The organism is Rhizobium sp. BK212 (assembly GCF_014197475.1).
GTDB classification, from domain to species: domain Bacteria; phylum Pseudomonadota; class Alphaproteobacteria; order Rhizobiales; family Rhizobiaceae; genus Rhizobium; species Rhizobium anhuiense.
The window spans coordinates 1-228769 of record NZ_JACIFS010000007.1 but is presented as its reverse complement, the minus strand read 5'-3'; the positions used below and the strand labels follow the sequence as shown (position 1 = coordinate 228769).

The following is a 228769-nucleotide window of genomic DNA, read 5'->3' as shown; positions in this document are numbered from 1 at the left end:
TGTGGAGCAGATCCTCTCCGGTCACTACCTGTCGCGGCCCGACTGGGCGGACGGCCTGGAAATCCTGATGATTGCCGTGCTCGGATGCCTGCTCGTCGTGGTGACGACCTTCGTCAGCCCGGCGGTCGCGCTGATCTGCGGCCTGCTGATCACGGCAATGGGGCTGGTGGCGTCCTGGCTCTCGTTTCTGTATGCAGGACTTCTCTTCGATCCGCTGGCTCCAATCGTCAGCGGGTCGATCATCCATTTTGCAGCGACCTCCTTCCGGATCCTGGTGATCGACCGGGAGCGGCGGGCGGTGCGGCGGGCCTTCGGACATTATCTTTCTCCGTCGCTGCTGCATCGCATCGAGCATACCCGCGACGCGTTGCGCCTCGGCGGCGACGACCGCGAGCTGACGGTGATGTTCGTCGATGTCAGGAGCTTTACCGAGATCAGCGAGCGGCTGGCGCCGACGGATGTCGTCGCGTTCCTGAACACGTTGCTCGATGCGCTGAGCCGCCATGTGGTGGCCAATGAAGGCACGCTCGACAAGTTCATCGGCGATTCGATCATGGCATTCTGGAATGCGCCCGTCGATGTGGCCGATCATGAAACCAAGGCGGTTCGCGCTGCTCTTGCCATGCGTGAAACGCTGGCCGAATTGAATGCCGGCGACGCCTTCGGCTTCGGGCCTGAACAAAAGGTCGGGATCGGCATCGGCATTCATACCGGCCTTGCCTGCGTCGGCAATATGGGCGCCAAGACCCGCTTCAACTATTCGGCGGTCGGCGACGCCGTCAACGTCGCTGCGCGGCTGGAATCATGCTGCAAGGAGGTTGGCTTCGATATTCTGATATCCGACAGCACGGCAAAGTCGGTGCAGGGGATGGCACTGATCGAGGCCGGCGCCATTCCGCTCAAAGGCAAGAGCAGCCGAACGCAGATCCTTGCCGTCGTCGGCGACGAACGTGTTGCCGCATCTGCCGAGTTTGCAGCACTTGTTGGCGTTCATCAGCAACTGATGCAGGCCCTGCTTTCGCATTCGAAGAACACCCGCAAGCTTATCGGCACGGCAAAGCTCAGGGCGGTGCAGGTGATCGACGGCCTGGCGGAATTCTATCAACGAATATCCGGCAGGACGGATCATTTTCGCGAGGCGCCCGATGGATTGGAGAAGAGTGCGGCCGACTGAGGGCGTCAGCGGTTGCGATTGAGACCCCAGCCCTTGCCATGGTTCCGATCCCTGTTGTGATCCCGATCTTTATCGTGATCGCGGTCACGATCCCGATGATCCCCTCGATCGTGATAGTCGTGATCATCGTGCTGATCGTGATGTTCATGCCGACCACGGCCATCATGCTTATCGGGTTTATCCGGTTTGTCGTGATGCGGCTTGTCAGGCTTGTCAGGCTTGTCGGGCTTGTCGGGCTTGTCGGGCGTGGCCGGCCGCTCTTTTTGCGGCTCGGCCTGCCGCTGCGGCGGATCTTGTCGCTGCGGATTGGGCGCCGGCTCGGTTGAAGACGGAGGCGAGGGCCGGTTTCTCTCTTTTCTGTCCGGCGCGACGGAGGCCACATTGCAGCCGCCGAGCATACCGATGCCGCCCGAAAGTCGCTGATTGCCGGAGAGGAAGGGGAGGGCGCGCGGATTTCCGAGCGTCTCGAGAACACTGGGATCGACCCGGCGTGCCGCCGACATATTGCCGTTCGGCTTGGCCACGACGCAATCGCAGCGCTGCTGCAACTGCCGGCAGCCGCCCGGGCCGCAAAACTGGGCCGCGCCGTTCAGCAGCACGACGGCGGTCGTGCCGTCAGGGCCGACGTAGAAATCGAAAGCGGTGCCGCGTACGCCGATCGTGCCGGCCGGCGTCAGGATCTGGTAGGCCGAGGAGTTGGAACTGCCGCTGACCCAGCGGAACGTCCCTTTTGCCGCTCTGATGGTCAGTTTCTTGACCGATTGGGAATCATCGAAGACATATTTGTCGATGACAACCGACGAACCCCAGCCGACCGCGAGCTTCGTGCCGTCACGAAACAGGAACTGGCCGAGCCCCGATTGCGATGTCTTGATGCGCTCGTTGCGATGAACTTTGGTGTCGACCTCGATCGGGCCGCTTTGTCCCGTCACCTCGGTCTTGATGACGACAGCCTGGCCGACCGGCTCGGCGGCGGGTGCCGGCCATGCGCTGCTTAACGCGACGCAAAGCGTCGCGACGGATACTGAGCGCCAACCCCACATGATACACATACCCCAGAACATGCGATGATTAGCATTTTAGCAATTGCTTGTCTTCTCACCCTGTTGGGCTAGGACGGAGGAGGCAGAGCATGGCGTCGACCGAAAACCGCGCAGTTTTTCGCCATCATGTCGTTTAGTGTCAAAAGCAAAGCTCTCGCGCGTCGCAAAAGAACCGTTGTGCCGCATTTGGATTTGCGATTTGTATGGGCGCGGAGAACAGCCCCTTGCCCGAAGGAGAAGAAGGCGGATGCGGAAATATTCGGTTTTTGCCGTGGCGCGGGAGGCCCTTCGTGGCCACAAGGGCTGGGAGAAGCAGTGGACTTCGCCTGAGCCGCGCGCTGAATACGACGTCGTCATCATCGGCGCCGGCGGTCACGGGCTGGGTGCCGCCTACTACCTCGCCAAGGAACACGGCATCACCAATGTTGCGGTGATCGAGAAGGGCTGGCTCGGCGGCGGCAATACCGGGCGCAACACCACCATCATCCGCTCGAACTATCTCTATGAAGAGAGCATGCACATCTACGAGCATTCGATGAAGCTCTGGGAAGGGCTTTCCCAGGAGCTCAACTACAATGTGATGTATTCGCCGCGCGGCGTGATGATGCTTTCGCACAATATTCACGACCAGCAGTCCTTCAAGCGGCATATCCATGCCAACCGGCTCTACGGCATCGACAATGAATGGCTGACGCCGGAGCAGGCGAAGGCCTATTGTCCGCCGCTTGATATCTCGGCCAGCGCGCGCTACCCGATCAACGGCGCAGCACTGCAGCGCCGCGGCGGCACGGCGCGGCACGACGCGGTCGCCTGGGGTTATGCGCGAGCGGCCTCGGACCGCGGCGTGCACATCATCCAGAATTGTGAAGTGACCGGCATCCGGCGCGGTGCGGACGGACGGGTGACCGGGGTCGAGACCTCGCGCGGTTTCATCGGCGCCAAGAAGGTCGCCGTGTCGGCGGCCGGCCATACGACAACGGTCATGCAGATGGCCGGCGTGCGTGTGCCGCTGCAATCGAGCCCGCTGCAGGCGCTGGTCTCCGAGCCATTGAAGCCGATCTTTCCCTGCGTCGTCATGTCGAACACGGTGCATGCCTATATCTCCCAGTCCGACAAGGGAGAGCTGGTCATCGGCGCCGGCACCGACCAGTATAATTCCTATTCCCAGACCGGCGGGCTGCAGATCATCACCCACACGCTCGATGCCATCTGCGAGCTCTTCCCGATGTTCCGGCGCGTCAAGATGATGCGGCAATGGGGCGGCATCGTCGACAATACGCCGGATCGTTCGGCGATCCAGTCGAAGACGCCGGTTCCCGGGCTCTACGTCAATTGCGGCTGGGGCACCGGCGGTTTCAAGGCGACGCCAGGCTCGGCCAATCTCTTCGCGCATCTGATTGCCCGCGACGAGCCCCATAAATTCAATGCCGGGCTGACGCTGGAGCGTTTTCGCAGCGGCCGGCTGATCGACGAAGCAGCGGCGGCGGCGGTGGCGCACTGATGACAAATGTTATGGCTGAGCCTCGGACGCTCACTCCTTTCGTCGCTTACCCCCTCATCCGCCTTTCAGGCACCTTCTCTCTGCTGGGGAGAAGGGGAGGAGAAGGAAATCCCACATGCTGCTGATCCATTGCCCTTACTGTCAGGAAGAGCGTTCCGAGCTCGAATTCCGCGGCGCGGGTGACGCGCATATCGCGCGGCCCGCCGAGATCGCCTCGATCTCGGACGAGGAATTCGAGGCCTACTTCTTTCTGCGCGACAATCCGAAGGGGCTGATCTTCGAACGTTGGCGACACATTCACGGCTGCGGGCGTTTCTTCAACGCGGCGCGAGATACGGTGACCGACAAGTTCATCGTGACCTACAAGGCGGGCGAGCCGAAGCCTGAGATCGGGGCTGCGGCCAAGCAGCATGGGCCTGTCGAGACATATGAAGCCGTGGAAGGAGAGGCGCAATGACCGGCGTAAACCGTATCGCCGGCAAGGGGCGCCTGACACCGGCCAGGACCGCACGTTTCAGCTTCGACGGCAAGAGCTATACGGCGCTCGAAGGTGATACCGTCGCCTCGGCGCTGATCGCTAACGATGTGCATCTTCTGGGACGTTCGTTCAAATATCACCGGGCCCGCGGTATTCTGTCGGCAGGGGCCGAGGAGCCGAACGCGCTGATCGACGTCGCCCGCGATACGGCGCGCAAGCAGCCGAACGTGCGCGCCACCGTGCAGGAAGTTTTTGACGGCATGATCGTCAACTCGCAGAACCGCTGGCCCTCGCTCGCCTTCGATGTCGGCGCCGTCAACAATCTGATGTCGCCATTCTTCGCCGCCGGTTTCTACTACAAGACCTTCATGTGGCCGCGCGCCGCCTGGAAACACGTCTACGAACCGCTCATCCGTCGCGCCGCCGGCCTCGGGGTCGCGCCGACGGAAGAGGATCCGGACCATTATGCCAGCCGCTATGCCCATTGCGACGTGCTGGTGGTCGGCGCCGGCGTTGCCGGGCTTTCGGCAGCGCTGGCTGCGGCTGAGACCGGTGCCCGGGTGATCCTTTGCGACGAGCAGGCGGAAGCGGGCGGCGCGTTGCGCTACGATGCCGGCGTGACGATCGACGGACAGGACGGCTATGCCTGGGCACAGAAGGCCGTGGCGCGGCTGAAGGCAATGGACAATGTCGAAGTGCTCATCCGCACGACCGCCTTCGGCTACTACAACCACAATTTCGTCGGTCTTGCCGAGCGCGTCACCGATCATATCGCCAAGCCCCCCAGCGATCTGCCGCGCGAGCGGCTCTGGCAGGTCCGGGCCAAGCGGGTCATCCTCGCCACCGGCGCGATCGAGCGGCACATGGTATTTCCGAACAACGACCGGCCGGGCATCATGCTCGCCTCGGCGGGGCGGATGTATCTCAATCATTACGGTGTCGCCGTCGGGACCAAGGTCGGCATCTACACGGCGCACGACTCGGCCTATGAAGCGGCTTTCGATCTGAAACGGGCCGGTGTTTCGATCGCCGCCATCGTCGACAGCAGGCAAGCGCCGGGAGCGGCGGTGCTGGAAGAGGCGCGTGCGCTCGGCATCGATGTTCTCACAGGCCAGTCTGTTATCAACACCGCGGGACGGCTGCGCATCTCATCGATGACGGTGGCGCGCAACGGCGGCGGTTCATCGCGCAAGATCGCGGTCGATGCGCTCCTGGTTTCGGCCGGCTGGACGCCGTCCGTCCATCTCTTCTCGCAGTCGCGCGGCAAGGTGGCCTTCGATGCCGAAAGCCAGCGTTTCCTGCCCGGCTCTTACGCGCAGGATTGCCTTTCGGTCGGCGCCTGCAACGGCACCGACGACCTGCAGCGGACGATCGAGGAATCGCTTGCCGCCGGCGAGCTGATGGCGCAGGCCACCGGCAAAAGCAGCGGCGAGAAGATCGCAATTTCGGCCGAGCAAGCCTATGACTGGACGGGCGGCATGATCGGCGCTGCCGAAGGCGCCGGTCCGAAGACCAACGCCAAGGCCTTCATCGATTTCCAGCACGACGTCTGCGCCAAGGATATCCGCCTTGCCGTGCGCGAAGGCATGCATTCGATCGAGCATATCAAGCGCTTTACGACCAACGGCATGGCCTCGGACCAGGGCAAGCTGTCCAACATGCATGGCCTGGCGATTGCCGCCGAAATGCTCGGCAAGGAAATCCCGCAGGTCGGGCTCACCACGTTCCGTGCGCCCTATACGCCGGTTACCTACGGTACGCTGATCGGCCACTCGCGTGGAGAGCTGTTCGATCCGACGCGCAAGACGCCGCTGCACGATTGGGAGGAAGCCCATGGCGCGGTCTTCGAAGATGTCGGCAACTGGAAGCGCGCTTGGTTCTATCCGCGGGCCGGCGAGACCATGCATCAGGCGGTCTCTCGCGAATGCCGGACGGCGCGCGAGTCGGCCGGTATCTTCGATGCCTCGACGCTGGGCAAGATCGAGGTGGTAGGGCCGGATGCGGCGAAGTTCCTCAACCTCATCTACACCAATGCCTGGGATACGCTGAAGCCCGGCAAGGCTCGCTACGGCATCATGACCCGCGAGGACGGCTTCGTTTATGACGACGGTGTCGTCGGACGCCTGGCGGACGACCGTTTCCACGTGACGACGACAACCGGCGGCGCGCCGCGCGTCCTTCACCACATGGAAGATTACCTGCAGACGGAATTCCCGAATCTGAAGGTCTGGCTGACCTCGGTGACCGAACAATGGGCGGTCATCGCCGTGCAGGGGCCGAAGGCGCGCGAGATCGTCGCGCCGCTGGTCGAAGGGCTCGATCTTTCGAACGAGGCCTTCCCGCATATGAGCGTTGCCGAATGCACGGTCTGCGGGGTGCCGGCGCGGCTCTTCCGCGTCTCGTTCACCGGCGAAACCGGCTTCGAAATCAACGTGCCGGCCGACTACGGCCAGTCGGTGCTCGAAGCGGTCTGGGCCAATGCCGAACCGCTCGGCGCCTGCGTCTATGGAACGGAGACGATGCACGTGCTTCGCGCCGAGAAGGGTTACATCATCGTCGGGCAGGACACCGATGGAACCGTGACCCCCGATGACGCCGGACTTTCCTGGGCGGTTTCGAAGAAAAAGACGGATTTCGTCGGCATTCGCGGATTGAAGCGGCCGGATCTCGTCAAGGACGGGCGCAAGCAGCTTGTCGGCCTCGTCACCAAGGACCCGAAGCTGGTGCTCGAAGAAGGCGCGCAGATCGTCGCGAGCCCGAACGAGCCGAAGCCGATGACCATGCTCGGCCACGTCACATCAGCTTACTGGTCGGACAATTGCGACAGGTCGATCGCCTTTGCACTCGTCGCCGGCGGCCGGGCGCGGATGGGCGAAACGCTCTATGTGCCGATGCCGGATCGGACGATCGCCGTCGAAGTGACGGATCTGGTATTCTTTGACAAGGAAGGAGGCCGGATCCATGGCTGAAGTCGCAATTCGCAAACCGGCGCTTGCCGGCCGTCTCGGCGGCTCCGCAACGGTGCGGCTGACGACCGCACCCGCTGCCAGCCGGGTGGCGCTGCGCGCGCCGGCGGAATCGCTCGCAGCACTTTCCGCTGCTCTCGGCCTGTCTGTGCCGGCCGCCCCGAAAACATCCGGCCGGGCTGGCCCCCGCTCGGCGCTGTGGATCGGGCCGGACGAATGGCTTGTCATCGATGAGGACGGCGCCGACCTGATGGCGGTATTTTCCGGTGCCGGCGCGCTGCATTCGGCGACCGACGTGTCCCACCGCAATGTCGCGATCATCGTCTCGGGACCGGGTGCGGAGGCAACGCTTTCGGCCGGCTGCCCGCAGGATCTGTCGCTTGCTGCCTTTCCGGTCGGAGCCGCATCGCGCACGATCCTGGGCAAGGCGGAGATCGTGCTTTTCCGCACGGAAGAAGACACGTTCCGGGTGGAGTGCTGGCGGTCGTTTTCGGATTACGTCTTCGGGCTGCTGAACGAGGCGGCTCACGACGCCGGGCATTGAACCCGCGCCAATCCCGGCTGGGTAAGCCTTCATTCAAGGGGTAGGCCAATGCTGCACCATGCTTCTCTCGGCGTTTCCGATATTGAACGGTCGGCGGCATTTTACGATACCACGCTGGCCGCGCTCGGTTACGTCAGGGTCTGGGACGATATCCGGCCGGGGCAAACGGGGCAGGCAATCGGCTATGGCCTTCCCGGCGGCGGGGACAAACTGGCGATCAAGCATCGCCCGGATGGCCAGCGTCCAGCCGGCCCGGGTTTTCATCTGGCGTTTGCCGCCCCGAACCGCCAGGCGGTCGATCGGTTTCATGCGGCGGCCATCGCGCATGGCGGCGGTGACAATGGCCGGCCCGGCCTGCGGCCCCATTACGGTGAGCACTATTACGCGGCGTTCGTCACGGATCCCGACGGACATGCTCTCGAAGCTGTGTTCAATTCGGCCGAGTAGCAAAAACAGTTTTGCTCAGACGTCCTCGGGGCGGTCCTTCGGGTCGAATTGGATGATGGTGATCCATTTTGCCGTCAGCGCCGGCTTCTTCTCGTTTTCAATCTCGATCGAGACGTCATAGGTGGTCATCAGCATGCCGGCGCCGCGGAAGCGGGCCTCGGAGAGCAGGAAGCGGCCGCGGACGCGGGCGCCGCTCTTCACCGGCGTCATGAAGCGGACGCGCTCGAAGCCGTAGTTGATGCCCATGGTCTGCTCGCGCACTTTCGGCAGGCAGTTGTAGTTCATCGTCGACAGCAGAGACAGTGTCAGGAAGCCGTGGGCGATGGTACCACCGAAGGGGCTCTCAGCTGCCGCGCGTGCAGGATCAACGTGAATGAACTGATGATCGTCGGTCGCCGCCGCGAAGGCGTCGATCATCGACTGGTCGACGGTGATCCAATCCGATAGGCCCGTTTCCATGCCGATCAATCCCCGCACGTCGGAGAGTGAAATTTCCGTGACCATAAATTCCTCGTGAAACAAGCCGTCGCGGCAAAGCCTTATCGCGCATTTGTGACGATTGCGACAAGGATTTGCGCAAGCGAAGGCAGGCGGTCAATTTTCTACGAAAAAGGCGACGGAGCGCGGCTCGACGGCTGCACTCTTGCCGGCTTTCTGCGCTCCTTCAGGCGTCAACTGGCGCCAGCCCGGTTCGCCCCGGGAAGGGAGCGTGAAAAATTGGCGGCTCCCCGAGCGGTTGAAAAGCACGGCAAGCCGGGTCTGCCTGCCGCCGGCGGAGCGGTCCTCGGTCGACAGAAGCATGCCGAGGGTGAAAAGCGACGGCGTCTCCCATTCGGCAACGGTCATCGGCTCGCCGGAGAGCGAAATCCATTCGACGTCGCCGTCTCCTGACAGGAAACCCGTTTCGGAGAAGACGGTGAAGCGGCGGCGCAGTTCCGCAACGAAGGCGGTGTGGGCGATGAGATTCCCGTCCAACGCGTTCCAGTCCAGCCAGGTGATCTCGTTGTCCTGGCAATAGGCGTTGTTGTTGCCGTGCTGGCTGCGGCCGCCCTCGTCGCCCGCCGTCAGCATAATGCTGCCGCGGGTGGCAAAGAGGGTTGATATCAGCGCCATCACGTCGTCACGGCGACGCTTGCGGATGGTGGGATAGGGGGTTTCCCCCTCGACGCCGTTGTTCCAGGAGTGGTTTTCGTTGTGGCCGTCGCGATTGTGTTCGCCGTTGGCATCGTTATGCTTTCCGGCGTAGGAGACGAGATCGATCAGCGTGAAGCCGTCATGGGCAGCGAGGAAGTTGACGCTGCGCGTTTGTCTGCCGTCGTTGCGGGAGAAGATGTCGGAGGAGCCGGCGAGGGCGGTTGCCAGCGCGCCGGTCTTCCAATCGTCGCCGCGCCAGTAACAGCGCAGGTCGTCGCGGACCCGGTCGTTCCATTCCAGGAAGGACGCCGGGAAATTGCCGAGCTGATAGCCGCCCGGGCCGATATCCCAAGGTTCGGCGATCATGATCCGGTCGGCAAGCACATCGTCGGCGAGGATCGCGGCAAGCGTTCCGCCGTCGCGCTCGAAGCCCGTTGCGGTGCGGCCGAGCACGGGGGCGAGATCGAAGCGAAAACCGTCGACGCCGGCGTTGAGCACGAAATGGCGCAGGCTGTCGATGACGAGGCGGCGGACCTCGGGATGATCGCAGGCAAGCGTGTTGCCAGTGCCTGTGTCGTTGATGAGCTCGCCCGGCCAATTCTGGGCGTGGCGATAATAATGCAGATTGTCGAGGCCGCGCAGCGACAGCGTCGCGCCGTAACGGTCGCTCTCGCCGGTGTGGTTGAAGACGAGGTCGAGGATGACGGCGATGCCTTCGGCATGGAGAGCCGCGACCGTCTCGCGCAGCTCCGTCATGCCGCCGGGGACAAGCCGCGGATCGAGGGCCATGAAGGCGATGGGATTGTAGCCCCAGCCGTTGGTGAGGCCGAGCGGCGGCAGGTGGCGCTCGTCGATCCAGGCGGTGATCGGCATCAGTTCGATGGCGTCGACACCGATCCGCTTCAGGTGTGCGATGACGGAGGGATGAGCAAGGGCTGCAACCGTGCCGCGCTCTGCCTCCGGCACGTCGGGATGGAGAATGGTGAAGGGCCGCACCGCCACCTCATAGATAAAGCCGCCCGGATTGAAGAGCGGCTTGCTGACCACGGCGCGTATATCGGCAGTGACGATCGCCTTCGGCATCAGATCCTGGCTGTCTTCGCCATAGATGCCGAGACGGGGATCGTAGCGGAACGGCCTGTCGATCTCCTTGGCATAGGGATCGAGCAACAGTTTGGAGGGGTCATACCAGAGACCGTTATCGGGAGCGTAGATACCATCGGCGCGATAACCATAGCGCGCGCCGGCCTTCAGCCCGTCGACAAAGAGACGATGGATGTGATTGCTGTCGCGCGCCATCGGCAGGCGCGCGAATTCCCTGTTGCCGTCATCTTCGAAGAGGCAGAGTTCGATCTGTGCGGCATCATGCGACCACACCGCAAATTCGACGCCGGTCTCGAAAACGATCGCGCCGGCTTGCGCCGCACTGCTTCCCCGCATGTTCCCCCCGGATCAGGTGATCACGGTTGGCGCGTCGCGTCCCGTGCGTTCCCGAATGCTGGCAATGCTTTCGGCGGCCGCGATCAGATCGGCGAGCGCTTCCTGCGTTTCGATGTTGTGGCGAGTCGAATCCGGCTCGTAACGCTCGATATAGACACGCAAGGTTGCGCCAGACGTGCCAGTGCCGGACAGGCGGAAGACGACGCGGGAGCCGCCCTCGAAGAGCACGCGGATACCCTGATGTTCGCTGACCGATTTGTCGATCGGATCGTGATAGGCGAAGTCGTCCGCCTTCTCGACCTTCAGGCTGCCGAAGCTCTTGCCAGCCAGGGTGGAGAGCTGGCTGCGGAGATTGTCGACCAGGCCGTTTGCCGCATCGGTGTCGAGGCCCTCGTAGTCATGGCGCGAATAATAGTTGCGGCCGTAGGTCTGCCAGTGCTGGGTGACGATATCGGCGACACTCTCGCCGCGCACGGCAAGAATGTTCAGCCACAGCAGCACGGCCCAGAGGCCATCCTTTTCGCGGACGTGATTGGAGCCCGTGCCGGAGCTTTCCTCGCCACAGATCGTCGCCATGCCGGCATCGAGCAGGTTGCCGAAGAATTTCCAGCCGGTCGGCGTCTCGTACATGCCGATGCCGCGCTTTTCGGCGACGCGGTCGGCAGCACCCGATGTCGGCATCGAGCGGGCGATGCCGGCGAGACCGCCAGAATAGCCGGGGGCGAGATTGGCGTTAGCGGCAAGGATCGCCAGGCTGTCGGACGGCGTGACGAAGATGCCGCGGCCGATGATCAGATTGCGGTCGCCGTCGCCGTCGGAAGCGGCGCCGAAATCGGGCGCATCATCGCCCATCATCTCGTCGAAGAGTTCCTTGCAGTGAACCGGGTTCGGGTCGGGATGATGGCCGCCGAAATCCGGCAGCGGCATGAAGTTGCGCACGGAGCCCGAGGGAGCGCCGAGACGATTTTCGAAGATTTCCTTGGCATAGGGGCCGGTGACGGCGCTCATCCCATCGAAGGCAATGCGGAAGCCGAGGCTGATCAGGTTGCGGATGGCGCCGAAATCGAACAGCTCTTCCATCAGCGCGGCATAGTCCTCGACCGGGTCGATGACCGAGAGGATCGTGCCGCCGGGAAGCTCGTCCTTGCCGATGCGGTCGAGATTGACGTCGGCGAAATCGGCGATCTTGTAGCTGTCGATCGTCTTGGAACGCGCATAGATCGCGTCGGTGATCTTTTCCGGCGCCGGGCCGCCATTGTTGATGTTGTATTTGATGCCGAAGTCTTCGGTCGGGCCGCCGGGATTGTGGCTGGCGGAGAGGATGATGCCGCCGAAAGCCTTGTATTTGCGGATGATGTGGGAGGCGGCCGGCGTCGACAGGATGCCGCCCTTGCCGACCATGACCTTGCCGAAGCCATTGGCAGCGGCCATCTTGACGGCCTTCTGGATGACTTCGCGATTGTAGTAGCGTCCGTCGCCGCCGATGACGAGGCACTTGCCCTGATAGCCTTCCAGCGAATCGAAGATCGACTGGATGAAGTTCTCCGCATAATTCGGTTGCTGGAAGACTGGAACCTTCTTGCGCAGGCCAGACGTGCCGGGTTTCTGGTCCAGATAGGGCGTGGTGGGTACGGACTTGATCATTTTAGGTCACATGCCTTTCGAGACGAGGCTTGAATAGAGGGCAGCGTAGCGTTCGGCGCTCTTCTCCCAGGAGACATCCGATTTCATGCCCTGCTTTTGCAATTGGGTCCAGAGTTTTCGGTCCTGGTAAAAATGCATCGCACGGCGGATTGCCTGTAGCATGCCTGTTTCTGTCACGGGGGCAAATTGTATGCCGGTTGCGACTTTCGCTGCAAGTGCGGCGTGATTGGCGTCGATCACCGTGTCATTCAATCCGCCGGTGCGGGCGACGATCGGCACGCAGCCGTAACGCAGTCCGTAAAGCTGGGTCAGGCCGCAGGGTTCGAAGCGCGAGGGGATGATGATCGCATCGCAGCCGGCCTGCATCAGGTGCGACATCGGCTCGTTATAACCGATCGAGACGCCGATGCGGCCGGGATGGCGGCTGGCGGAGGCGAGCAGCGCGCCTTCAAGCGCCGCTTCACCGGAGCCGAGCACGACGAGCTTGCCGCCCATGGCGACGATCTCATCGGCGACGTTGGCGACGATATCCATGCCCTTCTGCCAGGTGAGACGGCTGATGACGCAGAAGATCGGGGCGTCGTCATTGTCGAGATGGAAGAATTCGGCGATCGAGCGACGGTTCTCCTCGCGGTTCTTGAGCGTCGTCGGGCCGTAATGGGTGTGGACGACGGGATCGGTCGCCGGGTTCCAGACATCGGTGTCGATGCCGTTGACGATGCCGTGCAGATTGTCGATGCGGCTGGCGATGACGCCCTCGAGCCCCATGCCGAATTCCGAGGTCAGGATCTCATCGGCATAGGTCGGGCTGACCGTCGTGATCGCATGAGCGGTCTTGAGGCCGCCCTTGAGGAAGCCGACAGTGCCGTAATATTCGATGCTTTCGGTGGCGAAGGCATGGGCGGGCAGGCGCAGGCCGGGAAAGATCTCGGAACCGAACTGGCCCTGGAAGGCGATGTTGTGGATGGTCAGCACGCTCGGCAGTTCCGGCGTCGGATAATAGCGCATATAGACCGACGTCAGCGCCGCCTGCCAGTCGTGGGTGTGGACGAGATCCGGCCGCCAGCCGGGCATCAGGCCGGCGGCAATCTCGGAGGCGGCAAGCGACAGGGCGGCAAACCGGCGCCAGTTGTCCGGATAGTCCTTGCCGAGCGGATCGAGATAGGGGCCGCCCGGCCTGTCGTAATAGGCCGGCGCATCGAGGATGAGCAGATCGAGGCCTTCGTGCTCAACCTCGAGCACCGTCGCCCGCTCGCCGAGCAGGTCGACGAATTCGAGTCTGGCGACCGGGTTGCGAATGACCTTCATGACGGCGGGATAACCGGGCAGAAGGGTCTTGGTCTCGACCCCGAAGGCTTTGAGAGTAATCGGCAGGGCGCCTGACACATCGGCCAGGCCCCCTGTCTTGATCAAAGGGAAGACTTCGGACGAAACCGAAAGAACTTTCATAAGTCAGATATCCAGCTTGTCGATCATCGGTTGCGTGATCAGGCAGATGCCGCTTTCCGTCCGCCGGAAACGCTTGGCGTCGAGCTCGGGATCCTCGCCGACAACCAAGCCTTCCGGAATGACGACACCATGATCGATCACCACATTCTTGAGCTGCGCGCGCCGTCCGATCTTCACGTTCGGCAGGATGACCGCGCCTTCCATCTTGGAGAAGGAGTTGGCCCTGACACCGGTGAAGAGCAGGCTGTTGTTCAGGCTGGCGCCGGAGATGATGCAGTCGCCCGACACGACGGAGGAGGTGGCCGAGCCGCGGCGATCCTCGTCGTCATGGACGAATTTCGCCGGCGGGGTGATCTCGGCATAGGTCCAGATCGGCCAGGACTTGTCGTAGATGTCGAGCTCCGGAACGATCGCCGTCAGGTCGATATTGGCCTGCCAATAGGCGTCGATCGTGCCGACGTCGCGCCAGTAAGGCTCGTGCTCGAAATCGGACCGGACGCAGGACTTGGCGAAGCGGTGGGCGACCGCCTTACCGTTCTTGACGATATAGGGGATGATGTCCTTGCCGAAGTCGCGGCTCGAGTTCGGATCGGCGGCGTCGCGGCGCAGCGCATCGAGCAGGAACTTGGTGTGGAAGACGTAGATGCCCATCGAGGCGAGGGCGAAATCCGGCTTGTCGGGAATGGGCGGAGGATCGGCCGGCTTCTCGACGAAGGCGATGATCTCATCCTTCGCGTTGACGTGCATGACACCGAAGCCGGTCGCTTCCATGCGCGGCACTTCCAGGCAGCCAATGGTGACGTCGGCGCCGGAATCGACGTGCTGCTGCAGCATCCATTCATAGTCCATCTTGTAGACGTGGTCGCCGGCAAGCACGACCATGTATTCGACGCCGTAATCCTGGATGATGTCGATGTTCTGATAGACGGCGTCGGCGGTGCCCTCGTACCATTGCGTCTCGGAGACGCGCTGGCTGGCGGGCAGGATGTCGAAGCTCTCGTTGCGCTCGGGGCGGAAGAAGTTCCAGCCACGCTGCATGTGGCGGATCAGCGAATGCGCCTTGTATTGCGTGGCGACGCCGATGCGGCGGATACCGGAATTCAGGGCGTTCGACAGGGCGAAATCGATGATGCGAGCCTTGCCGCCGAAATAGACGGCCGGCTTGGCACGCCGGTCGGTGAGTTCCTTGAGACGGCTTCCCCTACCGCCCGCCAGAACATAAGCCATTGCATCGCGGGCAAGTGGCTGAACGCGTTTTTCTACCATTTTCTCCTCCCACCAGTCACTAATTTTCAGGTTCAAGCATGATTGTCGCCAAGGGCGGCAAGGTGATCGAGCAGGTGATGTTGCCGCCGGCATCGACGGCCTGCACGCGCCCGCCATTGCCCTTGCCGCTGCCGCCGTAGATGTCGGCATCGGTGTTCAGGATTTCCCGCCAGCGGCCTGCGGACGGCAGGCGGATCGAGTAGTTCTCGCGGTAGACAGGGGTGAAATTGGTGATGACGGCGACCGGCTTCTGGCCCGGCGCCTTGCGCAGCCAGGCAAAGACGGAATTCTGATGGTCGTCGGCGACCAGCCATTCGAAGCCTTCGCCTTCGCAGTCACGCTCATGCAGAGCCGGCTTGCTGCGATAGGTGAAATTGAGGTCGCGCACCAGGCGCCGCATGCCCTCGTGCATGCGATACTGAAGCAGGTTCCAGTCGAGCGACTTCTCCTCGCTCCACTCGCTCCACTGGGCGAATTCCTGGCCCATGAACAAGAGCTTCTTGCCGGGATAGCCCCACATATAGGCGTAGTAGGCGCGCAGATTGGCGAATTTCTGCCAGTCGTCGCCCGGCATCTTGGCGATCAGCGAACCTTTTCCATGGACGACCTCGTCATGCGAGAGCGGCAGGACGAAATTTTCCGAATAGGCGTAGAGCAGGCCGAAGGTCAGCTCGTTGTGATGGTGCCCGCGGTAGATGGGATCGCGGCTCATGTAGCTCAGCGTGTCATGCATGAAGCCCATGTTCCACTTGAAGCCGAAGCCCAGGCCGCCTTCATGTACGGGCTGCGAGACCTTCGGCCAGGAGGTCGATTCCTCGGCGATGGTCATGACGTTGGGATGCTGGCCGTAGATGCGGATGTTGAGATCCTGCAGAAAGCGGACCGCTTCGAGATTCTCGTTGCCGCCATATTCGTTGGGGATCCATTCGCCGTGTTTGCGCGAATAATCGAGATAGAGCATCGAGGCGACGGCATCGACGCGCAGGCCGTCGAGATGGAATTTTTCGGCCCAGTAAAGCGCATTGTTGACGAGATAGGAAACAACCTCGGTGCGGCCGAAATTGTAGATCGCCGTGCTCCAGTCGGGATGGAAGCCCTTGCGCGGGTCTTCGTGCTCGTAGAGTGCGGTACCGTCGAACCAGCCGAGGCCGTGTTCGTCGGTCGGGAAATGCGCCGGCACCCAGTCGAGAATGACGCCGATGCCGACCTTGTGGCAGCCGTTGACGAAACGGGCGAAACCTTCCGGTTCGCCGAAACGAGCGGTCGGCGCGTAGAGGCCGGTCGTCTGGTAACCCCAGGAGGGGTCGTAGGGGTGCTCGGTGATCGGCAGGAACTCGATATGGGTGAAGCCCATATCGGCGCAATAGGGGATGAGGCTGGAGGCGAGCTCGTCCCAGGACAGCATCGTGCCGTCCTGCCGGCGCTGCCAGGAGGCGGCATGCACCTCGTAGATCGAGATCGGCTGGCGGCGCTTGTCGGTCTCGCGCCAGTGCTTCAGATGGGCTTCGTCTTCCCACTCCTGCTCCAGCTCGGCGGCGGTGATGGAGGCGGTTTTCGGCCGGAGCTCGCTGCGGCGAGCGAAGGGATCGGCCTTCAGCGGCAGCAATACGCCGTCCTGGCCGCGGATCTCGAACTTGTAGGCAACGCCGATCGGGACGTCGGGGGCGAATATTTCCCAGATGCCGCTATCGGAACGGAAGCGCATGACGTGGCGACGGCCGTCCCAATTGTTGAAATCACCGACGACGGAGACGCGCTGCGCATTCGGGGCCCAGACGGCGAAATGGATACCCTGGGCGCCATCATGCTTGATGAGATGGGCGCCCATCTTGTCGAACAGGCGCAGGTGCGAGCCCTGGCGGGCAAAATAATCGTCCATCGGCCCGAGCACCGGACCGAAACTGTAAGGATCGGTGACAGCCCATTCGGCATCGCCGCGCCGGGCGCGATAGCGCACCGGCTGGAGCTTGGTCAGGGAAACCGGGCCGGCGAAGACGCCGTCGGCATGGAGCTGTTTCAACTCGCCGATGACGCTGCCATCGAGCGTCATGGCGGTCACTTCCTCGGCGCCCGGGATGAAACACCGGGCGACGAAAACGTCGCCGGCCTGGTGCACACCGAGGACGGCAAAGGGATTGGAATGCGAGCCGGCAAGGATCGCCGTGATTTCATCTGCCGAAATTTCCCAGGAAAGCTTTACTTCAGGGACGGTTTTCGGCGTTTTCATCCGGCTCTCCAGATTTCGTCTGCATATTGCCTGATCGTACGGTCGGAAGAGAACCAGCCCATCCGCGCCGTGTTGTTGATCGTCTTGGTGTACCAGGCGGACTGGTTGGTCCAGATTTGGTCGACTTCGCGCTGGGCCTGGGCATAGGCGTCGAAATCGGCAGCGACCATGAACCAGTCGTGCGAATAGATGCCGTCGATCAGCGCCGTGTAACGGTTGCGGTCATCGGGCGAGAAGACACCGGAGCCGATGGCGGCGAGCGCCTGGGCGAGCTCGCGCGATCCCTCGATGATGGCACGCGGATTGTGGCCGTCGCTGCGGACCTTCGACACCTCGTCGGCCTTGAGGCCGAAGATGACGATGTTGTCCTCGCCGACATTGTCGCGCATCTCGACATTGGCGCCATCGAGCGTGCCGATCGTCAGCGCGCCATTCAGGGCGAACTTCATGTTGCCGGTGCCGGATGCTTCCATGCCGGCGGTCGAAATCTGCTCGGAGAGGTCGGCGGCCGGAACCATGACTTCGGCGAGCGAGACATTGTAGTTCGGCACGAAGACGACCTTCAGCAGACCGCGGACCGACGGATCGTTGTTGATCGTGCGGGCGACGTCATTGATCAGCTTGATGATGAGCTTGGCGTTGTGATAACTCGGCGCCGCCTTGCCGGCGAAGAGTTTGACGCGCGGCACCCAGTCGAGCTCGGGATGCGAGCGGATCTGATCGTAGAGTGCGACAGCCTCGATGATATTCAGCAGCTGGCGCTTGTATTCGTGGATGCGCTTGATCTGGATGTCGAACATCGCCGAGGGATCAAGCTTCACGCCCATGCGGCTGGCGACGAGATTGGAGAGCGCCACCTTGTTGGCCCGCTTCACCGCGGCGAACTTCTGCTGGAAGGTCGGGTCGGAGGCGAACTTGTCGAGCGGCGTCAGCTTCTCGGCATCGTCAAGGAATTCGTCGCCGATCGCCTCGCGGATCAGGCCGGTGAGACCGGGATTGCATTGCTGCAGCCAGCGGCGCGGCGTGATGCCATTGGTCTTGTTGTTGATGCGATCGGGATAGAGCTTGTGCAGGTCGGCAAAGACTGTGACCTTCATGAGGTCGGTGTGCAGGGCCGAGACGCCGTTGATCGAATGCGAGCCGACGAAGGCGAGGTTGCCCATGCGCACGCGGCGGTCGCCGCTTTCATCGATCAGCGAGATCGAGCGGATTTCCCCATCGGTGAAATTCTTGCCCTTGCGCGCGTCGATCAGGATCTTGGCATTGATCGCATAGATGATCTGCATGTGGCGCGGCAGCAGACGCTCGAACAGCGGCACCGACCAACTTTCCAGCGCTTCGGGCAGAAGCGTGTGGTTGGTGTAGGAGAAGGTGTGGCGGGTGATTTCCCAGGCCTGGTCGAAATCCATTCCGTGGACGTCACAGAGCAGGCGCATGAGTTCGGCGACCGAGACGGCGGGATGGGTGTCGTTCAGCTGGATCGCAACCTTGTCCGGCAGCGAGGTGAAATCGTCATATTGCTGCAGATGGCGGCGCAGGATGTCCTGCAGCGAGGCCGACGAGAAGAAGAATTCCTGGCGCAGGCGCAGTTCCTGACCGGCCGGGGTGGCGTCGGCGGGATAGAGAACCCTGGTCAGGCTTTCGGCCTTGTTGCTTTCGCGCAGCGCCCCGATGTGGTCGCCGGCGTTGAAGGCATCGAGCAGGATCGGATCGATCGGCTGTGCCGACCAGAGGCGCAGCGTGTTGACGCGCTTGCCGCGCCAGCCGACGGCCGGCGTGTCGAAGGCGGCGGCGATGACGCGCTCGGCCGGTTTCCAGACGTAGCGCGGCTGGTCGTCATGGGTGGTGATGAATTCGACGGCGCCGCCGAAGCCGATTTCATAGGAGCTTTCGCGGCGCTCGAACTCCCAGGGATTGCCGTGGGCGAGCCAGTTTTCCGGCAGTTCGACCTGCCAGCCGTCGGCCATCTGCTGGCGAAACAGGCCGTGGACATAGCGGATGCCGTAGCCATAGGCGGGCACGTCGACGGTTGCCATGCTTTCCATGAAACAGGCCGCCAGACGACCGAGGCCGCCGTTGCCGAGCGCGGCATCCGGCTCCAGCCCGGCGATGACGTTGACGTCGACGCCGAGCGAGGCGAGGGCATCGCGCACCTCCTCCATCAGGCCGAGGTTGGAGACGGCGTCGCGCATCAGGCGACCGATCAGGAATTCGAGGGAGAGATAATAGACGCGTTTGGCGCCGGTCGCATAAACCTCGCGGGTGGAAGCCATCCACTTGTCGATGATACGGTCGCGCACCACCAGGATCGTCGCCGTCAGCCAGTCATGCGGCTTTGCCACCTTGGCGTCCTTGCCGATACGGTAGGTCAGACGTTCGATGATTTCTTCAGCGAGAATTTCCGGCCTTGAGCTGCGGGGAGCGGGGGAGGGGATGATCGGCTTGGAAACAGTGTTCATCGTCAGGTCTCGCCAATTTTAATTTTGTTTCAGGATGTTATGCCTGATTCAATCAATTTGTCGCTTGCGCAGCCGACAGTTTATGCATCGTTAGTAAGCACTTGCAACAAAGGATTTGGACAAACGAAAAAATTGCGAAACCGTCATATTCACGCGGGTTGAGGGGATTGATTTCAATGACTTTTCCCGATCTCATCGGCCGAACGAGGATAACGAAAAGCCGCTCCGGTTTGTTCCGGCGCGGCTTTTTCGTTCGGCTTTCCACCGGGCCAATCGTCAGTTCGTCAGGCGCGTCAGCTGTGCGGAGGCCTTCGCTCCGATCGCCTTGAAGGCGGCAAGCAGGTCTTCCATCTTTTCCGCCTGGAAATAATGGGCGTCATCGGAGGCGCAATAATGCAGCAGCGCCTGTCCGCCCGCGGGTGCCATGAAGGCGATCGTATAGATTTCGATGCCCTTGGACTTCGCGTCGTCGCATGTCTTCTTGGTCGCCGTGTCATAGGAACGGCCGCCACTGCTATCGTTGTTATTGTCGCCGTCTGTCATAAAGACGATGTACTTCTTGGGTACTTGCCCGGACTTTTGCTTGTGGGCGGCGTCTTCGGCGTCATTGCCCGCGGCGTTCTTAGCAGTGAGAGACGTGTAAGCCGTATTCACTGCGCCGCTTGAATTCGTGCCACCTCCCGACTGAAGCGCGTTGACATAGCTCGAGACACCGGCGGTTCCCCAGGCGAGGCTGCTGGGCGGATACTGATTGATATCGTAGGACACCGCGCCGGTGCGCGCATATTCCGCATTGGGATCGGCGTTGGTGATCTGGCCGAAGAGATTGCCGGCGGCGATTTTCAGCGCCTCTAGCTTGGTGTAGTAGTTTGTGCGGCTGCCGGTGCAGGTGTCGTAAACCCACTTGTCCTTCTTGTTGTAGTGGCCGTTGCAATCATAGGTGAATGATTCGGTTGGATCATCGGCGTTGACGGTTGCGGTAGGCTCTCCCATTGACCCTGATTTATCGAGGGCGAGATGCCCTGGGTTTGCGAGTGACCGCCGATCGTCGTGCCTGACGTCGCAAGATGCTGCGTGCTGAAGCCAACCGCCTGCATCAGCGGGTTGACCGCGAGGTCGTAACTCGGTGAAACCGTCACCTGATAGGATGTCGACTTGCCCGATGTCGTTGTCTGGACGCTGACGCTCGTCCCGTTCTTGATGTCGGTGCCGCTCTGCAGGTAATTCGCCATTTGCCCGGCAACGAAATTCTGCGCAAAGGCCTCGGCCTGCGAGGTTTGGATCGTGCCGTTTGCCAGGGCGGTGGCGGTCGCGAGCGCCGCCGAATCAGCGGCCTCCTGCAACTGCTGCTTCGAGAGCAGCATATCGCCCACCTGGATCGCCATGCCGGCTGCTCCGAAAAGGACGGGCAGCAGGATAGCCGTCATCATACCGAAATTACCGCCACGGTCGCTCAACATGCGACGCAGGCAGGGATGCAAAAAGGAGGTGCTCATCATGTTCACCCAACTGGAAACCCTGTGAGGTGATATTAGGCACGTCTCTCCTTTCCGCGGGCCTTACGGCGTCAATAGAATTTTAACGAATCGGCGGATTTTTCCAGTTTTGGGATTATTTCAGCGGGATGACGTCGACCGCCTGGACAGCGCGCTGGCCGCCATAGCTTTTCAGCACGCCGATGACGGGAACGACGTCGGAATAGTCCCGGCCATAGGCGACGACGATGTGGTCCATGCCAGCGGGGATGTTGTTGGTCGGGTCGAGTTCGATCCAGCCGATCGTCTCGCCGCACCAGATCCGCACCCAGGCATGCATGGCGTCGGCCCCTTCCAGCCGCTCCTTGCCGGGTGGCGGGATGGTGCGCAGGAAGCCGGAGACGTAGCCGGCCGGAATGCCGAGGCTTCGAAGCGCCAGGATCATGATGTGGGTGAAATCCTGGCAGACGCCGCGCTTCAATCGGAACGCCTCGAGCGGTGTCGTGTCCACCGTCGTCGCATCGGGATCATAGGTGAAATCCTTGTTGATGCGGGCACAGAGCGCATGGGCGATCTGCATGGCTGTCAGCGTCGGCAGGGCACAGCCTCGCGCATAGTCGCTGATCTCGCGTGCCTGGGTGAGGCGCGGGCTGTCGCCAAGGAAGTGGTGCGGCGAATCCGGTGCCAACGACCAGATGCCTGATATCTCCTCCGGCAGGTCGGCAAGCAGCGGCGAGAAATCGGCGGCGATCGGCTGGCTTTCCACCTGCACGCGGGCCTGCATGCGAATGTCGAGTGTTTCGTGCGGCGCACGCAGCATGAAGGAGGTGGCGGGATGATGGAAGAAATCGACGAAATGCGCCTGCTCATCCGGCGTCGGCGAGACGGTGATCGAGCCGGCGACCAGGCGCTGGCGGTTCGCCAGCGACAGCGGCATCAGCCGCATGACGTGGCGGGCGCCGGAGGCCGGCACGTCGTAGCTGTAACCCATGCGGAGAGTGAGATCGTAGAGCATTGACGTCACCCGAGATAGGTCTGGGCGAGCAGATCGGAAAGCTGCTCCAGTTCGCGTTCGAGCCGCTGATAGACCTCGACCCCCATGCCCTCCGGGGTCATCACCGCCAGGCCGGAATGGAGCCGCATCGCTTCGCGGTAGAAGGGTGACATCTGGCCGTTGATCAGGGCATTCGGCAGTTGCTCGACCTCGTGGTGGATCTCGTTCACCTGGAAGAGGACCGAGCGGGGGTTGAGGGGGTCGAGCGCCAAGAGATCGGTGACGGTCAGCCGCGCCGTGTTGACGTTGTAGCGGCGACGGTGGGTCATGACGCTGTCGCCGATCTCGAGCAGCATGTCGAGCGCGCCGTCCGGCGCTTCCGGGCCGGACATGTGGCCAAGCAGGCGCGTCATGTGCAGGCCGCGCTCGATATAGCGGCCGAGCGAAAGGAAGCGCCAGCCGGTGAAGCGGTACATGTTCTCGTGGACGAGGCCGGCGAAGCCCGCAAGCTTGCGCAGAAGGATCGTCATCGCATGGCTGGCGTCATCGCCGGCAGAGACGGTGACGTGAAAGCGGCGGGCGGTCTTGGCGAGGTCGTTGAGGGCCAGCCAGCCGTCCGGCGAGAAGCGGTCGCGGATGTTGCTCGCCGAATAAACGGCGCTGTCGATGTTGCGCAGGAGCGTTTCCGGCACGGGTTCGGCGGTATCGATATCGACGGCCGTCAGATATTCGGAGACATCGGCAAGCAGCGGCTGGCTTGGATCGGCCGCTTCGGCGAAACGTGCATGCCAGGCGCGCAGGATGCGCAGCGCCCCTTCGGCGCGTTCGATGTAGCGGCCGAGCCAGAACAGATTGTCGGCTGCCCGGCTCGGCAGGCTGCCCGGCATGTTGCGGGTGAAGCTGCCCTCGGCCGGCAGCAGCGTGTGGCGCTCGACCGGCTTGTCGCTGACGATCCAGACGTCGGCGGCCGCGCCGCCCGACTGCATGGCGATCGCCGCGACATCGGCTCCGGAGCCGATACGGGCAAAACCGCCGGGCATGATCTGCCAACCGTTTGCCGTGCGGGCGGCGAAAACGCGCAGCGACATCGGCCGCGGCACGAGCTTGCCGTCCACCCAGGCGGGCGTCGTCGAAAGCGTGACGACTTCCTGGCCGACCAGTTTCGGGCCGTCCGAACTCAGCCAGTCGGTGATGGAATCCTTGGCCGTCGCACGCAGCGACGAGCCGAGCACGGATTCGCCGTTGTCGTCGAAGAAGGGTGCCCGGGAATAGGCTGGGCCGATCACCATCTTCTCGATGTTTTTTGCGACGTGCTCGCGCTCTTCCTTCTGACCGCACCACCAGGTGGCGATCGAAGGGAGGTGCAGATCCTCGCCCAGCAGGCGGCGACAGATGGTCGGCATGAAGGCCAGCAGCGCCCGGGTTTCGAGAACCCCGGTGCCGAGCGCATTGACGATGGTGACGCTTTCGGCGCGCAGCGCTTCCACGAGGCCGGGCGTGCCGATATGCGAATTCTGGTTCAGCTCAAGCGGGTCGGCAAAGGCCGAATCGAGACGACGCCAGAGCACGCCGATCGGCTTCAGGCCGGCGACGGTGCGCACCATGACGCGGCCCTTGACGACGGTGAGGTCCTCGCCCTCGAGCAGCATGAAGCCGAGGTAGCGGGCGATGTAGGCGTGCTCGTAATAGGTCTCGTTGGCGGGGCCGGGCGTCAGCACGGCGATGCGGTCGTCGCCCGAATGTTTCATGCCCTGCAGCGCGTCGCGGAAGGCGCCGAAGAAGGAGGCGAGGCGGTGAACCGGCGTTTCGGCGTAGATATCCGAGAAGGCCCGGGTCGTCGCAACGCGGCTTTCCAGCGCGAAGCCGGCGCCTGACGGCGCCTGCGTCCTGTCGGCCAGCACCCACCAGTTGCCGTCAGGTCCGCGGCCGATCTCGAAGGCGCAGAAATGCAGATAGTGGCCGGAACCCGGCCGGATGCCGGCGAGCGGGCGCTGGAATTCGGGATTGGCGGCGATCAGCGCCGGTGGCAGGACGCCTTCCTCCACCAGCCGGTTGTCGCCGTAGATATCGGCAACGATCGCCTCCAGCAGGTCGGCGCGCTGGACGAGGCCCGCCGACAGCGTCTGCCATTCGCGCTCATCGATCAGCACGGGGATGTGCGAAATCGGCCAGGCGCGTTCGCCGGTGCCCTTGCTGCCATAGGCGCGGTAGAAGACGCCGGCATCGCGCAGGTAGCGGTCGGCGCGGGCGAAGCGCTCGGCGAGATCCTTTTCCGGCATTGCGCTCAGATGCGAGAGGAAACGCTGCCAGACGGGGCGGACTACGCCTTTGTTGTCGACCATCTCGTCAGCGGTACCAGGAAGCGGCGCATAGTCGAAGGCCGCATCCTTGATGCGGTCCTCTGCCTCTCCCCTGCGTTCCACTGCCGGCCTCTTACCCATCAAAACCCAAGCCCTAAACCCCCGGCCCTCACCTCAGCCTTAAATTCCGGCGGGCCGCCGCAGATCCAGCGTCAGCGGGAATTCAAGCGAACCCGTCTCGGCGCGCGGGATATAGCCGCCCGCCGTATGTCCCCACGGCTCGAAGCGGGCGAGCCGCCTTGCTTCCGCCTCGTTGCCGTTGACCGGGAAGGTGTCATAGGTCCGGCCGCCCGGATGGGCAACATGATAGATGCAGCCACCGATCGAACGCTTCGACCATGTATCATAAATGTCAAAAGTCAAAGGTGTGTTGATCGGCAGGACGGGATGCAGGCCGGAGGCCGGCTGCCACGCCTTGTAACGGACGCCGGCGACCGACACGCCCGACGTGCCGGTCGGTGTCAGCGGCAGGGTGCGGCCATTGCAGGTGACGGTATAGCGCGCCGTATTGCTGGTTTCGAGCCGCACCTGAAGGCGTTCGACAGAGCTGTCGACGTAGCGCACGGTGCCGCCCGGCGCGCCTTCCTCACCCATGACGTGCCAGGGCTCCAGCGCCTGGCGCAGTTCCAGCTTCGAGCCCTCATATTCGACTTCGCCGCAGAAGGGGAAGCGGAATTCAAGCTGGGCCTTGAACCATTCCGGGCTGACGTCGAAGCCGTTTTCGCGAAGGTCGGCGAGCACGTCGAGGAAATCGGTCCAGACGAAATGCGGCAGCATGAAACGGTCGTGCAGGGTCGTGCCCCAGCGGACGAATTTGCCGTCGACGGGATTGACCCAGAAGCGGGCGATCAGTGCGCGCACCAGCAGTTGCTGGGCAAGCGACATGCGGGCGTTCGGCGGCATCTCGAAGCCGCGGAACTCGATGAGGCCGAGCCGTCCGGTCGGGCCGTCGGGCGAGAACAGCTTGTCGATGCAGATCTCGGCGCGATGGGTGTTGCCGGTGACGTCGGTCAACAGGTTGCGGAACAGGCGATCGACCAGCCAGGGCAACGGCTGCTGGCCGCGGCCGGGGGCAGCGATCTGCGCCATGGCGATTTCCAGTTCGTAGAGGCTGTCGTGACGGGCCTCGTCGATGCGCGGCGCCTGGCTGGTCGGGCCGATGAACATGCCGGAGAAGAGGTAGGAGAGCGAGGGATGGCGCTGCCAGTGGAGCACGACGCTCTTCAAGAGATCGGGACGGCGCAGGAAGGGACTGTTGTTCGGATTGGCGCTGCCGACGACGACGTGGTTGCCGCCGCCGGTGCCGGTATGGCGGCCGTCGATCATGAACTTGTCGGCGCCGAGCCGGGTCGCGCGCGCCTCTTCGTAGATCGCCGTGGTGATGTCGACGCATTCCTTCCAGTTCGAGGCCGGATGAATGTTGACCTCGATGACGCCGGGATCCGGGGCGACGCGGATGACGTTGATGCGCTCATCCTGCGGCGGCGGATAACCTTCGATATGGACGGGAAGCTTGAGTTCGGCGGCGGCGTTTTCGGCCGCGGCAATCAGCTCGAGATAATCCTCGATGCGTTCGACCGGCGGCATGAAGACGCAGAGCCTGCCGTCGCGCGGCTCGACCGACATGGCGGTGCGCACGGCGCCGCCAATTTCACCGAGCGTCTGTTCGATCCGGCCGCGATTGCTCTCGTCGGCGTGGAAGGAGGCTTCCGGCATGGCGCGGCCGGCCGGTACGAAAACATCAGGCAGCGGTTCGCGCGGGATGGTCGGATCGGCAGGGTGGATATAGGGATAACGCGCCGGGGGAACATAGGGCAGCGTGCCGAGCGGCAGGCGGTAACCGATCGGGCTGTCGCCTGGAACGAGGAAGATCTTGCCACGGCGGGTGCGCCATTTCTCGCTGATCCAGACGCGTGTTTCGGCCGCCTTGGCGTTCCATGCCTGAACCGGAAGGAGGTAACCTGTGGGGACGGTGAGGCCACGGGCGAAGACGCGCGCGATGCGGTTGCGCTCCTCGGGATCTTTCAGTTTCGAATTCGCGGGATCGACGTTTTCGGGAAGATTACCTTCCTTGATGATCCAGTCGGCAGTATCCTCATAGGCCGGCTGCACCATGTCAGGCTTGATCGCCAGTTCCTTGGCGATCGCCGTCAGAAGCTTCTCGGCATCCTCGGCCGCAACACCAGTATCCTTGCCTTCGGCGGCCACCAGATCGAGGTTCTGCCAGATCGGCTTGCCGTCGCGGCGCCAGTAGAGCGAGAAGGTCCAGCGCGGCAGGCTTTCGCCCGGATACCATTTGCCCTGGCCGTAATGCAGGAAGCCGCCGGGGGCAAAGCGTTCGTGCAGCCGGCGGATCAGGCTGTCGGCCTTTTCGCGCTTGGTCGGGCCGACGGCGGCGGTGTTCCATTCCTCGGACTGGAAATCGTCGATCGAAACGAAGGTCGGCTCGCCGCCCATCGTCAGATGCACGTCCTCGGCTTCGAGGACGCGATCGACCTTCTCGCCGAGTTCGTTGAGTTCGTCCCAGCTTTCATCGGAGAAGGGCTTGGTGATGCGCGGATGTTCGGCAACGCGCGAGACCTTCATGTCGAAGGCGAATTCGGTTTCGGCCTCGCCGAAATAACCACCGGAGATAGGAGCGGCGTTGCGGTAATGCGGCGTGGCGGCAAGCGGGATATGGCTTTCGCCGGTCAAGAGGCCGGAGGTCGGATCGAGGCCGACCCAGCCGGCGCCGGGCAGATAGACTTCCGCCCAGGCATGCAGGTCGGTGAAATCGACTTCGGTGCCGGAGGGCCCGTCGAGCGCCTTCAGGTCCGGTGTCAGCTGAATGAGGTAACCGGAAACGAAGCGGGCGGCCAGGCCGAGATGGCGAAGGATCTGAACGAGCAGCCAGCTGGTGTCGCGGCAGGAGCCTTTGGCGCTTTCCAGCGTCTCCTCCGGCGTCTGCACGCCGGTTTCCATGCGGATGACATAGCCGATCTGCCGCTGCAGACGGGCATTCAGGCCGACGATCATATCGACCGTCGGCTGACCGGGCGACCAGTCGAGCGTCGGCAGCAGCGCCTTCAGGCGCGGGCCGGCCGGCTCCGGCGTCATGTAGATCGACAGATCCTCCTGGATCGTTTCCGGATATCCGAAGGGCCACTTGGTCGCCTCTTCCTCGACGAAGAAGTCGAAGGGATTATAAACCGTCATGTCGGCGACGAGATCGACCTCGATCTTGAACTCCGTCACCGGATCCGGAAAGACGTAGCGGGCAAGGTAATTGCCGTAGGGATCCTGCTGCAGGTTGACGAAATGGTTGGAGGGCGTGATCTTCAGCGAGTGGCTGAGCACTCGTGTCTTCGAATGCGAGGCAGGTTTCAGCCGGATGATCTGTGGGCCGAGGCGGACCGGCTTGTCATAGGTGTAATGCGTCAGATGATAGATGCTGGCTTTGATCGACATATTTCTCTTTTTATCCGGCTCGCATCGTCGTGCGGCTTGCTGTTCCCGAAAATCAGTGTGTGCAATGCAGCGAAAGAAAGCAAGGTGGAAAGGTCAAACGAGCCGAAGGCTTTTACGCTGCCTTGGCGAAGGTGACGGCCGCCTTCAGGCCCTTGCCGTCCGTACCCGGCTCCAGCGTGAGGTCGGCATTGAAAAGATTGGCGATTTCTTCGACGATCGGCAGGCCGAGGCCGGCGCCGGGCGCGCCGGAATCATGGCCGCGCGAAAAACGTTGGCGTACCGCCTCCAGCTTCTCGCGCGGAATGCCGGGGCCATTATCCTCGACTTCGAGGCGGATCGTCTCTGACGCAGCGATAATGCGGACGGTGACCTCAGCCCCGTTGCCGGCATAGGCGATGGCATTGCCGGCGAGGTTGCGCAGCATTTCGCCGATCAGCAGCGGCTCGGCGCGGATCATCGCCGGGCTCTCGCCCTCGAAGCCGAGATCGATGCCGGCGACGGCCGCCGTCGGGATCTGCTCGCCGGTGATTTCCTGGGCGATTGCGGCAAGATCGATGGCGGAGGCGGTCAGCGCTTCCTTGGCTGTGGCGGCGTCGATCTTGGCCATCAGGAGCAACTGGGCGAGAATGCGCTCGGCATGCGCCACCGCCTGATCGCCCTTCAGCGCCGCCGCCTGCGCCTCATCCAGCGAGCTGGCGCGGGCGGAAAGAGCAAGCTGGGTGCGGATGATCGCCAGCGGTGTGCGCAGCTGATGGCTGGCATTGCCGGTGAAATGGCGCAGCGCATCGAGCGCCGATTGCAGGCGGACCATGAAGGAATTGACCGTATCGACCAGCGGCTCGACCTCGCTTGGCACAGTCTGCTTGATCGGATGCAGGTCATCGGGGCTGCGTTCGCCGATGGCGTCGCCGAGCTTATAGAGCGGGCGGAGCGCCACCGTGACCGAAATCCAGACGATGACGGCCGCGCCCGCAATCATGAAGGCGAGGCGCAATGCCGAGCGGACGAGGATTGCCCGCGCCAGCTGGCGGCGGGCGATGGTGGTTTCGGCGACCGTTACCACGAAGGGCACGGAGCGGATGCCCGTCGAGGCTGAGCGTTCGAGTGTGGCGACACGGATCGGCTCGCCGCGGAAGGTGTCGTCGGCGAAGGCGGCAGCATTGGGCGGCGTCTTCTTCAGGACCGGCAACGACTGGTAGCCGGTGATGAATTGGCCCGGCGGGCCGTCGACGCGATAGAAGACGCGATCCTGCGCGGCAGAGGTCAGCATTTCAAGCGCGACATAGGGGATATCGACCTGCAGCGTGCCGTCCTCGGCGACGACGACGCGTTCGGCGATCGCCAGCGCCGAACCGGCGAGCACGCGGTCGGAGACGATGTTCGAGGTCTGGACCGCCTCGCGATAGGTATCGGCAAGCGCCAGCGTGCCGATCACGGCGGTGGAGACGAGCAGCCAGAAGAGCAGCCGGCGCCGGAGGGAATAGGCGGCTTTCATGAGGCCTCGGGCAGCTTGTCGAGATAATAGCCGATGCCGCGGGCAGTCTTGACGGTCAGGCCGTGCGGCGAGAGACGCTTTCTCAAGCGGCTGACATATTGCTCGATGGCGTTTGCGGAAATGTCGTCGTCGAAGGCCGTCAGCGACTGGATGATCGCTTCCTTGGCGACGACCTTGCCGGCCCGCATGAAGAGGATTTCGAGCAGGCCGAGCTCGCGGGCGGGAATATCGAGGGGTGCGGCGCCTGATGAAAAGGTGCGGGAATTGAGATCGAAAGAAATGCCGCCGAAACCGACGGTCGCCGAACGCAGCCCCGCCTGGCGGCGCAGCAATACCCGCACACGCGCCTCGAATTCGGCGATGTCGAAGGGTTTGATCAGGTAATCGTCAGCGCCGAGGTCGAGGCCCTTCACCCTTTCTTCCGGCGTGCCACGCGCCGTCAGGATGAGGACGGCAGCCTGGTTCTGGCGGGCGCGCATGGCACGCAGCACGTCGAGCCCGTCCATCTCGGGCAGGTTGAGGTCGAGAATCACCAGATCGAAATTTTCCGCAGCAATGACCGCATTGGCGGATGCGCCGTCATGGACGACATCGACGGCGTGGCCCGTGCCGCGCAAGATCGCCGACAGGCCGTCGGCCAGCGCGATATTGTCTTCGGTGAGCAGGATGCGCACGAATGTCCCCCTGTTTTTCAAAGGAGATTACAGAGGTGGCGGAGCGATGTCACAGCGATTTTGCAGCTTACAGCGCAGCGGGTCCTTCAGACGCGCAAAATACGCTGTGGCACTTTAATCCTCGCATCGAGCTTTGCGAAAATCGATTCCGATTTCCGGCCGATGCGCCACCGAATGCCGGGAAAGACCGGCGTCAGCTCCCGGTCCTTTCGATTCGTTCGCGCTGCGTCATTGCGGCGTTGAGGAGTCTTCGGAAGCGGGGATCGTCGCGGATGTTGTCGAGGTCGGAATCATTGTCGAACCATTTGATATGGTAGACGGAGCTGTTCGGCAGCAGCTTCTCGAGAAGGTCGATCGCCTGGTCGGCGTCGCCGAGGACGGAATAGACGCAGGCGAGATTATACTGGGCGACGATATCGTCGGGATCGATGGCGATCGCGCGGGCCGCCCAGTCGCGGGCTCTCGTCACATCGCCCATATGGGCAAGCGCCAGCGCGCCGCGATGGGCGGGGCCGGAATTTTCCGGATTGAGGTTCAGCGCGCGTTCGGCGCGCAGCAGGCCGAGGCGCGCCCAGTTTTCCGTGTCCAGCACACGGCCGAGCGAGCGGTAGGCGGACATCAGGTGGATCGGCGAGACATAGTCGTCGGGGCGGATCTCGGCGGCGCGGGTGAAGTATTGAACCGATTCGGCAAAGTTGCCGTGCATGAAGAAGAACCGGGCATAGTGGAAATTCGCCTCGAAGAGGTTCGGGTCGAGCGCCAAAGCCCGTTCGAAGGCCGCCGCCGCCCTGTCGTCATAGCCGCTCTGATGCAAGGCGAGACCATGGGAAGCGTGGGCCTCGGGAAGGTCGGGATCAAGTTCCAGGGCGCGGGCGCTCATCTCGAGGATGCGCCTCAGCGGCACGTCGTCCGGTGCCCAATCGCGGATCGCCGCATCGCAGTCGGCGATGCCGGCATAGGCGCGGGCATAGTCCGGATCGAGCTCGACCGCCTTGCAGAACATCCGCCTTGCAAGCTGCAGATAGGATTTGGTCCAGGTGTGGGAGAGCTGGCGGCCCCTGAGGTAATAGGTATAGGCCTCGACATTGGCGGTCGGCTCATTGGCGATCGCCTTCTTCTCTTCCGGCAGCAGACGCACCTTCAGCTGGCCGACGATCGCGTGGGTGATCTCGTCCTGAATGGCGAAGATGTCGGTCAGGTCGCGGTCGTAACGCTCGGCCCAGAGATGGTCGCCATTGGCGGTGTCGATCAGCTGACCGGAGATGCGCACGCGATTGCCGAAGATGCGCACGCTTCCCTCGAGCACGTAGCGCACGCCGAGTTCCTGGGCGAGCCGCTTCACTTTCACCGATATGCCCTTGTAGGTGAAGATGGTGTTGCGCGGCACGACGTGCAGGCTGGAGATCTTGGAGAGATCGGTGATGATGTCTTCGGTGATGCCGTCGGAGAAATAGTCCTGGTCGGCATCGCCGCTCATATTGGTGAAGGGCAGCACCGCAATGAAGCACGTGTTGCGGTTCTGCGCGACCAATTTCGCCGAGGAGGGCGGCGCCAAGCTGACAGTATAGACCTGAACGGGCTGCCTGATGTTCTTCAGCGTATGTTCGCCGATGAACTCGAAGCCGAGATTGAGGCGCGAGCCGACCTGATCGCGCACCGAGGCGGACACGGCGATGCCGCCTGGCGCCGCGATACGCTCGAGTCTGGCGGCGAGATTGACGCCATCGCCGAATATGTCGCCATTCTCGACCACGACGTCGCCGAGATTGATGCCGATGCGGAATTCGACGCGCTCGTCCTTGGGCACGCTCTCGTTGCGGGCCGCCATGCTGCGCTGGATCTCGGCGGCGCAGGCGACCGCATTCACCACGCTCTGGAATTCGGCAAGGATGCCGTCGCCGGTGAGTTTGACGATCCGGCCCTTGTAGTCGGCAATACGAATATCGACCAGTTCGCAGCGATGGCGGTTCAGCGCCTGCAACGTGCCGGATTCATCGATGCCCATCAGTCGGCTGTAGCCGACGACATCCGCAGCGAGAATAGCGCTCAGTCGTCGTTCCATGACCCCTCCCAGGATCTTCCCAGTTTAGTCTAGCTTTTTATAGAGTTTTTGTTGCGCGGAGTCGTCCCCCGAATAAGAAATTCGGGCGGTTTCGACGTTTTGACGCGGCAGCGCGACCATATAAGGTCGCCGATCTTCATCAATACTCTGAATGGGTGAAGGATGGCGTTCGGCTCTAATCCTTTGTGATGAAAAGGTAATTCTAATCGAAGAAATGCGGGTTTATTTCATCGCTCGATACTTCGGGCGTGGCACTATAAAAGTGGCGGTCGATCGGTTTGGGGCTTGAAGCGGAGCCAGGGGTTGGGCCGGAAGACTATTGCGAGGGGTATCCACCGTATGATTGTGATTCGCGGCTGCTTCGATGGTTGCGACGAGGCCGGCGCCGGCTATTGTGGCGATGTTTCATGCGCGGCGGAGATTTTGGATGACAGGTTCGGCCCGGAATTTTCTGGAGTTTCACGATATTCCGGAGGCCGGGCTCCGATCGATTGTCGCCCGCGCCGGCGAACTCGCCAAAAGCTGGGATGAGCGCACCGTGCCGCAGAGCCTTGCGGGCAAACGTGTCGCGCTGATTGCCGACGATAGTGGCTGGCGTAATACCACTGCCTTTGATCTCGGCATTCAGGCAATGGGCGGTATCTGCGCGCATGTGCCGATCGGTTTCGATGTCAGGGAGGAGACCGGCGACCTTGCTGGTTATCTCGGCAACTGGTTCGATATGCTGGTGATCCGCACCAAGGCGCTTGCGACATTGAAGGCGACGGCGGCAGTCTCGCCGGTGCCTGTCATCAATGCGCGCACAGGCTCCAACCACCCTTGCGAGACGCTCGGTGACCTTGCCTATATTAGGAGCCGGCGCGGCTCGATCGACGGGTTGAAGGTCGTTGGCGTGGCGGCGGACGCAAATATCCTCCGCTCCTGGGCCGAAGCCTCGATTGCGCTGCCGATAGAGGTTGTGCAGGTCTACCCCGAACGCTGGCACACCCGTGACGCTGCACTGCTCAACGGGCGTTTCCGTGTGAGCGCCGATATGGGCGAGCTATCGGACGCCGATGTCGTCATCACCGATTCATGGCCGGGCGATGCCGCCTCGGAGGCGCTCGCCGGCTACCGGATCGGCGCCGACCTGCTCGATCGTTTGTCGGAGGATGCGATCTTCCTGCCGTGCCCGCCGGTGAGGCGTGGCCAGGAGGTGACGGCCGAAGCGATGGAACATCCGCGCTGCCAGAGCCGTGCCGCCAAAGCCTTTCTGCTGCATGCGCAGAATGCGCTGATGGAGTGGGTCGCCGCCTAGTCGGCGGCCTTGCTCCTCCCGGCGCGCTCAGGCATTGTTGCGGCATGAGGAGAGTTTTCATTTTGCTGCTGGCCTTCTGGCCGGGCTTCGCGCTCGCCGATCAGGCCTTCTATCCGGCGAAGTCGGGTCAGGCCGATGCGGCGGTGCTGACGGTTTACTCCTCGCTCGACGAGCCGCTGGCGCGGCCGATGATCCGCGGTTTCCAGGATGCCAATCCCGACGTTGCGGTCAAATACGAGGATATGCTGACCGGCGACATCTACGACCGGATCGTCAAGGAGACGGATGCCGGCGAGAAGACGGCGGATTTCGCTTTTTCCTCGGCGATGGATCTGCAGGTGAAGCTTTCCAACGACGGATATGCGCAGGTCAGCAACCTGCCGATGAGTGCAGCATGGCCGAAATGGGCGAACTGGCGCAACACCGCCTATGCGCTCACCTTCGAGCCGGCGGTGTTCGTCTATCACAAGCCGAGCTTTGTACATGAGCCGGTGCCGAGTTCGCGGGCGGAGTTCGTCGACTATCTGAAACGCAAGGGCAACAAGGTCTATGGCCGGATCAGCACCTACGATATCGAACGCTCCGGGGTCGGCTTTCTGTTCATGGCGCGCGACCAGGAGCAATTCGGCGACATCTGGTCGGTGATCGGGGCGATGGGGGCTGCCGGCGTCAAGCTCTATTCGACGAGCTCGGCAATCCTCGAGCGCGTCGCCGACGGGCGCTTCGTGCTCGGCTACAACATTCTCGGCTCCTATGCAGCGGACTGGGCCTCGCGCTATCCCGATGTCGGCATCGTTCTGCCGAAGGATTACACGGTGGTGATGTCGCGGATCGGGCTGGTGCCGCAGGCGGCCTCCGAGCCGGAGCTCGGGCGGCGGTATCTCGCCTTCTTCATGTCGAAGGCGGGTCAGACGATCATGGCGCGGGAGCTGCAGATCCCGGCCGTCAGTCCTGAGGTGGCGGGGGAGAATACCGCCAATACGCTGCAGGAGCTGCTGGGCGCCCAGCTTCGGCCGGTGCCGGTCAGCCCCGGGCTGATGGTCTATCTCGACCAGGTGAAGCGGGCACGGCTGATCGCGCATTGGAATGAGGTCTTGCGCGCGCAGTGAAGGTGTTCCGCTTCCAGCTGCTTCGTCCTTTGAAGCTGGAAATCGGACTGCCGTCCGCCAATTACGGCAAAAAAGTGTCCGCTGCTGCTGGATATCTTGCCGATGTCAGCTAAATGACAGCTTGTTGTGGTGCCTTTGGCTACTTCTTCTCCGTGGAGGCGGAGAGCTGAAGCCTTGGGAGGTATTCCGCTCGTCATTCAGGACACTCGTGTCCGCTGATCAGCCATCCTCCCGATTCCCTGGAGAATAACGGGCGGTTTGCTCAGCCGCCGACGGAGGACACATCGTGAAGCATACGTTCATCGCAACCCTTTTTGCAGCTGCTATCGCGCTGCCGGCCTATGCGGCCGACTACACCATCATCGCGCCGGCCGCTCCCGGCGGCGGCTGGGACCAGACGGCTCGTTCGCTGCAGACCGCGCTGCAGCAGGAGAAGATCTCCGGCAACGTGCAGGTCCAGAACGTTCCGGGCGCCGGCGGCACCATCGGGCTTGCGCAGTTCAGCAGCCAGGCTGCAGGCAACCCGAATTCGCTGATCGTCGGCGGCTATGTGATGGTCGGCGCGATCCTCACCAACAAGTCGCCGGTGACCCTCAAGGACGTTACGCCGATTGCCCGGCTGACCGGCGAGTACGAAGCCGTCGTCGTTCCCGCCGCATCCGAGATCAAGACCATGGCCGATCTGGTTGCGGCGCTGAAGAAGGATCCGGGTTCGGTTTCCTGGGGCGGCGGTTCGGCCGGCGGTACCGATCACATCACCGTCGGCCTGATCGCCAAGGCGTCCGGCGTTGATCCGACCAAGATCAACTATGTCGCCTTCTCCGGCGGCGGTGAAGCACTCGCCGCCATTCTCGGCGGCCAGGTCACGGCCGGCGTCTCGAGCTACAGCGAGTTCCAATCGCAAGTGAAATCCGGCACGCTCCGCCTTCTCGCCGTTTCCAGCGACAAGCGTATCGACGGCGTCGATGCCCCGACGCTGAAGGAAGCCGGCACCGACGTCACCATCCAGAACTGGCGCATGGTTGCGGCTGCCCCCGGCCTGTCGGCTGAACAGGTCGCCGCCGTCACCGCCGATTTCGAGAAGCTGCATAGCTCGGCCACCTGGCAGGAAACCCTGAAGACCAAGGGCTGGGCCGACACCTATCTGTCCGGCGACGCCTTCAAGGCGCAGCTCGAAAAGGACGTCTCCGCCACCGAAGGCATTCTCAAAGAGATCGGACTTGTTCAATGAGCGAGGATAACACCTCCTCGGCAACCGAGCGCCGCCCTGATTGGGCGGCGTTCATCATTGCCGTTTTCCTCTTCGTCGTCGCCGGCGTGATGGCCTGGGATGCCTCGCATCTGAAAACGATCGCCCAATACGACCGCATCGGCCCGGCAACGGTGCCTGAAGTGGTGGCGTTCGGGCTCTTCTGTCTTGGGGTCTGGACCGTCGCCGAAGCCTGGCGCGGCGAGTTTCCGGAACGCGACCGGCAGGAAGTGGCGCCGGTCATCTGGATCGTCGCCGGTCTTGCCGCCCAGATGCTGCTTCTGCGCACCGCCGGCTTCTCGATTGCCACCGGTGTGCTGTTCGCACTGACGGCGCGCGGCTTCGGCAAGCGCAAGCTCTGGATCTCGCTGCCGTTCGGCATCGTTTTCAGCTTCGTCGTCTGGGCGATCTTCTCGCAGTTGCTGCAGCTGACGCTGCCGGCCGGCCCGCTCGAACATCTGTTCTTCTGACCGCGCGAGGCGCTGTCAGCTCTTTTGATTTTGCGCGGCGCCTGACCCCGAAACTGCAGGGTCGGGAATGCCGCTTGGGACACCAAGATGAGCACATTCGAATTTCTATGGCAGGGTATCCTGGTTGCGATGCAGCCGATGAACCTGGTTTATGCGCTGGTCGGCGTCACACTCGGCACCGCCGTCGGCGTGCTTCCCGGCATCGGCCCGGCCCTTACCGTGGCGCTGCTGTTGCCCGCTACCTACAAGCTCGATCCCGGCGGTTCGCTGATCATGTTCGCCGGCATCTACTATGGCGGCATGTATGGCGGCTCGACGACCTCGATCCTGCTCAACACGCCGGGGGAAAGCGCCTCGATCGTCACCGCGCTCGAGGGCAACAAGATGGCGCGCGCCGGCCGCGGCGGACCGGCGCTGGCGACGGCGGCGATCGGCTCCTTCGTCGCCGGCCTGCTCGCCACGCTCGGGCTTGCCTTCATCGCGCCCTATATCGTCAAGCTGGCGCTGGTCTTCGGACCACGCGAATATTTCGCGCTGATGGTGCTTGCCTTCGTCACCGTCTCCTCGGCCTTCGGCGATTCGGCATTGAGGGGTCTGACCTCTCTGTTCATCGGTTTTGCGCTTGCCATGGTCGGCATCGACCAGCAGACGGGCCAGGCACGGCTTTCCTTCGGCATCCCCGACCTGCTCGACGGAGTCGAGGTCACGACGCTGGCGGTGGCCATGTTTGCCATCGGCGAGACGCTCTACATCGCCGCGCAGGGCAACCGGATCGCGGAGAAGGTCGAGGCGGTCAAGGGTTCGCTCTGGATGAACGCGCAGGATTGGTCGCGCTCGTGGAAGCCGTGGCTGCGCGGCACGCTGATCGGGTTCCCGATCGGCGCGATGCCGGCGGGCGGCGCCGAAATCGGCACCTTCCTCTCCTATGCCACTGAAAAGCGGCTGGCAAAGAACCCGGAAGAGTTCGGCCATGGCGCAATCGAAGGCGTGGCCGGTCCCGAGGCGGCCAACAACGCGTCGGCCGCCGGTACGCTGGTGCCGCTTCTGACGCTCGGCCTGCCGACGACGGCGACGGCGGCGATCATGCTTGCCGGCTTCCAGCAATACGGGCTGCAGCCCGGACCGCTGCTGTTTGCCACCAATCCGCAACTCGTCTGGGGCCTGATCGCCAGCCTGCTCATCGCCAATGCGATGCTCCTGGTGCTGAACCTGCCGATGATCGGGCTCTGGGTGCGGCTGCTGACCATTCCGAAACCGTGGCTCTACGCCGGCATCCTGCTGTTTGCAACGCTTGGGACGATCGGCGCCAATCCGTCGGTGTTCGAGCTCGGCATGCTGCTCGCCTTCGGCTTGCTCGGCTATGTGATGCGGCTCTTCGGCTATCCGATTGCGCCTGCCGTCGTCGGCTTGATCCTCGGGCCGCTGGCCGAACAGCAGCTGCGCCGTGCGCTGGCGATCAGCCAGGGCGACGTCACGACGCTGGTGATGTCGCCGATCGCGGCCGGTCTGCTCATCGTTGCCGCTGCCGCCTTCCTCATCCCGCTGATCCTGCGGCTGCGCGGCAGGGGCCAGGTGCTGTCGCAACTGGCGGCAAACGAAGACTAGCGCATCGGCCCGAAAATCGGAATCGATTTTCGGAAAACACGATGCGGGGATTGAAAGTGTTAGAGCGTCCTTTGTGGTCCGAAGAGACGCGGCGCTCTAAGAAGAAAAAGACGACCTTACCCCTCCCTCGAGGCCGGCCATGGAGACATGCGCCGGCCTCTCGTTTTTGCATGGCTGAGGTGATTTTCTGAGCATTGTGGAGGTATGGGCGCGATGCCATCTATAGGTAGTCAATCATAGAGCAAGAGGAAAAGGACAATGTCCGCCATCCGCAATTCAGTCCGTACAGGTTTCTTTGGCCGCGCCTTTGCGGTGCTGGGCGCCGCAAACGCTGTCAGCGCCGCCGTTGAAGCCGGCCGCCGCCCGCGTGCCAGCGACCTCAAGGAACTCGGCATCGACCCGGCCTCCTTCGGTCCGGCTTCCCGCTAAAGCCTTCAAGCCATGCATGAATGAATTAGCCCGAAACCGGATGGTCGCGGGCTTTGTTTTTAACCGCAAGGCTGTTGCGCACTGCGGCTTCCTGCATCGTCAGGCGTGAAGCTCCTCCCGCTCGGCGCCGTGCTCCTCCACTCGTTCGCGCCTGTTGTGGCGGATGGACGACCAGAGCGACAGGCCGATCAGGGCCGCGCCGCCGAGTCCGGTGATAACCTCGGGGATGTGCATCAGGGTCTGCGCATACATGATCACCGACAGGATCAGGATGGCGTAGAAGGCGCCATGCTCGAGATAGCGGTATTCGGCAAGCGTTCCCTTCTCCACCAGCATGATCGTCATCGAGCGCACATACATGGCGCCGATGCCAAGGCCGATCGCGATGACGAATAGGTTCTGCGTCAGGGCAAAGGCGCCGATGACGCCGTCGAAGGAAAAGCTCGCATCCAGCACCTCCAGATAGATGAAAGCGCCAAGACCACCCTTGGCGGCAGCGCTCATCGTCTGCTGCGAAGCATCGAGCAACTCGCCAACGACCTCGACCGCGAGGAAGGTGAGCAGGCCGTAAATGGCGCAATGAACGAAGACGCTAGCCTCCTCGCCGCCGATCAACCAGGAGAAAACCAGCATCAGCGCCAGCACGAAAGCGATCTCGATACCTCGGATGGTAGCCGAGCGTGCCATCACCTTTTCCAGGCCGCGAAACCAATGGATCTTCTTTTCATGGTCGAAGAAATAGCTGAGGCCGACCATCATCAGGAAGGTACCACCGAAGGCTGCGATCGGCAGATGCGCGTCGTTCATGATGCGGGCATATTCCTCGGGTTCGCGGGCAGCCAGCACCAGCGCGTCCCAAGGGCCGATCCGCGCCGCGATCGCGACGATCGCCAGCGGAAAGACGATGCGCATGCCGAAGACGGCGATGATGATGCCCCAGGTGAGGAAGCGCTTCTGCCAGACGGGCGTCATCTCCTTCAGCTTGTTGGCATTGACGATGGCATTGTCGAAGGAGAGCGAGATCTCCAGCACGGCAAGCACCGTGCAGATGAAGAAGACGGTTGCCATGCCGCCGATCGTGCCGGTCGTCTGCCAGCCGAGCACGGCGCCGAGAACGAGGCCGAGGGCAGTGACGATGAAAGCCCAGCGGAAATAGCCGAGCGAGGATTGAGGGACTACGGGCTGATTCATGGCCGCACCTCGTGGCCGCAAATCGTGTTGAAGAGGGTGGATATATTGGAAAGACGCGGCACGCCACAACGGGCATGCGGGTCAGGCATGGTGAGCTTGTTCATCGATGAAAAATCCGCCGGCTAAGCTGCAGGCGGTACCGACATCACGAGAGCGCCGTAAAAACTCTCGCCAGAGGGGCCCGGCACCAAAGTTCCCCGTCAGCCGATGTCTGGAAGGCTGCGGGATAGGCTCTAGTTAATGAACTTCCCCGGCCAGTCAAGGCTCCGGGCACACCGGAGATCAGGCAATTTTTTTGGAACCATCCCGATGCCCGCCCGTTAGGCTCCGGTTGAGCTTAAAAAAGGAGGCCGATGATGCACACTTCGACCCATATTCCCGACAAACGCACGGAGGCATCCGACCGCATGAAGCGGGCGAAGCCGAACCGCATGCAGAAGGCGCAGGTGCTGCCGCCGCATCATGTCGACCTGACGCTGACGCCCGGTGTCTATCACGACATTCATGTGCCGGCCCATGTTACCGGTGCGGATCTTTCCAAGGGTGGCCCGGACATCAAGAGCAATGCAGAGACCAAGAAATAACCAGCATTCCCGCCTCTTTGGCGCGCTGACGGTCGATTTGAAACAGGGTGAGAAACATATGACGATCAACTTTGTGCCCCGCGAGATCTTCATCCGGCACGAAAAAGAATGGCAGGCCATACGCGAGGCGGCGGACAAGCGCATCCAGATCGGCAAACGGCAGAAGCCGCTTGCCTCGTCCATCGGCGATGCGACGCCGGTTGAGAAAAACGATCCTTCGGCCGCATGGTCCGAATAACCGACAGACGGTCACGCTGACACAAACGCCCGGCATGATGCCGGGCGTTTTTTTCTATCGATGTTCATCCCGATCGACCCGCTGTCCGGAATTATAGCCGAAGCGTTGTTCGAGCTTGCCGAAGGCGAAGAGCACGCAGATGGCGGCAATCGTCGTGAAGAAGGCGATCGGCCAATAGCCGAAGCCCATGGCGAGGCCGATCGCGCCGGAGAGCCACATGCCGGCGCCGGTCGTCAGCCCGTGCACCCGGCCTCTTGCAAAGACGATCATGCCGGCGGCAAGGAAGGCGACGCCGGCGGTCACCGCTTCGATGACGCGCAGCGGATCGATGCGCACCTGCTCATCATCGGCGAAACCCGGCATGTGCACGGCTTCGATCGAGATGATGGCGAAGAGGGCAGCGGCAAGACTGATCAGGATATGGGTTCGGAAGCCTGCCGGGCGGTCGCGGGCCTCGCGTTCGAAACCGATCAGTCCGCCGAAGAGGATGGCGCCGATCAGGCGGGCGAAGATGACAGGATAGTGGATGCGTGACGCCGGTATCATGTCGGCGATGATGAGATCCATGGATTTTCCCCAGAACATACGGAATTTTTCGCTGGCTAACGTATGAGCGCGGGATTTGTTCAGCTTTTTCCCCTCACGCGTTTCGGCCGCCACGCTGGCCTCTCCGATAGGCGCCGACGCTTGCATGCCATTCGAGGGAAAGATCGGCGGATCAAGCATCATCCTGCCGCCGCGCCAACCTTTCAGAAAGGATTGGGCGGCGATAATTGCGGCCTCACAGGAATCGGACAGATGGCCAAGACAGCGACACGCGGCCGCCGCAAGGCGCCGGCGAGAGGAAAGAGCAGAGCACGCAGCAGCGGTGGCGGATTGCTGCCCTGGGCGGTGATCGGCATTACCGCGATCGGCGGCATCGTCGCCCACGACAATTGGAAGAGCATCCAGCCGATGCTTGCAAGGCAGCCAACGCCGGTCACGCGGGAAACGGCGGAGCCGAAACCTCCAGTCAGGAAGGACGTGCCGGCGAAGCAGGTGGCGCTGGCCACACCGACGCCGAAAGCTGCACCGCCGGTGCAACAGTCGCAACCGTTACCGCCAGCCGCGATCCCGACGCCGGCGATCCAGCCGATAAAGGCGGTGCCGTCGCCTGCCTCCCCGGCCGTGTCGGAAACCGGGACGGTGGCCTTCGGCTATTGCGGGCAGGGCGCCCATATCAATTGCGTCGGCGATGGCGGTGTCTTCTGGTACAAGGGCGAGAAGATCGTGATCGCCGACATGGCAAGCCCTGTCGTCGACCAGGCGCGTTGCGACGGCGAACGCCGGGTGGCCTTTGCCGCCAAGTCGCGGCTGCTGGCGCTTCTGAACGCCGGACCGTTCACGATGAATGCCGCGGGCAAAGCCGAGCCTTCAGGCGCGCCGCGCGTCGTCTCGCGCGACGGGCGCTCTTTCGGCGCACAGTTGATCAATGAGGGGCTGGCACGCAAGCCGGGGGCTGCCGGCGCCGCCTGGTGCGCCTAGACCGGTTCAGCTTTTAACGGAAGCGCCGAACCGCTCTAACCTTTTGTTTTACACAATTCCCGGCAAAAGCGCTTCGCGCTTTGCCTTGGAAAACCGCTTCGCACTTTCCTGGAGCTGCTCTGACGGGGACTATTTGCCCTTCTTCACCAGCTTGCCGCCGGTGCGGAAGCTGCCGGTGAAGGAGGAATCCTTGCTTTCGGCGGTGCATTCGATTGCGATCGGCTTGCCGGAATAGGGATTGCCGAAGGTGCAGAAGCCAGCGACCTTGACCTCCCCGGTCATCTTGTTGCCGACACCCGTGGTGACGAGGCTGAGCGGCAGGCGGGCATTGCCGTTGGATGCGGGTTTGATGCCGGCGCCGTCGCCCTGGAAGCCGAGCGCCTTGCCGTCAGAGGTGAAGATGAAGGTCACCAGGCCATTGGCCAGCGTGACGCTGGCAAGCTCGTTCTTGCAGCCCTTGGTGGCGTCGAATTTGGCGACAACAAGCTTGGCGCATTTGCCGGAAAGCGTAATGACGCCGGGTGCGCCCGGAAACGTCTCGGGAGCAACTGGTGCTGCAGAGACCGGCAAGGTGAAGGCGGCGGAAAAAATGGCGGCGGCTGCCGGTGCGAAAAATCTCATTCTCTGTCTCAACCCCATCTGTCTGCGACGGCGAATCGGCCATGCGTTGGATAATCAGGCATTGGCACCGTTCTGTGACTTATTTTGGTCTTGTCCGGCGCTGCTCGGCGTCGAACGGGGCGTTAGGGATTTTTGAAATCATCCCAGAGGGTCGCCACCCCAGCCGCGAATATCGTGATCGGAATCAGCCAAAACTTGATGCTGATCGGTTAGACGACATGAAACTGCATATAACTGAAACCGAAGAGGCCAGTCCCAACCAGGGCGAGGCCGAGGATTATCGATATCGCTTTCCGTGTCCGCGTTCTTTGCGCCATACATCCCCCCAATTTCCCACATGTGCGGGTGACCGCACAGCCGACTGAAATCCGCCCGGACATAATCCGAGTTAAAAAGCCCTTGCGCCTGTAAAGTGTCGGATTGGGAGCGCATGCCAGCCTCAAGAACGAAAAATCCCCGAAGCGGGGATTTGTCAACGATGTCAGGGGGATCGGATGGTGGGCGTGACAGGGATTGAACCTGTGACCCCTACGATGTCAACGTAGTGCTCTCCCGCTGAGCTACACGCCCATCCGATGGCGGCGCATAGATCACAAAACCTTTGGAGCCGTCAATAGGCTTTTTTCAGTTTTGTGACGCGCCGCCCGGCAAGCCTTACGCGGCAAGCATTTTGTTGACCTCGTCGACGAGGTCGCGCAGGTGGAAGGGCTTGGAAAGGACCTTGGCATCCTTCGGCGCCTTCGAATCGGGGTTCAGCGCCACGGCGGCAAAACCGGTGATGAACATCACCTTCAGGTCGGGGTCGAGCTCGGTAGCGCGGCGCGCCAGCTCGATACCGTCCATTTCGGGCATGACGATATCGGTCAGCAGCAGGGAAAACGGCTCCTCGCGCAGCCGGTCATAGGCGCTGGCGCCGTTGTCATAGGAAAGGACCTTGTAGCCGGCCTTTTCGAGCGCTTTCACCAGGAAGCGGCGCATGTCATTGTCGTCTTCTGCGAGAAGTATCTTCTGAGTCATTAATCCAGACCGCTGATCAATAAGTTTTGGTGGGCTGCCAGCCGTTTACACTAGTCTTGAGCCGGTAAACAACCGGTGAATTGCCTGTGCGTGATTGCCATCCCTTCTACATAGTATGGACTTGAGGCCGGGCAACTGGCAACATGGGCGCAGCAGCCAGTTCATGACATGGTAAAGAGGGCCGAAAGTGCCGGAAATACGCGAATACGAGCTTTTTGAGGTTCATGAGCCCGTGTCGCAGACCATTCCCTTCGTCTACAACTCCCCTCATAGCGGCCGCATTTATCCACCGGAATTTATTGCCCAGTCGCGGCTCGAGGGCATCGCCATCCGCCGTTCCGAGGATCACTATGTCGACGAGCTCTTCGGCTCTGCCGTCGCACTCGGCGCGCCGCTGCTCGCAGCCAACTTCCCCCGCGCCTATCTCGACGTCAATCGCGAGCCCTACGAGCTCGATCCGCGGATGTTCGACGGGCTGTTGCCGCCCTATGCCAATGTCAATTCGCTGCGCGTCGCCGGCGGGCTCGGCACCATTCCGCGTATCGTCGCCGAAAATATGGAAATCTATGCACGTCGTCTTCCTGTGCAGGAGGGGCTCGACCGGGTCGAAGCGGTCTATAAACCCTATCATGCGGCGCTGCGCCGGCTGATCGCGCGGACGCATGTGCAGTTCGGCTTCGGCGTGCTGATCGACTGCCACTCGATGCCCGGCAATGTGCGCGTCGCCGGCAACGTTGGGCGGCCTGATTTCATCATCGGCGATCGTTACGGCACCAGTGCTTCGGCCGAGCTTTCGCGGGCGGCCATCGCCATTCTCGAGGAAATGGGCTTTGCGGCAATCCGCAACAAACCCTATGCCGGCGGCTTCATCACCGAACATTACGGCCGGCCGTCGCGGGGCCTGCATGCATTGCAGATCGAGGTGAACCGGGCGATCTATGTCGATGAAGTGACGCTGGAGAAACGCGAGGATTTCGCCGCAGTTGCCGATGCCGTCACCGCCTTCATGCGGCAGATGGCGGATTACGTCGAGAAATTCGCCGGCGATCGGGCGCTGGCCGCCGAATAAATCTCTTTTTCGATTTCGCTGCTGCCAGGCCTAGTCCTCCCTGGCCAAAAAAAACCGCGCTTATGAGCGCGGCTAAGTCTAGGGAGGAAACACCCAAGGAGGGTATTTACAGTCAGAAGACTGTACGGAAGAAGCTACTATTGCATTGCACAAATGTCAAGCAATATATTGCGCTGCGACATCTTTGGGCAGTTAGATTGAAATTGCCTGCTACGTTTGCATTCCCGTTGCTTTTCGCTATGAAAAGCGCCACTCCCGCCAGCCAAACGGATAAATCATGCTTCCTGACCGTTCGTTCTTCAACCGCCTGGCGGAAGCCGCCCGAGCCGAGACGCTGCCGCGATTCCGCTCCGGTCTCGATGTCACCAACAAGCTCTCCTCCGGTTTCGATCCGGTGACGGAGGGCGACCAGGCGGCCGAGCTCGCCATCCGGGCGCTGATCGAGGAGAGTTTTCCCGGCCACGGCATTCTCGGCGAGGAACACGGCAATGTCGGGCTCGACCGCGAATATGTCTGGGTGATCGATCCGATCGACGGTACGCGCGCCTTCATATCAGGCGTGCCGGTGTGGGGAACGCTGATCGGTCTGCAGAGAGAGGGCCGGGCGATCATGGGCATGATCGAACAGCCCTTTACCGGTGAGCGTTATTTCGCCGACCAGAACGGCTCGATCTATACAGGACCGGAGGGCGAACGGCGGCTGGTGACGCGCCGGTGCGACGCGCTGTCGAACGCCATCCTGTTCACAACCTCGCCGCATCTCTTTGCCGGCGAGGAGATGGAAAAATACCGCGAGATCGAGAGCCAGGTACGGCTCTTCCGCTACGGCTGCGACTGCTACGCCTATGCGCTGCTTGCCGCCGGCCATATCGATCTCGTCGTCGAAAACAGCCTGAAGCCCTATGACGTCGGCGGCATCATTCCCGTCATCGAAGGGGCGGGCGGCATCATCACGACCTGGGACGGCGGACGGCCGGAAAATGGCGGCTCGATCATCGCCGCCGGCAGCCGGGCGGTCTACGAGCAGGCGATCGCCATCCTGCAGCGCTAATCCGGATCAGCCCCGCTGATCTGATCCCGATCAGCCTTGCTAATCGCCCGGTCAGCAACAGCGGTCGGGTCACGTGCCGAGGGCGGCGACGTCCTGGTTTTCTTCGGCGTCGCTGCCGGGAATGAAGGCGTGGAAGGCGGCAAGAGCGGCGGCGCGGTAGGTATCCCGTTCCTGGAAGATCTCGTGACGGGCGCCGTTGATTGGCACCAACTGGCCGGCGCGGAAATAACGCGAGAGCCGCTCCTGCGCCGTGTAGGGCACGACACCGTCCCGCGTCGGGGCGATGACGATGGTCGGGATGGTGATCGAGAAGAGATGGTCGGGCGAGGTGACCCGGTCCATCGTGCGAAAAGCCTCGATCAGCCAGCGGGCTGTCGGCGGCCCGAGCGTCAGTTCCGGATGGTCCTTCATCATCGCGACGTTGCGCTCGAAGCGGAGTTCGTCGGAGGTCAGCGGATTGTCGCGGAAATCTGGCTCCTTCAGTTTCGAGGTCAGCGGCAGAAAGCCCAGGCCGATGGCGTTCAGCGTGCCGGCCACAGCGCGGATGACACGGGGCGAAGCCGCCTGGCCGGTCAGGCCGATGAAGGGCGCCGACAGCACCATGCGGTCGATACGGGTGGTGAGATAGGGCGCGGCCGAGAGCGCGATCAGCCCGCCTGTGGAATGGGCGAGCAGATAGAAGGGCAGGCGGGTATCCGGTAGCACCACCTTTTCAAGGAAGATGTCGAGATCACGCTCGTAATCGGCAAAGCGGCGGATGTGGCCGTGGTTGCGGCGCTTCAGGAGGCGTGACGAACCGCCCTGGCCGCGCATGTCGAAAGTCGCCACCCAGAGGCCTTTGGCCGTCAGGTCGCGGATCGTCTCGAAATATTTCTCGATATATTCGTTGCGGCCATGAAGGATGACGACCGTGCCCCTGGCCATCTGGGCGCTCGAGCGGAAGACGGCGTAACGCAGCCGGTGGCCGTCATGGGTTTCGAAGAACCCCTCGGTGCGGTTTTCCGGGGCGGGATTGTCGGGCGTCGAATAGAGAACCTGATCCATGACCTTGCCAATGCGCCGCTGCTGACTGCTTCGCCTATCAGGGATAGCGCATGGTATCCGCCTTGGAAAGCGGTGCGCCCGCAAGGCGCGGGAAAAGGGCCGGCAGGAGCATGAGGGTGCTCGCGGCCGGCCGAAGTTGAGACTGAAGAAGAAGGGACGATGCACTTCAGCCATCGGGACCAGATTCACCCGACGCTGAAATTCCTAAGCGAATGCGCCTGAACGCGTGCCGAACCGGTCGTTCATGCGGGGTTCACTGGCCGATCAAGGCGATTCCCAAAAGGTCTTGAACTCGTCAAATCCCATCACCATCTCCTTCCTGCGGGCGCCGGAAAGGGCCCGCGCAACCGTCCCGAGGCCGCCAAAGATGGGGTTTCAGGGGCATTTCATCGCAACACGTCGCTTCCACAGGAGGACATCATGCGTCACGTAGACTTCTCTCCCCTTTATCGTTCGACCGTCGGTTTCGACCGGCTCTTCACCATGCTCGACAGCCTTGCCCAGCCGGAGCAGGCGCAGACCTATCCGCCCTATAATATCGAGCGCACCGGTGAAAACACCTATCGCATCACCATGGCGGTCGCCGGTTTCGACGAGACCGAACTTTCGATCGAAGCCCATGCCCATGTTCTGTCCGTGAAGGGTGAAAAGAACGAGGAACCTGCCGAAGGTGGCGAATTCCTCTATCGCGGCATTGCCAAGCGCGCCTTCGAGCGCCGCTTCCAGCTTGCCGACCATGTCGAGGTGACTGCCGCTTCGCTGAAGAATGGCCTGCTGCACATCGACCTTCTGCGCAATATTCCCGAGGCCATGAAGCCCCGCAAGATCGCGATTGCCGCAGAACCGGTTGAGGCTCCGAAGGCCATCGAAGCGCAGATCATCAACGGCTGATCGATCCCTTACGGGTAAAACGGACGGCGCTCCCATCGGGGCGCCGTTTTTTTTGTCGCCCAAAGCGCGGCGCGATCCTTCAGATTCGCTCCTCGCGCTTTAGCTCCTTTTTTTTGCGCGACCTGCTCTATGCCGGGCTGGCTGCCTCGTCCATTTCCTTTTCCGTTGCGCGGCGGGCCGCGGCGGCGGCGTATTTCTGGGCGATGACGGCGCAGACCATCAGCTGGATCTGGTGGAAGAGCATCAGCGGCAGCACGATCGCGCCGATCGACTGGCCGGCGAAGATGACATTTGCCATCGGCACGCCGCTGGCAAGGCTCTTCTTCGAGCCGCAGAAGGTGATGGTGATCTGGTCGGGCTTGTTGAAACCGAGCCAGCGGCTGCCGAACATCGTCAAAACAAGAACAAGTGCCAACAGCACGATGTCGGCTGCGATGACGACGGCGATATCGGCGATCGAGAAAGTGTGCCACAGGCCTTCGACTACCGCCGTGCTGAAGGCGAGATAGACGACCATCAGGATCGAGCCGCGGTCGACAGGCATCAGGATCTTCTTCTTGGCGCGGATCCAGTCGCCGATCCAGGGCTGCAGGATCTGGCCGACGATGAAGGGGGCAAGCAGCTGCAGCAGGATCTGCTCCAAGGCGTCGAAAGAGAAGCCGCCATGGCCGCCGACGGAAAACAGCAAGCCGACGAGCAGCGGTGTCAGGAACATGCCGAAGATGTTGGACGCCGAGGCCGAGCAGATGGCGGCAGGCACATTGCCGCCGGCCATCGAGGTGAAGGCGATCGACGACTGCACCGTCGATGGCAGCACGCAGAGGAAGAGAATGCCGAGATAAAGCGGCTGCGGCAGGATCGTGTCGGGGATCAGTCCGAGCGCCATCCCGAGCAGCGGGAAGATGCCGAAGGTCGTCAGCAGGATGACGAGATGCAGCCGCCAGTGCAGCAGGCCTGCTATGACGACGTCGCGCGAGAGGCGGGCGCCATGCAGGAAGAACAGCAGGGCGATGGCAAGATCGGTGGCGATGCCGAAATAATCCGCGAATGTGCCGCTCGCCGGAAACAAGGAGGCGAGGATGACGGTGCAGACGAGCAGGAGGGTGAATGTATCGGGCAGAAAGCGGCGCATGGCGGTCTCGCGGCGTGATAAAAACAGTCGTTGTTCTGTCGTCCATTATGATCCAGGATGCAAGAAATAACAGTTATCGAGAATCTGGATCATGCTGGACCTTTCGCAATTGCGCAGTTTCGTCGCCGTCGAACAGATGGGCAGTTTCACCCTTGCTGCGGAGAGGCTTGGCTTGGGGCAATCGACGGTCAGCCAGCATATCCAGCGGCTGGAGACGGCCCTCGGGCGCAAGCTGCTGGCGCGCGACACGCATAAGGTGATGCTGACCGGCGATGGCGAGGCGTTGCTCTCGCATGCGCGCGCCATGCTTTCGATCGAGGGGCAGGTGCAGTCATTGTTTAAGAGCCACAGCCTGCGCGGCAGCCTGCGGCTCGGCGTGTCGGAAGACTTTGTCACCAGCCAGTTGCCGGCGGTGCTGGAAGATTTCGTTCGTTCGCATCCCTCCGTCGACCTGGAACTGACGGTGGCGCTATCAGGCGTTCTCTACGAGATGCAGGATAATGGTGAGATCGATTTGGTGCTCGCCAAGCGCCGGCTCGGCGATGCACGCGGAAAACTCGTCTATCGCGAGCCGCTCGTCTGGCTGGCGCGCGATCCCGAGCGCGTGCTCGCCTCCGGCCCTCTGCCGCTGATCGCCTTTCCGCCGCCGAGCGTCACACGGGTGATCGCCCTGGAAGCGCTCGGGCGAAACGGCGTGCCGTGGCGGATCGTCTGCACCTGCGGCAGCCTGAGTGGGTTGACGGCGGCGGCGCGGGCCGGGATGGGCGTGCTGGTGCAGCCGCGCAGCATGGCACCATCAGGCCTGAAGGAGATTGCTGCGGGAAAACTTCCGGCGCTGGAGGACGTCGAATTCGTGCTGGTGCCGCGCAAGGGAGCGGATCAGGCGCTGGTCTCAGCACTTTCCGACGATATTCTGCAAAAGGTGAGGGGACTGAAATCGGCGTGAAGCATTGCCAATCGGGGCAATCAGGCAACCAGGCATTTCAGGAAACCATCCACATCCGCTTCCGTCGTCGCGAAGCTGGTGACGAGACGGATCAGGATTTCGCTTTCGGAAACGAGCTCGGGCGTTGCCGCCGGAACCGGCCATTCGTAGAATTTCGCGCCCTTTTCCTCCGCGGTTTTCGCAGCGCTTTTGCTGATGACGGCAAAGACTTCGTTGGAGGCGGTCGGCCAGGCGAGGCGGGCGGCGTTGCTGTCTCTGATGCCGGCGCGCAGCCCGTCGGCCATGCCGTTCGAATGGCGGGCGAGATCGAGCCAGAGACCGTTTTCGAAATAGGCATCGAACTGGGCGGCGATGAAGCGCGACTTGGAGAAGAGCTGGGCGGCGCGCTTGCGGATGAAGGGCATTTCCCGGGCCTGATCCGGATTGAAGAAGACGATCGCTTCCGCACACCAGCAACCATTCTTGGTGCCGCCGAAGGAGAGCATGTCGACGCCGCGCTTCCAGGTCATTTCGGCCGGGGTGGCGCCGAGCGCGATCAGCGCATTGGCGAAGCGGGCGCCATCCATATGGAGCGGCAGATTGCGTTTTTTTGATATGGCGGCGATCTCGCCGATCTCCGGCAGCGAATAGACGGTGCCGATCTCGGTTGCCTGGGTGATCGTCACCGCGCTGGCGCGGCCATGACGGAGGGCGTCTTCGGGATAATGCGCGATCTTTGCCGAGAGCCCGGCCGGATCGATCTTGCCGGCTTCGCCGTCGACGGCAACGAGGCGGGCGGAGCCGGAGAAGAATTCCGGCGCGCCGCATTCATCCTCGATCACATGGGCTTCCGAATGGCAGAAGGTGATGCCGCCGGGGCGCTGGACGCTTGCCAGCGCCAGCGAGTTGGCGGCCGTGCCGGTGGCGACGAAAAAGACCGAAACCTCGCGTTCGAAAATCTCGGAAAAGCGGGCTTCGACCTTCCTGTCGAGATCGCCGGCGCCATAGGCGGCGGCAAAACCGGCCGATTCCGTCAGCAGACGTTCGGCAATGGATTGATGGGCGCCGGCCCAGTTATCGGAAGCAAAGAACATGGGGGAAACCGTTGGGGAAGGATAAGGTTGGCAAGTCCGCAGCGGACATTACGCCAAAGCTTCACAGGATCAAGGTAGTCGCCCGTGACACATCACAGAAATTGAACTACGCAATCAATAAACAAAATAGTGTGACTTTTCGTAATTTTATTTCGCCATGCCGACTGATCCGGTAATCTTCCGTCGCAAATTGACGTTTTTTGACAGAGCGCTCTTGCGGAGCCGAATGCTTTCTGGCATAGAACTGATGAATTAGGACAGTGTTGCTGTCCTATTTTGGCCTTTATGGCCGAAGAGGCGCCGAAAGCCCTGGAACAGACCGGCTTTCACGCTATAGTTCTTCCGAGCGTCAAGCCTTGCCGGCGGCGCGCGGAGGCGAATGGCAGGCGCGGAACGCGACGGTTTGCTTTCCTTTAAAGCAGATGTCTGCGGCCGATCTTCACACTGCAACAGCGCTGTCACGCGCCGAACCTATCTTCGGGTTGCGGCGCATGACGAAAAGCCGCCCGCGGCCCCGCGGGCTTCGACAGGAGGAAAGATGATGACGAAGACGCCATCCATGGAATTTGACCGGTTTGCTGCTGCCGAGGTGCGCGCGACGGCCAATATCTCCACATCCGCCTCCGGCCTGCCGAAGAAACAGGGCCTCTACGATCCGCGCAACGAACACGATGCCTGCGGCGTCGGCTTCGTCGCGCATATGAAGGGCCAGAAATCGCACCAGATCGTCAAGGATGGCCTGTTCATCCTCGAGAACCTGACGCATCGCGGCGCCGTCGGCGCCGATCCGCTGATGGGTGACGGCGCCGGCATCCTGGTGCAGATCCCCGACCGTTTCTTCCGCGAGGAGATGGCCGAGCAGGGCATCACCCTGCCGCCGATCGGCGAATATGGCGTCGGCCATATCTTCATGCCGCGCGATGAAAAGCAGATCGAGCACTTCAAGAAGGTGATCCAAGACGTCATCGCCGAGGAAGGTCAGGTCTTCATCGGCTTTCGCGACGTGCCGGTCGACAATTCCTCGCTCTCCAAGGCGCCGGCGATTGCCGCAACCGAGCCGCACCATGTGCAGGTCTTCATCGGCGCCGGCGAGGATGCCGAAAACAACGACGAGTTCGAGCGCCGGCTGTTCACGCTGCGCAAGGTGATCTCCAACCGTATCTATGATGAGTTCGACGGCGAGGAGAGCAATTTCTATCCGGTGTCGCTGTCGTCGGCGACGGTGGTCTACAAGGGCATGTTCCTGGCTTATCAGGTCGGCGTCTATTACAAGGACCTGTCGGATCCGCGTTTCGAAAGCGCGGTCGCCCTGGTGCACCAGCGTTTCTCGACCAACACCTTCCCGTCGTGGAAGCTCGCGCATCCCTACCGCATGGTCGCCCATAACGGCGAGATCAACACGCTGCGCGGCAACGTCAACTGGATGGCGGCGCGCCAGGCGTCGGTCTCCTCGCCGCTGTTCGGCGAGGACATTTCCAAGCTCTGGCCGATTTCCTATGAGGGTCAGTCGGATACGGCTTGTTTCGACAACGCGCTCGAATTCCTGGTGCGCGGCGGTTATTCGATGGCACATGCGGTGATGATGCTGATCCCGGAAGCCTGGGCCGGCAACCAATCGATGGCGGCCGACCGCAAGGCGTTCTACGAATATCATGCCGCTCTGATGGAGCCCTGGGACGGTCCGGCTGCCGTGGCCTTCACCGATGGCAAGCAGATCGGTGCGACGCTCGACCGCAACGGCCTGCGGCCGGCGCGCTACCTCGTCACCGATGACGACCGCGTCATCATGGCGTCCGAAGCCGGCGTGCTGCCGGTTCCGGAAGAGAAGATCATCCAGAAGTGGCGCCTGCAGCCGGGCAAGATGCTGCTGATCGACATGGAAGAAGGCCGCATCATCTCCGACGACGAGGTGAAGTCGCAGCTGGCGACGGCGCATCCCTATCGCAGTTGGCTGAACCGCACCCAGCTCATCCTCGAAGATCTGAAGCCGGTGGAGCCACGGGCGCTGCGCCGCGACGTGTCGCTGCTCGATCGCCAGCAGGCCTTCGGCTACACGCTCGAGGATACTCGCATCCTGATGTCGCCGATGGCGACGACGGGCCAGGAGGCGATCGGCTCGATGGGCACGGATACGCCGATCTCGGCGATGTCGGAAAAGCCGAAGCTGCTCTACACTTATTTCAAGCAGAACTTCGCGCAGGTGACCAACCCGCCGATCGACCCGATCCGCGAGGAACTGGTCATGAGCCTCGTGTCCTTCATCGGGCCGCGGCCGAACATTCTCGACCACGAGGGCGCGGCGAACGCCAAGCGGCTTGAAGTGCGTCAGCCGATCCTGACCAACGGCGATCTCGAGAAGATCCGCTCGATCGGCCATACGGAAGATCGTTTCGACACCAAGACGCTCGATTTCACCTATGATATCGAGCGTGGCGCCGAAGGCATGCCGGAGATGCTCGACCGACTCTGCGAGCGCGCGGAAGCGGCCGTCAAGGGCGGCTACAACATCATAGTGCTCTCCGACCGCCAGATTGGCCCGGACCGGATCGCCATTCCGGCGCTGCTGGCGACGGCGGCCGTACACCATCACCTGATCCGCAAGGGGCTCCGCACCTCGGTCGGTCTCGTCGTCGAGACCGGCGAACCGCGCGAAGTGCATCATTTCTGCCTGCTCGCCGGCTACGGCGCCGAGGCGATCAACCCCTATCTCGCCTTCGACACGCTGCTCGACATGCATGCCAAGGGCGAATTCCCGAAGGAAGTGGATGCTTCCGAAATCGTCTACCGCTACATCAAGGCGGTCGGCAAAGGCATCCTCAAGGTCATGTCGAAGATGGGTATCTCGACCTATCAATCCTATTGCGGGGCGCAGATCTTCGATGCGATCGGTCTGCAGTCGGAACTCATCGACAAATATTTCTTCGGGACCGCGACGATGATCGAAGGTGTCGGCCTCGAGGCGATTGCCGCCGAAACCGTCGCCCGCCATAACGCGGCCTTCGGCAAGGATCCGCTTCTTGCGACAACGCTCGACATCGGCGGCGAATATGCCTACCGCATGCGCGGCGAAAGCCACGCCTGGACGCCGGATGCAGTCGCTGCCCTTCAGCATGCGGTGCGCGGCAATGCCGAGGATCGCTACCGCGAATTCGCCGAGATGGTCAACAATTCGGCGCTGCGCATGAACACGATCCGCGGGCTCTTCAAGATGAAGAGCGCCGAGGCGCTCGGCCGCAAGCCGGTTTCGATCGACGAGGTCGAGCCGGCGGCCGATATCGTCAGGCGTTTCTCGACGGGGGCGATGTCCTTCGGCTCGATCTCCAGGGAGGCGCATACGACGCTGGCGATTGCCATGAACCGGATCGGCGGCAAGTCGAACACCGGCGAGGGCGGCGAGGAATCCGACCGCTACATGCCGCTGGCCGACGGTTCGATGAACCCGGAACGTTCGGCGATCAAGCAGATTGCCTCCGGCCGCTTCGGCGTCACCACCGAATATCTCGTCAATGCCGACGTGCTGCAGATCAAGGTGGCACAAGGCGCCAAGCCTGGCGAAGGCGGCCAGCTGCCGGGTCACAAGGTTGACGCGACGGTTGCCAAGACCCGCCACTCGACGCCGGGTGTCGGCCTGATTTCGCCGCCGCCGCACCACGACATCTATTCCATCGAAGATCTGGCGCAGCTGATCTACGATCTAAAGAACGTCAATCCGACCTCGGATGTCTCGGTCAAGCTCGTCTCCGAAGTCGGCGTCGGCACGGTCGCCGCCGGCGTCGCCAAAGCGCGTGCCGACCATATCACGGTCGCCGGCTTCGATGGCGGCACGGGTGCATCGCCGCTGACTTCGCTCAAGCATGCCGGCAGCCCCTGGGAAATCGGCCTTGCCGAGACCCAGCAGACGTTGGTGCTGAACGGCTTGCGCTCGCGTGTCGCATTGCAGGTGGACGGCGGGTTGAAGACCGGCCGCGACGTCATCATCGGGGCGCTGCTCGGCGCCGACGAGTTCGGCTTCGCCACCGCGCCGCTGATCGCGGCCGGCTGCATCATGATGCGCAAGTGCCATCTCAACACCTGTCCGGTGGGCGTGGCAACCCAGGATCCGGTGCTGCGCAAGCGCTTCAAGGGCACGCCGGAGCACGTCATCAACTACTTCTTCTTCGTCGCCAACGAAGTGCGCGAAATTCTCGCCTCGCTCGGCTTTACCCGGCTCGACGAGATCATCGGCGCTTCGGAGCTGTTGGAGAAGGACGAGATGCTGGCGCACTGGAAGGCCAAGGGCCTCGACTTCAGCCGCATCTTCCATAAGGTCGATGCCGCCAAGGAAGAGACCTTCTGGACGAGCCGGCAGCAGCACCCGATCGACGATATTCTCGACCGCGTGCTGATCGAGCAGGCACAGCCGGCGCTGACCGCCAAGACACCCGTTGCCTTCGAGGTCGGCATCAAGAACGTCGACCGTTCGGCGGGCGCGATGCTCTCCGGCGAGGTCGCCAAGCGCTTCCGCCATCGCGGGCTGAAGGAAGACACGATCAATGTCACACTTCGCGGTACGGCGGGGCAGAGCTTCGGCGCCTTCCTGGCGCGTGGCGTCACCTTCAACCTGATCGGCGACGGCAACGACTATGTCGGCAAGGGGCTTTCGGGCGGCAAGATCATCATCCGGCCGCCGGAGAATTCACGGATCGTGGCCGAGAACTCGATCATCGTCGGCAACACCGTGCTTTACGGTGCGACCGAGGGCGAATGCTACTTCCGGGGTGTTGCGGGCGAACGTTTCGCCGTGCGCAATTCGGGTGCGATCGCCATCGTTGAGGGTGTCGGCGACCATGGCTGCGAATATATGACCGGCGGCGTCGTCGTCGTGCTTGGCGCCACGGGCCGTAACTTCGCGGCCGGCATGTCAGGCGGTGTTGCCTATGTGCTCGATGAAACCGGCGATTTCGCCAGCCGCTGCAACATGGCGATGGTCGAACTCGAGCCGGTGCCCGAGGAGGACGACATGCTGGAGAAGCTGCATCATCACGGCGGCGATCTCATGCACAAGGGACGTGTCGACGTTTCCGGCGACATGACGCGCCACGACGAGGAGCGCCTCTACCAGCTGATCTCCAACCATCTGCACTATACGGGTTCGACCCGCGCCAAGCAGATCCTCGACAGCTGGGCCGACTACCGTCCGAAGTTCCGCAAGGTCATGCCGGTCGAATACCGCCGTGCGCTCGAGGAAATGGAGCGCAGCCGGATGGGCATCGCCGCGGAATGATTTGCACTGGGACATCCGTCACCTGCTGACCGCAGGTGACGGATGACGAAAATATCTCGATGACTCCGATCATGCCGACAGCGAAACCTGTCCAGATCGCACGGATGTCTTCCAGGGGATATGCGCCAATGACGGTCAAGAGAAGCAACTTGCCCCGGATACCGGGACTGACGATAGACAGATTGGCTGCGGTGAGGCGGTCATGAGGGTAAGGGACGAAAGCATGGGTAAGGTAACAGGGTTTCTGGAAATCGACCGGCAGGTAGCGAAGTATCAGCCGGCGTCGGATCGTATCCGTCATTTCCGCGAGTTCACGATCCCGATGTCGGACCCGGAAGTGCAGAAACAGGCCGCGCGCTGCATGGACTGTGGCATCCCCTATTGTCACGGCCCGACCGGATGCCCGGTTCACAACCAGATTCCCGATTGGAACGACCTCGTCTACAACAACAACTGGGAAGCGGCGATCCAGAACCTGCATTCGACCAACAACTTCCCTGAGTTCACCGGCCGCGTCTGCCCGGCACCCTGCGAGGAAGCCTGCACGCTGAATCTCGAGGATGCGCCTGTTGCCATCAAGACGGTCGAACAGGCGATCGCCGACAAGGCCTATGAGCTCGGCTTCATCCGGCCGCAGCCGGCGACGGTGCATACCGGCAAGAAGGTCGCCGTCATCGGCTCCGGCCCCGCCGGCATGGCGGCCGCCCAGCAGCTCGGCCGCGCCGGCCACGAGGTGCATGTCTACGAGCGCGAAACAAAGCCGGGCGGGCTGCTGCGCTACGGCATCCCCGATTTCAAGATGGAGAAGAACTTCATCGACCGCCGCGTCGAGCAGATGAAGGGCGAGGGCGTCACCTTCCATTGCGGCGTCAATGTCGGCGTCGATGTCAAGGTCGAGCAGCTACTCGCCGATCATGACGCCGTTCTTTACTGCGGCGGCTCCGAGACGCCGCGCGAGGCGGGCATTCCCGGCACCGAGCTTGCGGGCGTCCACGATGCGATGCCCTATCTCGTCCAGCAGAACCGCCGCGTCGGTCGCGAGAACATCGACAGCGTCGGCTGGCCATCGGACCCGATCCTTGCCGGCGCCAAACATATCGTCGTCGTCGGCGGCGGCGATACGGCTTCGGACTGCGTCGGCACGGCGTTCCGCCAGGGGGCCGTCAAGGTCACCCAGCTCGACATCCGACCGCAGCCGCCGGAAAAGGAAGACAAGCTTGCCGTCTGGCCGTTCTGGGCGACGAAGATGCGCACTTCCTCCTCGCAGGCCGAGGGTGCCGTGCGGGAATTCCAGGTGGCCACGCTTGAGTTCGTCGGCGAAGACGGCGTGCTGACCGGCGTCAAGTGCTGCGAGGTCGATGAGCGCCGGCGGCCGGTTCCGGGCACGGAATTCGTCATCCGGGCCGATCTCGCCTTTATCGCCATCGGTTTCCGCGGCCCGTTCACATCAAGCGTGCTGAAGGAGCTCGAAGGCAAGCTGACGCTCAACACCGACAAGCGCGGCTCGACCAACGTGGTCGCCAACGACCGCGACTACAAGACGTCGATCGACAAGTTCTGGACGGCCGGCGACGTGCGCCGCGGCCAGTCGTTGGTGGTTTGGGCGATCCGTGAAGGCCGCCAGGCGGCGCGTGCCATCGACGAGGCATTGATGGGCTCGACCGTCCTGCCGAACTGACCGTCGGCCACACACCTTCAAGAAGACAAAAACTCCGCCCTTTCGGCGGAGTTTTTTCATGGAGCGCCGCGCGTCCGCCAGGACGTGATGCGACCGCTTGCCACGGAAACCGTGCCGCAAAGCTCGGGCAACGGCAAGGATATCGATGTCAGCAGCCGGATCGACTTCAGACGAACGACAGCGATGCCTTCTTCGGCCTATCGGCTCCAACCATTATTATTTGAGCTGGCCGTAGGCGGCGACCTAGACGGGAAGGGAGCGAAAGGCTGCTTCACGCACAGCGCGTTGCCGACTGATCTACGATCTAGAGCTAGCCGAATTGCAGGACGCTGTTACGCAGGAGATGTGCTTTTATGCTCGCCGAAGAGCAGCTTGTAACCGCAAGCACAATGCCGCCCGCCGCGATTGATCGCTGATCCAGCGCAGCAGACCGGGCGGTCTTTTTATTTGACCGAGACTTCGGCCGCCGCCTTTGCGGCAGGCAGGCGGTAATCGTCAACGCGGCCGGGAGGTGCTGGCGTCATTTCGCCCTGCTCGACCAGGAGGTCGCGCGGCGACCGCGTCAAAGCCACAGGCGGCGGCCTGGCGCCGAGAAGCTCGGCGCCGCCGTCGAGATTGGGATCGGAGAGGCTGATCGGCACGGTATGTTCGACCGGATTGGCGGGGAGGCCGAGGCCGGGCAGATTGCTGGAGTCGAGGCGAATTAGGTCGGGGCTTGCCTGGGTGCCGAGAAGACGCCGGGCCGGCTTTTCCACATAGAAGGCGAGCTTTCGCCGGCCGGCTTGCGTAAGATTAATGCCGTCGGAGGTGCGCAGGCGCACCTGCTGGCCGTTCACATCCGAACCAGTGACGATGAAGGTGCCGTTTTCGTCGACGAAACCATCCCAGATGTCGACGAATTCGCCACCGATGCTTTCAACCTGGTTGCGGTAAAGCTGATTCATCTGGACGGCATCGGCCGTCATCGAATCGGACTGGAAAGCGGGAAGGCCGACCCAGAGCAGCGGGATCTTGCGGGCGGTGACCTCCTTGCCGAAGGAAAGGACACGGCGGCGATATTCGGCAAACCAGCCATCGGTGCGGAATTTTTCCTTGGCGTTGTCGGTCACCATCTGCTGGCGGTCGTTGGCGCCGATCATGACGACGACCATCGCCGGCTTCAGCTCGTCGATCATCTTCGGCAACTGTGCCGGCCAGTCGTAATAATCGTCACGAACCAGGCCCGAGGAGACGTTGCCGCGGGCTTCGACGACGACACCGGGCGAGGTCTCGAAGGCGGCGGTGAGGCCGTCGCCGAGGCCGCTCGCCAGGAAATCGCCGACGATCAGGATCTTACGGGCGTCGCCGAGCTTCTGCACCGCCGGCTCCTCCTGCACGGGAGCGCGGACCGGCGGCGCGGTGCGGGTATTGACGATGGCTTTCTGCGCCGGCGGGCGCTTGCGCTGCTGGCGTCTCGGCTGCTGGACATCAGGCGCCTGCGGTGCGTCGTCGAGATAGCGCCGGCCGAGGAGGAAATCGAGGATCGACCGGCGCTGGTAGCGCTGCTCCTGGGCTTCGGCAACCTGCACCGGCGCAAGCGCGCCAACGAATAGCGAAGCCGCCGTCAAGGCGAGCATGAGCCAACGGATTGGGGTGCGATCAGTTTTCTTCGTCATGGGCAGTTCCGCATCTGCCGGCATCTTGCACGTGGGGTAGGTCAGCGTCCACTCTCGCTATCTAGGTCAAGGTTCTGGCTGTTGTAGAGCAGCATGCCGAAAAGTGTGTGTAGCCTTCGGCCGGGATCATCCCGATCTAGCGACGCAGTGCGTTCAGAAGCGGCAAGGAGGGCTCGCCGTCCGGCTGCATGCCGATGCGCTCCTGCACGGCTGATATCGCCGCCTTCGAACCCGAGCCGAAATTGCCGTCGACCTCGCCATTGTAGTAGCCGAGTGTCTTCAGACGCGTTTGCAGCTCGAATTTCTCAGTGATATCAAGGGCGCCGTCCGGGCGCGGCCAGCGCTGCTGCATGCCGCCGTAGCCGGCGATCTGGTCGGCCAGCAGGCCGACGGCAAGCGCATAGCTGTCCGAGGCATTGTAGTTCTTGATGGTGAAGAAGTTGGCGGTCATCAGGAAGCCGGGGCCACCGGGTCCGGCCGGCATCTTCAGCACGGCTTTTGTGCCGCCGTCGCGGAAGGCCTTGCCGTTCGGGCGTGTCAGGCCGAGCGCTGCCCATTGGGCCAGCGTATGGGTCTTGCCGGCCTGCTTGGCCGCGGCCGTGGGAACAACGACCTCGTAGCCCCAGGTCTTGCCGGTGTCCCAGCCGTTCTTCATCAGGAGATTGGCCGAAGTCGCCAGCGCATCCGGCACCGAGTTCCAGATGTCGCGATGGCCGTTGCCGTCGGCATCGACGGCATAAAGCAGATAGCTTGTCGGAATGAACTGCGTGTGGCCCATGGCGCCGGCCCAGGAGCCGGTCATTTCGCGAGCCGGCACGTCACCGTTCTGCAAGATCTTCAGCGCGGCGACCAGCTGCTTCTTGGCGAATTTGGCGCGGCTCGGATCGGCATAGGCCAGCGTTGCCAGCGCGCGCGGCACATAGTGCAGCCGGTCGTCCTTGTCGAGAATCGCGCCGTAATTCGATTCCATCGACCAGATGGCGAGCAGAATGGTCTTGTCGACGCCGAATCGCCGCTCGATCGCATCGAGTGTTCTTGCGTGTTTGGCGGCCATCTCGCGGCCGATCTTGACCGTGTAGGGATTGACGCGGGAATCGACATAGTCCCAGATCTTCGAGGTGAATTCCGGCTGATAGGCGGCCTTTTCGAGCACGGTCGGATCAGGCTCGCTCACCCCGGAAAAGGCCTTTTGATAAGTTGCCTTACTGATGCCACTCTGAGCGGCTGTTTGGTAAAAATCCGCGATCCATTTCTGGAACCGGGAATCAGCTCTAGCGTTGTCGGGGACCAGCCCCACCTGGGCGGCGACAATGAGGGCGAGAGCAAGACCACGAAGGGAGTTTTTGTGATTCTGGGTCATCGACAGTCGTATCCGTCATCTTCAGTTTCCGGGGACAGCGAGGCATCATGTCCGCGCCAGAACCAAGACTACAGGAACGGAGTCAACAAATTCTTTACCATAGCGAACCGCTGCGGTCACCATTGCAAAACAGTAGCAATTCTATACTAGTTAAGGCTAAAAAGCCCTATTTCCAAAGCGATATGATCGAAGCAGGAGGCCGGTGTGGCTCAACACAACAAAGTTCGTAAAGCAGTATTTCCGGTGGCCGGATTGGGGACGCGATTCCTGCCGGCGACAAAGGCTGTTCCGAAGGAAATGTTGACCGTCGTCGACAAGCCAATCATTCAGTATGTCGTCGATGAGGCGATCGAGGCCGGGATCGAACATCTGGTGTTCGTCACCGGACGCAACAAGCACGTCATCGAAGACTATTTCGACATCCATTTCGAGCTGGAACAGACGCTGCGCGAGCGCGCCAAGAAGGCGGAGATCACCCTTCTGGCCCAGCAATTGCCGAAGGCCGGCACGGCGAGCTTCACCCGACAGCAGGAGCCGCTCGGCCTCGGCCACGCCGTGTGGTGCGCCCGCGAGATCGTCGGTGACGAGCCCTTCGCATTGCTGCTGCCCGATATGATCATGAAGGGCGACAAGGGCTGCATGAAGGGCATGATCGACCTTTACGCCCAGAGCGGCGGCAATATCATCGCCGTCGAGGAATGCGCGCCCGACCAGGCGCATAAATACGGCATCGTCGGCGTCGGCGAAGCGATCGGTGACGGCTTCCGCATCACCGGCATGGTGGAAAAGCCTGCCAAGGGGACGGCGCCTTCCAACTTCTTCATCAACGGTCGCTACATCCTGCAGCCGGAGATCTTCAAGATCCTCGAAACCCAGGAGCGCGGCGCCGGCAACGAGATCCAGCTCACCGACGGCATGCTGAAGCTGCTGAAGGAACAGGATTTCGCCGGTTACCACTTCCGCGGAACGACCTACGACTGCGGCGCCAAGGACGGCTTCATCCTGGCAAACGTCGCCTTCGCTCTCGAACGCGCCGATATCCGCCCCTCCGTCGAAGGCGGCTTCAGGGAATTGCTTGCCGGCCTGAAGTAAGGGCTACGCCTAGATTATGAAGTGACAGAACGCCGCGCATCCGGGCTGGATGCGCGGCGTTTAACGTTTCAGCTTGAGGCCGACGCCGGCACGAAATTGCTGCGAGTCGGTGCCTTCCTTGCGCGTCGTCAGCTCGTAGCCGAGTGTGCTGGTCAAATCGAGATAGCGGTTGATGTTCCAGGTCAGGCCGGTCGCGGCGGTATAGACGAGCTCGTCGTTGATGGTGCTATCCGTGGGATAGTCGCGCCATATTACCCCGCCGATCATCGTCCCGACCAGATTGTCGCGCAGCTGGTGGGTGACCGTCGTCGTCATTGCGTGCGAGACGTAGCCGCTCTCACCGGCAGTCGTTGAGGGCTGAATGCTGGTTTGCAGGTCGAAATTGACGTCGGTGCCGCGGATCGGCGACCAGAGCAGGCTTGCATCGAGTGTCGCCGTATCGATCGAGGACAGGCGGCTGTCTTCGAAATCGGCCTGCTCGTAACCGACGCCGACTTCACCCTTCAGTTTCTCGCCGAGATCAACTTCGACGCCCACCTTGGCGCCATAGCTGTGCCCCGAGCGCTCATAGCCGGCCGAGTCGCGCGTTTCGTCATAGATCGTGCGGCCGATGTTGGCTTCGATGAAGGGGATGAGCGCGGGGGACAGCTCGTAGCCGACGCGGCCGCGCAGCGTACCCGTCGTCTGGTCGCGATCGCTGAGGGTGACGGTCGTGCCGTTCGAAAGCTTGGCATCCGAATAAATCGAGCGGGTCATGGCAAGGGCCGTCGTCCCGCGCAGAATGCCGAAATCGCGCTGGACGGAGGCGCCGGCCGAAAATTCCTGTACATCAGACTGCTGCGCGGCATTGGCGATGGCGTCGGGATCGTCCGTATCCTCGCGGTAGAAATTGTAACCGGCGGTCAGGTGCGCCGTGGTGTCGTCGGGAAGATCGAGCCTGAGGTCGCTGTTGATCTTGAAGGAGGGCTGTTCTTCGCCCCCGCCACTGATATTCCTCTGATAGGCACCTTCCGAGGTTACGGACAGTTGATGGCGGCCCCAGTCGGAGGTCAAGGTCGCTGCTGCGTCTGTTTCGAAAAAGGCGCGCCGCTGTCGGGTATTGCCGTCCTTGGTGGTCTCGGTGTTGATGCTCTGGGTGACGCTCGGGCGGAGCACGAACGTGCCGATCGGGATTCCCGGCGTTTCCTCCGTCGAGGCGCTTGTGGCAGCCCTGCGGCGCGGCAGCGTCTCGTCGAGCGGCGCTTCGCGGGTGTTCAGCCGGCGTATGTCCTCGTCGAGGATGGAGCCGGTAATGTCGTCGCCGGCCTGCGCATCCGGTATGGCTGGCCTCTGCTGGGCATCGTCAGCATTCGCGGTCGCACCATTTGCCGCAGGCGCGGCGGCACCGTCGGTCTCGTCATCGAAACCGGTGGCGGCGGCGTTGTTCGTGGTGCTGTTGTCCTGATTGGCCGCGGAGCGGCTGTTTGCCATCCCTGCCGGCTGTGCGGCGGACTGCGCAAGGGCTGCCGTCTGGGCAAGAATCAGGCCTCCGAACGCGGCAAAAGAGACGGCACGGATCATGGCGCGGAGCGGCGTCACACTGCTCGTCTGTTTTGGCTGGCCCATGCAATTCGCGCCTGACATGCTTTCGGTTCTTACCCAAAGGTAAAGCCTTGTGGTTAATCATTCGTTGCCGTCAGCGGGCGCCGTTCACATTTCGGAAAGAGTGCGGGGTGGACTTGGAAAGTGAAAAGGTCTAACGCAACTTCATGAACAGAAGAGCGATAAACCTCGTTGAAAACAGCGTGCTCGAATCGGCAAAACGCACGATAGAGACCGAAAGACGCGGTCTTGAAGCGCTGGAACGGGCCCTTGACAATGGCTTGGCCGATCCTCTGACACGGGCCGTCGAAGTCATCGGCGACATCTCCGGCCGCGTCATCGTCACCGGCGTCGGCAAGAGCGGCCATATCGGGGCCAAGCTCGCAGCGACATTCGCTTCAACCGGGACACCTGCCTTTTTCGTGCATGCGGCCGAAGCCAATCACGGCGACCTCGGCATGATCGAGCGCGACGATGTCGTGCTGGCGATTTCCAAAGGCGGCGAGAGCGCCGAGCTCAAGAGCATCATCTCCTTCACCCGGCGCTTCTCCATTCCGCTGATCGCAATCACCTGCAGCGACCGTTCCTCGCTGGCGACCGCCGCCGATATCGTCCTTCTGGTGCCGAACGAACAGGAGGCCTGCCCCAATGGGCTGGCGCCGACGACCTCGACGCTGATGCAGCTTGCGCTCGGCGACGCGCTGGCAGTGGCGCTCCTGGAAGCGCGCGGCTTTACCGCCACGGATTTCCATGTCTTCCATCCCGGCGGCAAGCTGGGCGCCAGCCTGATGCATGTCGCCGATATCATGCATACCGGCGAGCGGCTGCCGCTCGTTGCCAAGGGCACGCCGATGCCGGAGGCGATCACGGTGCTGTCGCGCAAGCATTTCGGCTGCGTCGGCGTGTTGGATGAGGATGGCCGGCTTTGCGGCATCGTCACCGAAGGCGATATGGCGCGCAATCTGACCCGCAATCTGGCCGAGCTCGCGGTCGACGATATCATGACCAAGACGCCGAAGACGGTGAAGCCGACGATACTGGCGACCGCGGCGCTGGCGCTGCTCAACCAGCATCATATCGGTGCGCTGATCGTCATCGACGACGACCGCCGGCCGGTCGGACTGGTGCATTTCCACGACCTGCTGCGCATCGGCGTCGCCTGATCAAGCTCGTTCGATCAGGCTCGTTTGATCAGATGGGCTCGACCGTCAGGTCGCGGCCGTTGCTTGAAACCACCTTCACCTGTGTTCCCACCGGCAGATCGGGTCCCATCACCTGCCATAGCGTATCGTCGAGGCGGATGCGGCCGCGGCCCTCGCGGATCGGTTCATGCAGCGTCGCCGTGCGGCCGACGAGGCTCGCGCCGCGCTGATTGAGGAAGGGCTCGTCGGTCGTTGCATTGCGCAGCGTCAGCCGCCGGCCGGCGAAGGTCGTGGCAACGGCGAGCAGCGCAAAAAGGATCGCCTGCAATTCCCAGACCCAGAAGGCGCTGTCCCAGAAGAGCAGCGACAGCGCGCCGACGATCAAGGCGGCAAGGCCGATCCAGACCAGGAAGAAGCCGGGTACGATCATTTCCGCGGCGAGCAGCACGAGGCCTGCGACCCACCAACTCCACGGACCGAGTTCGGCGATGATCTTCGCCAGCATGGCTTATCGCTCCCGATCGGGATTGAAAGGATTGGGAGTCGACGGATTGATCGGTGGCGTCGAGCGCGCCGGTGCTGCGGGGCGCGGACGCAGCGGCAGCGGCGGCGGGGTTGCCGGGCTGTTGCCGGCATCGCCGAAGACCTCGCGGGCAATGGCGCCGATGCCGCCGAGCGAGCTCAAGATGGAAGAGGCTTCCATCGGCATCATGACGATCTTGGAATTGGGCGCCGAACCGATCGAGGTGAGCGCTTCGGTGTATTTCTGTGCAACGAAATAGTTGATCGCCTGGATGTCGCCGGCGGCGATCGCCTCGGAGACCATTTTCGTCGCCTTGGCTTCGGCTTCGGCCAGGCGTTCGCGGGCTTCTGCGTTGCGGAAGGCGGCCTCGCGCTGGCCTTCGGCCTGGAGAATGGCGGATTGCTTGGCGCCTTCGGCTCGGAGGATCTGCGCGTTGCGCGAGCCTTCGGCCTCCAGCACCTGCGCCCGCTTCTCGCGCTCGGCCTTCATCTGGCGGGCCATCGCGTCGACGAGGTCGCGCGGCGGCTGGATGTCCTTGATCTCGACGCGGGTGACCTTGATGCCCCAAGGATGCACGGCCTCGTCGACGACGCGCAGCAGCCGATCATTGATCGCATCGCGGTTGGAGAGCAGTTCGTCGAGATCCATCGAACCCATGACCGAACGGATGTTGGTCATGGTGAGATTGAGGATGGCGTTTTCGAGGTTGGAGACCTGATAGGCGGCCTGAGCGGCGTTCAGCACCTGATAGAAGGAGACGGCATCGGCCGAGACCGAGGCATTGTCCTTGGTGATCACCTCCTGGGTCGGCACGTTCAGCACCTGTTCCATCACGTTCAACTTGGCGCCGACGCGCTCGATGAACGGGGTGATCAGGTTGAGGCCGGGCTCCAGTGTGCGGGTATACCGCCCGAAGCGCTCGATCGTATAGCGGTAGCCCTGCGGCACGGTCTTGATCCCGGCAAAGAGCACGAGGATGACGAAGATGACCAGCACGATGACGACAATGTCGAAGCCGCCGAACAACATGAAGAATTCCTCCTATCGGCGCATGCGCCCATACACTGATGTGGTGGGGTAGCATGTTCTTTGCGAGGAAGAAATGCCGTATGGATGCTACACATCCGTGTGAGGTGGAGGTTTCCTCTCGGTTGGGTTATTTGGATCTTCGCCAGCTATCCGTGCGGCGATGCTTTCTGAAAAGATCTCTCAGACCCAGCCCTGCAATTCGCGGCGCACGACCTTTTCCAGCACCTTCATGCCGTCCTCGCCGTCGTTGAGGCAGGGGATATGCGCGAACTTCTCTCCCCCGTTCTCATGGAAAGAATGGGCAGCCTGCTCGGCGATCTCCTCAAGCGTCTCCAGACAGTCGGAGACGAAGCCCGGATTGATGACGGCGATGCGCTTGACGCCGTCCCTGGCGAGCTTCTCCACCGTCTTGTCGGTATAGGGCTGCAGCCATTCCTCCGGCCCGAAGCGGGACTGAAAGGTGACCATGAAGTTTTCCTCGGTCAATCCGAGACGCTCGCGCAGCAGCCGGCCGGTCTTCTGGCATTGGCAGTAATAGGGATCACCCTGCTTGAAATAGGACATGGGGATGCCGTGGAAGGAGGCGAGCAGCATCTCGGGCTTCCAGTCGAGCGTCGAAAGATGTCTTTCGACGGAACTGGCGAGTGCCTCGATATAGGTCTCGTCGTCGTGATAGCCGGGCACAGTGCGCAGCGCCGGCTGCCAGCGCATAGAGAGCAGCTTCTGGAAGGCCTTGTCGTTGACGGTGGCGGTCGTTGCCGCCGCATATTGCGGATAGAGCGGGAAGAGCACGATACGGTCGCATCCCTCTTGCTTCAGCGCGTCGATGCGCGAAGCGATCGACGGCGTACCATAGCGCATCGCCCAGTCGACTTTGACGCTATCAAGATCCTTCAGGCGCTCGGCCATCAGCTCCGACTGGTTGCGGGTGTAGGTGCGGAGATAACTTTCGTTCTTCTCCTTATTCCAGATCAGCTCATAGGCCTTGCCGACCTTCTGCGGGCGGGTGTTGAGCACGATGCCGAACAGGATCGGGTACCACTTCCAGGGCGACCATTCGATGACGCGGCGATCGGTCAGAAATTCCCTGAGATAGCGGCGCATCGACGTGTAATCGGTGCCGTCGGGCGTGCCGAGATTGACCAGCAGGACACCAACCTTGCCTGATTTTACGGCCGGATGGTCCGCCGGGCGGAGTGAAATATCTGCTGTCATTCTGGCCCCAACGCTTTTTTTGTCTCGTCAGCTCATACGCAGCCTGGAGATCGTGGTTCACCCTATAGAAAGAAAAGCCGGCCCGGGAAACCCCGGACCGGCCAGTGGCATCGGGACAAATCGTCTTACTTGGCGGGAACCTCGATCTCCTTGCCAACCGTCAGGTGGCGTGGGTTCGGCTTGCCGTTGGCATCCGACAGCTTCCGCCACAACGTGCCGTCGCCATAGAAGGTTACGGCGAGATCCCAGAATGTGTCGCCGGCGGCAATGACGTGGGTGGACGGCGTCGTTGCGGCAGGTGCGGAGGCTGCCGGCGCCGGTGCGGGTTCCGCTGGTGCCGGAGCGGCAGGTGCCGGTGCAACGGGTGCGGGAGCCGGCTCTGTGGATGGAGCAGGAGCAGCCGGTGCAGCAGGCGCCGGTTCGGAAGCGGAGGGGGCCGGCGCTGCCTGCGCCAGTTCCGCGATGCGGCCATCCGTGTATGGCTTATAGGGCGAATGCGCGGCGACGTATGCCGCGGTCACATCGGCAAGATCCGGGCCGAAATCATAGGCGTTCTGGCCCTCCTTGAAGATCGAATAGCCGTCGCCGCCGGCCCGCATGAAGTTGTTGGTGGCGAGTTTGTAGGTCTTGGCCGGATCGATCGGCGCGAAATTGGCGCCGTCCTTCACCTGAACATCGCTGACACGGCCGCCGGCGGGCTTCGACGGGTCGAAGGAGAATTTCAGGCCGGCGACCTGCGGAAAGCGGCCGGCGCTCTGGTCGATCTGGCTGACGCCGTTTTCGAGCGCCTTGACGACGTCTGCGCCGGTCAATTCAAAAGTGGCGAGCGTGTTCTGGAAAGGCAGGACGGTGATGACCTCGCCCTGGGTGACCTCGCCGCCGTCGATCGACGCGCGCAGGCCGCCACCGTTCTGGACGGCGATGGTGACGCCCTGGTTCTTCGTACGATCGAGCATGGCGTCAGCCACCAGATTGCCCATCGAGCATTCCTTGACGCGGCAGACCTTGCGATCGCCCTCGATCGGGCTTTCGGAGGAGCCGATGACCTTGTTGCGCAGTTCCTCGATCGGCTTTGCCAGTTCGGCGATGCGGGTAATGACAGCCGGATCGGGCGTGAAGGTTGAATCGATCAGGATTGGTTCGCCCTTGGCATCCTTGACGACGCCGTTGTCGTCGAAATTGACGACGAGATCGCCGAGATACTTGCTGTAGGAAGCGGCCTGGACGACCGGCACCTTGTAGCCGCCGGGATTGTCGACCATCGTCGGATAGGGGCCTTCGGCCTTCGGATCGGTGTTGGAGAGCAGGCTATGGGAGTGGCCGCCGACGACGACATCGACGTCCGGAATCTTGGCGATCAGGGCGAGATCGCGGGGATAACCGACATGGGTCAGCGCGATGATCTTGTTGACGCCCTGGCCCTTCAGATCCTGGACGGCTGACGTAATGGCCTGGACGTCATCTGATATCGTGACGTTCGGACCGGGGGAGGACAGCTCGGGGGTATCATTGGTGACGGCGCCGACGATGCCGATCTTCTGGCCGCCGACATCAAGCACCAGCGAGGGCTTGATGCGGTCGCCGAGCTTGGAGGCAGCCGTCGCCTTGACGTTCGCCGTCACGACAGGGAACTGCACCTTGTCGAGGAAGGTCGCAAGCCCGTCCTCGCTGTCGTCGAATTCATGATTGCCGACGGTCATGGCGTCGAACTTCATCAGGTTGAGGAATTCGGCTTCGGCCGCTCCCTTGTAGGTCGTGTAGAACAGCGAGCCCTGGAAATTGTCGCCGGCGTTCAGGAGGACGACGTTCTTGCCGGATAGCGCCTGACGGCGCTGGTCGATCGCGGTCTTCAGGCGGGCAGCACCCCCGAAGCATTCCTTCTTGCCTTCCTCCTCGGCCGAGCAGGTGGAGTCGAATTTGTTGATCGATTCGATGCGCGAATGGAAATCGTTGATATGAAGAATATTAAGTTCGTAATCCGCAAAGGCGGCGCCCGCGCTCAGCGCCAGCATGGACGCGGTCAAAAGACCGAAGCTGAAAGACTTCGTCATCCCTGTTCTCCTGATTGAGGCGAAAGATTCCCCTGATCCCTCGCCGTTCCCTTTCATTGTGCGCCGGGGCGATTGCCCGGCCTTCGGATTGTTCCATCAGACGATGTGCAACCGCAAGAGAAAGCTGGGCCAGGCAGGGCGCTTTCCAAGGGGACAGGGCAAAAAAGCCGGGCTGCTTATCCCTGGCATTCGCCATCGGCGGCGTTTCGGTAGAGTTCGTGTACGGCCTCGGCAATATTCGGAACTGTCGCTAGCGCGATGACCAAACAGAAAAGGGCAAAGAGGCGATGAAAGCGCCGGCCGGTCCGGTAGACCAGGAATGCGCCCGCACCATAAATCAGGATTGCCGGTACGGCGAAGATCAGCACCTGCAGCGGCCCGTCGCAATCGGGAGCGGCGATGCCCTGGGCACGATAGACATTGGCCGGCAAAATAACGGCAAGTGCCGCAAGCGGCATTGCAAGCAGCAGAACGAGGTAAAAGGCGAAGGCCCGCATGGTGTGCCTAGCCTATCGCCTCATCTTTCAGCCGCGGCGGGAAAGCGTGAACTGTGCGCCGGAATCGGAGGTGCAGTTCAACTGGCTCGGATTGACGAGAGCGCAATTGACCTTGGACTGGGTCTTGCGCACCAGCGAGGTCATGTTGATCTCCACCAGGGTCGGCGAAGTGTTGATATAGGTGCCTGAGGCGAGAAGCTGGTTGCTATCGGTAGTGCGGGTGGTGAAAGTGCCGCCCTGGAAGGTGGAAACGATGCCGTTCGGATCGCTCCAATTGCCTTCGACGCCGGTGGCGACGGGTGCGGTTGCAACCGGCAGGCGACGCGGCTCCGATGAAACACAGGCGGCAAGAGCGGCGGCTGCGCCGACAAGAACGAGACCAGTTCTGATTTTCATAAGGCTTCTCCCGGCGAATCGGCGCGGCGGACACCCGCCAAGTTCGGGCAAAACATGGCGCGCGCCCGGCTTGAAGGCAAGCCTTGGAGGGGCAGCGGCCAGCATTTAGACAGCAGGCGTTACAAAAATGCCCGCCTTGCGGCGGGCATTGTCAAAGCCGAGGAACTGATCTCAGCGAACCAGAATGTTCCGGAACTGCCACGGATCCTTGGTGTCGATATCTTCCGGGAAGAGGCCCGGACGGCCGTCGAGGGGTGTCCAGTCGGTGTAATGACCTTCGACCGGGCCGAGATAGGGCATCTGCACTTCGAGGCAGCGCTTGTAGTCGATCTCGTCGGCTTCGACGATGCCGGCTGTCGGGTTTTCCAGCGCCCAGACCATGCCGGCGAGAACGGCTGATGTGACCTGCAGGCCGGTGGCGTTCTGGTAGGGCGCGATGCGGCGGGTTTCTTCCAGCGACAGCCGCGAGCCGTACCAGTAGGCGTTCTTCTCATGACCGTAGAGCAGGACGCCGAGTTCGTCGATGCCGTCCTCCAGCTCGTCCTCGTCGAGAACGTGATGGACCGGCTGCGGGGTGCCGCCATTGCCGAACATCTCATGCAGCGAGAGCACGGCGTCGTTGGCCGGGTGGTAGGCATAGTGGCAGGTCGGGCGGAAGGTCACTTCGCCGTCCTTGTCGCGCACGGTGAAATAGTCGGCGATCGAGATCGACTCATTGTGGGTGACGAGGAAGCCATATTGCGGGCCGGGCGTCGGGCACCAGGTCCGCACGCGGGTGTTGGCGCCCGGTTGCTCCAGGTAGATCGCCGCCTTGTTGCCCTTCTTGTGCTTCTTGGCATTCTTCGGCATCCACTCTTCATGGGTGCCCCAGCCGAGTTCGGCCGGCTGCATGCCTTCGGAGATGAAGCCTTCGACGGACCAGGTGTTCCAGAAGACGTTGAGCGGCTTCGGATGCTTGGTGCGCTGAGTATCACGCTCGGCGATGTGGACGCCCTTGACGCCGAGCTTCTTCATCAGCTTTGCCCAGCCTTCGCGATCGTGCTGGTCCGGCTCGTCGAATTTCAGGCCGGTGTCGTTGGCGAGGTTGACGAGCGCCTGCTTGACGAACCAGGAGACCATGCCCGGATTGGCGCCGCAGGTGGAGACGGCGGTGGCGCCGCCCGGGTTCTTCGCCTTTTCCTTGCGCACGGTTTCGCGCAGCGCATAGTTGGTGCGGTCGGCATTGCTCATACCCTTGTCGAAATAGAAGCCGAGCCAGGGTTCGACGACGGTATCGACGTAGAGCACGTCATGCTTGCGGCAGAGCTTGATGAGGTCGAGCGAGGAGGTGTCGACCGAGAGGTTGACGCAGAAACCCTGGCCTTCGCCTTCCGTCAGCAGCGGCTTCAGCAGTTCCTTGTAATTCTCCTTGGTGACATATTCCTTGATATGGCGAACGCCATGCTTCTTCAGGATCTCCATGTCGGAGGGCTCTTCGCGCGGGTCGATGACGACCATCCGGCTCTTGTCGAATTTGAAATGGCGCTCGATCAGGGGCAGGGTGCCGCGGCCGATGGAGCCAAAGCCGATCATCACGATCGGACCGGTAATTTCGGCATATACCGGATAGTTCTGTTCCGTCATTCTTTTCTCCTGTGGAAGGCGACGAAGGCGTTCAGCCCGAAGAATTATTTGAAATTGCCGCAGAGAGTGCGAGGTGACCGGCTCTAATCACAAAACGACGTCACAATAAAGAGCGTTGACGGGGAAAGGCCAAATATCGGTGGGGCGATGGAGGCCGGCGCGACTATCCACGATCGGTTCGCGTAGATTCAGCGCTTCAGGATTTCCAGCCCTTCGACCACCGTCGTTACGGCAAGCTCGGTGATTTCGTATTCGGCGATCCCGTGGATGGTGAAGGGATCGGCGGCGACATAGGCCTCGATCGCGGCGCGCTCGCCGATCGCCAGGATGACGCCGCCGGTGCGCGGCACCTTGCGGCCGGAGGCGAGGAACCAGCCCTTCGCATAACCCGCCTTCACCCAGGCCATATGCGGCTCCATCTGCCCGTCGGCTTCATCGTTGGACTTGAGATAGGTGAGGGAGAGAATGAACATGGTCAGTGCCTCAGAAGGTTTGCGCGGATCAGGCCACGCAGCGAGTTGCCGATATAAAGCGTGCCGGCATCGAGATCGGCAAGCGTGAGGCGGCCGACGCGGGCCTTGCGCTGGCAGATGAGTTCGGTGCGCAACACGCCGGCGAGCAGGCCGCAGGAGATGGGCGGGGTGCGCAGAATGCCGCTCCCGTCGTCGAGGAAGATCGAGGTGATGGTGCCCTCGCAGACTTCGTCGTGCTCGTTCAACAGGATGACTTCATCGGCCTCATGAGGCCCATATTCGGCGCGGGCTCTCTCGTAGACGGCACGGCGCGTGGTCTTGACCCGCAGCAGCCTGTCGGCGGAATCCAGACGGGTCTCGGCGAGGCGGACGATCCAGGTGGTATCGGGCGCCAGTGGCACGAAAGCGGCGCTCGTCACCTCGATGCGGCCTTGCGCGTCGAAGGTCAGGCGGATGCGCAGCGGACCGGTAGCGCCTGCAACGGCTTGGTCGAGCTTGGCCGCCGCGTCGACCGGTTGCGGGAAGCCGAGGCGACGGGCGGAGCGGGAAAGCCGGGCGAGATGCAGCCGCAGCCGGATGAAGCCCTCGCCCGGCTGCCAGCGCAGCGTCTCGATCAACGAAAAATCGATCATCGTGCAATCCATTGATCGCCGACAGCGAAGCGGGCCTTGAGCAGGCATTCCTCATATTCGGCCTCGGCGGTCGAATCGAAGACGATGCCGCCGCCGACATTGAAGACGGCCCTGCCGCCCTCAAAAAGCGTGATGGTGCGGATGGCGACGGAAAAACGCATGGCGCCGGCGGGCGAGATCATGCCGATTGCGCCGCAATAGGCGTCGCGCGGGGCATCCTCGAGCGCATGGAGAATTTCCATTGCCCGCATCTTCGGCGCGCCGGTGATCGAGCCGCAGGGAAAAAGCGCGGAAAAGATGTCGCGGATCGAAAGATCGGGGCGGAGCCTTGCCTGCACATGGCTCACCATCTGGTGGACGGTCGGATAAGTCTCGATGTCGAAAAGCTTCGGGACGTCGAGCGTGCCGACTTCGGTGATGCGGGAGATATCGTTGCGCAGGAGATCGACGATCATGCGGTTTTCCGCCTGCGTCTTGATATCGCGGCGCATGGCCTCGATGATTTCGGCATCCTCGGCGGCGGTGGCGCCGCGTTTCGCCGTACCCTTCATCGGATGGGTCTCGATCCAGCCCTGTTCGTCGGTGCGGAAGAAAAGCTCGGGCGATCGCGAGAGGATGACCGGACCGCCGAGATCAACCAGCGCGCCGTATTTGACCGGCTGGCGTTCGATCAACGACCAGAAGGCGGCACGGGGATCGCCGTTCCAGCGGGCTTCGACCGGCATGGTAAGGTTCGCCTGATAGGCGTCGCCGAGCCGCAGATGTTGGTGGAGTCGGTCGAAGCGCTCTTTATATATATCGAAATCCCAGGCAGCTTTCGGAGCAGTGAGGAATTCCTCGTTTTCGAGACGCTGTTTGGGCTGGGCAAGCGGATGCGCATCCGGCTGCGGCGCATCGAAGACGCCGAAGCAAAGCAGCGGTGTTTCGCGGTGTTCCCCAGCGAAGGGGGCGAGTTTCTCCTCAAAGAAGTATCCGACCTCGTAGGCCATATAGCCGGCAAGCCATTTGCCCTCGGCCTTGGCCTGCTCCATCCGGGCAAGGCCCGCAAATAACTCGACGCGTGTGCTGGCAACGATGATCTCGGCCGGTTCGGCGAAAAGCATCACCTGCCCGGTCGTGTCGTCGCGGAAGAGGATGTAGGGTTGGTCAGCCACGCGCCGCTTTCAATTTGTTCTGCTCCTCATTGCTCAAAATCCAATGGGAGCGTGAGGCATTTTTCCGCTTCTCCCCACGGGGGAGAAGATGCCCAAAGGGCAGATGAGGGGGCGGAGCGGAGCGACGTCCTGAGCACATGCGAAGGAGAGGTTCAGCCGTGTCGCCCCCCATCCGCCTGCCGGCACCTTCTCCCCGAGGGGAGAAGAGACCCGTTGCTGCCCTTCCGCCTTTGGAGAAGAGATCTCAGCCTCTATCCAACGCTTCCAACTCGTCGATCAGCCCTTCGATCATCGACAGGCCCTGGCTCCAGAACGACGGATCGGTGGCGTCGAGGCCGAAAGGCTTCAGCAATTCCGAGTGATGCTTGGTGCCGCCGGCCCTCAGCAGTTCGAAATACTTCTCCTGGAAGCCTTTCTCGGCCTTCTGGTAGACGGCATAGAGCGAATTCACCAGGCAATCGCCAAAGGCATAGGCGTAGACATAGAAGGGCGAGTGGATGAAGTGGGGGATATAGGCCCAGTAGGTCTCGTAACCCTCCGAAATGTTGATCGCCGGCCCGAGGCTTTCCGACTGGACGGAGAGCCAGAGTTCGCCGATGTCGTCGGCTGTCAGTTCGCCTGATTTGCGGGCGGTGTGGAGCTTGCGCTCGAATTCGTAGAAGGCGATCTGGCGCACGACCGTGTTGATCATGTCCTCGACCTTCTGGGCGAGCATCGCCTTGCGCTCGCGCGTGTCGGTGGTCTTTTGCAGAAGCGCGCGGAAGGTCAGCATCTCGCCGAAGACGGACGCGGTTTCGGCAAGCGTCAGCGGCGTCTGGCACATCAGCGCCCCTTGCGCACCGGCGAGAACCTGGTGCACGCCGTGCCCGAGTTCATGGGCAAGCGTCATTACGTCGCGCGGCTTGCCCATATAATTGACGAGCACATAGGGATGGGCCGAGGGAACCGTCGGATGGGCGAAGGCGCCTGGCGCCTTGCCGGGACGGACCGGGGCGTCGATCCATTGTTCGTCGAAGAAGCGCTTGGCGATGGCAGCCATCTCCGGGGCGAAATTGCTGTAGGCCGAAAGAACCGTGTCCTTTGCCTCCGGCCAGGAGATGATGGCGCTGGAGGTTTCCGGCAGCGGCGCGTTGCGATCCCAGAAATTCATCTGCTCCATGCCGAGCCATTTCGCCTTCATCTTGTAATAGCGATGCGAAAGGCGGGGATAGGCTTCACGGACGGCCGCGGCCAGCGCATCGACGACCTCGCGCTCCACCCGGTTTGCCAGGTGGCGGCTGTCGGCGATGTCTTCGAAGCCGCGCCAGCGATCGGCGATCTCCTTGTCCTTGGCAAGCGTGTTGGTGATCAGCGTGAAAGTGCGGATATTCGCCTTGAAGGTTTCGGCGAGCGCCATAGCCGCTTTGCGGCGGACTTCAGGGTCCTTTTCCTGCAGCCTGTTCAGCGCCACTTCGAGCGGCACTTTCTCGCCATCGATGTCGTAGCGAAGTTCCGCCATGGTTTCGTCGAAGAGGCGGTTGAAGGCGGCGGCCGATGTCATCGACTTCTCGAGGAAGAGCTGTTCCAGCCTGTCGTCGAGCTGGTAGGGCTTGTCCTTCCTGAGATCGAGCAGCCAAGGGCGATAGTGTCCGGCGGCCGGATCGCTCGCAATGCAGGCGTCGACCACCGCGTCGTCGATGCGGTTCAACTCCAGCGCGAAAAACAGGAGGTGGCCGGAAAATTCGGTGATCTTGGCCTGCACGTCGCCGTAGAGCTTGCCGTTTGCCGGGTTGGTGGTGTCGGAGAAATAGGTGAGGCCGGCAAAGGAGCCGAGGCGGCCGATGATATCGTCAAGCGCCTCATAGTCCTTCAGCGCCGCGCCGATGCCCTCGGCACCGGTCTTCGTCGCGGCCTCAGCGAGTTTGCCCTTCCATTTTTCTTCAAAGGCGATTGCCGCCTTGCCGGCCTTTTCCATGTCGGCGACGAAAGCGGTGGAGGTGGCGGAAGGGTAGAGATCCTGCAGCTTCCAGACCGGCAGATCGCCAAGCGCCGGATCGGCGGCCCCAGCTGGCGCTGCTGCCGACAATAGAAGGCTGGCGTGCGGGAGCTTGATTTTCATGGGTGCAATTCCTCTCCACTTTCATAACAGGTCTGATTGTCTAGCGCATCGGCCCGAAAATCGGAATCGATTTTCGGAAAGCACGATGCGCAGGTTCAAAGTGTTACAGCGCTGCGCGTCTGAAAAGACGCGCAGCGCTTTAAGCGTGAGAAGCCCCCGCATCAAGGGACTTTCGGCGCATGAAAGGCGTCGCTTCGGCACGAAAATGACCCGTTCCAATCGTTAAAATGCAATTGTTTCTCAAAACTGGATGTTCAAGCCTTTCTGTCAGAGTGCGCTTTATGGTTTCGCATGAAGTGAGGCGACAATGACCGGTTACAATGAGCTCAAGGGAGCAGGGCAAATCCTCGTGGTCGAGGACGACCCGGTGCAGCGCCGCCTGCTCAAGAACGCAATCGAGCGTCACGGCCATGTCGTGCACCAAGCGGAGAACGGCCGCATCGGCCTGGAAATGGTCAAACGCGATGGCGGCCTTTTCAACGTCATCGTGCTCGACCTGATGATGCCGGAGATGACCGGCCTCGAATTCCTCGACGCGCTTCACGAGTTCGGCACACAGATCCCGGTCATCGTGCAGACAGGGCAGGGCGGCATCGAAACGGTGGTGCAGGCGATGCGCGCCGGCGCCTTCGATTTCGTCGTCAAGCCGGTCTCGCCCGAACGCATCGCCACGTCGATCTCGAACGCGATGAAACTCGACCAGCGCGAGGTGAAGGCGCGGGCCGGACGCCGGTCGCGCTCAGGCTCGGTCGGCTTCGACGACATCGTATCGGCAAGCCCGGCGATGATCCGCGTCATCGATCTCGCCCAGCGGGCGGCCCAATCCAACATTCCCGTCGTGCTCGAAGGCGAATCCGGCGTCGGCAAGGAACTGGTGGCGCGCGCCATCCAGTCCGGCGGCGACCGCTCGAACAAGCCCTTCGTCACCGTCAATTGCGGGGCGATCCCGCATAATCTCGTCGAGAGCATTCTCTTCGGTCACGAGAAGGGCGCGTTTACCGGCGCGACCGAACGCCATATCGGCAAATTCATGGAAGCCGACGGCGGCACCATTTTCCTCGACGAGATCGGCGACCTGCCGCTCGAAGTCCAGGTGAAGCTCCTGCGCGCCGTGCAGCAGGGCGAAATCGAGACCGTCGGTGCGCGCACCGCGCATAAGGTCAATGTCCGACTTATCTCGGCGACCAACAAGGATCTGATCGAGGAGGTCAAGAACGGCCATTTCCGCGAGGATCTCTACTATCGCCTCAATGTCTTCCCGATCACCATTCCGGCGCTGCGCAAACGCAAGGAAGATATTCCCAATCTGGTGCGCGTCTTTGCCGATCGCTTCTCCAGCGAACAGAAGAGCGGCCGCCGTATGACGGTGAACTCAGGCGCGCTGGCGTTGCTGACCGCCTATGACTGGCCGGGCAATATCCGCCAGCTCGAAAACGCGATCTTCCGCGCGGTCGTTCTGGCCGAAGGGCCGGAGCTGACCGAAGCGGACTTCCCGCAGATCGCTGCCCAGCTTCCGGAATACGAGGTGGTGGATCACCTGGCGCTGGTTGCCGACAATACCGGCCTCGATCCCGACGATAGCTATGGTGAGGAGTTCCGGGCGTCGATATCGGGGGAGGTGCACCACCACCGCCTGTCCGAAGCCTCGGAAAACGCGATCGCCAGCGTCAATCCCGCCGGAGATGTGCGCAAGCTTGCCGATGTCGAGGAAGAACTCATCCGATTCGCACTCAAATTCTATCGCGGGCAGATGAGTCAAGTGGCACGGAAGCTCGGCATTGGCCGATCCACACTTTATCGCAAGCTCAAGGATTACGGTATCGATCCCGATAATCCCCAGAAAGATGCGGCTTAAGCGCTTTTTGTTAAGACTAAGGCAACCACGATTTGTTACCGGTCATAAACCACTTGTTAGTGGCTCGTTCACTATGTAAAGAAAAGGTTGATCATGTGTGGCATTTTTGCCATCGTGTGACCGCATTTGACAGTCATCTGAGACAGTACGGGACATTGTCTGTCTGACGGGGATCGAGTTGCCGAATCTGAATGGGAATTCTAAGCCTTCGCGCTTGAGCTGGCGTTCGTTGGGCGCCAACATTTGCGGAAAGGCAATAAGGACGGTAGCGGCCGCCCTTCTTGCGCTTGCGGTTTCCTCACCGGTATTCGTTGGTACACCTTCGCAGGCAGCGGGCGACACCCGCAGCCTGAAGCTCTATTTCATTCATACCGGCGAAAAAGCCGTCATCACCTACAAACGCAACGGCAAGTTCGACCCCAAGGGTCTGGAGCAGTTGAACCGCTTCCTGCGCGACTGGCGCAAGAACCAGCCGACGAAGATGGACCCGCGCCTGTTCGACCTGATCTGGGAAGTTTATCGCCAGAGCGGTTCGAGGGACTATATCAACGTCGTCTGCGGTTTCCGTTCGCCGGGAACCAATGAGATGTTGCGCGGCCGCTCGCGCAATTCCGGGGTCGCCGAAAAGAGCCAGCATATGCTCGGCAAGGCGATGGACTTCTTCATTCCCGACGTCAAGCTGGCGTCGCTGCGCGCCATCGGCATGAAGATGCAGGTCGGCGGCGTCGGTTTCTATCCGAAATCGGGCTCGCCCTTCGTGCACATGGATGTCGGTGGTGTTCGCGCCTGGCCGCGCATGAGCCGCGACGAGCTGGTTCGGCTCTTCCCCAACGGCAACACCATTCATATTCCGGCTGACGGCAAGCCGCTGCCGGGCTACCAGCAGGCGATGGCCGACTATAAGCGCCGCGCCAGCGGCACGCAGATAGAGATCGCCAGCGCTTCCGAATCGGCGCCGAAACATAAGACGCTGTTTGAAGCGCTCTTTGGCGGCGGAGCGGACGAGCAGGAAGACGAGTCGGATGATTCGACGCCTGTAGCCGTCGCCAAGGCGACGCCGCCGAAGGCGGAGCCCGCCCCGGCTGAGCCCGCTCCGGTCGAGCCGCCGCAGGCCGAAGTCGCAGATCTGAACGCGCCTGTGCCGCAGGTTCGCCCGGCATTCAGCGGTCAGCCGGCCGGCAGCGAAGTGGCGAGCGCGCTCGTCGCACCGCCGTCGGGTAATGCCGCACAGCAGGCTCTTGCGGCGGCTCTTCCGACCGACCAGGCCCAGCCGCAGCAATTCGCCGATCTCAGCGCCTACAGCATTCCGGTTCCCTCGCTTCTCGGCCCGCGCCGCGCGCCCGGCGACGCCGAGGTCGCATCCGTCGATCCTAGCGTGCTGACGGGTGCGAACGGATTGCCGGTTCCGACGCCGATCGAACGCCCCTCCGTTGCCGAGAACCTGCTTGCCGCGGCCGATGCCGATCCGGAAGCCGATGCCGACGAAGCCGATCAGGACGCGCTCTCTCCTGCCGTCGCCGACGCGCTCGAGCAGCAGCGGAACGAGGGTGAAAGCGAGATCGCGTCGAAGGGGCCGGACACGGTGGAGCAGGCGATCAACGCCGCGATGACGCAAAAGCCGGCTGCAAAGCCGCCGCTCGAGCTCGCAGCCTTGGCGCCGATGACCAAGTCGGCAAGCTTCGGTGATGGTTTCGACGAACCGGCCGCCGACAGCGCCGTGGCACAGGGCCTTCCCACCAAGGGTGGTCGCCCGACGCAGAAGGAAGCCGCAGCAGCGGATGCCAGCCGCACGACGGTGCGCACCGAGCCGAAGCTGACGGAAAAGATGATTTCGCAGTGGGCGCTTACCAATGCCCGGCTCGAAATGGCCTCCAAGCAGGTCAAGGCGCCGCGTTTCGTCAGCCAGACGATGCGCGCCCAGCCGACCGCCGTCTACGCCGAGGGCTTCAATATCAAGACCGCCTCGGTCGACCCGGCCCGCTTCAGCGGCACGGCTGTGAACTTCATGGAAGTGCGCAAGTTCAACACGAACTGAGCCGGCCAATCACGGAAATATCGAAAAACCGCCGGAGCGATCCGGCGGTTTTTCTTTTGGCTGCTTCGATCGGGCAAGATGGCCGTTTGGCCAAGCGGATTCTACGCAAAGGAAAAGCCGCCGGGCGAAGGCCCGGCGGCTTGGTCGACATCAATATGCCGGCGGATCAGCCTTCCGGCGGCGCCTCGATCATCCCGAGCGCGTGCAGATAGGTGTCGAGGATTGCTTCCTCTTCCATGCGCTCCTGCTCGTCCTTCTTGCGCAGCGCCACGACCTTCTTCAGGATCTTGGTGTCGAAGCCCATTCCCTTGGCTTCGCCATAGACGTCCTTGATATCGTCGGCGATGGTCTTCTTTTCTTCTTCCAGCCGTTCAATGCGCTCGATGAAAGCGCGAAGCTGATCGCGGGCGACGCCATGAGCATCAGACATCGTGTTCTCCTGATTTTCCGGTGATCAATTTTGGATGCACGTGACTGCCGCGAAGCGGCGTCACGGTCAAGCCTGTTCGGGGCAAGCCGGGCTATTTGTGTGGGTTGTTCAGTTCAAAAGCAGCCTTTTGCACAGGCGAGGCCTCGTTCTGGTGAAGATTCTTCCAGTCCTCATAGGGCATGCCATAGACCATCTCGCGCGATTCGTCCCTGGTAACGGCGACACCTTCGGCCTCGGCGGCTTCGCGATACCAGTTCGACAGGCAGTTGCGGCAGAAGCCGGCCAGATTCATCAGATCGATGTTCTGAACGTCGCTGCGTTCACGAAGATGTGCGACGAGGCGGCGGAAGGCGGCCGCCTCGAATTCGGTCTGCTGTTCCTTGCTGAGCGTGGTCATTTCGCTCTCCTTCGTTCAATAGGGGCCGGCTTTCAATAGGGACCGGTGCGTGAGAGGTGGACGTCGTATTCGTGCAAGGCGGGATCGGCATTCATCGCCGCAAAGATCGGCGCCAGGCGTCCGGCCCATGCCGATATGCCGGCGTCGTCTCCCATCAGATCCTGGCGCACCTCGAGCAGCGCGTGCGGAATGCCCGTAATCATGCAGTGGCGGTACATGGTATCGCCCTTCAGCGCCCCGTCATAGGGTTCGTTATCACCGACCACGAGATCGGGATCGGCGCGCAGCATGTCAAGCAACGGGCCGACGGCGCGATGATCGCTGTCCCAGAGTACGGCGGCGTGCCAGGGGCGGGGAGTACCTTTCCAGGCCGGGGTGAAGGAGTGCAGCGACAGCACCAGCGGCGCTCGGCCGGTGGCATTCGCCACGCTGTCGATCGTTGCGGCCACGGCATCGTGATAGGGGCGATGGAAGGTTTCGATGCGGTGGTCCGACTCTTCCTGGGTGATCGGATGGTTGCCGGATATGACGGCGCCGTCTGATATTTTCATGATCAGCGTCGGATCGTCCTCGCCGCGGTTCGGGTCGATCAGCAGGCGCGAGAAGCCGCCGAGCACGGCGGGCACGCCGAGTCTTGCCGAAAGCTGCCGCGTCAGGCCCTCGATGCCGATGTCATAGGCGATGTGGCGGGCAAAAGCCGCGTCGGGCAGTCCGAGCCGGCCATATCGCGCGGGGAGGCGGTTCATCGCGTGATCTGCGAGGATCACCATGCCTTTGTCATGTTTGCCGGATAGGATTTCGAAGGATTGGAAGTCGTCCATCAGGGAATTGCCGTTCGTCATTGCGCCGTCGGGCGCAGTGATCGCATGCACCTGCGGCGGGTTCAAGCGCGGCAGGTGGGGAGAGGTCGAGCCGCACCCTCGACAGGCGGTATATGAAAGGAAATATAATCGATTAGCATTGCGTTGACTTTCGCTTGACGGCGGCGCAAGAAGACACGGATACGAATAACCGTGGAGCTATTTGGGAGCCGTGTTGATCCAAGCCGCGCCAAGTTTCCTCACGCGGTCCGGGCCGCTGGTCCGTCTCGCTCTGTTCGCTCTTGCAGCTGCCATGCCGTTTTTTATCGCAGATGCCGCACGCGCCGATTTTCGCGTCTGCAACGGAACACAGAATCTCGTCGGCGTCGCCATCGGATACCGGGCCAAGGATGGCTGGGTGACGGAGGGCTGGTGGCAGGTGCCGGCAACGACCTGCGCTACGTTGATCGAGGGAGAATTGCAGTCGCGCTATTATTACCTCTACGCAGAGGACGCCGCCCGGGGGGGACGATGGACGGGTGACGTGCAGATGTGCGTGGCGGAAAACGAATTCAAGATCACGGGTGTGCAGGATTGTTATGCCCGCGGTTACCAGAAAATGGGATTCAAGGAATATGATACGGGCCGCCAGGGTAGCTGGATGGTTCAGCTCTCCGACACCCCAGGGACGCAAGAAAGCCAGAATTGATGAAGCGCAATCGCAAAATTAAAATCCTCGCCACCCTCGGGCCAGCCTCCTCCGAGGAATCGATGATCGAGAAGCTGCACCAGGCCGGTGCGGATGTCTTCCGCATCAATATGAGCCATGCGAGCCACGACCTGATGCGTATGCTCATCCAGCGCATCCGCTCGGTCGAGGCGCGCTCCGGCCGGCCGATCGGCATTCTCGCCGACCTGCAGGGGCCGAAACTGCGCGTCGGCAAGTTCGTCGACAGCAAGGTGGACCTGAAGCCCGGCCAGACCTTCACGCTCGACAACAACGAAGCGCTTGGCGATCAGAACCGCGTCTATCTGCCGCATCCGGAGATCCTGGAATCGGTGCAGCCCGGCCACCGCCTGCTGATCGACGACGGCAAGCTCGCCCTGCGCGCAGAAAAATGCGACGGCAAGAGCATCGTCACGACAGTTATTTCAGGCACGCGCATATCCGACCGCAAGGGCGTCAGCCTTCCCGACACTCTGCTCGGTGTCGGCGCATTGACGGATAAGGACCGCGCCGACCTCGACGCCGTGCTCGCCACCGACGATGTCGACTGGGTGGCGCTGTCCTTCGTCCAGCGTCCGGACGACCTTGCCGAAGTGCGCAAGATCGCCCGCGGCCGTGTCGGCCTGATGTCGAAGATCGAGAAGCCGCAAGCTCTCGAACGCATCGAGGAAATCATCGAGCTTTCCGACGCGTTGATGGTCGCCCGCGGCGATCTCGGCGTCGAAATGCCGCTCGAATCGGTTCCCGGCATCCAGAAGCAGTTGATCCGCGCCTGCCGCCGTTCGGGCAAGCCGGTGGTCGTCGCCACCCAGATGCTGGAATCGATGATCTCGGCGCCGGTGCCGACGCGCGCTGAAGTTTCCGACGTCGCGACCGCCGTCTTCGAAGGTGCGGATGCCGTCATGCTTTCGGCCGAATCGGCCTCGGGCGACTACCCCGTCGAAGCCGTTTCGACGATGGCGTCGATTGCCACCGCCATCGAGCGCGAGCCGCATTATCCCGGCATCATCTATGCTCAGCGAGCCCAGCCGGAAGCGACCGGCGCCGACGCGATCTCGCTTGCCGCCCGCCAAATCGCCGAGACGCTGAAACTGTCGGCAATCGTCTGCTACACCTCGTCGGGCACGACAGGCCTTCGCGCTTCGCGCGAGCGTCCGCAGGTGCCGATCCTGGCGCTGTCGCCGATCATCAAGACGGCGCGCCGCCTCGCCATCGTCTGGGGCCTGCATTGCGTCGTCACCCATGATGCGACCGATCTTGACGACATGGTCAATCGTGCCTGCCGCATCGTCGCCGACGAAGGTTTCGGCAAGCCGGGCGATCGCATCATCATCTCGGCCGGCGTGCCGCTCGGCACGCCCGGCGCCACCAATATGATCCGCATTGCCTATATCGGCTCCGACGGCCAGAGCGGCGTCTGATCCGATCGTGTCCCTTCGAAAGCCCGCTGCCTCAAGAGGCGGCGGGCTTTTTCGTTTAAGGGCCGGCATTGCCAAGGTTGGCGACACGTGCAAATTTCGAACCTAGCGCTGGAATTGCTCCAGGTTCGGAGGGATCATCATGGATATCGTCACGCTTCTGGCTTTTGCAGCTGTTTCCTTCGTCGGCATCGCGACGCCGGGGCCGACGGTGCTGCTGGCATTGACCAACGGTTCGAGGCACGGCCTGCGCCGGGCAATTGCCGGCATGGTCGGCGCAGTGCTGTCCGATTTCGTGCTGATCGGCGCCGTCGCGATCGGGCTCGGCGCACTGCTGGCGGCATCGGAATTCTGGTTCTCGATGCTGAAATGGGCGGGTGCTGCCTATCTCGCTTTTCTCGGCATCATGCTGCTGCGCTCGAAGGGCACGATCGACGCGGCGTTGAAGTCCGGGGCGCCTGCGGGTGCGATATCGCCCTTCTCGATCGGATTGAAAAGCTTCATGGTCGCGGCGACCAATCCGAAGGGCTATCTGTTCTTCTCGGCCTTCCTGCCGCAGTTCATCGATCCGGCCCTGCCGCAGGCGACGCAATATGTGCTGCTTGCGCTGGTCTTTGCCGCGCTCGATTTCCTCATCATGTTCGGCTACGCCTTCTTCGGCTCACAAGCGGTGCGTTTCCTGAAAACCTCAGGCGCCATGTGGCTGGAGCGAGCCTGCGGTGGTGCGTTGCTGGCGCTTGCCGGTTCGCTGGCCTTCTATCGTCGGGCAACTGTCTGAGTTCAAGATCGGGCCAGGGATAGATGGCCGACGCGATAGGCCTGCGTGTGCTCGCCGATCTCGGGAATCTCTCGCCAGAGCCTGAAGCGCACCCGCGTCCAACTCGTCGGTTCGAAGCCGGAGACCGAGGCGAGCGCGCCGGCTGTCGCAACGTCGGCCGCAGCCCCTGCGCTTTTGGCGCGGCGGATATCGGCGAGCAGCGCGTAAGGCTCCATCCGCAGGATATCGCGTGTGGCGAACCTGGCTGAGGCGATATCGGACGAGATTTCTGCCTGCCAGACGATCCAGGTCCTCACCTGCGGCCAGCCGAAGGCGCTGGTGAGAGCCTCGAACCCGGGGCCGCAGAGGAAGTCGCTTGCTCCCTCCGGCTTCTGCCAGAGATAGAAGGGCGCGTAGAGATTGTCGCGGCTGCCGAACTCCCCCTTGCGAGCGCTGAGATAGGCTTTGAAACCGAGATTGGGAAAGCCGTCGAGCAGCGGACCCTTGTCGCGGATGCGGCGATCGATGATCGACATGTCGTAATCGGCGGGCAGGGTGAAGCCGTATTGCATGGCGATCATGACCATTTCTCCACCGGTTGCAGCCATTCGACGACGCTGCCGTTTTCCATGGGCTGGACGCTGATATAGCTGAAGGGGCTGTCATCGGCGGCGCCATGCCAGTGACGCTCGCCGGGCGCAAACCAGACGGCATCGCCGGCACGCAATGCTTCGATCGGGCCGCCGTCGTTCTGCGCCAACCCATGACCTGAGAGCACATAGAGCAACTGACCCCTGGGATGGGTGTGCCAACGGGTGATGGTGCCGGGATCGAGTGTCGCCCGCATCGCGGTGTTCTCGCCATCGGCGCTGCCTTCGAGCAGCATCTCGACCCAGAAGGGCGCCGTCGCGACGCCCTCTGGCGAGCGGACCGCCTTGCCGGAGCGTCTAACAGTCATGATCTTCGGGTTCGAATCGCTCATTGCCGGCCTCCGACCGCACGCAGCCGCCAGTCGGGGTCGGTCATCTGGGCGATGCCGTCGCCGAAGGACCAGTCTTCCGGGGCGCTGGTGCTGAAGACGATCATCACATCCTCGGGCCGAAGGCCCGGCGATTGCGCCAGGAGTTCGGCGAGCCGCCGATAGAGCGCCGCCTTCATCTCGGCCGTGCGAGGCCTGCCGATCGTGATGGAGATATAGACGAAATCGGCGGAGCGCGGGCCGGAGAGGTAGGTGCGGTCGAAGATCAGCTCGTTCTCGTCATGCTGGTGTATAGTCTGGAAACGGTCGTTTTCGGGCACGTCGAAGGTCTCGACCAGTGCACGCTGGATGCTGTCGGCTAGCGCCGTGAGATAGTCCGGCGACTTGCCTTTGCGAAGAGAAATGCGAACGAAGGGCATCGGGATCTCCATGGTTAGGGCCGTCTGTCGGCCTTGACAGCAGACCATCGCACGGCACGATGATACTGAAAATCAGAATTTTATGGATTAATGATCCTGAAAAATAGGATTATAAGATGCGGCGGACGACCTTCGATCTCGATGTGCTTCGAACCTTTTCGACCGGCATGGAGCTCGGTAATTTCGCCAAGGCGGCCGAGCGGCTCGGGCGGTCGACCTCGGCAGTGAGCGCGCAGCTGAAGAAGCTGGAGGAACAGGCGGGCACGCCGATCTTCCGCAAGGCCGGGCGCGGGCTGGCGCTGACCGATGCCGGCGAGACGATGCTCGGCTATGCCAGGCGGCTGCTGGAACTCAACGACGAGGCGGCTGCGGCTGTTCACAGCGTCGAGCTGGAGGGCTGGGTGCGGCTCGGCCTGCAGGAGGACTTCGGCGAAAGCCTGTTGCCGGAGGTGCTCGGCCGCTTCGCGCGTGCCCATCCGAAGGTTCGCATCGAAGCGCGGGTGGTGCGCAATGCCGAGCTGCTCGAGCGTGTCACATCAGGCAAGCTTGATCTGGCGCTTGCCTGGAGCGATGGCACGCTGACCGCCCATTGCGAGCGGATCGGCGAGGTGCCGATGCGCTGGATCGGACCTGCCGAGGGGCCGCCGGGCTGGCAGGCCGCAAGTGGTGAGCCGATGCCGCTTGCCTCGCTGGAGGCGCCGTGCCTGTTGCGGAGCGCAGCAACCAGGGCGCTTGATGCGGCGGGCATTTCCTGGCGGCTCGCTTTCGTCAGCCCCAGCCTGGGCGGTCTCTGGGCCGCGACGGCGGCAGGCCTCGGTCTCACCATCCGCACGCCGATCGGTCTGCCGGCGAAGGTGCGGCCGCTGGCGCCCGAGACGGTCGGCCTGCCCGATTTGCCGAAGCTCGGTCTGATCCTGCACCGGGCGGAAGCCGAGCCGCAGCCGGCGGCGGCACGCCTTGCCGAGCTCGTACTGCAGTCGGTGCATGGTGCGTTGCGCGAGGTGCTGGCCTGACATCTCCGCATTGACCCTTCGAGCGCGAGCCTGTAGCTTCGCACCGCTATGAAGACGATCACCCTCAATATCGCGACAATCTTCTTCTTGAGCCTCTAAAGGCTCTGCCTTCGGGCATCAGAAGATGCGGCTACTGACCAGCCTTCGCGGCTGGCTCGTTGCCGTTGTTGTAACCACCCTGCGTCTGGCCAAGGAAAGAGCCGGCAGGTTTGGCGATAGAGAGAGCTTTAATGACATCAGCTGTTTACCCGCCGGCGCTGAGCGCTGCGCAGATCGAGCAATTCATTGAAGACGGCTTCATCAGGATCGACGACGCTTTTCCCCGCGCATTGGCCGAGGAAGCTCGTGCCATCGTGTGGCGCGATATTCCCTTCGATGCCGATGATCCAAGCACGTGGACGCAGCCCGTCGTGCGGCTTGCCGGTTATGGCGGCGGACCGTTCGAGAAAGCCGTCAATACGCCGGTATTGCATCTGGCCTTCGACCAGCTCGTCGGCAAGGGACGCTGGCAACCACGCGATGGGCTTGGCAGCTTCCCGGTCCGCTTTCCCCATCCCGATGATCCCGGCGATGCGGGCTGGCATGTCGACCTCAGCTTCCCCGGCGAGGATGGCGATCCGAACGAACAAAGGGACTTTTCGGCATGGCGGGTGAACATCACCTCGCGCGGGCGGGCGTTGCTGATGCTCTTCCTGTTTTCGGATGTCGGGGAGGAGGATGCGCCGACCCGTATCCGCGTCGGTTCGCACAAGGATATCGCCCGCCTTCTGGCGCCGGTGGGCGAAGCGGGGATGGCACATCTTTGGCTGGAGCATGTCGGCGAAGAACGACCGCTGGCCTTGGCGACAGGGCCGGCGGGCACTGTTTATCTCTGCCATCCGTTCCTGATCCATGCAGCGCAGATGCATCGCGGCGGGGAGCCGCGTTTCATGGCGCAGCCCGGCCTTGCGCCTTGCGAACCGCTTCGCCTCGAACGGCAGGACGGCGCTTATTCGCCGGTCGAAATCGCAATCCGCCGGGCGCTTCGGGAGCATTAGCAGAGACGGGATGCATCCGGCCGCGCAGGCCGGATGCATGACATCTGCAGTTCCTGCGGGGCGGCGGCTCTGTTCCATCTTCAGGCGGGTGGCTTCCGGTCCCCGCGTGCTATCTAGCCGAAGCGTTCGAGCGCCATGGCGAAGATATCAGCGTCGACGTTGCCGCCTGAGGTGACGGCGACGACCGTGTCGCTTTCCAGCGCCTCGCCATGGAAGAGAGCGGCCGCCAGCGCCACGGCGCCGCCGGGCTCGACGACGATCTTCAGCCGTGTGAAGGCGAGCGCCATGGCGCGCAGCGCTTCCTCGTCGGTGACGACGATGCCGGCGCCGGCGAGACGCTTGAGGATCGGGAAGGTGATGTTGCCGGGCTGCGGCGTGACGATCGCATCGCAGATCGAGCCTGATACCGAGGCGTTGCGTTCGATCCTGCCGGAGGCGAGCGAGCGGGTGGTGTCGTCGAAATCCTTCGGCTCGCAAGGGCGGACGTGGAAGCCGGGGGCACTGGCTTCCAGGGCGAGCGCTATGCCGGAGGTCAATCCGCCGCCGCCGCAGGGAACGAGAACTTCGGCTGATGTCACGCCTTCCTCGTCGGCCTGTTCGGAGATTTCGAGACCGGTCGTGCCCTGGCCGGCAATGACAAGCGGTTCGTCGAAGGGTTTGATCAGCGTCAGGCCGCGCTCGGCCGAAAGTTTCGCGCCGATCTCGTCTCGGTCCTCGTTGACGCGGTCGTAGAGGACGACTTCGGCGCCGAAGGCGCGGGTGTTGGCGATCTTCAGCTTCGGCGCATCGCTCGGCATGATGATGACGGAGGGGACGTTGTGCAGCTTGGCCGCAAGCGCAACACCCTGGGCGTGGTTGCCGGAGGAGAAGGCGATGACGCCCTTCGAGCGCACCGCCGGATCGAGCCCGGAGACCGCCGACCAGCCGCCGCGAAACTTGAACGAACCGGTATGCTGCAGGCATTCCGCCTTCACGAATAGACGCCGGCCGGCGATCTCGTTGAGGAAGGGGGAAGAGAGAAGCGGCGTGCGTCTGATATGACCGCGCAGGCGGGCGCGGGCTGCGACAATCATTTCAATGCTGGCCATGCGGGAATCTTTCTGCTTGCGGGTTCGCTCATGCATAGGGCGCGGCCAGCCAATTGTGAACGGCGACTTTGTCACGGTGACATGAATATGGCGATGCTGCCTTTGCGGCTCTTGGAGCCGCATCGTGCCTGGTCGATCAGGCGATCCGCCGTCGTCAGTAGCCGTTCGCCGACCCTTCCGCCGCGCGGCTGTCCATGGCGCCGTTATACCGGGCGCCGCCACCCTTTTCGATGGCGGCAAGACTTTTGCCGCCGACGAGGATGCCGGCGGCTTGGCCCCATTGTGGCGCGTCATTGCCGCCATCGAAGCTGTAGCCCATGGCGGCGAGCGTCTTTTCGGTGTCGGGCGAAAGCGCATAGGGTTCGAGATAGATCTTGTCGGGCTGCCATTGATGGTGCACACGCGGAGCATTGACCGCCTGGCTGATATCCATGCCGAAATCGACGACGTTGAGGATCGCTTCCAGCGTGATGGTGATGATGCGCGAGCCGCCGGGGCTGCCGATCACCATGAAAGGCTTGCCGTCCCGGGTCACGATCGTCGGGCTCATCGAGGAGAGCGGCGTCTTCTTCGGGGCGATGGCATTGGCCTCGCCCTGCACCAGTCCGTAAAGGTTCGGCACGCCTGTTTTGGAGGTGAAATCATCCATCTCGTTGTTGAGCAGGACGCCGGTGCCCGGCGCCACGACGGCGGCGCCGAAGGAGCCGTTCAGCGTATAGGTGACGGCAACCGCATTGCCCTCGTCGTCGATGATCGAATAATGCGTCGTCTCGGTACTTTCCTTGCCGCCGAGCGGTTTGAGGTTCGCCGAGGTGCCGGCCTTGTACGGATCGATCTTGGCGGCGATTTCCAAGGCATACTTCTTGTCGAGCAGTTTCGTGACCGGGTTTTCGACGAAATCGGGGTCACCGAGTGCGGCATTGCGGTCGACATAGGCATAGCGCATCGCCTCGACCATGATGTGTACGGTTTCGGCCGAATTGTAGCCGAGATAGGAGAGCGGATAGCCTTCGAGAACATTGAGGATCTCGCAGATGATCACGCCGCCGGAGGAGGGCGGCGGCGAGGAGATGATGTCGTAGCCGCGGTAATTGCACTCGATCGGCTTCAACTCGCGCACGGCATATTGCTCGAAATCCTCCTTGGCGAGAATGCCGCCCTTGGCTTGGCTCGCCTTGACGATCGCTTCGGCGGGCGCGGCCTTGTAGAAGGCGTCGGGACCTTTTTCGGAGATGCCGGCCAGGACGGCGGCAAGGTCCGGCTGCAGGAGTTTCTCACCCGATGCATAGGGCTTGCCGTCGGGTTTCAGGAAGATCCTCGCTGCCGCATCATCCTTGGCGAGGCGCTTGGCGCTGCCGGCGAAACTTGCAGCGTCACCCTGTTCCAGCGTGAAGCCCTCTTTGGCGAAACGGAGTGCCGGCGCGATCAGATCCTGGCGCGATTTCGTGCCGTATTTTTCGCGTGCGGTCTCCAATCCCATGACGGAGCCGGGCACGCCGACGGCGAGATAACCGTCGAGGCTGGCGCGCGGCACGATATCGCCCTTGGCATCGAGATACATGGTCTTCGTCGCGGCAAGCGGCGCGCGTTCGCGGAAATCGAGGAAGGTCTTCGTACCGTCTTTCAGGCGGATGGTCATGAAACCGCCGCCGCCAAGATTGCCGGCCGAGGGATAGACGACCGCCAGGGCATAACCGACGGCGACCGCCGCATCGACGGCATTGCCGCCGCTCTTCAGCACTTCGACGCCGACATCGGTCGCCAAATGCTGGGCGGTGACGACCATGCCGTGCTCGGCTTCGACTGGTGCGGGCGAGGCGGCGAAAGCCGAGGTCAGGCTCAGCGACAATGCTGATATGACGGAGATCGTCCCGATATGCAGGCGGCCCATGATTTCCCTCCTATGGATAATGATGGAAAACATATGGGGCAGCGGCAGTTCGCGGCAATGCAAGGGATCAGCTTTAGGTGAGGAGTTCGGCGAGTTTTCTGTTGGTCTCGTCGTCATCGAGGGGCGTATAGACGATGAGCTTCATCTCCGGCCGGTTCGTCAGTGTCAGGCCGGTATGCTCGAAGGCCATGCGGCCCTTGACGGGATGATCGATACGCTTGATGCCGGACAGCGGGCTGATGACCTCGTGGCGCTGCCACCAGTCACGAAATTCGTCGCTTGCCTCTTTCAGCAGTGCGATCAGCCGTTCAAAATCCGGATCACCGGCATAACGCGCGCTGTCGGCGCGGAACATCGCTAGCGAGACGCGGGCAACCGATTCCCAATCGACGAGCAGCCGGCGATGCGCGGGGTCCGCGAAGAGACGGTGCATGATGTTGCGTTCGTCGCGGTCGAGCGTGTCATAACCGCCGAAAAGCACGTCGGCGGCACGGTTCCAGGCAAGCACGTCCCATCGACGGCCGAGCACATAAGCCGGCTGGTGGGTCAGATTGGCGAGCATGCGCTGCAGCGGTTCGTCGACGCATTCGGGAGCAGACGACGTTGGTTGTGGCGCCTGGCGATTGTTGAGGGTGAAGAGATGCCGGCGCTCGGCTTCGTCGAGGCGCAGCGCATCGGCAAGGGCGTTGAGGACCTGCACGGAAGGCCTGATGTCGCGGCCCTGTTCCAGCCATGTGTACCAGGTGGTGCCGACGCCGGCGAGCATGGCGAGTTCCTCGCGCCTCAGACCCGGCGTGCGCCGTCGAAATCCCTCCGGCAGGCCGACCTCGGAGGGCGTCAGCCGCTCGCGGCGGGAACGCAGGAAGGCCGCGAATTCGCGGCGGCGGGCTTCGAATGTGTCGGCTCTATGGTCCATGGCAGCAATCATATCAGTATCGATACCAGGATAAAACTGGAACTGGTTGCCGTTTCCAGGCCACGCATGATGCCGGTGTCGCAGGTGCTTGAAGCGCCTGCGGCCCGATCAATTCAAGGAGCAGCATCATGTCTTTGCAGCATGTGGTCGTCATCGGCGGTTCTTCCGGCATCGGCCTCGCCACGGCGACATTACTTTTGAAACAAGGATATAGGGTCACTATTGCAGGCCGTGACGGCGAAAAACTCGCGGCGGTCAAGGCTTCGCTCGGTGGTAATCTGCGCAGCCTGGTGCTCGATGCGACGCAGCTTTCCACGCTCGGGGAGGCTTTTGGCGAGATCGGCGCGTTCGACCATCTGGTGCTGGCGATGGGCAGCGGCCATGGCGCCGGACCTTTTGCATCGCTCGATATGGCGGATCTGCTTGCCGGGTTCCAGACCAAGCTCATTCCGCATGCCGCGGTAACCCAGGCGGCGTTGCCGCTGTTGCAGCCGGGCGGCAGCATCACTTTCGTTTCGGCGGTCAGCGCGCAGGCCGCGATGCCCGGTACGGCTGGGCTTGCTGCCGTCAATGCCGGCATCGAGGCGATGGTGCCGGTGCTGGCGGCCGAGTTGAAGCCGTTGCGTGTCAACGGCGTTTCCCCTGGGGTCGTCGATACGCCTTGGTGGAGTTTCCTGCCGCCTGAGCAGCGCGGCAGCGTCTTTGCGGATTTCGCAGGCCGCACGCCGGTCGGCCGTGTCGGCAGGCCGGAGGATATTGCGGAGGCGATCGCCTTCCTGGTCGGAAACACCTTCATGAGTGGCCATATCATCACCTGCGATGGCGGCGTGCGTCTTGGCGCCTGAGGCAGGTAAATTCAAACCGGAGAGGTCATGCGCCGTGCAGGGCGCCTGGCCCCAATGGCGACACGACTGCGACCTTTCGATCACGTGATGCGGCGGCAAGCCTTTCCTCGGCGCTGCGGGCGATTGCCTGCAGGTCGCGCGGCTTGCCTGATATCTTCTCCATGGCGGCGATGACGACATCGGTTGCGAGGTAGTCCGGCTTATGGCCGACGCCGCGAACGGTGACGAGCTCGGAGCCCGATATGTCGCGGGCAAGGCCGCGCGAATGCAGGTGCTCCCAGACGATCTCGTCGCGGTCGCCTGTTATGATGACGGTCGGCGCGGTGATCTGCGAGTAGAGCGGCGACTGTTCCTTCACATAGGCCAGCAGTCTTTTGAAATCGGCGGCGTTGTTGTGGAAGGCGCGGGGCCGCAGCACCAGTGACGGGCCGGTTTTTTCGATATAGTCGGCCGGGCGCGGATTGGGGCGGAAGACGTTCAGCGTGCCGCGCTCCAGCCGGCTCAGCCCGAGCGGCACGACGATCGCATGGTTGAAGAGCCAGCCGACGACCGGCACGGTTGCGACATGATAATACCAGTCGATGCCGCCCGGCCATGGATGGGTGGCGGGTGCGAGGAACAGCAGGCCTGATGTCTTATCGGGATGGCGCAGGCCGAAGGCGGCGGTGATCGCGCCGCCGAAGGAATGGCCGACAATGATCGCCTTCTCGATGCCGCGCTTTTCCATCAGCCTGGCGATCGCATCGGCCTGGCCGGAGGGAACGGCGTTCTCAGGGCCGCCGCGCTCGGAATAACCGTGACCGGGACGATCAACGAACAGCATTTCCGCCCGGCCTACGAGTGCTGCGCGAAAGGCGACGACCTGGTCGAGCAGATTGCCGCTGGCGCCATGAATGAAGACAAGCGGCGGCAGATCCGCATTTTCGGGACGCTTGATGTGGACGGCATTCATGCAGTAGCCGCCGACATCCGTCAGTTCGCCGATATTAGGATAGGCGTGTTCGAATTGCCGCGCCTTATAGGATGAGTAACCGATGGCGGCGGCGAGCGGGGCGAGAAGAGCGGAAACTTCTGCAAGCATGATGTTAACAACGAGCGACAGTTGCGGGATGAGCTGCGGGCGGACAAACCGCTACATCATTCCCTCTATATTCTATAATTGCGCGACGTGATCCGACGTCAAGATGTCAGCCCGGGAATCAGGTGCGGTTGCCGGCGAGTTTTTCGGCAAGCGTGTTGACCTGTTCCTGCGCGGTGCGTTCGGCGGGATAGACATCGAGGAAACGCTCCCAGGCCTTCAAGGTCAGTTGGTCGTTGCCGGAATTGCTGAGAATCGCCGCCATGCCGGAGAGTGCGCCGAAATGGCGCGGCTCGAGATCGAGCACACGTTCGATGTCGGACATCGACTTGCGATAATTGCCCATGACGAAATTCAGCGTGGCGCGGCGGTTCCAGCTTTCGGCATAATCGGGCTTCAGCGCGATCGCCTCGTCGAGGAAGTCGAGGGCAGCCGGATTGCGCTTTTCCTCGATCGCCTTGTCGGCCCACTGCATCAGCAGATTGATGGTGGCGCTGCCGGAATCGTTCCACTCCATGCGGATTTCATTGGCGATGCTGCTGGCCTTGTCGGGGTCGCGCTCACGCTTCAACTGGCTGAAGAGCTGGTCGAGGTGCTGCTTCGGCGAACTGCTGACATCCGTCTGTTCGACGATGACGTCCTTTTCCGCGGCGGTGGCCGGAAAAGTGGCGGAGAGGAGAATGAGGGCGAGCGGCAGCGCCGCTGATGTCAAAGCAAAAAAGCGCATGGCGGACATATTAGCCCGCCAACGCCGAAGATCAAACAAATTTGACGTGATCACCATAGTGACCCACCGGATATATCCGCCGGCGCAAGCTCACGCTGCGCGGCGATCCGGATGCGCGAAATCAGCCCTGACGAGCCTTGTAGCGCGGGTTCAGCTTGTTGATGATGTAGATGCGGCCCTTGCGGCGAACCAGACGGTTGTCACGGTGACGAGCCTTGAGCGACTTGAGCGAATTCTTGATCTTCATTTTTCTGATCCGCGATCTCTATGGGGGAATTCACATTCGCCCGTATCTTTAACAATCAAAAGCGCGCCATCGGGCGCGCTCTTTAGGTGGGGGAGCAGATACCTCTTCACCTTTTCCATGTCAACCGCATGAAGGTGTTTTTCCCAAGGCGTCGCGGTGTTTTCTCAAGCCGAAACCGGTTATTTCGGCGTCAAGGTGGTGACGTGGCCCATCTTGCGGCCGGAGCGCCACTCGGTCTTGCCATAGAGATGAACCAGCGTATCGGGACGCTGCAACCAGTCGGGAACGGCAAGGATATCGTCGCCGATCAGGTTCTGCATGACGCAGTCGGAATGGCGCTCGCCATTGCCGAGAGGCAGGCCGGCGACGGCGCGGATATGCTGCTCGAACTGGCTGACGACGCAGGCGGCTTCCGTCCAGTGACCGGAGTTGTGGACACGCGGCGCCATCTCGTTGGCGATCAGACCACCGTCGGGCAGCACGAAGAATTCGATGCCGATGACGCCGACATAGTTCAAGGCGGCGAGGATCTTTTCGGCCGATCGGCGCGCAATATCCGCCGTCGCTGGCGAGATCGTAGCGGGAACCGTCGAGGTGTGAAGGATGCCGCTGCGGTGGACATTCTCGGCGGGATCGAAGCAGACGACCGTGCCGTCGGTGGCCCGCGCGGCGATGATCGAGACCTCGCGCTCGAAGGCGACGAAACTTTCGAGGATGAGTGGCACGCCGCCGAGCGCGGCATAGGCGCCATCTGCGCTGTCGGCGACGGAGCGGAAAACCATCTGGCCCTTGCCGTCATAACCGAGACGGCGCGTCTTCAGCACGCCCTGACCGCCGAAATCCTTCAGTGCCATCTCGAGATCGGCCTGGCTGTCGACCGCATGGAAGCGGGCGGTCGATATGCCGCAGCCATTGAGAAAGCGCTTTTCGACGAGGCGGTCCTGGGCGGCTTCCAGTGCCTTCGGCGGCGGATAGACGGACACGCTCGCCGAGAGCGTCTCGGCAGCTGCGACGGGCACGTTCTCGAATTCGTAGGTGACGACATCGCAGATATCAGCGAGTTCGGCGAGTGCCGCCGGATCGTCATAGGCGGCGGTAATCTGCCGGTTGGCGAGCTGGGCGGCCGGGCAGTCCGCCTGCGGCTCGAGGATGACCGTGCGAAAATTCAATCTGGCGGCGGCAATGGCCAGCATGCGGCCAAGCTGGCCGCCGCCGATAATGCCGATCGTTCTTGCCGTCATAGGTCGTCCATCGGGTATTCGGCGACGGCAGCACTCTGGCGCTCGCGCCATTCGTCGAGCCGGTCGGCGATTTCTTCGTCGGAAAGGGCAAGGACGGCGGCGGCGAGAAGGGCGGCATTGACCGCGCCGGCCTTGCCGATGGCGAGCGTGCCCACCGGAATGCCGGCCGGCATCTGCACGATGGAAAGAAGGCTGTCCTGGCCGGACATGGTCTTTGACTGGACCGGCACGCCGAAGACCGGCAGCGGCGTCATCGATGCGGCCATACCCGGCAGGTGGGCAGCGCCGCCGGCGCCGGCGATGATGACCTTGAAGCCCTCAGCCCGCGCTCCCTTGGCGAAATTGACCAGCCGGTCGGGTGTGCGGTGCGCCGAAATGATGCGCGCATCGTAAGGGATCTCAAGCGCCTCCAGCGTGTCGGCGGCGTTCTTCATGGTCTCCCAGTCGGACTGGCTGCCCATGATGATGGCGACGGGCGGTCTGTCTGTCATCGTTGCTGCTATTCCCTCTCAGGCGATGATGTCAGGGATGATCTGATCTTCCAGCTTGGAGAGCCTGTCCTTGATGACGAGCTTCTTCTTTTTCATACGCTGGATCCGCAGAGCATCGCATCCGGTCTGGATCATGGCGTTGATCGCGGCGTCGAAATCCTCATGCTCCTGACGCAGACGCGCCACTGTGAGCCTGATTTCCGCCTGTTCCTGATCGGCCATATGCAATCCCCGTTATCGTCCTCGGACCTTGTCCGATCTGCCGATGATTTCCGCAAGCTCCTATCACCAAATACAGGTAACGGCTAGTTAGTCTTGATCATGAAATTGCCATCCAGTCTTCATCTTTTGGCCTTCGACAAGCCTTCAAAAATATGTCACAGTCCCCGCCGTTGACACCTTGATCCCCGACGATGATGGCCGGGGAGGGTAAGAGGAAGGAAGGGTCATATGACTGTTCAAGCTCATCTTGAGTCACTCCAGAAAAAGCATGTTGCTCTCGAGGAGGAGTTGCACACGCTCAGAACATCTCCCTCTATTTCCGATACGGAACTTGCCGAGTGCAAGCGCCGCAAGCTGCGCATCAAGGACGAGATTCAGCGTCTTAAGTCATCCGTCCACTGATCTTCCCAAGGGTCGCCGGACGATCATCTTGCGCAAAGAGGTAAATCCATCCATTCCGCCTAAAATCAGCAAGAACCGGTGATCACACACTCGATTTGCGCCAGTCCGATGCCCGCCGCATCGCGGCTGGCGCTTTTGGTTCGTCAAGCTTCAAAGGGTCTGATGATCCGCATCGAGTTTCCGGCCGGCATAATTTTACCCTGAAGCGGAACTGCTCGGGATAAAATTATGCGATTCAAAGTGATAAAACGTCTTCAGAGACGCGTGACGTGCATCAGGCCCAGAATTGATCAAGCCATAAATTGAGCGTGTCGAAGCCGCGGTTGTTGACCGCGTAGATGCGCTTCGTGCCTTCGGATGTCACCGAAACAAGATTGCTGTCCAACAGCGCTTTCAGGTGTTGCGAAACGGCGGGGCGGCTGATCGGCAGACCCTCGGCGAGTTCATTGACCGTCCGTGGTGCGCGGCGCAGTTCCTCCAGCAGAAACCGCCGGTTCGGATCGGCAATCGCAGAGAAAGGGTCCGTGTTCGACATGGCGGGAACGCTACGTCAAACCGGGCGCTCCAGCAAGGAAATTGTGCATTGCAGCGTGCGGCAATTCAAAGTGCTGCAGCGTTCCTCGCGCGTCTCAAAAGAAGCGCGGCGCTTCAGGGTTTCACCAACCAAGGCCATCGCGCACGATCAGGAAGGCAGCGATCAGCGCCATCGCATACATGAAGGGATAGAAGATCTGTGGCCTCATGCGGCGCACGCACCATGCGCCGGCAAAGGTGGCGAGCGGGGCAAAGGGCAGGAGCGTCGCGGAGGTCGCAAGGTTCTGGGTGTCGAGTTGGCCGAGCGCGAAATAGGGGATCAGCTTGATGGCGTTGAGGATCGCAAAGAAGCGCACACTGGTGCCGGTATATTCGCGTGGCTGCAATTTGAGCGGCAGGGCATAGATCTGGAAGGGCGCGCCGCCGGCATGGGCGACGAAGCTGCCGTAGCCGGAAAATGTACCCCAGAGGCTGGCGGCCACCGGCCGCTGGCCGCGCGGCGGGATCACCTTGCCGGCGCCCGGGCCGAAATTATTCCAAAAATAGCGCAGGCAGAAGAGGATGGTCACCGCGCCGATGACAATGCGCAGCATGCTGCCCGGAACGAGTGCCGAGGTCGCCCAGCCGAGCGCGATGCCGAAGACTGCGCCCGGCAGCATGATCTTCAGCGTCGCCCAGTCGCCATGCTTGCGCCAGATGACGAGCGAGATCATGTCCATGAAGACCAGGATCGGCAACAGGATCGCCGCCGCTTCGACCGGCGAGACGACGAGGGCGAGGAAAGGCAAGCCGATCAGCGACAAAGCGTCGCCCATGCCGCCCTTTGCGAGGCCCACCAGCAGAACCGCGGGCACGGCGGCGTAGTAGAATGACAAATCCTGCGGCATGCTTTCGACGTCCTCCTCTTGCAAGCCTCGTCTAACGGAACTACTCACACAAAACGAGTGCGGATCCCTCATTTCGAAGGGGAATTCGCCGGAAACGGAAAGACCTCATGACCGAACCGGAAAACCGCTGCCGCCTTGTGCTCATCGCACCTGATATTGCCGATGCCGATGAACAGGCAAAGATCGTCGCCGACGCGCTGAAGGGCGGCGACGTCGCTTCGGTGATCGTGCCGCAATACGGGCTCGACGACGGCGCCTTCCAGAAACATGCCGAAAAGCTGGTGCCGCTGATCCAGGATGCCGGAGCGGCTGCGCTGATTTCAGGCGACAGCCGCGTCGCAGGCCGGGCGAAGGCCGATGGCCTGCATCTTTCCGGCAATGCGGAGGCGCTTTCGGAAGCGATCGACAAACACGCGCCGAAGCTGATCATCGGCGGCGGCAACGCGGCTGACCGCCACCACGCGCTGGAGATCGGCGAAGTCAGGCCGGACTATATCTTTTTTGGCAAGCTCGACGGCGACATCAAGCCGGAGGCCCATCCGAAGAACCTTGCGCTCGGCGAATGGTGGGCCTCGATGATCGAGATTCCCTGTATCGTCATGGGCGGCACCGATCCGGCCTCGGCGCTTGCCGTTGCCGAGACCGGAGCGGAGTTCGTGGCGCTGCGGCTGGCGGTCTTCGGCGAGCCCGGCCGGGCGCCGTCGATCGTCGCCGAAATCAACGCGTTGCTTGACGAAAAAGCGCCACGGTTTGAGGATTGAAATCGCGCTCATGCCGATCCCGCCCGTCCGCCTTTTGAAATTTGCCCTTGCCAGCGTGGCGGCCTTGGTTGCTGCCGGGCCGGATCTCGCTTTGGCGCAGGCGCCGGATAGCGTCATCAGCCAGCCGGGCACGGCGCCGTCTTCGACCTTCCGCACCGACCGGCCCACTGGCCCGGATGTCAAGCCCTCCGATGGTGTTGGCGTGTTCGACCGTATGGGCGCGAAGCTGCCGGACCTGCCGCCGGAAAAGGATTACAAGGGGCCGATCGACGAGGCTTACGGCGCCTTCCAGCGCGGGTATTACCTGACGGCAATGGACAAGGCGCTGCCGCGCGCCCAGCTCGGCGATCCGGCGGCGCAAACGCTGATCGGCGAAATCCTCTCGCAGGGCCTCGGCGTCAAGAAGGACGTGAAGAATGCCGCCTTCTGGTATGGCAAGGCGGCCGAAGGCGGCGATGCGGCAGCCATGTTCAAATATGCGCTGATCCTGATGGAAGGCCAGGGCGTGCCGCGTGACAAGGTCAAGGCCGACGACTACATGCGCAAGGCGGCCGAGGCGGGCAATCCTTCAGCGGAGTTCAACTGGGCGCAGCTTCTCATCGCCGACAATCCCGGCGAGAAGGGGCTGAAGCTTGCGCTGCCGTTCTACGAGAAATCGGCCGAGCAGGGCATTGCCGATTCGCAATATGCGGTGGCGCAGATCTACGCGACGCTGAAGGACCTGCCGGAGGAAAAGAAGCAGCTCGCCCGCGAGTGGATGGCGCGGGCGGCGCGCGCCGGCTTCGACACCGCCCAGCTCGACCTCGGCATCTGGCTCGTCAATGGCGTCGGCGGACCGAAGGATTACGTCAAGGGTTTCGAATGGCTGAAACTTGCCGCCAATGGCGGCAATGTCGTGGCGCAGAACAAGCTCGCCCACCTCTACATCAACGCCATCGGCACGCCGCCCGATCCGATCGAGGCAGCGAAGTGGTACGTGCTGTCTCGGCGTGCCGGGCTTGCCGATCCGTCGCTTGAGGATTTCTATCTCGGTATCGAGGACGATCAGCAGAAGGCGGCGATCGAGGCCGCCAACAAGTTCCGGCGGCGATAGCGGCCCGACGCAACGCGCTTTAAAAAAGCGCGTCGGCGAACAGATCTTCGTCGTTTTCGGCTTTGGTGATCTCGGTGGGGGCGGGGGCGGGAGCGCTGTCCGCGGTCGCCGGGATGATGTCGCGATGAATGCTGCGCTCGTGGACCATCGTGTAGTGCTTGAAGATCGTGCGGTCGAGCGGCGCGATCGTCTCGGCGAGATCCGAGATATCTTCGATATCGCTGCCGGCGATGCCTTCGAGCAGATCGGCGCAGCGGCCAAGGACTTCGCCGAGATCATGCTGGAAATCGAGCTTGCCGATCAGCAGGCTGATCTTGGTGGCGACCTCGCGGCCGTTCTCGGCGAGCACTTTCAGCTCATTTTCCATAACGTTGGCTGCGGAGCGGATGTTGCCGACGGCTGACGTCAGGCTCTCCCCGAGGTTGCCGGCCCCGGCGCCGGCAGCGGGGGCGACGCGTCCGGCTGCGGCTTCGAGCGCCGGCAGGCCGTTGACGATGGCGTCGGCGGAATCGTCAAGCTTGCCGGCGAAGATGCGCAGCTCGGCGGTGACGACGTTGATCGACTTGCCTTCCTCGCCGAGACGGCTGCAGCGCAGGTTGGTATTCAAGGCCATATAATGGATGTCGGTCTTGACGGCGCGGATATTTGCGATGGCTTCGGAGAGCTTGGCGGCCGTGCCGATCGTCGACTGGCTCACCTGGTCGGCCTGGCGGCTTGCCGTATCGACCTGCTTGACGATTTCGTGAGCGGCCGAAACGCTGGATTCGAGCGCGCGCATGAAGTTGCCGCCGGCTTCGCCGCTCTGCCCGCTCATCTGATCGCGAAGCTTGAGGATCTCCCGCATGTCGTGTCCGAAACTCGCGATCGTCTTGACGACATTCTCTGAATCCCGCTGGAAATTGGCGCACATGTCACGCATCTGCGCTGCGGTTAGATGGTGAATGACGTTCTGAAGACGCTGGCGGGCGCCGGCGTCGAGCCTTGCACCATCCTCGCCGGCAAAAAAATCGTCGAGCGACGAAAAGGTGGCCTGCACATGCTCGATGCGCTGGCGGGTGATGTCGCCGATCTGCAGGGCAGACAGCGTCGAGCCGACCTTGCTCTGGACATCGCGGGCAATCGCGCCGACCTCGCGGGCGATGACGCCGAGATCCTTGCGGTGTGCGGCGATCTTGGCGGCATCATCGCGCAGGGCTGCGGCGACGGCCGGAACGGTCTCGGCATAACCCTTGGAAACGCTGGCGCCAAAGGAGGCGGCGAGCTTGACCTCCTTGTCGAGGCTATCGAGATGCGTGGCGAAACGGTTGACTTCGTCGGTGCCGGAATAGATGCGTTCGAGGATCTCCTGGGCGAAGCCGGCGAATTCGGCAAGGCCGGCACCGGTGATCTTCACGGTCACGGCGAAGGTTCTGAGATAACGCATCGTCTCCTGCATGTCGGAAACGTGCTTGCGCAGTTCCCTGCCGGTATGCGCCAGCGAGACCAACGCCTGCTGACGGTTTTCCTCGGTGACCGGCAACGCCTTGAGGCTCTCCACCGTGGCGCGGAGATCGGCGGTGGTATCGCTGGCTTCCTTGTTGTCGAGCGCCGTGGTCACACTCTCAAGCGAGTTCAACAGGCGGTTGAGGACATCCATCACCGACAGCAGTACGGTGCCGCCTTCGAGGAAACGTTCCTCGACCTGGTTGCGGGCGGATTCCAAGGTCCGGCTGATGTCCCGCCCCGACGAGTAGGCTGCAGCGTTCGGCGATACCAGAGCGTGTGCCAATTTTATACCTTTTCTTAAAATACAGGCAATTCAATTCTATTTTTACGGGCAGGATGGAAACGTCCGGTAAACGCGCCGGACTCGCCAGCGTTGTGATTAACGAAAGATGTCGATGCGACCCACGGCAAAGTGTCAGGGTCGAGAAATACAATTTAACACACTGTTTTTACTTTATTTATTTCTAATTTTGGAGAATAAAATACAACTTATCTCGGATGAGAATTGGGAGTCTCGGGACTCGTTATGCGGCAGTTTCCTACAACCGCTGTTTACCCCGCATTAACGCTGCCGTGAGAGTCCTTTTAGGGTCATCAAGTATTTCTCTGGCCCAGGAGGCTGCATTGGATACTCCGAAGCAATATTACGAATCTATAAATTTGCCGGATGTGCTCAGCATTCGCAACGTTTCAGAACTATATTCCAAGCTTACTGATGAATTTCATAGTCGTGATTCAATCATCATCAGCATTCCGGAAGGCGCGGAAGCGGATCTGAGTTTCGTTCAACTCATCGAATCCTCGCGCCGCCAAGCAAAATCCAAAGGAAAGACGTTCAAACTTTCTTCGCCGGCCAGCGGTTCGGTCCTGAAGGTACTTGAGCGCGCCGGTTTCATCGAATCTTTCGATCAAGAAGATGCAAATTTCTGGTTGCATAAAGAGGTAACGTTATGAGTGCAAATATCCTGACCGTCGACGATTCCGCCAGCATTCGTCTGACTACCAAGGTCACGCTGACCAATGCCGGCTATAGCGTCACCGAGGCAGTCAACGGGGCAGAGGGCCTCGCGACGGCCAAGGGCAGCACCTTCGATCTGATCGTGACCGATCTCAACATGCCTGTCATGGACGGGCTGACGATGATCGAGGAGCTTCGCAAGCTGCCGGCGCAGGCCGGCGTTCCGATCATCTTCCTGACGACGGAATCGGATGCCGATCTCAAGGCGCGTGCCAAGGCCGCCGGCGCGACCGGCTGGCTGACCAAGCCGTTCGACCCCGAAAGTCTGGTGAAAATCGTGAAAAAGGTTCTCGGACGATGAGCACGATCGATCCTGTCGCCGTATTCCGCATGGAGGCCGCCGAATGCCTCGAAGCGATCGAGGCCGGTCTTCTCGACCTGACCCACCAACTCGACAACAGGGATCTCGTCGACGCCGTGTTCCGCGGGCTCCACACGCTCAAGGGCTCTGGCGCGATGTTCGGTTTCGAGGCGCTCGCCGCCTTCACCCATCATTGCGAAACAGCCTTCGACCGCGTCCGCAAGGGTGAGGTCGCAGCGACCAGCGAACTCGTCGCCGCCGTTCTCGCCGCCCAGGACCATATGCGCGCCCTGGTCGACCAGCCGGACGCCGATCACGGCGATACCGGACATAAGCTTCTGGCGCAGCTGCAGGCCGCCGTCGGCGGCAAGGCGGCAGCGGTAGCTGCCCCTGCGGTCGCCGTTCCCCCACCCATGGCCGTGCGCGAGGCACCGGCGAAGAAGAAGAACAGCTGGCGCATTCGCTTCAGCCTGCCCGCCAATTCGATGGCCAACGGCACCAATCCGCTCGGCCTGCTGGACGAACTGCGCGATCTCGGCGAATGCACCGTGCGCGCCAATAGCTCGGCCATTCCGCCGCTCGACGAGCTCACTCCGACGGAACTCCATATCTCCTGGGACGTGACGCTGGTGAGTGATCAGGACCGTTCGGCGATCGACGACGTCTTCATCTTCGTGCTCGATGATATGGAACTCAGCGTCGAGGAAACCGACGCACCGGCAGCGGCAACGGTCGCGGCCATCGAGGAAAAGGCAGCACCAGCAACTGCCGCCGCGGCATCGACGGCGCCCGCTCCGCCGGCCGCCGTTCCGGAATTCCGTCCTGTCGAGGCGGTTCCGGCCAAGCGCGAGGCGCCCGTTGCCGTCAGCCAGGCGAAGGCGGCCGAGAACGTCCGCGTTCCGGCCGAACGTCTCGACGAGCTGATGGACCGCGTCGGCGAGCTCGTCATTGCGCAATCGCGCCTCAGCCAGCTCGCCGGCGCCAGCACCGATATCGCGCTGCGCTCCGTCTCGGAAGAAATCGAACGCCTCTCCGGCGAATTGCGCGACACGATGATGGTGCTGCGCATGGTGCCGGTCGCCACCCTCTTCTCTCGCTTCCGCCGCCTCGTCCACGATCTCGCCCGCGAGACCGGCAAGGTGATCGAGCTGGTGACGGAGGGCGAGAGCACCGAAGTCGACAAGACGGTCATCGAGCGCCTGGCCGATCCGCTGGTGCATCTGGTGCGCAACTCGATCGACCACGGCCTCGAAACGCCGGCCGATCGACTTGCCTCCGGCAAGACCGAAGCCGGCACGGTGACGCTTTCGGCCCGCCAGGCCGGTGGCGAGGTGATCATCTCGATCAAGGACGACGGCCGCGGCATCAATCGTGACCGGGTTCGCGCCAAGGCGGAATCTTCCGGCCTCATCCACCCCGGGCAGCCGCTTTCCGACTCCGAGCTGCTGCAACTGATCTTCGCCCCCGGCTTCTCGACAGCCGCGGCGATCACCAATCTGTCCGGCCGCGGGGTCGGCATGGACGTGGTCAAGAAGACGGTCGAAGCGCTTCGCGGCGCAATCGACATCGTCAGTGTGCCCGGACAGGGTTCGGAAGTGTCGCTGCGCATCCCGCTGACGCTTGCCATCATCGATGGCCTGCTGGTGCGGGTCGGTTCCGGCCGCTACGTCATCCCGCTCTCGGCGGTCGAGGAATGCCTCGAACTGTCGCTCGAGGAAGATCTCCGTTCGCGCGGCCGCAGCTTCATCTCACTGCGCGACAGCCTGGTGCCGTTCCTGCGCCTGCGCGATCTCTTCCGCACCGGCACCAAGCCCGACGTGCACCAGAAGGTCGTCGTCATCTCGACCGGCACCGAGCGTGTCGGCCTCGTCGTCGACCAGATCATCGGCGACCACCAGACGGTCATCAAGTCGATGTCGAAACTGCACAATAACGTTGCGACCTTCTCGGGCGCCACCATTCTCGGCGACGGCAGCGTCGCTCTCATTCTCGACGTCGGGCACCTGGTTGCCGCGGGTCAGCAACAGGAGGCGCAATTGCGTGTAGCAGGATGAGTGCAACAGCAGCAGCCGAACGATTTGACAATCACTGGAGTTATGCCGAGGAAGTGGAGGTCCTGACCTTCGATCTCAACGGCGAAACCTTCGCGCTGGAAGCGGTCATCGTCCAGGAAATCCTGGACCTGCTCCCTGAAACAGCGGTACCGGGCAGCCAGCCCTTCGTCGCCAGCGTCATCAACTTTCGCGGCAAGGTCATTCCGCTCGCCGATCTGCGCCTCGCCTTCGGGATGGAAGCGGCAGAAGCGACGATCGACAGCCGCATCATCGTCATCGAGATCGATCTGCAGGGCGAGCAGACGCTCGTCGGCCTCAGAACCGACAAGGTGAACGAAGTGACGACGCTTGCAAAGACCGCGAGCGAGGCTCCACCGAGCGTCGGTATGCGCTGGCGCGCCGACTACATCAACTGCCTCGTGAAAAGGGGCGGAGAATTCATCATTCTCCCTAATCTGCAGGCGATTTTCTCATCCAGGCGCGATGCGGCGGGGGCCGTTAATTGAGGCCGGATGAATTCAACGAGGGGTTTGGACCATGCGACTGACAATCAAGACGAAACTGGTGACCGCGTTCACCTTCATCATTCTGATGCTCATGGGCACCGCCGCTTACGGTGTCCTCAGCCTTGGATCGCTGAACGACACGATCGATAAGCTTCTCTCCGGCCCGGCAGCCCGCCTCGATCTCGCGCAGCAGATCAATATCGCCCAGCTCGAGGCCATCCGCCAGCAGAAGAACCTGCTCACCGCCCGGACCGCAGACGAGTCGGCCGGGGCAATCGCCAAGGGCAATCAGGCCCGCAAGGAATTCGCCGACGCCTTCAGCCATGTGCTGGCGCTGGCAACGGAAGAGGGCAAAGTGCGCTGGGCACGCATCGCCGAGCTGTCCAAGACCTTCAATGCGGCCGACGATCAGATCCGCGAATATGTGAAGGCCGGCAATGCCGAAGGCGCAAATGCCATCTCCGTCTCGACGGCCCGGGCCGCTGCCAACGACATCGACTCGACACTCAGCGAAATCCTGGCACTTGAAAAGCAGCGTATGAAGGCTGCCGATGACGGCGCCGAAGCGCAGTACACGACGACCCGCACGACGATGATGGCAGTCGCCGCCGTCGCGCTGCTGATCGCTGCTGTCACCGCCTTCTGGATCGCCAGCACGATCAGCAAGGGCCTCAACCGCGCCAACACCGTGGTTCGCGAGGTGTCGGAGGGCGATCTGACGAAGATGGCCGATATCACCAGCCATGACGAAATCGGCGAGCTTCTGGGCAATGTCAATACGATGATCGAACGCCTGCGCGGCGTCGTCGCCGACGCATTGTCGGCCGCGGACAACGTCTCCTCTGGCAGCCAGGAACTTTCGGCGAGCTCGGAACAGGTTTCGCAGGGCGCCACCGAACAGGCGGCGTCGGCCGAAGAGGCGTCGGCCTCGATGGAGCAGATGGCCGCCAACATCAAACAGAACGCCGACAACGCCGCCCAGACGGAAAAGATTGCCCGCCAGTCGGCCAAGGACGCGGAAGCCAGCGGTGAAGCGGTGACGCGTGCCGTCGACGCCATGCGCACAATCGCCCAGAAGATCGGCATCGTCCAGGAAATCGCCCGTCAGACCGATCTTCTGGCGCTCAACGCTGCCGTCGAAGCTGCCCGTGCCGGTGAACACGGCAAGGGTTTTGCGGTCGTCGCCTCCGAGGTTCGCAAACTTGCCGAACGCAGCCAGTCGGCCGCCGCCGAAATCAGCTCGATGTCGAGCGATACGGTCAAGGCCGCCGCCGATGCCGGCGACATGCTTGGCCGGCTGGTGCCCGACATCCGCAAGACGGCAGAGTTGGTCTCCGAGATCAGTGCAGCCTGCCGCGAACAGGATATCGGCGCTTCGCAGATCAACGAGGCGATCCAGCAGCTCGACAAGGTGACGCAGCAGAATGCCGGCGCCTCCGAGCAGATGTCGGCGACCTCCGAGGAGCTCGCCTCCCAGGCCGAAGAACTGCAGGCCTCGATCGCCTTCTTCAAGGTCGATACGGCGGGTAGTGCGCGGCCCGGCGCCCAGAAGGCACAGCCAAAAGCTTCGGCCAAGGTGGTCAAAGCCCCGGCCGCTGTCCGCAAATCCGCCCCGCAAGGCCATGGACAGGGTCGCGGCCAGACGGTTTCGGCTCAGCAGCAGCGTCTCAAGGGCTTTGCTCTCGACATGTCGATGGGCGGTCCAGACGCCAGCGACGACGACTTTAGGGAGAGCGCATAAGCGCTCCTGCCCTCAATGTGATCCCTCGGGCTGCTCCGGCGGCCCGAGGAGGGAATATCCCCCAACGCATGTAGGCGTTGGCGCTGCGATGGATAGATGTCCGGCTGCCGGGAAGTGAATGCAATCGCTTTTCCCCGTTTCAACACATCAGTTCCAAGCTCGACGTCCCGCCAAGGGGACATGTCTCTCTCCATTCGTTTTGACCGCAAATCGGGGGTATCACATGCGTTTCACCATTAAACTCAAACTGGGTCTTGCCTTCGGCATCATGACGCTGCTGCTGATCGGCATCGCGGTTTATGGAAGCCTCAGCCTCGGCACCTTGAACGAGGCGAGCAGCAATATGATCGACGGCCCGATGCGCCGCCTGGAACTGGCGCTGAATGCCAATGTCGCCGAAGTCAACGCCATCCGCGCTCAGAAGAACGCGCTGCTTTCCACGGATCCCGACGCGGCCGCCGCTTTCTACAAGGAAGCCGATCAGAACCTGCAGGCCATGTTCGACGCTGTCGACGCCGGTTTTGCCATCGCCACCGCCGAAGGCAAGCCTCATTGGGAAAAGCTGAGGACGGTCGGTGGGAAATTCCGTGAAAAATCCACTGAGTTGCAGCAACTTGACGCGAAGGGCGAAAAATCAGGCGCGCTGGCGCTTTCACTCGGCGACCTTCGAGCGATGACCAATGACATGGGCGATGCAATCGCCGCCCTTACGGAGATCCAGCGCAAGGGCATGCAGGCAACCAACCACTCGAACACCGATCTTTATAATTCGACCAAGCTGATCCTCACTGCTGCTTCCGGCATCGCCGTGCTCGTCGCACTCGGCGCCGCATTGTGGATCACGCTCGGAATCAACAACGGCTTGCGGAAGATCACGACCGTCGCAAACGCCGTCGCAATCGGTGATCTCAACCAGAGGGTCGACGTCAAGACCAATGACGAGATCAAGGATCTCATCAACACGGTCAATACCATGACCGCCAATCTGCGCGCCACGGCAGCCCTTGCCGACCAGATCGCCATGGGCGACCTCAGCACCGACGCCAAGCCGCTTTCGGACAAGGATACGCTCGGCATCGCGATGCAGAGCATGATCTCCAACCTGCGAACCACCGCCGGCATCGCCGATCAGATCGCAAACGGCGACCTGACGGTGTCTCCGAAGCCGCTCTCCGACAAGGATGCGCTGGGTCTTGCCCTGGAGCAGATGGTCGAGCGCCTGCGCGGCGTCGTCGCTGACGCGATCTCGGCCGCCGAGAACGTCTCCTCCGGCAGCCAGGAACTTTCGGCGAGCTCGGAACAGGTTTCACAGGGCGCCACCGAACAGGCGGCGTCGGCCGAAGAGGCTTCCGCCTCGATGGAGGAGATGGCTTCCAACATCAAGCAGAACGCCGACAACGCTGCCCAGACCGAAAAGATTGCCCGCCAGTCGGCCAAGGATGCCGAAGCCAGCGGCGAGGCGGTTTCCCGCGCTGTCGAAGCCATGCGCACGATCGCCCAGAAGATCGGCATCGTCCAGGAAATCGCCCGGCAGACCGATCTGCTGGCTTTGAACGCCGCCGTCGAAGCTGCCCGTGCCGGTGAACACGGCAAGGGTTTTGCTGTCGTCGCCTCGGAGGTGCGTAAGCTGGCCGAACGCAGCCAGTCGGCCGCTGCCGAAATCAGCTCGATGTCGAGCGATACCGTGACGGCCGCCCAGGAAGCCGGCGACATGCTCGGTCGGCTGGTGCCCGATATCCGCAAGACGGCGGAACTGGTCTCCGAGATCAGTGCAGCCTGCCGCGAACAGGATATCGGGGCGGCCCAGATCAACGAGGCGATCCAGCAGCTCGACAAGGTGACGCAGCAGAATGCCGGCGCTTCCGAGCAGATGTCGGCGACCTCCGAGGAGCTCGCCTCCCAGGCGGAAGAACTGCAGACGTCGATCGCTTTCTTTAGGGTCGATATGGCGGGTGGGCGCCGCGACCGCACGCCGGCCGCAAAACTCACCGTCCGCAGCCGGGCTCAGGCGGCACCGCGCAAACCGGTCGGCAAGACGCCGGCCAATACGGTCGCAGGCCAGCAGGCTCGCGTGAAGGGATTTGCTCTCGACATGTCGATGGGCGGTCCCGACACGGCTGATGACGAGTTTAGGGAGAGCGCGTGAGCGCTATCCCCCTTCGCAACCGTCGTGGGCCGGCCGGCTGGCCCGCGGCACATACGTCCGGCTCGGGGGAGCTACACGGAAGTATGTTCATTTCCTTCTTTGGCATGTTTTCGCCTGCCGGAATTTCTTTGCTGCATGATGCCGCGCCGCCTGGACCATATTTAATGCCTCGCTCTCAGAGAGGAATATTGAGATGCGTATTACGATCAAACTTAAACTCGCAGCCGCGTTCGGCTTTGTCATATTGTTGTTGGTTGGCAGCGCTGTCTATGGAATCTTCAGCCTTGGCTCGCTGAACGATGCCGTCGGCAACGTTATTTCAGGCCCGGCAAAGAGGCTGGAACTGGCTCTGGAGGCAAAGACCGCCGAGCTCAATGCCGTTCGCTGGCAGAAGAATGCCCTTCTGGAAATGGATTCGGAAGGGGTCAGGAAAGACTACCAGAACTCGGCGAAGAGCATGGAAGAAATGCTTATGCTCGCGACAACCGGCCAACAGCTCGCAACTGCCGAGGGTAAGCCCATCTGGGACAGGCTGGTCGAATTGGCCAAACGTTTCGGTGAAGACTCCAACAAGGTGGCCGCCATCCAGGAAGGCGGCGACAGGGCCGGGGCTATAGCGCTTTCGTCGGGAGAGGTGCGCGCCCTCGTCATGGAACTGGAAGAGGTTTTCGATGCGCTCGTCACGCTTCAGCAGAAGGCGATGGCGCAGGCCGACAACGATACCGACACTCTTTATAGTTCGACGAAGAACATGCTGATCGGTATTGCTATCGGAGCTTCTCTCATCGCTTTCGCCGCTGCACTGTGGATCGCGCTCGGCGTCAACAGCGGCCTGCGCAAGATCATGAGCGTCGCCAGCGCCGTCGCCATCGGTGACTTGAACCAGAAGGTCGAGATCAGGAGCAACGACGAGATCAAGGATCTGGTCAATACGATCAATGTCATGACGGACAATCTCCGTAACACCGCGGAGATCGCAAACGAGATTTCGAACGGTGACCTCAGCGTCACGCCGAAGCCGCTCTCCGACAAGGATGCGCTCGGCTATGCCATGCTCGGCATGGTGACCAATCTGCGCGCGACCGCCAATGTTGCCAACCAGATCGCCGAGGGCGACCTCTCCGTCGAGGTCAAGCCGCTTTCAGCCAAGGACACGCTGGGCATCGCCATGCAGACCATGGTGGCCAATCTTCGCGTCACCGCCGATATCGCCACGCAGATCGCAAACGGCGACCTGACGGTGTCGCCGAAGCCGCTTTCTGAGAAGGACACGCTCGGCATTGCGCTCGAACAGATGGTCGAGCGTTTGAGCGACGTCGTCACCGATGCGATCTCGGCCGCCGAGAGCGTCTCGGCCGGCAGCCAGGAATTGTCCTCGAGCTCCGAGCAGGTGTCGCAGGGCGCCAGCGAACAGGCGGCGTCCGCCGAAGAGGCTTCCGCTTCGATGGAAGAGATGGCCGCCAACATCAAGCAGAACGCCGACAACGCAGCGCAAACGGAGAAGATCGCCCGTCAATCCGCCAAGGACGCGGAGACGAGCGGCAACGCCGTTGCCCGTGCCGTCGAGGCCATGCGCACGATCGCCCAGAAGATCGGGATCGTCCAGGAAATCGCCCGGCAGACCGATCTGCTGGCGCTCAACGCTGCCGTCGAAGCGGCACGCGCCGGTGAGCACGGTAAGGGTTTTGCGGTCGTCGCCTCGGAAGTGCGCAAGCTTGCCGAACGCAGCCAGTCGGCCGCCGCCGAAATCAGCGCCATGTCGGGCGATACCGTCATCGCTGCCCAGGAAGCCGGTGATATGCTCGGCCGGCTGGTGCCCGATATCCGCAAGACGGCGGAACTGGTCGCCGAGATCAGTGCCGCCTGTCGCGAACAGGATGTCGGCGCTTCGCAGATCAATGAAGCGATCCAGCAGCTCGACAAGGTGACGCAGCAGAATGCCGGCGCCTCCGAGCAGATGTCGGCGACCTCCGAGGAGCTCGCGGCTCAGGCGGAAGAACTGCAGGCCTCGATTGCCTTCTTCAAGGTCGATATGGCAGGCAGCAAGGCGGTGGTGAGCGGTCGTCAGGGTCGCGCTCCGGTCAAGATGACCACGCGCAACCCGGCTCCGGCCGCAACACGCAAGCCCGCCGGCAAGGCGTCTCCCGCCAACAGCATCGCAGGCCAGCAGGCCCGCGCCAAGGGGTTTGCCCTCGACATGTCGATGGGCGGGCCGGATACGTCAGACGATGAATTCCGGGAAAGCGCATAGGGCTTTTCGGATGCAGGAGGTGGGGCCGCGGTGAACAGCGGCCCCTCGATTGAACCGGTGCATGGACGCACCTGGTCATGCCGGCTCCGCCGGTGACGCATGAAGCGTTTTCACGACGGCACGATGTGCGACCTGGCGGGATATCCGCCGCAGTACCAACGAGGGCTTGGATATGCGCTTCACAATCAAACTCAAACTGAGCCTGGTGTTCGGTTTCATCGTTCTCCTGACCTGCGCCATGGCCGGTCTTTCGATCTACAATCTCTCGTCGCTGAACAGCGACATCTCGGTCATGGTTGCCGGTCCGGTCGCCAACCTGCGCGATTCCGGCGATCTTTCCGATGCCGTGATGCGCTCCATCCGCGCCGAGAAGGATGCGATCATCAATACCGACGCCAGCAAGATCACCGGCTATGTCGACGAGATCTCGCAGCAGCGTGAGCTCATCAAAACGCTCCAGGGCCGCCTTGCCGCCTCCGACGATCCGGAGATCAAGGCCGGCATGGCACAATTTGGCGAGCTCTATGGCAAGTGGACGGCGCTGCAGGATCGTGTCGCCGATCTCGCCACGCAGAACACCACCGAATCCAATGCTCAGGCCGGGGTCATTTCGATGGGCGAAGGCCAGTTGGTGACGACCCAGCTGCTCGGCATCCTCACCAAGCTGAACGACACGGTAACCGGCAACGTCGCCGAAACCGACGCCGCCACCAACGACCAGTATGCCCAGTCGCGCAATATGCTCGTCATGATGACGATCGGTCTGATCATCCTTTCGTCGGTTGCCGCGATCTGGATCCTGCTCAATATCTCCCGCGGCCTGAAGCGCGCCGTCAATCTTGCCGATGCCGTCAGCATCGGCGACCTCGAACAGAATATCGAGCATAAGAGCAATGACGAGATCCGCGATCTCGTCCATTCGATGAGCCGGATGACGGCCAATCTCCGTAACACCGCTGCGATCGCCAACCAGATTTCGAATGGCGACCTCACGGTGTCCCCGAAACCGCTTTCGGAGAAGGACACGCTCGGCATTGCGCTCGAACAGATGGTCGAGCGCCTGCGTGGCGTTGTCGCCGATGCGGTCGCGGCCGCCGAAAATGTTTCGGCCGGCAGCCAGGAACTGTCCTCGAGCTCCGAGCAGGTCTCGCAGGGCGCCAGCGAACAGGCGGCGTCGGCCGAAGAAGCCTCCGCCGCGATGGAAGAGATGGCCGCCAATATCAAGCAGAACGCCGACAACGCGGCTCAGACCGAAAAGATCGCCCGTCAGTCGGCCAAGGATGCGGAAGCCAGCGGTGATGCGGTGACGCGCGCCGTACAGGCGATGCGGACCATCGCCGAAAAGATCGGCATCGTCCAGGAAATCGCCCGTCAGACCGATCTCTTGGCTTTGAACGCCGCCGTCGAGGCAGCGCGTGCCGGCGAACACGGCAAGGGTTTTGCGGTCGTCGCCTCCGAAGTGCGCAAGCTTGCCGAACGCAGCCAGTCGGCTGCCGCCGAAATCAGCGCCATGTCGGGCGATACGGTCAAGGCTGCTCAGGAAGCCGGCGATATGCTCGGCCGGCTGGTGCCCGATATCCGCAAGACGGCGGAACTGGTCTCCGAAATCAGCGCCGCCTGCCGCGAGCAGGATGTCGGCGCTTCGCAGATCAATGAAGCGATCCAGCAGCTCGACAAGGTGACGCAGCAAAATGCCGGCGCTTCCGAGCAGATGTCGGCGACCTCCGAAGAGCTTGCCTCGCAGGCGGAAGAGCTGCAGGCTTCGATCGCCTTCTTCAAGGTCGATACGGCAACCAATCGCCAGTCCCGCACGCCGGCCGCCAGGGTGACGGTCCGCAGCCCGGCGCCCGTCGCCGGCCGCAAGCCCACCGCCAAGAAGCCGGCCGCCAACAGCGTCGCAGGCCAACAGGCACGGGTAAAAGGCTTCGCTCTCGATCTCTCCATGGGCGGTCCCGACGATGGCGACGCCGAATTCAAGGAAAGTGCATGATCATGGCCACGACATCCCTGGAAGCGCAATTCGTGACCTTCAGCCTCGGCGAGGAGATCTTCGCCGTGCCGGTTGAGGTGGTACGGGAAATCCTCGACTATGCGGAAGCTTTCAAGATTCCGAATGGTCCCGACTATCTGCTCGGTCTGCGTGACGTGCGCGGACAGGGCGTGCCGACGATCGATCTTCGATTGAAGCTCGGCATGACGAAGACCGTGCCGACGCCGCATACGCGGGTGCTCGTCCTCGACGTGCCGATGGAAACCCGGCTGCTGACGCTCGGCCTCGTCGCCGATCGCGTCTTCGAGGTGACGCCGTTCCGGCGCGAGCAGATCGAGGCGGCGCCTGATATCGGCGTGCGCTGGCGCTCGGACTATATCGCCGGCGTCGTTCGCCGTGAAAACGGTTTCGTCGTCATCATCGATCTTGCCCGGTTGCTGTCGCGCGAGGACGCCTCGGCACTGCAATCGGCGGCCTGACCCGCGCATCAACTTGGAGTACGGCGTTCTATGAGTATGGCAGCAGCGGTGGAAACCCAATTGCCGGGGGACCGGATCAGCAAGCGTAATTTCGACAAGCTTGCCCGGTTCATCTACGACTATAGCGGCATCAAGATGCCGCCGACCAAGCTGACGATGCTCGAAGGGCGGCTAAGGCGCCGCCTTCGCGCAACCAACCATTCGACCTTCGACGATTATTGCGACTTCCTGTTCAATCACGACGGCCTCGCCCAGGAAACCGTCTACCTGATCGACGTGGTGACGACGAACAAGACCGACTTCTTCCGCGAAGCCAAGCATTTCGATTACTTGCAGAGCGTGGCGTTGCCGGTGATCGCCAGCAGCGGCGTGCGGACCATCCGCACCTGGAGTTCGGCCTGCTCGACAGGAGCTGAACCCTATACGATGGCGATGGTGCTGGCGGAATTCACCGAAGGCCGCAACGACGTCTCCTACAGCGTGCTTGCCACCGACCTTTCCACCGACGTGCTGCAGACGGCGCGCCGGGGCATCTACCCGGAAGACCTCATCGCGCCCGTGCCGCGTGACCTGCAGCGCAAATACGTGCTGACGGCCAAGCAGCCGGATCGGCGGGAGGTGCGCATCACGCCGAAACTGCGCAGCAAGATTGGTTTTGCCCGCATGAACCTGATGGACGAGAAATACCCGATCGGCGAGGCGATGAACGTCATCTTCTGCCGCAACGTGCTCATCTACTTCGACAAGCAGACTCAGGCCGGCGTGCTCAACCGCCTCTGCGACTGCCTGGCGAAGGGCGGCTACATGTTCATCGGTCATTCCGAATCGATCACCGGCTTCGACCTGCCATTGAAACAGGTCTCGAATACCGTGTTTCAGCGCATCTAGAGCATGTCCGTTTTCTTCCAATCACGGGCGTGCTCTATCTCTTTGTGTCACTAAAGAGTTAGAGCATGATGTCGTCCGAAAATTGCCAATTCTTTTCGGCATCATGCTCTAGGAGCATTCATGGCTAAAAAAATCCGCGTTCTGATCATCGACGATTCTGCCAGCGTCCGTCAGACACTGACCCATGTCTTGGAGCAGGATCCCGATATCGAGATCATGGCGGTCGCATCCGACCCCTTCGTGGCGGCACGGAAGCTGCTGGAAGAGATCCCCGACGTCATCACGCTCGATGTGGAAATGCCGCGCATGGACGGCATTACCTTCCTGCGCAAGCTGATGTCGCAGCGGCCGATCCCCGTCGTGATGTGCTCGTCGCTGACGGAAGCGGGTTCGGAAACGCTGATCCAGGCGCTGGAGGCCGGCGCCGTCGACGTCATCCTGAAATCGAAGATCGGCGCCGCCGACAGCCTTGCCGACGATGCGATGCGCATTCGCGAAGTGGTCAAGAGCGCCTCGCATGCGCGGCTTACCACCGTGCGCCGCGCCGCCGGAACCATCCGCTCGGCTTCGGAAGGGCCGACCAAGAAGCTGACGGCGGATGTGATGCTGCCGCCGCCGACGGGGCGGGCCATGGCGAAGACGACGGAGATGGTCGTCTGTGTCGGCGCCTCCACAGGCGGCACCGAGGCGCTGCGCGAATTCCTGGAGGAGCTGCCGGCCAATGCACCCGGCATGGTGATCGTCCAGCATATGCCGGAGAAATTCACCGCCGCCTTCGCCAAGCGGCTGAACGGGCTCTGCGAGGTCGAGGTCAAGGAAGCCGTCGATGGCGATCCGGTGCTGCGCGGCCATGTGCTGATCGCGCCAGGCGACAAACACATGCTGCTCGAACGCCAGGGTGCGCGCTACTATGTGAGCGTGAAGACCGGACCGCTGGTGTCGCGCCATCGGCCTTCCGTCGACGTGCTTTTCCGCTCGGCGGCGCGCTCGGCGGGCTCGAATGCCATGGGCATCATCATGACCGGCATGGGCGATGACGGCGCGCGCGGCATGTTGGAAATGCATCAGGCCGGCGCCTACACGGTGGCGCAGGACGAGGCGAGTTCGGTTGTCTTCGGCATGCCGAAGGAGGCGATCGCCAAGGGCGGTGTCGACCGTATCCTGCCGCTCGATCAGATCGCTCGCGAAGTGCTGATAACGCAGCAGAAATTCTGAGATGAGTTTCGAGGGAAACCACGTAAAACGGGCGGTCCCGGAAGGTGGCGCGGATTTAATCCGTTCAGCATAATCGGCGGTTTCCGGTGTCGCAGGGCAGCCGTGCGCGCCTCCCCTTGAAATTTCCCTGATTTTGTGGTCTTGAGGCCGCCAATCTTTGCAGCGCTGCCTGTCATGCATGTTCAGGGACATTTCCCGCCCCTGGCAGTGCGCGCCCCGTATCAGTCCCAAGGAAAAATGCGCCGATGGCCCGTTCAGCTCTTCTCAATGTCATGGTTCAGGCTGCCCTCAAGGCAGGAAAATCGCTGGGACGTGATTTCGGCGAAGTACAGAACCTGCAGGTTTCGGTGAAGGGACCCGGCGATTTCGTTTCCACTGCCGACCGCAAGGCCGAAAAGATCGTTCGGGAAGAACTACTCAAGGCGCGTCCCACCTATGGTTTTCTCGGCGAGGAGAGCGACGAGATCAAGGGTACGGACGGCGCGCACCGCTGGATCGTCGACCCGCTCGACGGCACGACGAACTTCCTGCACGGCATTCCGGCCTTCGCTGTTTCGATCGCGCTCGAACGCAACGGCGAGATCGTTGCCGCCGTCGTCTTCAATCCGGCGACCGACGAGCTCTATACAGCCGAGCGCGGTGGCGGCGCCTTCCTCAACGACCGGCGCCTGCGCGTCGCTGCGCGCCGCGTGTTGTCGGATTGCGTCATCGGCTGCGGCGTGCCGGCGCTCGGCAAGCGTAATCACGGCAAGTTTCTGGTCGAGCTTCGCCACGTGATGGGCGAAGTGGCGGGCATCCGCCGCCTGGGCTCGCCGACGCTCGATCTCGCCTATGTCGCCGCCGGGCGCTTCGACGGTTTCTGGGAAGCGGAGCTTGCGCCCTGGGACATGGCGGCCGGCATCCTGCTCATCCGTGAAGCCGGCGGGTTCGTCACCGATTGGGACGGCGGGGCGGCCATTCTGGAGAGCGGCGCGATCGTCGCCGGCAACGAACTCATCCACAAGGCGCTGATCGAAGTCGTCAAGCGACCGATCCCCGCCAAGTAAGCGAACGAAAATCCGGCTGTTGTAAAGTCACGGTTTTCGCCCCGGCATACTTCAATTCGGCACAATGTTGCTCTAGTCTCCGCCAGCAATGACTCCGGAGGCAGCGACCCTATGGAAAATGTGAATGTGGCGGAGATCGGCTCCACCGAAAAGACGGCCGGCGGCTATGCCTACAGGCTTTCGAGCCCCATGCCCTTCCTCTGGACGATGCTGCTTTTCCTGGTCATCGTCGGCTTTATCGCCGCCATCCTCTTCCGGCAGACGCAGACCGCCTTCATGCACAATCCAGGCCTCAACGGCCTGATCGTCGGCGTTCTCGCGGTCGGAATCATCCTTGTTTTCAATCACGTGCTGGCGCTTCGCCCCGAAGTGCGCTGGTTCAACTCGTTCCGCGCCGCCGGCAGCGCCGACAAGGTCAGCCGCAATCCGCGGCTGCTTGCGCCGATGCGGGCGCTGATCGGCAGCCGCAAGACCTCGGTGGCGCTGTCGACGACGGCGCTGCGCTCGATCCTCGATTCGATCGCCACCCGCCTTGACGAATCGCGCGACGTTTCGCGCTACCTGATCGGCCTCCTGGTCTTCCTCGGCCTGCTCGGCACCTTCTGGGGCCTCATCGGCACGATTGGTTCGATCAGCATCGTCATCCAGTCGCTCGATGCCGGCTCGAACGGCACGGGGGATGTGCTGTCGGCGCTGAAGGAAGGGCTTTCCATGCCGCTTTCGGGTATGGGCCAGGCCTTCTCCTCCTCGCTGCTCGGCCTCTCCGGTTCGCTCATTCTCGGCTTCCTCGATCTGCAGGCCGGCCGCGCGCAGAACCGCTTCTATATGGAACTGGAAAACTGGCTGTCCTCGGTCACAGATGTCGGCTCCGACCTTGCCCCGGCCCTCGACGCCGTTTCCGGCGCCTCCTCGGACGACATGCGCGCGCTCTCCGATTATCTGCGCAAGGTCTCCGAAGAGGGCGGCACCGGCAGCCAGCGCTCCGTCGCCGCCATGGCGAGCCTTGCCGAAGGCATTCAGGGCCTCGTCAAGAACATGCGCAACGAACAGCAGATGCTGCGCGACTGGATCGAGGCGCAGCAGGACGAGGCGAAGGCGATGCGCCGCACGCTTGACCGGCTGGCCGAACGCATCGGCGTGCAGGAGCGCGCAGGCGAGAGAGGCGAGCGCACGCGCGACCGCGCCAGCCAGACAGAAAAGAGCGAGGGCAAGTAAGCCATGGCTCTTGCCCGCAACCGCCGCCGCGAACGCACGGTGGATTATTGGCCGGGTTTCGTCGACGCGCTGTCGACGCTGCTCATCTCGATCATGTTCCTGCTGACGGTCTTCGTCGTCGGGCAGTTCATCCTCAGCCGCGAGATCACCGGACGCGACGAGGTGCTCAATCGCCTCAACAGCCAGATCAACGAGCTGACGCAGCTTCTCGCGCTCGAAAAGGGCAGCAACCAGGATCTTCAGGATTCGGTCGCCAATCTGCAGGCCTCGCTTGCCAGTGCCGAAGGCGACCGTTCGCGGCTGCAGGCGCTGCTGAATGCCGGTTCGGGCGGTCAGGATGCAGCGCAGAAGCGGATCGGTGCGATGACGCAGGAACTCGACGAGCAGAAGCAGGTGAGCGAGCGGGCGCTCAGCCAGGTCGAACTGCTGAACCAGCAGATTGCAGCGCTTCGCAGCCAGATCGCCGCCGTCGAAGCTGCCCTTCAGGCGTCGGAGGAGAAAGACCGGGTCTCGCAGACCAAGATCGCCGACCTCGGCAGCCGCCTCAACGTCGCGCTCGCGGCGCGCGTGCAGGAGCTGAACCGGTACCGTTCCGACTTTTTCGGCCGCCTGCGCGAGATCCTTTCGGACCGCGAGAATATCCGCATCGTCGGCGACCGGTTCGTCTTCCAGTCGGAAGTGCTGTTTCCCTCGGGCGGCGCCGATCTCAATCCGGAGGGGCAGACGGAGATGGCAAAGCTCGCCGCCGCCCTTCTCGATCTCGCCAAGGAAATTCCGCCGGAGATCAACTGGGTGCTGCGCGTCGACGGCCATACCGACAATGTGCCGCTTGGCGGAACGGGCCGCTATCGCGACAATTGGGAACTTTCCTCGGCGCGCGCGATCTCGGTCGTCAAGTTCCTGATCGCGCAGGGCGTGCCGGCCGACCGGCTCGTTGCCGCCGGCTTCGGCGAGTTTCAGCCGATCGCGCCGGGCGATACGCCGGACGCGCGCGCCACCAACCGCCGCATCGAGCTGAAGCTCACTGAGAAATGATTACAGCCGCGCCTCCTTCAGCCGGCCGGCGAGAAAATCGCGGACGGCGGGGCTGTCACTGAGGCCGATCGCTGTCATATAGGCGTCGGCCGCCGCGGTATCGTCGCCGGCCTGCGACAGAAGAAAGGCGCGCACCGCCCAGTAGGGCTGGTAGCTGGCGACAGCGCGCGGATCGAGCTGGTCGAGCCGTTTCAGGCCCGCGGCCGCATTCAGCGCCCTGCCGATCACCGCAGCCTGGCTGACATGTGCACCCAGCGTGGGTTTCATCATCACCAGCGCCGCGTAGAGTGTTGTCAACGCCTGCCAGTCGGTCTTTCCCGACAGCCGGCGCGCCGCATGCACGGACTGGATCGCCGCCTGGCACTGGAAGGGGCCGAAACGGTTGAAACTCCCGGCCTTGCGTAGCAGCGAATCCGCCTCGGCGATCATGATCGTGTTCCACGCAGCGGTATCCTGTTCGTCTAGCGGCACATATCGACCATCGCTGTCGCGCCGGGCGTTGCGACGGGCTTCGCAGTGAAGCATCAACGAGAGGAGGCCGATTGCCTCCGGTTCGTCCGGCAGTACCGCCAGAAGCGCTCGGCCGAGCCAGATCGCTTCGCCGGCGAGCGAATGGCGCTCTTCTTCGCCGTCGAGGCCGTCCCAGCCGAGGCCGTAGGCGGCGTAGATCGCCGAGAGCACCGCGGCGAGCCGCCCGGGCAAGGCGGGACGCGGCGGAACGGCGAACGGAATGCCGGCATCGCGAATCTTCGCCTTGGCCCGCACCAGCCGTTGGCTCATCGTATCCGGCGAAACGACGAAGGTTCGCGCGATGGTTCGCGCCTCGATGCCGAGAACGGTCTGCAGCATCAGCGCCGTATGCACGGAGCTCTCGATGGCGGGATGGGTACAGGCAAAGAGCAGCTTCAGCCGTTCATCGGGAAAGACGGCCTTGCCGGCCTCGTTCATGCGTTCCTCCGCTTCTTCGAAGGCGATCAATATCGTCGTTTGCGCCTTGGCCTCGACGGTGCGGTGGCGGGTGGCCTGCATGAGGTTGCGGCGTGCAGCCACCAGCAGCCAGGCTTCCGGATTGCCGGGAATGCCGCGCTCTGGCCAAACGCGAAGGGCCGAGGCCAGCGCTTCCGACAATGCGTCTTCCGCCGCCGGCACGTCGCGCGAGCGGGCGGCGAGGAAAGCGATCAGCTTGCCGTAGGATTGACGCGCCACCTTTTCGGCAGCGCGCCCGGCATCAGGCGGCATCGTCGCCTCACATCTGCAGGCGCGGGCGTACCTCGACAGAACCCTTGTCGGAAATCGGAACGCGGGTCGCCCATTCAAGCGCGGTGTCGATGTCGGGGACGTCGATTAGATAGAAGCCGCCGAGCTGTTCCTTGCCTTCCGGATAGGGGCCGTCCTGAACATCGTGTTCCCCGCCTTTGCGGCGTACGATCGTGCCGGTCTCCGGGCCTGTCAGCCCGGCGCCGCCGGTCATGATCCCTGCCTGAGCAAGCGCCTTGCTGTAGGCGACCCAGCCATCTCGATAGGCCGGATCGCTGCGGCGCTCGAAATCCTCGGCGGCTTCGCGAATGATGAGAGCATATTGCATGGAAAAACTCCTGATCTCGTTGTTGGCGTTGATCCGGGCATGCCGGTATCGGGGACCGATATCCCGAGAGCTGTAAAGCCCGGCGGAGCGGAGTGCCGTTCCAAAACAATGAGACGCGGCCATCGGTCGTTTCGACATGGCTTTGAAAAAATATGCGAAAAAGAAAATGGCGCCGAAAAATCACCAGCAAACGAGCCAGACTCAAGGGTGCCGGCGCTGCTCAGGGGCGCGAAAGGGCAGGAGCTGCGTTGACGCCGCCCCTGCCGATCTGATCAGGATTCGGCCTTCGTCTGATCGACGACTTCGGCGCCGGGTGCGTTCTTCTTGATGGATTCGATGGCGTTCATGGCCGACGCCTTCGCCTTGTAGCCCTCGGACGAGAACATGGCTTCGCCGTTCGATGCCTTGAAGCGGAAACGGAATTCGCCGGCCTTATCCTTATAAACTTCGAATTTATACATGGATGTCTCCCGAAACGCTGAATTGCAACCATCAGCGTAGCGGAGGCTAGATCAAAATGGCGAGCTTTTCCACTGCCTTAATTAGAATTGAAATGCTTAGCGTCCAATTGTCACCATTTCCATTGGAGGCAACCAAAGGAGAGGCCGGACGCTTCGCCGCGACAACAAGAGATTTCAGGCCGGGCCGGCCTAAAATCCGAATCCTGCTCGCGATGGAAGAGGCATGATGCTCCGGCATCACTCCATCTGGATATTCGCCCCCTTGACGACCGGTCCCCATTTGGCGAGTTCGGCCTTCACATGGGTGGCAAGTTCTTCCGGCGTCGAGCCGACGATGGTGGCGCTGAATTCTTTCATCCGTTCGGCAACGGCCGGGTCGGCGAGCGCCTTTTTGGCCGAAGCATTGAGACGCAAGACCACCTCGTCCGGCGTCTTGGCCGGGGCGAAAAGCGCGTTCCATGTATAGGTCTCGTAGCCTGGTATGCCCGACTCTGCGACCGTCGGCACATCGGGGAAGGAGGGCGCGCGCTGGGCCGTCGTCACCGCCAGCGCCCGCAGCGTACCGGCCTTGATGTGGCTCGATGAAGAGGGCAGGTTGTCGAACATGATCGGCACCTGGTTGCCGATGACGTCGTTCAATGCCGGGCCGGCACCCTTATAGGGGATGTGCTGCATGCTGACGCCGGCCATGGACTTGAAGAGTTCGCCGGAAAGATGCAGCGGCGTACCGTTGCCCGACGAAGCGTAACTGTATTTGTCGGGCTCGGCCTTCAACAGCGCGATCAACTCCTGCACGGTCTTTGCCGGCAATTCCGGATTGACGACCAGAACGTTGGGCACGACGACGAGCAGCGATACCGGCGCGAAATCCTTCTCGGGATCGTAAGGGGTCGATTTGAGGATCAGCGGGTTGAGGGCGTGGGTTGCGACCGTGCCCATCAGAATGGTGTAGCCGTCCGGTTCAGCGCGGGCGACATTGCCGGCGCCGAGATTGCCGCCGGCGCCGGCGACGTTCTGGACGATCACCTGCTGGCCCAGATCCTCCGACATCTTCTGCGCGACGATGCGGGCAACGACATCGGTCGAGCCGCCGGCCGCGAAGGGCACGACCATGGTGATCGCGCGATCAGGAAAATCCGCGGCAGCGGCAGTTGCGCCGGCGGCAAAGGCCGCAAGCACACCGAAACCGAGCACAAGGCCCGCACGTCGCGTCATATCGGAAAGCGCCATTCCCATCTCCTCCCAAGAATTTCTACAGCGATATCCCCACCCCGGGGAATGAAGAGGGTAGGGCAGGCTGCACGAAAGGCAACCGCGGAGAGGTGCTGCGAGGTTCAGACTTTAGTCGCTTTTGGCAGGGGAATCGCGCGCCGGCTATTTGGCGGCGGCGAGTACATCCTCGTTGGCGGCGTCGAATTGCAGCCGTGCCAGCCGCGCATAAATACCGCCATGGCGGATCAGGCTCTTATGCGTGCCCTCCTCTACGACACGGCCCTGATCCATGACCAGGATGCGATCGGCTTTCAGAACCGTTGCCAGGCGATGGGCGATGACCAGCGTCGTGCGGCCGTCGACAAGGCCGTCGAGGGCTTTCTGCACCAGCGTCTCGCTTTCGGCGTCGAGGGCGGAGGTCGCTTCGTCGAGCAGCAGCACGGGCGCGTTCTTCAGGATGGCGCGGGCAATGGCGATGCGCTGGCGCTGGCCGCCGGAGAGCGTGATGCCGCGTTCGCCGACTTCCGTCTCGTAGCCCCTATCCAATCGGGCGATGAATTCGTCAGCCTGGGCGGCAAGGGCTGCGGCGCGGACCTCGTCACGCGAGGCGCCGGGACGGCCGAAGGCGATGTTGTCATGGATCGAGGCGGCAAAGATGGTGACGTCCTGCGGCACGATGGCGATGCGCTGACGCAGCTCGTCGGGCGTGGTCAGCTGGGCGTCGACCCCGTCGATCTTCACGCTGCCCTGCTGCGGATCGTAGAAGCGCAGCAGCAGCGAAAAGACGGTGCTCTTGCCGGCACCGGAAGGGCCGACGATGGCAACGGTCTCGCCCGGCGTGATGGCGAAGTTTAAGCCATGCAGCGCCGATTTGCCGGGGCGTGAGGGATAGGCGAAATGCACGTCTGCGAATTCGACGCGGCCGCGGCCAGGGGACGGAAGCGGCTGCGGACTGGCGGGGGCGGCAATCGGCGAAACCTCGTCGAGAAGTTCGGTCAGCCGGTCGGCAGCGCCGGCTGCCTGCGAGAGTTCGCCCCAGACCTCCGACAGCGCGCCCAGCGAACCGGCGGAGATGACGGCATAGAGCAGAAACTGGCCGAGCGTGCCGGCAGAAAGGGTGCCGGCAAGAACGCTATGGGCTCCGACCCAGAGCACGGCGACGACGCTGCCGAAGATCAGCGTAATGGCGATCCCCGTCAGCAGCGCGCGCGAGCGGATGGCTGCCCGGGCGGCGTCATAGGCGGATTCGACGGCGGTGCCGTAACGCGTCGCTGCGGCATCCTCGCCGTTGAAGGCCTGGACGGTGCGGGTCGCGGCGATCGTCTCGTTGGCGAAGGCGGAGGCGTCGGCGAGCGTATCCTGGGCGGCGCGCGAGCGCTTGCGCACCGAGCGGCCGAAGGCGACGAGCGGGAAGACGATCAGCGGGATCGCTCCGATGACGAGGCTCGAAAGCTTCGGCGAGGTGACGATCATCATGCCCATGGCGCCGATACAGAGGATGAGGTTTCTGAGCGCCACCGAAGCGGTGGCGCCGACGGCGGACTTGATCTGAGTCGTATCGGCAGTCAGGCGCGAGACGATCTCGCCGGACTGGTTGACATCGAAGAACGAGGGCGACAGCCTCGTCACATGGGAGAAGACATCGCGGCGTAGATCGGCGACGATGCGCTCGCCGATGGTGATGACGAAATAATAGCGCAGCGCGCTCGCGACCGCGAGGACGATGGCCATGACCATCAGCATGGCGAAGTAGCTGTTGATGAAACGGCCGTCGGAATGAGTGAAGCCGTGATCGATCATGCGGCGCACGGCAAGCGGCAGCGCCAGCGAGGTAACGGCGGCAAGCGCCAGCGACATCAGCGCGCCGGCCACCATGGCGCGATAACGCATGACATAGGGCGTCAGCCTGCCGAGCGGTCGCAGCGACCGACTTTTGTTTTCTTCAGCCCGTGCCTGCTCTGCCAAATCGTCTCCGATCGCCCGCAGGACCCGCGCAATGCGGCCTGTTGGCTCTTGTTATCTAGGCGTCCTTCATGTATAGGCACCGCATCCTAATGGGAAGCCGTAGCCATCACGACTGCGGCTTCATTTATTCAATCGGTTCGTTGGCCGCAACTGCATGCGGCAAATTGAACTCCGGTATCGCAGGAAGATTGTTATGAAGGCAGGCATCCATCCCGAATATCACATGATCAAGGTGGTCATGACCGATGGCACCGAATACGAAACCCGCTCGACCTGGGGTTCGGAAGGCGCTGTCATGAACCTTGAAATCGATTCCAAGTCGCATCCGGCCTGGACCGGCGGCAGCCAGCAGCTCATGGACCGCGGTGGCCGCGTCTCCAAGTTCAACAAGCGTTTCGGCGGCCTCGGCCTCTAATCGCTTCTGCCCGACGGAATTCGAAGAGAGCCCGGTTTCGCCGGGCTTTTTTGCGTGTGCAGTGGCTTACAGCGCCGCGCGTCTTGCCAGACGCGCAAATGGCGCTGGAACAGTTTGAATTATGCAGTCGGCATGCCGGCGTTCGACGACAACAAAAAACCGGCCGCGCAGGACGCAGCCGGTCTCTATCGAATTCTCGCAGATCCGTTCAGTTGTTGCCGAAGGCGGTCTGCAGCAGGGAAAGCTGAGCCTGGACGCTGTTCTGGTTGTCATGAACGATCACGGCTTCGGATGGGCGGTAGATCTCGCGGTCGAGCAGAGCAATGCGGTTCTGCAAACGCAGTGAGCGCTCGACGAGATCGCGGAAGGATTCCGGCAGGTCGCCCCAGCCGGGCGCTGTGCGGTCGACGTTGAAGCCGTCGAGGCGGACCTTGTTCTTTTCGGCCAGCACCTGGTCACGGGACATTTCGCCATTGTTGACGGCGCGCTGCAACAGCAGCCAGGAGGCCATCTGCATCAGGCGGGTGGTGAGACGCATCGATTCCGCGGCGTAAAGAACCGAGGCCATCCGCGGCAGAACCTTGGAGGCTGCGCGGCCCTGGCCGTCGAGATACGCGGCGGTCTCTTCGACTAGCGACATGCCTTCCGCATAAAGTGCCTTGAACTGCGAGGATGCAGCGGCGCGGCCCGCAAAACTGATCGTGTTCAATCCAACTTCCGACATCGCAATAGTCCCTGTTGCACGCAGCTACTTTATATTCAGGTAACGCCGACACCGACGGAAAAGTTTCCAGGCCCGGTCTTTATGACTTTAAGATGGTATCATTAGCCCAAATGCGCAAGCCGTTTCTTAAGAAAGGGTTAATCTCCACAGTTTCGTGGAAACGCGCCGGCAAAGGAAAAAGAAGAGCCGCAAAAGCGGCTCTCAAGGTAAAACAGGGAGAAAAATCAGACCAATTCACCGCTTGGAAAACTGTCTGAGATCCAGAGAAAATCCGGATGAATATAGTAATACCTTATAAAGCTTAATATTTTATTAACACTGTACCGAAGTAAGACTTGAGTCAGGCTCATTTATCCGCCTATAGCCTTGTTTTTCGGGGTTTACCGGATCACGAGCGGAAGAAGCTTTCCGCCGCCTGCCGCCCGGAAGCCTTGCGCGCGGCTTCGGCTTCGAGACGGGCGATCTCCGTCTTCAACAATTCCACCCGCGCCTTCAACTCGTCCACCGAAAGCATGGAGAGATCGGCGCCGATCTCATGGGCGAGTTTCTTCTGCGGCCGGTCGTCATCGATGAAGCTCATGGTTCGTCCTCCGTTTTGCTGTTCTGTCAAAGCAATTCCGGACGCAAAACCGCTGCGCACTTTTGCTGGAACTGCTCTAACCGAACTTTACAGCAGGATCGCCGCTTTCGGGAGACTTTCCGGTGTCGGCAGCCTTGCCGGCGCCGCGATCGGCAAGCGACATGCTCTGTGGTGTCAGCATCGGCGAGGTGCCGGTCGGGATCGTCGTATAGGCGTCGCGGTCGCTGACGGGGACGGCGGCGCGGATACGGCTCCTGATGATGGCATAAACGGTGATCAGCACGTGAGCGATGGCGGTGACAAGGAAAAGCGCATGCGGGGTGATCACCGACATGACGGGGCCGCCGATCGTCGGGCCGATCACCGTGCCGATGCCGTAGAGCAGCAGCAGGCCGCCAGAGACCTTGACGAAGTCCTCCGACGCCGCGAAGTCGTTCGCATGGGCGACGGCGATCGGATAGAGCGTATTGGCCACCGCGCCGTAAAGGACAACGAGCCCGATCAGCAAGCCGGCGGATGTCGGGTGGAGAAAAAAGATCAGCAGGCCGGCAACGGCGGCGATCCCGGACATGGCGGCGAGCACGTAGCGCCGGTCGATACGGTCGGAAAGCCGGCCGGCCGGCAGCTGCATCATGGCGCCGGCGAAGATGGTGGAGCTCATCATGATGGCGATGCTGGTGTCGGAGAGGCCGGCGCCGGCGCCGAATACAGGAGCGAGCGTGCCGTAGGCACCGTTGGCGATGCCGACGAGCAGGATGCCGAGGCAGGAGACCGGCGAGTTGCGATAGAGGGCCGGCAGATCGAGGCGCACCGCCTTCAACGGCTGCGGCGAAGCGGCCGTCGACAGCGTCGTCGGCAGCATGGCGATGCAATAGAAGATACCGCAGATCATGAACAAGACAGGCGTGCGCACATCCTCGAGCGGGATCATCATCTGGCCGCCGACGACGCCGAGCAATGTGATGCCGATATAGAGCGAGAAGATCGCACCGCGGCTCTCGTTGCTGGCGCGCTCGTTCAGCCAGCTTTCGATGATCATCGAGGTGCCGGCGGTGGAGAAGCCGGTGACGGCGCGCAGGATCACCCACCAGATCGGATCGATGATGATGCCGCTGACCAGCGCGATGATGGCGATGATCGAGATGAAGCCGGAAAAGGCGCGCACATGACCGACGCGGCGCACCAATTTCGGCGCCACCAGGCAGCCGATGACAAAGCCCCCAGCCCATGACGTACCAAGCAGACCAAGCGTCGTCGTGGCATAACCTTCGAGATTGCCGCGCACGGGAAGCAGGATGCCCTGCAGGCCATTGCCCATGAAAAGGAAGAGCGTGCCAAAGAGCAGCGCAGCGACGGACAGCAGATTTCTCTTCATTTCCCCAGACTCGGTCTTAAGCGATTTGCATGGACATAAGGCAGGAGCGGCGTCAGCCCAGCCTCAAGATGATTGATTGTGCCCCGGAATGTCTTTACGGCGTGTCGAGATTCTCTTGTTCGCGCGGAAAAATGTCCGTCCTGTGACATTCCGAAAAACGGAAAAAATAAAGCATGACAAAGCTGATAGCCTTGCTGCTCATCCTTGCCATGGCGATACAGCTGATCAAGCCGCTCGGGCTTCCCGGTCTGAGGCGACGGATGGATTTCTGGAAGATCGCGCTGATTGCTTTTGCCGTCTGGGCATTGGCACTGCTTTCGCGCGACTTCCTGATGTAATCCCTGGTTACCTGGGGTACGGCGCGATCTGCGACCGTCAGTCTTGCAAGCCGATTTCTCCGCGCATGACGGGAACGCAGCTTCCCGAGATGACGACATCGGTGACGATGCCGCCTGATTTCACCACATCGAGGGCGATGATGCTGCGGCGGCCCATTTCGACACCTTGCTCGATGGTGATGCGGACATTCATATCGCGATCTGGCGCAAGCGAGACGAGATAGGCGCCAAGGGCGGCGGAAGCGCTGCCCGTCGCCGGATCCTCGGGCACGTTGTCGAGGGGCGCGAACATGCGGGCGCGGATATGCCAGGGATCATCGGATGTTCTGACATAAAGAAAGAGCGAGAAATCGTGGCCGTTCGTCGCCTGGCGGCCAGCCGCCCCCTGGAAACCGGCAAGGTCCGGACGGGCAGCGGCCAGTGCTTCGAGCCCGTTCAGCTCTGCGACGGCGAAGTTCAACCCGACGGACGCAAAGACCGGGGCATGGGTGGTGCTGACGATGACACTGGGATCGATCGAGACGCAGCGCGCAATGGTTTCTGCGGCAATGGTATCGCCGATCGTCAGCGGCTGCGGTGCGCGGATGGCGGCAGCAACAACCTTTCCGCCGCTGCGTTTCAGGCTGACCTCGACGATGCCGGCCTTTTCCTCGAAGCGCAGCGTATCGCCGACCGGCTTGCCGAAGATCTCTGGCTGCTGGCCGAGCACATAGGCGGTGCCGACATTCGGATGGCCGGCGAAGGGTATTTCCATCGTCGGGGTGAAGATGCGCACATGAGCGGAATTTTGCGGGTCTTCCGGCGGCAGCACGAAGGTGACTTCGGAATAGTTGAACTCGGTGGCGATCTTCTGCATCGCCGAATCGCTGAGACCGCGCGCATCGGAAATGACGGCAAGCGGGTTGCCCTCGAAACGGCTGGAGGTGAAGACATCGACAGTGACGTAGGAGAGGGTATTCATGGCGGCTCCCGTTGTGGCAGACCGCTATGAATAATCACGGTTTTTCAAGGAACGAAGCGGTTTCTTGTCGCCGTGACAATGAGAGGGCAGGAAGCTGTGTTTGCCGCTCCCTGCCCAAATCTCAAGCTTGAAAAATCAGGCTGCCTTTTCCAGGTCTTTCTTCCAGCTGCCCTTGGCGGCGAGGCTGTTCATCTCGGCGCGGTGGGTGAACTCGCGCTGGCCGGCGGCGACGTTTTCCTGTTTGCCGTTCCAGGCCTTGAGCGCGCTGTCCTGCAGGGCGCGGCCGTAGGAGAAGGTAACGAACCAGGGCAGGTCTGCTGTGGCATTGATGGCGGAAAGATGCGCACTCGCCTCTTCGGTCGACTGGCCGCCGGAGAGGAAGGCAATGCCGGGAACCGCCGACGGAACCGTGCGCTTCAGCACCTGCACGGTACGTTCGGCGACTTCCGCGACCGAGGCTTTGCGGGCATTCTTACCGTCGATCACCATGTTCGGCTTCAGGATCATGCCTTCGAGGCTGACGCGGGCATCGGCCAGTTCCTCGAAAACGATGCGCAGCGTGGATTCGGTCACTTCGGCGCAGCGGTCGATAGTGTGGTCGCCCGGCTTGCCGTCCATCAGGCATTCCGGCTCGACGATCGGGACGATCCTGGCCTCCTGGCAGAGTGCGGCATAACGAGCAAGCGCCTGAGCGTTGGCGCGGACGGAACCGCGGGTCGGTAGCGTCGATGAGATGGCGATGACGCCGCGCCATTTGGCGAAGCGGGCACCGGCTTCATAATACCGGGCAAGGCGCTCGCCGAGACCGTCTAGGCCTTCGGTGATGGTTTCGCCGGGATACTTGGCCATCGGCTTGGCGCCGGTATCGACCTTGATGCCGGGAATGGAACCGGCAGCGCGGATGATATCGACGAAAGGCGTGCCGTCCGCGGCCTTTTGGAAGAGCGTCTCTTCGTAAAGGATGACGCCGGAGATATATTTCTTCATCGCCTCGTCGGAGCGGAAGAGCATCTCCCGGTAGTCGCGACGGCTCGTTTCGGTCGATTCGAGATTGATCGTGTCGAAACGCTTCTTGATGGTGGAGGTCGATTCATCAGCTGCGAGCAGTCCCCGGCCGCCCGTAACCATCTGCACTGCAATGTCTTCCAGTCGTTCGCTCATCTCGTTCTCTCCACAGCATTAAACATCGGCGATTAAGAATATAGGACGGCGATAACAGAAGTTTATAGAGAGGAAAATGGAAGGCTAAGTCATTGAAACGATTGAAATCAATTCAATCGTTTGAAAATCTGGGATTTTTTCCGCGCGCTGAGCAAAAGACCGCGGAAAGCGCTTGGCCTCCACGGTCTATCCACATGTAAAACCTGTCAAATCAGGTTTTGCGATTATCTGCCGTTGAGGACGGCGACGCCGGGAAGCTCTTTGCCTTCCATCCATTCGAGGAAGGCGCCGCCGGCGGTCGAGACATAGGTGAAGTCGTCGGCAACGCCGGCATGGTTCAGGGCCGAGACGGTGTCGCCGCCGCCAGCAACCGAGGTGAGCTTGCCGGCGGCGGTGCGCCCCGCGGCGTATTTCGCGGCAGCGACGGTTGCGGCATCGAAGGGTTCGATCTCGAAGGCGCCGAGCGGGCCGTTCCAGACCAGGGTTGCGGCGCGCTCGATCCAGGCGTTGATGGCCTCGACGGATTTTTTGCCGACATCGAGCACCATGGCATCGGCGGGAATGGCGTTGATATCGACCGTCTCGTTGGCAGCACCTGCCTTGAACTCGCGGGCGATCACGCCATCCTCCGGCAGGATGATGGCGCAGCCGGCGGTCGCGGCCTCGATCATGATCTGCTTGGCGGTTTCGGCGAGATCATGTTCGCAGAGCGACTTGCCGACATTGGTGCCGCGGGCGGCGATGAAGGTATTGGCCATGCCGCCGCCGATGACGAGCGCATCGACCTTCTTCACGAGGTTCATCAGGAGGTCGATCTTGGTCGAGACCTTGGCGCCGCCGACGATCGCGACAACAGGACGAGCGGGATCGCCGAGGCCTTTTTCCAGCGCCTCCAACTCGGCCTGCATGGTGCGGCCGGCATAGGCCGGCAGGTGGTGAGCAAGGCCCTCGGTCGAGGCGTGGGCGCGGTGGGCGGCGGAGAAGGCGTCGTTGACATAGATATCGCCATTGGCGGCAAGCGCCTTGGTGAAGTCGGCGTCGTTCTTTTCTTCGCCCTTGTGGAAGCGGGTGTTTTCCAGAAGCAGGATATCGCCGTCATTCATCGCGGCGACGGCGGAGGTGGCTGCCCCGCCGATGCAGTCGGAGGCCGTCAGCACGGCATGATCAAGCACTTCCTCGACCGAAGGGGCGATCAGCGACAGCGAGAGATCAGGCGAAGGGCCGTCCTTCGGCCGGCCGAAATGGGCCAGCAGGATCACCTTGGCGCCCTTCTCAGACAGTTCGAGAATCGTCGGCGCCACACGCTCGATGCGGGTCGTATCGGTGACCTTGCCGTCCTTGACCGGAACATTGAGGTCGACGCGGACGAGAACGCGCTTGCCGCGGATGTCAGTGAGATCGTCAAGGGTCTTGAAAGAAGGCATGGGCAGATCCAGTCTTGGTTGGCGGAAGTTGCGCCGACCATAGCAAGGATCATTCGAGACGCAAGGCGTTCAACGGCCGTTTTCGCGTGTGCCTTCGTCGCCTCTGGCGGCCGCTTTCGGCGCGCTTTCGGCGGCCTTGGTTTCGCGGTTCCGGCGCCCGTTCAGCCGGTCGCGGATGCGCTGGATGATGTCCTTGAGATTGATGAAGATTGGCAGCGTGATCGCCGGCTCCACAGCTTCGAGCGACATGCCGACGGAGGTGATGTGGTCGTGCTCGTCGAGATCGCGGACGATGAGGATGATCGAGCCGAGGCGGACGCGGTCGGCATAGTCGGCCTTGCCGCCCAGGCGCTGCCGCATCAATTCGGCGATCGTCAGGCCCTTTTCGGATTCATTGAGCAGGCCGGGTCCATAGGCGGCGTCGAGATCGGCGGCGGGGCGGGCGGGGGAGAGTGCGAAGGCTCCGAAGAATTCGGCATCGTCTTCATCGACAGGCGCACGGCTGGCGAAGAGCCGGTCGAGCAGGCGGGAATAGCTCGGCACGATGAAGAGATAGACGAGATCGTTCTCGCGCAGCCGCCCGGCATATTGATATCGCATCGACTTGCCGTCGCGGATGACGAGCGAGGGTGTCGCCCAGCGCGGAATACGCTCGCCCCGCAGCACCGGACTATCCTTGATGACGCGGTAGGAGAGCAGTTCGTGGTTGGCAGCACCCGGCAGGTCGACCTCGACCTTGTCGACGGCGCCGATGCGCGGCGGAATGATCAGGCCGAGCTTCTTGGCGACGGGCTTGATCGTCCAGCCCTGCAGGAGCAGCGAGACCAGTACGATGATGAAGGCGGTATTGAAATAGATCTGGCCGTTTTCCAGCCCGCCGAGGATCGGCATGATGGCGAGCAGGATGGAGACGGCGCCGCGCAAACCGACCCAGGCGACGAAGCCGATTTCCTGCTGCGTGTAATCGAAGGGAAGCAGCGACAGCCAGACCGCCAATGGCCGGGCGACGAAGATCAGGAAGAGGGCGAGCAGGATGGCCGGCACGATGATGACCGGAAATTGCGATGGCGTGGCGAGCAGGCCGAGCACCAGGAACATGATGATCTGCGCCAGCCACGTCATGCCGTCCTGGAAGCGCTTGATGGTCCCGATCGCCTGCATCTTGCGGTTCCCGGCGTAGATGCCGGCGACATAGACGGCGAGGAAGCCGCTGCCGCCGACCGCGCCGGTGAAGGAGAAGACGAGAAGGGCGAGCGCCAGCACGAAGATCGGCGTCAGGCCGCGATCGGTATCAAGCTTGCTGACGATCAGCACGATCATCATGCCGCCGAGCAGGCCGAGGATGACGCCGAGGCCCATCTGCTGCACGAACATGGCGAGCATGCCGATATTGATGCCGGCGTAACGCTCGCCGCTCGCCAGCACCTCGACGAGGGCGATGGTGAGGAAGATCGCCATCGGATCGTTGGTGCCGGATTCGACTTCCAGCGTCGAGCGCACCTTGTCGCGGATGTTGATGCCGCCGATGCGCAGCAGGAAGAAGACGGCAGCGGCATCCGTCGACGCGACAATCGAGCCGAGCAGCAGACCTTCCAGCCAGGTGAAATTCAAAAGCCACATGGCGGCAACGGCAAAGAGCGAGGCGGTGATCAGCACGCCGACCGAGGCGAGCGCCAGCGAGGGCACGGCCGCCAGCCGGAAGGCCTGCATCGGCGTGCCGAAGCCGGAATCGAACAGGATGACGGCCAGCGCGATGGAGCCGAGAATATAGGCGAGATAATTGTTGCTGAACTCGATGCCGAGGCCGTCAACGCCGGCGGCAAGGCCGATCATCAGGAAGAGCAGCAGCAGGGGGGCGCCGAAGCGGAAGGCGAGCAAGCTCGAAAAAGCGGCAAGAAGCACGAGCGCCGTCGAGACCAGCACCACGATATAGAACGCTTCCATGCCCACCCCTTTCCATCGACTGCTTCGCGAATACGGCCACCCCCGGCCGATCCGTCCCGTTTCAACCCCTCCACACGCGCGGCGATCCATCAGTAAACGGCAAAACGCCAGAGAAGGGTAGGCCTTGCGGCTTAACCTCGTCGCGATGCTGCATCATGCTGCTGAACGGTTGCCGGACGGCCAACCGATACGGAATGCTACGGGAGAAACTCTCTATAAAGAATGTATAGGAAAATCAGGCGAGAGCAGGGCGAAAGAGCCAGGCACGGATTTTTCCTGCCGGTATCTGCGAATGGCAACAGGATAAGACACGCTCCCTCCTTTCACGCGGCCCGTTTGCGCTGTCCAATGACGGGAAGAATGGATTGCAGGCGCGGATGCGGAGAGCGGCGAAATTGAACGCGGAGATTTTTCGATATCGGGTGGAAATGCCGGCCGCCCAGCGAGAGCAGCCGGCTGTCGTTTGGTGCCAGAAGCGCCGGCTCTTGCTCTGCTATCCCAACGTTGCCTGAAGTATGACGATAGCGAGAAACGAGAGGCCGATGAACGCGGCAACCCAGATGACCAGACGATTGGCCTTTGCCAGCACGGCAGGCCTGACGTCCCGCTTGGGGTGAAACCGCTGCCGCCGTTTGAGGCTGGTGTGGGACAAGCGTTTTTGTGCCTCTGCCATTGATCACCTCCACTTGGCTCATTCTAGCCATTGTGCAGCGCTGCGCATTTCCTCAATCTAGCACGCCAAGCCAGCGGAATGCCAACTCGCTCAGTCTTCTGTGTCCTCGCCCTCGTCGGTCAGATCCGCGACCGGGACCAGGAAAACGACGAACTCGTCCTCGATCGTCCGTTCTGGATCGTCGTCAAATTCATAGGCGTGCTCGACCTCGCTTGCTTCCTCGGCTGTCGCCTTGCGCAAGCTCAGGGCCGCTTTGCGGTCCCAAAGAGGCTTGCCTTCGGATTCCAGGATGGTCAGGTCATCGCGAAAGTCTTCCGCCTGGAAGAAATGCGTCGCTTCCTCACTGTTTTCCGAGCGGAAACTGGCAACGGCACGGCCGGCGATTTCAACGGTAAAGTAATCCATTCATCTCTCTTTATCTCCCCGAGACGACGATGCGGCTGCAGGGGTTATGGATGACGCCGTGCCGGCTTGGGAACCGAGCCGGTACTGACGGTCTGTGCACATCGAATGCCCAAGGCCGACCATCCTACCAGATCCGGTGCTGGAAATGGGAAATGATGCGGCGTGAGCGTGTATAGCAAAAAACGGCCCGGTTTCCCGGGCCGCTTGCAATAGTCAATCGTCAGGCTCTTAGATGAGCTTGGCGAAGGCGACGGCCGTATCGGACATGCGGCTGGAGAAGCCCCACTCGTTGTCGTACCAGGACAGGACGCGCACGAAGTTGCCTTCCATGACCTTGGTCTGATCGGTTGCGAAGATCGAGGAGTGGCTGTCGTGGTTGAAGTCACGGGAGACGAGCGGCTCGTCGGTGTAGCCGAGGATGCCCTTCAGCTTGCCGTCTGCAGCAGCCTTGATGGCTTCGTTGATTTCGCCGACGCTGGTCGCCTTCTTGGCGACGAACTTGAAGTCGACGACGGAAACGTTCGGGGTCGGAACGCGGATCGAAGTGCCGTCGAGCTTGCCCTTCAGATGCGGCAGAACGAGGCCGACGGCCTTGGCTGCACCAGTCGAGGTCGGGATCATGGAAAGGGCGGCCGCGCGGGCGCGATACAGGTCCTTGTGCATCGTGTCGAGCGTCGGCTGGTCGCCGGTGTAGGAGTGGATGGTGGTCATGAAGCCGTGGTCGATGCCGACGGCGTCGTCGAGAACCTTCACGACCGGCACCAGGCAGTTGGTGGTGCATGACGCGTTGGAGATGACCAGGTGCTCCTTGGTGAGCTGGTCATGGTTGACGCCGAAGACGACCGTCAGGTCGGCGCCATCGGCAGGAGCCGAGACGATGACGCGCTTGGCGCCGGCCGTCAGATGAGCTGCGGCCTTGTCGCGGGCGGTGAAGATGCCGGTGCATTCCATCGCGATGTCGACGCCGAGTTCGCGGTGCGGGAGCGTTGCCGGATCCTTGATCGCCGTGACCTTGATCGGCTTGCCGTTGCCGACGATGATCATGTCACCCTCGACCTTCACCGTCGCCGGGAAGCGGCCGTGGATCGAGTCGTAGCGCAGCAGGTGGGCGTTGGTTTCGACCGGGCCGAGATCGTTGATGGCAACGACTTCGATGTCGGTGCGGCCGGATTCGACGATGGCGCGAAGGACGTTACGGCCGATGCGGCCGAAACCGTTGATGGCAACCTTGACTGTCATGTGCATTCACTCCCGATAGAGTAGGGCCCGATAAGGCAGGGCCTGGAATTGAGGAGATGGAGAGCGCCTCAAGGCGCCCTCATTAAAGCTTTGCTTCGGCGGCCGCAACGACGGCGTCGGCGGTGATGCCGAAATGCTTGTAGACGTCCTTCACCGGGCCGGAAGCGCCGAAGCTCTTCATACCGATGAAAGTGCCTTCCGGTCCGATGAACGCATCCCAGCCTTCGCGAACAGCGGCTTCAACAGCGATCTTGACCGGCGAATTGCCGAGGACTTCCTTGCGGTAGGCGTCCGGCTGCTCGAAGAACAGTTCCGTGCAGGGAACCGATACGACACGGACGGTCACGCCCTTGGCTTCAAGCACCGTACGAGCGGCAACGGCGATTTCGACTTCCGAGCCGGAGGCGAAGATCGTCACCTTGGCGTCGGCATTGCCGGCCAGCGTATAGGCGCCCTGTTCGCAGAGGTTCTTTTCGCTGTATTCGGTACGGGCGGCGAGCAGGTTCTGGCGCGTCAGAGCAAGGCCCGAAGGACGGTTGTGCGTCTTGATGGCGATCTGCCAGCATTCCGCTGTTTCCGTGGCGTCGGCAGGCCGGAAGACCATCAGATTCGGGATGGCGCGCAGACCGGCGAGTTGTTCGACCGGCTGATGCGTCGGGCCGTCTTCGCCGACGCCGATCGAGTCATGCGTCAGGACGTGAATGACGCGAATGCCCATCAGCGCCGCCAGGCGGATCGGCGGGCGGCAATAATCCGAGAAGATCAGAAAGCCGCCGCTATAGGGAATGAGACCGCCATGCAGTGCAATGCCGTTCATGGCAGAGGCCATGCCGTGCTCGCGGATGCCCCAATGCACGTAACGGCCGGCGAAATCCGTCGGTGTGATCGAGTGCATCTGGCTGGTCTTGGTGTTGTTCGAGGGTGTCAGGTCGGCGGAGCCGCCGAGCGTTTCCGGCAGGAAGCCGTTGATGACCTCGAGTGCATCTTCCGAAGCCTTGCGGGTCGCAACCGTCGGCTTGGTTTCGGCGACCTTCTTCTTGTATGCGCTGATCGCGGCGTCGAAGCCTTCCGGCAGTTCACCTGCCATGCGGCGGGTGAATTCGGCCTTGGCGGCGGCGTTGGCGAGAGTTTCCTCCCATGCCTTGACGATATTGTCAGAGCGAGTGCCGGCTGCGCGCCATGCGTCGAGGACGTCGGAGGGGATGACGAAGGGCTCGTAATCCCAGTTCAGCGCCTTGCGGGTGGCGGCGATTTCCTCGGCACCGAGCGGGTTGCCGTGTACCTTGTGGGTGCCCTGCTTGTTTGGGGCGCCAAAGCCGATGATCGTCTTGCAGGCGATGAAGGTCGGGCGGTCGGACTTGTGGGCGGCTTCGATCGCCTCGGCGATGGCGGCCTGATCGTGACCGTCGATCTCGATGGTGTTCCAGTGAACGGCCTTGAAGCGAGCGATCTGGTCGGTGGAGTCCGACAGCGAAACGGCACCGTCGATGGTGATCGAATTGTTGTCCCAGAAGAGGATCAGCTTGTTCAGCTTCAAGTGGCCGGCAAGCGCGATCGCCTCATGGCTTATGCCTTCCATCAGGCAGCCGTCGCCATTGATGACATAAGTGTAGTGGTCCTGCAGGTCGGAGCCGAACTCCTCGCGCAGCTTGCGCTCGGCAATCGCCATGCCGACGGCATTGGCAATGCCCTGACCGAGCGGGCCGGTCGTCGTTTCGATGCCGGTCGCGTGACCATATTCCGGATGGCCGGCGGTCTTCGAACCGATCTGACGGAACTGCTTCAGATCTTCGACCGTCATGTCGGGATAGCCGGTCAGATACAGCAGCGAATAGAGTAGCATCGAGCCATGGCCGGCCGACAGCACGAAGCGATCGCGGTTCGGCCAGTGCGGCTTCTTTGGATCGAAGCGCAGATATTTGGTGAACAGGACCGTTGCCACGTCAGCCATGCCCATCGGCATGCCCGGGTGGCCGGAGTTCGCCTTTTCGACGGCGTCCATGGCGAGAAAACGGATCGCATTCGCCATCCGGTCGTGTTGTTCGGGAGAGGTCATGGCTTTTCCGCAAGTTCCGGGTGTCGGGGGATGGCCTCGAGCCTCCAAGACCATCGTGTGAAAGCGGCAGAGACATAGCAGTTGGAACGGGCAAGTCAATAAATGGCAGGCTAAATCCGGGCGGACAGCGGCGATTTTTGACATTTGATCGCGCGATTATACAAATGACGAATCTGCTGCGGCGAGCACGTGTAAAGTGCTCATCCACAGGATAGGCCGGTGGGCAAGTGACAGGATTTATTGACGGGCCGTTTGCGAGCGGCATATCCTTTTGAAATCACAGGATCGGCGCGGCGTGCCGATTCGCGGATTCTGTGCGGGAATCGGAAAGACATGATGCCCACAGGCAAAACCATGGAAGCAGCGCTCAACGAATTGAGACAGGCGATTTCGAGCCTCGAAAACGCCGTCGACATGCGCGTCGAGCGGCAGCGCGAGCAGGGTGAGATCGAGGGCGAGGTACGACGCGTGCACGCCGACCGCTCCCGGCTGGCGCAGGAGCTCGATCAGGCCGAATTCCGCGCCAACCGGCTGGAAGAGGTCAATCGCGAGGTATCCCGGCGGCTGGTGACGGCCATGGAAACGATCCGCGTGGTTCTGGATCGCTAGAACAGGATGATTTTGGGCTGTGGCCCAAAATCTGAATCCTGTTCTGATTTAAAAAGTTAGAGCATGATGTCGTCCGAAAACCGCTCACACTTTTCGGCATCATGCTCTTATAGAAAGAGTTTGGCATGGCGCAGGTGACGGTAACGATCGACGGCAAGGCCTATCGCATGGCCTGCGAGGAAGGGCAGGAGGAGCACCTGTCCGATCTCGCCACCCGTTTCGACGGCTATGTCGGCCATCTCAAGGGACAGTTTGGTGAAATCGGCGATCTGAGGATCACGGTCATGGCCGGCATCATGGTCATGGACGAGATTGCCGAGCTGACGCGCCGCGTCGCCGGGCTGGAATCCGAACTCGAGTCGCTGCGCGGCAACCGCGACACGGTGCTTGCGGCCACCGCGCGCACCGAAGAAAACCTTGCGGCAGCACTCAGTGAGGTTTCGAGCCGCATCCGTGGCATCACCGACAAGCTGAACGGCCGCTCCGCCCCGGACCTGAACTGATCTCAATTAAATCAGGACGGTCTGCCACCGCCACTGGCGCGGCAGCGCAAACGTCCTTATATATCGCGATGCGGTCTGCGCCTCTCGACAGGAACCACAATCCCTGGGGCCATACTCGATCCAAAGGGAGCTGTCCCTGGCCAGGCCCGTGGGCCTGGACACACGGCGCCCACCTACGTTTGTAGGCACCCAGGATCGTAAACATCCATCGGTGGTCGTGGATCGCACCTTCCCTTTCATCGTCGGCAGGGACGTCGCATCCGGCGGGCGAACGCCGACCAGGCCCTTGTTGACGAAGGTGAGGCCGCCGCCGACAGCGGAATTTTCGGCCATTGCGACGGCCGGAATGGCGGCGGATGCCGCGAGAACCGCGGCAAACAGCCGCGATGCTATGGTCTGACATTCTTCATGGAGATACCCTCTCGGTCAAAAGCGCTCTCAAAACGGGCTCGGCCCGCAGGCTGGACACCGCTTCAAATGACACCCCGACTTGGATTCGATTTCCCGATGGCCGAACACGCCCCGGATTTCGTCGCCCCATATCCCCGTCAGACGGTCTATGACGGGATCATAATATCTGGATGACGCTTTTCGGCGAAAAGGCCATGCCGCGAGGATGCCGGGCTTTCGCCTATCCGTATTCCAGGTCGTTGTTCTATCCGACCGGATAAGGCCCTTCGACAAAGGCCTGGTCATGGTAGCCTTTCGAGCCGACATCCAGCGCCAAAGGGCTTCGCCATTCCCTATTCTCGCGTAGGCATTCCAACACGAGACGGAAATCATATCGCGGCTGCCAGCCGAGTTCCCGCTTTGCGCGCGCGTTGACATAGACACGGTCGAGCGCCGGAAACATCTTCCAGCCGCGTGATGCATAGAGGGCGCTCGCACCCGGAAACAGGCGTTCGACGACATCAGGCGCATCGCGTCTGATCTCGGCGAGATCGCCTGATGAAAACGGCGTTGTGGCGGAGATGATGTAGCGGCCGAAGCCGATGGCCGGAGCTTTTTCGAGCGCCAGTATATGGGCGCCGGCCACATCGCTGATATCGACGCGGCGATGAAGAAGCTCGTTGGCCTGGGCATTCTCCGGCGAATAGCCGTTGCGAATATCAGGATCGTCGTCGTTTTCGGGAAAGAAACGCGATGTCCTGAGAATGACAACCGGCAGGCCGGATTTGCGGGCGAAGAGTTCGCACAGGCCTTCGGCGGCGAGTTTGGTGACGCCGTAGATGTTTTTTGCGACCGGAAGCACGTCCTCCGTCACCCATGCCGCCGGTTCGCCGGCAGCCGGCGTCAATGCCGCGCCGAACGTGCTGGTGGTGCTGGTGAAGACGAAGCTTGCGACGCCTGCGGCGACGGCTTCTTCGAGCAGGTTCAGCGTCCCGGCGATATTGATGTCGAGGAAATCGCGATTGTCGTGGGTCGCCACATGCGGCTTGTGCAATGTTGCGGCATGGATGACCTGGCTGATACCAGACATTGCCTGCCGGACGAAGACGCGATCACCGATCGAGCCGACCATATCGGTGAAAGCCGAGGGCTTGATATCGATGCCGCGCACCCAGCGGCTTTGTGTCCTCAAAGTGCGCATCAGCGCCTCGCCGAGATGGCCGGCACTTCCCGTCACCAGTATCGTCATCACATCGTCTCCTGAGCGTTTTGGCGGCCGACGCTATAAAGACCGAGGTTTCCGGACAACGCATAAATTATGCATGGGAATGCAGGAAAGCTGCAGGCTCAGCCGATGGTCGTGACAAGGCGGCCGGCGCTGCCATCGGAAAGCATGATCCTTTCCCAGCTCACGTGCCCGGCCGCAATCGGCAGCAGCGCATTGCCGTTGGCGCCGGTCTCGAGAATCAGCGACGAGAGCCTGCCCGCATGCCAGCCGCGCTCCTCCAGCGACTGCTCGGCTGCGGCGATTTCGGCGGAAGCATAAGAAAAAAGGGAACGGCCGAGAAAGGCAGCGAGCGGCGCCCGCCATTCCGCCTGCCGCGGGCGGGAGGCTGATAGCAGCCGGTGGGTCCGGTCGCAGATCAGATGCACCGGGCGAACGGAATCCTCGACCAGCCGCTTCAGCGCCGCATCGACTGCCGCATGTCGAGGCGCGGCGAAAATCCGTTCCAGCTTGACGGCCTGTTCGGATGAGAGGGCGAGCTGATCGCGCTCCCAGCGTGAGACCGTCGCCTGGTTGACGCCGAGGAGTTCGGCGAGATGTTCCTGCTTCATGCTGCGCAACAGCCGCATGCGGCGTATGCCGGCCCCTGTTATCGTCATCTGTCCTGTCCCATGCTTTGCCGCCAGCATAGGGCTGTGGCGGGCCGGGCGACAAGGCGGTTGGACAGTCGGCATTTTATTCGGGCTGGCCTTCGAGATCGCTTCTCAGCCGGTCGAGTATAGAGAGCGCATGGCCGGCATAGGCGCTGATCCAGCGGTCGTAGATGTGCTTGATCGGCAGGCTGTTTAAGTGGTTCCAGCGTTCGCGGCCCTCCTTCCTGGCGATGACCAGGTCTGCCTCCTCCAACACTTTCAGATGCTGCATGACCGTGCAGCGGTCCATCTGAGGAAACATCTCGCAGAGAGTTCCCGTGGTGCGGGGGCCATCCTTGAGCAGATCGAGGATTTCGCGGCGGCGATGATGCGCCAGCGCTTTGAAAACAGGGTCGTCGGTTGATTCGCTTGACATGTTATGTTTTTATAACATAATGAAGCCAAGTACAATGGACCAAGTACAATGGACCAAGCACAATGGACCAAGCACAATGGAGAAGAGGAGAAGTGCCATGTCTCTCGGAATCCGCATTTCCGGCCGTATCGGCCGCCCCGTGGCGGAGGTATTCGACGCCGTCGTCAACCCGAAGAAACTCAGCAGCTATTTCACCACGATCGGCGGGGCGAGCGCGCCGCTCGTCCAGGGCGCGACGGTGACCTGGTGGAAGGATGCGCCAGTCGAAGTGATCGAACTCGTGCCGGAAAGCCGTATCGTGCTGCGATGGGACGGCGGCACCGGCGAGGATGAGGCAAGATACAAGACGCTGGTGGAGATGAACTTCAAGCCGCTGGAGGATGGCGGCACGCTGGTGACCATCGCCGAGACCGGCTGGCGCGAAGACGATGCCGGCCGGCGCGGCACCTATCTCAACTGCGAAGGTTGGACGCAGATGCTTTGCTGCATGAAGGCCTTCGTCGAATATGGCATCAACCTGCGCGAGGGCATGTTCCTCAGCGAAATGAAGGGCGAGCCGGCCAGCGCACCTGACGCTTGACGAAGCATTGGTTTGCAGGAGATCGGCGGCGCAATCGTCGCATCCGTCAATATCACCGAGACTTCGCTTGCCTGTCACACTGCGGGTGCTAATTTCCGGATTCGATACTTCATTTCGGTTTCCAGGAGATTCATATGCAGCTTGGCATGGTTGGTTTGGGCCGCATGGGCAATTATATGGTCCAGCGCTTGATGCGAGGCGGTCACGAATGCGTCGTTTACGACGCCAGGCCGGAAAGCGTCGCCGATCTCACGGGCCTCGGTGCGACCGGCAGTGCTTCTCTCGAGGAATTCGTCTCGAAGCTCACCCATCCGCGGGCGATCTGGCTGATGCTGCCGGCGGCGATCGTCGACAAGGTGCTGGCGAGCCTGGTGCCGCTGCTTGAGAACGGCGATATCGTCATCGACGGTGGCAACTCTTATTACCACGACGATATCCGCCGCGGCGCAGAACTCATCACCAAGGGCATACATTATGTCGATGTCGGCACCAGCGGCGGCGTCTTCGGCCTCGAGCGCGGCTATTGCTTGATGATCGGCGGCGAGAAGGGCATCGTCCAGCATCTTTCCCCAATCTTCGCGACATTGGCGCCCGGCCCCGGCACGACGGAAGCCTCGCCGAACCGGAGCGCCAAAGCGGCGGCGGCCAGCACCGCCGAACAGGGTTACCTGCATTGCGGCCCGCATGGCGCCGGCCATTTCGTCAAGATGGTGCATAACGGGATCGAATACGGTCTGATGGCCGCCTATGCCGAAGGCCTCAATATCCTGAAGCACGCCAATATCGGCGCTGCCTCGCACGAGGTCGATGCGGAAACCGCCCCGCTCGCCCATCCGGAGCACTTCCAGTATGACCTGAACCTGCAGGATGTTGCCGAAGTCTGGCGCCGCGGCAGCGTCATCACCTCCTGGCTGCTCGATCTCACGGCCGATGCGCTGCATGCCGATCCGGCACTATCGAAATATGCGGGCCGCGTTTCCGACAGCGGCGAAGGCCGCTGGACGATCATGGCGGCAATCGACGAAAGCGTGCCGACGCCGGTGCTGAGTGCGGCGCTCTATGGCCGCTTCTCCTCGCGCGACAATGACGAATTCGCCAACAAGGTGCTGTCGGCGATGCGCGCGGGCTTTGGTGGCCACGTGGAAAAACCGGTCCCGAAATCCTGAAGGCAGGCGGTTTCACTCGCCGTTCCGACAAAGCCGTCATCCTGACAGAGCGAGCGCAGCGCTTCGTTCGAGGGCGGCGATGTCGGCATCTCCTAGCCATCGGTATGGTTTTCCTACTGCTTGCTGGCGGCAACGGTCACGGGTATCCATTGCAAAATGTTGGGGCTGCTTCATCCAGGCGGCCGACTTTTCATCGGAGGCGGTCATGAAGCGTGGCATGGCAGGGGGCTTGAAGGCCGTCCTATTCGGCATATTGGCATTGCTTGCGCTTTTTTCGGCTGTTTCGCCTGGCTTTTCCCAAACGCCGCCGGCGCAAGTGCCTGCCGCGGCTACCCCGCCGGCGCAGGTGCGTGAGATGATGGAGCTCATGCAGACGCCCGAGGTCAAGCAGTGGATGTCGACGCAGATGGCCGCGACGCCTGCGGCCAACGCAGCGTCTGAAAACCAGATGTCGGTTCTGTCAGGTCTGCTGCAGCATGCCCGCCGGCATGTCTCGATGGTCTCCGATGCGGCGATGACGCTGCCCTCCCAGGTCGGCAATGCCTCCTCACTGTTCTTCGGTGAAATCGCCGTCACCGGCTGGCCGCGGATGGTGGCGCAATTCCTGGCGATTTTCCTGCTCGGCGCGATCGTCGAAAGCATTGCCCGTTATGCCTTCCGCCGCCGTCGCCGCCGGCTGATTGAGATGGCGGGCATGCATCTGGCGCCGCGCGTCATCCCGGCGCTGATCTTCGCGGCGGCGACCATGCTCACGCTTCTCAGCCTCAGCTGGCCGCCGTTCAGCCAAAGCATCGCGATCGTCTGCGTCGTCGCGCTCATCGTCCAGCGCTTTACGATCTGCCTCGGCGGCGTGCTGGTCGATCTCATCGGGCTGGCGCGGGCCGACGAAGAACGGCAGGGGATCACCGCTCCGATCATGCCGGGACGTGACGTCGCGCTCTTCTGGTATCGCCGCTGTGCGACCTTCGTCATCTATTTCATCTTCGGCTGGGCGGCGATCCAGTCGATGGAGCCGCTTGGCTATACCCCGAGCGCCCGGCTCCTCGTCGGCTATATCCTCGGCATCGGCCTGTTGCTGATCGCGATCGAGGCGGTCTGGTCACGGCCGCACAAGGACGAGAAGCGCGGTCACGGGACCTCCTGGGCGCTCACCGTCTATTTCCTGTTGCTGTGGAGCATCTGGGTTGCGGGCTTCAACTGGCTGCTTTGGCTCGGCATCTATGTGCTGCTGCTGCCGCGCGTGCTCGCCGTTTCGACGCTTGCGGTGAGATCGCTGCAGCAGACCGAAGCAAGTTTCCTGGCCACGCGCCGGATTGCGACGGTGCTGCTCGACCGGGGCGTGCGGGCATTGATCATTGCCGTTGCCGCCATCTGGCTTGGCCATATGCTCGGCGTCGGCGCCGATACGATGGCCGCGGGCGACACGATGGTCGACAAGATCGCGCGCGGCGTCATCGGCGGCATCGTCATCCTGTTGGCCGCCGACCTGCTCTGGCATGTCATCAAGGCCTATATCAATGGCAAGCTGCTCGATTCATCCGTGGATGGCGGAACAACGGATGAGGAGAAGGCCAAACGCGCGCGGATACATACGCTGTTGCCGATCTTCCGCAATATCCTTGCCGTGGTGATCGCGGTCATCGCCGTGCTGATGGTGCTGTCGGGCCTCGGTATCGAGATCGGGCCGCTGATCGCCGGCGCCGGTGTGGTCGGCGTCGCGGTCGGCTTCGGCGCCCAGACGATCGTCAAGGATGTCATCAGCGGCATGTTCTATCTCTGGGACGATGCCTTCCGTATCGGCGAATATATCGAAAGCGGCAGCCACAAGGGCGTGGTCGAGGCCTTCAGCCTGCGTTCGGTGAAGCTCAGGCACCATCGCGGCCCGCTGACGACGGTGCCGTTCGGCGAACTCGGGGCGGTCAAGAACCTCAACCGCGACTGGACGATCGACAAGATCAGCCTCAACGTCAAATACGACACCGATCTCGTCAAGGCGAAGAAGGTGATCAAGCAGATCGGCCAGACGCTGCTCGAAAATCCGGAATTCGGTCCGCACATCATCGAGACGCTGAAGATGAAAGGTGTCGAACAATTCGGCGAATTCGCAATCGAAATCCGGCTGTCGATGATGACGAAACCTGGCGAGCAATTCGTCATCCGCCGCAATGCGCTGGCGATGATCCGCAATGCCTTCAAGGAAAACGACATCGAATTCGCAGTGCCGACCGTGCAGGTGGCGGGCGATCGCGACGCGGAGGTTGATGCCGCCGTGGCGCGCTACGCCGCGCATGCACGGGCGGGCAGCGAGCCGGCGGCGTAAACCCTCACATCGCCCCGGCGGCTGCAATCAGCAGGCCACCGATGATCGCCATGTTGGTTTTCCAGGTATTGATCGCGCTGTCGCGCGCCGTACCCTGCATGTCCCAGAAATTCAGCAGCATGATGGTGGCGGCAAGGGTGAAGACGATGAGGCCGAATGCCGCCGCCGCGACGAAAAGTCCCAGCATCAGCAGGAGGCCGGCCGCGATCTGGACCAGGCTGCCCGAGAGCAGTACCCATTTTGCAAAGGGAACGCCGCGGGCTTCGATTGCCGCGGTTAGCGGCACGATGACGAAAAAATGATGAATGCCGCCCGCGACATAGAGGCCGCCCAGCAATAGGCGTCCGAGGACAAGCATCATGAGGGCCGGACTATCCTGCATATCGAACCGTTCTCCCGGATCTCAAATCCCATCGTAGGGCCAAGTTCTTTCGAAGCTTACGAAAATGCAATGTGCCGCGACGCCGGCCTGCGCAAATTCGCCCCAATTGAGGATGATTGAGGCGCAAAGGGCGGGGCGGGGTAGCGGCGGTATGGCTTCATAGAGCTTCCATGCCTCCTATGTTACGTCTTTCAAAAATGATTCCCGCCACGCTAGCAGTTGCGACAGGTACGAGATGTCGGGTCACGGCAATTTGGAAAATATAGAAGAATCGGACGGCGGGTTTTCTTTTCGCGGGCTATTCAGACGGTACAGAACGCCGCTGACGGCCGCGGCGACACTCGTGGTCTTCTGCCTTGTCGGTTATGCGATCATGCAGCTGACCAACGAGGTGCGCTACGATGACGTCGTCGACGCGCTGGCGGCAACCCGGCCGAGCGCCATCCTGCTTGCTCTGTTCTTCACGGGGCTGAGTTTTCTCTCGCTGATCTTCTACGACCTCAACGCCATCGAATATATCGGCAAGAAGCTGCCTTTTCCGCATGTGGCGCTGACGGCGTTCAGCGCCTATGCGGTCGGCAATACTGCCGGCTTCGGCGCGCTTTCAGGCGGTGCGATCCGTTACCGCGCCTATACGCGCCTCGGGCTCTCGCCGGAGGATATCGGCCGCATCATCGCCTTCGTCACGCTGTCCTTCGGTCTCGGGCTTGCGGGCGTCGCGGCGATCGCCCTCATCATCATCGCCGATGAGATCGGCCCGCTTATCGGTGTCAGCGCCTTCCTCCTGCGGTTGATCGCCGGTTCGATCGTCGCCATCCTGGGCGCGGTGATGATCATCGGCCGTGACGGGCGCGTGCTCGATCTCGGCCCTGTGGCAATCCGCCTGCCGGATTCGCGCACCTGGTCGCGCCAGTTTCTCGTCACCGCCTTCGATATCGCCGCCTCGGCGTCGGTGCTCTACGTGCTGCTGCCGCAGACGGCAATCGGCTGGCCGGTCTTCCTCGCCGTCTATGCCATCGCCGTCGGTCTCGGCGTACTCAGCCACGTTCCGGCCGGCCTCGGCGTGTTCGAGACCGTGATCATCGCGTCGCTCGGCAGCGCGGTAAACATCGATGCCGTGCTCGGATCGCTGGTGCTCTACCGGCTGGTCTACCATGTGCTGCCGCTGCTGATCGCCGTGCTCGCGGTGTCGGCGGCGGAGCTGCGTCGTTTCGTCGACCATCCGGCCGCCTCCAGCGTGCGGCGCATCGGCGGGCGGCTGATGCCGCAGCTGCTCTCGGCCCTTGCGCTGCTGCTCGGCGTCATGCTGGTGTTTTCGAGCGTCACGCCGACGCCGGATCAGAACCTCGAATTCCTCTCCAACTATCTGCCGCTGCCGATGGTCGAAGGGGCGCATTTCCTCTCCAGCCTGCTGGGGCTCGCGCTCGTCGTCGCCGCACGCGGCCTCGGCCAGCGGCTCGACGGCGCCTGGTGGGTGGCGGTGTTCTCGGCTGTCGCTGCGCTGACCTTGTCGCTGTTGAAGGCGATCGCGCTGGTTGAAGCCGCTTTTCTCGCCTTCCTCATATTCGGGCTCTTCGTCAGCCGCCGGCTCTTTACCCGCCATGCCTCGCTGCTCAACCAGGCGCTGACGGCGTCCTGGCTGATGGCGATTGCCGTCATTGTCGTCGGCGCCGTCGTCATCCTGCTCTTCGTTTATCGTGACGTCGAATACAGCAACCAGCTCTGGTGGCAGTTCGAATTTACCGCCGAGGCGCCGCGCGGGCTGCGCGCCGTGCTCGGCATCACCATCATCTCGTCGGCGATCGCCATCTTCAGCCTGCTTCGGCCGGCGGCCTTCCGGCCGGAACCGGCCACGGACGAGGCACTGGCGCGTGCCGTCGATATCGTCATGAAGCAGGGCAATGCCGACGCCAATCTGGTGCGCATGGGCGACAAGAGCATCATGTTCTCGGAAAAGGGTGATGCCTTCATCATGTATGGCCGGCAGGGCCGCTCCTGGATCGCACTGTTCGACCCGGTCGGCGAGCATCGCGCCGTGCAGGAGCTCGTATGGCGTTTCGTCGAAGCGGCGCGCGCCGCCGGCTGCCGGGCGGTGTTCTATCAGATCTCACCGGCGCTGCTTTCCCATTGCGCCGATGCCGGCCTTCGCGCCTTCAAGCTCGGCGAACTGGCGGTTGCCGATCTCAGGACCTTCGAGATGAAGGGCGGCAAATGGGCGAACCTTCGCCAGACGGCAAGCCGCGCCCAGCGCGACGGGCTGGAATTCGCCGTCGTCGAGCCGCAGGACATAGCCTCGGTCATCGATGATCTCGCCGCCGTTTCCGCCGCCTGGCTCGAGCATCACAACGCCAAGGAAAAAGGCTTCTCGCTCGGCGCCTTCGATCCCGATTACGTTTCATCGCAGCCGGTCGGCATCCTGAAAAAGGACGGCAGGATCGTCGCTTTCGCCAATATCCTTGTCACCGAATCCAGGGAGGAGAGCACGATCGATCTGATGCGCTTCTCGCCGGACGCACCGAAGGGCTCGATGGACTTTCTCTTCGTGCAGATCATGGAATATCTGCGCGGACAGGGTTTCACCCACTTCAATCTCGGCATGGCGCCTCTTTCCGGCATGTCGAAACGCGAGGCGGCGCCCGTCTGGGACCGCATCGGCAGCACTGTTTTCGAACACGGCGAGCGCTTCTATAACTTCAAAGGCCTTCGGGCATTCAAATCCAAGTTTCATCCGCACTGGCAACCGCGCTATCTTGCGGTCTCAGGAGGGGGCAATCCGATGATCGCGTTGATGGACGCGACATTTCTGATCGGGGGCGGATTGAAAGGGGTAGTGAGAAAATGATCAGGACAATCCTTCTTGCCACGGCATGCGCCTGCATGCTCGCGGCCGCACCGGCTAGTGCCGCCGAGGAAACCAAGCAGAGCTTCGAAACCGGGCTCATTCCGTCGCCGCACATCTTCCTGCCGGAAGGAGAGGTGAAAGGCACGGTGATGCTGATCTCGGATGCCGCCGGCTGGGGCGACTATGAGAAGGCCGAGGCCGACAGGCTGGTCGCCGAAGGCGCCGTCGTCATCGGCGTCGACTTTCCCTCCTACATCCAGGCGCTCAGCCGCTACGACGTCAGCCTCAACGACGGCTGCATCTACATGGTCTCGGATATCGAATCGCTGAGCCAGCAGGTGCAGCGCGCGACCGGCAACAGCGCCTATCATCTGCCGATCGTCGCCGGCATCGGCGAGGGCGGAGCCTTGGCGCTGGCGATCGCGGCGCAAACGCCGGATGCGACGATCGGCCAGACGCTTGCCGTCGATCCGGTCGCCGGCATTCCGCTCACCCAGGCACTTTGCACGCCGGCTTCCAAGCAGGTGGTTGGTCAACGTACAGTCTATGGACTCAGCGACGGCGTTCTGCCGGACCCTGTGATCACCGTCTTCACGCCTAATGCCAACAAGGATGGCCGGGCGCATGCCGAGGCATTGAAGAAGGCCCATGCCGAGATCGAAATCCGCGATTCCACCGATGATGCGCAGACGGTGTTTGCCGATACGCTCGACGATCTCGTCACCGCCTCCGGTGCCTTCGGCAACCCGCTCGGCCTGCCGTTGGCGGTGCTTGAGGCGACGCCCGCCTTCGATACGATGGCGGTGATCTATTCCGGCGACGGCGGCTGGCGCGACATCGACAAGGAGGTCGGCGGCACGCTACAGAAGGAGGGCATTCCTGTCGTCGGCGTGGATTCGCTCCACTATTTCTGGTCCGAGCGTAAGCCGGAGGAGACAGCCGGCGATCTTTCGAAGATCATCGACTTCTACCGCAAGCAGTGGAAGGTGAAGCATGTGCTGCTCGTCGGTTATTCCTTCGGCGCCGATGTCGTACCCGCCACTTATCAGCTCCTCAAGCCGGCTGAAAAGTCGGCGGTGGCGCAACTGTCGCTGCTGTCGCTGTCGCACGAAGTCGACTATGTCATTTCCGTTCTCGGCTGGCTCGGCCAGAAGACGGAAGGGGCGGGAGGCGATCCCGTCAGCGATGTGAAGAACATCGATCCGAAGCTCGTGCAATGCATCTACGGCAAGGACGACGATGACGATGTCGCCTGTCCGGCGCTGAAGGATAGCGGCGCCGAAGTCATCGAACTGCCCGGCGACCATCACTTCGACGAGAATTACGACCTTCTCACCAAGACGATCATCGACGGGCTGAAGAGGCGACTGCAGGATTAGAGCAATTCCAGGAAAAGTGCGAAGCGGTTTCCGTCCGGAATTGTGTAAACAAAAGTTAGAGCGGTTCTGCGCCTCTTGCGAAAAACCGAACCGCTCTAAAGCGCGGCGCGTCCGATAGGACGCGCTAAGGACGCTGATTATCAGCGCATCAGCGTCTCTTCGCTCCAGCCGAGTTCGGCGAGTTCTGTGCCACGGAACCGCGCATCGTCGGCGACGATGAACTCGTCGAGTTGCGGCGGAGCGACGCTGGTGCCGGAAAGCATCGCATGCACCTGGCCGCGATGATGGGTCTGATGCTGGAAGAGGTGGGCGAGCACGTCTTCCATCCGCTCCTCCTGGATGCGAGCGCCGCGATGGAGGCGGACGGCGGAGACCAGCATCTCCGGCGTCAGGGCCTCGCAAAGCGCTATCAGGCGCTGATCGACCTTCGCCTGCGCCTCTGCCAGCGAGGAAACGTCATCGAAGGGTTCGTCGACCTCGAAGGCCTGGAACCCGAGCGTGCCGCCTTCCAGGCCATCGACATAGAACCAATCGACCGTGATGATATGGTTCAAGGTTTCCTTGAGCGAGGGGAAGAAGCTGGTGCGCGGTGCCTCGAATTCACGGGGCTTCAATGCCGCGCAGGCCTGAAGCAGCCGGCGGTTGGCAAGCGCATTGTTATAGGCAAGTTTGCGAAACGGCCTGACGGGATCGAAGGTCGGCATTGGCACATCTCCTCTTCACACGTGCTGGAATGTTTGCGTCAATCCTCGTCATCGAGATTGCCGTCCCGCCAGACGAGGTGACGGGGTGCTGCGGGCAGGTTCTCGATTTCATCGGCGATGAAATAGGGCGGGATGTCGAGCGCGGTCAGGGCCGTGCGCGTCGCCGACACCCATTTGAATTCGAGATGATTGTCGCCGTCTTCGACGCGATGGATGATTTCGTGTGACTGAAAAGGGAAGTCCGGCGGGATCTCCATCAGATAATAGAGGCCGAGCTCATGCCAGTCGCGCTGCTCATAGTGGAAAAAATTCTCGACGATCCAGAGCAGGCGGGAGACGGTGACGTCGACGCCCAGTTCCTCCATCATCTCCCGTTTCAGCGTCTCCTCCGACGTCTCGCCTATTTCCGCCCTGCCGCCCGGAAAGGTCCAGAAGGGTTCATGCACGGCGCGATGAACGAGCACATGGCCATTGCGAAAACCGAGGCCGGCGATGCGATAGTTGAAACGCTCGGCGCCCGCATTCAGGCGGATGAGAGTGCGCTTGGTCATGCCATTCTATCCAAGATCGATCACGACGATTTCCGGCGGCACGCCGAAGCGCACCGGTGCAATGGAACACCCGAGACCGCCGGACACGATGATATTACGCCCCTCCTCAACCATATGGCCATAGGCGTAGCGATTGCCGTAACGCGAGGGCACGACCGGCGAACGGCCCAGCAGCCGGATCTGTCCGCCATGCGTGTGGCCCGATAGCGTTAGCGAGACGCGCTCTGGCACGCGCGGGAAGATATCGGGTTCATGGGCGAGCAGGATGACAGGCGCATCGTCGGTCACCTGAGCCATCGTTCCCTCGAGATCGTCGAGGCCGAGCATATGCGTGCGGCCCCACTTCCGGCCGGGCAGCAGCGCCAACTGATCTTCGAGGCCTGCGAGCCAAAAGCCGCGGCCATCCTTTTCGAGCCGAACGGCGCGGTTGCCATAGACCGGGATTCCGACATCGGCGAGAGCCCGGTGTCCGAATGTTTCCATCCCGCCGTTCTTCTGGGCGGTGCGGTCCTCCCACCAATCGTGGTTGCCCATGACCGCATGGACTCCGAGAGGAGCCCGCAAGGTGGCGAGCGCCTTCGACCATTGGCCCGAATGCACGTATTGGGTCACCATGTTCATGCCGGCGGCATAATCGCCGAGCAGAATGGTCATATCGCCTTCGAGTTCATTTGCCCTGTGGCAGATCGCGGCAATGCGACTTGCCGACATCCAGGGTTCGCAGGCGTGCAGATCGGCGAGCGCGACGATGCGGAGCTTCAGCCCCGGTGTCCATCCCGGCGGTGTCAGCCGGTAGCGGGTGATGGCGAGCCGCGCGAGCGGTTCATAGGCGAAGGCATAACCACCGAGTGACATGATGCCTGCGACACCGCCGCCGAGAACCTTGAAAAATCCGCGGCGGGTGATCACTCAGTTATCCTCCTGAAACAGCCGGAACTGCGCAGCCTCCATATCCTTAGGTGGTTGCATTCCCAGATGTTTCCACGCGATTGCGGTCAGAACGCGGCCGCGTGGCGTGCGCTGAATGAAACCCTGCTGGATCATGTAGGGCTCGATGATGTCCTCGATCGCGTCGCGCGGCTCGGAAAGGCCGGCGGCAATGGTTTCAATGCCGACTGGGCCGCCGCCGAAATTGACCGCGATCATGTTGAGGTAACGTTTGTCGAGCTGGTCAAAGCCGACATTGTCGACCAGCAGGCGGGTCAGCGCCTCGTCGGCGATCTCGCGGGTGACGGCCTCTGCCCTTGCCACCTCGGCAAAGTCGCGCACGCGCCGCAACAGCCGGCCGGCGATGCGCGGGGTGCCGCGGGCGCGTCTTGCGATCTCGCGGGCGCCCTCTTCGGTGATCGGCAGGTTCATCAGCCGCGCGCCGCGGCGCACGATGAGTTCCAGTTCCTCGACGGTGTAGAAGCTCAAGCGGACCGGAATGCCAAAGCGGTCGCGCAGCGGCGTCGTCAACAGTCCGAGGCGAGTGGTGGCTGCCACCAGCGTGAATTTCGACAGGTCGATCTTCACCGAGCGAGCTGCAGGGCCTTCCCCGATGATCAGGTCGAGCTGAAAATCCTCCATGGCCGGATAGAGGATTTCCTCGACGGCGGGGTTGAGACGATGGATCTCGTCGATGAAGAGCACATCTCGCTCCTCGAGGTTGGTGAGCAGGGCGGCGAGATCGCCAGCCTTGGCGATCACGGGACCCGACGTCGAACGGAAGTTGACGCCGAGCTCCTTCGCCATGATCTGCGCCAGCGTCGTCTTGCCGAGGCCGGGCGGGCCGACGAAAAGCACGTGGTCCAGCGCTTCGCCACGGTTTTTCGCCGCCTCGATGAAGACCTTGAGATTGGCGCGCGCTTCCGCCTGGCCGGTGAACTCGTCCAGCGATTGCGGGCGCAAGGTGATATCAAGGTCTTCGCCCCGCTTTTCCGGTGATATCAGGCGGGCGGGTTCGCTCATGTCAGAAGCTCCATACCTGGCACAGTCTTGAACGCGTGCCGGTCAAATGTCTTGGTCGCCTGGCATCCCTCATCCGCGGCGCGGTAGCCAATCAAGGCATCGGCAAAATCTGCGTTTCGCGTTTCCACGGCCCTCAGGGCCTTGATCACCAGGGTCTGGTTCTCGATGTCCAATCCTCTGACGCGTGTCAATTTGCCGATTGCCTCGACAACATCCTTTTTCTTGAAGCCGAACCGGGCGCGCAACGCCCAATCCAGTTCCAAGAGATTCAGAAGCGAGAGAAATCCACGATAGTCCCTGCCGATACCTTCACCGAACTTCAGCGCGGCAGCCCTTTGCTCCGGATCGTCGTCGACAATAAGCCTCAGCAGGACGTTTGTATCCACACCATACGCAATCATGCGGCGACATCCGATTTCGACCGCGTGGCTTCGTCGACCACATCGCTGCCCGCAGCATCGGTCACCGTTGCGTCGATCTCCTCCAGGGAAGCACGTCCATTTGGAGGCGATCCGAGAAGGCCTGCGAGATCGTTGAAGTTGATCGATTTTGGTGTGATCACGACCTCTCCGTCGATGATGGAGAAAACAAGCTGATCGCCGGGCTGAAGACCGAGAGCATCCCGCAGTTCCTTCGGAAGCGTTATCTGGCCCTTGGGTGAAAGCGTAAATTCTCCCCACATCGATCAGTAGTCCTATTTTGGTGAGTGAGTCGGAAAATTTGTCATTTGTCGGAAAATCGACAGTTTATCCTACTCTACCGCGCCAGTTCCTTCAATCCCAATCGGATCAGCTTGGCGCTGTCTGCACCATCGCCTGCCGTCTTCATGGCTGCGGCAATCGCATTCGCCGCCTGGTCGCGGGAATAGCCGAGGTTGGTCAGTGCGGAAACCGCATCGGCGACAGGTGCTGCCGCGACACCTTCGCCGAGTTCCTGTTTGAGGCCGATATTGATCGCTTCGCCGGCAAAGGCCGGCGCCCGGTTCTTGAGCTCGGTGACGAGGCGCATCGCCACTTTCGGACCAACGCCCGGTGCGCGGGAGACGGCGGCGCGGTCCTGCAGGGCGATCGCATTGGCAAGTTCGCCCGGCGTCAACGTCGACAGCACGGCGAGTGCCACCTTGGCGCCGACGCCCTGGACGCTCTGGAGCAGGTTGAACCATTCCCGCTCCAGCGCGCTCATGAAGCCGAAGAGCTTCAACTGGTCCTCGCGCACATAGGTCTCGATGAACAGCACGCAGGCCTCGCCGGCCGAGCCGAGTTTGGACAGGGTCCGGGCCGAACAATGGGCGACGTAGCAGACGCCGTGCACATCGACGAGCACATAGTCTTCGCCGATCTCGTCTATGGTGCCTTTCAGCTTGCCGATCATGGGTCGCGGTCTCTCAGCAGATGGGAACAAGTCAAGTATAGATTAACCGGCCAGTGCCTGGCGCATCCTGTTACTGCCGCGATTATGCGCGTGGCAGATGGCGATCGCCAGGGCATCGGCAGCATCGTCGCCCTTGAATTCGACTTTCGGCATCAGGATCTTCAGCATCATGTGGATCTGGTGCTTTTCGCCATGGCCGACGCCGATGACGGCCTTTTTTACGGCGTTCGGGGCATATTCCGAAACCGGCAGGCCGGCACGCGCCGGCACCAGCATGGCGATGCCGCGGGCCTGGCCAAGCTTCAAGGTCGCCACCGCATCCTTGTTGACGAAGGTCTGTTCGACGGCGGCTTCATCCGGCTTGTAGCTATGGACGATCTCCGCCAGGCCGTCGTGCAATTGGCAAAGGCGAGAGGCAAGGTCCATGTCGCCATCGGAGGTCACGGTTCCAGACGCGACAAACCGCAGGGAATTGCCCAGCGTGTCAATGATTCCCCAGCCGGTGCGGCGAAGTCCGGGATCAATACCGACAATGCGAATCGTATTTTGCATGGTTCAACCTATAGCGATCGCGAAATAAGTGCCATCGATATGTGAACAAAACAAAAACACTCCCGGATTTAGGCCCCGCTATTTACCGCGAATTAAAACAGATGCCCGAATTCTAGTCGTCAATACGAGAGGGGCTTCTTCACGAAGATTAAGCCCCCGATGTTCTGTTTACAGGTCAGTCGATCGGGCATGCGCTGCATGCCAGGCTGGCAAGCGCGTTCAGAAGGGGTTCGTCGTACATGGCACAGAGATTTCAATCCCTGTCCTTCAAGGTCATCGTCACATTCATTCTGCTGACCGTGCTGTCGATCGCGGTCATCGACGTACTCGCCTATTTCGCCAGCAGCCGCATCTCCGACGAGCAGGCGCTGAAGGCCAAGGAAAGCGTGCTGATCTTCCGCGGCGACATGCTGCAGGACCAGCTGGCGCAGCTTGAAAACCAGGCCAACTCGATTGCGCGCATCGAGGCGCTGCAAATGTCGATCACCAGCCTGAAGAGCGGCTGGAAAACCATCGAGAAGACCTCGGGCGACGCTCGTGCCGAGCTGAAGAAGGTTTTCATATCGAACAATCCCAACCCGGCCGACCAGCGCGAGAAGCTTATGAAGCCGGAAGGGCCGAGCGGCTTTTATTATTCGAACCATGAGAAGACGCAGGGCGAAGTCGCCCGCGACCTCGAGGATACCGCCTTCAGCGACCTGCTGATCGCCGATCTCGAGGGCACGGTCCTCTATTCCTATAAGAAGGAGGACGATTTTGCCGAGAACCTGAAGTCGGACGCCTGGAAGGCAACCGGCGCCGGCATCGCTTTCGCCAAGGCGATCGAGAATACCGCCAAGGCGACCGATGATGCCGCGCCGACAGGTTTCTCCGGCCTTCGCGTCGATGCCGGCAGCGGCAAATCGGCGATCTTCTACGCCGTGCCGATCATCAAGCTCGGAGCGGCCAAGGGCATCATCCTCTTCAAGGTGCGCGACGACATCGTCACCGGCATCCTTGCCAAGGGCATCGTCCAGGGCAGCACGGCACGGGCGGCGATCGTCTCCGGCGATGGATCGGCTATCGGTCTCGATGCGGCCGGCAAGCTTGCGATGCTCGATGCCACACCCTTCACCTTCATCCAGAGCGCACTTGCCAGTTCGGCGATGACGGTTGCCGATTTCAACCGGGCGGATGGCGCCGCCCGTGCCTATGTCCGCGGCATCGACTATCGCGGCGACCGCTTCCTGGTGGTCGAGAGCGTGCTGCTCAGCGAACTCAATGCCGGCTCGATCGAGATCGCCACTCTGCTGACGATGATCGGCATCGGCGTGCTCGTCGTCATGGCGGTCGCGACCGGCCTCGTCACCAATTTCCTGTTTTCGCCGCTTGCGCGCCTTGCCGGCGTCACCCGCGATGTCGCGGACGGCAAACTCGACAGCGAGATCGGCAGCCTGAACCGCAAGGACGAAATCGGCACGATGGCCAACGCGCTCGCCCGCTTCCGGCAGTCGCTGATCGAAGGCCGCGAGCTCGAAGCCGCCAGTGAAGAGACGCGCCTGCAGGCCGAGCATGACCGCCAGCAGAATCTGGCCGAGCGCGAGGCAGAGGCGAAGACGCTGCAGCAGGTGGTCGAGGCGCTCGACGAGGGCCTGCATCATCTGGCGAACGGCGATCTCGCCTACCAGATCGATACCCGCTTCCCGAACGAGCTCGAAAGCCTGCGGGTCAATTTCAACGAAGCGCTGGCGACGCTCAGCGAAACCATGACGGCAATCGGCGGCAACTCGATGGCGGTGCGCGCCGGCTCCGAGGAGATGCGCACCGGCGCCGACGAGCTTGCCGGGCGCACGGAGCGCCAGGCCGGCTCGATCACCGAAACGGCTAATGCGATCAGCGCCATCACCCAGTCGGTCCGTCAGCAGATCGAGCGGGCCGAACAGGCCGAGCGCATCGCCCGCGACGCCAAGAAGGAAACGACGGGCTCCGGCCAGATCATGCAGGAGACGATCGCGGCGATGGAGGCAATCCAGGCTTCCTCGCGCCAGATCAACACGATCATCTCGGTCATCGACGACATCGCCTTTCAGACCAACCTCCTGGCGCTCAATGCCGGCGTCGAGGCGGCGCGCGCCGGTGAATCCGGCAAGGGCTTCGCCGTCGTCGCCATGGAAGTGCGCGAGCTCGCCCAGCGCTCATCGAGCGCGGCGAAGGAGATCTCCAACCTGCTGCAGAAATCGACGCATGAGGTCGAAAGCGGCGTTACGCTGGTGGAAAGGGCGGGCGTTGCTCTCACGGGCATCGGCGCCCATGTCGAGGCGATCAACGGGCAGATCAACGAGATCATGGGCGCGACCCGCGAGGAGGCCAATACGCTGCGTGAGATCAATAGCGCTGTCGCCGAACTCGACGCGATGACGCAGCAGAACGCCTCGATGGTCGAGGAGACGACGGCGGCGATCCACCGGCTGGCGACGGAAGCCCTGGAAATGGACCGCCAGCTCGGCAATTTCACGCTGCCGCAAGGCCACCACCAGCCGAGCGCCGAGGTGCATGTGCTGCGCCGTCACCGCTAAGCTATCGCTTCCAGCATCTGGCAGGGGTCGCGCTCGCGCGGCCCTTTTTGTTTGCGCGCATGGTTTGGAATGGTGCGAGGGCGAACCTACATAGGCTGCATCCTTCAACTGCCCGGCAGGTTTTCCATGGTTCCCTTCTCCATACTCGACCTTTCCCCCGTTGCCGAAGGCAGCACCGTGCGTCAGTCCCTCGAAAGTTCGGCGCGGATGGCTGAGAAGGCCGAGGAGTTCGGCTACAAGCGCTTCTGGCTCGCCGAACATCACGGCATGCCGGGGATCGCCAGTGCCGCCACATCAGTCGTCATCGGCCATGTCGGGGCTGCGACCAAGCGCATCCGCATCGGCTCGGGCGGCATCATGCTGCCCAATCATTCGCCGCTCGTCATCGCCGAGCAGTTCGGCACGCTGGAGGCGCTTTTCCCCGGCCGCATCGATCTCGGCCTCGGGCGCGCGCCGGGAACGGATATGCGCACGGCACAGGCGCTGCGGCGCAACCTCGAAGCCGGCGCAAACAGCTTCCCCAACGACGTGGTGGAATTGCAGCAACTCCTTGGCACACCGGTCGAGAACCAGGCGATCCTCGCCGTTCCCGGCAATGGCTCGCATATCCCGATCTGGCTGCTCGGCTCCAGCCTTTACAGTGCGCAGCTCGCCGCCATGCTCGGGCTTCCATACGCCTTCGCCTCGCATTTCGCACCCGACATGCTGCTCGATGCGATCGCCATCTACCGTGACCGTTTCCAGCCTTCGGCGACACTCGACAAGCCCTATGTGATGGTCGGCGTCATGGGCGCGGTGGCGGCGACGGACGAGGAGGCGCGGTACCATTTCACCTCCGCCCAGCAGCAGTTCGTCAATCTGCGCCGCAATGTCCGCGGGCCGTTCCCGCGTCCGGTGGCCGATATGGAGGACTTCTGGTCGCCGATGGAGAAGATGAATGTCGAACACACGCTGCGTTATGCCGTCGTCGGCTCGCCAAAGACGGCCGAAGCGAAACTGACGGAGTTTCTGCGGGAAACAGAGGCCGACGAGGTGATCATCTCGATGCCGATCCATGACATCGAGGCGCGGCTGAAATCGGTGGAGCTCTTCGCGGGGCTGGGGAGCTTCATGCGAGCCGCCGCTTAGGATCTACACAAGGATCTTGCCCGCAAGAAAAAACCCGGCGTTGCGGCCGGGTTTTATTTAACACCTGTCTGAGGAAACTCAGGCGGAGAGCTTCGCCAGCACTTCTTCCGAGACTTCGAAGTTGGAATAGACGTTCTGCACGTCGTCATCGTCTTCGAGCGAGTCGATGAGCTTCATCAGCGACTGGGCTTTTTCCTCGTCCACCGGCACGTTGTTCTGAGCACGCCAGATGGCCTTGACGGTTTCGGCTTCGCCGAGGCTCGATTCCAGCGCTTTCGCCACTTCGCCGAGGGCTTCGAAGCCGCAAGTGATGTAGTGGCCGTCTTCGTCGGTCTCGACGTCGTCGGCGCCGGCTTCGATGGCGGCTTCCATCACCTTGTCGGCATCACCGACGGAAAGCTTGTAGGTGATTTCGCCGACATGGTCGAAGGAGAAGGAAACGGAACCGGTTTCGCCGAGAGCGCCGCCGGCCTTGGTGAAGATCGAGCGGACGTTGGAGGCGGTGCGGTTGCGGTTGTCGGTCAGCGCCTCGACGATGATCGCCGTGCCGCCCGGGCCATAGCCCTCGTAGCGGACTTCATCGTAGTTTTCGCCGTCGGCGCCGGCTGCCTTCTTGATGGCGCGGTCGATATTGTCCTTCGGCATGGACTGGGCCTTGGCGTTCTGGATCGCCAGGCGGAGGCGGGCGTTCATCGTCGGGTCGGGCAGGCCGGCCTTGGCGGCAACGGTGATTTCGCGTGCGAGCTTGGAGAACATTTTCGACCGCACGGCGTCCTGACGGCCCTTGCGGTGCATGATGTTTTTAAACTGTGAATGGCCAGCCATGGCACCCCTGTCCACGTCTCATTGTTCGGAATGGGCCGCCTTATAAGAGCGAAATGGCACCCGTTCAAGGAAAAAGCAGTTCGGAACAAAGGCGAGGGGATGACGTTTCAATCGAACTCCACCCAACGAAAGGAACGGTCATGGCAAGTCTCAGCGAGGCGCAGGAACATCCAGCACGTCAGCTCTGGGATCAGGTCAACGATGTTCATGCCGGCATGCTCGGAATTTCGGGGCTGGACATGCACATGCAGCCGATGGCGCCGCATGCCGATCCCACCACCAATACCATCTGGTTCTATACCAAGACCGATGCCGACATCGTGCGCGCCATCAAGCCCGGCAGCCGCGCGCATTTCTGTGTCATCGGTAAAGACCATGATTATCACGCCTGTCTTGCCGGCGTGATCGAAGTGCGCCCCGACCCTTCCAAGATCGAGGAGTACTGGAGTTCGATCATTGCCGCCTGGTACGACGGCGGCAAGAAGGACCCCAAGCTCACCATGCTTTCCCTCCACGTCGACGATGCCGAGATCTGGGTTTCCACAGGCAACAAGCTGAAATTCGGCTGGGAAATCGCCAAGGCCAATCTAGACGACGACAAGATGCCGGATGTCGGCATCAAGCGTCATCTGCAATTTGCCTGACGCGCAAGGCTCCTGCATAATTCTTAAATCGGAACCGATTTAAGGATAAAATTGCAGCAATTCACAGTGCTACAGCGTCCTTTGCGCGTCTAAAAGACGCGCGGCGCTGTAGGAGGGAAACCGCCGGGCCTTTTACCGCACGCCCTTCAGCACATAGATCAGCGGTTTTTTCGGCAGCGTGCGCATCGAGACGGTGATGCTGTCGTCGGGCGCATAGGCGACGTCGAAATCCTTGCCGAACATCGAAACGAAGGCGTCGACCGGCGGGCCGCGGCGGTGCATCGGCAGGATCAGCGACGAGCGCAGCCGCTTGATGACGCGGCTCATGCTGTCGGCGCCCATGGTCAGGCCGCCATCGACCGGCACCATGACGACATCGAGGCGGCCGATCTCGATATAATGGGTATCCGTCAGTTCGTAATGCAGGTGGCCGAGATGGCCGATGCAGAGGCCGGCGATCTCGAAAATGAAGATGGAATTGCCGTTCTCCTGCGAGCCGCCGAGGCCGTAGCTGAAGCGGATATCCGTCGGAACATTGCGGATATAGGCATCGCCGACGACGAGATCGATGTCGGCCTTTTCGCCGGGAACGTCGCTCCACCCATGCAGAACATGTTTGATGCCGGGATCGGGAGTCAAGGTGAAGTGGGTGGTGTGCGCCTTGTTCATGGTCACCACATCGGGCAACGTCGCCGGCCTGTACCAGCCGTTATAGTCTGTGGCGATGATGATGCCGCCGGGCGTGTCGATTTCGAAGGTGGAATGGCCGAGGAAGGTGAATTTGACGTCTTCGCCCTCGGAGACAGCAGGTATCGGCGGCGGGGCGCCGGAAAAGCTTGCAAAGGTCGCCTTGGGAATAGTCTGCGCGATCGCCTGGCATTGGCTGACGGGCGTTCGCTGCTCCTGTGTCCTGGCAGGACCCGACGCGGCGAAGGCTGCTAGGCATGCGATAGCGAGGACAAGATATTGCGGCTTCATGCCACCCCTCCGGCGCTTTCACAGAGAGCGCCGCACGTCCGAAGGGCGCGCTAACGACGCTCGATCACTTTGAATTGGCGGCCGGAGAATGCGGCAAGTGGTCGCAGGGGTCTAGACTGGGGATGCTCACAATTGCGTGTTGGTCGCGGGTGAATTACCGCCAGAACTCCGGCACCGTCTCGGCCAGCCGCGGTCCGAGCCGGAGCGGCGCGATCTTTTCGGCCAGTCCGGTGCTGTCGGAAATCTCGACGCCGACGCCGCAGATCGTCGCGGGGCCGTTGGCTGCTTCCATGCGGCCCTTCGGCATCTTGGAGATGAAGCGGTTGAGCGGCTCCTCCTTGTCCATGCCGAGGGAGGAGTCGTAATCGCCGCACATGCCGGCATCCGACATATAGGCCGTGCCGCCGTTCAGGATCTGCGCATCGGCCGTCGGCACATGCGTGTGGGTGCCGACGACGAAGCTGGCGCGGCCGTCGACGAAATGGCCGAAGCACTGCTTCTCGCTGGTCGCTTCCGCATGGAAATCGAAGATGATCGCATCGGCCTGCTCCTTCAGCGGGCAGGCGTCGAGGATCGCCTCCGCCGATTTGAAGGGATCGTCGAGCTCCGGATGCATGAAGACCCGGCCCATGACGTTGGCGACGAGTACACGCGCGCCGTTCCGGGCATAGAAAAGGCCGGAGCCGCGGCCGGGCGTGCCTTGCGGATAGTTGGCCGGCCGCAGGAATTGATCGTGCCGCCCGGCAAAAGCAACGGCTTCCTTCTGGTCCCAGACATGATTGCCTGTCGTCACCACATCGGCGCCGGCATTGATCGTCTCCAGAAAAATGTCCTCGGTGATACCGAAGCCGCCGGCGGCGTTCTCGCCGTTGACGACGACGAAATCGAGCTTGAGGTCGGAGATCAGGCCGGGGAGGCGGTCCCAGACCGCTGTGCGTCCCGTCTTGCCGACCATGTCACCCAGAAAAAGCAGCCGCATTCCCTATCCAATCCAAGAGGCAAAAAAGCGAAGGCCGCTTTCTGTCAGGATGGCATCCAGGCTTATGTCGTGCGGCTCAGCGGGCACATGTGCCACTTCCTGGCAGTCGAATGCAATGCCGATAAGCTTCGGATGCAGGCCTTTTTGCCTTAGCCGGCTGATGGCGCGGTCGTAGTGGCCGGCGCCATAGCCGATACGGTGGCCTCTGATATCGAAGGCCGAAAGCGGCACCAGCATGATTTCGGGATCGAGAATGGCGGCATCGGCGCCGGGGCCGACCGTGCCGAAACCGGTATCGACAAGCGGCGCATCTTCGGCCAGCTCGCGAAAGACGATGGTCTGCCGGTCGAGGATCGCCGGTACGCAGAGCCGCGCACCGCGCACGGCAAAGCGTGCCATCAGCGGTCTGAGATCGGCCTCCGAACGGATCGGCAGGAAGCCGGAGATGATCGTACCCAGCGCAAAACCAACGGCCTCGCCGGCATGATCGGCCATTGCGAGACTTTTGGCGGCACGTTTTTCGGCGGGGATGGCGTCGCGTGCGGACAGCCGTCCCTTGCGCAGCTGCGCTTTCAATTCTTTCGCGGTCATTCGATCTGCCGGTTCTGAGAGATTTGGCCGAGCATAGACGGCTGGATCTCCGATGCAAATGCCGGATGCGACAGCATCACGCCGGTTTCACGCCTCGCCCGCCGGCGGCTGCGGATCGTCAGACGACGATACTTGTCGGTATCGTCGCGGCGGCGATGGAGAAGCCAGCGATGTCGGGAATGGCATTGACCCCGGCCTGCCGGTTCTGCTGCAGATCGCGCATCGCCTTTTCGAGCAGTTGTTTGAGTTCGCGCACAACCGCCTTGAACGCTTCCATCGTTTCGCGATCACCAGCCGAGATGTTGGAGAATTTCGGGGCATCCTCGGCAACGCTTTCATAGGCCTTGCGGGCGTTGGCTGCGGCGTCCGGTTCCTGCGAGCCGGTCTCGCCGGTCCGAGTGTCTCCTGAGATATCCGTCAGCGCGGCATCGGTCCCGCTGGTTGCGACCGCCGCTGTATCCACCGGAACCGCCGTTGCCGGGCTGCCGGTCGCGATTGATGATGCGAATTCGGAGGCGGCGGTGCCGACCTTGCGCGCCAGTTCGACGGCCAGCCGGGTGACCACCTCAGGCGGCATGTTGGAACTGCGCAGCATCTGCAACTGCTGCTGTGCCTCTTCGAGCTTGCGTTGCGCCTTCGCCTTGGCTTCATCCCCCGAGTTCGCCAGGGTCTGGCGCATCTGCTGCAGCGCCTGAGTGGTGCGCTGCAGCTTGAGCACACCCTGACCGGCCTCGCTTCCGGCGACCGATATGGCTGCCGTCGAAGACGCGCCGCGCAAGATGATGGAGGCAGACGTGGTTGCGACCTGCATGGACAATCCCCCGGTTTTCAATTCGGGCTCCCGATTGCAATTCGGCGCATTCTGCAACGTCAGGCTTGTGTGGACCTGTGTCTGCGGGACGTCGGCAATACAGCGGCCAGCCGCTGCATCGTCTCTTCGAACAGAGAGGTTCCCCCGGGCATCCAGCCGAGCGCGCGGATTTTCGCTGTGCTCATGGGGTTGAGCGCCGCCCTGTCGGCAGGAGCCGGCGGCGCGTGTCGACAGCTCGTCTCGCGGCGAATAGCGGAAAGGATATCGTGCGTGTCGATCGCGATGTCCGAGACGTTGAAGACCTCGCCGGAGATGCGGGTGCTTTCCGTCTCCAGCATCAGCCGTACCGCCCGCCCGAGGTCGCGGCCGTGAACCTCCGTTCCCACGCGGGCGACAACCGGTTGGCCGGCGAGGTAGTCGGCGATGAGTCCGTCCCATTTGTTCGGCGAGAGATCGCCATAGACGCCGGTCGCCCTCAGGCTGACGCCGGCAAAACCGGGTGCTGCGAGGTGGGCGAGTGCGCGTTCGGCATCGAGCTTGACCTGGCCGTAGAGTGTTTCGGGCTTGGCCAGCATCGTCTCCGCCAGTTCGGTTCCCCCGGGATGTTCGCCATAGGCGGCGCGGCTGGACAGGAAGATGCAGCGGCGCGTGCCGGCGCGTTTGGCGGCTTCGAAAAGCCGGACGGTGCCGTCAAGGTTCAACCTGTGGAAGGTCTTGGGGTCGTCACCCTCTCCGCCGCGATATTTGCCCGGAACATGGCTTAAGGCGGCATGGACGAAGAAATAGGCATCGTCGAAAGCGTCGATCTGATCCTTGTCGGGATCGAGCGAAAGCGCTGCGAACTCGACCGGGCGGGAGAAGAGGCGGGGCAGCGGCGCGCGGCGCCCGCCAACGATCACCTGATATCCGGCGGCCAGCAGTTCCTCGACGACATACCGGCCGACGAGACCCGTTCCGCCAGATACCAATACCTTCATGCTGCCCCTTCCGGATTGTTCAGCGCCGTGATCTCAGGCACATCATCGTCATCGTGGAAACGGTGCCACAGATCGATCAAAGGTTGTAGTCGCGCTGCCTTGGGATGATCCTTTTCCCACGGTTTTTCATACTGGTAATGCAGGATCGAAATGCTCTTCCAGTCCCAAAGCTCCGGCATGGTGAACCATACATATTGCAGCATGTTGAAATAAACCGGCAGGCCGTGCCAATCCGGGAAGAACGTCTCAAGAAACGTCTGATCGGTGCGCCGCCAGAAAGCGTCCGGCCTGTCGAGCCTTTCGAGCATGTGCCGGAATGTGTCATGCGAGGGCGTGGCGACGAAGACGCCGGAATTCATGCGGCGGAAGTCGGCGAGGCTTTCATAGACATTGGGGGCGGCGGAAAATTCCGGATAGAGGAAGAGCCTGTCGACATTCTTCAGCACGAGGGCGTCGGCGTCGATGAAGACGCAACGCTCGTATTCGACGAGCTGCCACAGCCTGAGCTTGCAGAAATTGTCGAGCGGCGAATGGAAATCCGGCTTGCGGCCCTTGGTAAAGGGGGCTGCGGAATGGAGCTGGCGATGCGCATGGCGTTCGTTGAAGGCGTCGGAGAGCGGCAGGTGCTGGACCTCGATCAGGCGACAGTCGAGCGCTTTCAGGGGGGCGAGGGCGCCTGCATCGACGCCGCCGGTGTGGAGGACGACGATGTCGGCGCTTGTGCCCGTGCGACGAAGCGAATTTGCCAGGGCGGTGGCGCCCATGGCGTAGTCGGCATTGGTGACGAGGGTGACATAGGCGAGGTTTGAGGTAAAAGTCATCGCTGCAGGGGCTTCACCATAAGATACCGCTCATGAAACCGACTTCAGTCGCTTGCCTTCCGGATCGTGATTGATCGTCGCGGCGATGTCCTTGGTCCAGGCGGAGACGGCCGGAACGCGCGAGCGGTCGACGCGATAGGCGAATTTCTTCGCCACGTCGACGATCTCGCCGAGCAGGCCCGCTTCCAGCGTGATCGGCTCGAGGCCGAGATTGCGGAATTTTTCGTTCCGGACGATCAGATCGTTTTCAGCGGCTTCCTTGCGCGGGTTCGGCAGCCAGGCAATCTGGGCGCCGCTCATCCTGGCGATCATCTCGGCGAGGTCGCGTACCCGGTGGGTTTCCGTCATCTGGTTGAAGATCTCGACACGCGCGCCGCGCGCCGGCGGGTTCTCGAGCGCCAGTTCGATGCAGCGCACCGAATCCTGGATATGGATGAAGGCGCGGGTCTGGCCGCCGGTGCCGTGCACCGTCAGCGGATAGCCGATCGCCGCCTGGATGAGGAAGCGGTTCAGCACCGTGCCGTAATCGCCGTCATAGTCGAAACGGTTGATGAGCTGCGCGTGGCGGCGCGTCTGCTCGGTATGTGTGCCCCAGACGATGCCCTGGTGCAGATCGGTGATCCTGAGGCCGTCGTTCTTGGCGTAGAACTGGAAGAGAAGCTGATCCAGGCACTTGGTCATGTGATAGATCGAGCCGGGATTGGAGGGATAGAGGATCTCCTGGCTGGCCGTCTCGCCGCCTGTGGTTTCGATGCCCACCGGCAGGTAACCTTCGGGGATCGCCGCGCCGACCGTCGAATAGCCGTAGACGCCCATGGTGCCGAGATGGATGAGATGGGCGTCCAGGTTAAGTTCCGTCAGCGCGTTCAGCAGGTTATGCGTGGCGCTGACATTGTTGTTGACGGTGTAGTTCTTGTGGCGGTCGCTTTTCATCGAGTAGGGCGCGGCCCGCTGTTCGGCGAAATGGATGACGGCGTCCGGGCGGTGTTCGGAAAGCCAGTTCTTCAGAAGTTCGTAATCCCTGGCGAGATCGATCAGATTGAAGTGGATGCGGCGTCCGGTTTCGGCATGCCAGATGCGGGTGCGCTCCTGGATCGAATCCATCGGGGTCAGCGACTGAACGCCAAGTTCGGTGTCGATCCAGCGGCGTGAGAGGTTGTCGAGGATATGAATGTCATGCCCGGCATCGGAGAGATGCAGCGACGTTGGCCAACCAATGAAACCGTCTCCGCCCATAACCGCAATCTTCATCACATCGTCTCCTGATCGGTCGCTCATTATCGGGAATAGTTAGGAATTATGACAATCATTCAATGCCTGCCTGCCGGGCATTCAATGCTTGCCTGTCTTGAAGCGTTGCGCCAAAGAGGGCACCTCAGTTTGGAGAAAATTATGACGGAACGCCCTTTTTCCATTTCGGGAGAGTTGACGGAGGCGGGACATCGCCTCGTCCAGCGGGTCTATTATGAAGATACGGACTTCTCCGGCCTGGTCTATCACGCCCGTTACCTGCATTTCCTGGAGCGCGGCCGCACCGACTATCTGCGCTGCCTCGGCGTCGAGCAGCGCGAGCTGGTCAGCGCCGATGAGGAGGGCCTCGTTTTCGTCGTCCACCGCATGGAGATCGACTTCAAGAGCCCGGCGCGCATGGATGATGTGCTGACGATCCTGACGCACACGGAAAAGGCCGGCGGCGCCAAGATGGTGCTCAATCAGCAAATCCGCTCCGGCGAGACGCTGCTGATCGCCGCCAAGGTGATCATCGCCGTCATCAACGCTCGGGGGCGCCCGAGGCGACTGCCGGAAACACTGGCGGCGAAATTCCTGGAAGGCAGCACGCCGCTATAGCCACGAATCGCCCAGATTTCAGGCTTGTCAAAACTTGAACTTTATGTGAAGGAATTCTCGCGCCGCAGGATGAGCGCTCTTTCGGCAGCCGGACCTTGCTCCGGTCAAGTAATCCATGGACGAAAATCTTCCAAAACCAGGCTTACTGTCACAGTCCGGCACTAACGATCTATTAACCATAATAGTGTCTTACTGGGAAAGTCAGAGTTTGTGCGGTGCACGCCTTCCTTTGACCAAATTTGACGGCAAGAAGGCGGAAGATGAGCTTGGAAGTTTGACCAGGGCTTTGGGCGGCGGCCGCCGGAACACTTCTTGCGAGATCACTTTGTGCCGCCCGGTCTAGCACCGGGCGTTTGGATTCGGGGATTTTGGATCAATGGAACAAGTAGGATTGGCAGCAGCAACGGCGGACGTCAGCCTCTGGTCGCTTTTCATGCAGGCCGGCATCGTCGTCAAGCTCGTCATGCTCGGGCTCATCGCGGCCTCGGTGTGGACGTGGGCGATCGTCATCGACAAATACCTGGCTTATGGCCGCGCACGGCGCCAGTTCGACAAGTTCGAGCAGGTCTTCTGGTCGGGCCAATCGCTGGAAGAACTCTACCGTTCGCTGTCGGAACGCAACAATACCGGGCTGGCTGCGATCTTCGTGGCGGCCATGCGGGAGTGGAAGAAATCCTTCGAACGCGGCGCCCGCTCGCCGATCGGCCTGCAGATGCGCATCGACCGCGCGATGGACGTCACGCTCGCCCGTGAGACCGAATATCTCGGCGCCCGCCTCGGATCGCTCGCAACCATCGGCTCGGCCGGTCCGTTCATCGGTCTCTTCGGCACGGTCGTCGGCATCATGACCTCATTCCAGGCGATCGCCGGTTCGAAGTCGACCAACCTTGCGGTCGTCGCGCCCGGCATCGCCGAAGCGCTGCTTGCCACGGCGATCGGCCTTGTCGCCGCTATCCCGGCGGTTATCGCCTACAACAAGTTCTCTGCCGATGCCGGCAAGCTTTCGGGCCGCATGGAAGGTTTCGCGGATGAATTCTCCGCCATACTTTCGCGCCAGATCGACGAGAAGCTGCAGCCGCGCGCTGCCGCTCAGTAACCAACGGAGTATTCTGACATGGGTATGGCTGTTGGAGGCAATGGCGGCGGGGGCGGCGGACGCCGCCGTCGCGGCGGTCGGAACAGGGCCGTGATCTCCGAAATCAACGTGACGCCGCTCGTCGACGTCATGCTCGTGCTTCTAATCATCTTCATGGTCGCGGCACCGATGATGACCGTCGGCGTGCCGATCGACCTGCCGGAAACGCAGGCCAAGGCGCTGAATTCCGAGACGCAGCCGATCACCATCTCCGTCAAGAACGACGGCGAGGTGTTCCTGCAGGAAACGCCGATCCCGGCTGCGGAGATCGCCGCCAAGCTCGAGGCGATCGCCACCACCGGTTATAACGAACGTATCTTCGTGCGCGGCGACGCGACCGCGCCTTATGGCGTCATCGCCGACGTCATGGCCCGTATTCAGGGCGCAGGCTTCAAGAATATCGGCCTCGTGACGCAGCAGAAGAAGGACCAATAGCGCTCAAAATGAAGGCCAGTGTCATCACATCTGCTGTTTTGCATGGCCTGGTGCTCACCTGGGCGATGGTGTCGCTCAGTGCCCCGGAATCCTTCAAGGTGGAGGATTTCGAGGCTATGCCGGTCGATCTCGTGCCGGTGGAATCCATCACCCAGATGCAGCAGGGCGATAAGAAGGCTCCGAAGAAGGAGACTTCCGCGCCCGTGCCGACGACGCGGCCACCGATCGCACAGCCGGCCGAGAATGCCGGCGACAACAATGTCGACCTGAAGACGCCGCCGGTCCCGAATGCCAAGCCGAGCACCACCGAGGCTGCGGCAGCGAATTCGAGCGAAAAGCCGATGCCTAAGACCGATCCTGTCCCAAACGATGTCAAGGACATCGTCAAGGAGGAAACGGAAGTCGAGCAGCCGAAGGAGGTCGCCTCCATTCCGCCGCCGAAGCCGGTCGAAGTGACGCCGCCGAAGCCGGAAGAAAAGCCACCTGAGGAGCAGGCCAAGCCCGAGGAACCGCCGAAGCCGGATGCGGAAGCATTGCCGGACAATGTGCCGACCCCTGTTGCCAAGCCGCAGGTGAAGCCGCCGGAACCACAGAAACCCGCAGAAAAGCCACCGGAAAAGACCCAGGACCAGCCGAAGGCCGCCGAAATACCGACCGAAAAGAAGAAGTCGGATCAGAAGCAGGAGACGGCGAAATCCGCCTCATCGATGAAAAGCGATTTCAATGCCGACGAGGTTGCGGCGTTGCTGAACAAGACGGACCCTTCCGCCGGTGGCGCCAAGCGCTCGACGCAGGAGGCATCGCTCGGTGCGAAGAAGAGCAACGGTGGCTCCAAGCTATCTTTGAGCGAGATGGATGCGCTGAAGAGCGCCATCGCTGGCAACTGGTCGGTTATTCCTGGCATGGAAGGCATGAGCGACGTACGCATTAAGGTGCATATGAAGCTTGATCAGGACGGCAATATCGTCGGCGAACCCGACGTAGAGGCGGTCGGTGGTGACAATGAATCCACTCGACGGGCGCTGGCCGGGGGGGCCTATCGCGCCATCATGAAATCGGCACCCTTCTCGTCGCTTCCGAAAGACAAATATGATGCCTGGAACGAAGTCGTGGTCAACTTCGATCCCAGCGATCTAGGAATTTAAATGCTGAAAGGCCTTTACTCCATGAACAAGTTTTCCTTCATCCGCGCTATTGCGGTCGCTGCGGGTCTCATGACCATTGCGGCGTTCGCCTCGCCTGCAAATGCTCTCGTCGAAATCAACATCAACAAGGGCAATGTGCAGCCGCTGCCGATTGCGGTGACTGACTTCCTTCAGGGCGACATGGGTGCGCAGGTCTCGCAGGTCATCGCCGCAGATCTTCAGCGTTCCGGGTTGTTTGCACCGATCAGCAAGACGGCCTTTATCGAGAAGATCTCCAATCCGGATGCGTCGCCGCGCTTCGAAGACTGGAAGGTCATCAATGCCCAGGCGCTGGTGACTGGCCGCGTTACCCAGGAAGCCGATGGTCGCCTTCGTGCCGAATTCCGTCTCTGGGACACGTTTGCCGGGCAGCAGATGACCGGGCAGCAGTTTTACACCCAGCCGGAGAACTGGCGCCGCGTGGCCCACATCATTGCCGATGCGATCTACAAGCAGATCACCGGCGAGGAGGGTTATTTCGACACCCGAGTCGTCTTCGTTTCCGAATCCGGCACCAAGCAGCAGCGCAAACGCCAGCTGGCGATCATGGACCAGGACGGGTTCAACGTGCGCATGTTGACCGATGGGAGTGATCTCGTGCTGACGCCGCGCTTCTCGCCGAACCGGCAGGAAGTCACCTACATGTCCTTTGCCAACCAGCAGCCGCGGGTCTATCTGCTGCAGCTCGAAACCGGGCAGCGTGAGGTCGTCGGCAATTTCCCCGGCATGACCTTCTCGCCGCGCTTTTCGCCGGATGGGCAGAAGGTGATCATGAGCCTGCAGCAGGAAGGCAATTCCAACATCTACACGATGGACCTGCGCTCGCGCACGACGACACGGTTGACCTCGACGGCTGCTATCGACACCTCGCCCTCCTATTCACCCGACGGTGCGCGTGTCAGCTTCGAAAGCGACCGCGGCGGAAAGCCGCAGATCTACGTGATGAATGCCGACGGTTCCGGCCAGACGCGCATTTCCTTCGGCGACGGTTCCTATTCGACGCCGGTCTGGTCGCCGCGGGGCGATCTGATCGCCTTCACCAAGCAGGCCGGTGGCAAGTTCTCGATCGGCGTGATGAAGCCGGACGGCTCGGGCGAGCGCATCCTGACGACGGGCTTCCACAACGAGGGCCCGACCTGGGCGCCAAACGGCCGCGTTCTGATGTTCTTCCGCCAGGCGGCGGGGTCCGGCGGCCCGCAGCTCTATTCGATCGATCTGACCGGTTACAACGAGCAGTTGGTCAAGACGCCGACCTACGGTTCAGACCCGGCCTGGTCGCCGCTTCTGGAGTAGGCGATGTGGTGCTGCCTTCATGTCGCCTCAAAGTCATGGAAACCGGGCGACTACGGGACAAATCAGTAAATCGTTAACCATAATCTTTGAGGGGCGGTTAACCGAGTGCGGTTACTGTCCGGAAACCCTGATGAAATCGCAAGGAGACCGGCCATGAGCCGAATTCATACCCCGGCAATGAGCCGCATGCAGAATTTCGCCCGCAACCCCGTCATGATCGCGCTTATCGCCGGCCTTGCGCTCGCAAGCTGCGCCAAGAAGCCGCCGAACAGCGCCGGCGACCTCGGCCTCGGCACCGGTGCTGGTGGGGCTGCAACGCCGGGCTCTGCCCAGGACTTCACGGTCAATGTCGGCGACCGCATCTTCTTCGACACCGACTCCTCGTCGATCCGCGCCGATGCTTCGCAGACGCTCGACCGTCAGGCCCAGTGGCTCGCCCGCTACCCGAACTACCAGATCACCGTTGAAGGCCATGCTGACGAACGCGGCACGCGCGAATACAACCTCGCGCTCGGCGCCCGCCGTGCGGCTGCCGCCAAGGATTACCTCGCTTCGCGCGGCGTCCCGGCGCAGCGCCTGAAGACGATCTCTTACGGCAAGGAACGGCCGGTCGCCGTCTGCGACGACATTTCCTGCTGGTCGCAGAACCGCCGCGCGGTTACCGTGCTCGGCGGCGCCGGTATGTAACTTCCGGCAACAATTCGCTTTTTCGACGGGCGGTCCCATCAGGGGCCGCCTTTTCTTTTTGACCACACTTTGGCCAGACTCCGTTGCTTTTTGAAAGCAATTGGAAAAATCTCCTGTTCGTGCCATCGAGGTGCGAAGAATCACTGGGACAGGACGATACATATGAAGAAACTTGTCGTGGCAGGCATGCTGTGCCTCGCGGCTGTGACCGGGAGCGAACGAGCGGCCTATTCCGCTTCGTTTTTCGGGCTGCATCTTGGCGGCCGATCCGCGGAAAACCAGGCGGCGCCACCTGTTGTCAAGGTGCAGAGCGGCGACGCGGAGGTCCGTGTGCAGCAGCTCGAAGAGCAACTGCGGCAGTTGAACGGCCGGATCGAAGAGATGAGCTTTCAGCTTCTGCAGATGCAGGAGACGATCCGCAAGCAGCAGGAAGACAATGAATTCCGCTTCCAGCAGCTGGAAAAGACGGGCGGCGGCGGTGCCGCCAAGGCTCCGGTCAAGAAGAGTGAGACTGATGTCGCGCCGGCTGCTTCCGGCGGCGACGACATCGCCAAGGTGATTCAAGCACCGCAGGGAGCCGAAACGGCTCCCTCCACCAATGTGCCTGCCAATACCGGCCTCGGCCAGCCACCGAAGGAGCTCGGCTCGATCGATTTCGATCAGAACGGCAATCCGGTCGGCGAAACCATGGATGAAAACGCCACCATCGGCTCCGGCCCGATTCCCGATGCCAATCCCGGGACGCCGCAGCAGACCGCCTCGCTCGGCAGCGAGGCGGACCAGTACAAGGCCGCTTATGGCCACGTGTTATCGGGCGATTACAGCACGGCCGAGCAGGAATTCACGCAGTACATCACCCGCTACCCGAGCAGCGCGCGGGCGGCGGACGCCAATTTCTGGCTCGGCGAAGCGCTCTATTCGCAGGGCAAGTACAATGAGGCGGCCAAGACTTTCCTCAACGCGCACCAGAAATACGGCACATCCGAAAAGGCGCCGGAAATGCTGTTGAAGCTCGGCATGTCGCTCGCCGCCCTCGACAATACCGAGACGGCATGCGCCACACTGCGCGAAGTCTCGAAGCGTTATCCCAAGGCCTCGCGTGCGGTCATAAGCAAGGTTGCGAGCGAACAGAAGCGCCTCGCCTGCTAAGGTCTTCCGGCATGTCTCCGGAAGCCTCATCGCCGCAACAGGCGATCCTCCAGTTTCTCACCTCGCTTCAAAGCCCCGCGCGCATCCTTGTCGCGATCTCGGGCGGCAGCGATTCCACCGGCCTGCTTTTTCTTCTCGATGAAGCCCTAAAGGCCGCACCCGATCTCAAGATTTCCCTTTGCGCCGCGACCGTCGATCATGCGCTGCGCTCCGGCTCCGCAGACGAGGCGCGCGAGGTCGCAGCGCTGTGCGCATCGCTCGGCATTCCCCACACCATCCTGATCTGGCAGGGCGACAAGCCGAAAACCGGCATGATGGCTGCGGCCCGCGAGGCTCGTTATGACCTGCTGGAAGCCGCCGCCAAAAATTTCAAAGCCGATCTCATCGTCACCGGCCACACCTTCGACGACCAGCGCGAAACGCTTGCCATGCGGGGTCTGCGCTCCGAACAGGTTTCGACCGGCATCGCCGATGCGGTGCTGTTCGACCGTCATATCTGGATTCTGCGGCCGCTGCTCGGCAGTCGGCGGGCAGATATCCGCGCTTATCTGAAGACACGTGGCATTTCCTGGCTCGACGATCCGAGCAACGAGGATGTGACCTATGAGCGGGTGCGCATGCGCCAGCGGCTCGCGGAGGAGGTGGCTTCCAAGGCAGGGGCGGAGACCGAAGGGCAACGTCTTTTGCTCGCGGCAGATGCAGCCGCTTGGCTCGATCTGCATTTCCGGCTGCATGGCGGTGTGCTTGGTCATATCTCTCCCGACGGCCTGAGGGCCGAAGCAGCTGTATTGAATTACGCGCTTGGCCGTCTTGCCGCCGTTTTCGGCGGCCGGGATTTTCCACCGGGCGGCAAGCAGATGGACGGCATTCTCGCCTTTATCGCAGCGGCCAAGGCAGGGCGGATGACGGCGGGCAGGGTGGTGTTCGATCTCAGACGTAGCGGGCTCTATCTCGCCCGCGAAAGCCGCGGCATCCTCCCGCTGTCATTGCAGCCGGGTGAGCGCAGCGTCTGGGATGGACGTTTCGAGGTTGTGAACAATTCCCCGTTCGGCGTCAGGATCGAGGCGGCCGGGATGAATGCAAGAACGGGTGCGGCTGGGTCACCAAAGCGTGAAGAAGAGTGTTCCTCGACCACAGAGTCCCGCCGATCGGGTTCCTACGACGAGCACAGCATTGCGGTGAGATGGGACGATACCCTGCCAAAAGCGGCATTGAAGCGCGCAACTGCTGCGTTGCCGGTCGTTCTGCCAATGGCTGACATTATTTTTTCCGACAATTTGGCCGGCCGGGTGCGCCTCACGCCTTATTCCGCGCCGTTCGACCGCTTTTTGACACGATTTGATTTCATCTTTGCCAACAGGCTTTCGGCGGTTTTCGCGACGGCGCCCTATGCGAGGCTGCCTTTAAGAAGTATTGACGGAAAAACCATCTGACATGGGGCGTCGCCTTGGCAACGGCACGGCGCAACCCTATGTTAGAAACGAATAAGACGGTCGCCATGAGGCGGCTGTTCCAGTGCTGGGGAGTTCAATGAACCCTAACTTACGTAATTTCGCCTTGTGGGCGATCATCGCGCTTCTGCTGATCGCCCTTTTCAGTATGTTTCAGACGGCGCCGGCGCAGACGGGCTCCCGCGAAATCCCTTATTCGCAGTTTCTGCGTGAGGTCGATGCGGGCCGCGTGAAGGAAGTCGTGGTCACGGGCAACCGTGTCTCCGGAAGCTATGTTGAAAATGGCACCACCTTCCAGACCTATTCGCCTGTGATCGACGACAGTCTGCTCGATCGCCTGCAGTCGAAGAATGTCCTGGTTTCCGCCCGTCCTGAAACGGACGGCTCTTCGGGTTTCCTCAGCTATCTCGGCACGCTTTTGCCGATGCTTCTGATTCTCGGCGTCTGGCTGTTCTTCATGCGGCAGATGCAGGGCGGCTCGCGCGGCGCGATGGGCTTTGGCAAGTCGAAGGCCAAGCTTTTGACCGAAGCGCATGGCCGCGTGACTTTCGAAGACGTCGCCGGTGTCGACGAGGCCAAGCAGGATCTCGAGGAAATCGTCGAATTCCTGCGTGATCCGCAGAAATTCCAGCGTCTCGGCGGCAAGATTCCGCGCGGCGTGCTGCTCGTCGGCCCTCCGGGTACCGGCAAGACACTGCTCGCCCGCTCGGTCGCCGGCGAAGCCAACGTGCCCTTCTTCACCATTTCGGGCTCTGACTTCGTCGAAATGTTCGTCGGCGTCGGCGCAAGCCGCGTGCGCGATATGTTCGAGCAGGCCAAGAAGAATGCGCCCTGCATCATCTTCATCGACGAAATCGATGCCGTCGGTCGCCATCGCGGCGCCGGTCTCGGCGGCGGCAACGATGAACGCGAGCAGACGCTGAACCAGTTGCTGGTTGAGATGGATGGCTTCGAGGCGAATGAGGGCGTGATCCTGATCGCCGCCACCAACCGTCCCGACGTTCTCGATCCGGCGCTGCTGCGTCCCGGCCGTTTCGACCGTCAGGTCGTGGTGCCGAACCCCGACATCGTCGGCCGCGAGCGTATCCTCAAGGTGCATGCCCGCAACGTTCCGCTGGCGCCGAATGTCGATCTCAAGGTTCTCGCCCGCGGCACGCCCGGTTTCTCCGGCGCTGACCTGATGAACCTGGTCAACGAAGCCGCCCTCATGGCCGCCCGCCGCAACAAGCGCGTCGTCACCATGCAGGAATTCGAAGACGCCAAGGACAAGATCATGATGGGCGCTGAGCGCCGTTCTTCGGCGATGACCGAGGCGGAAAAGAAGCTCACCGCTTACCATGAGGCTGGACACGCCATTACCGCGCTCAATGTCGCCGTCGCCGATCCGCTGCACAAGGCGACGATCATTCCGCGCGGCCGTGCGCTCGGCATGGTCATGCAGCTTCCCGAGGGCGATCGCTACTCGATGAGCTACAAGTGGATGGTTTCGCGCCTCTGCATCATGATGGGCGGCCGTGTCGCCGAGGAGCTCACCTTCGGCAAGGAGAACATCACCTCAGGTGCCTCCTCCGACATCGAGCAGGCGACCAAGCTTGCCCGCGCCATGGTCACGCAGTGGGGCTTCTCCGATCAGCTCGGTCAGGTCGCCTATGGCGAGAACCAGCAGGAAGTCTTCCTCGGCCACTCGGTTTCGCAGTCGAAGAATGTTTCGGAGGCAACCGCGCAGAAGATCGACAATGAAGTGCGCCGCCTGATCGACGAAGCCTATACGCAGGCCCGCACGATCCTGACGGAAAAGCACGACGAATTCGTCGCCCTTGCTGAAGGTCTGCTCGAATACGAGACCCTGACCGGCGAAGAGATAAAGGCGTTGATCCGCGGCGAGAAGCCTTCCCGCGATCTCGGCGATGATTCGCCGCCAAGCCGCGGCTCGGCCGTTCCGAAGGCCGGCGCCCGGCCCGCCACCAAGGGTGACGAGCCAGAAGGCGGTCTCGAACCGCAGCCGCATTAACTGCGTCGACCAACTCGAACAAGGCCGGATTTCCGAAGTGGGAGATCCGGCCTTTTCTATTGGTAACGGGATATAATCATTTTTCTTGCTAATTTACGTGCCGATCGCCGCATTTTGTGGCATTCCGCTGAATTGAGGCAAGCATGAATCACGCTCGTGAATTGACGAGATCTCACTGAAGCCGGATTCGCTTGGAAGAATGCGCTGCCTTGAATGGCGCGCCGAGAGCACAGGAGTGCAGATGAAAAGACGCTATTTCGGTACGGATGGCATTCGCGGCCAATCCAACGTCTTCCCGATGACGCCGGATCTCGCCATGCGGGTCGGCATCGCCGCCGGCACGATCTTCCGCCGCGGCAACCACCGCCACCGAGTCGTCATCGGCAAGGATACGCGCCTTTCCGGCTATATGCTTGAGAATGCCATGGTCGCAGGCTTTACCGCCGCAGGCCTCGATGCCTTTATTCTCGGCCCGATCCCGACGCCTGCCGTCGCCATGCTGACGCGCTCGCTGCGCTGCGATATCGGTGTGATGATTTCGGCCTCGCACAATCCGTACGAGGATAACGGCATCAAGCTCTTTGGCCCCGACGGTTATAAGCTTTCCGACGATATCGAGGCCGAGATCGAGGATCTGCTCGAAAAGGACCTGAACGCGCAGCTCGCCAAATCCGATGATATCGGCCGCGCCAAGCGCGTTGACGGCGTGCATGACCGCTATATCGAACATGCCAAGCGCACCTTGCCGCGTGATGTGACGCTGCAGGGTTTGAGGATTGCGATCGACTGCGCCAATGGCGCCGCCTATAAGGTGGCGCCCGCCGTGCTCTGGGAGCTCGGTGCTGACGTCGTCACCATCGGCAACGAGCCGAACGGCACCAATATCAATCTCAATTGCGGCTCCACCAGCCCCGTCGCGCTGCAGAAGAAGGTGGACGAGGTTCGTGCCGATATCGGTATCGCCCTCGACGGCGATGCGGATCGCGTCATCATCATCGACGAAAACGGTTCGATCGTCGACGGCGATCAGCTCATGGCGGTCATCGCCGAGAGCTGGGCCGAGAGCCAGCAGTTGCGCGGCAATGGCATCGTCGCCACCGTGATGTCCAACCTCGGCCTCGAGCGCTTCCTCGACGACCGCGGCATGGCGCTTGCCCGCACGAAAGTCGGCGACCGCTATGTCGTCGAGCATATGCGCCAGAATAATTACAATGTCGGCGGCGAGCAGTCCGGTCATATCGTGCTGTCGGATTACGGCACGACCGGCGATGGTCTCGTCGCTGCTCTGCAGATCCTGGCTGCGGTCAAGCGCACCGGCCGGACCGTCAGCGAAGTCTGCCGCCGTTTCGAGCCGGTGCCGCAGCTCCTGCGCAATGTCCGCATCAGCGGCGGCAAGCCGCTGGAGGATATCCAGGTGCAGAAGGCGATCGCCGATGCCGAAGCCGAGCTTGCCAGGAACGGCCGCCTCGTCATCCGCCCCTCGGGCACTGAGCCGTTGATCCGTGTCATGGCCGAGGGCGACGACCGTGCCCAGATCGAACGCATCGTCAACGAGCTGATCGGCACGATCTCGAACGTCCGGACTGCCGCCTGATAAAATGCGGAAAGAATAACGAAAAAGCCGGTGCGTCAGCGCCGGCTTTTTCGTTGTGCATGCCCGCTATCGTGAGCCGGTTACTGGCAAGCCGCTCCCCACGATCCAAACTGATCTATGCTCGGGCCGCCGTAATGCCTCGGCATCAAAGTAAATAATCGTGGTTAAGTAGCTTTTAACGTTTCCCATTCATTATCCATCCGAAGCGTATCAGATTGGCAGCGACTGAGCCTGCCGACGCAACGGGATTTTGGAGTGGGATCCATGAAAAGAAGCTTGTCCGGCATTTTCGCCGCATTGTTGATCGCGACAAACGCCTATTCCGCGGACCTCGCCCCTGCCGAGCCGATCCCGGAGCAGCCGCCGGAGGTGGCGGTCAGCGAAGCGACGGGCTGGTACTTGCGCGGCGATGTCGGTTATGCCTTCACCGATCTGCGTGGCGCCCGCTATTTCCAGGGCAGCAATGCGACGGAGGTCGATTTCGACCGTGCCGACCTGGACGACGCATGGACGGTCGGCGGTGGTGTCGGTTATCAGATCAACAGCTATCTGCGCACCGACCTGACCTTCGACTATCTCACGCAGGCGGATTTCCACGGTTCGACGGTCGGACAGTGCGGCTTCCCGCTGGTGGATTGCACCTCGAGCGACCGCTCCTCGCTAACCGCCTACACATTGCTCGCCAACGCTTACGTTGATCTCGGCACCTACGGCTATGTCACGCCTTATGTCGGCGCCGGTATCGGCGGTTCCTACGTCAAGTGGAAGAACCTGCGCAACGTTGCCTGCGCCGATGACGGCAGCTTCTGCGACGACGAGGTCACCCATGGCGGCAAAGGCAACTGGCGCTTCACATACGCGCTCATGGCCGGCGCCTCGATCGACGTCACCTGCAACATCAAGGCCGATGTCGGTTACCGTTACCTGCATATCGACGGCGGCAACATGTTCGGCTATTCGGACAATGGCGGCCCGGGCCGTGACAAGGGCCTCAGCGCCCATGAAGCCCGCGTCGGCGCCCGTTATCTCTTCGGCGGATGCGCCCAAGCGAGCTATGAGCCGCCGCCGGAAATTCCGCTGCAGCAGCCGGTCTACAAATAAGTTCGATCCAGCCACCAGATCAGAAAGCCGCCCTCGCTCCGGGCGGCTTTTTCATTTTCGCCACCTCTCCTGCGTCAAAATATCCTCTCTCTGCGACATTTCCATCTTGACTATGACGCGTCCGATCCATACACACGGCGGCGGGACACCCTTCCCCAACGAAGGGCTTTCTATCTGAGAGGATAGCATCATGGCGAAGACCGCAAAGCCGGACATCCGTCCGCACAATACTCATTTTTCTTCTGGCCCTTGCTCGAAGCGTCCCGGTTGGTCGCTCGAAGCCCTTTCCGACGCGGCCCTTGGCCGTTCGCACCGCGCGAAGGTCGGCAAGACCAAGCTGAAGCAGGCCATCGACCTTACCCGTGAAATTCTCGAAGTGCCGGCAGATTACCGCATCGGCATCGTCCCGGCTTCCGATACCGGCGCCGTCGAAATGGCGCTCTGGTCGCTGCTCGGCGAACGCGGCGTCGATATGCTCGCCTGGGAAAGCTTCGGCGCCGGCTGGGTCACCGATGTCGTCAAGCAGTTGAAGCTCAAGGATGTGCGCAAGCTCGAAGCCGGTTACGGCGAGCTTCCCGATCTCGCGACCGTCGATTTTGACCGCGACGTGGTCTTCACCTGGAACGGCACCACCTCGGGCGTGCGCGTGCCGAACGCCGATTTCATTCCTGCCGACCGCAAGGGCCTGACGATCTGCGACGCCACCTCGGCGGCTTTCGCCCAAGAACTCGATTTCGCCAAGCTCGACGTCGTCACCTTCTCCTGGCAGAAGGTTCTGGGCGGCGAGGGCGCACACGGCGTCATCATTCTTTCGCCGCGCGCCGTCGAGCGCCTCGTCACCTACACGCCGGCCTGGCCGCTGCCGAAGATCTTCCGCATGACCTCGGGCGGCAAGCTGACGGAAGGCATCTTCCAGGGCGAGACGATCAACACGCCGTCGATGCTCTGCGTCGAGGACTATATCGATGCGCTCGTCTGGGCCAAGGGTCTCGGCGGTCTCAAGGCGCTGATTGCGCGCGCCGATGCCAATGCCAAGGTCATCCACGATTTCGTCGCGGCAAACGACTGGATCGCCAATCTCGCCGTCAAGGCGGAAACCGCCTCCAACACCTCCGTCTGCCTGAAGATCGTCGACAAGGACATCGCAGCCCTCGATGACGACGGTCAGGCGAATTTCGCCAAGGGTCTGGTCGGCCTCCTGGAAAAGGAAGGCGTCGCTTACGATGTCGGCCATTACCGCGACGCGCCGTCCGGCCTGCGCATCTGGGCCGGCGCCACGATCGAGGCATCCGACATGCAGAAGCTCATGCCATGGCTTTCCTGGGCCTTCGAAACCCAGAAGGCGCAGCTCGCTCAGGCCGCCGCCTGAGGTGATCGCATCCGGCTCCGCCACAAGGCGGCGGAGCCCAGCATTTCTGATTTCATTCATCGCTGAACACTTTTGAAGGAGGCCCTCATGGCACCTCGCGTTCTCGTATCCGACGAATTGTCGGAAACCGCCGTCCAGATCTTTCGCGACCGTGGCGTCGAAGTCGATTTCGAACCGCAGCTCGGCAAGGACAAGGACCGTCTGCTCGAAGTCATCGGCAAGTACGATGGCCTGGCTATCCGCTCCGCCACCAAGGTGACGGAAAAGATCATCGAAGGGGCGAAAAACCTCAAGGTGGTCGGCCGCGCCGGTATCGGCGTCGACAATGTCGATATCCCGGCCGCCTCGCGCCGCGGCATCATCGTCATGAACACGCCCTTCGGCAACTCGATCACGACAGCCGAACACGCGATTGCGCTGATGTTCGCCGTCGCCCGCCAGCTTCCGGCCGCCGATACCTCGACGCAGGCCGGCAAGTGGGAGAAGTCGAAGTTCATGGGTGTCGAGATCACCGGCAAGACGCTCGGCGTCATCGGCGCCGGCAATATCGGCTCGATCGTCTGTGCCCGCGCCATCGGCCTGAAGATGCACGTCGTCGCCTACGACCCGTTCCTTTCCAAGGAGCGCGGCGAGGAGATGGGCGTCACCAAGGTCGAGCTGGAAGAGCTTTTCGCCCGCGCCGATTTCATCACGCTGCATGTGCCGATGACCGACAAGACGCGCGGCATCCTCAACAAGGAAGCACTGGCAAAGACCAAGCCCGGCGTGCGCATCATCAACTGCGCCCGCGGCGGCCTGGTCGATGAGGCAGCGCTTGCCGAAGCGATCAAGTCGGGCCATGTCGCGGGTGCCGCCTTCGACGTGTTCGAGGTCGAGCCCGCCAAGGAAAGCCCACTCTTCGGCCTGCCGAACGTCGTCTGCACGCCGCATCTCGGCGCCTCAACGACCGAAGCGCAGGAGAACGTCGCTCTGCAGGTGGCCGAACAGATGGCCGATTACCTCGTCAATGGTGCGGTCTCCAACGCCATCAACATGCCGTCGATCACGGCTGAGGAAGCGCCGATCCTGAAGCCCTTCATCCGCCTTGCCGACGTTCTCGGCGCCTTTGTCGGCCAGGTCACCGAAGAGCCGATCAAGGAAATCGAAATCCTTTATGACGGCATCACCGCCAACATGAACACGCGGGCGCTGACGAGTGCCGTGCTCGCCGGCCTCATCCGGCCGCAGGTCGCCGACGTCAACATGGTTTCGGCACCGATCATGGTCAAGGAAAAGGGTGTCGTGCTGTCCGAGGTCAAGCGCGACAAGACGGGTGTATTCGACGGTTACATCAAGCTGACGGTGACGACCGAAAGCATGACGCGCTCGGTCGCCGGCACGGTGTTTTCGGATGGCAAGCCGCGCTTCATCCAGATCAAGGGCATCAACCTCGATGCCGATGTCGGCTCGCACATGATCTATATCACCAATACCGACGTCCCAGGCATGATCGGCTTCATTGGCACGACGCTCGGAGCGGCCGGCGTCAACATCGCCAACTTCCAGCTCGGTCGTGACAAGCAGGGCGGCGACGCCATTGCGCTGCTCTATGTCGACGGCGAGGTTGACGACGCCGTGCTTGCGCAACTGACGGCCCATCAGGCGATCCGCCAGGCAAAGCTGCTCACTTTCAACATCGACTGAGTTCCTCTTCGGGATCTCGATCCGGCAAGAATGACAACAAAAACCCGGCGCGGGAAACGGCGCCGGGTTTTTGTTGTGTCGGAATCGAATGGATCTCAGTGCGGCCGGCGTTTTCGGCGGACGATCTTGCCGAAACGGGCGATATCGTCTTCAGCCTTCGTGCGGTGAAGGAAGGCAAGCCGGCTGCCGTCCAGACCCTCGTAGAATTCGTCCCAGGAAATCTCTTCCTGCGTTTCAGAGGAAAAATCGACGCGAACGGTTTCGCTATCCGGTGCGTTCTTGATACGGGCGGGATGGCCGCCACGCGCCTCGATCCAATGCCTGATCCTGCTGTAATCCGTCGTCGTGCCGAACCTGCCCATGAAACCCTCCTCAGCAATGCGACATCGATGACCCGGAACGCACGATCGACGCAATTGTTCCGGGGCATCCAAATTATTTTATTGAAGATTACGCAGAGCGCCATTTGCTCGTTTCACAGGCGGAAGCCTAAAGTTTAGGCCGAGTATGATTCTGATTTTATTTAACTTTTCTCAGTATACCCTGCCATCGGCATCAACCGCGCGTGAATTCCCATGGCCCCTTTGCAGAAGACCGAGCAGATCGAGGCACTGAACGATGACTTCCGGTCATTGTTTGCAACGCACCCATCGCCGATGTGGGTCTATGATCCGGTATCGCTGCGGTTTCTCAGCGTCAACGAAGCGGCGGTAGCCCTTTACGGCTATGGCGCGGACGAATACCGGCGCATGACGGTTCTGGATATCCGCCCCCAGCATGAGCGGGAACGGATGATCGAGGCCGTCAACGGCCGTACCGACATGGAAAAGGCGGAGCGCTGGCTTCATCTCAAGGCGAACGGCGAGACCTTCGAGGTGCTGACCTATGGCCGTGAAGTGCGTTTCGAGGGACGGGAGGCGATCCTGGCAATCGTGCAGGACCGCACCGAGGTCAACGCCGCCAGGCGCCAGATGAGCGATACACGCTCGCTTCTCGACAGCATTGTCGACAATCTGCCGGTCGGGGTCTTCGTCAAGGACATGGAAGCGGACGGGCTTTACATTCTCTTCAACGAGGCCTGCGGCGACATCGTCGGCATGAAGGCGCGGGATGTGGCCGGCCGAACCGACCGGGCGCTGTTTGCCGCCGGCCAGACAGACGCTTTCCGTGAGCAGGATCGCCGGGCCTTGGAAGCCAAGAGGACGATCAGCTTCGAAGAGACGATGCTGCGTCCTGACGGAGCGCAACGCATCCTGCGCACCGTCAAACGCGTCCTGCCGGCGCCGGAGGGCCGTGCGCCGCGCTATCTGCTTGGCATTTCGCAAGATGTCACGGAGGAGCGTGCCATCGAGGCAAAGCTTGCCCATCTTGCTATGCATGATGCCCTGACCGGCTTACCGAACCGGGCAGCATTTTCTGAACATATCGATAAGCGCGTGGCCGAAGCGACGACAGAGAGCCCGATCGCGCTGCTCTATATCGACATCGATCATTTCAAGCATATCAACGACAGCAAGGGACATGCCGCCGGCGACGCTCTGCTTTGCCAGGTGTCGGAGCGTCTGCTGCAATTGGCGGAGGAGGGCGATCTCGTTGCCCGTCTCGGCGGCGATGAGTTCGCCATTGTGCTCGAACTCGGCGAGCCTGAGCGGGTCGGGCGTTTTGCACAGCGGTTGCTGCAGACGCTTAGCCATGCCTTCGATCTCGACGGCGCCCGGGAGCATGCCACCTGCAGCATCGGCATCGCCTTGGCGCCGGATCATGCCGGCGACGCGGATGTGCTGATGCGCCACGCGGATCTGGCGCTCTATGCCGCCAAGGAGAGCGGGCGCTCGACCTATCGCTTTTACGAGACGGAGATGCGGCTTGCCGCCGAGCGGCGGCATGTGATGACCGCAGAGCTGTGGGAGGCGCTGGAGAAGCGCCAGTTCGAGCTGCATTACCAGCCGATCGTGCAGCTAGACAATGACGGCATCGCCGGCTTCGAGGCGCTGATCCGCTGGCGCCATCCCAAGCGCGGCCTGGTGGCGCCGATGGATTTCATTCCGCTCGCCGAGGAGACCGGCCTCATCGTACCGATCGGCGACTGGGTGATCCGGGAAGCCTGTCGTGCCGCCGCCGGCTGGCCCACCCATCTCAGGATCGCCGTCAATCTCTCCGTCAGCCAGTTCCGGCATGCGAGCCTGCTTTCGACCGTAGTCGCGGCGCTCAACGAAACGGGGCTGAATGCCGACCGGCTTGAAATCGAAATCACCGAATCCGTCTTCCTGACCGATGCCGACCAAAGCCTGCCGCTGCTGCGGGCGCTGAAGGAGCTTGGGATCCGCATCGCCATCGACGATTTCGGTACGGGTTATTCGTCGCTGAGCTATCTCAGGGCTTTCCCCTTCGACAAGATCAAGCTCGATCGCAGCTTCGTTTCAGGCATCGAGACGGATGCCGGCAATCTTGCCATCGTGCGCGCCGTCGTCGGTATCGGTTCCGGTTTCAACGCAACGACGCTGGCCGAGGGGATCGAGACCGAAGAGCAGTTGCAGAAGCTGCGCGCCGAAGGTTTCCGCGAGGTGCAGGGCTATCTGCTTGGCCGGCCGATGCCGCAGCACGAGGCAGAGGTGCTGATCCACGGCCACGCGCTGAAGGCCGCTTCCTCACGCGGGTGACAAACGGCGGTGCTTGCGCGGGAGCTGGGTTCAGCCGTCCGAGGAGCAGGCATGCCGCTTGAGACCATCAAGCATTCGTTATTTTGAGAACGGCGGCCGAACCGGCATAATTCTCGTGGGCTGGAAGGAGGATGTATATGAAACGCTATTCATTCTCGATGATCGGACTGGCGCTCGTGACTGCCATCATCGTCAATCCGGGTATCGCATTCGCCTGCAACAAGCTGATCGGCACCTGAGCCGCACCCCCCGCTTCCGAGGCGCGGCTTTGGCTGCGCCTTCTTTTCCACGCGAATTCGAAACTATCGGGCGTCCGAATGCCCGCCCCTTGCGTCCAAGGACAATCCTTTCTATATCGGTCCCTCATCGAGAGACGGCGGCCGATCCCGCCGGAGATCAGCAAATCCGCCGCAATTGCAGCGCAAGGGCGGATCGTGACCCAAGCAGAATTGGCATCATCGTTGAACACACTGGATTTTGATAAGAAGCCGGAAGAGACTCGTGTCGTCGTCGCCATGTCGGGCGGCGTCGATTCATCCGTCGTCGCCGGCCTTCTCAAACAGCAGGGTTACGATGTGCTCGGCATCACACTTCAGCTTTACGATCATGGCGCCGCCGTTCACCGCGCCGGCTCCTGCTGCGCCGGCCAGGATATCGACGATGCACGCCGCGTTTGCGAAACGCTCGGCATCCCGCATTATGTGCTCGATTACGAAAAGCGTTTTCGCGAGACGGTAATCAATCCCTTCGCCGAAAGCTATGTGGCGGGCGAAACGCCGATCCCCTGCGTGTCCTGCAACCAGACCGTCAAATTCGCCGATCTGCTGGCGACGGCCAAGGAGCTCGGCGCCGATGCGCTGGCGACCGGCCACTATATCCGCTCGGGCCCGAACCCTTCGCCCGAGAATCCCGGCCGCCGCGCGCTGTTCCGCCCGGCCGATGCCGACCGCGACCAGAGCTATTTCCTCTTCGCCACGACGCAGGAACAGATCGACTATCTGCGCTTTCCCTTGGGCGGCCTGCCGAAGGCCGAGACCCGCAGGCTCGCCGAAGAAATGGGCCTCGTCGTCGCCAAGAAGGCCGACAGCCAGGACATCTGCTTCGTGCCGCAGGGCAAATATTCCGACATCATCACCAAGCTGAAGCCGAATGCGGCGCTGGCCGGTGAGATCGTCCATCTCGATGGCCGCGTGCTCGGGACCCATGAGGGTATCCTGCATTTCACCATTGGTCAGCGCCGCGGCATCGGCATCGCCACCGGCGAGCCGCTCTACGTCGTCTTTCTCGACGCCCGTTCGCGCCGCGTCATCGTCGGGCCGAAAGAGGCGCTGGAAACGCACCGCGTCTACCTGCGCGATGTCAACTGGCTGGGCGACGAGACGCTTGCGGAAGCCGCTTCCGGCGAAGGCTTTGCCTGCTACGCCAAAGTCCGCTCGACGAGGGCGCCGGCACCTGCCGTGCTGCATGTCGATGCGACCGGCACCTATGTCGACCTGACGGTCGGCGAGGCAGGCATCGCGCCCGGCCAGGCCTGCGCGCTTTATTCCGCCCCCGGCGACAACGCCCGCGTCTTCGGCGGCGGCTTCATCGAGCGCTCCGAGCGCGAACCGTCGGCGGAAGCTTCGCTGAAGGCCCTTTTGGCCGGCCCCGTCGCCGCCTGAAAGCCAGAGGAAACGGCGCCCTATAAAGCCCACCGTTTTTCTCGATCATGCGCTTGACACAAAGCCGAAGCGCACCTTATAAGCCGCTCATCCCACGAACCGGCATCGCTTCGCGAGCGGGTATCGTTGACCAGTGGCGGAGTAGCTCAGTAGGTCAGAGCAGAGGAATCATAATCCTTGTGTCGGGGGTTCAAATCCCTCCTCCGCTACCATCTCCTTATTGCAGAAATAGCGATTTTTGCGGCTCGATTTTGAGCCGGTTCCGAAGGCCGTGGTAGCACGTTGGTAGCAGCGCCAGATGTCGCGGCGAGGGGAAAACCAGTTGCCCCTGGTCTGCAGCCGCCAACGCCGAGGACAGACCTATCTGTAAAGCGTCAAAAGCAATACAGGCATCTTCGTCGCCCAAAAATGGGATGCGACAGCGATAATAATAGCCCATACGGCAAGCGAGAACATGACTGCCGCTAACCTGATCCCGACTGGCTGCATCAATTCCTCCATCCCAGCATAACCGTGCCTCCTCGCACGATCCTATGCTAGCAAGACGCAACTCGGTCAGGTATCGCAAGATATTGGTATCAGATAGCGACAGCAGAGAGCGCTTGGCGAGGATGCAAAGATTTCGGCGATACGATGCCTCTTTCCCCATCCGTCAAACAATGAAATGGAAGTTGTCGTATTGCGCACCATAATAATCCGGGCCGCTCGTTTCGGTGATCACGGGTTCGGTGTCGAGTATGAGATAGTCGATCGGGCCGTAGGCGCTGAGATCGATCATTTGCGGGTCATGAATGCTGTCGGCGGTGACGTTGACCGTGACCAAGAATACGGTATCGCCGTTCAACTTGCCTTCGATCGTTAGAACGTTGTCATAGTCCGATGTGCCGTTTGCGACACTGAATTGCTCGATCTGAAAGTCACCGCCATCGGCGGCTTGGATGGGTGTCCAGAACACGCCTCCTCCCAAATAATGGTTGCCATCCGCCTCCTCCCGCACAGTCGCGTCGTCACCATCGTACCAGGCGCCCCAATCGAAACCTTTATAGCCTGTAGGGAAGTCGTGTTTGCCGACATCCTCGAAGTTAACGAAGACGTCGCCGCGTTCCGGCAGGTCGACCGCGATATTGAGCAGGCCGAAGTCGGTGGCGCCTTTGCCATCCGAGATCTTGAAATTGAACTGGTCGGCGAGTTGATCTCCTGGGCCGAGCGCGGCCACGATCGGGTTGGAGTGATCGAGTTCGTACGTGTAGTTGCCGTTGGAATAGACGGTCAGCGTGCCGTATTTTCCCTCGATGGTCGTCGTCGTGGCGGGTCCATCCGGATCGGCCGGTTGCGGAATTCGCTGTCCATTCACGAAGTTGAGGCGCACCCGATCTCCATCGGCATCCGTGGAACTGGTGTTGTCCAGGATGTTGCCGTCGATCGGGTTGTCGATGTTGAAAATAGGCTGGTATACGTCACCTGCGACCGGCTTGTGGTTTGCCATTTCTATCCCCCGTTTGATCTGCTGTTCCAGTGTGCAACTTTATCGAGTGTGTTGACAACGGAAATCGATGAAGCATCGGATAAATCAACCGGCTATTGCTCCAGCTTCCAAGTAAAAAAGGCACAATCGACGCAGATTCTGCCTATGATCCAAGCTTTTACGCCTGTCTCGCTCTGCTTCTGCCTCGTCGATCGGAGCATTTCCCGCCTCTTCAGACGATTGCCATTTTCGCCAGCACAAGACGTTCCAGGCAGTATAATAATGGCAGGCCAACGATGACGTCATAATGACGATATACTGGATGAATTGCTCTGTCTGTCCGGCACAACGGTGAAGACAGGACGAGGGATTGATCGGCCGCTCCGGCCGTGCGTCAATGCAGGCCGCCGACCCCGAGTAGGCTCTCGACAGCCTCGTGATCGCTGGTGAGGCGCTCCGGCGATCCCGCCCAGGCCAGTCGCCCTCGTTCGAGAATGACGACCTGATCGGCGAAATCGAGCGCGCTCTGGATACGCTGTTCGACCAGGAGGATCGTCATGTCTCCCGTCTTGGCGAGTTCGGCAAAGGCAGCCATCAATTCCTCGCAGATAACGGGGGCGAGGCCCTCCAGCGGTTCGTCGAGCAACAGGACGGAGGGGCGGCCGAGAATGGTGCGGGCCGTCGAGAGCATCTGTTGCTCGCCGCCCGAGAGTTGGCTGCCGAGGTTGCGGCGGCGCTCCTTCAGACGCGGGAACATGGCATAGGCTTCCTCCAGCGCCGTCCTCGGCCGCGTCTTCAAGCCGACGAAAAGGTTCTCTTCGACCGTCAGCGTCGGGAAGACGCAGCGCGTCTGCGGCACATATCCCAGGCCCTTATGCGCCCGTGTCGCGCTGGCTGCCGTGGTGACATCCGAACCGCCGAGGCGGATGCTGCCCTCGTAGCGCTTGGTCTGGCCGGCAAGCGTTGCCAAGAGCGTGGTCTTGCCCATGCCGTTGCGGCCGAGCACGGCCAGCCGTGCGCCCGCCGGCACGGAGAGGGAAATGCCTTCGAGCACTCTCGTCGGCCCATATCCCGCCGACAGATTTTCGACCTCAAGCGATATGGCTGGCATTGGCATAGCTCCCGAGATAGGCCTCGCGCACGCGCGGATCCTTGGTGACGTCTTCAGGCAGGCCGTCGAAGATGATTGCGCCTGATGCAAGCACGATGACGCGTTTTGCAAAACGGAAGACGAGGTCCATGTCGTGTTCAATCATCAGCACGGCGAGATCGGCGGGCAGATCGGCAAGCGCCTGCTCGATGCGGCCGGTATCGCTCTGCGGCACGCCGGCGGCCGGCTCGTCGAGCAGCAGCACCTTCGGTCTCAGCGCCAGTGCCACGGCGATCTCGAGAAGCCGCTGCTGGCCATAGGCGATCTCGCTGACCTTTCGATGCATCAGCAAAGCCAATCCGAGCTTTCCCAAGAGATCGTCGACTTCCGCCATGACGTCAGGCATACGCAGGAAATTTCCGAACATATGGCCGGTCTTTCCGTCGCGTTGGAGGACGGCAAGCCCCACATGCTCGGCTGGCGTCATCTCCTGGAAAAGCCGTGTCACCTGAAAGGAGCGGACAAGGCCGCGCTTGACCCTGCCGATCGCATCGACTTTCGTCACCCTTTCGCCGCCGAGGCGAACCTCGCCGGAATCGGGCGACAGATTGCCGGTCACGAGGTTGACGAAGGTGGTCTTGCCGGCGCCGTTCGGGCCGATCAACGCGATGCGATCGCCTGGCGACATTGCGAGCGATACATCGTTGGTGACGGCAAGGCCGCCGAAGGCTTTCCTGAGATTGGCGACTTCGAAGACGGGGCTCATGAGCGTTGCTCCGTGCGACGTCCAATGAAGGCCGCAGCTGTGCCATAGAGGCCTTTCGGCGCAAAGAGCACGACGGCGATCAGCAGCGCGCCGACCATCGTCAGCCAATGAAAGGGATTGGCGGCCGAGACATAATCTTCAAAGAGCATGAAGATGACAGTGCCGGAGAGCGCGCCGAAGAGAGAACCGGTGCCGCCGAGCACCAGCATGACAAGCGCTTCGGCAGATTGGGTGAAAGACAGGCTGTCCAGGCCGACGACCTGTGTCGAGATCGCATTCAAGGCGCCGCCGACACCGGCAACCGCGCCCGAGATTCCATACATCCTGATGAGAGCGGCCTTAGGCGAAGCGCCCATGGCGCGAACGCGCAGCGGGTCCTGCTTGATGGCGCGGCAGAGCATGCCGAAGGGTGAGCGGACCAGGAACCGCAGCAGCACGAAGACGATCAGCAGCAGCGCCATTCCGAAGAAGAAGGCGGTATGTCCGTAAAGGTCGAATTCGAAGAGGCCGAAGACCGGATCCGGCGCGATGCCGGAAAGCCCATCGCTGCCGCCTGTCCATGACGACGCCTTGTTGGCGAATTCATGGAAGAGGTTGATGAGCGCAATTGACAGCACGAGCTGCGGCAAGCCATGCGCACGCAGGATGATTGCGCCGCAGAAGAGCCCGGCAACCGCGCCGCCTGTTATGCCGGCCAACATCATCAGCAGCGGATCATTGATGCCGTAATGTGCCGACAGGATCCCGGCGGCATAGGCGCCGGAGCCGAAAAGTGCTGCATGGCCGAGCGTTGCGACGCCGCAATAACCGGTCACGAGATCGAGCGACAGGACGAGCAGCGCGATCGTGATCATCCGGGTCAGAAGGGCGAGATTATCGGGGAAGGTGAAATAGCCGATCGCGGCAATGGCTGCCATGACCGCTATTCCGGCGAGATCCCGGCCGATGGTGCCGCGCCGATGCTGGAGACGTCCGTTTTCGTTGTTGATCACAAGTGCCATCTCATTTCGCCCTTCCGGCAAGGCCGCGCGGGAAGACGCAGATGATCGCGATCACGGCGAGATAGAAGAAGAATTCGCCGAATTCAGGCATCAGATACCGCCCGGTCGTATCGATCGCGCCGAGCAACAGGCAGGCGATCAGCGCGCCCGGAATGGAACCCGCGCCGCCGACGGAGACGACGACCAGGAAGGTGACCATATAGCGCAGCGCGTAATAGGGTTCGACCGGCAGGAGTTCGGCGCCGACCACGCCGCCGAACGCGGCAAGCCCGACGGCAACGGCAAAGCTCACCGCATAGATGATCTCGGTGCGCACGCCGAGCGCTGCAGCCATCGCCGCATCATCGACGGAGGCGCGCAGCTTGACGCCGAAGCTCGTCCTGTCGATCGCAAACCAGAGGGCGAGTGCAACGGCCAGGCCACAGAGGATGACGAAGAGCCGGTGAACGGGAATGGTGCGGAAGCCGAGATCGGCCGATCCCTGCAATGCACCAGGCAGCGGTATGGTCTTCAGCGTCGGCCCCATCAGGTAGTTTGCGATGCCGATGATGCAGAAGGTGAGGCCGATCGTCATCAGCACCTGGGTCAACTCGGGCGCGCCATAGATCCGGCGGTAGAGGAAACGCTCGACCGGGATTGCGACGATGATGGTGATCGCAACGGCGGCGAGAACCGCCACGGCATAACCAAGGCCGAGATCGCGGGCGACATAGGAGGCGATATAGCCCCCGATCATCGCGAAGGCGCCATGGGCGAGGTTGACGACACGCATCAGCCCCATGGTGACGGAAAGGCCAATCGATATCACGAAGAGCACCATGCCGTAGGCAAAGGCATCGACGGCTATGCTGAAGACTGTCTGCATGGAACTACCTTGCTTCGATGCGACGGGCTTGGCGCGCCTTGGCAGTTCCGGAGATCGGAAGCCTGCCCGGCAATCGCCAAACCCGTCGCAAATCAGGATGGCGTAGGTTATTTGGCCGCCGCCAGGCCTGGATCGCCCTGTTTCTCGAAGGTCTGGACTTCCTTGTTGATATAGGTCCCGTCATCGGCTTTGACGACTTCGCGCAGATAGATGTTCTGCGTGATGTGACGGCTTTCCGGATCGATCGAAACCGGGCCGCGTGGGCTTACCCAGGCAAGACCCTTGACCGCATCGACGGCCTTCTCGGCATCCTGCTTGCCGCCCGTCGCCTCGATCATCTTGTAGATGACATACATGCCGTCATAGGCGCTGACCGCGGGGAAGGAGAGTTCGGCCTTGTCGCCGATCGCTTTGGCAGCCGCCTCGACGAAAGCCTTGTTCTCAGGAGAGTCGTGCGACACCGCGTAGTGGAAGGTCGTCTGAATACCGAGCGCGGCATCGCCCAGCGCCGGCAAGTCGGATTCCTGCGTCAGATCGCCCGGCGCGAAGAACTTGATGCCGGCGGCCTTCAGGCCATTGTCGTTATACGCCTTGACGAAGCCGAGTGTCGTCGGCCCCGATGGCAGGAAGGCGAAGACGCCCTGCGCGCCGGAATCCTTGATGCGCTGCATGATCGGGCTGAAGTCGTTGGTCGCAAGCGGCATGCGGATTGCCTCGACCACCTGACCGCCGGCCTTTTCGAACCCCGCCTTGAAGGCGTTCTCGGCGTCGATACCGGGGCCGTAATCGCTGACGACCGAAATCACCTTTTTGACGCCGGCGTCGAAGGCGACCTTGGCGATCGGCGTCGAGGTCTGCCAGGTGGTGAAGGAGGTGCGGACGACGAGCGGGCTCTTGGTGACGATCGCCGAGGTGGCGGCGTTCATGATGACCATCGGCACGTTGCCCTGCTTCAGGATCGGCGTCACTGCCATGGCATCGGGCGTGAAATAGAAGCCTGTGAGATACTGGACCTTCTCCTTGACGATCAGTTCCTGCGCCAGCGCCTTGGATTGGGCGGGATCGGCCTGCGGCACGTCGCGATAGACGATTTCGACCGTGTCGCTGCCGACCTTGTTGCCGTTGACCGCCATATAGGCGTCGATGCCGGCCTTGAAGTTCTTGCCCTGCAGCGCGAACGGACCGGAGAACGGGCCGATGACGCCGACCTTGATGGTCTCGGCATAGGCGCTCGTGCCTATGGCGATGGCCGCAACGGCGGCCAGAAACAGCTTCTTCATTCTCTCTCTCCCTTTTGGGCGCACTCCCGCGCCGTATTCGCCAACCTCTCAAAATTGAGCGTTAGCTTGTCACGCGAAATGGTGATGTAAAATGAAATAAATCCCGGAATTCATGTTCACACGGTTATGAACTGGAGCGGAAACAATGGACGGCCAGCTCCGTGTTCAACGTGGCTTGCATCCATCGCCAATCTCCCCGTCAGAATGGCAATCCCACATAGTTTTCCGCGAGCACCGTCGAGGCGGCGCGGGAATGGGTGAGATAGTCGAGCTCCGCCTCCTGGATCTTCTGTTCGAAATCACCGGTATCGGGAAAACGGTGCATCATCGTCGTCATCCACCAGGAAAACCGTACGGCCTTCCACACCCGGGCGAGCGCCTTCTGCGAATAGGCGTCGATGCCGCTATTCGAGCGTTCGCGGTAATGCTCGATCAGCCCGGAGAAAAGGTAGTGGACGTCGCTGGCGGCAAGGTTCAACCCCTTGGCGCCGGTCGGCGGTACGATATGGGCGGCGTCGCCGACGAGGAAAAGCCGGCCGAAGCGCATCGGTTCGGCGACGAAGGAGCGCAACGGGGCGATGGATTTCTCGAAGGACGGCGCGGTCACCAGTGCCTCGGCGTGATGCACCGGCAGACGCCTTCGCAACTCGTCCCAGAAGCGATCGTCGCTCCAGTCCTCGATCTTCTCGTCGAGTGCGCATTGGATATAGTAGCGGCTGCGCGTGGCCGAGCGCATCGAACAGAGCGCAAAGCCCCTGGGATGGTTGGCGTAGATCAGTTCATGGCTGACTGGCGCCACATCGGCCAGGACGCCCAGCCAGCCGAAAGGGTAGACCTTCTCGAAACTCCTGATCGCCTTTTCTGGGATGGCCTTGCGGCTAACGCCGTGAAAGCCGTCGCAGCCGGCGATGAAATCACAATCGATGCGTTGCGTTGCGCCGTCCTTGGTGTAGGTGACGAAGGGAGAATGGCCGTCGAAGTCATGCGGCGTGACATTGGCGGCATCGTAGATCGATAGGGAGCCGCTCGCTTCGCGCCGCTCCATGAGATCGCGCGTCACTTCGGTCTGTCCGTAAACGGTGACGCGCCTGCCGCCGGTCAATTCGTGCAGGTCGATACGATGGTCGCGGCCGTCGAAGGCCAGTGAGAAACCGTCATGCGGCAGGCCTTCGGCATGCAGCCGCGCACCCGCTTTGGCCTGGTCCAGCAGCCCGACGGTGCCTTCCTCCAGAACACCGGCGCGAACCCGGCCAAGGATGTATTCCTTGTTCACACGATCGAGAACGACATTGTCGATACCGGCTTCCGCGAGAAGCTGACCGAGCAGCAGGCCGGATGGTCCCGAACCGATGATGGCGACCTGGGTTCGCAAATGCTTCCTCCCTGCACTTTTGCGTTTTGCCAGATTCTGCCGTGCCGCTCTCGCCGCAGCAATGGACATCTCCGCCTAAAAATTGCACTAATCGAACATTGGTGCGGGAGGAGCCCCATGAGCAAACATGTTCCGACCTACGAACTTTACGGCGAAAATACCGGGCGAGGGCCGGATTTTTGGTTGCATTGCGAAACAATTCGCTCCCGCAGCAGCCTGCATCAATGGGAAATTCGCCCGCACCGCCACGAAAGCTTCTTTCAGATATTGTACATCGAAGGCGGTTCCGGCGATGCGATCTTCGGCGAAAAGAGCCATGCCATCCGGCCGCCGGCAGTCATCACGGTCCCGCCTGGGCTCAATCACGGCTTTCGTTTTTCACGCGACATCGACGGCTTGGTGATCACCCTGTTGAGATCCCATCTCAGCCATCCGCTTGACGAGCGAAGCCAGCTCGGCGAATGGCTGGCGACACCGCATCTGACGCCACTCGATCCTGAGGATGCCGAGGCAGCCTATGTGATGCAGACGTTGAGGCGGCTGGGCGACGAATTCGAAAACCGGCGCAGCGGCCGCAACGAGGTGTTGGCGGCTTATGTCGGCTTGGTGCTGAGGCTGACTGCGAGGATTTTTCATCAAGGAAACATGCACGAGCTTGCGCCTGACGAGAATGAGCGGCGGCTGGAAATGCTGAACGAGCTCATTCAACGCCATTTCCGATCGCACAAGCCCGCGTCCTTCTACGCCAGGGAGCTTGGAGTTTCGCCGACGCATCTTACCCGTATCGTCCGGTCGATGACCGGCAACACCCCCCATGAATTGCTCGCCGGCAAACTCATCGAAGAGGCGAAACGCCAGCTCGTTTTCACACTTGGCAGCGTCCAGGAGATCGGGTTTCGGCTCGGCTTTGCCGATCCGGCCTATTTCTCGCGTTTTTTTCTCAAATATACCGGCGAAACGCCGCGGGTCTGGCGCATCAAGGAAAAGGGTCGGCTTGAAGGCGTGTGACGTGTTGCGCCCGACGGATGATCTCTACGGACCGGTTCGCTGCGGTCCTGTTTGTTTGGTTTTCGCCTCACGCCGCTGGCCACGTCCAGTTCCGCACCTCCGGCATGTCCTCGCCATATTCGCGGACATAGGCGTGATGCTCCGCAAGTTTGCCGCGGAAGGCGGCGAGCGCTTCGCCTGCCTTTTCTTTCAGGCCGGGTACACGCTCGATCGCTTCGATGGCGAGATGGAAGCGGTCGAGTTCGTTGAGGACGGTCATATCAAAGGGCGTCGTCGTCGTGCCCTCCTCGATGAAGCCGCGGACATGGATGTTGCGGTGGTTGGTGCGTTTATAGGTCAGGCGGTGAATGAGATAGGGATAGCCGTGATAGGCGAAAATGACAGGCTTGTCTGATGTGAAGATCGCGTCGAAGGCCTCGTCGGTCAGGCCGTGCGGATGTTGATCGCTGGATTGCAGCGCCAGGAGGTCGACGACGTTGACGGTGCGGATCTTCAGCTCGGGAATGGCTTTACGCAGAAGATCGACGGCGGCCAGCGTCTCCATGGTCGGCACATCGCCGGCGCAGGCCATGACGAGATCGGGCAGGATCGTGTCGTCCTCGTTGCTTGCCCAGTGCCAGATCCCGATGCCGGCCTCGCAATGTTTCACCGCCTCGTCCATCGACAGCCATTGCGGCTCCGGCTGCTTGCCGGCGACGATGACGTTGATGCGGTCATAGGTGCGCAGGCAATGGTCGCCGACCCAGAGCAGGGTATTGGCATCCGGCGGCAGATAGATGCGGACGATATCGGCCTTTTTGTTGGCGACGAGGTCGACGAAGCCGGGATCCTGGTGGCTGAAGCCGTTGTGGTCCTGGCGCCAGACATGGGAGGTCAGCAGGTAGTTGAGCGACGAGATCGGCTTTCTCCACTCGAGTTCGCGCGTCACCTTCAGCCATTTGGCGTGCTGGTTGAACATGGAATCGATAATGTGGATGAAGGCTTCGTAGCACGAGAACAGGCCGTGCCGGCCGGTCAGCAGATAGCCTTCAAGCCAGCCCTGGCAGAGATGTTCGCTCAGCACCTCCATGACACGGCCGTCGCGGGAGAGGTGGATGTCGTAGGGTTCGATATCCTCCATCCAGACACGGTCGGTGACTTCGAAGACGCTGCCGAGACGGTTCGATTCCGTTTCGTCAGGACCGAAGATACGGAAGTTGGCGGCCTCCACATTGCGCTTCATCGTGTCGCGCAGGTAATGGCCGAGGATCTCCGTCGACTGCACCATGGCGCTGCCGCGCTTGCCGATCTCGACCGCATAGTCGCTGATATCGGGAACATCGAGCTCCGTGCGCAGCAATCCGCCATTGGCATGTGGATTGGCGCCCATGCGGCGTTCGCCGACCGGCGCCAGCGCCCGCAGTTCCGGTTTCAGCCGGCCGTCGGCGCCGAATAGGTCTTCCGGATCATAGCCGCGCATCCAGTCCTCGAGGATCTTGCGATGGCCGTCATTCTCGCGGCAGTTGGAGACCGGCACCTGGTGGGAGCGCCAGAAGCCTTCGACCTTCTTGCCGTCGACCTCCTTCGGTCCTGTCCAGCCCTTCGGGCTGCGCAGCACGATCATCGGCCAGCGCGGGCAGATATCGGGCGCCTTGCCATTGCGTGCTTCCTCCTGGATTTCGCGAATGCGATCGAAGACCCTGTCGAAGGTTGCGGCCATCTGCTGGTGCATGTCGCGCGGCTCGTGACCCTCGACGAAGAAGGGCTCGTAGCCATAGCCTTCAAAGAGGCTCTGCAAATCCTCGTGACTGGCGCGGCCAAGAATGGTCGGATTGGCGATCTTATAGCCGTTCAGATGCAGGATCGGCAGCACGGCGCCATCGCGGGCAGGGTTCAGAAACTTGTTGGAATGCCAGCTCGCCGCCAGCGGCCCAGTTTCGGCCTCGCCGTCGCCGACGACGCAGGCGACGATCAGATCGGGATTGTCGAATGCGGCGCCATAGGCATGGACGAGAGCGTAGCCGAGCTCGCCGCCCTCGTGGATCGAGCCCGGTGTTTCGGGTGCCGCGTGGCTCGGAATGCCGCCAGGAAAGGAGAATTGCCGGAAGAGCTTGCGCATGCCCTCCGTATCCTCGGAAATATCGGGATAGATTTCGCTGTAGATGCCTTCGAGATAGGTGTTGGCGACCATGCCCGGTCCGCCATGGCCGGGGCCACACATGTAGATGATATCGAGGTCGCGAGCGCGGATGAGACGGTTCAGATGCGCATAGATGAAGTTGAGGCCCGGTGTCGTGCCCCAATGGCCGAGCAAGCGGGGTTTGATGTGCTCCGGTTTCAGCGGCTCGCGCAGCAGCGGATTGGCGAGCAGATAAATCTGACCGACCGAGAGATAGTTGGCGGCGCGCCAATAGCGGTCGATCAGGGTGAGTTCGGCATCGGCCAGGGCGGCGGTCGAGACATGCTTTTCCATGGATTTCTCCCGTTCGAAAACGTGTTCAACGTCAATTCTATCGGCCGGCGTCAGCCTGTTATTGATCTGGATCATCCACCACGAAGAAGGGTCAGCGCCTCGTCGGCGATGACCTGCTCCTCATCGGTGGCGATGACATGAGCGGCGATGCGGCTTTCCCCAGTGCTGATCGTGAAATCATTGGCGGCATTGGCCTTTTCGTCGATCGCAAGGCCAAGCCAGGACAGCCGCTTGGCAACGCCGGCGCGGATCGCCGGTTGATGTTCGCCGATACCGGCGGTGAAGACGATGGCGTCAAGGCCGCCGAGTGTCGCCGCCATGCGGCCGATCTCGCCGGCGATGCGCAACGTAAAGAGGTCGATCGCCTGACGCGCCTCCGGCCGTCCATCCTTCAGCAGATCGCGCGTATCGGCGCTGATGCCGGAGACGCCGAGCAGGCCGGAGCGGTGATAGAGCAGGTCTTCGATCGCCTCGAAGGACTGTTTTCTCTCTCCGGCCAGATGCAGGATGACGCCGGGATCGAGCGGGCCCGGGCGTGTCGCCATCGGGATGCCGTCGAGCGTCGAAAAGCCCATGCTGCAATCGCGGCTGACGCCGCCGGCCAGCGCGCAGAGGCTGGCGCCGCTGCCGAGATGGGCGACGACGGTCTTTGCCGCGCGTGGCGCCTTGCGGGCAAGCTCGCCGGCGATGAATTTATAGGAGAGGCCGTGGAAGCCGTAGCGCTTGACGCCCTCGTCATGCAGCGCACGGGGAATGGCGAAGCGGCGAACGAGATCGTCCTGCGTGGCATGGAAGGCGGTGTCGAAGGAGGCCGTCTGGGCGAGATGCGGCTTCAGATGCCGGAGCGCGCGGATGAACCGCAGCGCCTGCGGCTGGTGTAGGGGCGCAAGCGGGGTCAGCGCATCGATCGCCTCGATTGCTGCGTCATCGAGGGCGATCACCTTCGTGAAGCGATCGCCGCCATGGACGACGCGGTGGCCGGCGGCGCGGGTGGCGGTCGTGTCGAAATGGTCGGCGAGATGCGCCAAGGTCTCGTCGATAACGCCGTGCAGGTCTTCCGTCATTTCGGCCTTCAATGGCATCTCGAATGTCTGCGATCCCCTGGTCAGGCCGAGCGAGAGCGGTTCGGCGCGGAAATCGATCACGCCCTTGCCGATGCGTCGCGCCGCATCACCCTCCATCGTAAAAATGCCGATCTTGACGGTCGAGGAACCGGCATTGAAGGTCAGGAGGAGGTCGGTCGATGACATGTCTTCTCAGACTCCGCGCGGGCGTGACGATAGCTGAACTTAGCGTCGGGCCTCCTGACGGAAAGGGATTATTCGGGCCTCCACGTGTTTTTGCCGCCGCGCGGCAGCCGAAGTCGTGCGATGGTCACCATCGCTTCGGCCGATCATCTCGGCCTGCCGGTCTCGACCACACGTGTGCTGTCGTCAGGCGTCGCCGGCACCATGGCGGCGAACGGTTTCGGCCTGCAATGGTCGACCGTGCGCAACATGCTGATGGCCTGGGTGCTGACGCTGCCGGCCTCGATTGCGATCGCCTTCGTGCTCTTCGTGATCCTGCGCCAGGTGTTTTAAGACGTCCCGTCAGGCCGTCGAGGCCAGACTGGCATTGCGATCGCTGATGAAGATGCCCGCCTCGGCGGCGGGCATCGCCTTGCCGAAGAGATAGCCCTGGCCGATGTCGCAGCCGAGCTGCAGCAGGAAGGCGAGCTGCCCATGCTCCTCGACGCCTTCCGCGGTCGTCTTGATGTTGAGGCTCCGGCCGAGGCCGAGCATGGCGCGGACGATCTTTTCCTGGCGTTCGTCGTCGCGACAGGTGGCGATGAAGCTTTTGTCGATCTTGATCTTGTCGAAACGATAACGGGCGAGCTGGGCAAGGCTCGAATAGCCGGTGCCGAAATCGTCGAGCGCGATCTGGATGCCGGCCGCGTGCAGTTCGTCGAGAATGAGGGCGGCGATGGCGGGATCCTGGATCAGCGCGTTTTCGGTGATCTCCACTTCCAGGCGCTGCGGCGGCAACCGGCTCGCCGAAAGCACCTTGAGGATGCGGGAGGTCAGCAGCCTGTCTTCCATCTGCACCGGCGAGACGTTGAACGACAACATCACATGCTCCGGCCAGGTGAGTGCGTCGCTGCAGGCCTGGGCGAGAAGATCCTCGAACAATGCGGTGATCATGCCGGTTTCCTCGGCGATGCCGATGAAAACAGGTGGCGGGATGTTGACGCCATCGTCGCCGATCCAGCGCGCCAGCGCCTCGAAGCCGCAGAGCTGGCCGTTCTTCAGATCGATCAGCGGCTGGTAGAAGGGTTTGATCGCCTTGTTGGAGATCGCGGCGCGCAGCCTGGTTTCCAGTGCGGCGCGTTCGGTCACCTTGTCCTGCATCGAAGGTTCGAAGACGAAATAGTGGTTCGGTCCGCGTGATTTCGCCTCATACATGGCGAGGTCGGCACGGTGGGCGGCGTCTTCCAGTGGTTCTGCTCCCTCGGCCCAGCGGTCGTAGCCGACGCTGGCGCCGACCTCGACGGCAAAGCCATCGATATGGATCGGCCGGGTGACCGCCTGGATCAGCAGCTTGGCAAAACGCTCCTCGCGCTGCGCCGTCAGAGCGAAGGCGACGACGATGAATTCGTCGCCGCCGAAGCGATAGACGCAATCGGCATTGCCGAGTGCACAGATGCGTCTGGCAACCTCGATCAACAGGACGTCGCCGCCCTTGTGGCCCACGAGATCGTTGACTTTCTTGAAGCCGTCGAGGTCGACGGAGAAGAGGGTGACGTTGCGATCCCACTCCTCGATCTCGGCCTCATCGTCCTTGATCGGCCGCGAGAGGATCTTACGCTCGAAGGCGTAGCGGTTCGGCAGTTTGGTGAGATGGTCGTGGGTTGCGGTCCAATCGGCCTTTGCCTGGGCGATGGCGCGCAGTTCCGTTTCCTTGCGCAGGTCGGCGATGCGCAGCACCGAATAGATGAAGCTCATGGCGCCGGCGATGCCGAGCGCCAGAACGAGCTTGTCGGCGCCGTACTCGCCGAAACCGGTCATGAAGAAGACAAGGCTGTCGTCAAGCTGCAACAGGGTGCAGAGGAGCCAGAGAGTAATCCCGAACCCGACGATCGAAACACATTGCCTTCCGGCCCTGCTCTGGAAAAATACCGGCACTGCGCCTTCTCCATCTCCACCCTTCGCGGAAATAGCACGAAAGTCTGAAATGTTCGTTGAAACCAGAAGGCGAATTATCGGAGGCGGCAGCCTCCTGATGTGCCGTCGAGGGACCGTGGGCGCCAGAGGAAAACGCCGAGCGAACCCTTGTCGTGGTTGGCAGAATGGCGGGCGCGGAAAAAAACGAAGGCGAGCGTGCCATGGCATCGCTCGCCCTTTTTCGTGCTTCAGGCGGTGACGATCAGCAGCGGGACGCTGACGATGAGACCGACCAGAACTGTGACTGTGGCGACACGCATCAAACGCAGGCGCCGCGTGCGCTCCCCACTCCAATCATATGTCATTCTTCCATCTCCTTGGGATAAGGAAGTAGTCCCCGCGAAACCGGGTTCAACAGAGATGACGCGATTTGCTTGTGTAAGGCTGGATAAGATCAGGACTCGCTAAAGCATCGGTCCGAAAATCGGAATCGATTTTCGGACCGATGCGAGGACTGAAAGTGTTAGAGCGTCCTTGTGCGTCCGAAAGGACGCACGGCGCTCTAATGCTGGAAGCGCAGAGACCAGCGCCGTCCATTGCTGGTCATGCGAATGACGGCGAGCGGCTCGATGTCGCTCAGCCAGAAAGAGGAGAGCGGCGCCTGAAGCACATGGGCGACCGCCGCCCGGATGACGGCTGCGTGACTGACGGCGATCACATGGCCGCCGAGGGCGGATTCGCTCTCCATCCAGTCGGCGACGCGTGTTCTCAAATCAAGAAGGCTCTCGCCGCCATGCGGGGCCGCTTCCGGATCGCTCATCCAGGCCATGAGGTTCTCAGGCTCTTCCGCCTCTATCGCGGCGATCGATCTGCCGGCCCAGCGGCCATGGTCGCAGTCGCGAAGCGCCGGATCGATCCGGGCTTGGAGGCGGAGCGCGTCAACAGTCTGGCGGGCGCGCAAAGCGGGGCTCGTGGCAACGCGATCGGCGTGGGGCAGGGCGGCCATCCTGCCGGCTTCTTCCGCCGCCTTGCCTTCCAGCGGTTCGTCGAGCGGGAACAGGGCCTTGCGGCTCGCCATCGTCGCGCCGTGGCAGATCCAGGTGAGGCGCGTATTCACGGTCGTTCTGATCTCCGGGAGTGCGGCTATGGCGCCGCAGGACGGCCCTTGGCCGACTTGTGAAGTTTCGTTGACAGTCTCTTCGGCGTGCAGATATAACCGTGCTGTTGCGGGTTTGGAAGCCGGTGGAAATCCGGCGCGGTCGCGCCACTGTGACCAGCGTGTCGAAAGCTCTTCGCGCTGGAAGTCAGACCCTACTGCACAAGCACTCTTTCGACTGAACGCGTCATTCCCGGAGGAATACATGTCTGACACCACTTTTGCGCCCGTCGCGGCACCGGCGCCGATCCCCCTGGGAGAGATCCTGCCATGGGCGATCTTCGGTGGCCTGCTGATGCTCATCGTTCTCTATTTTGTCGGCACCGAGGAAGGCGCGATGGCGCTGTTCAACGGGATGTATGTGCACGAATTCGTGCATGACGGCCGTCATCTCCTCGGCTTTCCCTGCCACTAGAGCGCGTCGCGATCTTTCAGATTCGCGCCTCACTTTAGGTCTTTGTTTTCGCATGTCGTTATCGCAAAACCGCTGCGCACTTTTGCGCGACATGCTTTAGGGGAGTTCCTGACATGGTTGGAAATCTTCTGCTTCGCGGCATGCTCGCGGGCCTGATTGCTGGCATCCTCGTTTTCGCTTTTGCGCATATCTTCGGCGAGCCGCTGGTCGATGCGGCGATCGCCTTCGAGGAGGCGACTGCCCAGGCGGCCGGTGAAGCTGCCGAACCTGAAATCGTCAGCCGCGCCACGCAGGCCGGTCTCGGCCTTTTCACCGGCGTCATGGCCTACAGCGTTGCCGTTGGCGGGCTCTTCGCTCTCGCCTTCGCTTTCGTGCACGGCCGTTTCAGCAGCCTTTCGGCGCGCGGCACCTCGGCCGTCATCGCCATTGCCGCCTTCGTGGCGATCGTCCTCGTTCCCGGTATCAAGTATCCGGCCAACCCGCCGGCGGTCGGCAATCCCGATACGATCGGCGTCAGGACCGAACTGTTCTTCCTGATGATCGTCGTCTCGCTCGCCGCGCTGATTGCCGCGGTGGCGCTGTCGCGCCGCCTCGCGGAGCGTTTCGGTCTCTGGAATGGCGCGATCATCGCCGGCATCGCTTATCTCGTCTTCATCGGCGTCGTGCTCTATCTGCTGCCGCCGATCAACGAGGTGCCGGAGAACTTCTCGGCGATGGTCCTCTGGCGGTTCCGCACGACTTCGCTCGGCATGCATGTGATCCTCTGGACAACCTTGGGCCTTACCTTCGGAGTGCTGGCGGAAAAGCGGCTTGCCGTTAAGGACGGTCAACGCGGCCGGCCGGCAACGGCATTTCACTGAACGCATCGAAGGGCACCGCTTGCCGGCGCCCTGAACTTTTCGGGCGGCCATGACAAGCAGCAGAACCATACCACTCGTGTCGACGGCGTTAGCCACCGCCGTCTTTTTTTGTGTGGTTGCTGGAAGCGCTCTTGCCCATAGCCCTAGCGGCGGCGGCAGCCATACCGGACTGGATATTCCGGAAATTTCCCATGGCGAGATGGCGGTGATTGCAGACTATCGCAGTGGGATCATCGACCTTGCTTCCCGTGCCGTCGATACCAACGAGCCGTTCCGCCGCGTCCTGAACTATGCCGAGATCCAGTATTCCTATTGTCTCTGGGGCCGGGTGCCGGGCAGCGTGACGGACGAGGAAAGCCCGTTCAACGAATGCGCCCATGCCTATCTCGCGGCGGCCAAGGCGGTCTTGCTGTCGATGCGCGAGATGCCGCAAGAGAGGGCTGCCGCGAATGAAATCATTTCCGCCGTCGACGCCGACATGACGCGGCGCGGCCTTGCGCTCGTCACCTGCCGGTTCAGCGGCGAGGCCTTCAACACCGCCGATGTCATCAAGCCACACTGGGGCAAGGTGCCACTTCATCCAGCCAGCATGGCGTCGCTGACCGGGCTCGCTGCATTGTTCGGCCTTGGTTTTTTTGGGCTTCGCCACTTCCTGCGGCCGAAGGCTCAATCGTCGGAATAGCGCTGCTCGCGCCATGGATCGCCGTAGATATGGTAGCCGTTCTTTTCCCAGAAGCCGGCTTCGTCGTCGGGCATCAGCTCGATGCGGCGCAGCCATTTGGCGCTCTTCCAGAAATAGAGATGCGGCACGACCAGGCGCATCGGGCCGCCGTGTTCCGGCGTCAGCGGCAGGCTTTCCCAGGCGGTGGCAAGGATCGCATCCTCGGCGGCGAAATCGGCGAGCGGCAGGTTGGTGGTATAGCCGTCATAACTCGTCAGCATGACGTAACCAGCTTCGGGTTTCGGCATGGCGAGGTCGAGAAGATCGCGCGTCGAAACGCCCTTCCATTTGTTGTCGTAGCGCGACCATGTGGTGACGCAGTGAATATCGCTCATCCTGGTGTTCTGCTCGATCGCCTGGAAGGCGGCCCAGGTGAGGGTGAGCGGTGTTTCGACGAGGCCGCGCACGTCGAGCCGCCAAGTCTCTGTGGAGACAACAGGCTGCTGGCCGAGATCGAGCACCGGCCAGTTTTTGACGAGGTGCTGGCCGGGCGGCAAACGCTCGGTTTCAGGTCGGCTGATGCGGCCGGTCAGGAACTTGCCCTCGGCCGCCCAGCGACGCTTGGATGTGGTGAGCTTGCTGTCGGCGGGGGTCTGATCGTCGCTCATGATGGGCTTCCTTGCGATGCAGCAATAGGATATCCGCGCTCGTTAAGTGTCAAGTTTCGGCAGGCCCTTGGAAAACCTTGCCGGGGTTATTAGAGCGTCCTTTGTACGTCCTTTCGGACGCACAAAGGACGCTCTAGCATTTTGAATCTACGCGTCGTGCTTTCTGAAAATCGATTCCGATTTTCGGGCCGATGCGCTAGACTTGGCGTTGTTGGGTATGCCTTGCTGGGGAGTGGAGGCAGAAAGGGGAGGAGCCGGATCTGTCTTCGAGATATCGTGCGATAGCGGCGTTGCTCGTGGTGCCGCTGATCATCTTCGCCTTCTTCACCTATGGAAGCGCGATTGCGACACGCGCTTATATGGGGGAAGCCTCGGCGCAGGCAGGAACGGCGCTGCGCCTTGCCGTGTCGGCGCTCAGCGGCCACCTCAACCGCTACGAGGCGCTGCCGGCGCTGATTGCCGATCACGACGACATCAAGGAACTGGTGAGCGCGCCTGAGGATGCGGCGCTACGCGATGCCGCCAATCTCTATCTCAAGGAGATCAACGGGCTGCTGAAATCCTCCGACATCTATGTGGTCAAACCGGATGGCGAAACGATCGCGGCGAGCAATTACGACGGACCGGGAAGCTTCGTCGGACAGAATTTCAGCTACCGGCCCTATTTTCAGGATGCGATCGCAGGCCGGCAGGCAAGGTTCTACGCGCTCGGCACCACCTCGCTGAAGCGCGGCTATTATTTTGCCGCGCCGATCCGGACCGGCGCGGATATTCGGGGCGTCATCGTTTTCAAAGTCGATATCGACATGATCGAATCCTCCTGGGGCGGCGGCGAATACAAGATCTTCGTCTCCGATCCGGAGGGCATCATCTTCATGTCCGGCAGCCCCGAATGGCTCTATGGCGCTATCCTGCCGCTGACGGCCGATCGCATCGCACGCACGGAAGCGTCGCGGCGGTATGCCAATGCCAGGCTGACGGCGTTGCCGGTGACGCGTCAGCGCTTCGAGCCGCATGAGTTGATGACGCTCGCCGGCGAGCGCGGCTCGAGCGAATATCTGGTGCTCTCGCACTACATGCCGGCCGAGGACTGGACCGTGAACGTGCTGATGGAGACGAGTTCCATCCGCGCCCAGGCGCGCACCGCGCTTGCGGCGGTCTTTCTCATCCTCTGCATTGCCGGGCTCGCGGTCGCGGTCATTCGCCAGCGGCGGGCGCGGCTTGCCGAGCGCATGCAGATGCAGGCCGACGCCCGCAACGAGCTGGAGCGGCGCGTCGAGGAACGCACAGCCGATCTTGCCCGCGTCAACAGCCGCATTGAAGAAGAGATCGCCGAGCGGCGCCTGACCGAGCAACAACTCCGCCAGACACAGGCCGATCTGATCCAGGCCGGAAAGCTCGCCGGCCTCGGACAGATGTCGGCCGCTCTTTCGCACGAGTTCAACCAGCCGCTCGCCGCGGCGAAGACCTATACGGACAGCGCCTCCGTTCTCATCGATCGGGGCCGGACGGAGGAGGCGCGGGACAATATCCGGCGTATCGGCGGGCTCATTGACCGCATGGCCGCGATCAGCCGGCACCTGCGCAACTTCGCCCGCAAACCGAACGAGAAGCTCGGCTCGGTTTCTCTCGACGAGGCGATGCATGACACGCTCGAGATCATCGCCTGGCGGCTGAAGGCGGCGGATGCCGAACTCCTGCTCGATCTAGGCCCACGTCCACCCGTCGTGCGCGCCGGTTCGGTGCGTCTGCAACAGGTGCTGGTGAACGTGATCTCGAATGCGGCCGATGCGGTGGAAGGGCTGGACGACAGGCGCATCGAGGTTTCGGCCTTCGAGGAGGCCGGCAAAGTGGTGCTGACGGTGCGGGATCACGGGCCGGGCGTGCCGGCGGCGATTGCCCAGCGTATCTTCGATCCCTTCTTCACGACGAAGGGCGTCGGCAAGGGGCTCGGCCTCGGGCTTTCGATCTCCTACAACATCATCAAGGATTTTGGCGGCAGCCTTGAGGCGGCTAATCATCCCGAAGGGGGCGCGGTGTTCCGCATCGAGCTGCAGTCGGCGGCAGGGCTGATGCCGGAGGCGGCGGAATGAACGATGCGAAGATCCTGCTGGTTGACGACGAGGAGGAATTGCGCCGCTCGACGGCGCAGGCGTTGGAGCTCTCCGGCTTCAGCGTCGAGACCTTTTCGAACGGCGACCACGTGCTGGAGCTGATCGGCTACAGCTTTCCCGGTGTCGTCGTCAGCGACATCCGCATGCCCGGCATGGACGGCATGACGCTGATGCAGAAGATCCGCGAGCTCGATCCAGAGGTGCCGGTCATTCTTGTCACCGGCCACGGCGACGTGCAGCTCGCGGTGAAGGCGATGCGCGAAGGCGCCTATGATTTCATCGAGAAGCCGTTCACGCCCGAAATGCTTGCCGGCGTCATCCGCCGGGCGATGGAGCGGCGCGGCCTCGTGCTCGAAAACCGGCTGCTGAAAGCGGTCGCCGGCAAACGCGACGATATCGAGGCGCGGCTGCCGGGGCGCACGCAGGTGATGGTGGATTTGCGCTACCGTATCCGGGCGATCGGGGCGAGCGATGCCGATACGCTTATCGTCGGCGAAACGGGAGCCGGCAAGGAAGTGGTGGCCCGGGCGCTCCACGATATCAGCGCCCGGGCAAGCCGGCCGTTCATCGCGATCAATTGCGCCGCACTGCCGGCAAACCTGATCGAGAGCGAACTCTTCGGCCATGAGGTGGGGGCCTTTCCGGGCGCGGTGAGGCCGCGCTACGGAAAATTCGAACACGGGCGCGGCGGCACGATCCTGCTCGACGAGATCGGCTCCATGCCCTTCGACCTGCAGGCCAAGTTCCTGCGGGTACTGCAGGAGCGGGTGATCTCGCGGCTCGGATCGAACGAAGTGGTGGCGCTCGACGTGCGGTTCATCGCCACAAGCAAGGTCGATCTGGAGGCGGAGGTGGCAGCCGGGCGCTTCCGCGCCGACCTCTTCTATCGGCTGAACGTTGCGACGCTGCACGTGCCGTCGCTGTCGCAGCGGCGGGCGGACGTTCCGCTGCTTTTCCTGCAACTGGTGCGGGAGGCGGCGGCCCGCTACGGCCGCGACGAGATGCCCGTGCCGCCGGAGGTGATCTCCGACATTGCCCAACGCGACTGGCCCGGCAATGTGCGTGAATTGAGGAACGCCGCCGACCGGCTGGTCCTCGGTCTCGACAATGGCGGGCGGCAGGCCGAGGAGGCGACGGGGCTTGCGGAACGCGTCGCTGAATTCGAGCGAGGGGTGATTGCAACCGCGCTGGTGGCGCATGGCGGCAGCCTCAAGGCGGTCTATGAGTCACTCGGCATTTCCCGCAAGACCCTCTATGAAAAGATGCAGAAATACGGTCTCGACAAGCGGATGATGATTATCGAAAGCTGACTGCTTTCGGAAAATGCCTGTTTTCCGAGTGACGATTCCGGCTGTGGCCGCGCACTCTTTCCAATCTCAAGTCGATTATCCTCCGGTGCGATGGGTGGATTTCCACCCATCGCACCGGCCGTTTGTTTCCGAATCGACCCATGCTGCATTGCACTTTTGCAAAATCGCCTTTCGAAAGCGGCTGCAATGATTGCAGGTCGATTTTTCCCGGCGGCAAATAGGCCATCCCAACCGGCGCGGAGGATGTGTCGGCGGGCTTGCTTGTTTCATCAGGGAGGAAACGATGAAAATTCTGAAGGCCATGCTCGGCCTGACCGCGGCTGCCGCGGTCTCTCTTCTCGCCGGCGTCGCTTCGGCGCAGACCTATCCCGAGCGCACCATTACCATGGTCGTGCCCTTTGCGGCCGGCGGCCCGACCGATACCGTGGCGCGCCTGGTCGCAGAATCCATGTCGAAGGATCTCGGCCAGCAGATCGTCGTCGAAAATGTCGGCGGCGCCGGCGGCACGCTCGGCGCCGGCCGCGTGGCAAATGCCGATCCCGACGGTTACACCATTCTGCTGCACCATATCGGCATGGCGACCAGCGCCACGCTCTACCGCAAGCTCGCCTACGACACGCTCGGCGCTTTCGATTATGTCGGCCTCGTCACCGAAGTGCCGATGACGATCGTTGCACGCAAGGACATGGAGCCGACCGACCTCAAGGGGCTGATCGACTATATCAAGGCCAACAAGGACAAGGTGACGGTTGCCAATGCCGGCATCGGTGCGGCTTCGCATCTCTGCGGCATGATGTTCATGAGCGCCATCCAGACACCGCTGACGACCGTGCCCTACAAGGGTACCGGCCCTGCCATGACCGACCTGCTCGGCGGCCAGGTCGACGTCATGTGCGACCAGACGACCAACACGACCAAGCAGATCCAGGGCGGCACGATCAAGGCTTATGCCGTAACCTCGCCCAAGCGCCTCGACGTGATGAAGGACATTCCGACGGCCGTCGAAGCCGGCCTGCCGGGTTTTGAAGTCGGCATCTGGCATGGCATCTATACGCCGAAGGGCACGCCGGCCGAGATCAACGAGCGTCTGTCGAAATCGCTGCAGGTGGCGCTGAAGGATCCGAATGTCGGCGCCCGCTTTGCCGAGCTCGGCACCGCGCCATCCTCAGACGCCGATGCGACGCCGGCTGCACTGAAAGCCAAGCTTGAAAGCGAGATCGCCCGTTGGAAAACGGTGATCGAGGCCGCCGGCGAATATGCCGACTAAGGCTTGTCCTCGTCCGGGCATGCCGGACGAGCCCCTCACCCTAACCTACCGGGGTCGAGCTACTTGTCTCGACCCGTCCTCCGGACCCCCGTTTACGGGGAGAGGGTGGCGGCAGGCGGATGAGGGGCTAGCTCCTTTGCCGCGGCGTGACGTGAACCATCTCCAACCCCAGGAGACACCATGAAATCCATCAGTTTCGATACCACCAATGCGATCTGCGGCGCGCTTTTCGTCGCCTCCGGGGCTTTCTTCGCCATCCAGTCGCTGGGGCTCGACCTCGGCACGACGGTGCGTATGGGGCCAGGCTATTTTCCGTTGCTGCTTGCCGGCGTGCTCGTGCTTCTCGGTGCGATCATCTTCATTCAGGCCCTTCGGGTCGAGGGCGAGCCGATTGACCCGTTTGCCTGGCGCGGCATGCTCTTCATCCTGCCGGCGCCAGTCTTTTTCGGGCTGACCGTGCGCGGGCTCGGCTTCGCACCGTCCTTGTTCCTCACCGCCTTCATCGCCTGTTTCGCATCGCAAAAGATGAACCTGTTCTTTGCGATCGTGCTGTCGTTGCTGCTGACGATCTTTTCGGTCGCGGTGTTCAGCTACGGGCTCGGCTTGCCGTTCGAGCGGTTTGGCCCCTGGGTCCGGTTCTAGGAGGCGATGATGGATCTTTTCAACAATCTCGCGCTCGGCTTTGCGACAGCCGGCACTCCGGAAAACCTGTTCTTCTGCCTGATTGGCGTGCTGCTCGGCACGCTGATCGGCGTGCTGCCCGGCATTGGCGCCACGGCGACGATCGCCATGCTCTTGCCGATCACCTTCCAGCTCGAGCCGGTTTCGTCGCTGATCATGCTCGCCGGCATCTATTACGGCGCGCAGTATGGTGGCTCGACGACGGCGATCCTCATCAACATGCCGGGCGAATCTTCCTCGGCCGTCACCGCGATCGACGGTTACCAGATGGCCCGCAAGGGCAGGGCGGGGGCAGCGCTTGCGATCGCCGCGCTCGGCTCTTTCTTCGCTGGCACCGTGTCGACCTTTCTCGTCGCGATCTTCGCGCCGCCGCTCACCGCAATCGCGCTGCAATTCGGTTCGGCGGAATATTTCTCGCTGATGATCGTCGGCCTCGTCTCCTCGATCGCACTGGCGCATGGTTCCGTCGTCAAGGCCTTAGCGATGGTGGCGCTCGGGCTGCTGCTCGGCCTTGTCGGCACCGACATCTATACCGGCACGCCGCGCTTCACGCTCGGCATCCGCGAATATGCCGACGGGCTGAATTTCGTGGCGCTCGCCGTCGGCGTCTTCGGGGTGGCGGAAATCCTGCGCAACCTCGAGGGCGAATCGACACGCACGGTGCTGATGGCCAAGGTGTCCGGCCTGTTGCCGTCGCGCCAGGAATTCAAGGAGATGATCGCACCGGTCATTCGCGGCACGGCGATCGGTTCGGCGCTCGGCATCCTGCCGGGCGGTGGCGCCATCCTTGCCTCGTTCGCCTCCTATACGGTGGAAAAGCGGATGTCGAAGACGCCGGAGGAATTCGGCAAGGGTGCGGTTGCCGGCGTCGCAGGGCCGGAATCGGCAAACAATGCCGGTGCGCAGACCTCGTTCATTCCGCTGCTCACGCTCGGCATTCCTGCCAATCCCGTCATGGCGCTGATGATCGGCGCGATGATCATTCAGGGCATCGTGCCGGGTCCGAATGTCGCCACCGAGCAGCCGGCGCTGTTCTGGGGCATTATCGCCTCGATGTGGATCGGCAACCTGATGCTGGTCATCCTCAACCTGCCGCTGATCGGGCTCTGGGTGAAATTGTTGACCGTGCCTTACTACGTGCTCTTCCCCGTCATCATGGCTTTCTGCTCGATCGGGGTCTACAGCGTCAATGCCAACGTCTACGACCTCTATGCCGTCGCCTTCTTCGGGCTCATCGGCTATGTGCTGGCCAAGCTTCGCTGCGAGCCGGCGCCGCTTCTGCTCGGCTTCGTGCTCGGGCCGCTGCTCGAGGAGAACCTGCGGCGCGCCATGATCCTCTCGCGCGGCGATCCAACGACTTTCGTCACGCGGCCGATCAGCGCCATTCTTCTGGCCATTGCGGTTGCTGTCCTCATCGTCGTCTTCCTGCCGAGCGTCAAGAAGAAGCGCGAGGAGGTGTTCGTCGAAGAGGCGTGAGGGTTGAACTCGCGCCTTGTTTGATAAACAACGGATGATCTGAGGCGGGCGCCGGTTGGGCGCCCGTTTCGCATGACAGGATATCCAGGCCCCAGGAGCATCGCCCGATGAGCATTCCCGCCCGGATCGAGGACGATCTGCCGTTTCTCATGGCCTTGCGCCGCGACCTGCACGCCCACCCCGAACTTGGTTTCGAGGAAGAGCGCACCGCCGGCATCGTCGCGAGGCTTCTCGATGATGCCGGTATCACCGTGCATCGCGGCCTCGGCGGCACCGGCGTGGTCGGTACGTTGCAGGTCGGGAGGGGCGCGCGCAGGATCGGGCTACGCGCCGATATGGATGCGCTCGCCATGCCCGAGCTGGTAGAGAGGCCCCATAAATCGACCGTGCCCGGCAAGATGCACGCCTGTGGGCACGATGGACATACGGCAATGCTTCTTGGCGCCGCGCGGCATCTGGCGGTGACGCGGAATTTTTCCGGCACGGTGCATTTCATCTTCCAACCCGCCGAAGAGGGGCGGGGCGGAGCCAGACGCATGGTCGAGGAGGGGCTGTTTCGGCTTATTCCTTGCGATGCCGTTTATGGATTGCACAATATGCCAGGACTTGCGGTCGATGAGATCGCCGTGGTCGAGGGGCCGCAGCTTGCCTCCTCCGATAGCTGGCGCACGACCTTTCGTGGGACCGGCACACACGGCGCCAAGCCACATCTCGGCCGCGATTCGATCACGGCCGCCGGCACTTTCCTGTCGTCGCTGCAGACGATCGTCGGACGGGTGGTCGATCCGCTGCAGCCGGCCGTCGTCAGCGCCTGCTCCTTGCAGGCAGGTGACCCGAAGGCGCTGAACGTCATTCCGGATACGGTCGAGATCGGCGGAACGGCGCGAGCTTATTCGCCCGAGGTGCGCGATCAATTGGAGACCGAGATCGGCCGATTGGCGCATGGCACTGCTTCTATGTACGGCATATCAGTCGACTATGCATTCGAGCGGCGGATTCCGCCTGTCATCAATGATCCGGATGCGACCGCGCGGGCGCTCGCAGCGGCCCGATCGGCGTTCGGCGGAAAGGTGCTGACAAGCTTTCCGCCGTCGACGGCGGGCGACGATTTCGCTTTCTTCGCGCAGAATGCGCCGGGTTGTTACGTCTGGCTCGGCAATGGGCCGGCGGTGGAGGGGGCGTTGCATCACAATACGGCTTATGATTTCAACGATGGGGCGCTTGGATACGGGGCGGCTTACTGGGTAGCCTTGGTGGAGCGGGAGTTGAAGGTATGATTGGTGTTGGGGCTACACACAGCACGCCCTCGCCATATGATCTGTGCGTCTTGACTTACCAATCTTCCAGCACCGGACTCTCCATCACTTTCCCCGTCACCACATCGGCAATCCCTCGGTCCGTCTGGTGCGGGCCGGCATTGCAGGCGAGAGTGGCGCCGAAGCAGGCCTTGAAGACCCGATAGGGCGGTTTCCAGTCGACGATCTTGTCCATGGCCTTGCGGATATCGGTAAAGGCCAGGGCTGTGTCCTCAAGCGCTGCATCCGTCACCAGGCCGGAGAGCGGCAGCGGCAGGAGCGCTTCGATCCGACCGTCTTTGGCGACCGCCATGCCGCCTCCGGCTGATATAACGGCGTTGGCGGCGAGCATCATGTCGCGCGCATTGCCGCCGAAGACGGTGAGGTTGTGGCTGTCATGCGAGACGGTGGTGCAGAAGGCGCCGCGCCATTCGCCCCAGCCGGTAAGGAAACCGACGCGCGGGGTGCCGTCGGCCTTGGCGTGACGATGGGCGACGGCGATCATGGCGCTACCGGCCGGCGGCACGACGAAACCATCCCGCACCTCGGTTTCAACCTCGCCCCATCGCGTGAAGCGTGGGCGGTCGATGGTGGCGACACGGACATGCTCGCCCGTCGCCGGAATGCGGAAATCATCCTCGGTCAGCGGCGGCAACTTCACCGAATTGACGAGCGGCGCCGTATCAATCTGTTGGACGGCACGCTGCATGCGGCCGTTGTGAGCGACGACGCGGCCGCCTGATACGACCAGCCGCGCCCGGAAATCCGTAAGGTCCTCGAAGAGCACGATGTCGGCCCGGCGGCCCGCGGCGACAAGGCCGAGATCGGGACGCTTCAGACGCTGTGCGGCGTTGAAGGTCGCGGCCCGGATCGCCCAGTCCGGCTTCATGCCGTAGCGCACCAGGCGCCTGACGACGTCGTCGAGGCCGCCGCCTTCCTGAAGCTCATCGGGAAAAACGTCGTCGGTGCAGAGCGTGACGGTCGGGGGCAGGTGGCCGAGACCGTTCAGAACCTCGACGAATTCCCGCAACAGATGATCGTGAGAGCCGCGCAGCTCGATCGTCAGGCCGGCGGAAAGCTTGGCGAGGAAATCGGCGCCGGAGGTGAGTTCATGGTCGGAGGTGATGCCTGATGCCATGAAGGCATTGAGATCGGCGCCTTCGAGGCCGCGTGCGTGGCCGCAGACGAGCTTGCCGGCGGCAAGGCCGGCATTGACGATATCAGTCATGCGTGGATCGCCGTCGATGACGCCGCGCATATTCATGACCTCGGCGACGCCGCCGACTGTCGAGGAGCGCAGCATTTCGGCGACGACGGTTGCATCGAAATCGGCGCCGGCAAGTTCCAGGCCCGGCGCAGACGGCACGCAGGAGGGGGCGAGCAGGATCATGCGCAGCGGCAGGGAACGCGCGGCCTCGATCGCCCAGCGCACGCCGTCGAGACCATGGACGTTGCCGAATTCATGCGGATCCCAGACGATTGATGTGACGCCGCGCGCCAAAACGGCACTAGCATATTTGGCCGGTGTCACCATCGAACTTTCGACATGCATGTGCGTGTCGATCAGGCCGGGCGTCAGGATGCTGCCCGTCGCATCGATGATCTCGGCGGCATCCGTTCGGCTTGCCGGCGCATGGACACTGGCGATCAGCGCACCGACAAGGCCGATATCGGCCTCGCGGATCAGGCCCGTCACCGCATCGAGCAACCGGCCGCCGGTGATCAGCACGTCGAAGGGGGCATCGCCGCGCGCAGCAGTAACGGCGCGGGCGCGCAAAGCGGGATCATTGAGGTCGGCGGGTTCCTGGCGAGGGCTGGCGTTCATTTGCGGGCCTCGTTGACCAGGGCAGCCAGAATGATGACACGGGCCATGTCAGCATCGATGTCGGCGGCGAATTGGGCATTGAAACTCGCATGTGTGGCGCGGGTCTCGACAACAGTGCGGCCACGGGTGAGGGCGCCCTGGAGCTCGACGTCGATGCGCGCGGGACGGAAGCTGACGATATCGGGGGCGACGAAGGCGACGGCGGCGGAGGGATCGTAGATCGCCATGGCGGGTCGGCCGCGGCTGGTGGCGATGCGGATATAGCCTGAGAACATATCCGCGATCAGCTCGGCATTGGCGCCGCCGGCATTGCGCACCGGCTCGGCATCCTCGGGCCTTGCCAGCACCTTGCGGCAGAGATCGAGATCGACCATGCGCAGCGGCAGGCCGTGGGCAATGACGATCGAAAGCGCTTCCGGGTCGGCAAGTGCGTTGAACTCGGCGGAGGCCGTATGGTTGCCTGATGTGACGCCGCCGCCCATCCAGACGAGTTCGGTGATGCGGGCGGCGAGATCAGGCCGGGCGAGCGCCACGGCAGCGATGTTGGTGAGCGGGCCGAGCGCCAGGATGCGGTGCTGGCCCTGGCGTTCCAGCCAGCGGCAGAGCCCTGTGAAGGCATCGCTTTCGGCAAGGGCGGGTGCCTGCGGCAGGCTCTTGCCTGATGTCGGGATGCCGGTTTCCCCAAGGATCGCCTGAGCGGTCTCAAGCTTGCCGAGAACGGGCATGGCGCGACCGGTGTGGATGGGGAAGTTCCAGCCGAAGGCGCTGGCGGCGCCGGCGGCATTCATTCTTACCTGCGGCAGCGGCGTATTGCCGAAGACCAGCGATAGGCCGTCGATCTCGAATTCCGACTGTCCCACCACCAGAATGGCGGCGATGTCGTCGAAGCCCATGTCCGTGTCGATCCAGACGCCCATGATTTCATCCGAACCGTTTGAGACTTGCCGTGTCGGCAACTGGTAGATCGCAGGCGAGCGCGCCGTGTGGCGGCAGGCCTACATCGATCTCGGTCTCGATTGGGCCGGGCATGGTATCGAGCAGGAGTACTGCCGAGGCAATGGGAGCTTTTTTCATCTTACACGTTCCCCATCTCTCAGGTTTTCGGCTCTGAGGTTTCTGGTGCCGGCTTCGCAGGCCCGGATGATTGGCGGACGATCAACTGCATGGCAACGCGTTCGATCTCCGCGGTAACGAGCATGCCCTCCCGGATGCGGTTTGCTCTTATCGTAGCGACCAGCGCCGACACGGCAATCCCGGCAATCCTATCCATGTCCATCCGCACCGTCGTCAGCGACGGCGTGACAACAGGCGACCAGATGAGGTCGTCGAAGCCGGTGACGCTGACATCGGCGGGAACGTTGACGCCGCCCTGCTGTAACTCCGTCAGCGCGCGTAGCGCCTGCAAATCGGAAAGGGCTGCGAAAGCGGTGAATCCCTGCCTGGCCTTTTCGGCAAGGCCGAGCGGGCAGCCCCTGCCGCCATCCTGCTCGAGCCTGTCGATCCATAGTGTTTCGGAATGCATGCCCGGGCGCATGCCGGCGCGGATGCCGCCGACGCGGTCGTTCTGAACGCTGGATTCCTGATTGTTGCCGATGATGAGGATGTGGCGATGGCCGAGATCCGCGAGATGGCCGGCGATTTCGCGGCCGCCCTGCCAATGATCGGCGGAAACTGTGTTGCCCGGCGTCGAGGGAGTGTCGATGATGGCGACCGGACAGGAGGTGGACGAGATGCGGGTGGCGCGGCGGGGAATGACGATCATGCCATCGACGCCACGCTCGACCAGACGGTCGATCGCTTCGGTCTGGGTGGCGATATCGCCGCGGGAATCGGCGATCAGCACGCCGTAACCCGCAGCCGAGGCGGCGAATTCGATCGCCTGAGCGATCTTCGGGAACAGCGGATTGGCGATATCGGGTAGCACCAGGCCGAGAACGCCGCTGCGGCCGGTCCTGAGCGCCCGGCCGGCCTGGCTTGGGACATAGCCGAGCTCGGCTGCATGTTCACGGATTCTTTCGATCAATTGGCCGGAGACCCGACCCTTGCCAGAGAGCGCATTGGAGACCGTGGCGACGGAGACGCCGAGCGACGTCGCTATCCTGCTGAGATTTGGTCCCGAACGCGATGGAGCCATAATCGAAGGCGCTCTGATTAATCGTTTAATCAAAGGCTTACCTCAGCTATCTCAGCTTGTCGAATCCAAATTCGTCCTGTGTGTAATTAGCTGGAGGAGAGTTCGGCGGCAACGAAAAAGCCCCGCGAGACGATCGCGGGGCTCCGCCTTTTCAGAAGGGCCAAACGCCGATCAGCTCTTGGCGGGCTTCACCGCTGCTGTGGTATTGGGTGCGGTGGTCTTGCCGCCGGGCGCATAGCCGCCGCCGACTGCGATGTTCAGCGAGACGTAGTCCTTGGCCATCTGTTGGACGGACTGGGCAAGGCTTGCCTGGGCCAGCGAAACCTGGCGCTGCGCGTCGAGAACGTCGAGCAGTGAAGAGGCGCCGTCCTTGTAGGATGCGGTGGAAAGCTCGAGGGTTTCCTGGGTGGTCTTGACCTGGGCCTGAAGTGCGGCGACCGTACGGGCGTCGCGCCGGACAGCCGCAAGCGCGTTCTCGACCTGTTCGACGGCGGTCAGCACCGTCGACTTCCAGTTGAGGTAGGCCGTAGCGGCATCGGACTGGGCCGACTTGACGTTGGCGCGCAGGCGGCCGCCATCGAAGATCGGCAGGTTGAGGGTCGGACCGAAGGACCAGGGGGTCAGGCCACCGTGGACGCCGCGCTGGTTGATGTAGGATGGCGAGATCGAGCCGCTGAGCGAGATGCTCGGATAGAGCTGGGCCTGGGCAACACCGATATTGGCCGTTGCGGCGGCGAGATCACGCTCGGCGACGCGGATGTCGGGACGGTTGCGGATCAGATCGGCCGGGATGCCGGAGTTGATGCCGCCGCGGAACACCGGCTGACCGGCGCCCCTCAGCAGTTCGTCGACGAGGGCCGAGGCCGGCAGGCCGAGCAGCGTGGCGATGTGATGGGCTGATATGCGGATGTTGGTTTCAAGACCCGGAATTTCGGCGAGCGTGGACTGTACGAGGCCTTCGGCCTGAACGACGTCGAGACGCGAGGCGGCGCCGGCTTCAAGCTGGAACTTGGTCAGTTCGTAGGTTTCCTGACGAGACTTCAGGTTGGCCTTCGAAAGCGCCAGGCGCTGCTGATAGTAGCGAACGTCGATATAGCTCGAGACCAGGTCCTGGACGAGGGTCAGCTTGGCGACATCAGCCGATGCGTAAGCGGAATCGAGCGAAGCGAGCGCGCTTTCCGTGCTGCGCTTGTAGAGGCCAAAGAGATCGAGCAGCCAGCTCAGCTGGACGTCGCCGGCGCTGGTGTTGCGCGTGTCGAGTTGCGTGCGCAGTTCGCCCTTCTGACCGCTGATCGTGTGCGACGCGCCAACCGTCAGGTTCGGCAGGCCGCCGGCTCCGGCGGTGGTGACGGCGGCGGAGGCCGCATTGATGCGTTCGATCGCCTGCTGGACTGTCAGGTTCTGCTCAAGGCCCGCGTTGACGTAGCCGTTCAGCCTCGAATCGTTGAAGGCGGTCCACCAGGCTGCGGTAGCAACATCACCATCACTCTTCGTTCCGCCTTCTCCGAATTTGGCGGGCAGCGGCATTTCAGGAGGAACATGATCCGGGCCAACAACGCAGCCCGACAACAATAACAATAATGCCGGGGTGGCAAAACGAAGAGATACCATTCATTTCATCCTGTACTCGAGCAAGTCAATTCTTGTCCGAAGCTTCATGCTTCACTAACGCGCGCCGCGCCTCGTTACCAAAAACACACACCGAAGCAGTCGGGCGCAATGTAGCAATCGGAACAGCATTATCACAGTGCATTTATATCACACTCCTGCCGCATTTTTGCCGCGTGTGGCAAAGATACGTCGGATGACAACGAAAAAGGACGGTACGAAGAAAATTCCGAGCATCGTCGCCGCCAGCATGCCGCCGAGAACGCCGATGCCGATGGCGTTCTGTGCCGCCGAGCCAGCGCCAGTCGCGATCGCCAGCGGCACAACGCCGAGAATGAAGGCAAGTGAGGTCATGATGATCGGCCGCAGACGCAATCTTGCCGCCTCCAGCGTGGCTTCGTAGAGCCCCATGCCGCTTTCCATACGGTCCTTGGCGAATTCGACGATCAGAATCGCGTTCTTCGCCGCCAGCCCTATGGTGGTGAGCAGGCCGACCTTGAAATAGACGTCGTTTGCCTGGCCGAAGAGCGTTGCCGCCGCCAGTGCCCCGAGAATGCCGACGGGTACCGCCATGATCACCGAGAAGGGGATCGACCAGCTTTCGTAAAGTGCCGCCAGGCACAGGAAGACGACGAGAACCGAGATCGCGTAGAGCATCGGCGCCTGCGAACCGGAAAGGCGCTCCTGATAGGAGATGCCCTGCCAGGCGACCGTATAACCGCCGCCGAGCTGTTCCGTCAGCGCTTCCATTTCGTTCATCGCATCGCCGGAGGAGACACCGGGTGCGGAAGCGCCGTCGAGCGGAATGGCGCTGACGGCGTTGAAGCGGGCAAGCGATGGCGCGCCTTTCACCCACTCCGTCTTGGTAAAGGCGGAGAAGGGTACCATTTCACCGGCAGTGTTGCGCGCGTACCAATGGTCGAGATCATCCGGCTGCATGCGGAAGGGCGCATCGCCCTGAACATAGACTGGCTTGATCTCGCCGTTCAGCGTGAAGTCGTTGACGTCGCGGCCGGTGAAGATGATCGACAGCATCGAGTTGACCGAGGCGATGTCGACGCCCATAGCGCCGATCTTCTCCTGATCGAGCACGATGCGCATCTGCGGCTCGACTTCCTTGTTGCTGCTGCGCAGCGCCACGATCTTGCCCGAGGTGTTGCCCATCTGGATCAGCCGCTTGGAGGCGGCCGTCAGGGCGTCGTTGCCGTGGCCGCCGGTGTCGACGAGATACATGGAGAAGCCGCTCGATACGCCGAGACCCTGAATCGCCGGGGGCAGGAGCGCGAAGACCTGCGCCTCGCGGATGGCAAAGAAGCTGCGCAACGCGCGGTTGACGACCGACTGGGCGCTCAGCGTCGGATCGGTGCGCTGTGCGAAATCCTTGAGCTTGGTGAAGACGATGGCGCTGTTCTGGCCGGAACCGTTGAAGCCGAAGCCGAGCGCGCCGAACACGGATTCGACGGCGTCCTTCTCGTTTTCACGATAGTATTTCTCAACCTTCTCGACGACTGCCTGGGTTTGCTGCGTGGTCGAGCCCGGCGGCGTGGTGACGATGGTCAACAGCACGCCCTGATCTTCCTGAGGCAGGAAGGAGCTCGGCAGACGGGTGAAGAGATAGGCGCAGCCGGCGCCGACGAGGAGGAAGACCAGCATGACGCGGATCGGCCGCTTCAGCAGATAGCCGATGGCGCTGATATAGCCGTTGGTCGAGCGCGTGAAGTTGCGGTTGAACCAGTCGCCGACGCGGTGTTTCCTGTGTTCGCCGACCGGCTTCAGCATCGTGGCGCAAAGTGCAGGCGTCAGCACCAGGGCGACGAGCGCCGACAGCAGCATGGCCGAGACGATGGTGATCGAGAACTGGCGATAGATGATGCCGGTCGAACCGCCGAAGAAGGCCATCGGAATGAAGACGGCAGTCAGCACGAGCGCGATGCCGACAATGGCGCCGGTGATCTCTCCCATCGATTTTTCCGTCGCCTCAAGTGGCGAGAGCTTCTCTTCGGTCATGATGCGTTCGACGTTTTCGACGACGACGATGGCGTCGTCGACAAGAAGGCCGATCGCTAGCACCATGGCGAACATCGTCAACGTATTGATCGAGTAGCCGGTGACCGCCAGCACTCCGAAGGTGCCGAGCAAAACCACGGGCACCGCAATCGTCGGGATCAGCGTCGCCCGCAGGTTCTGCAGGAAGATGAGGAGGACGACGAAAACCAGCACGATCGCCTCGATCAGGGTATGGACGACCTTCTCGATCGACAGCTCGACGAAGGGCGTGGTGTCGTAGGGATAGGTGATCGCGACACCTGCCGGCAGGCCGCGGCCGATGACCTCGAGCGCGGAGCGCACACGGGCGGCGGTATCGATGGCGTTGGCGCCGATCGCCAGGTTGACGGCAAAACCGGTCGACGGCTGGCCGTTATACCGTGAACCGCCGCCGTAGCTTTCCTGACCGATCTCGATGCGCGAGACATCGCTCAGGCGCACGGTCGCGCCGTCCTTTTCGACCTTCAGGATGATGTGCTCGAAGTCGGCGACGGTGGTCAGCTGGCTTTGGGCGGTGATGGTGACGTTGATCTGCTGGCCGGGGGTCGCCGGCTGGGCGCCGAGCGAACCAACGGAGACCTGGGTGTTCTGCGCCTGGATGGCTGATGTGACGTCGCTCGGCGTCAACTGGTATTTCAAGAGCTTGAAGGGATCGAGCCAGACGCGCATGGCGTATCCCGAACCGAAGACGTTGATGCTGCCAACGCCTTCCAGGCGCTGGATCTGATCCTCGATGGAGGTCGACATGATGTTGCCGAGATCGACCGAGTTGCGCTTGCCGTCGGTCGAAACCAGCGAGCCGACGAGCAGGATGCTCGAGGTCGAGCGGGTGACGCTGATGCCGGCATCGATGACGTCGCTTGGAAGCTGCGACTGAACCAGCTGCAGCTTGTTCTGCACCTGCACCTGGGCGATATCGGGATCGGCGCTCGTCCCGAAGGTGAGCTGGATACTGGCCGAGCCCGTCGATGAGGTTGAGGTCATGTATGTGAGATCGTCGAGGCCGGTCATGCCATCCTCGATGATCGTCGTCACCGATTTTTCGACGGTCTCGGCGCTGGCGCCGCGATAGGTGGCGTTGATGCGAACCGTCGTCGGGGCGATGTCGGGATATTGCGAGATCGACAGCGTGAAGATCGCCAGCAGGCCGGCGAGCATGATGGTGATCGCAATGACCCAGGCGAAAATCGGACGTCGGATGAAAAACTTGGCCATCGGTTGTTCCTGTGCGGCTGAGACGGTGACGATGCGGGGCTTCAGCGATTATTTCGCTGCAGGCTTCTCAGCATCACCGGCCGCTGGCTGCTCGGCAGCCACGACCACGCCATTGTCGTTGATCTTCATCGGGACCGGTTTCACCGGCATGCCTGATGTGATCGATTGCAGGCCGCTGACGATCAGCTGATCGCCGTCCTTGATGCCTTCGGTCACGAGCCAGGAATTGTTGGAGGGCGAACTGTTCTCGAAGGCACGGGTTTCGACCTTGCCTTCGGCGGAAATGAACTGTGCCGTCAGCCGGCCGTTGGCGTCACGGCTCGTCGCCAGCTGCGGCAATGCATAACCGGCCTCGGCGCCAAGCTCGACGGTTGCCCGGACATACATGCCGGGCAGGACGATGCGATCGGGATTGGGAAAGAGCACGCGGATGATGAAGGTGCCTGTGGTCTCGCTGACCACCTGCTTCGACATGTCGAGCTTGCCCTGCTGGTTATATTCCTTGCCGTCTTCGAGGATCAGGTGGAAGGCGACGTTGTCTGCACCCTTGATGTCGCCGGCGGTCATCGCGTCGCGCAGCTTCAAGAGGTTGGTGCTCGATTCCGTCAGCGAGATGTAGATCGGATCGAGCTGGCGGATCGTCGTCAGCGCCGTCGTCTGGTTGGCCGAGACGACGTTGCCGACATTATAGGCCGTCTGGTCGATGACGCCGTCGAAGGGGGCGATGATCTTGGTATGGTCGAGGTCGATCTGGGCGGCGGAAAGTGCGGCCTTCGCCGACTCGACTTCGGCCTTGGCCTGGAGCAGCGTCGTCTTGGCTGTTTCGAATTCGATCTGGGTGGCGCCGCTGCCGACGAGGCGCTGATAGCGGTCGAGATTGCTTTCAGCGCTCGGCACGCTGGCTTGCGCCTTGGAGATTGCCGCCTTGGCCTGCTCGACTGCGGCGATATAGGGCGCATCCTCGATCTGGTAGAGAAGGTCGCCCTTCTTGATCTCGCCGCCTTCTTTAAAGGCGATCTCGCGGATGAGGCCGCTTACCTGCGGCCGGATATCGGCTGTCTGAAATGTCTCGGCGCGGCCGGGAAGGATCGTCGTGATCGGGAAACTGGCTTTTTTCAGGGTGATCACGCCGACGGGCGAGGCCTGTTGTGCTGCGCCCGCACCGGCATTGCCGGCGGGCTTGCCGGCATTGTCGCTGCAGGCGGCGAGCAATGCGCCGAACGCCAGGGCCGTGGAGAGGAGGAGGGCACGCCGTATCATTCTGAATTCCCTGTTCGGTGGCAATCGGCGTTCAATCCGCAGGCTCGGCCCGGCCGAGCGCAGGCTTATATAAGCGTCAGGATTGATCTGGCTTCAAATGCCATTATCCGAATTTAACAAAAGCTTTATGAAGTGACGTAAGTCAGCAATCGTCACTTAGCAAGCGTTATTTTGCAGTGCGGCATCGACAAAGCCGACGATATCCTCGGCGCGGTGCACGAGGGTTTCCTTGTCGTCGCGGGCGATGAGGATGGGGTGCAATACGCAGGCCAGGAGGTCTGCGACGGTGTGTGCGGCGCGCTCGGGATCGCGGCAATGATAACGCCCCTCCGCGATACCTTCGCGGATGATCTCGCCGAGCTTCAACTCGATTCGGGCGCGATAACGGTTGCCGGCCTCGAGTTTGGCCTCGATCGTCGAAAGCACCATTTCGAAGATGTAAGGATTTTTCTGAATGTCCTGCAGATGACCTTCCAGCAGGCGCAGGACGAAGCGGAGCAATTGTTCCTTCGGCGGCAGATTCTGGTCGAAGGCTGCGAAACGCTCGGTGGCATTGTCGAGATGGCGTCCGGCGATCGCATCGACCAGCGCGACCTTGGAACGGAAATGCTTGAAGACATTGGCGGGTGACATGTGCAATGCACTGGCGATATCGGCGATTGACACCGCGAGGTAACCGCGCTCACGAAACAGCATCTCTGCCATGGAGAGGATGTCCTCCCGCGTTTCCTCGGCCTTGCGTCTCAGCCTTCTCGTCATCTGTCCCCCGCCCGGCCGAGCCTGATGCCCCTTTTTTCTGATGCTAGCGCGATTGGACGGAGGCTGCCAAGCCAATGCTCGGCCTGGCAGCTTTCATGTATCGCCATGTCAAGGGAAATAGGGAGCGAGGCTGCCTCGCACGCGGGCAAGCGGCGTCTCGCCGCTATCGTCGGGAACAAAGCGCTCGCCGGTAATCGCCTCGTAAGCCTTGATATAGACGGCCGAGGTCTGCTCGATCAGTTCGACAGGAATTTCAGGGATCTCGTCCTTATAGGGATCACAGCGCTCGGCAACCCAGGCGCGGACGAAATCCTTGTCGAAACTTTCCGGACGTTTTCCGGCGGCAAAACTTGCCGGGTAGCTTTCGGCAAGCCAGTAACGGCTACTATCGGGGGTGTGGATCTCGTCAGCGAGAATGATGTTGCCGTCGCCATCGGTGCCGAATTCATATTTGGTGTCGACGAGGATCAGACCGCGCTTGGCCGCCATTTCTTGGCCGCGCGCAAAAAGGGCGAGCGCATATCCCGACAGAGTGTCCCACTGCTCCTTGCTCAAAAGGCCGCGGCTGACGATTTCGGCAGGCGTCAGCGGCTCGTCATGGCCGCCATCGAATTCCTTGCTGGTCGGCGTGATGACGGGCTCGGGCAGGATCTGATTGTCGCGCATGCCGTCGGGCAGACGCATGCCGTACATCTCGCGCTCACCCTTTTTATAAAGCGTCAGGATCGAGGTACCGGTGGTGCCGGCGAGATAACCGCGCACGACGATCTCGACCGGCAGGATGTCGAGCCGCTTGCCGATGACGACATTCGCATCCGGATAGTCGAGAACGTGGTTGGGGCAGATGTCCTTCGTCGCCTCGAACCAAAAGCGCGCTGTCTGCGTCAGGACCTGGCCCTTATAGGGGATGCAGGTAAGGATGCGGTCGAAAGCGCTCAGCCGGTCGGTGCTGATTATGATACGGCGTCCGTCCGGAAGATCGTAATTCTCGCGCACCTTGCCGCGATAATAGTTCGGCAATTCGGGGAAATGGGCTTCGGAGAGAATTCGCACGGCGCTCGACTATCCTTGATTATTGGGTGAAGACTTCCTGCTCTAGTTTTATTGCTGGGGAAGTCAAGCCGAGGCTGGACAGAGGCGCCCTCAAGCAAAGAAGAACAATCCTCATGTCCCGCGTCTGGCCGATGGTGCCTGCCAGCGGCCTGCTTCGTTCCGCTCCAGAATAGGCGTTGCGAAGACGCCGACGGTGCGCGTGGTCCATTGCGGCCCAGCGGCCGCGAGGCTTTCGCGCCAGCGCTCCGATTGCAGCATGGCGGCGGCGATGACGACGGGTTCGATGCCGCAGCCTGTCAGCAGGTTGAGGCCCGCGACGATCGAGGTGCCGCTGGAAATCACATCGTCGATCAGCGCGACGCGCCGTCCCTTGAGCAGCGGCAGCATGCGCGGATCGATATAGAGGCGTTTCTGCTGCATCGGCGTGGTGATCGAGGACAGGGCAACGGAGAGCTCGTCGCGATACCAGAATTTGCGTGAGGTTCCGAGCGGGACGTAGCGGCTGTGGCCGAGCTTTTGCGCCACGGCGGCGGCCAGCGTCAGGCCGAGGGTCGGCAGACCGGCGACGACATCGATGCGCATCGGCCTGATCTTTTCGGCGAGGCTTTCGGCGAGCGCACCGAGAACGGCGAAGCTCGCCTGGTTGACGATCAGCGAAGCGAGAGCGTGATCGCCATCCGCCAGCGCGCGGATCGGCAGGCGAAGCTGGCGGCCGTCTTCGAGAACGGCGACATAGAAGGAGGTGAACTCGCCATCATCGGCAAAGGTGCCCGACGGGTGAATCTCCTGCCAGAAATCGTGCGGCGCCATCTCCGTCATTTCAGTCAATTGCGTCTCTCCTTTTCCATCCCGGCCTTCCGGCGCAATGCCTGCAATTCCGTCTCTGTCAGGGCACGCACCGCGCCTTTCGGCAGTTCGCCGAGTGCGAGCCCGCCGATTGCAACGCGCACGAGGCGCAGGCATTCGCTTCCGAGCGCTTCCAGCATGCGGCGGATCTGGCGGTTGCGGCCCTCGTCCAGCTCAACCTCGATCCACGAGTTCCTGTCGCCCTGGCGCAGGCGCCGTGCGGCGGTTGCCGTCAGCAGCTCGCCGTCGTGGCGGATGCCCGATGTCATTGCGGCAATGCCCTCGTCGTCCATGATGCCGTCGATCTGGACATGATAGGTCTTCGTCAGATGCGTGACCGGATCGAGCAGGATCTGAGCGAATTCGGTGTCGTTGGTGAAAAGCAGCAGGCCCTCGCTCGCCTTGTCGAGCCGGCCGACCGGAGAGAGATGCGGGATGTCGAAATCCCTGAGGCAATCATATACCGTCGGCCTGCCTTCGGGATCGTGGCGGGTGGTGACGAGACCGCGGGGCTTGTTGAGCATCAGATAGATTTTCGCTTCGGCAGCGATGACCAGGCCGTCGATGCTGATCCTGGCAGTGCTAAGATCGACCCATGCCGAGGTCTCGCTGACCGTCCGGCCGTCGACGGCAACGCGGTTTTCGGCAATCAGCCGTTCGGCCTGGGTGCGGGAGCAATAACCGAGCTTGGAAAGGGCACGGGGAAGGGTCACCCGCTTAGCCGCGGCGTTATCGGCGGGCTTTGTCCGCTCGCGCGTCTTATGCGGTGGGCGCCGCTCCCTCATCTGCCGTCCTTGTCCTGCTTATGATGCCGTTTCTTGGCATGAACGGCACAAGGATGCCAGCAATCGGAACAAAAAAACGAGGGGAATAAAAGACGCCGCAAAACAATTTCGGCGCTTTGGGATAAAGCGCCGTCAGGGCTTTGACAGGGTAACGCTGCCTCAGTGGCAGGCCATGAAGCCCGCCAGTTCTTGGCGGCTGACGACAATACCGGCGGCGGCCTTGACCGGGTCCGGATGTGTATAAGAAAGGCTTGGCATTTCCGGCAGGTCGAGTGCCTGGCGCATATTCATGATGCCGACCGCGTGACGGCCATTGGCGCCGTCGACGCTGACTTCGATGATGCAGTTGGCCCTCTTGTTTTCCATGATGATCCTCCCTTCGTTTTTTATGTTCCCATAGCTCACATTAAAAATTGGTTTTTGTAAGACATAAGCATTTACGCACCCTGCCGAAAAACGGATCGGCGGGTGCGTAAGAACGGGTTTATGGGCGGCTGTGGTCTGTTTAGCGCCACCAGTGGCGAGGCTGCGGCTGCGAACTGCCGGAAAGCAGATATCCGGCGAGGAAGCCAATGGCGCCGGCAAGCGCCAGCGCAGTGGTCGTTGCGGTCGGATGCTCGCGGGCGGCGCCGGCGGCGGCCGCACCTTCGGCCCTGATTTGGGCGACGGCGTTCTTTGCCCGGGGCAGGGCTTCGTCGTATGCCTTGCCGGCGCGGCCGCGTACTTCGTAATAGGCTTCGGCGCCTTGAGCGGAAATCATCTTCTGCAGGCGCGAGACTTCCTGTTGGAGTGCGGCGATGTCCTTGCTGACAGTTGCTCTGATATCATCGGTATTGGCAGCCATGTCGGTCTCCTTCCTTCAATGGGAAAGAAAACACCCAAGTCGGTGATAGGTTCCGAAATGTCAGCCGCTGATTTGTGACGGAAATTTAGAGCTCGCCGGTCGGAGGCGGTTTAATCCTCTGTTAACCATAAATCGGCTCAAGGCGCTGTTTTTTCGTGATCTTTCGGGGTTGAGAACGACTTTCCGATCGATTTTTGACCAGCCGGTAAAGGATTTTCCAGGAATCTGTCCCGGGAATCCGCCCTGTGGATAATAACCACCGACAAAAACCCCAGCCGAATCAACCTGTTACAAAAATGTCAAAAAACTTTGGCTAGGTGTGTTGACTTGGAAAAGGGGTTAGTTCTATAAGCCCCCTCACTGAACGAGGGCGGCGGCGCTGCTGGCGACGAAGTCTTTCGTTCTAAAGAACCTCAAGCGGATTGGCGGAT

At 62.0% G+C, this 228769-nt stretch carries 200 protein-coding genes, 2 tRNA genes, 1 other RNA gene, 3 pseudogenes and 1 riboswitch (1 of these 207 cut by a window edge); of the genes and pseudogenes, 88 read left to right on the top strand and 118 right to left on the bottom strand.

Annotation, left to right across the window (positions count from 1 at the left end; all coding sequences use genetic code 11):
* Positions 1-1174, top strand: the 3' portion of a protein-coding gene (locus FHT79_RS22405) for an adenylate/guanylate cyclase domain-containing protein (protein ID WP_183904189.1). 998 nt of this gene lie to the left of the window's left edge; 1174 of the gene's 2172 nt are visible here — the last part of the coding sequence; its start codon lies off the left edge, out of view; its stop codon occupies positions 1172-1174.
* Between the two features lie 5 nt (positions 1175-1179).
* On the opposite strand, the gene FHT79_RS22400 is transcribed toward FHT79_RS22405, so the two are convergent.
* Complete coding sequence (locus FHT79_RS22400) at positions 1180-2217, bottom strand: FecR domain-containing protein (RefSeq protein WP_183904130.1); 1038 nt, start codon at positions 2215-2217, stop codon at positions 1180-1182.
* 247 nt (positions 2218-2464) lie between these two features.
* On the opposite strand from FHT79_RS22400, the gene FHT79_RS22395 reads away from it, so the two are divergent.
* The 5 genes from FHT79_RS22395 (at position 2465) to FHT79_RS22375 (ending at position 8153) form a co-directional block, all read left to right on the top strand.
* Positions 2465-3718 (top strand): sarcosine oxidase subunit beta family protein, encoded by a 1254-nt coding sequence (locus FHT79_RS22395; protein ID WP_028756873.1) that lies wholly within the window; start codon positions 2465-2467, stop codon positions 3716-3718.
* Between the two features lie 115 nt (positions 3719-3833).
* Complete coding sequence (locus tag FHT79_RS22390; RefSeq protein ID WP_028756872.1) at positions 3834-4175, top strand: sarcosine oxidase subunit delta; 342 nt, start codon at positions 3834-3836, stop codon at positions 4173-4175.
* On the top strand, positions 4172-7165 hold the full coding sequence (locus tag FHT79_RS22385) for a sarcosine oxidase subunit alpha (RefSeq protein ID WP_183904129.1): 2994 nt from the start codon (positions 4172-4174) through the stop codon (positions 7163-7165). Before FHT79_RS22390 ends, FHT79_RS22385 begins: the two co-directional genes overlap by 4 nt.
* A complete protein-coding gene (locus FHT79_RS22380) occupies positions 7158-7706 on the top strand; it encodes a sarcosine oxidase subunit gamma (protein ID WP_183904128.1) in 549 nt (182 codons plus the stop codon). The genes FHT79_RS22385 and FHT79_RS22380 overlap by 8 nt, the downstream gene beginning before the upstream one ends.
* 48 nt (positions 7707-7754) lie before the next feature.
* Entirely contained in the window at positions 7755-8153 is a 399-nt protein-coding gene (locus tag FHT79_RS22375; RefSeq protein ID WP_063475316.1) for a VOC family protein, read from the top strand.
* Between the two features lie 15 nt (positions 8154-8168).
* Here FHT79_RS22375 and FHT79_RS22370 read toward each other — a convergent pair whose 3' ends face one another.
* The 14 genes and pseudogenes from FHT79_RS22370 to FHT79_RS22305 all read right to left on the bottom strand — a co-directional run bounded on the left by FHT79_RS22370 (position 8169) and on the right by FHT79_RS22305 (position 32279).
* Entirely contained in the window at positions 8169-8657 is a 489-nt protein-coding gene (locus tag FHT79_RS22370) for a MaoC family dehydratase (RefSeq protein WP_028756868.1), read from the bottom strand.
* 90 nt (positions 8658-8747) lie between these two features.
* A complete protein-coding gene (glgX, locus tag FHT79_RS22365) occupies positions 8748-10727 on the bottom strand; it encodes a glycogen debranching protein GlgX (protein ID WP_183904127.1) in 1980 nt (659 codons plus the stop codon).
* 12 nt (positions 10728-10739) lie between these two features.
* Positions 10740-12371: an alpha-D-glucose phosphate-specific phosphoglucomutase gene (locus FHT79_RS22360; RefSeq protein ID WP_028756866.1), complete on the bottom strand. Its 1632-nt coding sequence runs from the start codon at positions 12369-12371 to the stop codon at positions 10740-10742.
* A 6-nt stretch (positions 12372-12377) separates the two neighbouring features.
* Positions 12378-13820 carry a glycogen synthase GlgA gene (gene glgA, locus FHT79_RS22355; RefSeq protein WP_183904126.1) on the bottom strand — a complete coding sequence of 481 codons (1443 nt, stop codon included), beginning with the start codon at positions 13818-13820 and terminating at the stop codon, positions 12378-12380.
* Between the two features lie 3 nt (positions 13821-13823).
* The gene (gene glgC / locus FHT79_RS22350; RefSeq protein ID WP_028756864.1) at positions 13824-15086 is read right to left on the bottom strand and encodes a glucose-1-phosphate adenylyltransferase; all 1263 of its coding nucleotides are present in this window, start codon (positions 15084-15086) and stop codon (positions 13824-13826) included.
* 19 nt (positions 15087-15105) lie between these two features.
* Positions 15106-17313: a 1,4-alpha-glucan branching protein GlgB gene (gene glgB / locus FHT79_RS22345; protein ID WP_183904125.1), complete on the bottom strand. Its 2208-nt coding sequence runs from the start codon at positions 17311-17313 to the stop codon at positions 15106-15108.
* Positions 17310-19772, bottom strand: a complete 2463-nt coding sequence (locus FHT79_RS22340; protein ID WP_183904124.1) for a glycogen/starch/alpha-glucan phosphorylase — start codon at positions 19770-19772, stop codon at positions 17310-17312. Before FHT79_RS22340 ends, glgB begins: the two co-directional genes overlap by 4 nt.
* A gap of 276 nt (positions 19773-20048) precedes the next feature.
* Positions 20049-21268, bottom strand: a pseudogene (locus FHT79_RS22335) (pilus assembly protein).
* A 115-nt stretch (positions 21269-21383) separates the two neighbouring features.
* Positions 21384-22262: a transglutaminase family protein gene (locus FHT79_RS22330; protein ID WP_047616613.1), complete on the bottom strand. Its 879-nt coding sequence runs from the start codon at positions 22260-22262 to the stop codon at positions 21384-21386.
* A gap of 5 nt (positions 22263-22267) precedes the next feature.
* Complete coding sequence (locus FHT79_RS22325) at positions 22268-24682, bottom strand: circularly permuted type 2 ATP-grasp protein (RefSeq protein ID WP_047616384.1); 2415 nt, start codon at positions 24680-24682, stop codon at positions 22268-22270.
* Between the two features lie 39 nt (positions 24683-24721).
* Positions 24722-28048 (bottom strand): transglutaminase family protein, encoded by a 3327-nt coding sequence (locus FHT79_RS22320; protein WP_047616386.1) that lies wholly within the window; start codon positions 28046-28048, stop codon positions 24722-24724.
* Positions 28049-28160: 112 nt separating this feature from the next.
* Complete coding sequence (locus FHT79_RS22315) at positions 28161-29543, bottom strand: sensor histidine kinase (RefSeq protein ID WP_025570657.1); 1383 nt, start codon at positions 29541-29543, stop codon at positions 28161-28163.
* Positions 29540-30217, bottom strand: a complete 678-nt coding sequence (locus FHT79_RS22310; RefSeq protein WP_025570656.1) for a response regulator transcription factor — start codon at positions 30215-30217, stop codon at positions 29540-29542. The genes FHT79_RS22315 and FHT79_RS22310 overlap by 4 nt, the downstream gene beginning before the upstream one ends.
* 193 nt (positions 30218-30410) lie before the next feature.
* The gene (locus tag FHT79_RS22305; RefSeq protein ID WP_025570654.1) at positions 30411-32279 is read right to left on the bottom strand and encodes an adenylate/guanylate cyclase domain-containing protein; all 1869 of its coding nucleotides are present in this window, start codon (positions 32277-32279) and stop codon (positions 30411-30413) included.
* A 427-nt stretch (positions 32280-32706) separates the two neighbouring features.
* Between FHT79_RS22305 and FHT79_RS22300 the strand changes: the two genes are divergently transcribed.
* From FHT79_RS22300 to FHT79_RS22275, 6 genes are all read left to right on the top strand, one after another.
* The gene (locus tag FHT79_RS22300; protein ID WP_025570431.1) at positions 32707-33576 is read left to right on the top strand and encodes an ornithine carbamoyltransferase; all 870 of its coding nucleotides are present in this window, start codon (positions 32707-32709) and stop codon (positions 33574-33576) included.
* A gap of 62 nt (positions 33577-33638) precedes the next feature.
* Complete coding sequence (locus tag FHT79_RS22295; protein ID WP_025570432.1) at positions 33639-34685, top strand: ABC transporter substrate-binding protein; 1047 nt, start codon at positions 33639-33641, stop codon at positions 34683-34685.
* Between the two features lie 286 nt (positions 34686-34971).
* The gene (locus FHT79_RS22290) at positions 34972-35916 is read left to right on the top strand and encodes a tripartite tricarboxylate transporter substrate binding protein (RefSeq protein ID WP_025570433.1); all 945 of its coding nucleotides are present in this window, start codon (positions 34972-34974) and stop codon (positions 35914-35916) included.
* On the top strand, positions 35913-36404 hold the full coding sequence (locus FHT79_RS22285) for a tripartite tricarboxylate transporter TctB family protein (protein WP_025570435.1): 492 nt from the start codon (positions 35913-35915) through the stop codon (positions 36402-36404). The genes FHT79_RS22290 and FHT79_RS22285 overlap by 4 nt, the downstream gene beginning before the upstream one ends.
* Before the next feature lie 87 nt (positions 36405-36491).
* Positions 36492-38009 carry a tripartite tricarboxylate transporter permease gene (locus FHT79_RS22280; protein ID WP_025570437.1) on the top strand — a complete coding sequence of 506 codons (1518 nt, stop codon included), beginning with the start codon at positions 36492-36494 and terminating at the stop codon, positions 38007-38009.
* A gap of 258 nt (positions 38010-38267) precedes the next feature.
* Entirely contained in the window at positions 38268-38438 is a 171-nt protein-coding gene (locus FHT79_RS22275) for a hypothetical protein (RefSeq protein WP_088930351.1), read from the top strand.
* Between the two features lie 99 nt (positions 38439-38537).
* Here FHT79_RS22275 and FHT79_RS22270 read toward each other — a convergent pair whose 3' ends face one another.
* Positions 38538-39629 carry a DUF475 domain-containing protein gene (locus FHT79_RS22270; protein WP_025570439.1) on the bottom strand — a complete coding sequence of 364 codons (1092 nt, stop codon included), beginning with the start codon at positions 39627-39629 and terminating at the stop codon, positions 38538-38540.
* 353 nt (positions 39630-39982) lie between these two features.
* On the opposite strand from FHT79_RS22270, the gene FHT79_RS22265 reads away from it, so the two are divergent.
* Both FHT79_RS22265 and FHT79_RS22260 read left to right on the top strand, forming a co-directional pair.
* A complete protein-coding gene (locus tag FHT79_RS22265; RefSeq protein WP_025570441.1) occupies positions 39983-40213 on the top strand; it encodes a hypothetical protein in 231 nt (76 codons plus the stop codon).
* A gap of 58 nt (positions 40214-40271) precedes the next feature.
* On the top strand, positions 40272-40451 hold the full coding sequence (locus tag FHT79_RS22260) for a hypothetical protein (protein ID WP_025570444.1): 180 nt from the start codon (positions 40272-40274) through the stop codon (positions 40449-40451).
* Between the two features lie 54 nt (positions 40452-40505).
* Here FHT79_RS22260 and FHT79_RS22255 read toward each other — a convergent pair whose 3' ends face one another.
* Positions 40506-41018, bottom strand: coding sequence for an MgtC/SapB family protein (locus FHT79_RS22255; RefSeq protein ID WP_025570447.1), 513 nt, complete (start codon positions 41016-41018; stop codon positions 40506-40508).
* Positions 41019-41249: 231 nt separating this feature from the next.
* Between FHT79_RS22255 and FHT79_RS22250 the strand changes: the two genes are divergently transcribed.
* On the top strand, positions 41250-41975 hold the full coding sequence (locus FHT79_RS22250) for a hypothetical protein (RefSeq protein ID WP_029875855.1): 726 nt from the start codon (positions 41250-41252) through the stop codon (positions 41973-41975).
* Positions 41976-42104: 129 nt separating this feature from the next.
* Here the strand turns inward: FHT79_RS22250 and FHT79_RS22245 are convergent, their stop codons facing one another.
* The 4 genes and pseudogenes from FHT79_RS22245 to cpdR1 all read right to left on the bottom strand — a co-directional run bounded on the left by FHT79_RS22245 (position 42105) and on the right by cpdR1 (position 43613).
* A complete protein-coding gene (locus tag FHT79_RS22245; protein ID WP_245294586.1) occupies positions 42105-42596 on the bottom strand; it encodes a hypothetical protein in 492 nt (163 codons plus the stop codon).
* A 122-nt stretch (positions 42597-42718) separates the two neighbouring features.
* Positions 42719-42913 (bottom strand): annotated as a pseudogene (locus tag FHT79_RS32210) (hypothetical protein).
* Between the two features lie 178 nt (positions 42914-43091).
* Positions 43092-43166, bottom strand: a tRNA-Val gene (locus FHT79_RS22240).
* Between the two features lie 84 nt (positions 43167-43250).
* On the bottom strand, positions 43251-43613 hold the full coding sequence (cpdR1, locus tag FHT79_RS22235; protein ID WP_003542883.1) for a response regulator CpdR1: 363 nt from the start codon (positions 43611-43613) through the stop codon (positions 43251-43253).
* 187 nt (positions 43614-43800) lie between these two features.
* On the opposite strand from cpdR1, the gene FHT79_RS22230 reads away from it, so the two are divergent.
* Complete coding sequence (locus FHT79_RS22230; protein ID WP_025570459.1) at positions 43801-44682, top strand: N-formylglutamate amidohydrolase; 882 nt, start codon at positions 43801-43803, stop codon at positions 44680-44682.
* Positions 44683-44959: 277 nt separating this feature from the next.
* Entirely contained in the window at positions 44960-45733 is a 774-nt protein-coding gene (gene hisN, locus FHT79_RS22225; RefSeq protein WP_025570461.1) for a histidinol-phosphatase, read from the top strand.
* A 69-nt stretch (positions 45734-45802) separates the two neighbouring features.
* Here hisN and FHT79_RS22220 read toward each other — a convergent pair whose 3' ends face one another.
* Entirely contained in the window at positions 45803-46777 is a 975-nt protein-coding gene (locus FHT79_RS22220; RefSeq protein WP_025570463.1) for an alpha/beta hydrolase, read from the bottom strand.
* A 420-nt stretch (positions 46778-47197) separates the two neighbouring features.
* Here FHT79_RS22220 and FHT79_RS22215 point away from each other — a divergent pair, with 420 nt between their 5' ends.
* Positions 47198-47668 (top strand): Hsp20 family protein, encoded by a 471-nt coding sequence (locus tag FHT79_RS22215; protein ID WP_025570464.1) that lies wholly within the window; start codon positions 47198-47200, stop codon positions 47666-47668.
* Between the two features lie 127 nt (positions 47669-47795).
* Here the strand turns inward: FHT79_RS22215 and FHT79_RS22210 are convergent, their stop codons facing one another.
* On the bottom strand, positions 47796-48800 hold the full coding sequence (locus FHT79_RS22210; protein ID WP_028758621.1) for a bile acid:sodium symporter family protein: 1005 nt from the start codon (positions 48798-48800) through the stop codon (positions 47796-47798).
* Between the two features lie 91 nt (positions 48801-48891).
* Here FHT79_RS22210 and FHT79_RS22205 point away from each other — a divergent pair, with 91 nt between their 5' ends.
* Positions 48892-49746 carry a LysR family transcriptional regulator gene (locus FHT79_RS22205; protein ID WP_028755889.1) on the top strand — a complete coding sequence of 285 codons (855 nt, stop codon included), beginning with the start codon at positions 48892-48894 and terminating at the stop codon, positions 49744-49746.
* Between the two features lie 20 nt (positions 49747-49766).
* On the opposite strand, the gene FHT79_RS22200 is transcribed toward FHT79_RS22205, so the two are convergent.
* Positions 49767-50819, bottom strand: a complete 1053-nt coding sequence (locus FHT79_RS22200) for a low specificity L-threonine aldolase (RefSeq protein ID WP_028758622.1) — start codon at positions 50817-50819, stop codon at positions 49767-49769.
* Positions 50820-51357: 538 nt separating this feature from the next.
* Here FHT79_RS22200 and gltB point away from each other — a divergent pair.
* Together gltB and FHT79_RS22190 are read left to right on the top strand one after the other, a co-directional pair.
* Complete coding sequence (gltB, locus tag FHT79_RS22195; RefSeq protein ID WP_183904123.1) at positions 51358-56082, top strand: glutamate synthase large subunit; 4725 nt, start codon at positions 51358-51360, stop codon at positions 56080-56082.
* Between the two features lie 223 nt (positions 56083-56305).
* A complete protein-coding gene (locus FHT79_RS22190) occupies positions 56306-57760 on the top strand; it encodes a glutamate synthase subunit beta (RefSeq protein ID WP_028756675.1) in 1455 nt (484 codons plus the stop codon).
* A gap of 443 nt (positions 57761-58203) precedes the next feature.
* On the opposite strand, the gene FHT79_RS22185 is transcribed toward FHT79_RS22190, so the two are convergent.
* Both FHT79_RS22185 and FHT79_RS22180 read right to left on the bottom strand, forming a co-directional pair.
* On the bottom strand, positions 58204-59439 hold the full coding sequence (locus FHT79_RS22185; RefSeq protein WP_183904122.1) for a DUF459 domain-containing protein: 1236 nt from the start codon (positions 59437-59439) through the stop codon (positions 58204-58206).
* A gap of 112 nt (positions 59440-59551) precedes the next feature.
* Positions 59552-60775, bottom strand: coding sequence for a lytic murein transglycosylase (locus FHT79_RS22180; protein ID WP_183904121.1), 1224 nt, complete (start codon positions 60773-60775; stop codon positions 59552-59554).
* Positions 60776-60979: 204 nt separating this feature from the next.
* On the opposite strand from FHT79_RS22180, the gene galU reads away from it, so the two are divergent.
* Complete coding sequence (gene galU, locus FHT79_RS22175; protein ID WP_183904120.1) at positions 60980-61867, top strand: UTP--glucose-1-phosphate uridylyltransferase GalU; 888 nt, start codon at positions 60980-60982, stop codon at positions 61865-61867.
* A 60-nt stretch (positions 61868-61927) separates the two neighbouring features.
* Here the strand turns inward: galU and FHT79_RS22170 are convergent, their stop codons facing one another.
* The gene (locus FHT79_RS22170; RefSeq protein WP_183904119.1) at positions 61928-63472 is read right to left on the bottom strand and encodes an outer membrane beta-barrel protein; all 1545 of its coding nucleotides are present in this window, start codon (positions 63470-63472) and stop codon (positions 61928-61930) included.
* Between the two features lie 143 nt (positions 63473-63615).
* Here FHT79_RS22170 and FHT79_RS22165 point away from each other — a divergent pair, with 143 nt between their 5' ends.
* Positions 63616-64611, top strand: a complete 996-nt coding sequence (locus tag FHT79_RS22165) for a KpsF/GutQ family sugar-phosphate isomerase (RefSeq protein ID WP_047616405.1) — start codon at positions 63616-63618, stop codon at positions 64609-64611.
* 28 nt (positions 64612-64639) lie between these two features.
* Here the strand turns inward: FHT79_RS22165 and FHT79_RS22160 are convergent, their stop codons facing one another.
* The 11 genes from FHT79_RS22160 to FHT79_RS22110 all read right to left on the bottom strand — a co-directional run bounded on the left by FHT79_RS22160 (position 64640) and on the right by FHT79_RS22110 (position 76281).
* The gene (locus FHT79_RS22160) at positions 64640-65095 is read right to left on the bottom strand and encodes an NfeD family protein (protein ID WP_028756670.1); all 456 of its coding nucleotides are present in this window, start codon (positions 65093-65095) and stop codon (positions 64640-64642) included.
* A gap of 3 nt (positions 65096-65098) precedes the next feature.
* Positions 65099-66142 carry an SPFH domain-containing protein gene (locus FHT79_RS22155; RefSeq protein WP_183904118.1) on the bottom strand — a complete coding sequence of 348 codons (1044 nt, stop codon included), beginning with the start codon at positions 66140-66142 and terminating at the stop codon, positions 65099-65101.
* Positions 66143-66322: 180 nt separating this feature from the next.
* Positions 66323-67357, bottom strand: a complete 1035-nt coding sequence (hemH, locus tag FHT79_RS22150; protein ID WP_183904117.1) for a ferrochelatase — start codon at positions 67355-67357, stop codon at positions 66323-66325.
* A 125-nt stretch (positions 67358-67482) separates the two neighbouring features.
* Entirely contained in the window at positions 67483-69408 is a 1926-nt protein-coding gene (locus FHT79_RS22145; RefSeq protein WP_183904116.1) for a bifunctional UDP-sugar hydrolase/5'-nucleotidase, read from the bottom strand.
* A 176-nt stretch (positions 69409-69584) separates the two neighbouring features.
* Positions 69585-69905 carry a hypothetical protein gene (locus tag FHT79_RS22140; protein WP_028756666.1) on the bottom strand — a complete coding sequence of 107 codons (321 nt, stop codon included), beginning with the start codon at positions 69903-69905 and terminating at the stop codon, positions 69585-69587.
* Between the two features lie 27 nt (positions 69906-69932).
* Complete coding sequence (gene omp10, locus FHT79_RS22135) at positions 69933-70301, bottom strand: outer membrane lipoprotein Omp10 (protein WP_028756665.1); 369 nt, start codon at positions 70299-70301, stop codon at positions 69933-69935.
* A gap of 171 nt (positions 70302-70472) precedes the next feature.
* Entirely contained in the window at positions 70473-71924 is a 1452-nt protein-coding gene (locus tag FHT79_RS22130) for a homospermidine synthase (protein WP_028758600.1), read from the bottom strand.
* Positions 71925-72112: 188 nt separating this feature from the next.
* Positions 72113-72397: a YciI family protein gene (locus tag FHT79_RS22125; RefSeq protein ID WP_183904115.1), complete on the bottom strand. Its 285-nt coding sequence runs from the start codon at positions 72395-72397 to the stop codon at positions 72113-72115.
* A 2-nt stretch (positions 72398-72399) separates the two neighbouring features.
* On the bottom strand, positions 72400-73029 hold the full coding sequence (locus FHT79_RS22120; RefSeq protein ID WP_183904114.1) for an aminotransferase class IV family protein: 630 nt from the start codon (positions 73027-73029) through the stop codon (positions 72400-72402).
* Positions 73026-74132 (bottom strand): aminodeoxychorismate synthase component I, encoded by a 1107-nt coding sequence (locus FHT79_RS22115; protein WP_210304823.1) that lies wholly within the window; start codon positions 74130-74132, stop codon positions 73026-73028. The genes FHT79_RS22120 and FHT79_RS22115 overlap by 4 nt, the downstream gene beginning before the upstream one ends.
* A 295-nt stretch (positions 74133-74427) precedes the next feature.
* On the bottom strand, positions 74428-76281 hold the full coding sequence (locus FHT79_RS22110; RefSeq protein WP_183904113.1) for a M3 family oligoendopeptidase: 1854 nt from the start codon (positions 76279-76281) through the stop codon (positions 74428-74430).
* Positions 76282-76588: 307 nt separating this feature from the next.
* Here FHT79_RS22110 and FHT79_RS22105 point away from each other — a divergent pair, with 307 nt between their 5' ends.
* Complete coding sequence (locus FHT79_RS22105) at positions 76589-78136, top strand: sigma-54 dependent transcriptional regulator (protein ID WP_028755997.1); 1548 nt, start codon at positions 76589-76591, stop codon at positions 78134-78136.
* Positions 78137-78314: 178 nt separating this feature from the next.
* The gene (locus tag FHT79_RS22100; RefSeq protein ID WP_183904112.1) at positions 78315-80171 is read left to right on the top strand and encodes a DUF882 domain-containing protein; all 1857 of its coding nucleotides are present in this window, start codon (positions 78315-78317) and stop codon (positions 80169-80171) included.
* A 166-nt stretch (positions 80172-80337) separates the two neighbouring features.
* On the opposite strand, the gene FHT79_RS22095 is transcribed toward FHT79_RS22100, so the two are convergent.
* The 3 genes from FHT79_RS22095 to FHT79_RS22085 all read right to left on the bottom strand — a co-directional run bounded on the left by FHT79_RS22095 (position 80338) and on the right by FHT79_RS22085 (position 81819).
* Entirely contained in the window at positions 80338-80601 is a 264-nt protein-coding gene (locus FHT79_RS22095; RefSeq protein WP_008533181.1) for a DUF2312 domain-containing protein, read from the bottom strand.
* Positions 80602-80692: 91 nt separating this feature from the next.
* Positions 80693-80998, bottom strand: coding sequence for a DUF1244 domain-containing protein (locus FHT79_RS22090; RefSeq protein WP_028755995.1), 306 nt, complete (start codon positions 80996-80998; stop codon positions 80693-80695).
* Between the two features lie 32 nt (positions 80999-81030).
* Positions 81031-81819 carry an N-formylglutamate amidohydrolase gene (locus FHT79_RS22085; RefSeq protein ID WP_183904188.1) on the bottom strand — a complete coding sequence of 263 codons (789 nt, stop codon included), beginning with the start codon at positions 81817-81819 and terminating at the stop codon, positions 81031-81033.
* Between the two features lie 202 nt (positions 81820-82021).
* Here FHT79_RS22085 and FHT79_RS22080 point away from each other — a divergent pair, with 202 nt between their 5' ends.
* The 3 genes from FHT79_RS22080 (at position 82022) to FHT79_RS22070 (ending at position 84721) form a co-directional block, all read left to right on the top strand.
* Positions 82022-82507 carry a DUF1036 domain-containing protein gene (locus FHT79_RS22080; RefSeq protein WP_017967841.1) on the top strand — a complete coding sequence of 162 codons (486 nt, stop codon included), beginning with the start codon at positions 82022-82024 and terminating at the stop codon, positions 82505-82507.
* Complete coding sequence (gene pyk / locus FHT79_RS22075) at positions 82507-83946, top strand: pyruvate kinase (protein WP_183904111.1); 1440 nt, start codon at positions 82507-82509, stop codon at positions 83944-83946. The genes FHT79_RS22080 and pyk overlap by 1 nt, the downstream gene beginning before the upstream one ends.
* Positions 83947-84085: 139 nt before the next feature.
* Complete coding sequence (locus tag FHT79_RS22070) at positions 84086-84721, top strand: LysE family translocator (protein ID WP_183904110.1); 636 nt, start codon at positions 84086-84088, stop codon at positions 84719-84721.
* Positions 84722-84723: 2 nt separating this feature from the next.
* Here FHT79_RS22070 and FHT79_RS22065 read toward each other — a convergent pair whose 3' ends face one another.
* Genes FHT79_RS22065 through FHT79_RS22055 form a run of 3 tightly spaced genes read right to left on the bottom strand, consistent with a single transcriptional unit; the run spans position 84724 to position 86098 of the window.
* Complete coding sequence (locus FHT79_RS22065; RefSeq protein WP_183904109.1) at positions 84724-85281, bottom strand: DUF4865 family protein; 558 nt, start codon at positions 85279-85281, stop codon at positions 84724-84726.
* Positions 85278-85682, bottom strand: a complete 405-nt coding sequence (locus FHT79_RS22060; protein ID WP_183904108.1) for a cupin domain-containing protein — start codon at positions 85680-85682, stop codon at positions 85278-85280. The genes FHT79_RS22065 and FHT79_RS22060 overlap by 4 nt, the downstream gene beginning before the upstream one ends.
* Complete coding sequence (locus FHT79_RS22055; RefSeq protein ID WP_183904107.1) at positions 85679-86098, bottom strand: tautomerase family protein; 420 nt, start codon at positions 86096-86098, stop codon at positions 85679-85681. The genes FHT79_RS22060 and FHT79_RS22055 overlap by 4 nt, the downstream gene beginning before the upstream one ends.
* A gap of 116 nt (positions 86099-86214) precedes the next feature.
* On the opposite strand from FHT79_RS22055, the gene FHT79_RS22050 reads away from it, so the two are divergent.
* Positions 86215-87111 (top strand): LysR substrate-binding domain-containing protein, encoded by an 897-nt coding sequence (locus tag FHT79_RS22050; protein WP_047616427.1) that lies wholly within the window; start codon positions 86215-86217, stop codon positions 87109-87111.
* A 230-nt stretch (positions 87112-87341) separates the two neighbouring features.
* A complete protein-coding gene (locus FHT79_RS22045; RefSeq protein WP_183904106.1) occupies positions 87342-88148 on the top strand; it encodes a phytanoyl-CoA dioxygenase family protein in 807 nt (268 codons plus the stop codon).
* A gap of 113 nt (positions 88149-88261) precedes the next feature.
* Here the strand turns inward: FHT79_RS22045 and FHT79_RS22040 are convergent, their stop codons facing one another.
* The 3 genes from FHT79_RS22040 to FHT79_RS22030 all read right to left on the bottom strand — a co-directional run bounded on the left by FHT79_RS22040 (position 88262) and on the right by FHT79_RS22030 (position 92055).
* The gene (locus tag FHT79_RS22040) at positions 88262-89236 is read right to left on the bottom strand and encodes a threonine/serine dehydratase (protein ID WP_183904105.1); all 975 of its coding nucleotides are present in this window, start codon (positions 89234-89236) and stop codon (positions 88262-88264) included.
* A 154-nt stretch (positions 89237-89390) separates the two neighbouring features.
* Positions 89391-91127, bottom strand: coding sequence for a gamma-glutamyltransferase (ggt, locus tag FHT79_RS22035; protein ID WP_183904104.1), 1737 nt, complete (start codon positions 91125-91127; stop codon positions 89391-89393).
* A 73-nt stretch (positions 91128-91200) separates the two neighbouring features.
* Positions 91201-92055: a helix-turn-helix transcriptional regulator gene (locus FHT79_RS22030; protein WP_183904103.1), complete on the bottom strand. Its 855-nt coding sequence runs from the start codon at positions 92053-92055 to the stop codon at positions 91201-91203.
* Positions 92056-92171: 116 nt separating this feature from the next.
* On the opposite strand from FHT79_RS22030, the gene FHT79_RS22025 reads away from it, so the two are divergent.
* The gene (locus FHT79_RS22025; RefSeq protein ID WP_183904102.1) at positions 92172-92888 is read left to right on the top strand and encodes an SDR family oxidoreductase; all 717 of its coding nucleotides are present in this window, start codon (positions 92172-92174) and stop codon (positions 92886-92888) included.
* 25 nt (positions 92889-92913) lie between these two features.
* On the opposite strand, the gene FHT79_RS22020 is transcribed toward FHT79_RS22025, so the two are convergent.
* From FHT79_RS22020 to FHT79_RS21995, 6 genes are all read right to left on the bottom strand, one after another.
* Entirely contained in the window at positions 92914-93969 is a 1056-nt protein-coding gene (locus tag FHT79_RS22020) for an alpha/beta hydrolase (RefSeq protein WP_183904101.1), read from the bottom strand.
* 118 nt (positions 93970-94087) lie between these two features.
* Positions 94088-94702 carry a hypothetical protein gene (locus FHT79_RS22015; protein ID WP_028755487.1) on the bottom strand — a complete coding sequence of 205 codons (615 nt, stop codon included), beginning with the start codon at positions 94700-94702 and terminating at the stop codon, positions 94088-94090.
* Between the two features lie 112 nt (positions 94703-94814).
* The gene (ykgO, locus tag FHT79_RS22010) at positions 94815-94940 is read right to left on the bottom strand and encodes a type B 50S ribosomal protein L36 (protein ID WP_003582204.1); all 126 of its coding nucleotides are present in this window, start codon (positions 94938-94940) and stop codon (positions 94815-94817) included.
* Between the two features lie 179 nt (positions 94941-95119).
* A complete protein-coding gene (locus FHT79_RS22005; RefSeq protein ID WP_183904100.1) occupies positions 95120-96181 on the bottom strand; it encodes a 5-(carboxyamino)imidazole ribonucleotide synthase in 1062 nt (353 codons plus the stop codon).
* A complete protein-coding gene (purE, locus tag FHT79_RS22000; protein WP_028755489.1) occupies positions 96178-96672 on the bottom strand; it encodes a 5-(carboxyamino)imidazole ribonucleotide mutase in 495 nt (164 codons plus the stop codon). Before purE ends, FHT79_RS22005 begins: the two co-directional genes overlap by 4 nt.
* Positions 96673-96690: 18 nt before the next feature.
* Complete coding sequence (locus tag FHT79_RS21995; protein WP_017968168.1) at positions 96691-96894, bottom strand: YdcH family protein; 204 nt, start codon at positions 96892-96894, stop codon at positions 96691-96693.
* Positions 96895-97122: 228 nt separating this feature from the next.
* Between FHT79_RS21995 and FHT79_RS21990 the strand changes: the two genes are divergently transcribed.
* Positions 97123-97296 carry a DUF465 domain-containing protein gene (locus FHT79_RS21990; protein ID WP_047616443.1) on the top strand — a complete coding sequence of 58 codons (174 nt, stop codon included), beginning with the start codon at positions 97123-97125 and terminating at the stop codon, positions 97294-97296.
* Between the two features lie 274 nt (positions 97297-97570).
* Here the strand turns inward: FHT79_RS21990 and FHT79_RS21985 are convergent, their stop codons facing one another.
* Both FHT79_RS21985 and FHT79_RS21980 read right to left on the bottom strand, forming a co-directional pair.
* Positions 97571-97831, bottom strand: a complete 261-nt coding sequence (locus FHT79_RS21985; RefSeq protein WP_017962043.1) for a metalloregulator ArsR/SmtB family transcription factor — start codon at positions 97829-97831, stop codon at positions 97571-97573.
* 121 nt (positions 97832-97952) lie between these two features.
* Entirely contained in the window at positions 97953-98717 is a 765-nt protein-coding gene (locus FHT79_RS21980) for a sulfite exporter TauE/SafE family protein (protein ID WP_183904099.1), read from the bottom strand.
* A 107-nt stretch (positions 98718-98824) separates the two neighbouring features.
* On the opposite strand from FHT79_RS21980, the gene FHT79_RS21975 reads away from it, so the two are divergent.
* Both FHT79_RS21975 and FHT79_RS21970 read left to right on the top strand, forming a co-directional pair.
* On the top strand, positions 98825-99478 hold the full coding sequence (locus FHT79_RS21975; protein ID WP_028755491.1) for a thiamine phosphate synthase: 654 nt from the start codon (positions 98825-98827) through the stop codon (positions 99476-99478).
* Positions 99479-99488: 10 nt separating this feature from the next.
* Positions 99489-100571, top strand: a complete 1083-nt coding sequence (locus FHT79_RS21970) for a tetratricopeptide repeat protein (protein ID WP_183904098.1) — start codon at positions 99489-99491, stop codon at positions 100569-100571.
* A 19-nt stretch (positions 100572-100590) separates the two neighbouring features.
* Here FHT79_RS21970 and FHT79_RS21965 read toward each other — a convergent pair whose 3' ends face one another.
* Positions 100591-102339: a chemotaxis protein gene (locus FHT79_RS21965; protein ID WP_183904097.1), complete on the bottom strand. Its 1749-nt coding sequence runs from the start codon at positions 102337-102339 to the stop codon at positions 100591-100593.
* 341 nt (positions 102340-102680) lie between these two features.
* Between FHT79_RS21965 and FHT79_RS21960 the strand changes: the two genes are divergently transcribed.
* The 14 genes from FHT79_RS21960 to FHT79_RS21895 all read left to right on the top strand — a co-directional run bounded on the left by FHT79_RS21960 (position 102681) and on the right by FHT79_RS21895 (position 119941).
* On the top strand, positions 102681-103010 hold the full coding sequence (locus tag FHT79_RS21960; RefSeq protein WP_183904096.1) for an STAS domain-containing protein: 330 nt from the start codon (positions 102681-102683) through the stop codon (positions 103008-103010).
* Positions 103007-103375 carry a response regulator gene (locus FHT79_RS21955; protein ID WP_028755495.1) on the top strand — a complete coding sequence of 123 codons (369 nt, stop codon included), beginning with the start codon at positions 103007-103009 and terminating at the stop codon, positions 103373-103375. Before FHT79_RS21960 ends, FHT79_RS21955 begins: the two co-directional genes overlap by 4 nt.
* Positions 103372-105429: a chemotaxis protein CheA gene (locus tag FHT79_RS21950; protein ID WP_047616730.1), complete on the top strand. Its 2058-nt coding sequence runs from the start codon at positions 103372-103374 to the stop codon at positions 105427-105429. The genes FHT79_RS21955 and FHT79_RS21950 overlap by 4 nt, the downstream gene beginning before the upstream one ends.
* Entirely contained in the window at positions 105426-105935 is a 510-nt protein-coding gene (locus FHT79_RS21945; protein WP_047616455.1) for a chemotaxis protein CheW, read from the top strand. The genes FHT79_RS21950 and FHT79_RS21945 overlap by 4 nt, the downstream gene beginning before the upstream one ends.
* A 31-nt stretch (positions 105936-105966) precedes the next feature.
* Entirely contained in the window at positions 105967-107676 is a 1710-nt protein-coding gene (locus FHT79_RS21940) for a methyl-accepting chemotaxis protein (protein WP_047616457.1), read from the top strand.
* Positions 107677-107899: 223 nt separating this feature from the next.
* On the top strand, positions 107900-109822 hold the full coding sequence (locus FHT79_RS21935) for a methyl-accepting chemotaxis protein (RefSeq protein ID WP_183904095.1): 1923 nt from the start codon (positions 107900-107902) through the stop codon (positions 109820-109822).
* A gap of 193 nt (positions 109823-110015) precedes the next feature.
* The gene (locus tag FHT79_RS21930) at positions 110016-112073 is read left to right on the top strand and encodes a methyl-accepting chemotaxis protein (RefSeq protein ID WP_047616461.1); all 2058 of its coding nucleotides are present in this window, start codon (positions 110016-110018) and stop codon (positions 112071-112073) included.
* A 172-nt stretch (positions 112074-112245) separates the two neighbouring features.
* Positions 112246-114063, top strand: a complete 1818-nt coding sequence (locus FHT79_RS21925; RefSeq protein WP_183904094.1) for a methyl-accepting chemotaxis protein — start codon at positions 112246-112248, stop codon at positions 114061-114063.
* Positions 114060-114542 carry a chemotaxis protein CheW gene (locus FHT79_RS21920; RefSeq protein WP_183904093.1) on the top strand — a complete coding sequence of 161 codons (483 nt, stop codon included), beginning with the start codon at positions 114060-114062 and terminating at the stop codon, positions 114540-114542. Before FHT79_RS21925 ends, FHT79_RS21920 begins: the two co-directional genes overlap by 4 nt.
* A 30-nt stretch (positions 114543-114572) precedes the next feature.
* The gene (locus FHT79_RS21915) at positions 114573-115430 is read left to right on the top strand and encodes a CheR family methyltransferase (protein WP_047616466.1); all 858 of its coding nucleotides are present in this window, start codon (positions 114573-114575) and stop codon (positions 115428-115430) included.
* A 120-nt stretch (positions 115431-115550) separates the two neighbouring features.
* Entirely contained in the window at positions 115551-116645 is a 1095-nt protein-coding gene (locus FHT79_RS21910; protein ID WP_047616468.1) for a chemotaxis response regulator protein-glutamate methylesterase, read from the top strand.
* A 245-nt stretch (positions 116646-116890) separates the two neighbouring features.
* Positions 116891-117691, top strand: coding sequence for an inositol monophosphatase family protein (locus FHT79_RS21905; RefSeq protein ID WP_028755504.1), 801 nt, complete (start codon positions 116891-116893; stop codon positions 117689-117691).
* A gap of 111 nt (positions 117692-117802) precedes the next feature.
* The gene (locus FHT79_RS21900; RefSeq protein WP_028755505.1) at positions 117803-118906 is read left to right on the top strand and encodes a hypothetical protein; all 1104 of its coding nucleotides are present in this window, start codon (positions 117803-117805) and stop codon (positions 118904-118906) included.
* A 3-nt stretch (positions 118907-118909) separates the two neighbouring features.
* Positions 118910-119941, top strand: coding sequence for a peptidoglycan -binding protein (locus tag FHT79_RS21895; RefSeq protein ID WP_028755506.1), 1032 nt, complete (start codon positions 118910-118912; stop codon positions 119939-119941).
* On the opposite strand, the gene FHT79_RS21890 is transcribed toward FHT79_RS21895, so the two are convergent.
* The 5 genes from FHT79_RS21890 to FHT79_RS21870 form a co-directional block, all read right to left on the bottom strand.
* Positions 119942-121180 (bottom strand): DUF6596 domain-containing protein, encoded by a 1239-nt coding sequence (locus FHT79_RS21890; protein WP_183904092.1) that lies wholly within the window; start codon positions 121178-121180, stop codon positions 119942-119944.
* Positions 121181-121187: 7 nt separating this feature from the next.
* The gene (locus FHT79_RS21885; protein ID WP_028755508.1) at positions 121188-121526 is read right to left on the bottom strand and encodes a YciI family protein; all 339 of its coding nucleotides are present in this window, start codon (positions 121524-121526) and stop codon (positions 121188-121190) included.
* Positions 121527-121798: 272 nt separating this feature from the next.
* Positions 121799-121987: a YegP family protein gene (locus FHT79_RS21880; RefSeq protein WP_183904091.1), complete on the bottom strand. Its 189-nt coding sequence runs from the start codon at positions 121985-121987 to the stop codon at positions 121799-121801.
* A 237-nt stretch (positions 121988-122224) separates the two neighbouring features.
* Positions 122225-123217, bottom strand: a complete 993-nt coding sequence (locus FHT79_RS21875; RefSeq protein WP_183904090.1) for a tripartite tricarboxylate transporter substrate binding protein — start codon at positions 123215-123217, stop codon at positions 122225-122227.
* A gap of 144 nt (positions 123218-123361) precedes the next feature.
* Positions 123362-125164, bottom strand: a complete 1803-nt coding sequence (locus tag FHT79_RS21870; protein ID WP_183904089.1) for an ABC transporter transmembrane domain-containing protein — start codon at positions 125162-125164, stop codon at positions 123362-123364.
* A gap of 193 nt (positions 125165-125357) precedes the next feature.
* Here FHT79_RS21870 and rpmE point away from each other — a divergent pair, with 193 nt between their 5' ends.
* Positions 125358-125579: a 50S ribosomal protein L31 gene (gene rpmE, locus FHT79_RS21865; RefSeq protein WP_028755512.1), complete on the top strand. Its 222-nt coding sequence runs from the start codon at positions 125358-125360 to the stop codon at positions 125577-125579.
* A 208-nt stretch (positions 125580-125787) separates the two neighbouring features.
* Here the strand turns inward: rpmE and FHT79_RS21860 are convergent, their stop codons facing one another.
* The 3 genes from FHT79_RS21860 to FHT79_RS21850 form a co-directional block, all read right to left on the bottom strand.
* Positions 125788-126303: a DUF1465 family protein gene (locus FHT79_RS21860; RefSeq protein ID WP_028755513.1), complete on the bottom strand. Its 516-nt coding sequence runs from the start codon at positions 126301-126303 to the stop codon at positions 125788-125790.
* Positions 126304-126691: 388 nt separating this feature from the next.
* Positions 126692-126883 carry a DUF1192 domain-containing protein gene (locus FHT79_RS21855; protein WP_028755514.1) on the bottom strand — a complete coding sequence of 64 codons (192 nt, stop codon included), beginning with the start codon at positions 126881-126883 and terminating at the stop codon, positions 126692-126694.
* Positions 126884-126959: 76 nt separating this feature from the next.
* Positions 126960-128258: an MFS transporter gene (locus tag FHT79_RS21850; RefSeq protein ID WP_028755515.1), complete on the bottom strand. Its 1299-nt coding sequence runs from the start codon at positions 128256-128258 to the stop codon at positions 126960-126962.
* Positions 128259-128431: 173 nt separating this feature from the next.
* On the opposite strand from FHT79_RS21850, the gene FHT79_RS21845 reads away from it, so the two are divergent.
* Positions 128432-128596, top strand: coding sequence for a hypothetical protein (locus FHT79_RS21845; protein WP_088930352.1), 165 nt, complete (start codon positions 128432-128434; stop codon positions 128594-128596).
* 37 nt (positions 128597-128633) lie between these two features.
* Here FHT79_RS21845 and FHT79_RS21840 read toward each other — a convergent pair whose 3' ends face one another.
* From FHT79_RS21840 to tkt, 8 genes are all read right to left on the bottom strand, one after another.
* Entirely contained in the window at positions 128634-129557 is a 924-nt protein-coding gene (locus FHT79_RS21840) for a PhzF family phenazine biosynthesis protein (RefSeq protein ID WP_183904088.1), read from the bottom strand.
* 135 nt (positions 129558-129692) lie between these two features.
* The gene (locus tag FHT79_RS21835; protein ID WP_028755517.1) at positions 129693-130718 is read right to left on the bottom strand and encodes a class I fructose-bisphosphate aldolase; all 1026 of its coding nucleotides are present in this window, start codon (positions 130716-130718) and stop codon (positions 129693-129695) included.
* 224 nt (positions 130719-130942) lie between these two features.
* Entirely contained in the window at positions 130943-132142 is a 1200-nt protein-coding gene (locus FHT79_RS21830; protein WP_028757343.1) for a phosphoglycerate kinase, read from the bottom strand.
* 69 nt (positions 132143-132211) lie between these two features.
* The gene (locus FHT79_RS21825; protein WP_047616477.1) at positions 132212-134086 is read right to left on the bottom strand and encodes a potassium/proton antiporter; all 1875 of its coding nucleotides are present in this window, start codon (positions 134084-134086) and stop codon (positions 132212-132214) included.
* 493 nt (positions 134087-134579) lie between these two features.
* Positions 134580-134759, bottom strand: a complete 180-nt coding sequence (locus FHT79_RS21820) for a hypothetical protein (protein ID WP_028755520.1) — start codon at positions 134757-134759, stop codon at positions 134580-134582.
* Positions 134760-134849: 90 nt separating this feature from the next.
* Positions 134850-135164, bottom strand: coding sequence for a hypothetical protein (locus tag FHT79_RS21815; protein WP_183904087.1), 315 nt, complete (start codon positions 135162-135164; stop codon positions 134850-134852).
* Between the two features lie 228 nt (positions 135165-135392).
* Positions 135393-136403 (bottom strand): type I glyceraldehyde-3-phosphate dehydrogenase, encoded by a 1011-nt coding sequence (gene gap, locus FHT79_RS21810; protein WP_028755522.1) that lies wholly within the window; start codon positions 136401-136403, stop codon positions 135393-135395.
* An 82-nt stretch (positions 136404-136485) separates the two neighbouring features.
* A complete protein-coding gene (gene tkt, locus FHT79_RS21805) occupies positions 136486-138459 on the bottom strand; it encodes a transketolase (protein WP_168332521.1) in 1974 nt (657 codons plus the stop codon).
* Positions 138460-138792: 333 nt separating this feature from the next.
* Here tkt and FHT79_RS21800 point away from each other — a divergent pair, with 333 nt between their 5' ends.
* The 3 genes from FHT79_RS21800 (at position 138793) to ssrS (ending at position 139799) form a co-directional block, all read left to right on the top strand.
* Positions 138793-139068, top strand: a complete 276-nt coding sequence (locus FHT79_RS21800; protein ID WP_183904086.1) for a DUF4164 domain-containing protein — start codon at positions 138793-138795, stop codon at positions 139066-139068.
* A gap of 125 nt (positions 139069-139193) precedes the next feature.
* Positions 139194-139571 carry a cell division protein ZapA gene (locus tag FHT79_RS21795; RefSeq protein WP_028755524.1) on the top strand — a complete coding sequence of 126 codons (378 nt, stop codon included), beginning with the start codon at positions 139194-139196 and terminating at the stop codon, positions 139569-139571.
* A 69-nt stretch (positions 139572-139640) separates the two neighbouring features.
* Positions 139641-139799, top strand: a non-coding RNA gene (ssrS, locus tag FHT79_RS21790) — 6S RNA.
* 427 nt (positions 139800-140226) lie between these two features.
* On the opposite strand, the gene FHT79_RS21785 is transcribed toward ssrS, so the two are convergent.
* From FHT79_RS21785 to FHT79_RS21775, 3 genes are all read right to left on the bottom strand, one after another.
* Positions 140227-141210 carry an NAD(P)-dependent oxidoreductase gene (locus FHT79_RS21785; protein WP_183904085.1) on the bottom strand — a complete coding sequence of 328 codons (984 nt, stop codon included), beginning with the start codon at positions 141208-141210 and terminating at the stop codon, positions 140227-140229.
* Between the two features lie 98 nt (positions 141211-141308).
* Positions 141309-141845: a helix-turn-helix transcriptional regulator gene (locus FHT79_RS21780; protein ID WP_183904084.1), complete on the bottom strand. Its 537-nt coding sequence runs from the start codon at positions 141843-141845 to the stop codon at positions 141309-141311.
* Between the two features lie 76 nt (positions 141846-141921).
* On the bottom strand, positions 141922-142254 hold the full coding sequence (locus FHT79_RS21775) for a metalloregulator ArsR/SmtB family transcription factor (protein ID WP_028755528.1): 333 nt from the start codon (positions 142252-142254) through the stop codon (positions 141922-141924).
* A 97-nt stretch (positions 142255-142351) separates the two neighbouring features.
* On the opposite strand from FHT79_RS21775, the gene FHT79_RS21770 reads away from it, so the two are divergent.
* The 3 genes from FHT79_RS21770 (at position 142352) to FHT79_RS21760 (ending at position 146320) form a co-directional block, all read left to right on the top strand.
* Positions 142352-142834, top strand: coding sequence for an SRPBCC domain-containing protein (locus FHT79_RS21770; protein WP_183904083.1), 483 nt, complete (start codon positions 142352-142354; stop codon positions 142832-142834).
* Positions 142835-142968: 134 nt separating this feature from the next.
* Entirely contained in the window at positions 142969-144000 is a 1032-nt protein-coding gene (gene gnd, locus FHT79_RS21765; RefSeq protein WP_028755530.1) for a phosphogluconate dehydrogenase (NAD(+)-dependent, decarboxylating), read from the top strand.
* Positions 144001-144205: 205 nt separating this feature from the next.
* Entirely contained in the window at positions 144206-146320 is a 2115-nt protein-coding gene (locus FHT79_RS21760; RefSeq protein WP_028755531.1) for a mechanosensitive ion channel family protein, read from the top strand.
* A 4-nt stretch (positions 146321-146324) separates the two neighbouring features.
* On the opposite strand, the gene FHT79_RS21755 is transcribed toward FHT79_RS21760, so the two are convergent.
* On the bottom strand, positions 146325-146702 hold the full coding sequence (locus FHT79_RS21755) for a DoxX family membrane protein (RefSeq protein ID WP_183904082.1): 378 nt from the start codon (positions 146700-146702) through the stop codon (positions 146325-146327).
* 235 nt (positions 146703-146937) lie between these two features.
* On the opposite strand from FHT79_RS21755, the gene mprF reads away from it, so the two are divergent.
* Together mprF and FHT79_RS21745 are read left to right on the top strand one after the other, a co-directional pair.
* Complete coding sequence (mprF, locus tag FHT79_RS21750) at positions 146938-149544, top strand: bifunctional lysylphosphatidylglycerol flippase/synthetase MprF (protein ID WP_183904081.1); 2607 nt, start codon at positions 146938-146940, stop codon at positions 149542-149544.
* A complete protein-coding gene (locus FHT79_RS21745; RefSeq protein WP_183904080.1) occupies positions 149541-150923 on the top strand; it encodes a virulence factor family protein in 1383 nt (460 codons plus the stop codon). Before mprF ends, FHT79_RS21745 begins: the two co-directional genes overlap by 4 nt.
* 140 nt (positions 150924-151063) lie before the next feature.
* Here the strand turns inward: FHT79_RS21745 and FHT79_RS21740 are convergent, their stop codons facing one another.
* The 8 genes from FHT79_RS21740 to ruvC all read right to left on the bottom strand — a co-directional run bounded on the left by FHT79_RS21740 (position 151064) and on the right by ruvC (position 156051).
* A complete protein-coding gene (locus FHT79_RS21740) occupies positions 151064-151627 on the bottom strand; it encodes a DinB family protein (protein ID WP_183904079.1) in 564 nt (187 codons plus the stop codon).
* A gap of 38 nt (positions 151628-151665) precedes the next feature.
* A complete protein-coding gene (locus tag FHT79_RS21735) occupies positions 151666-152178 on the bottom strand; it encodes an NUDIX hydrolase (protein WP_028755536.1) in 513 nt (170 codons plus the stop codon).
* A 6-nt stretch (positions 152179-152184) separates the two neighbouring features.
* A complete protein-coding gene (locus tag FHT79_RS21730) occupies positions 152185-153087 on the bottom strand; it encodes a metallophosphoesterase (protein ID WP_183904078.1) in 903 nt (300 codons plus the stop codon).
* The gene (ruvB, locus tag FHT79_RS21725) at positions 153088-154128 is read right to left on the bottom strand and encodes a Holliday junction branch migration DNA helicase RuvB (RefSeq protein WP_003552548.1); all 1041 of its coding nucleotides are present in this window, start codon (positions 154126-154128) and stop codon (positions 153088-153090) included. It abuts the gene before it with no gap.
* Entirely contained in the window at positions 154125-154529 is a 405-nt protein-coding gene (locus FHT79_RS21720; protein ID WP_049810847.1) for a PIN domain-containing protein, read from the bottom strand. Before FHT79_RS21720 ends, ruvB begins: the two co-directional genes overlap by 4 nt.
* Positions 154526-154810 carry an AbrB/MazE/SpoVT family DNA-binding domain-containing protein gene (locus tag FHT79_RS21715; RefSeq protein WP_028755538.1) on the bottom strand — a complete coding sequence of 95 codons (285 nt, stop codon included), beginning with the start codon at positions 154808-154810 and terminating at the stop codon, positions 154526-154528. Before FHT79_RS21715 ends, FHT79_RS21720 begins: the two co-directional genes overlap by 4 nt.
* A 74-nt stretch (positions 154811-154884) precedes the next feature.
* A complete protein-coding gene (gene ruvA, locus FHT79_RS21710) occupies positions 154885-155499 on the bottom strand; it encodes a Holliday junction branch migration protein RuvA (protein WP_028755539.1) in 615 nt (204 codons plus the stop codon).
* Between the two features lie 42 nt (positions 155500-155541).
* A complete protein-coding gene (ruvC, locus tag FHT79_RS21705; RefSeq protein ID WP_028755540.1) occupies positions 155542-156051 on the bottom strand; it encodes a crossover junction endodeoxyribonuclease RuvC in 510 nt (169 codons plus the stop codon).
* Positions 156052-156290: 239 nt separating this feature from the next.
* On the opposite strand from ruvC, the gene FHT79_RS21700 reads away from it, so the two are divergent.
* The gene (locus FHT79_RS21700) at positions 156291-158606 is read left to right on the top strand and encodes a methyl-accepting chemotaxis protein (protein WP_047616505.1); all 2316 of its coding nucleotides are present in this window, start codon (positions 156291-156293) and stop codon (positions 158604-158606) included.
* 126 nt (positions 158607-158732) lie between these two features.
* Positions 158733-159734, top strand: coding sequence for an LLM class flavin-dependent oxidoreductase (locus tag FHT79_RS21695; RefSeq protein WP_063475354.1), 1002 nt, complete (start codon positions 158733-158735; stop codon positions 159732-159734).
* A gap of 78 nt (positions 159735-159812) precedes the next feature.
* On the opposite strand, the gene FHT79_RS21690 is transcribed toward FHT79_RS21695, so the two are convergent.
* Positions 159813-160559 (bottom strand): YebC/PmpR family DNA-binding transcriptional regulator, encoded by a 747-nt coding sequence (locus tag FHT79_RS21690; RefSeq protein WP_047616509.1) that lies wholly within the window; start codon positions 160557-160559, stop codon positions 159813-159815.
* A gap of 140 nt (positions 160560-160699) precedes the next feature.
* Here FHT79_RS21690 and FHT79_RS21685 point away from each other — a divergent pair, with 140 nt between their 5' ends.
* On the top strand, positions 160700-161203 hold the full coding sequence (locus FHT79_RS21685) for a pyridoxamine 5'-phosphate oxidase family protein (protein WP_028756321.1): 504 nt from the start codon (positions 160700-160702) through the stop codon (positions 161201-161203).
* A 132-nt stretch (positions 161204-161335) separates the two neighbouring features.
* Here FHT79_RS21685 and FHT79_RS21680 read toward each other — a convergent pair whose 3' ends face one another.
* The 7 genes from FHT79_RS21680 to FHT79_RS21650 form a co-directional block, all read right to left on the bottom strand.
* Positions 161336-162181 carry an MBL fold metallo-hydrolase gene (locus FHT79_RS21680; RefSeq protein ID WP_047616511.1) on the bottom strand — a complete coding sequence of 282 codons (846 nt, stop codon included), beginning with the start codon at positions 162179-162181 and terminating at the stop codon, positions 161336-161338.
* 154 nt (positions 162182-162335) lie between these two features.
* Entirely contained in the window at positions 162336-163160 is an 825-nt protein-coding gene (locus FHT79_RS21675) for a TIGR00282 family metallophosphoesterase (protein WP_047616512.1), read from the bottom strand.
* Positions 163161-163163: 3 nt separating this feature from the next.
* On the bottom strand, positions 163164-163751 hold the full coding sequence (locus FHT79_RS21670; protein WP_183904077.1) for a 5-formyltetrahydrofolate cyclo-ligase: 588 nt from the start codon (positions 163749-163751) through the stop codon (positions 163164-163166).
* A gap of 118 nt (positions 163752-163869) precedes the next feature.
* A complete protein-coding gene (locus FHT79_RS21665; protein WP_183904076.1) occupies positions 163870-164562 on the bottom strand; it encodes a hypothetical protein in 693 nt (230 codons plus the stop codon).
* Between the two features lie 59 nt (positions 164563-164621).
* Positions 164622-165539, bottom strand: coding sequence for an NAD(P)-dependent oxidoreductase (locus FHT79_RS21660; protein WP_047616740.1), 918 nt, complete (start codon positions 165537-165539; stop codon positions 164622-164624).
* Complete coding sequence (locus tag FHT79_RS21655) at positions 165536-166360, bottom strand: glycosyltransferase (protein WP_183904075.1); 825 nt, start codon at positions 166358-166360, stop codon at positions 165536-165538. The genes FHT79_RS21660 and FHT79_RS21655 overlap by 4 nt, the downstream gene beginning before the upstream one ends.
* Positions 166361-166390: 30 nt before the next feature.
* Positions 166391-167611 (bottom strand): NAD-dependent epimerase/dehydratase family protein, encoded by a 1221-nt coding sequence (locus tag FHT79_RS21650; protein ID WP_047616521.1) that lies wholly within the window; start codon positions 167609-167611, stop codon positions 166391-166393.
* A gap of 141 nt (positions 167612-167752) precedes the next feature.
* Here FHT79_RS21650 and ybgC point away from each other — a divergent pair, with 141 nt between their 5' ends.
* From ybgC to serA, 13 genes are all read left to right on the top strand, one after another.
* Positions 167753-168208, top strand: coding sequence for a tol-pal system-associated acyl-CoA thioesterase (ybgC, locus tag FHT79_RS21645; RefSeq protein ID WP_012485098.1), 456 nt, complete (start codon positions 167753-167755; stop codon positions 168206-168208).
* Positions 168209-168584: 376 nt separating this feature from the next.
* Entirely contained in the window at positions 168585-169304 is a 720-nt protein-coding gene (tolQ, locus tag FHT79_RS21640; RefSeq protein WP_047616526.1) for a protein TolQ, read from the top strand.
* 18 nt (positions 169305-169322) lie between these two features.
* Positions 169323-169778: a protein TolR gene (tolR, locus tag FHT79_RS21635; RefSeq protein ID WP_003542730.1), complete on the top strand. Its 456-nt coding sequence runs from the start codon at positions 169323-169325 to the stop codon at positions 169776-169778.
* An 8-nt stretch (positions 169779-169786) separates the two neighbouring features.
* A complete protein-coding gene (locus FHT79_RS21630) occupies positions 169787-170923 on the top strand; it encodes a cell envelope integrity protein TolA (protein ID WP_097543120.1) in 1137 nt (378 codons plus the stop codon).
* 21 nt (positions 170924-170944) lie between these two features.
* Entirely contained in the window at positions 170945-172255 is a 1311-nt protein-coding gene (tolB, locus tag FHT79_RS21625; protein ID WP_063475381.1) for a Tol-Pal system beta propeller repeat protein TolB, read from the top strand.
* 153 nt (positions 172256-172408) lie between these two features.
* Positions 172409-172942, top strand: a complete 534-nt coding sequence (gene pal, locus FHT79_RS21620; RefSeq protein WP_018243435.1) for a peptidoglycan-associated lipoprotein Pal — start codon at positions 172409-172411, stop codon at positions 172940-172942.
* A 162-nt stretch (positions 172943-173104) separates the two neighbouring features.
* Positions 173105-174091, top strand: a complete 987-nt coding sequence (gene ybgF, locus FHT79_RS21615) for a tol-pal system protein YbgF (RefSeq protein ID WP_168332517.1) — start codon at positions 173105-173107, stop codon at positions 174089-174091.
* Between the two features lie 11 nt (positions 174092-174102).
* Positions 174103-175524, top strand: coding sequence for a tRNA lysidine(34) synthetase TilS (gene tilS / locus FHT79_RS21610; RefSeq protein ID WP_183904074.1), 1422 nt, complete (start codon positions 174103-174105; stop codon positions 175522-175524).
* A 97-nt stretch (positions 175525-175621) separates the two neighbouring features.
* Positions 175622-177553: an ATP-dependent zinc metalloprotease FtsH gene (gene ftsH / locus FHT79_RS21605; protein WP_047616537.1), complete on the top strand. Its 1932-nt coding sequence runs from the start codon at positions 175622-175624 to the stop codon at positions 177551-177553.
* 241 nt (positions 177554-177794) lie between these two features.
* The gene (gene glmM, locus FHT79_RS21600) at positions 177795-179147 is read left to right on the top strand and encodes a phosphoglucosamine mutase (protein ID WP_047616623.1); all 1353 of its coding nucleotides are present in this window, start codon (positions 177795-177797) and stop codon (positions 179145-179147) included.
* Positions 179148-179411: 264 nt separating this feature from the next.
* Positions 179412-180248, top strand: a complete 837-nt coding sequence (locus FHT79_RS21595) for an outer membrane protein (protein WP_047616539.1) — start codon at positions 179412-179414, stop codon at positions 180246-180248.
* A 190-nt stretch (positions 180249-180438) separates the two neighbouring features.
* Positions 180439-181617, top strand: a complete 1179-nt coding sequence (locus FHT79_RS21590) for a phosphoserine transaminase (protein WP_047616763.1) — start codon at positions 180439-180441, stop codon at positions 181615-181617.
* An 87-nt stretch (positions 181618-181704) separates the two neighbouring features.
* Positions 181705-183300, top strand: coding sequence for a phosphoglycerate dehydrogenase (gene serA / locus FHT79_RS21585; RefSeq protein ID WP_183904073.1), 1596 nt, complete (start codon positions 181705-181707; stop codon positions 183298-183300).
* Between the two features lie 95 nt (positions 183301-183395).
* Here serA and FHT79_RS21580 read toward each other — a convergent pair whose 3' ends face one another.
* Positions 183396-183662 (bottom strand): hypothetical protein, encoded by a 267-nt coding sequence (locus tag FHT79_RS21580; RefSeq protein ID WP_183904072.1) that lies wholly within the window; start codon positions 183660-183662, stop codon positions 183396-183398.
* Positions 183663-183875: 213 nt separating this feature from the next.
* Between FHT79_RS21580 and FHT79_RS21575 the strand changes: the two genes are divergently transcribed.
* From FHT79_RS21575 to FHT79_RS21565, 3 genes are all read left to right on the top strand, one after another.
* Positions 183876-185960, top strand: coding sequence for a bifunctional diguanylate cyclase/phosphodiesterase (locus FHT79_RS21575; RefSeq protein ID WP_183904071.1), 2085 nt, complete (start codon positions 183876-183878; stop codon positions 185958-185960).
* A 461-nt stretch (positions 185961-186421) separates the two neighbouring features.
* Positions 186422-187621 carry a tRNA 2-thiouridine(34) synthase MnmA gene (mnmA, locus tag FHT79_RS21570; protein WP_047616548.1) on the top strand — a complete coding sequence of 400 codons (1200 nt, stop codon included), beginning with the start codon at positions 186422-186424 and terminating at the stop codon, positions 187619-187621.
* Positions 187622-187756: 135 nt separating this feature from the next.
* A tRNA-Met gene (locus FHT79_RS21565) sits at positions 187757-187833 on the top strand.
* 440 nt (positions 187834-188273) lie between these two features.
* Here FHT79_RS21565 and FHT79_RS21560 read toward each other — a convergent pair.
* From FHT79_RS21560 to pobA, 7 genes are all read right to left on the bottom strand, one after another.
* Positions 188274-189107: a VCBS domain-containing protein gene (locus FHT79_RS21560; protein ID WP_047616551.1), complete on the bottom strand. Its 834-nt coding sequence runs from the start codon at positions 189105-189107 to the stop codon at positions 188274-188276.
* Between the two features lie 373 nt (positions 189108-189480).
* Positions 189481-190197, bottom strand: coding sequence for an ABC transporter ATP-binding protein (locus tag FHT79_RS21555; protein WP_183904070.1), 717 nt, complete (start codon positions 190195-190197; stop codon positions 189481-189483).
* Positions 190178-190942 carry an ABC transporter ATP-binding protein gene (locus FHT79_RS21550; protein ID WP_183904069.1) on the bottom strand — a complete coding sequence of 255 codons (765 nt, stop codon included), beginning with the start codon at positions 190940-190942 and terminating at the stop codon, positions 190178-190180. Before FHT79_RS21550 ends, FHT79_RS21555 begins: the two co-directional genes overlap by 20 nt.
* Positions 190939-191943 carry a branched-chain amino acid ABC transporter permease gene (locus tag FHT79_RS21545; RefSeq protein ID WP_183904068.1) on the bottom strand — a complete coding sequence of 335 codons (1005 nt, stop codon included), beginning with the start codon at positions 191941-191943 and terminating at the stop codon, positions 190939-190941. Before FHT79_RS21545 ends, FHT79_RS21550 begins: the two co-directional genes overlap by 4 nt.
* A gap of 1 nt (position 191944) precedes the next feature.
* Positions 191945-192808: a branched-chain amino acid ABC transporter permease gene (locus FHT79_RS21540; protein WP_183904067.1), complete on the bottom strand. Its 864-nt coding sequence runs from the start codon at positions 192806-192808 to the stop codon at positions 191945-191947.
* A 107-nt stretch (positions 192809-192915) separates the two neighbouring features.
* Complete coding sequence (locus tag FHT79_RS21535) at positions 192916-194088, bottom strand: ABC transporter substrate-binding protein (protein WP_183904066.1); 1173 nt, start codon at positions 194086-194088, stop codon at positions 192916-192918.
* Positions 194089-194287: 199 nt separating this feature from the next.
* Positions 194288-195460 (bottom strand): 4-hydroxybenzoate 3-monooxygenase, encoded by a 1173-nt coding sequence (gene pobA / locus FHT79_RS21530; protein ID WP_097543129.1) that lies wholly within the window; start codon positions 195458-195460, stop codon positions 194288-194290.
* 117 nt (positions 195461-195577) lie between these two features.
* Between pobA and FHT79_RS21525 the strand changes: the two genes are divergently transcribed.
* Positions 195578-196468, top strand: coding sequence for a helix-turn-helix domain-containing protein (locus tag FHT79_RS21525; protein ID WP_183904065.1), 891 nt, complete (start codon positions 195578-195580; stop codon positions 196466-196468).
* A gap of 67 nt (positions 196469-196535) precedes the next feature.
* Here FHT79_RS21525 and FHT79_RS21520 read toward each other — a convergent pair whose 3' ends face one another.
* Positions 196536-198920, bottom strand: a complete 2385-nt coding sequence (locus FHT79_RS21520; protein ID WP_183904064.1) for a phosphoketolase family protein — start codon at positions 198918-198920, stop codon at positions 196536-196538.
* 71 nt (positions 198921-198991) lie between these two features.
* Positions 198992-200170 (bottom strand): acetate/propionate family kinase, encoded by a 1179-nt coding sequence (locus tag FHT79_RS21515; RefSeq protein WP_183904063.1) that lies wholly within the window; start codon positions 200168-200170, stop codon positions 198992-198994.
* Between the two features lie 99 nt (positions 200171-200269).
* Here FHT79_RS21515 and FHT79_RS21510 point away from each other — a divergent pair.
* Positions 200270-200500 (top strand): annotated as a pseudogene (locus FHT79_RS21510) (inorganic phosphate transporter); the annotation flags it as partial.
* 9 nt (positions 200501-200509) lie between these two features.
* Here the strand turns inward: FHT79_RS21510 and FHT79_RS21505 are convergent.
* Positions 200510-202081 carry a bifunctional diguanylate cyclase/phosphodiesterase gene (locus FHT79_RS21505; protein WP_183904062.1) on the bottom strand — a complete coding sequence of 524 codons (1572 nt, stop codon included), beginning with the start codon at positions 202079-202081 and terminating at the stop codon, positions 200510-200512.
* Between the two features lie 541 nt (positions 202082-202622).
* Positions 202623-203177, bottom strand: coding sequence for a histidine phosphatase family protein (locus FHT79_RS21500; RefSeq protein WP_183904061.1), 555 nt, complete (start codon positions 203175-203177; stop codon positions 202623-202625).
* Positions 203178-203265: 88 nt separating this feature from the next.
* A riboswitch (adenosylcobalamin (AdoCbl) riboswitch) is annotated at positions 203266-203408 on the top strand.
* A gap of 13 nt (positions 203409-203421) precedes the next feature.
* On the opposite strand from FHT79_RS21500, the gene FHT79_RS21495 reads away from it, so the two are divergent.
* The 3 genes from FHT79_RS21495 to FHT79_RS21485 all read left to right on the top strand — a co-directional run bounded on the left by FHT79_RS21495 (position 203422) and on the right by FHT79_RS21485 (position 205173).
* Positions 203422-203631 (top strand): CbtB domain-containing protein, encoded by a 210-nt coding sequence (locus FHT79_RS21495; RefSeq protein WP_047616573.1) that lies wholly within the window; start codon positions 203422-203424, stop codon positions 203629-203631.
* A gap of 113 nt (positions 203632-203744) precedes the next feature.
* Positions 203745-204491: a CbtA family protein gene (locus tag FHT79_RS21490; RefSeq protein ID WP_183904060.1), complete on the top strand. Its 747-nt coding sequence runs from the start codon at positions 203745-203747 to the stop codon at positions 204489-204491.
* A gap of 49 nt (positions 204492-204540) precedes the next feature.
* A complete protein-coding gene (locus tag FHT79_RS21485; protein WP_183904059.1) occupies positions 204541-205173 on the top strand; it encodes a hypothetical protein in 633 nt (210 codons plus the stop codon).
* Here the strand turns inward: FHT79_RS21485 and FHT79_RS21480 are convergent.
* A complete protein-coding gene (locus FHT79_RS21480; RefSeq protein ID WP_183904058.1) occupies positions 205158-205820 on the bottom strand; it encodes a sulfite oxidase-like oxidoreductase in 663 nt (220 codons plus the stop codon). The two genes, FHT79_RS21485 and FHT79_RS21480, sit on opposite strands and share 16 nt — an antisense overlap.
* Before the next feature lie 296 nt (positions 205821-206116).
* Between FHT79_RS21480 and FHT79_RS21475 the strand changes: the two genes are divergently transcribed.
* From FHT79_RS21475 to FHT79_RS21450, 6 genes are all read left to right on the top strand, one after another.
* Positions 206117-207913, top strand: a complete 1797-nt coding sequence (locus tag FHT79_RS21475; protein ID WP_348649678.1) for a sensor histidine kinase — start codon at positions 206117-206119, stop codon at positions 207911-207913.
* Positions 207910-209244, top strand: coding sequence for a sigma-54 dependent transcriptional regulator (locus FHT79_RS21470; protein ID WP_029868281.1), 1335 nt, complete (start codon positions 207910-207912; stop codon positions 209242-209244). Before FHT79_RS21475 ends, FHT79_RS21470 begins: the two co-directional genes overlap by 4 nt.
* Positions 209245-209527: 283 nt before the next feature.
* Positions 209528-210511 (top strand): tripartite tricarboxylate transporter substrate-binding protein, encoded by a 984-nt coding sequence (locus FHT79_RS21465; RefSeq protein ID WP_029868282.1) that lies wholly within the window; start codon positions 209528-209530, stop codon positions 210509-210511.
* Positions 210512-210691: 180 nt separating this feature from the next.
* Entirely contained in the window at positions 210692-211153 is a 462-nt protein-coding gene (locus FHT79_RS21460; protein ID WP_029868283.1) for a tripartite tricarboxylate transporter TctB family protein, read from the top strand.
* 9 nt (positions 211154-211162) lie between these two features.
* Positions 211163-212668, top strand: coding sequence for a tripartite tricarboxylate transporter permease (locus FHT79_RS21455; protein WP_183904057.1), 1506 nt, complete (start codon positions 211163-211165; stop codon positions 212666-212668).
* Positions 212669-212775: 107 nt separating this feature from the next.
* Positions 212776-213945, top strand: coding sequence for a M20 aminoacylase family protein (locus FHT79_RS21450; RefSeq protein WP_183904056.1), 1170 nt, complete (start codon positions 212776-212778; stop codon positions 213943-213945).
* 55 nt (positions 213946-214000) lie between these two features.
* On the opposite strand, the gene FHT79_RS21445 is transcribed toward FHT79_RS21450, so the two are convergent.
* The 13 genes from FHT79_RS21445 to FHT79_RS21385 all read right to left on the bottom strand — a co-directional run bounded on the left by FHT79_RS21445 (position 214001) and on the right by FHT79_RS21385 (position 228338).
* Positions 214001-215788 (bottom strand): adenine deaminase, encoded by a 1788-nt coding sequence (locus FHT79_RS21445; protein ID WP_183904055.1) that lies wholly within the window; start codon positions 215786-215788, stop codon positions 214001-214003.
* A complete protein-coding gene (locus FHT79_RS21440; RefSeq protein ID WP_025570667.1) occupies positions 215785-216705 on the bottom strand; it encodes a nucleoside hydrolase in 921 nt (306 codons plus the stop codon). The genes FHT79_RS21445 and FHT79_RS21440 overlap by 4 nt, the downstream gene beginning before the upstream one ends.
* Positions 216706-216709: 4 nt before the next feature.
* Positions 216710-216862: a hypothetical protein gene (locus FHT79_RS21435; protein WP_165932280.1), complete on the bottom strand. Its 153-nt coding sequence runs from the start codon at positions 216860-216862 to the stop codon at positions 216710-216712.
* A gap of 19 nt (positions 216863-216881) precedes the next feature.
* Positions 216882-217922 carry a LacI family DNA-binding transcriptional regulator gene (locus FHT79_RS21430; protein WP_029875872.1) on the bottom strand — a complete coding sequence of 347 codons (1041 nt, stop codon included), beginning with the start codon at positions 217920-217922 and terminating at the stop codon, positions 216882-216884.
* Positions 217923-218093: 171 nt separating this feature from the next.
* Positions 218094-219533: an efflux transporter outer membrane subunit gene (locus FHT79_RS21425; protein ID WP_029733030.1), complete on the bottom strand. Its 1440-nt coding sequence runs from the start codon at positions 219531-219533 to the stop codon at positions 218094-218096.
* Positions 219534-219680: 147 nt separating this feature from the next.
* Complete coding sequence (locus tag FHT79_RS21420) at positions 219681-222791, bottom strand: efflux RND transporter permease subunit (protein ID WP_025570604.1); 3111 nt, start codon at positions 222789-222791, stop codon at positions 219681-219683.
* Positions 222792-222839: 48 nt separating this feature from the next.
* Entirely contained in the window at positions 222840-224051 is a 1212-nt protein-coding gene (locus FHT79_RS21415; protein WP_025570605.1) for an efflux RND transporter periplasmic adaptor subunit, read from the bottom strand.
* Between the two features lie 156 nt (positions 224052-224207).
* Positions 224208-224810: a TetR family transcriptional regulator gene (locus FHT79_RS21410; protein ID WP_025570607.1), complete on the bottom strand. Its 603-nt coding sequence runs from the start codon at positions 224808-224810 to the stop codon at positions 224208-224210.
* 108 nt (positions 224811-224918) lie between these two features.
* Positions 224919-225863, bottom strand: coding sequence for a phosphoribosylaminoimidazolesuccinocarboxamide synthase (locus FHT79_RS21405; protein WP_025570609.1), 945 nt, complete (start codon positions 225861-225863; stop codon positions 224919-224921).
* A 111-nt stretch (positions 225864-225974) separates the two neighbouring features.
* Positions 225975-226682: a phosphoribosyltransferase gene (locus FHT79_RS21400; protein WP_281414615.1), complete on the bottom strand. Its 708-nt coding sequence runs from the start codon at positions 226680-226682 to the stop codon at positions 225975-225977.
* A gap of 5 nt (positions 226683-226687) precedes the next feature.
* Positions 226688-227494: a pseudouridine synthase gene (locus FHT79_RS21395; RefSeq protein ID WP_025570613.1), complete on the bottom strand. Its 807-nt coding sequence runs from the start codon at positions 227492-227494 to the stop codon at positions 226688-226690.
* 159 nt (positions 227495-227653) lie between these two features.
* The gene (locus FHT79_RS21390) at positions 227654-227860 is read right to left on the bottom strand and encodes a hypothetical protein (protein ID WP_025570485.1); all 207 of its coding nucleotides are present in this window, start codon (positions 227858-227860) and stop codon (positions 227654-227656) included.
* Positions 227861-227999: 139 nt separating this feature from the next.
* Positions 228000-228338: a hypothetical protein gene (locus FHT79_RS21385; protein ID WP_025570484.1), complete on the bottom strand. Its 339-nt coding sequence runs from the start codon at positions 228336-228338 to the stop codon at positions 228000-228002.
* Between the last annotated feature and the right edge of the window lie 431 nt (positions 228339-228769).

What these genes read in the sequence shown, in the direction of transcription:
- FHT79_RS21980 (WP_183904099.1), bottom strand. Translation starts at nt 98,717, where the DNA reads ATGCCGCAGGATTTGTCATTCTACTACGCCGCCGTGCCCGCGGTTCTG.
- FHT79_RS21655 (WP_183904075.1), bottom strand. Translation starts at nt 166,360, where the DNA reads ATGACTTTTACCTCAAACCTCGCCTATGTCACCCTCGTCACCAATGCC.
- FHT79_RS21420 (WP_025570604.1), bottom strand. Translation starts at nt 222,791, where the DNA reads ATGGCCAAGTTTTTCATCCGACGTCCGATTTTCGCCTGGGTCATTGCG.
- glgC (WP_028756864.1), bottom strand. Translation starts at nt 15,086, where the DNA reads ATGGTAGAAAAACGCGTTCAGCCACTTGCCCGCGATGCAATGGCTTAT.
- FHT79_RS21840 (WP_183904088.1), bottom strand. Translation starts at nt 129,557, where the DNA reads ATGAATACCCTCTCCTACGTCACTGTCGATGTCTTCACCTCCAGCCGT.
- FHT79_RS21775 (WP_028755528.1), bottom strand. Translation starts at nt 142,254, where the DNA reads ATGTCAAGCGAATCAACCGACGACCCTGTTTTCAAAGCGCTGGCGCAT.
- FHT79_RS21460 (WP_029868283.1), top strand. Translation starts at nt 210,692, where the DNA reads ATGAAATCCATCAGTTTCGATACCACCAATGCGATCTGCGGCGCGCTT.
- FHT79_RS22105 (WP_028755997.1), top strand. Translation starts at nt 76,589, where the DNA reads ATGACCGGTTACAATGAGCTCAAGGGAGCAGGGCAAATCCTCGTGGTC.
- FHT79_RS21755 (WP_183904082.1), bottom strand. Translation starts at nt 146,702, where the DNA reads ATGCAGGATAGTCCGGCCCTCATGATGCTTGTCCTCGGACGCCTATTG.
- FHT79_RS21700 (WP_047616505.1), top strand. Translation starts at nt 156,291, where the DNA reads ATGGCACAGAGATTTCAATCCCTGTCCTTCAAGGTCATCGTCACATTC.
- FHT79_RS21535 (WP_183904066.1), bottom strand. Translation starts at nt 194,088, where the DNA reads ATGAAGAAGCTGTTTCTGGCCGCCGTTGCGGCCATCGCCATAGGCACG.
- FHT79_RS21665 (WP_183904076.1), bottom strand. Translation starts at nt 164,562, where the DNA reads ATGCAGGTCGCAACCACGTCTGCCTCCATCATCTTGCGCGGCGCGTCT.
- FHT79_RS22115 (WP_210304823.1), bottom strand. Translation starts at nt 74,132, where the DNA reads ATGCTTTTCGCCGAACCGGCCGAGATCATCGTTGCCAGCACACGCGTC.
- FHT79_RS22085 (WP_183904188.1), bottom strand. Translation starts at nt 81,819, where the DNA reads ATGGACGACTTCCAATCCTTCGAAATCCTATCCGGCAAACATGACAAA.
- FHT79_RS21780 (WP_183904084.1), bottom strand. Translation starts at nt 141,845, where the DNA reads ATGACGATAACAGGGGCCGGCATACGCCGCATGCGGCTGTTGCGCAGC.
- FHT79_RS22375 (WP_063475316.1), top strand. Translation starts at nt 7,755, where the DNA reads ATGCTGCACCATGCTTCTCTCGGCGTTTCCGATATTGAACGGTCGGCG.
- ykgO (WP_003582204.1), bottom strand. Translation starts at nt 94,940, where the DNA reads ATGAAGATCAAGAATTCGCTCAAGTCGCTCAAGGCTCGTCACCGTGAC.
- FHT79_RS21555 (WP_183904070.1), bottom strand. Translation starts at nt 190,197, where the DNA reads ATGCCAGCCATATCGCTTGAGGTCGAAAATCTGTCGGCGGGATATGGG.
- FHT79_RS22165 (WP_047616405.1), top strand. Translation starts at nt 63,616, where the DNA reads ATGAACAGAAGAGCGATAAACCTCGTTGAAAACAGCGTGCTCGAATCG.
- gnd (WP_028755530.1), top strand. Translation starts at nt 142,969, where the DNA reads ATGCAGCTTGGCATGGTTGGTTTGGGCCGCATGGGCAATTATATGGTC.
- FHT79_RS21525 (WP_183904065.1), top strand. Translation starts at nt 195,578, where the DNA reads ATGAGCAAACATGTTCCGACCTACGAACTTTACGGCGAAAATACCGGG.
- tolQ (WP_047616526.1), top strand. Translation starts at nt 168,585, where the DNA reads ATGGAACAAGTAGGATTGGCAGCAGCAACGGCGGACGTCAGCCTCTGG.
- FHT79_RS22160 (WP_028756670.1), bottom strand. Translation starts at nt 65,095, where the DNA reads ATGCTGGCGAAGATCATCGCCGAACTCGGTCCGTGGAGTTGGTGGGTC.
- FHT79_RS22170 (WP_183904119.1), bottom strand. Translation starts at nt 63,472, where the DNA reads ATGGGCCAGCCAAAACAGACGAGCAGTGTGACGCCGCTCCGCGCCATG.
- FHT79_RS22070 (WP_183904110.1), top strand. Translation starts at nt 84,086, where the DNA reads ATGGATATCGTCACGCTTCTGGCTTTTGCAGCTGTTTCCTTCGTCGGC.
- glgX (WP_183904127.1), bottom strand. Translation starts at nt 10,727, where the DNA reads ATGCGGGGAAGCAGTGCGGCGCAAGCCGGCGCGATCGTTTTCGAGACC.
- pyk (WP_183904111.1), top strand. Translation starts at nt 82,507, where the DNA reads ATGAAGCGCAATCGCAAAATTAAAATCCTCGCCACCCTCGGGCCAGCC.
- ggt (WP_183904104.1), bottom strand. Translation starts at nt 91,127, where the DNA reads ATGGGCCGCCTGCATATCGGGACGATCTCCGTCATATCAGCATTGTCG.
- FHT79_RS21720 (WP_049810847.1), bottom strand. Translation starts at nt 154,529, where the DNA reads ATGATTGCGTATGGTGTGGATACAAACGTCCTGCTGAGGCTTATTGTC.
- FHT79_RS22095 (WP_008533181.1), bottom strand. Translation starts at nt 80,601, where the DNA reads ATGTCTGATGCTCATGGCGTCGCCCGCGATCAGCTTCGCGCTTTCATC.
- FHT79_RS21440 (WP_025570667.1), bottom strand. Translation starts at nt 216,705, where the DNA reads ATGGGCGTCTGGATCGACACGGACATGGGCTTCGACGACATCGCCGCC.
- FHT79_RS21435 (WP_165932280.1), bottom strand. Translation starts at nt 216,862, where the DNA reads ATGAAAAAAGCTCCCATTGCCTCGGCAGTACTCCTGCTCGATACCATG.
- FHT79_RS21890 (WP_183904092.1), bottom strand. Translation starts at nt 121,180, where the DNA reads ATGCCGCCTGATGCCGGGCGCGCTGCCGAAAAGGTGGCGCGTCAATCC.
- ybgC (WP_012485098.1), top strand. Translation starts at nt 167,753, where the DNA reads ATGACGGAACGCCCTTTTTCCATTTCGGGAGAGTTGACGGAGGCGGGA.
- FHT79_RS22205 (WP_028755889.1), top strand. Translation starts at nt 48,892, where the DNA reads ATGCTGGACCTTTCGCAATTGCGCAGTTTCGTCGCCGTCGAACAGATG.
- FHT79_RS22285 (WP_025570435.1), top strand. Translation starts at nt 35,913, where the DNA reads ATGAGCGAGGATAACACCTCCTCGGCAACCGAGCGCCGCCCTGATTGG.
- FHT79_RS21925 (WP_183904094.1), top strand. Translation starts at nt 112,246, where the DNA reads ATGCGCTTCACAATCAAACTCAAACTGAGCCTGGTGTTCGGTTTCATC.
- FHT79_RS21760 (WP_028755531.1), top strand. Translation starts at nt 144,206, where the DNA reads ATGAAGCGTGGCATGGCAGGGGGCTTGAAGGCCGTCCTATTCGGCATA.
- FHT79_RS21955 (WP_028755495.1), top strand. Translation starts at nt 103,007, where the DNA reads ATGAGTGCAAATATCCTGACCGTCGACGATTCCGCCAGCATTCGTCTG.
- ruvC (WP_028755540.1), bottom strand. Translation starts at nt 156,051, where the DNA reads ATGCAAAATACGATTCGCATTGTCGGTATTGATCCCGGACTTCGCCGC.
- FHT79_RS22215 (WP_025570464.1), top strand. Translation starts at nt 47,198, where the DNA reads ATGCGTCACGTAGACTTCTCTCCCCTTTATCGTTCGACCGTCGGTTTC.
- FHT79_RS21675 (WP_047616512.1), bottom strand. Translation starts at nt 163,160, where the DNA reads ATGCGGCTGCTTTTTCTGGGTGACATGGTCGGCAAGACGGGACGCACA.
- gltB (WP_183904123.1), top strand. Translation starts at nt 51,358, where the DNA reads ATGATGACGAAGACGCCATCCATGGAATTTGACCGGTTTGCTGCTGCC.
- FHT79_RS21465 (WP_029868282.1), top strand. Translation starts at nt 209,528, where the DNA reads ATGAAAATTCTGAAGGCCATGCTCGGCCTGACCGCGGCTGCCGCGGTC.
- FHT79_RS21915 (WP_047616466.1), top strand. Translation starts at nt 114,573, where the DNA reads ATGAGTATGGCAGCAGCGGTGGAAACCCAATTGCCGGGGGACCGGATC.
- FHT79_RS22265 (WP_025570441.1), top strand. Translation starts at nt 39,983, where the DNA reads ATGATGCACACTTCGACCCATATTCCCGACAAACGCACGGAGGCATCC.
- FHT79_RS22395 (WP_028756873.1), top strand. Translation starts at nt 2,465, where the DNA reads ATGCGGAAATATTCGGTTTTTGCCGTGGCGCGGGAGGCCCTTCGTGGC.
- FHT79_RS21485 (WP_183904059.1), top strand. Translation starts at nt 204,541, where the DNA reads ATGACAAGCAGCAGAACCATACCACTCGTGTCGACGGCGTTAGCCACC.
- glmM (WP_047616623.1), top strand. Translation starts at nt 177,795, where the DNA reads ATGAAAAGACGCTATTTCGGTACGGATGGCATTCGCGGCCAATCCAAC.
- FHT79_RS21415 (WP_025570605.1), bottom strand. Translation starts at nt 224,051, where the DNA reads ATGATACGGCGTGCCCTCCTCCTCTCCACGGCCCTGGCGTTCGGCGCA.
- FHT79_RS21820 (WP_028755520.1), bottom strand. Translation starts at nt 134,759, where the DNA reads ATGGCAGAGGCACAAAAACGCTTGTCCCACACCAGCCTCAAACGGCGG.
- FHT79_RS22140 (WP_028756666.1), bottom strand. Translation starts at nt 69,905, where the DNA reads ATGCGGGCCTTCGCCTTTTACCTCGTTCTGCTGCTTGCAATGCCGCTT.
- FHT79_RS21390 (WP_025570485.1), bottom strand. Translation starts at nt 227,860, where the DNA reads ATGGAAAACAAGAGGGCCAACTGCATCATCGAAGTCAGCGTCGACGGC.
- FHT79_RS22305 (WP_025570654.1), bottom strand. Translation starts at nt 32,279, where the DNA reads ATGGAACGACGACTGAGCGCTATTCTCGCTGCGGATGTCGTCGGCTAC.
- FHT79_RS21930 (WP_047616461.1), top strand. Translation starts at nt 110,016, where the DNA reads ATGCGTATTACGATCAAACTTAAACTCGCAGCCGCGTTCGGCTTTGTC.
- ruvA (WP_028755539.1), bottom strand. Translation starts at nt 155,499, where the DNA reads ATGATCGGCAAGCTGAAAGGCACCATAGACGAGATCGGCGAAGACTAT.
- FHT79_RS21385 (WP_025570484.1), bottom strand. Translation starts at nt 228,338, where the DNA reads ATGGCTGCCAATACCGATGATATCAGAGCAACTGTCAGCAAGGACATC.
- FHT79_RS22110 (WP_183904113.1), bottom strand. Translation starts at nt 76,281, where the DNA reads ATGAAAATCAAGCTCCCGCACGCCAGCCTTCTATTGTCGGCAGCAGCG.
- FHT79_RS21910 (WP_047616468.1), top strand. Translation starts at nt 115,551, where the DNA reads ATGGCTAAAAAAATCCGCGTTCTGATCATCGACGATTCTGCCAGCGTC.
- purE (WP_028755489.1), bottom strand. Translation starts at nt 96,672, where the DNA reads ATGACAGACAGACCGCCCGTCGCCATCATCATGGGCAGCCAGTCCGAC.
- FHT79_RS22050 (WP_047616427.1), top strand. Translation starts at nt 86,215, where the DNA reads ATGCGGCGGACGACCTTCGATCTCGATGTGCTTCGAACCTTTTCGACC.
- FHT79_RS21425 (WP_029733030.1), bottom strand. Translation starts at nt 219,533, where the DNA reads ATGGTATCTCTTCGTTTTGCCACCCCGGCATTATTGTTATTGTTGTCG.
- FHT79_RS21575 (WP_183904071.1), top strand. Translation starts at nt 183,876, where the DNA reads ATGGCCCCTTTGCAGAAGACCGAGCAGATCGAGGCACTGAACGATGAC.
- FHT79_RS21970 (WP_183904098.1), top strand. Translation starts at nt 99,489, where the DNA reads ATGCCGATCCCGCCCGTCCGCCTTTTGAAATTTGCCCTTGCCAGCGTG.
- hemH (WP_183904117.1), bottom strand. Translation starts at nt 67,357, where the DNA reads ATGACAGCAGATATTTCACTCCGCCCGGCGGACCATCCGGCCGTAAAA.
- ftsH (WP_047616537.1), top strand. Translation starts at nt 175,622, where the DNA reads ATGAACCCTAACTTACGTAATTTCGCCTTGTGGGCGATCATCGCGCTT.
- FHT79_RS22060 (WP_183904108.1), bottom strand. Translation starts at nt 85,682, where the DNA reads ATGAGCGATTCGAACCCGAAGATCATGACTGTTAGACGCTCCGGCAAG.
- FHT79_RS21550 (WP_183904069.1), bottom strand. Translation starts at nt 190,942, where the DNA reads ATGAGCCCCGTCTTCGAAGTCGCCAATCTCAGGAAAGCCTTCGGCGGC.
- FHT79_RS22025 (WP_183904102.1), top strand. Translation starts at nt 92,172, where the DNA reads ATGTCTTTGCAGCATGTGGTCGTCATCGGCGGTTCTTCCGGCATCGGC.
- FHT79_RS21975 (WP_028755491.1), top strand. Translation starts at nt 98,825, where the DNA reads ATGACCGAACCGGAAAACCGCTGCCGCCTTGTGCTCATCGCACCTGAT.
- FHT79_RS22330 (WP_047616613.1), bottom strand. Translation starts at nt 22,262, where the DNA reads ATGCTCTACGATCTCACTCTCCGCATGGGTTACAGCTACGACGTGCCG.
- FHT79_RS22145 (WP_183904116.1), bottom strand. Translation starts at nt 69,408, where the DNA reads ATGACGAAGTCTTTCAGCTTCGGTCTTTTGACCGCGTCCATGCTGGCG.
- FHT79_RS21685 (WP_028756321.1), top strand. Translation starts at nt 160,700, where the DNA reads ATGGCAAGTCTCAGCGAGGCGCAGGAACATCCAGCACGTCAGCTCTGG.
- FHT79_RS22040 (WP_183904105.1), bottom strand. Translation starts at nt 89,236, where the DNA reads ATGGCCAGCATTGAAATGATTGTCGCAGCCCGCGCCCGCCTGCGCGGT.
- tolR (WP_003542730.1), top strand. Translation starts at nt 169,323, where the DNA reads ATGGGTATGGCTGTTGGAGGCAATGGCGGCGGGGGCGGCGGACGCCGC.
- FHT79_RS21920 (WP_183904093.1), top strand. Translation starts at nt 114,060, where the DNA reads ATGATCATGGCCACGACATCCCTGGAAGCGCAATTCGTGACCTTCAGC.
- FHT79_RS21515 (WP_183904063.1), bottom strand. Translation starts at nt 200,170, where the DNA reads ATGTCATCGACCGACCTCCTCCTGACCTTCAATGCCGGTTCCTCGACC.
- FHT79_RS21885 (WP_028755508.1), bottom strand. Translation starts at nt 121,526, where the DNA reads ATGCAATATGCTCTCATCATTCGCGAAGCCGCCGAGGATTTCGAGCGC.
- FHT79_RS21990 (WP_047616443.1), top strand. Translation starts at nt 97,123, where the DNA reads ATGACTGTTCAAGCTCATCTTGAGTCACTCCAGAAAAAGCATGTTGCT.
- FHT79_RS22280 (WP_025570437.1), top strand. Translation starts at nt 36,492, where the DNA reads ATGAGCACATTCGAATTTCTATGGCAGGGTATCCTGGTTGCGATGCAG.
- FHT79_RS22015 (WP_028755487.1), bottom strand. Translation starts at nt 94,702, where the DNA reads ATGTCCGCCATGCGCTTTTTTGCTTTGACATCAGCGGCGCTGCCGCTC.
- FHT79_RS21650 (WP_047616521.1), bottom strand. Translation starts at nt 167,611, where the DNA reads ATGAAGATTGCGGTTATGGGCGGAGACGGTTTCATTGGTTGGCCAACG.
- rpmE (WP_028755512.1), top strand. Translation starts at nt 125,358, where the DNA reads ATGAAGGCAGGCATCCATCCCGAATATCACATGATCAAGGTGGTCATG.
- FHT79_RS21770 (WP_183904083.1), top strand. Translation starts at nt 142,352, where the DNA reads ATGTCTCTCGGAATCCGCATTTCCGGCCGTATCGGCCGCCCCGTGGCG.
- FHT79_RS21630 (WP_097543120.1), top strand. Translation starts at nt 169,787, where the DNA reads ATGAAGGCCAGTGTCATCACATCTGCTGTTTTGCATGGCCTGGTGCTC.
- FHT79_RS22210 (WP_028758621.1), bottom strand. Translation starts at nt 48,800, where the DNA reads ATGCGCCGCTTTCTGCCCGATACATTCACCCTCCTGCTCGTCTGCACC.
- FHT79_RS21595 (WP_047616539.1), top strand. Translation starts at nt 179,412, where the DNA reads ATGAAAAGAAGCTTGTCCGGCATTTTCGCCGCATTGTTGATCGCGACA.
- FHT79_RS21945 (WP_047616455.1), top strand. Translation starts at nt 105,426, where the DNA reads ATGAGTGCAACAGCAGCAGCCGAACGATTTGACAATCACTGGAGTTAT.
- FHT79_RS22275 (WP_088930351.1), top strand. Translation starts at nt 38,268, where the DNA reads ATGTCCGCCATCCGCAATTCAGTCCGTACAGGTTTCTTTGGCCGCGCC.
- FHT79_RS21940 (WP_047616457.1), top strand. Translation starts at nt 105,967, where the DNA reads ATGCGACTGACAATCAAGACGAAACTGGTGACCGCGTTCACCTTCATC.
- FHT79_RS21825 (WP_047616477.1), bottom strand. Translation starts at nt 134,086, where the DNA reads ATGGAAGCGTTCTATATCGTGGTGCTGGTCTCGACGGCGCTCGTGCTT.
- FHT79_RS22045 (WP_183904106.1), top strand. Translation starts at nt 87,342, where the DNA reads ATGACATCAGCTGTTTACCCGCCGGCGCTGAGCGCTGCGCAGATCGAG.
- FHT79_RS22390 (WP_028756872.1), top strand. Translation starts at nt 3,834, where the DNA reads ATGCTGCTGATCCATTGCCCTTACTGTCAGGAAGAGCGTTCCGAGCTC.
- FHT79_RS22090 (WP_028755995.1), bottom strand. Translation starts at nt 80,998, where the DNA reads ATGACCACGCTCAGCAAGGAACAGCAGACCGAATTCGAGGCGGCCGCC.
- FHT79_RS22190 (WP_028756675.1), top strand. Translation starts at nt 56,306, where the DNA reads ATGGGTAAGGTAACAGGGTTTCTGGAAATCGACCGGCAGGTAGCGAAG.
- FHT79_RS22325 (WP_047616384.1), bottom strand. Translation starts at nt 24,682, where the DNA reads ATGGGTAAGAGGCCGGCAGTGGAACGCAGGGGAGAGGCAGAGGACCGC.
- ruvB (WP_003552548.1), bottom strand. Translation starts at nt 154,128, where the DNA reads ATGAGCGAACCCGCCCGCCTGATATCACCGGAAAAGCGGGGCGAAGAC.
- FHT79_RS21480 (WP_183904058.1), bottom strand. Translation starts at nt 205,820, where the DNA reads ATGAGCGACGATCAGACCCCCGCCGACAGCAAGCTCACCACATCCAAG.
- FHT79_RS22055 (WP_183904107.1), bottom strand. Translation starts at nt 86,098, where the DNA reads ATGCCCTTCGTTCGCATTTCTCTTCGCAAAGGCAAGTCGCCGGACTAT.
- FHT79_RS21450 (WP_183904056.1), top strand. Translation starts at nt 212,776, where the DNA reads ATGAGCATTCCCGCCCGGATCGAGGACGATCTGCCGTTTCTCATGGCC.
- FHT79_RS22385 (WP_183904129.1), top strand. Translation starts at nt 4,172, where the DNA reads ATGACCGGCGTAAACCGTATCGCCGGCAAGGGGCGCCTGACACCGGCC.
- FHT79_RS22030 (WP_183904103.1), bottom strand. Translation starts at nt 92,055, where the DNA reads ATGATTGCTGCCATGGACCATAGAGCCGACACATTCGAAGCCCGCCGC.
- FHT79_RS21895 (WP_028755506.1), top strand. Translation starts at nt 118,910, where the DNA reads ATGGCTCTTGCCCGCAACCGCCGCCGCGAACGCACGGTGGATTATTGG.
- FHT79_RS21670 (WP_183904077.1), bottom strand. Translation starts at nt 163,751, where the DNA reads ATGACCGCGAAAGAATTGAAAGCGCAGCTGCGCAAGGGACGGCTGTCC.
- FHT79_RS21735 (WP_028755536.1), bottom strand. Translation starts at nt 152,178, where the DNA reads ATGACCAAGCGCACTCTCATCCGCCTGAATGCGGGCGCCGAGCGTTTC.
- FHT79_RS21985 (WP_017962043.1), bottom strand. Translation starts at nt 97,831, where the DNA reads ATGTCGAACACGGACCCTTTCTCTGCGATTGCCGATCCGAACCGGCGG.
- glgA (WP_183904126.1), bottom strand. Translation starts at nt 13,820, where the DNA reads ATGAAAGTTCTTTCGGTTTCGTCCGAAGTCTTCCCTTTGATCAAGACA.
- FHT79_RS21490 (WP_183904060.1), top strand. Translation starts at nt 203,745, where the DNA reads ATGGTTGGAAATCTTCTGCTTCGCGGCATGCTCGCGGGCCTGATTGCT.
- FHT79_RS21880 (WP_183904091.1), bottom strand. Translation starts at nt 121,987, where the DNA reads ATGTATAAATTCGAAGTTTATAAGGATAAGGCCGGCGAATTCCGTTTC.
- FHT79_RS22315 (WP_025570657.1), bottom strand. Translation starts at nt 29,543, where the DNA reads ATGAAAGCCGCCTATTCCCTCCGGCGCCGGCTGCTCTTCTGGCTGCTC.
- FHT79_RS22400 (WP_183904130.1), bottom strand. Translation starts at nt 2,217, where the DNA reads ATGTGGGGTTGGCGCTCAGTATCCGTCGCGACGCTTTGCGTCGCGTTA.
- FHT79_RS21545 (WP_183904068.1), bottom strand. Translation starts at nt 191,943, where the DNA reads ATGGCACTTGTGATCAACAACGAAAACGGACGTCTCCAGCATCGGCGC.
- tilS (WP_183904074.1), top strand. Translation starts at nt 174,103, where the DNA reads ATGTCTCCGGAAGCCTCATCGCCGCAACAGGCGATCCTCCAGTTTCTC.
- FHT79_RS21445 (WP_183904055.1), bottom strand. Translation starts at nt 215,788, where the DNA reads ATGAACGCCAGCCCTCGCCAGGAACCCGCCGACCTCAATGATCCCGCT.
- tolB (WP_063475381.1), top strand. Translation starts at nt 170,945, where the DNA reads ATGAACAAGTTTTCCTTCATCCGCGCTATTGCGGTCGCTGCGGGTCTC.
- FHT79_RS21900 (WP_028755505.1), top strand. Translation starts at nt 117,803, where the DNA reads ATGGAAAATGTGAATGTGGCGGAGATCGGCTCCACCGAAAAGACGGCC.
- FHT79_RS21855 (WP_028755514.1), bottom strand. Translation starts at nt 126,883, where the DNA reads ATGAGCTTCATCGATGACGACCGGCCGCAGAAGAAACTCGCCCATGAG.
- FHT79_RS22180 (WP_183904121.1), bottom strand. Translation starts at nt 60,775, where the DNA reads ATGACCCAGAATCACAAAAACTCCCTTCGTGGTCTTGCTCTCGCCCTC.
- FHT79_RS21395 (WP_025570613.1), bottom strand. Translation starts at nt 227,494, where the DNA reads ATGAGGGAGCGGCGCCCACCGCATAAGACGCGCGAGCGGACAAAGCCC.
- FHT79_RS21860 (WP_028755513.1), bottom strand. Translation starts at nt 126,303, where the DNA reads ATGTCGGAAGTTGGATTGAACACGATCAGTTTTGCGGGCCGCGCCGCT.
- FHT79_RS22220 (WP_025570463.1), bottom strand. Translation starts at nt 46,777, where the DNA reads ATGGATCAGGTTCTCTATTCGACGCCCGACAATCCCGCCCCGGAAAAC.
- FHT79_RS21540 (WP_183904067.1), bottom strand. Translation starts at nt 192,808, where the DNA reads ATGCAGACAGTCTTCAGCATAGCCGTCGATGCCTTTGCCTACGGCATG.
- FHT79_RS21845 (WP_088930352.1), top strand. Translation starts at nt 128,432, where the DNA reads ATGACAAAGCTGATAGCCTTGCTGCTCATCCTTGCCATGGCGATACAG.
- serA (WP_183904073.1), top strand. Translation starts at nt 181,705, where the DNA reads ATGGCACCTCGCGTTCTCGTATCCGACGAATTGTCGGAAACCGCCGTC.
- FHT79_RS21905 (WP_028755504.1), top strand. Translation starts at nt 116,891, where the DNA reads ATGGCCCGTTCAGCTCTTCTCAATGTCATGGTTCAGGCTGCCCTCAAG.
- FHT79_RS22370 (WP_028756868.1), bottom strand. Translation starts at nt 8,657, where the DNA reads ATGGTCACGGAAATTTCACTCTCCGACGTGCGGGGATTGATCGGCATG.
- FHT79_RS21800 (WP_183904086.1), top strand. Translation starts at nt 138,793, where the DNA reads ATGATGCCCACAGGCAAAACCATGGAAGCAGCGCTCAACGAATTGAGA.
- hisN (WP_025570461.1), top strand. Translation starts at nt 44,960, where the DNA reads ATGCTTCCTGACCGTTCGTTCTTCAACCGCCTGGCGGAAGCCGCCCGA.
- FHT79_RS22200 (WP_028758622.1), bottom strand. Translation starts at nt 50,819, where the DNA reads ATGTTCTTTGCTTCCGATAACTGGGCCGGCGCCCATCAATCCATTGCC.
- FHT79_RS21680 (WP_047616511.1), bottom strand. Translation starts at nt 162,181, where the DNA reads ATGAAGCCGCAATATCTTGTCCTCGCTATCGCATGCCTAGCAGCCTTC.
- FHT79_RS21660 (WP_047616740.1), bottom strand. Translation starts at nt 165,539, where the DNA reads ATGAAGGTATTGGTATCTGGCGGAACGGGTCTCGTCGGCCGGTATGTC.
- ybgF (WP_168332517.1), top strand. Translation starts at nt 173,105, where the DNA reads ATGAAGAAACTTGTCGTGGCAGGCATGCTGTGCCTCGCGGCTGTGACC.
- FHT79_RS22120 (WP_183904114.1), bottom strand. Translation starts at nt 73,029, where the DNA reads ATGATCGATTTTTCGTTGATCGAGACGCTGCGCTGGCAGCCGGGCGAG.
- FHT79_RS22320 (WP_047616386.1), bottom strand. Translation starts at nt 28,048, where the DNA reads ATGTCGATCAAAGCCAGCATCTATCATCTGACGCATTACACCTATGAC.
- mprF (WP_183904081.1), top strand. Translation starts at nt 146,938, where the DNA reads ATGTCGGGTCACGGCAATTTGGAAAATATAGAAGAATCGGACGGCGGG.
- FHT79_RS21470 (WP_029868281.1), top strand. Translation starts at nt 207,910, where the DNA reads ATGAACGATGCGAAGATCCTGCTGGTTGACGACGAGGAGGAATTGCGC.
- FHT79_RS21995 (WP_017968168.1), bottom strand. Translation starts at nt 96,894, where the DNA reads ATGGCCGATCAGGAACAGGCGGAAATCAGGCTCACAGTGGCGCGTCTG.
- FHT79_RS21950 (WP_047616730.1), top strand. Translation starts at nt 103,372, where the DNA reads ATGAGCACGATCGATCCTGTCGCCGTATTCCGCATGGAGGCCGCCGAA.
- FHT79_RS22300 (WP_025570431.1), top strand. Translation starts at nt 32,707, where the DNA reads ATGACAGGTTCGGCCCGGAATTTTCTGGAGTTTCACGATATTCCGGAG.
- FHT79_RS22155 (WP_183904118.1), bottom strand. Translation starts at nt 66,142, where the DNA reads ATGTTGTTCGGCGGCTTCGACATTGTCGTCATCGTGCTGGTCATCTTC.
- FHT79_RS21795 (WP_028755524.1), top strand. Translation starts at nt 139,194, where the DNA reads ATGGCGCAGGTGACGGTAACGATCGACGGCAAGGCCTATCGCATGGCC.
- gap (WP_028755522.1), bottom strand. Translation starts at nt 136,403, where the DNA reads ATGACAGTCAAGGTTGCCATCAACGGTTTCGGCCGCATCGGCCGTAAC.
- FHT79_RS22270 (WP_025570439.1), bottom strand. Translation starts at nt 39,629, where the DNA reads ATGAATCAGCCCGTAGTCCCTCAATCCTCGCTCGGCTATTTCCGCTGG.
- FHT79_RS21455 (WP_183904057.1), top strand. Translation starts at nt 211,163, where the DNA reads ATGGATCTTTTCAACAATCTCGCGCTCGGCTTTGCGACAGCCGGCACT.
- FHT79_RS21560 (WP_047616551.1), bottom strand. Translation starts at nt 189,107, where the DNA reads ATGGCAAACCACAAGCCGGTCGCAGGTGACGTATACCAGCCTATTTTC.
- FHT79_RS21740 (WP_183904079.1), bottom strand. Translation starts at nt 151,627, where the DNA reads ATGCCGACCTTCGATCCCGTCAGGCCGTTTCGCAAACTTGCCTATAAC.
- FHT79_RS21590 (WP_047616763.1), top strand. Translation starts at nt 180,439, where the DNA reads ATGGCGAAGACCGCAAAGCCGGACATCCGTCCGCACAATACTCATTTT.
- cpdR1 (WP_003542883.1), bottom strand. Translation starts at nt 43,613, where the DNA reads ATGACTCAGAAGATACTTCTCGCAGAAGACGACAATGACATGCGCCGC.
- FHT79_RS22360 (WP_028756866.1), bottom strand. Translation starts at nt 12,371, where the DNA reads ATGATCAAGTCCGTACCCACCACGCCCTATCTGGACCAGAAACCCGGC.
- FHT79_RS21520 (WP_183904064.1), bottom strand. Translation starts at nt 198,920, where the DNA reads ATGGAAAAGCATGTCTCGACCGCCGCCCTGGCCGATGCCGAACTCACC.
- FHT79_RS21580 (WP_183904072.1), bottom strand. Translation starts at nt 183,662, where the DNA reads ATGGGCAGGTTCGGCACGACGACGGATTACAGCAGGATCAGGCATTGG.
- FHT79_RS22340 (WP_183904124.1), bottom strand. Translation starts at nt 19,772, where the DNA reads ATGAACACTGTTTCCAAGCCGATCATCCCCTCCCCCGCTCCCCGCAGC.
- FHT79_RS21410 (WP_025570607.1), bottom strand. Translation starts at nt 224,810, where the DNA reads ATGACGAGAAGGCTGAGACGCAAGGCCGAGGAAACGCGGGAGGACATC.
- FHT79_RS21835 (WP_028755517.1), bottom strand. Translation starts at nt 130,718, where the DNA reads ATGAGCGAACGACTGGAAGACATTGCAGTGCAGATGGTTACGGGCGGC.
- FHT79_RS21745 (WP_183904080.1), top strand. Translation starts at nt 149,541, where the DNA reads ATGATCAGGACAATCCTTCTTGCCACGGCATGCGCCTGCATGCTCGCG.
- tkt (WP_168332521.1), bottom strand. Translation starts at nt 138,459, where the DNA reads ATGACCTCTCCCGAACAACACGACCGGATGGCGAATGCGATCCGTTTT.
- FHT79_RS21875 (WP_183904090.1), bottom strand. Translation starts at nt 123,217, where the DNA reads ATGGCGCTTTCCGATATGACGCGACGTGCGGGCCTTGTGCTCGGTTTC.
- FHT79_RS22125 (WP_183904115.1), bottom strand. Translation starts at nt 72,397, where the DNA reads ATGTTCATTCTCTCCCTCACCTATCTCAAGTCCAACGATGAAGCCGAC.
- FHT79_RS22255 (WP_025570447.1), bottom strand. Translation starts at nt 41,018, where the DNA reads ATGGATCTCATCATCGCCGACATGATACCGGCGTCACGCATCCACTAT.
- FHT79_RS21785 (WP_183904085.1), bottom strand. Translation starts at nt 141,210, where the DNA reads ATGACGATACTGGTGACGGGAAGTGCCGGCCATCTCGGCGAGGCGCTG.
- glgB (WP_183904125.1), bottom strand. Translation starts at nt 17,313, where the DNA reads ATGAAAACGCCGAAAACCGTCCCTGAAGTAAAGCTTTCCTGGGAAATT.
- FHT79_RS21850 (WP_028755515.1), bottom strand. Translation starts at nt 128,258, where the DNA reads ATGAAGAGAAATCTGCTGTCCGTCGCTGCGCTGCTCTTTGGCACGCTC.
- FHT79_RS22065 (WP_183904109.1), bottom strand. Translation starts at nt 85,281, where the DNA reads ATGATCGCCATGCAATACGGCTTCACCCTGCCCGCCGATTACGACATG.
- FHT79_RS21715 (WP_028755538.1), bottom strand. Translation starts at nt 154,810, where the DNA reads ATGTGGGGAGAATTTACGCTTTCACCCAAGGGCCAGATAACGCTTCCG.
- FHT79_RS21400 (WP_281414615.1), bottom strand. Translation starts at nt 226,682, where the DNA reads ATGACGGAGATGGCGCCGCACGATTTCTGGCAGGAGATTCACCCGTCG.
- FHT79_RS21690 (WP_047616509.1), bottom strand. Translation starts at nt 160,559, where the DNA reads ATGGCTGGCCATTCACAGTTTAAAAACATCATGCACCGCAAGGGCCGT.
- FHT79_RS21815 (WP_183904087.1), bottom strand. Translation starts at nt 135,164, where the DNA reads ATGGATTACTTTACCGTTGAAATCGCCGGCCGTGCCGTTGCCAGTTTC.
- FHT79_RS22130 (WP_028758600.1), bottom strand. Translation starts at nt 71,924, where the DNA reads ATGACGGAACAGAACTATCCGGTATATGCCGAAATTACCGGTCCGATC.
- pal (WP_018243435.1), top strand. Translation starts at nt 172,409, where the DNA reads ATGAGCCGAATTCATACCCCGGCAATGAGCCGCATGCAGAATTTCGCC.
- FHT79_RS21495 (WP_047616573.1), top strand. Translation starts at nt 203,422, where the DNA reads ATGTCTGACACCACTTTTGCGCCCGTCGCGGCACCGGCGCCGATCCCC.
- FHT79_RS21830 (WP_028757343.1), bottom strand. Translation starts at nt 132,142, where the DNA reads ATGCCTTCTTTCAAGACCCTTGACGATCTCACTGACATCCGCGGCAAG.
- FHT79_RS21430 (WP_029875872.1), bottom strand. Translation starts at nt 217,922, where the DNA reads ATGGCTCCATCGCGTTCGGGACCAAATCTCAGCAGGATAGCGACGTCG.
- FHT79_RS22245 (WP_245294586.1), bottom strand. Translation starts at nt 42,596, where the DNA reads ATGAGATTTTTCGCACCGGCAGCCGCCGCCATTTTTTCCGCCGCCTTC.
- FHT79_RS21935 (WP_183904095.1), top strand. Translation starts at nt 107,900, where the DNA reads ATGCGTTTCACCATTAAACTCAAACTGGGTCTTGCCTTCGGCATCATG.
- FHT79_RS22005 (WP_183904100.1), bottom strand. Translation starts at nt 96,181, where the DNA reads ATGACGGCAAGAACGATCGGCATTATCGGCGGCGGCCAGCTTGGCCGC.
- FHT79_RS22185 (WP_183904122.1), bottom strand. Translation starts at nt 59,439, where the DNA reads ATGCCGGCAGATGCGGAACTGCCCATGACGAAGAAAACTGATCGCACC.
- omp10 (WP_028756665.1), bottom strand. Translation starts at nt 70,301, where the DNA reads ATGAAAATCAGAACTGGTCTCGTTCTTGTCGGCGCAGCCGCCGCTCTT.
- FHT79_RS22250 (WP_029875855.1), top strand. Translation starts at nt 41,250, where the DNA reads ATGGCCAAGACAGCGACACGCGGCCGCCGCAAGGCGCCGGCGAGAGGA.
- FHT79_RS21695 (WP_063475354.1), top strand. Translation starts at nt 158,733, where the DNA reads ATGGTTCCCTTCTCCATACTCGACCTTTCCCCCGTTGCCGAAGGCAGC.
- FHT79_RS22260 (WP_025570444.1), top strand. Translation starts at nt 40,272, where the DNA reads ATGACGATCAACTTTGTGCCCCGCGAGATCTTCATCCGGCACGAAAAA.
- FHT79_RS22380 (WP_183904128.1), top strand. Translation starts at nt 7,158, where the DNA reads ATGGCTGAAGTCGCAATTCGCAAACCGGCGCTTGCCGGCCGTCTCGGC.
- FHT79_RS22020 (WP_183904101.1), bottom strand. Translation starts at nt 93,969, where the DNA reads ATGCTTGCAGAAGTTTCCGCTCTTCTCGCCCCGCTCGCCGCCGCCATC.